General features: G+C 70.6%; 200 protein-coding genes, 2 tRNA genes and 10 pseudogenes (1 of these 212 only partly in view). 123 read left to right on the forward strand and 89 right to left on the reverse strand.

Annotation, left to right across the window (positions count from 1 at the left end; translation table 11 throughout):
• From ACFC96_RS19830 to ACFC96_RS19860, 7 genes are all read right to left on the reverse strand, one after another.
• Positions 1–9, reverse strand: partial view of a hypothetical protein gene (locus tag ACFC96_RS19830; protein ID WP_376613369.1) — the start only. 498 nt of this gene lie to the left of the window's left edge; 9 of the gene's 507 nt are visible here — the first part of the coding sequence; its start codon is at positions 7–9; the stop codon falls past the left edge of the window.
• A gap of 116 nt (positions 10–125) precedes the next feature.
• Complete coding sequence (locus ACFC96_RS19835) at positions 126–764, reverse strand: vitamin K epoxide reductase family protein (protein ID WP_376255988.1); 639 nt, start codon at positions 762–764, stop codon at positions 126–128.
• Between the two features lie 53 nt (positions 765–817).
• A complete protein-coding gene (locus tag ACFC96_RS19840) occupies positions 818–1,318 on the reverse strand; it encodes a DUF5949 family protein (RefSeq protein WP_376613371.1) in 501 nt (166 codons plus the stop codon).
• 194 nt (positions 1,319–1,512) lie between these two features.
• Positions 1,513–1,644 carry a hypothetical protein gene (locus ACFC96_RS19845; protein WP_376613373.1) on the reverse strand — a complete coding sequence of 44 codons (132 nt, stop codon included), beginning with the start codon at positions 1,642–1,644 and terminating at the stop codon, positions 1,513–1,515.
• 82 nt (positions 1,645–1,726) lie between these two features.
• Positions 1,727–2,011: a hypothetical protein gene (locus ACFC96_RS19850; protein WP_376255990.1), complete on the reverse strand. Its 285-nt coding sequence runs from the start codon at positions 2,009–2,011 to the stop codon at positions 1,727–1,729.
• Positions 2,012–2,278: 267 nt separating this feature from the next.
• Positions 2,279–2,971: a hypothetical protein gene (locus ACFC96_RS19855; protein WP_376613374.1), complete on the reverse strand. Its 693-nt coding sequence runs from the start codon at positions 2,969–2,971 to the stop codon at positions 2,279–2,281.
• Positions 2,972–3,203: 232 nt separating this feature from the next.
• Positions 3,204–3,440, reverse strand: coding sequence for a chaplin (locus ACFC96_RS19860; RefSeq protein ID WP_376255737.1), 237 nt, complete (start codon positions 3,438–3,440; stop codon positions 3,204–3,206).
• Positions 3,441–4,082: 642 nt separating this feature from the next.
• On the opposite strand from ACFC96_RS19860, the gene ACFC96_RS19865 reads away from it, so the two are divergent.
• From ACFC96_RS19865 to ACFC96_RS19900, 8 genes are all read left to right on the forward strand, one after another.
• Positions 4,083–5,216, forward strand: a complete 1,134-nt coding sequence (locus tag ACFC96_RS19865) for a glycosyltransferase (RefSeq protein WP_376255739.1) — start codon at positions 4,083–4,085, stop codon at positions 5,214–5,216.
• Positions 5,213–6,685, forward strand: coding sequence for an exopolysaccharide biosynthesis polyprenyl glycosylphosphotransferase (locus tag ACFC96_RS19870; RefSeq protein WP_376613376.1), 1,473 nt, complete (start codon positions 5,213–5,215; stop codon positions 6,683–6,685). The genes ACFC96_RS19865 and ACFC96_RS19870 overlap by 4 nt, the downstream gene beginning before the upstream one ends.
• 130 nt (positions 6,686–6,815) lie before the next feature.
• Complete coding sequence (locus ACFC96_RS19875; protein ID WP_376255992.1) at positions 6,816–8,069, forward strand: O-antigen ligase family protein; 1,254 nt, start codon at positions 6,816–6,818, stop codon at positions 8,067–8,069.
• Complete coding sequence (gene murJ, locus ACFC96_RS19880) at positions 8,066–9,730, forward strand: murein biosynthesis integral membrane protein MurJ (RefSeq protein ID WP_376613378.1); 1,665 nt, start codon at positions 8,066–8,068, stop codon at positions 9,728–9,730. Before ACFC96_RS19875 ends, murJ begins: the two co-directional genes overlap by 4 nt.
• Before the next feature lie 97 nt (positions 9,731–9,827).
• Positions 9,828–10,529: a polysaccharide deacetylase family protein gene (locus ACFC96_RS19885; RefSeq protein WP_376613532.1), complete on the forward strand. Its 702-nt coding sequence runs from the start codon at positions 9,828–9,830 to the stop codon at positions 10,527–10,529.
• Positions 10,526–11,668, forward strand: a complete 1,143-nt coding sequence (locus ACFC96_RS19890) for a glycosyltransferase (RefSeq protein WP_376613380.1) — start codon at positions 10,526–10,528, stop codon at positions 11,666–11,668. Before ACFC96_RS19885 ends, ACFC96_RS19890 begins: the two co-directional genes overlap by 4 nt.
• Positions 11,669–11,675: 7 nt before the next feature.
• Entirely contained in the window at positions 11,676–12,338 is a 663-nt protein-coding gene (locus tag ACFC96_RS19895; RefSeq protein ID WP_376255747.1) for a lipopolysaccharide biosynthesis protein, read from the forward strand.
• The gene (locus tag ACFC96_RS19900; protein WP_376613382.1) at positions 12,338–13,459 is read left to right on the forward strand and encodes a GNAT family N-acetyltransferase; all 1,122 of its coding nucleotides are present in this window, start codon (positions 12,338–12,340) and stop codon (positions 13,457–13,459) included. Before ACFC96_RS19895 ends, ACFC96_RS19900 begins: the two co-directional genes overlap by 1 nt.
• A gap of 34 nt (positions 13,460–13,493) precedes the next feature.
• Here the strand turns inward: ACFC96_RS19900 and ACFC96_RS19905 are convergent, their stop codons facing one another.
• Positions 13,494–14,816: a glycosyl hydrolase gene (locus tag ACFC96_RS19905; protein ID WP_376613384.1), complete on the reverse strand. Its 1,323-nt coding sequence runs from the start codon at positions 14,814–14,816 to the stop codon at positions 13,494–13,496.
• Positions 14,817–15,324: 508 nt separating this feature from the next.
• On the opposite strand from ACFC96_RS19905, the gene ACFC96_RS19910 reads away from it, so the two are divergent.
• Positions 15,325–15,582 carry a hypothetical protein gene (locus ACFC96_RS19910; protein ID WP_376613386.1) on the forward strand — a complete coding sequence of 86 codons (258 nt, stop codon included), beginning with the start codon at positions 15,325–15,327 and terminating at the stop codon, positions 15,580–15,582.
• Between the two features lie 184 nt (positions 15,583–15,766).
• Here the strand turns inward: ACFC96_RS19910 and ACFC96_RS19915 are convergent, their stop codons facing one another.
• The 3 genes from ACFC96_RS19915 to ACFC96_RS19925 form a co-directional block, all read right to left on the reverse strand.
• Positions 15,767–16,558, reverse strand: coding sequence for a chaplin (locus tag ACFC96_RS19915; RefSeq protein ID WP_376613388.1), 792 nt, complete (start codon positions 16,556–16,558; stop codon positions 15,767–15,769).
• A gap of 99 nt (positions 16,559–16,657) precedes the next feature.
• Positions 16,658–16,837: a chaplin gene (locus ACFC96_RS19920; RefSeq protein ID WP_376613534.1), complete on the reverse strand. Its 180-nt coding sequence runs from the start codon at positions 16,835–16,837 to the stop codon at positions 16,658–16,660.
• Between the two features lie 226 nt (positions 16,838–17,063).
• Positions 17,064–17,477 (reverse strand): rodlin, encoded by a 414-nt coding sequence (locus ACFC96_RS19925; RefSeq protein WP_376255757.1) that lies wholly within the window; start codon positions 17,475–17,477, stop codon positions 17,064–17,066.
• Positions 17,478–17,712: 235 nt separating this feature from the next.
• On the opposite strand from ACFC96_RS19925, the gene ACFC96_RS19930 reads away from it, so the two are divergent.
• Positions 17,713–18,123 (forward strand): rodlin, encoded by a 411-nt coding sequence (locus tag ACFC96_RS19930; protein WP_376255758.1) that lies wholly within the window; start codon positions 17,713–17,715, stop codon positions 18,121–18,123.
• A gap of 9 nt (positions 18,124–18,132) precedes the next feature.
• Here the strand turns inward: ACFC96_RS19930 and ACFC96_RS19935 are convergent, their stop codons facing one another.
• Positions 18,133–18,372 (reverse strand): hypothetical protein, encoded by a 240-nt coding sequence (locus ACFC96_RS19935; RefSeq protein WP_376255760.1) that lies wholly within the window; start codon positions 18,370–18,372, stop codon positions 18,133–18,135.
• Positions 18,373–18,749: 377 nt separating this feature from the next.
• Between ACFC96_RS19935 and ACFC96_RS19940 the strand changes: the two genes are divergently transcribed.
• Both ACFC96_RS19940 and ACFC96_RS19945 read left to right on the forward strand, forming a co-directional pair.
• The gene (locus tag ACFC96_RS19940) at positions 18,750–19,649 is read left to right on the forward strand and encodes an LCP family protein (RefSeq protein ID WP_376613389.1); all 900 of its coding nucleotides are present in this window, start codon (positions 18,750–18,752) and stop codon (positions 19,647–19,649) included.
• Between the two features lie 109 nt (positions 19,650–19,758).
• Positions 19,759–20,166 carry a rodlin gene (locus ACFC96_RS19945; RefSeq protein ID WP_376613391.1) on the forward strand — a complete coding sequence of 136 codons (408 nt, stop codon included), beginning with the start codon at positions 19,759–19,761 and terminating at the stop codon, positions 20,164–20,166.
• Between the two features lie 97 nt (positions 20,167–20,263).
• Here the strand turns inward: ACFC96_RS19945 and ACFC96_RS19950 are convergent, their stop codons facing one another.
• Positions 20,264–20,539: a hypothetical protein gene (locus ACFC96_RS19950; RefSeq protein ID WP_376255766.1), complete on the reverse strand. Its 276-nt coding sequence runs from the start codon at positions 20,537–20,539 to the stop codon at positions 20,264–20,266.
• 277 nt (positions 20,540–20,816) lie between these two features.
• Between ACFC96_RS19950 and ACFC96_RS19955 the strand changes: the two genes are divergently transcribed.
• Positions 20,817–21,248, forward strand: coding sequence for a hypothetical protein (locus ACFC96_RS19955; protein WP_376613393.1), 432 nt, complete (start codon positions 20,817–20,819; stop codon positions 21,246–21,248).
• Positions 21,249–21,353: 105 nt separating this feature from the next.
• On the opposite strand, the gene ACFC96_RS19960 is transcribed toward ACFC96_RS19955, so the two are convergent.
• Positions 21,354–21,770, reverse strand: a complete 417-nt coding sequence (locus ACFC96_RS19960) for a hypothetical protein (protein WP_376613395.1) — start codon at positions 21,768–21,770, stop codon at positions 21,354–21,356.
• A gap of 485 nt (positions 21,771–22,255) precedes the next feature.
• On the opposite strand from ACFC96_RS19960, the gene ACFC96_RS19965 reads away from it, so the two are divergent.
• The 4 genes and pseudogenes from ACFC96_RS19965 to ACFC96_RS19980 form a co-directional block, all read left to right on the forward strand.
• The gene (locus ACFC96_RS19965; protein WP_376613397.1) at positions 22,256–22,834 is read left to right on the forward strand and encodes a hypothetical protein; all 579 of its coding nucleotides are present in this window, start codon (positions 22,256–22,258) and stop codon (positions 22,832–22,834) included.
• 151 nt (positions 22,835–22,985) lie between these two features.
• A complete protein-coding gene (locus ACFC96_RS19970; protein WP_376613398.1) occupies positions 22,986–23,141 on the forward strand; it encodes a hypothetical protein in 156 nt (51 codons plus the stop codon).
• A gap of 436 nt (positions 23,142–23,577) precedes the next feature.
• Positions 23,578–23,796 carry a hypothetical protein gene (locus ACFC96_RS19975; protein WP_327579215.1) on the forward strand — a complete coding sequence of 73 codons (219 nt, stop codon included), beginning with the start codon at positions 23,578–23,580 and terminating at the stop codon, positions 23,794–23,796.
• Between the two features lie 464 nt (positions 23,797–24,260).
• Positions 24,261–24,470, forward strand: a pseudogene (locus tag ACFC96_RS19980) (Ku protein); the annotation flags it as partial.
• A gap of 78 nt (positions 24,471–24,548) precedes the next feature.
• On the opposite strand, the gene ACFC96_RS19985 reads toward ACFC96_RS19980, so the two are convergent.
• Positions 24,549–24,770, reverse strand: coding sequence for a hypothetical protein (locus tag ACFC96_RS19985; RefSeq protein ID WP_376613542.1), 222 nt, complete (start codon positions 24,768–24,770; stop codon positions 24,549–24,551).
• Between the two features lie 198 nt (positions 24,771–24,968).
• Entirely contained in the window at positions 24,969–25,898 is a 930-nt protein-coding gene (locus tag ACFC96_RS19990; protein WP_376613544.1) for a calcium-binding protein, read from the reverse strand.
• A 273-nt stretch (positions 25,899–26,171) separates the two neighbouring features.
• On the opposite strand from ACFC96_RS19990, the pseudogene ACFC96_RS19995 reads away from it, so the two are divergent.
• The 3 genes and pseudogenes from ACFC96_RS19995 to ACFC96_RS20005 form a co-directional block, all read left to right on the forward strand.
• A pseudogene (locus tag ACFC96_RS19995) lies at positions 26,172–26,357 on the forward strand (IS5/IS1182 family transposase); the annotation flags it as partial.
• 153 nt (positions 26,358–26,510) lie between these two features.
• The gene (locus tag ACFC96_RS20000; protein WP_376613400.1) at positions 26,511–26,690 is read left to right on the forward strand and encodes a hypothetical protein; all 180 of its coding nucleotides are present in this window, start codon (positions 26,511–26,513) and stop codon (positions 26,688–26,690) included.
• A 616-nt stretch (positions 26,691–27,306) separates the two neighbouring features.
• Positions 27,307–28,554: a PP2C family protein-serine/threonine phosphatase gene (locus tag ACFC96_RS20005; protein WP_376613401.1), complete on the forward strand. Its 1,248-nt coding sequence runs from the start codon at positions 27,307–27,309 to the stop codon at positions 28,552–28,554.
• A 234-nt stretch (positions 28,555–28,788) separates the two neighbouring features.
• On the opposite strand, the gene ACFC96_RS20010 is transcribed toward ACFC96_RS20005, so the two are convergent.
• Positions 28,789–29,061 carry a hypothetical protein gene (locus ACFC96_RS20010; protein WP_376226977.1) on the reverse strand — a complete coding sequence of 91 codons (273 nt, stop codon included), beginning with the start codon at positions 29,059–29,061 and terminating at the stop codon, positions 28,789–28,791.
• A gap of 571 nt (positions 29,062–29,632) precedes the next feature.
• On the opposite strand from ACFC96_RS20010, the gene ACFC96_RS20015 reads away from it, so the two are divergent.
• Positions 29,633–30,427 carry an NUDIX domain-containing protein gene (locus ACFC96_RS20015; RefSeq protein ID WP_376613403.1) on the forward strand — a complete coding sequence of 265 codons (795 nt, stop codon included), beginning with the start codon at positions 29,633–29,635 and terminating at the stop codon, positions 30,425–30,427.
• On the opposite strand, the gene ACFC96_RS20020 is transcribed toward ACFC96_RS20015, so the two are convergent.
• Entirely contained in the window at positions 30,411–31,451 is a 1,041-nt protein-coding gene (locus ACFC96_RS20020; RefSeq protein WP_376613405.1) for an XRE family transcriptional regulator, read from the reverse strand. The genes ACFC96_RS20015 and ACFC96_RS20020 overlap by 17 nt on opposite strands.
• Before the next feature lie 441 nt (positions 31,452–31,892).
• On the opposite strand from ACFC96_RS20020, the gene ACFC96_RS20025 reads away from it, so the two are divergent.
• The 11 genes from ACFC96_RS20025 to ACFC96_RS20075 all read left to right on the forward strand — a co-directional run bounded on the left by ACFC96_RS20025 (position 31,893) and on the right by ACFC96_RS20075 (position 38,388).
• Complete coding sequence (locus ACFC96_RS20025) at positions 31,893–32,249, forward strand: hypothetical protein (protein ID WP_376613406.1); 357 nt, start codon at positions 31,893–31,895, stop codon at positions 32,247–32,249.
• Positions 32,250–32,251: 2 nt separating this feature from the next.
• The gene (locus ACFC96_RS20030) at positions 32,252–33,607 is read left to right on the forward strand and encodes an FtsK/SpoIIIE domain-containing protein (RefSeq protein ID WP_376613408.1); all 1,356 of its coding nucleotides are present in this window, start codon (positions 32,252–32,254) and stop codon (positions 33,605–33,607) included.
• An 88-nt stretch (positions 33,608–33,695) separates the two neighbouring features.
• Positions 33,696–34,385, forward strand: coding sequence for a DUF2637 domain-containing protein (locus tag ACFC96_RS20035; RefSeq protein ID WP_376613410.1), 690 nt, complete (start codon positions 33,696–33,698; stop codon positions 34,383–34,385).
• A 21-nt stretch (positions 34,386–34,406) separates the two neighbouring features.
• The gene (locus tag ACFC96_RS20040) at positions 34,407–34,598 is read left to right on the forward strand and encodes a mobile element transfer protein (protein WP_376613411.1); all 192 of its coding nucleotides are present in this window, start codon (positions 34,407–34,409) and stop codon (positions 34,596–34,598) included.
• A 12-nt stretch (positions 34,599–34,610) separates the two neighbouring features.
• The gene (locus ACFC96_RS20045; protein WP_376613413.1) at positions 34,611–34,766 is read left to right on the forward strand and encodes a hypothetical protein; all 156 of its coding nucleotides are present in this window, start codon (positions 34,611–34,613) and stop codon (positions 34,764–34,766) included.
• A gap of 24 nt (positions 34,767–34,790) precedes the next feature.
• Positions 34,791–35,120, forward strand: a complete 330-nt coding sequence (locus ACFC96_RS20050; RefSeq protein WP_376613415.1) for a SpdD-like protein — start codon at positions 34,791–34,793, stop codon at positions 35,118–35,120.
• Positions 35,121–35,209: 89 nt separating this feature from the next.
• Positions 35,210–35,398, forward strand: coding sequence for a hypothetical protein (locus ACFC96_RS20055; protein ID WP_376613417.1), 189 nt, complete (start codon positions 35,210–35,212; stop codon positions 35,396–35,398).
• Positions 35,399–35,403: 5 nt separating this feature from the next.
• Positions 35,404–35,649: a hypothetical protein gene (locus ACFC96_RS20060; protein ID WP_376613419.1), complete on the forward strand. Its 246-nt coding sequence runs from the start codon at positions 35,404–35,406 to the stop codon at positions 35,647–35,649.
• Positions 35,646–37,037, forward strand: coding sequence for a replication initiator protein RepSA (gene repSA / locus ACFC96_RS20065; protein ID WP_376613421.1), 1,392 nt, complete (start codon positions 35,646–35,648; stop codon positions 37,035–37,037). The genes ACFC96_RS20060 and repSA overlap by 4 nt, the downstream gene beginning before the upstream one ends.
• Positions 37,034–37,222, forward strand: a complete 189-nt coding sequence (locus ACFC96_RS20070) for a helix-turn-helix domain-containing protein (protein ID WP_376613423.1) — start codon at positions 37,034–37,036, stop codon at positions 37,220–37,222. Before repSA ends, ACFC96_RS20070 begins: the two co-directional genes overlap by 4 nt.
• Positions 37,222–38,388, forward strand: coding sequence for a tyrosine-type recombinase/integrase (locus tag ACFC96_RS20075; protein ID WP_376613425.1), 1,167 nt, complete (start codon positions 37,222–37,224; stop codon positions 38,386–38,388). Before ACFC96_RS20070 ends, ACFC96_RS20075 begins: the two co-directional genes overlap by 1 nt.
• 67 nt (positions 38,389–38,455) lie before the next feature.
• Here ACFC96_RS20075 and ACFC96_RS20080 read toward each other — a convergent pair.
• Together ACFC96_RS20080 and ACFC96_RS20085 are read right to left on the reverse strand one after the other, a co-directional pair.
• Positions 38,456–38,529: transfer RNA gene (locus ACFC96_RS20080), tRNA-Pro, on the reverse strand.
• 91 nt (positions 38,530–38,620) lie between these two features.
• Entirely contained in the window at positions 38,621–39,559 is a 939-nt protein-coding gene (locus tag ACFC96_RS20085; RefSeq protein WP_376255779.1) for a metallophosphoesterase, read from the reverse strand.
• A gap of 76 nt (positions 39,560–39,635) precedes the next feature.
• Here ACFC96_RS20085 and ACFC96_RS20090 point away from each other — a divergent pair, with 76 nt between their 5' ends.
• Entirely contained in the window at positions 39,636–40,100 is a 465-nt protein-coding gene (locus tag ACFC96_RS20090; RefSeq protein ID WP_376255781.1) for a GatB/YqeY domain-containing protein, read from the forward strand.
• Positions 40,101–40,231: 131 nt separating this feature from the next.
• On the opposite strand, the gene ACFC96_RS20095 is transcribed toward ACFC96_RS20090, so the two are convergent.
• Positions 40,232–42,457, reverse strand: coding sequence for a transglycosylase domain-containing protein (locus ACFC96_RS20095; RefSeq protein ID WP_376255783.1), 2,226 nt, complete (start codon positions 42,455–42,457; stop codon positions 40,232–40,234).
• Positions 42,458–42,885: 428 nt separating this feature from the next.
• Here ACFC96_RS20095 and ACFC96_RS20100 point away from each other — a divergent pair, with 428 nt between their 5' ends.
• Positions 42,886–43,230, forward strand: a complete 345-nt coding sequence (locus ACFC96_RS20100; protein WP_206302096.1) for a WhiB family transcriptional regulator — start codon at positions 42,886–42,888, stop codon at positions 43,228–43,230.
• Between the two features lie 78 nt (positions 43,231–43,308).
• Here ACFC96_RS20100 and ACFC96_RS20105 read toward each other — a convergent pair whose 3' ends face one another.
• Together ACFC96_RS20105 and ACFC96_RS20110 are read right to left on the reverse strand one after the other, a co-directional pair.
• Positions 43,309–44,712, reverse strand: a complete 1,404-nt coding sequence (locus ACFC96_RS20105) for an ArsA-related P-loop ATPase (RefSeq protein WP_376613427.1) — start codon at positions 44,710–44,712, stop codon at positions 43,309–43,311.
• A gap of 6 nt (positions 44,713–44,718) precedes the next feature.
• Complete coding sequence (locus ACFC96_RS20110; RefSeq protein ID WP_376255787.1) at positions 44,719–45,696, reverse strand: ArsA family ATPase; 978 nt, start codon at positions 45,694–45,696, stop codon at positions 44,719–44,721.
• A gap of 81 nt (positions 45,697–45,777) precedes the next feature.
• Here ACFC96_RS20110 and ACFC96_RS20115 point away from each other — a divergent pair, with 81 nt between their 5' ends.
• The 4 genes from ACFC96_RS20115 (at position 45,778) to ACFC96_RS20130 (ending at position 48,621) form a co-directional block, all read left to right on the forward strand.
• Positions 45,778–45,936: a DUF4177 domain-containing protein gene (locus tag ACFC96_RS20115; RefSeq protein WP_003967454.1), complete on the forward strand. Its 159-nt coding sequence runs from the start codon at positions 45,778–45,780 to the stop codon at positions 45,934–45,936.
• Positions 45,933–46,403, forward strand: coding sequence for a RidA family protein (locus tag ACFC96_RS20120; RefSeq protein WP_376255789.1), 471 nt, complete (start codon positions 45,933–45,935; stop codon positions 46,401–46,403). The genes ACFC96_RS20115 and ACFC96_RS20120 overlap by 4 nt, the downstream gene beginning before the upstream one ends.
• Before the next feature lie 515 nt (positions 46,404–46,918).
• On the forward strand, positions 46,919–47,794 hold the full coding sequence (locus ACFC96_RS20125) for an NUDIX hydrolase (RefSeq protein WP_376255791.1): 876 nt from the start codon (positions 46,919–46,921) through the stop codon (positions 47,792–47,794).
• On the forward strand, positions 47,791–48,621 hold the full coding sequence (locus ACFC96_RS20130) for an MBL fold metallo-hydrolase (protein ID WP_376613429.1): 831 nt from the start codon (positions 47,791–47,793) through the stop codon (positions 48,619–48,621). Before ACFC96_RS20125 ends, ACFC96_RS20130 begins: the two co-directional genes overlap by 4 nt.
• Here the strand turns inward: ACFC96_RS20130 and ACFC96_RS20135 are convergent.
• The 3 genes from ACFC96_RS20135 to ACFC96_RS20145 all read right to left on the reverse strand — a co-directional run bounded on the left by ACFC96_RS20135 (position 48,618) and on the right by ACFC96_RS20145 (position 51,094).
• Positions 48,618–49,493 (reverse strand): sigma-70 family RNA polymerase sigma factor, encoded by an 876-nt coding sequence (locus tag ACFC96_RS20135; RefSeq protein ID WP_376255795.1) that lies wholly within the window; start codon positions 49,491–49,493, stop codon positions 48,618–48,620. The two genes, ACFC96_RS20130 and ACFC96_RS20135, sit on opposite strands and share 4 nt — an antisense overlap.
• Before the next feature lie 19 nt (positions 49,494–49,512).
• Complete coding sequence (locus tag ACFC96_RS20140; protein ID WP_376613431.1) at positions 49,513–50,313, reverse strand: nucleotidyltransferase domain-containing protein; 801 nt, start codon at positions 50,311–50,313, stop codon at positions 49,513–49,515.
• Positions 50,314–50,419: 106 nt separating this feature from the next.
• Positions 50,420–51,094, reverse strand: coding sequence for a Crp/Fnr family transcriptional regulator (locus tag ACFC96_RS20145; RefSeq protein ID WP_100596519.1), 675 nt, complete (start codon positions 51,092–51,094; stop codon positions 50,420–50,422).
• A gap of 438 nt (positions 51,095–51,532) precedes the next feature.
• On the opposite strand from ACFC96_RS20145, the gene nth reads away from it, so the two are divergent.
• The 3 genes from nth to ACFC96_RS20160 are packed head-to-tail and all read left to right on the forward strand — an operon-like array spanning position 51,533 to position 54,637.
• Positions 51,533–52,648 (forward strand): endonuclease III, encoded by a 1,116-nt coding sequence (gene nth, locus ACFC96_RS20150; RefSeq protein ID WP_376613535.1) that lies wholly within the window; start codon positions 51,533–51,535, stop codon positions 52,646–52,648.
• Positions 52,649–52,707: 59 nt separating this feature from the next.
• Positions 52,708–53,424 carry an NUDIX hydrolase gene (locus tag ACFC96_RS20155; protein ID WP_376255801.1) on the forward strand — a complete coding sequence of 239 codons (717 nt, stop codon included), beginning with the start codon at positions 52,708–52,710 and terminating at the stop codon, positions 53,422–53,424.
• Positions 53,425–53,437: 13 nt separating this feature from the next.
• Complete coding sequence (locus ACFC96_RS20160; protein WP_376255803.1) at positions 53,438–54,637, forward strand: MarP family serine protease; 1,200 nt, start codon at positions 53,438–53,440, stop codon at positions 54,635–54,637.
• A gap of 36 nt (positions 54,638–54,673) precedes the next feature.
• Here ACFC96_RS20160 and ACFC96_RS20165 read toward each other — a convergent pair whose 3' ends face one another.
• The 6 genes from ACFC96_RS20165 to ACFC96_RS20190 all read right to left on the reverse strand — a co-directional run bounded on the left by ACFC96_RS20165 (position 54,674) and on the right by ACFC96_RS20190 (position 62,611).
• Positions 54,674–54,862 carry a hypothetical protein gene (locus tag ACFC96_RS20165; RefSeq protein ID WP_376255804.1) on the reverse strand — a complete coding sequence of 63 codons (189 nt, stop codon included), beginning with the start codon at positions 54,860–54,862 and terminating at the stop codon, positions 54,674–54,676.
• A gap of 150 nt (positions 54,863–55,012) precedes the next feature.
• The gene (locus tag ACFC96_RS20170) at positions 55,013–55,963 is read right to left on the reverse strand and encodes an alpha/beta fold hydrolase (protein ID WP_376255806.1); all 951 of its coding nucleotides are present in this window, start codon (positions 55,961–55,963) and stop codon (positions 55,013–55,015) included.
• Complete coding sequence (locus tag ACFC96_RS20175) at positions 55,960–56,469, reverse strand: phage holin family protein (RefSeq protein WP_376255808.1); 510 nt, start codon at positions 56,467–56,469, stop codon at positions 55,960–55,962. Before ACFC96_RS20175 ends, ACFC96_RS20170 begins: the two co-directional genes overlap by 4 nt.
• A gap of 50 nt (positions 56,470–56,519) precedes the next feature.
• Positions 56,520–57,923 (reverse strand): Na+/H+ antiporter NhaA, encoded by a 1,404-nt coding sequence (gene nhaA, locus ACFC96_RS20180; RefSeq protein WP_376613433.1) that lies wholly within the window; start codon positions 57,921–57,923, stop codon positions 56,520–56,522.
• 208 nt (positions 57,924–58,131) lie between these two features.
• Positions 58,132–60,090 carry an acetate--CoA ligase gene (gene acs, locus ACFC96_RS20185; RefSeq protein ID WP_376613435.1) on the reverse strand — a complete coding sequence of 653 codons (1,959 nt, stop codon included), beginning with the start codon at positions 60,088–60,090 and terminating at the stop codon, positions 58,132–58,134.
• Positions 60,091–60,253: 163 nt separating this feature from the next.
• Positions 60,254–62,611, reverse strand: coding sequence for a bifunctional SulP family inorganic anion transporter/carbonic anhydrase (locus ACFC96_RS20190; RefSeq protein ID WP_376613437.1), 2,358 nt, complete (start codon positions 62,609–62,611; stop codon positions 60,254–60,256).
• Between the two features lie 345 nt (positions 62,612–62,956).
• On the opposite strand from ACFC96_RS20190, the gene ACFC96_RS20195 reads away from it, so the two are divergent.
• Positions 62,957–64,210, forward strand: a complete 1,254-nt coding sequence (locus tag ACFC96_RS20195; protein WP_376613439.1) for a hypothetical protein — start codon at positions 62,957–62,959, stop codon at positions 64,208–64,210.
• Between the two features lie 30 nt (positions 64,211–64,240).
• Here the strand turns inward: ACFC96_RS20195 and ACFC96_RS20200 are convergent, their stop codons facing one another.
• Complete coding sequence (locus tag ACFC96_RS20200; RefSeq protein ID WP_376255818.1) at positions 64,241–65,221, reverse strand: ATP-binding protein; 981 nt, start codon at positions 65,219–65,221, stop codon at positions 64,241–64,243.
• 101 nt (positions 65,222–65,322) lie between these two features.
• Between ACFC96_RS20200 and ACFC96_RS20205 the strand changes: the two genes are divergently transcribed.
• Complete coding sequence (locus ACFC96_RS20205; protein ID WP_376613441.1) at positions 65,323–66,147, forward strand: oxidoreductase; 825 nt, start codon at positions 65,323–65,325, stop codon at positions 66,145–66,147.
• Positions 66,148–66,553: 406 nt separating this feature from the next.
• On the opposite strand, the gene ACFC96_RS20210 is transcribed toward ACFC96_RS20205, so the two are convergent.
• Positions 66,554–67,399 (reverse strand): HAD family hydrolase, encoded by an 846-nt coding sequence (locus ACFC96_RS20210; RefSeq protein ID WP_376255822.1) that lies wholly within the window; start codon positions 67,397–67,399, stop codon positions 66,554–66,556.
• Positions 67,400–67,993: 594 nt separating this feature from the next.
• On the opposite strand from ACFC96_RS20210, the pseudogene ssd reads away from it, so the two are divergent.
• Positions 67,994–68,579, forward strand: a pseudogene (ssd, locus tag ACFC96_RS20215) (septum site-determining protein Ssd); the annotation flags it as partial.
• Positions 68,580–68,825: 246 nt separating this feature from the next.
• A pseudogene (locus ACFC96_RS20220) lies at positions 68,826–69,105 on the forward strand (ATPase, T2SS/T4P/T4SS family); the annotation flags it as partial.
• 75 nt (positions 69,106–69,180) lie between these two features.
• Here ACFC96_RS20220 and ACFC96_RS20225 read toward each other — a convergent pair.
• The gene (locus tag ACFC96_RS20225) at positions 69,181–69,426 is read right to left on the reverse strand and encodes a winged helix-turn-helix domain-containing protein (RefSeq protein WP_376613537.1); all 246 of its coding nucleotides are present in this window, start codon (positions 69,424–69,426) and stop codon (positions 69,181–69,183) included.
• Positions 69,427–69,570: 144 nt separating this feature from the next.
• On the opposite strand from ACFC96_RS20225, the gene ACFC96_RS20230 reads away from it, so the two are divergent.
• Complete coding sequence (locus ACFC96_RS20230; RefSeq protein WP_376613546.1) at positions 69,571–69,882, forward strand: hypothetical protein; 312 nt, start codon at positions 69,571–69,573, stop codon at positions 69,880–69,882.
• Between the two features lie 72 nt (positions 69,883–69,954).
• Here the strand turns inward: ACFC96_RS20230 and ACFC96_RS20235 are convergent.
• Positions 69,955–70,151, reverse strand: a pseudogene (locus tag ACFC96_RS20235) (glyoxalase/bleomycin resistance/dioxygenase family protein); the annotation flags it as partial.
• Between the two features lie 1,997 nt (positions 70,152–72,148).
• Here ACFC96_RS20235 and ACFC96_RS20240 point away from each other — a divergent pair.
• Together ACFC96_RS20240 and ACFC96_RS20245 are read left to right on the forward strand one after the other, a co-directional pair.
• On the forward strand, positions 72,149–72,472 hold the full coding sequence (locus ACFC96_RS20240; RefSeq protein WP_376613443.1) for a TadE family type IV pilus minor pilin: 324 nt from the start codon (positions 72,149–72,151) through the stop codon (positions 72,470–72,472).
• Between the two features lie 145 nt (positions 72,473–72,617).
• The gene (locus ACFC96_RS20245; protein WP_376613445.1) at positions 72,618–72,746 is read left to right on the forward strand and encodes a hypothetical protein; all 129 of its coding nucleotides are present in this window, start codon (positions 72,618–72,620) and stop codon (positions 72,744–72,746) included.
• 233 nt (positions 72,747–72,979) lie between these two features.
• Here the strand turns inward: ACFC96_RS20245 and ACFC96_RS20250 are convergent, their stop codons facing one another.
• Positions 72,980–75,562 carry a DEAD/DEAH box helicase gene (locus ACFC96_RS20250; RefSeq protein WP_376613447.1) on the reverse strand — a complete coding sequence of 861 codons (2,583 nt, stop codon included), beginning with the start codon at positions 75,560–75,562 and terminating at the stop codon, positions 72,980–72,982.
• Between the two features lie 80 nt (positions 75,563–75,642).
• On the opposite strand from ACFC96_RS20250, the gene bldG reads away from it, so the two are divergent.
• From bldG to ACFC96_RS20305, 11 genes are all read left to right on the forward strand, one after another.
• A complete protein-coding gene (gene bldG, locus ACFC96_RS20255) occupies positions 75,643–75,984 on the forward strand; it encodes an anti-sigma factor antagonist BldG (RefSeq protein ID WP_003975386.1) in 342 nt (113 codons plus the stop codon).
• A 97-nt stretch (positions 75,985–76,081) separates the two neighbouring features.
• A complete protein-coding gene (locus ACFC96_RS20260; RefSeq protein ID WP_376255837.1) occupies positions 76,082–76,516 on the forward strand; it encodes an ATP-binding protein in 435 nt (144 codons plus the stop codon).
• A gap of 331 nt (positions 76,517–76,847) precedes the next feature.
• The gene (locus tag ACFC96_RS20265; protein WP_376255838.1) at positions 76,848–79,253 is read left to right on the forward strand and encodes a sodium-translocating pyrophosphatase; all 2,406 of its coding nucleotides are present in this window, start codon (positions 76,848–76,850) and stop codon (positions 79,251–79,253) included.
• Positions 79,254–79,476: 223 nt separating this feature from the next.
• Positions 79,477–80,067 (forward strand): small secreted protein, encoded by a 591-nt coding sequence (locus ACFC96_RS20270; RefSeq protein ID WP_376255840.1) that lies wholly within the window; start codon positions 79,477–79,479, stop codon positions 80,065–80,067.
• A 384-nt stretch (positions 80,068–80,451) separates the two neighbouring features.
• On the forward strand, positions 80,452–81,975 hold the full coding sequence (locus ACFC96_RS20275; RefSeq protein WP_376613448.1) for a methyltransferase: 1,524 nt from the start codon (positions 80,452–80,454) through the stop codon (positions 81,973–81,975).
• A gap of 224 nt (positions 81,976–82,199) precedes the next feature.
• Positions 82,200–82,397, forward strand: a complete 198-nt coding sequence (locus tag ACFC96_RS20280; RefSeq protein ID WP_376255844.1) for a hypothetical protein — start codon at positions 82,200–82,202, stop codon at positions 82,395–82,397.
• A 249-nt stretch (positions 82,398–82,646) separates the two neighbouring features.
• Positions 82,647–85,481 carry a type I DNA topoisomerase gene (gene topA, locus ACFC96_RS20285; RefSeq protein ID WP_376613450.1) on the forward strand — a complete coding sequence of 945 codons (2,835 nt, stop codon included), beginning with the start codon at positions 82,647–82,649 and terminating at the stop codon, positions 85,479–85,481.
• A 117-nt stretch (positions 85,482–85,598) separates the two neighbouring features.
• A complete protein-coding gene (gene tmk / locus ACFC96_RS20290) occupies positions 85,599–88,829 on the forward strand; it encodes a dTMP kinase (protein ID WP_376613452.1) in 3,231 nt (1,076 codons plus the stop codon).
• 221 nt (positions 88,830–89,050) lie between these two features.
• A complete protein-coding gene (locus ACFC96_RS20295; RefSeq protein WP_376613454.1) occupies positions 89,051–90,256 on the forward strand; it encodes a DNA polymerase III subunit delta' in 1,206 nt (401 codons plus the stop codon).
• 79 nt (positions 90,257–90,335) lie between these two features.
• Positions 90,336–91,910, forward strand: coding sequence for an alpha/beta hydrolase (locus ACFC96_RS20300; protein ID WP_376613455.1), 1,575 nt, complete (start codon positions 90,336–90,338; stop codon positions 91,908–91,910).
• 129 nt (positions 91,911–92,039) lie between these two features.
• Positions 92,040–92,113: transfer RNA gene (locus ACFC96_RS20305), tRNA-Thr, on the forward strand.
• A 370-nt stretch (positions 92,114–92,483) separates the two neighbouring features.
• On the opposite strand, the gene ACFC96_RS20310 is transcribed toward ACFC96_RS20305, so the two are convergent.
• Entirely contained in the window at positions 92,484–92,924 is a 441-nt protein-coding gene (locus ACFC96_RS20310) for a VOC family protein (protein WP_376227281.1), read from the reverse strand.
• A 589-nt stretch (positions 92,925–93,513) separates the two neighbouring features.
• Here ACFC96_RS20310 and ACFC96_RS20315 point away from each other — a divergent pair.
• Both ACFC96_RS20315 and ACFC96_RS20320 read left to right on the forward strand, forming a co-directional pair.
• Positions 93,514–94,020 carry a SigE family RNA polymerase sigma factor gene (locus tag ACFC96_RS20315; protein WP_376227280.1) on the forward strand — a complete coding sequence of 169 codons (507 nt, stop codon included), beginning with the start codon at positions 93,514–93,516 and terminating at the stop codon, positions 94,018–94,020.
• Positions 94,021–94,060: 40 nt separating this feature from the next.
• Positions 94,061–95,335: a hypothetical protein gene (locus tag ACFC96_RS20320; RefSeq protein WP_376613457.1), complete on the forward strand. Its 1,275-nt coding sequence runs from the start codon at positions 94,061–94,063 to the stop codon at positions 95,333–95,335.
• Positions 95,336–95,574: 239 nt separating this feature from the next.
• Here ACFC96_RS20320 and ACFC96_RS20325 read toward each other — a convergent pair whose 3' ends face one another.
• The 4 genes and pseudogenes from ACFC96_RS20325 to ACFC96_RS20340 all read right to left on the reverse strand — a co-directional run.
• Positions 95,575–97,266, reverse strand: a complete 1,692-nt coding sequence (locus tag ACFC96_RS20325; RefSeq protein WP_376613459.1) for a bifunctional 3'-5' exonuclease/DNA polymerase — start codon at positions 97,264–97,266, stop codon at positions 95,575–95,577.
• 88 nt (positions 97,267–97,354) lie between these two features.
• On the reverse strand, positions 97,355–98,194 hold the full coding sequence (locus ACFC96_RS20330) for a nitrilase-related carbon-nitrogen hydrolase (RefSeq protein ID WP_376613461.1): 840 nt from the start codon (positions 98,192–98,194) through the stop codon (positions 97,355–97,357).
• Positions 98,195–98,744: 550 nt separating this feature from the next.
• On the reverse strand, positions 98,745–101,012 hold the full coding sequence (locus ACFC96_RS20335; RefSeq protein ID WP_376613463.1) for an FtsX-like permease family protein: 2,268 nt from the start codon (positions 101,010–101,012) through the stop codon (positions 98,745–98,747).
• A 392-nt stretch (positions 101,013–101,404) separates the two neighbouring features.
• A pseudogene (locus tag ACFC96_RS20340) lies at positions 101,405–102,115 on the reverse strand (ABC transporter ATP-binding protein); the annotation flags it as partial.
• Between the two features lie 276 nt (positions 102,116–102,391).
• On the opposite strand from ACFC96_RS20340, the gene ACFC96_RS20345 reads away from it, so the two are divergent.
• Together ACFC96_RS20345 and ACFC96_RS20350 are read left to right on the forward strand one after the other, a co-directional pair.
• Entirely contained in the window at positions 102,392–103,582 is a 1,191-nt protein-coding gene (locus tag ACFC96_RS20345; protein WP_376613465.1) for a DUF2786 domain-containing protein, read from the forward strand.
• Positions 103,583–103,846: 264 nt separating this feature from the next.
• Positions 103,847–106,093, forward strand: a complete 2,247-nt coding sequence (locus ACFC96_RS20350) for an FUSC family protein (RefSeq protein ID WP_376613466.1) — start codon at positions 103,847–103,849, stop codon at positions 106,091–106,093.
• 111 nt (positions 106,094–106,204) lie between these two features.
• Here the strand turns inward: ACFC96_RS20350 and ACFC96_RS20355 are convergent, their stop codons facing one another.
• The 3 genes and pseudogenes from ACFC96_RS20355 to rpmB all read right to left on the reverse strand — a co-directional run bounded on the left by ACFC96_RS20355 (position 106,205) and on the right by rpmB (position 107,312).
• Complete coding sequence (locus tag ACFC96_RS20355; protein WP_376255865.1) at positions 106,205–106,696, reverse strand: hypothetical protein; 492 nt, start codon at positions 106,694–106,696, stop codon at positions 106,205–106,207.
• A 75-nt stretch (positions 106,697–106,771) separates the two neighbouring features.
• The gene (rpsN, locus tag ACFC96_RS20360; RefSeq protein WP_376613468.1) at positions 106,772–107,077 is read right to left on the reverse strand and encodes a 30S ribosomal protein S14; all 306 of its coding nucleotides are present in this window, start codon (positions 107,075–107,077) and stop codon (positions 106,772–106,774) included.
• A pseudogene (gene rpmB, locus ACFC96_RS20365) lies at positions 107,074–107,312 on the reverse strand (50S ribosomal protein L28). Before rpmB ends, rpsN begins: the two are co-directional and overlap by 4 nt.
• Positions 107,313–107,404: 92 nt before the next feature.
• Between rpmB and rpmG the strand changes: the two are divergent.
• Both rpmG and ACFC96_RS20375 read left to right on the forward strand, forming a co-directional pair.
• Positions 107,405–107,569: a 50S ribosomal protein L33 gene (gene rpmG, locus ACFC96_RS20370; RefSeq protein WP_376255871.1), complete on the forward strand. Its 165-nt coding sequence runs from the start codon at positions 107,405–107,407 to the stop codon at positions 107,567–107,569.
• Between the two features lie 5 nt (positions 107,570–107,574).
• A complete protein-coding gene (locus ACFC96_RS20375; RefSeq protein WP_376255873.1) occupies positions 107,575–107,829 on the forward strand; it encodes a type B 50S ribosomal protein L31 in 255 nt (84 codons plus the stop codon).
• A 309-nt stretch (positions 107,830–108,138) separates the two neighbouring features.
• Here ACFC96_RS20375 and ACFC96_RS20380 read toward each other — a convergent pair whose 3' ends face one another.
• Positions 108,139–109,596, reverse strand: coding sequence for an aldehyde dehydrogenase family protein (locus ACFC96_RS20380; RefSeq protein WP_376255875.1), 1,458 nt, complete (start codon positions 109,594–109,596; stop codon positions 108,139–108,141).
• Positions 109,597–109,850: 254 nt separating this feature from the next.
• Positions 109,851–110,717 carry a helix-turn-helix domain-containing protein gene (locus ACFC96_RS20385; RefSeq protein WP_376255877.1) on the reverse strand — a complete coding sequence of 289 codons (867 nt, stop codon included), beginning with the start codon at positions 110,715–110,717 and terminating at the stop codon, positions 109,851–109,853.
• A 266-nt stretch (positions 110,718–110,983) separates the two neighbouring features.
• Here ACFC96_RS20385 and ACFC96_RS20390 point away from each other — a divergent pair, with 266 nt between their 5' ends.
• Complete coding sequence (locus ACFC96_RS20390; RefSeq protein WP_376255879.1) at positions 110,984–111,466, forward strand: ATP-binding protein; 483 nt, start codon at positions 110,984–110,986, stop codon at positions 111,464–111,466.
• A 196-nt stretch (positions 111,467–111,662) separates the two neighbouring features.
• Here ACFC96_RS20390 and ACFC96_RS20395 read toward each other — a convergent pair whose 3' ends face one another.
• The 4 genes from ACFC96_RS20395 to ACFC96_RS20410 form a co-directional block, all read right to left on the reverse strand.
• Positions 111,663–111,905 carry a DUF397 domain-containing protein gene (locus tag ACFC96_RS20395; protein WP_100597687.1) on the reverse strand — a complete coding sequence of 81 codons (243 nt, stop codon included), beginning with the start codon at positions 111,903–111,905 and terminating at the stop codon, positions 111,663–111,665.
• A gap of 141 nt (positions 111,906–112,046) precedes the next feature.
• A complete protein-coding gene (locus ACFC96_RS20400; RefSeq protein WP_376255881.1) occupies positions 112,047–112,490 on the reverse strand; it encodes an SRPBCC domain-containing protein in 444 nt (147 codons plus the stop codon).
• Positions 112,487–112,843, reverse strand: a complete 357-nt coding sequence (locus ACFC96_RS20405) for an ArsR/SmtB family transcription factor (protein WP_376255883.1) — start codon at positions 112,841–112,843, stop codon at positions 112,487–112,489. The genes ACFC96_RS20400 and ACFC96_RS20405 overlap by 4 nt, the downstream gene beginning before the upstream one ends.
• Positions 112,844–112,848: 5 nt before the next feature.
• Positions 112,849–113,235 carry a VOC family protein gene (locus tag ACFC96_RS20410; protein WP_376255885.1) on the reverse strand — a complete coding sequence of 129 codons (387 nt, stop codon included), beginning with the start codon at positions 113,233–113,235 and terminating at the stop codon, positions 112,849–112,851.
• A gap of 155 nt (positions 113,236–113,390) precedes the next feature.
• Here ACFC96_RS20410 and ACFC96_RS20415 point away from each other — a divergent pair, with 155 nt between their 5' ends.
• Positions 113,391–113,927, forward strand: coding sequence for a DinB family protein (locus ACFC96_RS20415; protein ID WP_376255887.1), 537 nt, complete (start codon positions 113,391–113,393; stop codon positions 113,925–113,927).
• Between the two features lie 18 nt (positions 113,928–113,945).
• Positions 113,946–114,587: a PadR family transcriptional regulator gene (locus tag ACFC96_RS20420; RefSeq protein ID WP_376255888.1), complete on the forward strand. Its 642-nt coding sequence runs from the start codon at positions 113,946–113,948 to the stop codon at positions 114,585–114,587.
• 285 nt (positions 114,588–114,872) lie between these two features.
• Here ACFC96_RS20420 and ACFC96_RS20425 read toward each other — a convergent pair whose 3' ends face one another.
• Positions 114,873–116,285: a glutamate decarboxylase gene (locus ACFC96_RS20425; protein ID WP_376255890.1), complete on the reverse strand. Its 1,413-nt coding sequence runs from the start codon at positions 116,283–116,285 to the stop codon at positions 114,873–114,875.
• Positions 116,286–116,392: 107 nt separating this feature from the next.
• The gene (locus ACFC96_RS20430; protein WP_376255892.1) at positions 116,393–117,670 is read right to left on the reverse strand and encodes an ion channel protein; all 1,278 of its coding nucleotides are present in this window, start codon (positions 117,668–117,670) and stop codon (positions 116,393–116,395) included.
• 221 nt (positions 117,671–117,891) lie between these two features.
• Between ACFC96_RS20430 and ACFC96_RS20435 the strand changes: the two genes are divergently transcribed.
• Positions 117,892–118,650 (forward strand): MerR family transcriptional regulator, encoded by a 759-nt coding sequence (locus tag ACFC96_RS20435; RefSeq protein WP_376613470.1) that lies wholly within the window; start codon positions 117,892–117,894, stop codon positions 118,648–118,650.
• A 4-nt stretch (positions 118,651–118,654) separates the two neighbouring features.
• Here ACFC96_RS20435 and ACFC96_RS20440 read toward each other — a convergent pair whose 3' ends face one another.
• Positions 118,655–119,020: a YbjQ family protein gene (locus ACFC96_RS20440; protein ID WP_326711841.1), complete on the reverse strand. Its 366-nt coding sequence runs from the start codon at positions 119,018–119,020 to the stop codon at positions 118,655–118,657.
• A 131-nt stretch (positions 119,021–119,151) separates the two neighbouring features.
• On the opposite strand from ACFC96_RS20440, the pseudogene ACFC96_RS20445 reads away from it, so the two are divergent.
• Positions 119,152–119,823, forward strand: a pseudogene (locus ACFC96_RS20445) (DedA family protein); the annotation flags it as partial.
• A 184-nt stretch (positions 119,824–120,007) separates the two neighbouring features.
• On the opposite strand, the gene ACFC96_RS20450 reads toward ACFC96_RS20445, so the two are convergent.
• Positions 120,008–121,705, reverse strand: coding sequence for a threonine/serine exporter ThrE family protein (locus ACFC96_RS20450; RefSeq protein ID WP_376255894.1), 1,698 nt, complete (start codon positions 121,703–121,705; stop codon positions 120,008–120,010).
• 89 nt (positions 121,706–121,794) lie between these two features.
• Positions 121,795–122,286 (reverse strand): inorganic diphosphatase, encoded by a 492-nt coding sequence (locus ACFC96_RS20455; protein ID WP_100597700.1) that lies wholly within the window; start codon positions 122,284–122,286, stop codon positions 121,795–121,797.
• Between the two features lie 131 nt (positions 122,287–122,417).
• Between ACFC96_RS20455 and dacB the strand changes: the two genes are divergently transcribed.
• From dacB to folE, 6 genes are all read left to right on the forward strand, one after another.
• A complete protein-coding gene (dacB, locus tag ACFC96_RS20460; protein WP_376613472.1) occupies positions 122,418–123,857 on the forward strand; it encodes a D-alanyl-D-alanine carboxypeptidase/D-alanyl-D-alanine-endopeptidase in 1,440 nt (479 codons plus the stop codon).
• Between the two features lie 116 nt (positions 123,858–123,973).
• A complete protein-coding gene (locus tag ACFC96_RS20465) occupies positions 123,974–125,092 on the forward strand; it encodes a zinc-dependent metalloprotease (protein ID WP_376255898.1) in 1,119 nt (372 codons plus the stop codon).
• 233 nt (positions 125,093–125,325) lie between these two features.
• Entirely contained in the window at positions 125,326–126,348 is a 1,023-nt protein-coding gene (gene tilS / locus ACFC96_RS20470) for a tRNA lysidine(34) synthetase TilS (RefSeq protein WP_376255900.1), read from the forward strand.
• A gap of 45 nt (positions 126,349–126,393) precedes the next feature.
• A complete protein-coding gene (hpt, locus tag ACFC96_RS20475) occupies positions 126,394–126,954 on the forward strand; it encodes a hypoxanthine phosphoribosyltransferase (RefSeq protein ID WP_100597704.1) in 561 nt (186 codons plus the stop codon).
• A 198-nt stretch (positions 126,955–127,152) separates the two neighbouring features.
• A complete protein-coding gene (gene ftsH / locus ACFC96_RS20480) occupies positions 127,153–129,162 on the forward strand; it encodes an ATP-dependent zinc metalloprotease FtsH (RefSeq protein WP_375986146.1) in 2,010 nt (669 codons plus the stop codon).
• A 79-nt stretch (positions 129,163–129,241) separates the two neighbouring features.
• Positions 129,242–129,847: a GTP cyclohydrolase I FolE gene (folE, locus tag ACFC96_RS20485; protein ID WP_376255902.1), complete on the forward strand. Its 606-nt coding sequence runs from the start codon at positions 129,242–129,244 to the stop codon at positions 129,845–129,847.
• A gap of 75 nt (positions 129,848–129,922) precedes the next feature.
• Here folE and ACFC96_RS20490 read toward each other — a convergent pair whose 3' ends face one another.
• From ACFC96_RS20490 to ACFC96_RS20515, 6 genes are all read right to left on the reverse strand, one after another.
• Positions 129,923–130,411: a DUF3180 domain-containing protein gene (locus tag ACFC96_RS20490; protein ID WP_376255904.1), complete on the reverse strand. Its 489-nt coding sequence runs from the start codon at positions 130,409–130,411 to the stop codon at positions 129,923–129,925.
• A gap of 58 nt (positions 130,412–130,469) precedes the next feature.
• A complete protein-coding gene (folK, locus tag ACFC96_RS20495) occupies positions 130,470–131,081 on the reverse strand; it encodes a 2-amino-4-hydroxy-6-hydroxymethyldihydropteridine diphosphokinase (protein ID WP_376255906.1) in 612 nt (203 codons plus the stop codon).
• Entirely contained in the window at positions 131,078–131,437 is a 360-nt protein-coding gene (folB, locus tag ACFC96_RS20500) for a dihydroneopterin aldolase (RefSeq protein WP_116511517.1), read from the reverse strand. The genes folK and folB overlap by 4 nt, the downstream gene beginning before the upstream one ends.
• 215 nt (positions 131,438–131,652) lie before the next feature.
• Positions 131,653–132,204: a nuclear transport factor 2 family protein gene (locus ACFC96_RS20505; RefSeq protein WP_376255908.1), complete on the reverse strand. Its 552-nt coding sequence runs from the start codon at positions 132,202–132,204 to the stop codon at positions 131,653–131,655.
• Positions 132,201–133,064 carry a dihydropteroate synthase gene (gene folP, locus ACFC96_RS20510; protein ID WP_376255910.1) on the reverse strand — a complete coding sequence of 288 codons (864 nt, stop codon included), beginning with the start codon at positions 133,062–133,064 and terminating at the stop codon, positions 132,201–132,203. The genes ACFC96_RS20505 and folP overlap by 4 nt, the downstream gene beginning before the upstream one ends.
• A gap of 60 nt (positions 133,065–133,124) precedes the next feature.
• The gene (locus ACFC96_RS20515) at positions 133,125–134,942 is read right to left on the reverse strand and encodes a phosphatidylglycerol lysyltransferase domain-containing protein (RefSeq protein WP_376613474.1); all 1,818 of its coding nucleotides are present in this window, start codon (positions 134,940–134,942) and stop codon (positions 133,125–133,127) included.
• Positions 134,943–135,127: 185 nt separating this feature from the next.
• On the opposite strand from ACFC96_RS20515, the gene ACFC96_RS20520 reads away from it, so the two are divergent.
• Positions 135,128–136,243 (forward strand): alpha/beta hydrolase, encoded by a 1,116-nt coding sequence (locus ACFC96_RS20520; RefSeq protein WP_376613476.1) that lies wholly within the window; start codon positions 135,128–135,130, stop codon positions 136,241–136,243.
• 79 nt (positions 136,244–136,322) lie between these two features.
• Here ACFC96_RS20520 and ACFC96_RS20525 read toward each other — a convergent pair whose 3' ends face one another.
• Positions 136,323–137,471, reverse strand: coding sequence for an ABC transporter ATP-binding protein (locus tag ACFC96_RS20525; protein ID WP_266561655.1), 1,149 nt, complete (start codon positions 137,469–137,471; stop codon positions 136,323–136,325).
• A 184-nt stretch (positions 137,472–137,655) separates the two neighbouring features.
• Here ACFC96_RS20525 and ACFC96_RS20530 point away from each other — a divergent pair, with 184 nt between their 5' ends.
• From ACFC96_RS20530 to ACFC96_RS20545, 4 genes are all read left to right on the forward strand, one after another.
• Positions 137,656–138,435, forward strand: a complete 780-nt coding sequence (locus ACFC96_RS20530; RefSeq protein WP_376613478.1) for an ABC transporter permease — start codon at positions 137,656–137,658, stop codon at positions 138,433–138,435.
• Positions 138,432–139,112 carry an ABC transporter permease gene (locus ACFC96_RS20535; protein ID WP_376255918.1) on the forward strand — a complete coding sequence of 227 codons (681 nt, stop codon included), beginning with the start codon at positions 138,432–138,434 and terminating at the stop codon, positions 139,110–139,112. The genes ACFC96_RS20530 and ACFC96_RS20535 overlap by 4 nt, the downstream gene beginning before the upstream one ends.
• A 119-nt stretch (positions 139,113–139,231) precedes the next feature.
• Positions 139,232–140,209: an ABC transporter substrate-binding protein gene (locus tag ACFC96_RS20540; RefSeq protein ID WP_376613480.1), complete on the forward strand. Its 978-nt coding sequence runs from the start codon at positions 139,232–139,234 to the stop codon at positions 140,207–140,209.
• 129 nt (positions 140,210–140,338) lie between these two features.
• Entirely contained in the window at positions 140,339–141,388 is a 1,050-nt protein-coding gene (locus tag ACFC96_RS20545) for a hypothetical protein (RefSeq protein ID WP_376613482.1), read from the forward strand.
• Positions 141,389–141,481: 93 nt separating this feature from the next.
• Here ACFC96_RS20545 and ACFC96_RS20550 read toward each other — a convergent pair whose 3' ends face one another.
• Both ACFC96_RS20550 and ACFC96_RS20555 read right to left on the reverse strand, forming a co-directional pair.
• Positions 141,482–142,828 carry a PH domain-containing protein gene (locus ACFC96_RS20550; RefSeq protein ID WP_376255923.1) on the reverse strand — a complete coding sequence of 449 codons (1,347 nt, stop codon included), beginning with the start codon at positions 142,826–142,828 and terminating at the stop codon, positions 141,482–141,484.
• Complete coding sequence (locus ACFC96_RS20555) at positions 142,825–143,337, reverse strand: PH domain-containing protein (protein ID WP_376255925.1); 513 nt, start codon at positions 143,335–143,337, stop codon at positions 142,825–142,827. Before ACFC96_RS20555 ends, ACFC96_RS20550 begins: the two co-directional genes overlap by 4 nt.
• A gap of 31 nt (positions 143,338–143,368) precedes the next feature.
• On the opposite strand from ACFC96_RS20555, the gene ACFC96_RS20560 reads away from it, so the two are divergent.
• Positions 143,369–144,520 (forward strand): NADH-quinone oxidoreductase subunit D, encoded by a 1,152-nt coding sequence (locus ACFC96_RS20560; protein ID WP_376255927.1) that lies wholly within the window; start codon positions 143,369–143,371, stop codon positions 144,518–144,520.
• Here ACFC96_RS20560 and ACFC96_RS20565 read toward each other — a convergent pair.
• Positions 144,485–145,510 carry an SAM-dependent methyltransferase gene (locus ACFC96_RS20565; protein WP_376255929.1) on the reverse strand — a complete coding sequence of 342 codons (1,026 nt, stop codon included), beginning with the start codon at positions 145,508–145,510 and terminating at the stop codon, positions 144,485–144,487. The genes ACFC96_RS20560 and ACFC96_RS20565 overlap by 36 nt on opposite strands.
• A 285-nt stretch (positions 145,511–145,795) precedes the next feature.
• Between ACFC96_RS20565 and ACFC96_RS20570 the strand changes: the two genes are divergently transcribed.
• Both ACFC96_RS20570 and ACFC96_RS20575 read left to right on the forward strand, forming a co-directional pair.
• Positions 145,796–146,998 (forward strand): sensor histidine kinase, encoded by a 1,203-nt coding sequence (locus tag ACFC96_RS20570; RefSeq protein WP_376255930.1) that lies wholly within the window; start codon positions 145,796–145,798, stop codon positions 146,996–146,998.
• 54 nt (positions 146,999–147,052) lie between these two features.
• Positions 147,053–147,727 carry a response regulator gene (locus ACFC96_RS20575; protein ID WP_376255932.1) on the forward strand — a complete coding sequence of 225 codons (675 nt, stop codon included), beginning with the start codon at positions 147,053–147,055 and terminating at the stop codon, positions 147,725–147,727.
• A gap of 13 nt (positions 147,728–147,740) precedes the next feature.
• Here ACFC96_RS20575 and ACFC96_RS20580 read toward each other — a convergent pair whose 3' ends face one another.
• Complete coding sequence (locus ACFC96_RS20580; RefSeq protein ID WP_376613484.1) at positions 147,741–148,847, reverse strand: DUF5937 family protein; 1,107 nt, start codon at positions 148,845–148,847, stop codon at positions 147,741–147,743.
• A gap of 242 nt (positions 148,848–149,089) precedes the next feature.
• Here ACFC96_RS20580 and ACFC96_RS20585 point away from each other — a divergent pair, with 242 nt between their 5' ends.
• The gene (locus ACFC96_RS20585) at positions 149,090–149,308 is read left to right on the forward strand and encodes a hypothetical protein (protein WP_376613486.1); all 219 of its coding nucleotides are present in this window, start codon (positions 149,090–149,092) and stop codon (positions 149,306–149,308) included.
• Positions 149,309–149,348: 40 nt separating this feature from the next.
• Here ACFC96_RS20585 and ACFC96_RS20590 read toward each other — a convergent pair whose 3' ends face one another.
• The gene (locus ACFC96_RS20590) at positions 149,349–150,539 is read right to left on the reverse strand and encodes a threonine aldolase family protein (RefSeq protein ID WP_376613488.1); all 1,191 of its coding nucleotides are present in this window, start codon (positions 150,537–150,539) and stop codon (positions 149,349–149,351) included.
• Positions 150,540–150,673: 134 nt separating this feature from the next.
• On the opposite strand from ACFC96_RS20590, the gene ACFC96_RS20595 reads away from it, so the two are divergent.
• The 11 genes from ACFC96_RS20595 (at position 150,674) to ACFC96_RS20645 (ending at position 160,722) form a co-directional block, all read left to right on the forward strand.
• The gene (locus ACFC96_RS20595; RefSeq protein ID WP_376255938.1) at positions 150,674–151,603 is read left to right on the forward strand and encodes a Rossmann-like and DUF2520 domain-containing protein; all 930 of its coding nucleotides are present in this window, start codon (positions 150,674–150,676) and stop codon (positions 151,601–151,603) included.
• Positions 151,600–152,589 (forward strand): pantoate--beta-alanine ligase, encoded by a 990-nt coding sequence (panC, locus tag ACFC96_RS20600; RefSeq protein WP_376255940.1) that lies wholly within the window; start codon positions 151,600–151,602, stop codon positions 152,587–152,589. Before ACFC96_RS20595 ends, panC begins: the two co-directional genes overlap by 4 nt.
• A complete protein-coding gene (locus ACFC96_RS20605) occupies positions 152,586–154,340 on the forward strand; it encodes an L-aspartate oxidase (protein WP_376255942.1) in 1,755 nt (584 codons plus the stop codon). The genes panC and ACFC96_RS20605 overlap by 4 nt, the downstream gene beginning before the upstream one ends.
• Before the next feature lie 5 nt (positions 154,341–154,345).
• Positions 154,346–155,320 (forward strand): carboxylating nicotinate-nucleotide diphosphorylase, encoded by a 975-nt coding sequence (gene nadC / locus ACFC96_RS20610; RefSeq protein ID WP_376255944.1) that lies wholly within the window; start codon positions 154,346–154,348, stop codon positions 155,318–155,320.
• 5 nt (positions 155,321–155,325) lie between these two features.
• Entirely contained in the window at positions 155,326–156,123 is a 798-nt protein-coding gene (locus tag ACFC96_RS20615; RefSeq protein ID WP_100597731.1) for a type III pantothenate kinase, read from the forward strand.
• A 241-nt stretch (positions 156,124–156,364) separates the two neighbouring features.
• The gene (locus tag ACFC96_RS20620) at positions 156,365–157,963 is read left to right on the forward strand and encodes a hypothetical protein (protein WP_376613490.1); all 1,599 of its coding nucleotides are present in this window, start codon (positions 156,365–156,367) and stop codon (positions 157,961–157,963) included.
• A gap of 184 nt (positions 157,964–158,147) precedes the next feature.
• Positions 158,148–158,783 carry a hypothetical protein gene (locus ACFC96_RS20625; RefSeq protein WP_376255947.1) on the forward strand — a complete coding sequence of 212 codons (636 nt, stop codon included), beginning with the start codon at positions 158,148–158,150 and terminating at the stop codon, positions 158,781–158,783.
• 13 nt (positions 158,784–158,796) lie between these two features.
• Positions 158,797–158,979: a hypothetical protein gene (locus ACFC96_RS20630; protein ID WP_376613491.1), complete on the forward strand. Its 183-nt coding sequence runs from the start codon at positions 158,797–158,799 to the stop codon at positions 158,977–158,979.
• 96 nt (positions 158,980–159,075) lie between these two features.
• Complete coding sequence (locus tag ACFC96_RS20635; RefSeq protein WP_376613539.1) at positions 159,076–159,594, forward strand: BlaI/MecI/CopY family transcriptional regulator; 519 nt, start codon at positions 159,076–159,078, stop codon at positions 159,592–159,594.
• Between the two features lie 9 nt (positions 159,595–159,603).
• Positions 159,604–160,146 carry an amino-acid N-acetyltransferase gene (locus tag ACFC96_RS20640; protein ID WP_326711808.1) on the forward strand — a complete coding sequence of 181 codons (543 nt, stop codon included), beginning with the start codon at positions 159,604–159,606 and terminating at the stop codon, positions 160,144–160,146.
• A gap of 237 nt (positions 160,147–160,383) precedes the next feature.
• Complete coding sequence (locus ACFC96_RS20645) at positions 160,384–160,722, forward strand: Lsr2 family protein (RefSeq protein ID WP_100597736.1); 339 nt, start codon at positions 160,384–160,386, stop codon at positions 160,720–160,722.
• On the opposite strand, the gene ACFC96_RS20650 is transcribed toward ACFC96_RS20645, so the two are convergent.
• Complete coding sequence (locus ACFC96_RS20650) at positions 160,701–161,276, reverse strand: SCO3374 family protein (protein ID WP_376613493.1); 576 nt, start codon at positions 161,274–161,276, stop codon at positions 160,701–160,703. The two genes, ACFC96_RS20645 and ACFC96_RS20650, sit on opposite strands and share 22 nt — an antisense overlap.
• A gap of 432 nt (positions 161,277–161,708) precedes the next feature.
• Here ACFC96_RS20650 and ACFC96_RS20655 point away from each other — a divergent pair, with 432 nt between their 5' ends.
• A complete protein-coding gene (locus ACFC96_RS20655; RefSeq protein WP_376255953.1) occupies positions 161,709–164,234 on the forward strand; it encodes an ATP-dependent Clp protease ATP-binding subunit in 2,526 nt (841 codons plus the stop codon).
• Between the two features lie 80 nt (positions 164,235–164,314).
• Here the strand turns inward: ACFC96_RS20655 and ACFC96_RS20660 are convergent, their stop codons facing one another.
• Complete coding sequence (locus ACFC96_RS20660) at positions 164,315–167,353, reverse strand: NACHT domain-containing protein (RefSeq protein ID WP_376613495.1); 3,039 nt, start codon at positions 167,351–167,353, stop codon at positions 164,315–164,317.
• Between the two features lie 464 nt (positions 167,354–167,817).
• Here ACFC96_RS20660 and ACFC96_RS20665 point away from each other — a divergent pair, with 464 nt between their 5' ends.
• Positions 167,818–168,495 (forward strand): M23 family metallopeptidase, encoded by a 678-nt coding sequence (locus tag ACFC96_RS20665; RefSeq protein ID WP_376255957.1) that lies wholly within the window; start codon positions 167,818–167,820, stop codon positions 168,493–168,495.
• 68 nt (positions 168,496–168,563) lie between these two features.
• Here ACFC96_RS20665 and ACFC96_RS20670 read toward each other — a convergent pair whose 3' ends face one another.
• Positions 168,564–169,136, reverse strand: a complete 573-nt coding sequence (locus ACFC96_RS20670) for a TetR/AcrR family transcriptional regulator (protein ID WP_376255959.1) — start codon at positions 169,134–169,136, stop codon at positions 168,564–168,566.
• Between the two features lie 133 nt (positions 169,137–169,269).
• On the opposite strand from ACFC96_RS20670, the gene ACFC96_RS20675 reads away from it, so the two are divergent.
• From ACFC96_RS20675 to ACFC96_RS20685, 3 genes are all read left to right on the forward strand, one after another.
• A complete protein-coding gene (locus ACFC96_RS20675; protein ID WP_376613497.1) occupies positions 169,270–171,009 on the forward strand; it encodes an MDR family MFS transporter in 1,740 nt (579 codons plus the stop codon).
• Positions 171,010–171,132: 123 nt separating this feature from the next.
• The gene (locus tag ACFC96_RS20680) at positions 171,133–171,600 is read left to right on the forward strand and encodes a helix-turn-helix transcriptional regulator (RefSeq protein WP_376256002.1); all 468 of its coding nucleotides are present in this window, start codon (positions 171,133–171,135) and stop codon (positions 171,598–171,600) included.
• Between the two features lie 52 nt (positions 171,601–171,652).
• Entirely contained in the window at positions 171,653–172,099 is a 447-nt protein-coding gene (locus ACFC96_RS20685; RefSeq protein ID WP_376255963.1) for a VOC family protein, read from the forward strand.
• Positions 172,100–172,494: 395 nt separating this feature from the next.
• On the opposite strand, the gene cseC is transcribed toward ACFC96_RS20685, so the two are convergent.
• From cseC to ACFC96_RS20710, 5 genes are all read right to left on the reverse strand, one after another.
• Positions 172,495–173,874, reverse strand: a complete 1,380-nt coding sequence (gene cseC, locus ACFC96_RS20690) for a two-component system sensor histidine kinase CseC (protein WP_376613499.1) — start codon at positions 173,872–173,874, stop codon at positions 172,495–172,497.
• 170 nt (positions 173,875–174,044) lie between these two features.
• Entirely contained in the window at positions 174,045–174,761 is a 717-nt protein-coding gene (cseB, locus tag ACFC96_RS20695; RefSeq protein WP_376267581.1) for a two-component system response regulator CseB, read from the reverse strand.
• 82 nt (positions 174,762–174,843) lie between these two features.
• Positions 174,844–175,500 (reverse strand): hypothetical protein, encoded by a 657-nt coding sequence (locus ACFC96_RS20700; protein WP_376267583.1) that lies wholly within the window; start codon positions 175,498–175,500, stop codon positions 174,844–174,846.
• Positions 175,488–176,036 (reverse strand): SigE family RNA polymerase sigma factor, encoded by a 549-nt coding sequence (locus tag ACFC96_RS20705; protein ID WP_116511432.1) that lies wholly within the window; start codon positions 176,034–176,036, stop codon positions 175,488–175,490. The genes ACFC96_RS20700 and ACFC96_RS20705 overlap by 13 nt, the downstream gene beginning before the upstream one ends.
• A 180-nt stretch (positions 176,037–176,216) precedes the next feature.
• Positions 176,217–177,113 carry an A/G-specific adenine glycosylase gene (locus ACFC96_RS20710; protein WP_376613500.1) on the reverse strand — a complete coding sequence of 299 codons (897 nt, stop codon included), beginning with the start codon at positions 177,111–177,113 and terminating at the stop codon, positions 176,217–176,219.
• A gap of 141 nt (positions 177,114–177,254) precedes the next feature.
• Between ACFC96_RS20710 and ACFC96_RS20715 the strand changes: the two genes are divergently transcribed.
• The gene (locus ACFC96_RS20715; RefSeq protein WP_376613502.1) at positions 177,255–177,464 is read left to right on the forward strand and encodes a hypothetical protein; all 210 of its coding nucleotides are present in this window, start codon (positions 177,255–177,257) and stop codon (positions 177,462–177,464) included.
• A gap of 10 nt (positions 177,465–177,474) precedes the next feature.
• Positions 177,475–177,982: pseudogene (locus ACFC96_RS20720) on the forward strand (DNA-binding response regulator); the annotation flags it as partial.
• 3 nt (positions 177,983–177,985) lie between these two features.
• Here the strand turns inward: ACFC96_RS20720 and ACFC96_RS20725 are convergent.
• Positions 177,986–178,627, reverse strand: coding sequence for a phosphatase PAP2 family protein (locus ACFC96_RS20725; RefSeq protein WP_376613504.1), 642 nt, complete (start codon positions 178,625–178,627; stop codon positions 177,986–177,988).
• 185 nt (positions 178,628–178,812) lie between these two features.
• Between ACFC96_RS20725 and ACFC96_RS20730 the strand changes: the two genes are divergently transcribed.
• The gene (locus ACFC96_RS20730; RefSeq protein ID WP_376267593.1) at positions 178,813–179,613 is read left to right on the forward strand and encodes a hypothetical protein; all 801 of its coding nucleotides are present in this window, start codon (positions 178,813–178,815) and stop codon (positions 179,611–179,613) included.
• A 582-nt stretch (positions 179,614–180,195) separates the two neighbouring features.
• Here the strand turns inward: ACFC96_RS20730 and disA are convergent.
• Entirely contained in the window at positions 180,196–181,320 is a 1,125-nt protein-coding gene (disA, locus tag ACFC96_RS20735) for a DNA integrity scanning diadenylate cyclase DisA (protein ID WP_376267596.1), read from the reverse strand.
• Positions 181,321–181,432: 112 nt separating this feature from the next.
• On the reverse strand, positions 181,433–182,842 hold the full coding sequence (gene radA / locus ACFC96_RS20740) for a DNA repair protein RadA (RefSeq protein WP_376267599.1): 1,410 nt from the start codon (positions 182,840–182,842) through the stop codon (positions 181,433–181,435).
• 277 nt (positions 182,843–183,119) lie between these two features.
• Between radA and ACFC96_RS20745 the strand changes: the two genes are divergently transcribed.
• Positions 183,120–184,823, forward strand: a complete 1,704-nt coding sequence (locus ACFC96_RS20745; protein WP_376613541.1) for a hypothetical protein — start codon at positions 183,120–183,122, stop codon at positions 184,821–184,823.
• Between the two features lie 22 nt (positions 184,824–184,845).
• Here the strand turns inward: ACFC96_RS20745 and ACFC96_RS20750 are convergent, their stop codons facing one another.
• Positions 184,846–185,775, reverse strand: a complete 930-nt coding sequence (locus ACFC96_RS20750) for a hypothetical protein (RefSeq protein WP_376267602.1) — start codon at positions 185,773–185,775, stop codon at positions 184,846–184,848.
• A gap of 71 nt (positions 185,776–185,846) precedes the next feature.
• On the opposite strand from ACFC96_RS20750, the gene ACFC96_RS20755 reads away from it, so the two are divergent.
• The 4 genes and pseudogenes from ACFC96_RS20755 to ilvD form a co-directional block, all read left to right on the forward strand.
• Positions 185,847–186,779 (forward strand): Ppx/GppA family phosphatase, encoded by a 933-nt coding sequence (locus tag ACFC96_RS20755; RefSeq protein ID WP_376267605.1) that lies wholly within the window; start codon positions 185,847–185,849, stop codon positions 186,777–186,779.
• A gap of 192 nt (positions 186,780–186,971) precedes the next feature.
• On the forward strand, positions 186,972–187,796 hold the full coding sequence (locus tag ACFC96_RS20760) for a sugar phosphate isomerase/epimerase family protein (RefSeq protein ID WP_376267608.1): 825 nt from the start codon (positions 186,972–186,974) through the stop codon (positions 187,794–187,796).
• Positions 187,793–188,425 carry a TetR family transcriptional regulator gene (locus tag ACFC96_RS20765; protein ID WP_376613506.1) on the forward strand — a complete coding sequence of 211 codons (633 nt, stop codon included), beginning with the start codon at positions 187,793–187,795 and terminating at the stop codon, positions 188,423–188,425. Before ACFC96_RS20760 ends, ACFC96_RS20765 begins: the two co-directional genes overlap by 4 nt.
• A 252-nt stretch (positions 188,426–188,677) precedes the next feature.
• A pseudogene (ilvD, locus tag ACFC96_RS20770) lies at positions 188,678–190,528 on the forward strand (dihydroxy-acid dehydratase); the annotation flags it as partial.
• Positions 190,529–190,811: 283 nt separating this feature from the next.
• On the opposite strand, the gene ACFC96_RS20775 reads toward ilvD, so the two are convergent.
• Positions 190,812–193,067, reverse strand: a complete 2,256-nt coding sequence (locus ACFC96_RS20775; protein WP_376613508.1) for a serine/threonine-protein kinase — start codon at positions 193,065–193,067, stop codon at positions 190,812–190,814.
• 234 nt (positions 193,068–193,301) lie between these two features.
• On the opposite strand from ACFC96_RS20775, the gene ACFC96_RS20780 reads away from it, so the two are divergent.
• Positions 193,302–193,601 (forward strand): peptidase, encoded by a 300-nt coding sequence (locus tag ACFC96_RS20780; RefSeq protein ID WP_376267619.1) that lies wholly within the window; start codon positions 193,302–193,304, stop codon positions 193,599–193,601.
• A 31-nt stretch (positions 193,602–193,632) separates the two neighbouring features.
• Complete coding sequence (locus ACFC96_RS20785; RefSeq protein WP_376613510.1) at positions 193,633–194,013, forward strand: hypothetical protein; 381 nt, start codon at positions 193,633–193,635, stop codon at positions 194,011–194,013.
• A gap of 88 nt (positions 194,014–194,101) precedes the next feature.
• Here ACFC96_RS20785 and ACFC96_RS20790 read toward each other — a convergent pair whose 3' ends face one another.
• Positions 194,102–194,800: an alpha/beta fold hydrolase gene (locus ACFC96_RS20790; protein ID WP_376613512.1), complete on the reverse strand. Its 699-nt coding sequence runs from the start codon at positions 194,798–194,800 to the stop codon at positions 194,102–194,104.
• A gap of 299 nt (positions 194,801–195,099) precedes the next feature.
• On the opposite strand from ACFC96_RS20790, the gene ACFC96_RS20795 reads away from it, so the two are divergent.
• From ACFC96_RS20795 to proC, 5 genes are all read left to right on the forward strand, one after another.
• Positions 195,100–195,627: an EamA/RhaT family transporter gene (locus tag ACFC96_RS20795; protein ID WP_376613514.1), complete on the forward strand. Its 528-nt coding sequence runs from the start codon at positions 195,100–195,102 to the stop codon at positions 195,625–195,627.
• A 224-nt stretch (positions 195,628–195,851) separates the two neighbouring features.
• A complete protein-coding gene (locus tag ACFC96_RS20800; RefSeq protein WP_376267634.1) occupies positions 195,852–196,625 on the forward strand; it encodes a class I SAM-dependent methyltransferase in 774 nt (257 codons plus the stop codon).
• An 87-nt stretch (positions 196,626–196,712) separates the two neighbouring features.
• On the forward strand, positions 196,713–197,531 hold the full coding sequence (locus ACFC96_RS20805) for an ABC transporter ATP-binding protein (protein WP_376613516.1): 819 nt from the start codon (positions 196,713–196,715) through the stop codon (positions 197,529–197,531).
• Positions 197,528–198,265, forward strand: coding sequence for an ABC transporter permease (locus ACFC96_RS20810; RefSeq protein WP_376267640.1), 738 nt, complete (start codon positions 197,528–197,530; stop codon positions 198,263–198,265). The genes ACFC96_RS20805 and ACFC96_RS20810 overlap by 4 nt, the downstream gene beginning before the upstream one ends.
• Positions 198,266–198,336: 71 nt before the next feature.
• On the forward strand, positions 198,337–199,152 hold the full coding sequence (proC, locus tag ACFC96_RS20815; protein WP_376267643.1) for a pyrroline-5-carboxylate reductase: 816 nt from the start codon (positions 198,337–198,339) through the stop codon (positions 199,150–199,152).
• Between the two features lie 97 nt (positions 199,153–199,249).
• Here proC and ACFC96_RS20820 read toward each other — a convergent pair whose 3' ends face one another.
• The gene (locus ACFC96_RS20820; RefSeq protein WP_376613518.1) at positions 199,250–201,259 is read right to left on the reverse strand and encodes a GxGYxYP domain-containing protein; all 2,010 of its coding nucleotides are present in this window, start codon (positions 201,257–201,259) and stop codon (positions 199,250–199,252) included.
• A 229-nt stretch (positions 201,260–201,488) separates the two neighbouring features.
• On the opposite strand from ACFC96_RS20820, the gene ACFC96_RS20825 reads away from it, so the two are divergent.
• From ACFC96_RS20825 to ACFC96_RS20855, 7 genes are read left to right on the forward strand one after another with little or no spacing between them, the layout of a single operon-like run.
• Entirely contained in the window at positions 201,489–202,841 is a 1,353-nt protein-coding gene (locus ACFC96_RS20825) for an extracellular solute-binding protein (protein WP_376222223.1), read from the forward strand.
• Entirely contained in the window at positions 202,838–203,752 is a 915-nt protein-coding gene (locus ACFC96_RS20830; protein ID WP_376222225.1) for a carbohydrate ABC transporter permease, read from the forward strand. The genes ACFC96_RS20825 and ACFC96_RS20830 overlap by 4 nt, the downstream gene beginning before the upstream one ends.
• Positions 203,752–204,573 carry a carbohydrate ABC transporter permease gene (locus ACFC96_RS20835; RefSeq protein ID WP_376222227.1) on the forward strand — a complete coding sequence of 274 codons (822 nt, stop codon included), beginning with the start codon at positions 203,752–203,754 and terminating at the stop codon, positions 204,571–204,573. Before ACFC96_RS20830 ends, ACFC96_RS20835 begins: the two co-directional genes overlap by 1 nt.
• Positions 204,574–204,577: 4 nt before the next feature.
• Entirely contained in the window at positions 204,578–208,669 is a 4,092-nt protein-coding gene (locus tag ACFC96_RS20840; RefSeq protein WP_376613520.1) for an NEW3 domain-containing protein, read from the forward strand.
• Entirely contained in the window at positions 208,666–209,232 is a 567-nt protein-coding gene (locus tag ACFC96_RS20845) for a hypothetical protein (protein ID WP_376613522.1), read from the forward strand. The genes ACFC96_RS20840 and ACFC96_RS20845 overlap by 4 nt, the downstream gene beginning before the upstream one ends.
• Before the next feature lie 41 nt (positions 209,233–209,273).
• The gene (locus ACFC96_RS20850) at positions 209,274–209,609 is read left to right on the forward strand and encodes a MazG nucleotide pyrophosphohydrolase domain-containing protein (protein WP_376222232.1); all 336 of its coding nucleotides are present in this window, start codon (positions 209,274–209,276) and stop codon (positions 209,607–209,609) included.
• A 5-nt stretch (positions 209,610–209,614) separates the two neighbouring features.
• Positions 209,615–210,100 (forward strand): HIT family protein, encoded by a 486-nt coding sequence (locus tag ACFC96_RS20855; protein WP_376267649.1) that lies wholly within the window; start codon positions 209,615–209,617, stop codon positions 210,098–210,100.
• An 80-nt stretch (positions 210,101–210,180) separates the two neighbouring features.
• Here ACFC96_RS20855 and ACFC96_RS20860 read toward each other — a convergent pair whose 3' ends face one another.
• The 6 genes from ACFC96_RS20860 to trpS all read right to left on the reverse strand — a co-directional run bounded on the left by ACFC96_RS20860 (position 210,181) and on the right by trpS (position 216,783).
• Positions 210,181–211,107: a carbohydrate ABC transporter permease gene (locus ACFC96_RS20860; protein ID WP_376613523.1), complete on the reverse strand. Its 927-nt coding sequence runs from the start codon at positions 211,105–211,107 to the stop codon at positions 210,181–210,183.
• Between the two features lie 2 nt (positions 211,108–211,109).
• Positions 211,110–212,018 carry a carbohydrate ABC transporter permease gene (locus tag ACFC96_RS20865; protein ID WP_376225702.1) on the reverse strand — a complete coding sequence of 303 codons (909 nt, stop codon included), beginning with the start codon at positions 212,016–212,018 and terminating at the stop codon, positions 211,110–211,112.
• Between the two features lie 23 nt (positions 212,019–212,041).
• A complete protein-coding gene (locus tag ACFC96_RS20870; protein ID WP_376225700.1) occupies positions 212,042–213,346 on the reverse strand; it encodes an extracellular solute-binding protein in 1,305 nt (434 codons plus the stop codon).
• Entirely contained in the window at positions 213,346–215,217 is a 1,872-nt protein-coding gene (locus ACFC96_RS20875) for a glycoside hydrolase family 2 protein (protein ID WP_376613525.1), read from the reverse strand. The genes ACFC96_RS20870 and ACFC96_RS20875 overlap by 1 nt, the downstream gene beginning before the upstream one ends.
• 238 nt (positions 215,218–215,455) lie before the next feature.
• Positions 215,456–215,629 (reverse strand): hypothetical protein, encoded by a 174-nt coding sequence (locus tag ACFC96_RS20880; protein WP_376613527.1) that lies wholly within the window; start codon positions 215,627–215,629, stop codon positions 215,456–215,458.
• Between the two features lie 155 nt (positions 215,630–215,784).
• A complete protein-coding gene (gene trpS, locus ACFC96_RS20885; RefSeq protein WP_376267654.1) occupies positions 215,785–216,783 on the reverse strand; it encodes a tryptophan--tRNA ligase in 999 nt (332 codons plus the stop codon).
• Between the last annotated feature and the right edge of the window lie 528 nt (positions 216,784–217,311).

Here is a 217,311-nt window from a genome sequence, read left to right on the forward strand (position 1 = left end):
TGACTTCATGGCGGACACAGTTCCTTTCGGGCTTCGCGGTACTTGTCACCGCGAAAGGAGTAACGACCGAGCGGGTGGCATCAGCGCAAACTTCCCTCTCCCGGCGCAATCGGCTGTTGCGTGGCTCAGCTGGTCCAGAAGTCCCACCAGCGCGTCAGGATCAGCATCCCGATGATCCCGACGTGCAGCACGGGCAGGACCCATGTGAACTCACCGAAGAACGACCGCAGCCAGGACGGCGCGGGCAGGAACCCGTTGCGCACGTTGAACGACGTCACGTACCAGAACATGACGATCGTGGCGACCCACGCCAAAGAGCACCACAGGCACAGCGCGTTGATCCGGTACAGCGACTGGAACTGCAGCCATGTGCAGAACCCGACGCCGAACAGCGTGCCCGCGTTGAACGTCAGCCAGTACCAGCGCGGGAACCTCGCCCGCCCCAGCAGACTCATCCCCACACAGATCACGACCGCGTAGGCCGCGAGCCCCAGCATCGGGTTCGGGAACCCGAACGCCGACGCCTGGGCGCTCTTCATGATGTTCCCGCAGGACACCACCGGGTTGAGACTGCACCCCGGCGTGAAGTTCGGGTCCTCCAGCAGCTTGAACTTGTCGATCGTGATGACCCACGCGGCGAGCAGCCCCGCCGCACCGGTGATCACCAGAAGCAGGGCGAAACCCAGGGAACGGGACTGGGGGGCCGCACGCGACGTCCCGAACGAGCTGTCACCGTGCCGGGTCGGGCCGGACTGCCGCGGCATCCGGGCCGGGCGTCCCTCGGTGTTCGTGGTTCCCATGGGCCACTTCCTTCTGGTCAGACGCGCAGCTTGCGTACGGGGAGCAGGCAGTGGGCCGCGCCGGTCAGCGTCGCCTCGTCGCCCGCGAACGAGGCGAGGTCCTCCTCGGCGACCGGAGTGCCGGGCACCGCCGAGGTCCAGGGGCGCGTGGTGAACACGAAGTACGCGTAACCGCGTTCGGCCGCGGCGGCCAGCCACTCGGGGGGCGCGACGCACTGGGCGTTGAGGTACGGCATGTTGACCACGGCCTGGCCGGCCTCGACGAGCAGCGAGACGGGGAAGCTGGGGTTGCCCGTGGCGTCCACGACCTTGCCGACCGGCAGACTGTTGTTCTGCAGCAGGGCCCTCACCGCTTCGGTCGATGCCTCCTGTCCGCCCGCGCCGTCCCCCAGGGAGTAGGCCAGCAGGAAGGGCATGTCCCCCGCCTCGTCCGGGTGTTCGCCGCTCCACGCGATGACGGCGAGAGTGCCCAGATCGATGGCGCGGAAGGCGCGGTTCTCAGTCGGCATTGAAGTCACCACGGCAGCGTAGCCACGCTCGACAGGCCCCCCGGTGACCTTTCACCCGCTTGGGGGAACGGCCCCCACTCGAACGAGAATCGGGGTCGCGCCGGACATGCCGAGAGGCCGGTCCGGGGCCCGCTCGACGCGATGGGACCAGCCTCTCGTCGGCCTGTGTGCCGTTTCGCGCCACGCGTGCGCGAAGGGGTGAGTCAGCGTGTGTCAGCCGTGGTGAACGCTGGTGCCGCTTCGGTGCCGTCCTGGGCGAAGGCGCTGCCCGAAGCGGCGCCCGCAGCGAGACCGGCGGCGGCCATGACCGGAGCGGCCTTCTTGGCGGTGTTCATCTCAGGAGCCTTCCCGCTAGAGGTTTCGCGGCTCGTGAAGGTGGCTGTGCGGCGAGTGCCAGGAACGCGTCCGCGCGGATCGCTACTTGCCGAGGGGAAGGCCGCCGAGAAGTCCGGCCGGGGCGCCCGCGCCGGCGTCGTTGACGTTGTCGGCCGTGTTCTGAACCGTGTTGAGGACCGAGCCGTCCTTTTCGGTGTCGAGCATGTTGGTGTGCAGCGGCTGGGCGTCGAGCACCGACTGGCGGCTCAGGGTGTCGACCGCGCCGTTGAGGCTCGTCGGCGTGAGGTCGGAGGCGAACGCGGGCGCGGCTGCACCGGCGATGACCATGGATCCGGCGACGACGGCGGCGGCCTTCAGGGGCTTCATCATGTTCCTTCCTTGGGGTGACGATTTGTCACCAGCGACGGAATGTCCAACGAGCGTCCCCGGCAAGGGAAACTCCGAGGTCAGGGGATTTGCCGAACCCACTCGAACGAAGGGCCGTGGAGTTCTCATATGAGATTTGGGAGAGGTGAATGGTCGGCGCGGGGCGCCCGATCGGGCACGGCCGGGACATGAAAAGCCCGCCGCGCCGGTACGGGACCGGCGCGGCGGGTGGGTGGGGGTGCCCGCGTCACCGCGGGCGCGCTTTTGTCAGTTGGGCAGGGCGGCGGTCTGGGGGAGCACCGGCGTCTTCGGGAGCGTGGAGGTGGACGGCAGGGACGCCGTGGACGGGAGCGGGAGTCCGGTCGACGGGAGGGTGGGGAGCTTGGGCAGGCCGGGCAGGTTCGGCGCCGGCAGCCCGCCGCCGAGCAGGGTGGCCGCGAGCAGGTTCACCAGGGCGGTGACGACGTTCGTGGCCGCGGTGGCGACGCCCGCGACGTCACCCGCGGTCGACGCCTTGAGCAGCGCGTCGACGGCGGTCTGCAGCGCGGTCAGGGCGTCGCCCTTCACGTCTTTCCTGGCCGCCTTGGCGTCGTCGGGGGCGGCCGACTTCGGTGTCGCGGGGGTCGCGGGTGTCGCGGGGACGCTGGCCCTGGCGGCGTCGATGGCCGCCTTGATCGCGTCCGCGTGCTTCTGTGCCGCCGCGGCGGACAGCTTTCCGTCGTCGGCCTTGAGGACCTCGGTGAGCAGGTCCGTGACCGGGGTCACGACGGAACTCATGCTGCCGAGTGTGCCTACCTGGCCCAGCAGCGCATCCGCTCCGGGAACCGGTGCGTGCAGGGCCTCGACGCTGCTGGAGTTTCCCGGGTCGCTTTCGGCGGCTATCGCGGGAGCGGCGGTGCCGAGGAGGATCGTCGCGCAAAGAGCGGTGGTAGCAATGCGCCGTACGGGCTGATGGGGCATGTGTGTTCCCTTTCGGTGGTGTGTGTCCGATCTTGTGACCACCGTGGGATGACTGATCGCGCTGCGCAACCGATCGGCTACTTGCCGTACGCGATCACCCTCGCCTCTCGGCGTGTCGTGCCAGGTGAGGCGCCCGTTCGGGGGATCTGTGGCACCTCCCCCCATACGGCGCAACGCACAGGAACGGCCGCCCCGTTCGGGGCGGCCGCGGAAGGGTCCGGGGGAAACCGGATCAGTTGGCGCAGTGGCTGCCGAACGTCGGGTTCAGCAGGCCGATCACGTCGACCGTGTTGCTGCAGAGGTTCACGGGGACGTGGACGGGAACCTGGGCGGTGTTGCCCGAGATGACACCGGGGGAGTCGGTGGCGGCACCCCGCGCGTCACTGCTGGCGGATGCGACGCCGGCGGTGCCCGCCAGGGCGGCGGCAGCGACGGTGGAAAAGACAAAGGCCTTCGCGGTACGCGACATGGGGAAGTGCTCCTCGGTCGGTTGATACGTCTCCGGGGCGGGCGCCCGGCTCGTGGATCAACGCGCGCCACCCATGGGGGGTTGCGCCCCCGATCGGGTGACCGCCCGGCGTTAATTTCACCGGTTTCACCATTCCGACACACATGCCGGGTTTCCCGGATAAATAGTCGTCTGTCGCTACAGTGGCTCACCTCCCGGCCCGGCGAGGCGGGGCGCAGAAGTGCTTTCCGTCCAATGTGACTTTCGCATCCTCATTCCGTGATCCAGAAGCTCTTTGTCCCTGAAAGGGAATCGGTCATGCGTCATCACCTGGGCTCGCTCCTGCGCCGTTCGGCGGTGGACGTCATTTCTTCTGCCGTGCATTTCGCGACAGGCGGCGCCGCGGCCGCCCCGGCCGACGACGTGCTCGACTCGAGCAGCAGGGAACCGGGACGCGCGCAGCCGCGAAGGATCCCCGCGTGCACCAGGACCCTCGGCTGCGACTCGGACGTCTGCGCGCCCGGCCGGAGCATCAGGCATCGGAGGGCGGGGCGCGGCCTCCGGATGACATCGCGGCGGGACGCGGCCTGGAGCGGCGTGCTCTGCGCAGCGGCCGACGCCAGGTCCTAGCGCGTTTCCCTCCTCCATCACGAAGGGAAACGCATGCAACCGACAGCGACACCCCCTCGACCGCGTGTCCTCCATGTCACCCAGCCCGTCGACGGCGGAGTGGCCCGCGTCGTGCGTGATCTGACCGAGGCACAGCTCTCCGCCGGCATGCGGATCAGCGTCGCCTGCCCGCCCGACGGGCCCCTCGCCGGGTCGCTGCGCCGCATCGGCTGCGACGTCCTGCCGTGGCAGGCGACCCGTTCGCCCGGGCCCGGCATCGCCCGCGAAGTCCGTGGCCTCGCACGGCTCGTGGCGCAGGTGCGGCCGACCCTCGTCCACGCGCACAGCGCCAAGGCCGGACTCGCCGCCCGCCTCGCCGTGCGCGGCCGGGTCCCCACCGTGTTCCAGCCGCACGCCTGGTCCTTCGAGGCCGTCGACGGCCCCTCCGCCCGGCTCGCCCTCGAGTGGGAGCGCCGGAGCGCGCGCTGGGCCTCCCGGGTCGTCTGCGTCAGCGAGGCGGAGCGCGCGACGGGCGAGCGCGCCGGGATCACCGCGCGCTGGGACGTCATCCCCAACGGCGTCGACCTCACCCGCTTCGTCCCCGCACCCGAACCGCGCGAGGCCACCGCCGATCCGCTGGTGGTCTGCGTCGGACGCATCTGCCGCCAGAAGGGCCAGGACGTCCTGGTGCGCGCCTGGCCCCTCGTCCAGGAGAGGTTCCCGCGGGCGCGGCTCGTGCTGGTCGGGGACGGGCCGGACGCGGCGGCGCTGCGCCGGCAGGCCACCGCCTCCGTGCGGTTCGTGGGGGCCGACGACCCCGTGCCCTGGTACCGGCAGGCCGACCTCGTGGTGCTGCCGTCCCGCTGGGAGGGCATGGCGCTCGCGCCCCTGGAGGCGATGGCCTGCGGGCGGCCCGTCGTCGTCACCGACGTGGACGGCGCCCGCGAGAGCCTGCCCGCCGGCCTCGCGTCCGACTGCCTCGTACCGCCGGACGACCCCGCCGCGCTCGCCCGCACGCTGACCGGTCTGCTGCGCGACCCCCACCGGCTCGGAGCGCTCGGCGGCCTCGCCCTGCGGCACGCGCGGGCGCACCACGACGTGCGGCGCACCGCCGACGCGGTCGCCGACGTGTACCGCGAACTACTGGGCGCGGAGCCCACCGAGTGCAGGGAGCCCCTCAACACGTGACCGCGGAACGTACCGTCGCCTCCCCCGCGGGGCAGCCACGCGCCACTGCACCGAGCACCCTCCTCGCCTCGGTCGTCCCGCCACGCGCAGAGACGGGCCACCGCCCGTCACCGGCGGGCAGACGCGCGGCCGCACGGCACCTCTCCTGCACGCCCCTCCTCGCGGCGGACGGTACGGCCACCGTGCTGAGCACCCTCGTGATCGCGCCGGTCCAGCGGCACCCTCTGCTCGTGATCGCGCTGGCCGCCGGTGTCGCGGCGGCGAACGCGCGCGCGGGCCTCTACCGCGGCGACACGCCCCGTCTCCTGCTCGACGACTGGCCCGCGATCGGCGGCCGCATCGTGGTGCTCTGGTGCGTCACGGCGGCCGTCCTCGCCGGGTTCCCGCAGCTCGATCCGCTGCCCGCCGGGACGCTCGCGGCGGGCGCCGCCCTGCACTGTCTCCTCGCGGGCACGGGCCGCGGCCTCGTCTACTGGCGCCGCCGCGAGGCCGCCGCGCGCCACCCCTGCCCGACCCTCCTCATCGGCCCCGAGACCCTCGCCCGGCCGGTCGCCGCCGCCCTGCTGCGCCACCCGCGGTCGGGCGTGCGCCCGGTCGGCATCCTCGCGGACAAGGAGTCCGAACACCCGCCCGACCACGACGGGCCCGACCTGCCGGTCCTCGGCACGACCGACGAACTGCGCCGCGCGATCGTCCAGAACGGGGTGCGGGGGGCGCTCCTCCTGGAGGGGGATGCGCACGAGCGGGCGGCCTGGCTGACGGTGCTCGGCGAGTACGGCTGCGGCGTCTGGGAACTCGACCCGCCGGCCGCCCCGTACCCGGCGCGCTCCGGTGACGGGGCCCGGCACCTCGCGGGGTTCCGCTACCGTCCGAGGCCGCCCGCCCGCCGCCGCGGCAGCGCCGGCAAGCGCGCGCTCGACCTCGTCGTCTCCGGCACCCTCCTCGTCCTGACCAGCCCGGTCCTGCTGGTGTGCGCCGTGTGGCTGCGCCTGGCCGAGGGGCCCGGCGTCGTCTTCCGGCAGGAGCGCGTGGGAAAGGGCGGGAAGCCCTTCACGCTGCTGAAGTTCCGCACGCACCGCCCGAGCGACGCGATGGAGTCCGCCACCCGGTGGAGCGTCGCGGACGAGGAGCGCATGGCGTGGTTCTGCCGCTTCCTGCGGCGCACCTCCCTGGACGAGCTGCTCCAGCTGTGGAACGTGTTCCGCGGCGACATGAGCCTCGTCGGCCCGCGCCCCGAACGCCCTTACTTCGTCATGCAGTTCAGCGAGGCCCACCCCGGCTACGCCGGGCGACACCGCATGCCGACCGGCATCACCGGCCTCGCCCAGATCCACGGCCTGCGCGGCGACACCTCCATCGAGGACCGCGCCCGCTTCGACAACGCGTACATCGACAGCTGGTCGCTGTGGCAGGACATCAGCATCCTGGTGCGCACCGCGGCCGCGCTCGTACGCTCCACGGGGAGTTGACCGGGTGACTGCCTCTCCCACGGACGCCGGACTGCGTACCGCTCCACGTCCGACAGGTACGCGGCCCGCTCCTGCCGTCGCGCTGGTCGCCGTCCTCGGCCGGTACGCGCCCGTGCTCCCCGTCCTGCTCATGGTCGCCGTGCTCGGCCTGCCGCTGACGCCCGGCTCGGCGGGAACCGGCGGCAGCAGCCTCGCCGACGCGGTCTCCGGCCTGGTCGTGGCCGTCTGTGTGGCCGTCACCCTGCGCCGCGCCGAGCGCCCCCTGACCCCTGCCGCCGCGCTCCTCCTCGGGATGCCCGTCGTCGGGATCGCCATTGCCGCGACGGCCGCCGACTCGCCGTCGGCCGCGCTCGTCGGCATGGTCCGCTACTGCCAGATCTTCGTCCTCGTCCCCGTGGCCGTCCTGGTCCTGGTCCGCGACCGCCGCGACTTCCGGCTGCTCGCCCGGTCGTTCGTGGGGCTCGCCCTGTGGCAGGGCGGCATCGGCGTCCACCAGTACCTGACCGGGACCGGCGCCTCGTACATGGGCGAGGACATCCGCGCCGTCGGCACCTTCGGCCCCACGGACGTCATGGGAATGGCGACGGTGGTGTCGTACGGGATCGTGGCCGCCCTGGGTCTGGCCCTCGGCGCGCGCACCGCGGCCCGGCGCACGCCCGCCCTGCTGTGCGCGCTCGCGCTGCTCCTGCCGCTCGCGCTGTCCTTCAGCCGGGGCGCGTGGATCGCGACCGTCGTGGCCTGCGGCGCGCAGGTGCTGCTCGCCGGGGTGCGGCGCGCCGTCCGCCTGTTCGCCGTGACCGCCGCGGTGGCCGTCGTCCTGGTGGGCGGCTTCGGCGTCGGGACGCAGCTGCTCCAGGAGCGCATGAGCAGCATCACGCAGGTCGCCGACGCCCCCGACCAGTCCGTCACGGACCGGTACACGATGTGGGCCGCGGCGGTCGACATGTGGAGCGAGCACCCGGCGACGGGCGTCGGCCTCAAGGGGTTCGTCGCCCAACGGGACAGCCACGCCTCGCTCGCGCTCTCCTCGGGCAGCGACACGGCGGGCGCGGGCGCCGCGTTCAGGCGCCAGCCGCTGCTGTCCCCGCACAACATGTACCTGCTGATCCTCAGCGAGCAGGGCCTGATCGGCCTGGTCGCCCTCGCGGGCGGCTGGGTCGCGCTGCTGCTGCTCGCCCTGCGCCGCCTCGGCCGCGGCGCGGGCGCCCGGCCCGGCCCGGACTGCGGCCTCGTCGCGTGCGGCCTGCTCGGCTGGCAGCTCGTGGACTTCGTGTACGCCGACATCGGCGGTCCGTCGACGGTCCTGACCGCCCTCGTCATCGGCCTCGCCGCCTGGTGGGGCCTGGCGCCGCAGGCGTCCCTGAAGGAGGCGGCGACGCCGTGACCATCCCCACGGCGGACGGGGACACCCGCAAGGCCCCCGGCCTGCCCGCCCAGCTCCGGACCGAGCCGCCCGCCACCGGGCTCTCCGGCGCGTCGAACAGCCGCCTCGCGCGGGCCGCGCTGCTCACGGCCCTCCTCTCGGCCGCCGGGGCGGTCCTCGGTCTCGGCCGCGACCAGTCCCTCGCGCACCTCTTCGGCGCGGGCAGCGAGACCGACGCGTTCCTGGTCGCCTGGACGGTCCCGGAGTTCGCCTCCACCCTCCTCATCGAGGACGGCCTGGCGTTCGTGCTCGTGCCCGCGTTCAGCGCGGCCGTCGCCCGCCGCGCGCAGGCCCGGGGCGCCGATCCCGTACGGTCCCTCGTCTCCTCGTCACTGCCCCGCTTCGGCCTCGCGTTCCTGGCCGCGGCCGCGCTGCTCATCGCCGGTGCCCCCTCCCTCGTGCACGCCCTGGCGCCCGGCCTGCCGCACCCTCGACTCGCCGTCGAATGCACGCGGCTGACCGCCACCTGCGCTCTCACGTTCGGCCTGACCGGATACTGCAGCGCGGCGCTGCGGGCCCACGGCTGCTATGTGCCGCCCGCCGCGATCTACGTCGCGTACAACATCGGCATCATCGCCACGATGCTCGTGTGCGGGACGCGCTTCGGCGTGCGGTCCGCGGCGATGGGGGTGGCCGTCGGCGGCTGTCTGATGGTGGCGATCCAACTTCCCGCGTTCCACCGCAGGTTGATCTCCGCGAAGGCCGCCGAGAGGCTCGTGGGCGAGGCCGGGGACGAGGCCGCGGCCGAGGGGCGGGCCATGGGCCTCGGGCTCATCGCCGCCGTCCTGACGTTCGCCCTGTGCAAGCAGTCGCAGGTGTTCATCGAGCGCTTTCTCGCCTCGTCGCTCGCCGCGGGCTCCATCTCGCACCTGAACTACGCGCAGAAGGTGTCCCAGCTGCCGATGGTGCTCTCCCTGATGCTGTGCACCGTCACGTTCCCGGTCGTGGCGCAGGCCGTCGCGCGCGGCGACATCGCGGCGGCCCGCGCGCGCGTCGAGCGTGATCTCGGTCTCGCCGCCTGCGTGGTCCTGCTCGGCGCCGCAGCGATCTTCGCCTGCGCCCCGCAGATCATCCATGTCCTGTTCCAGCGCGGCGCGTTCACCGCCGACGACACCGCCGCCACGGCGTCCGTCATGCGCGTCTACGCCCTCGGCCTCCTCGGCCACTCCATGGTGGGTGCCCTGGTCCGCTCCTACTTCTCGGCGGGCCGCCCCACCTGGTACCCGGTGGGCGCGATGGCCGTGGGCACGGGCGCCACCGCCGGCGTGGGCTCCTGGGCGGTCGACCTGTGGGGCGTACGGGGCATCGCCGGCGCCAACGCGTTCGGGATCACCCTCACCGCCGTACTCCTCCTCGCCGCGATGGACCGGCGCAGCGTCCCGGTCGACGTCTCCAGGGTCCTGGCCGAGATGGGCAAGCCGCTGCTCGCCGCCGCGGGCGCGACCGTGGCGGGGCTGATGGCCGCGGCCTCCTTCACGTCGCCGCTCGCGGCGGGCGCCGCCGGGTGTCTCGCCGTGACGGCCGTGTTCGTCCTTCTCCTGTGGGCGCTGCGGGCCGAGTCCCTCGCGCCTCTCGTTCCCGCTGTCCGCTCCGCGACCAGGAGGCCCCGGCATGCCCGTTGACACAGGACGCATCGAGACAGGAGACGTTCCGCGCGCCCGGTCGTGGCTTCCGGACCGCACCCGCCGGCTCCTCCCGAACGCGCCGATGTGGGTCGCGATGTACCACTCCGTGGACGACTGCCGCGACGACCCGTACCGCGTCACCGTCTCCCCCGAACGCCTCCAGGAACAGCTTCGCCGGCTGCGCAGGCGCGGGCTGCGCGGGGTGGGCATGACGGAGCTCCTGGAGGCCCGCGCGCGCGGCGCGGACCGCGGCCTGGTGGGCCTCACCTTCGACGACGGCTACTGCGACTTCGTCGACAACGCTCTGCCGCTGCTGCGCCACTACGGCTGCGGAGCCACCCTGTTCGTCCTGCCCGGACGCCTCGACGGCGTCAACGAGTGGGACCCGCTGGGCCCGCGCAAGCCGCTCCTGTCGGCACGCGGCATCCGGGCCGCCGCGTCCGTGGGCATCGAGATCGGCTCGCACGGCCTGACGCACGTCGACCTCACCCGGGTCGACGACCGCGTCCTGCGCGCGGAGACCGAGGACAGCCGAAGACGTCTGGAAGAGCTCACCGGACGCGAGGTCCCCGGCTTCTGCTACCCCTACGGCACGGTCGACCGCCGTGTCGCGGACGCCGTCCGCCATGCCGGATACCGCTACGCCTGCGCCATCTCGCCGGGCGACCTCACCGGCGCCTTCGCCCTGCCGCGTGTCTACGTCGGCCAGGAGGACGCGGCCTGGCGCCTCGAACTGAAGCTGCGCCTGCACCGCCTGCGCCGCCGCCCGTCCACCGCGCGGGAGGCCCGTACATGAGGACCCTGCACGTCATCACGGGCCTCGGCACCGGGGGAGCCGAACAGCAGCTGCGGCTCCTGCTGCGCCATCTGCCCGTCCACAGCGACGTGGTGACCCTGACCGCCCCGGGCACCGTCGCCCGCGGCCTGACCGCCGACGGCGTCCGCGTCGTGCACCTCGGCATGACGGGGAACCGCGACCTGGGCGCGCTGCCCCGGCTCACCAGGTTCGTGCGCGAGGGCCGGTACGACCTCGTGCACACACACCTGTACCGCGCCTGCGTCTACGGCCGGTTCGCCGCGCGCCTCGCCGGGGTCCGCGCCGTGGTCGCCACCGAGCACTCGCTGGGCGAGAGCCGGATGGAGGGGCGCCCGCTGTCCGCCGGTGTCCGCGCGCTCTATCTGGCCGGTGAGCGGGTGGGCCGGGCCACTCTGGCGGTCTCCCCGTCGGTGGCCGAGCGCCTCGTACGGTGGGGAGTGCCCCGGCACCGTGTCCACGTCGTGCCCAACGGCATCGACGTGCAGCGCTTCGCCCACGACCCGGCGCTGCGCGACGCCACCCGTCACGTGTTCGGCCTGCACCGGGACGACTTCGTCATCGGGGGAGTCGGCCGTCTCGTCCCCGGCAAGCGCTTCGACGTCCTCGTGAGAGCCCTGGCCCAACTGCCGGACTACGTAAAGCTTCTCCTCGTCGGGGGCGGTCCCGAGGAGCAGCGGCTGCGCGGGCTCGTAGGGGAACTGGGCGTCGTGCGCCGCGTCGTGTTCGCGGGCGAACGCCCCTACGTGTCGTCCTCGGGCCGCGTAGGAGACCCCGATCTGCCGGCCCTCATGGGCGCGATGGACCTGCTCGCCTCCCCGTCGGACGAGGAGGCGTTCGGCCTCGCCGTCGTGGAGGCACTCGCCTCGGGGCTGCCCGTCCTCTACGTCAGCTGCCCCGCGGTCGAGGACCTGCCCCCGCACGTCGAGTCCGCGGCCGTCCGCGTCCCCGGCGACCCGGAGTCGTTCGCACGACAGGCACTGCGGATCGTGGCGGCCCGCCCCTTGGGCCGTACCCCGTCCCCGGCAGCCCACCACTACAGCATCGCCCGAAGCGCCGAACAGCACCTGCGGCTGTACGGGGCGGCCCTGGGCGGTTCGGATCCGAAAGTTCGAGAGTGAGTAAGTGATGACCGATACTCCTCACCGGCGGGTCAGCCCGCCCGGTTTCCTCGCCCGGACGGCCGCCCGCGTGAAGGGCCTCCCCCTGTGGTCGCTGATCGCGGCCGGGGTTCTCCTGGGCGGTGGCGCGGGCGGCGCGTACGGCGTTCTCAAGACGCCGCAGTACTCCGCCACGAGCTATGTGATCGCGGTGCCGGACGAGAAGTCCGACCCGTCGGCCGCGCTCGGCTTCGCCCAGGCCTACGGCCGTGTCGCCACCCAGGTCGCGGTGCTCGGCGACGCGCAGAAGCGGGCGGGGGTTCCCGTGAAGAAGCTCCAGAGCAGCGTGCGGACTCAGACGTCGCCGGACGCGCCGATGGTCGCGGTGTCGGCGACGTCCACGAAGCCGCGCGAGGCCGCCGCCATGGCCAACGCGGTGGCGCGGGCACTGACCACGGCCGCCGACCGCACGCAGGCGAGCACCAGGGTGAAGCTCCTCCAGTTCTCGCGCGCGACGAAGCCCACCTCGCCGTCCTCGGCGTCCCCCGAGGTGACCGCGCTCGTGGGCGTCGGCGCGGGCGGCCTCCTCGGCGGGCTCGTGATGCTGGTCCGGCCCCGGCGCGAGCGGACGGAGACGAACGCGAGCGTCCCCGGGCCCGCCGCGGCCGCGGATCTGCACGGGAGAGTCTGATGCGGCCCGGGGGCGGGAACCTGTCGGTCGAGGTGTGCACCGACAGCGCCCGGTTCGGCGAGCTGGGCGAGGAGTGGGAGGCGCTGTACCGCAGTTCACGCACCGCCACCCCGTTCCAGAGCCATGCCTGGCTGTACTCGTGGTGGCTCTCGTACGGGTCCGGGCGCGGACTGTACGTGGTCCTGGTCCGTGACGGCGGGCGGCTGGTGGCCGCGGCGCCGCTGATGCGCCGGTGGCGGCCCCTGCCGGTCCTGGTGCCGCTCGGCGGGAGCATCTCCGACTTCTGCGACGTCCTTGTCGACGACGGCGGGGACGAGGGAGCAGGCACCGGGTCCCGCGTGCTGGGCGACGCGCTGTGGCGGCTCGCCCGCACCCATGTGATCGACTTCCGCGAGGCGCGCCCGGGAAGTGCCGTCGAGCGCCTCTACGAACGGTGGCCGGGCCCCAGGCGCCGCCTGGACGACTCCCTCTGCCTGGAGCTGCCGCCCGTCCCGATGGACGACATCGTGGGCAGGCTGCCGGCGTCCCGCGGGCAGCGCGCCCGCGCCAAGATCCGCAAGCTGGACGCCCTCGGGATCGAGCGCCGTGTCGTCCCGCAGAACGAGGTCGACGGCTCGGTGCGGCGTCTGGTCGAACTGCACCAGCTCCAGTGGCAGGGCCGCAAGGTGACGACGGAGCACCTCAGGCCGCGCTTCTCCGAGCACCTCGCCCGCTCGGTCTCCCGCATGGCGAGGTCGGGCGACGCGGTCGTGACCGAGTTCCGCATCGACGAGACGGTCCTCGCCGCGGACCTGACCTTGCTGTCGCCGCGCCTGGTCGGCGGTTATCTGTACGGCGCCCATCCGGGCCTGCGCGAACGCAAGGCCGACATCACCACGATGCTGCTGCGCTCGTGCAGCGAGCACGTCCAGGAGTGCGCGTCCGGCTCCCTGAGCCTGCTGCGCGGCGACGAGCCGTACAAGCACCACTGGCGTCCCCACCGCGTCGTCAACCAGCGTTTCGTGCTGGCCCGAACCGGCACGTCGGCGGGGCTCGCCCTCGCCGTCGGCGACGTGACGGCACGCCGCCTCGGCAAGAGAGCGCTGCACGCGTGGAAGGCCCGCGGCGGCGACGGGTCCTGACGAACCCGCCGCCACCGGCCCGGACACCGGCGCGTCAGGAGCGCCGCGACCACCAGTCGAACCGCAGGCACAGCTTCCCGCCGAGCCAGTACTCCACCCAGTCGCCGAGTCCGAGCGGCGAGCAGCTGGGCGGCGTCACCGGAGGCGTGACAGGCGGCGTCACCGGCGGCGTCTCGGGTGTCGTCGGCTGTGTGGGCGGCGTCGGCTGCGTGGGCTTCGGCAGCGACGGCTCCAGGCGGCCGGAGAGCATCGAGCGGTACACCTGCGACGCCTCGGGGTTTTCGCGGCACTGCCAGACGCCGTGCGGGCAGTAGTCCGTGATCGTGTTGTAGAGAGGCTTGTGCCGGTCGATCCACTCGATCATGCGCCGCATGTACTCCGGATTGTCCCCGTTACGGAACAGCCCCCACTCCGGGTACGAGATGAGCTTGTTGTGCGCCTTGGCGAAGTCGACGTGCTGCTGAAGCCCGTACGGCTCCGAGACCTGCTCGGAGAACGACTTGCCCTCGGGCTGGTCGTACGAGTCCATGCCGATCACGTCGACGACGTCGTCGCCCGGATAGCACGTGGTCCAGGGCACGGCGTCGAGGCCACGGCTGGGTGTGAAGTCGAAGCGGAACTTCTGCCCCGGCACCGACCGCATCGCCGTGACCATCCGCTTCCAGTACGCCTTCCACGCCTCCGGGTCGGGCCCGCACCGGTGCGTGTACGTCGTCCCGTTCATCTCCCAGCCGGGCACGAGCACCGTGTCCGGGACCTTCAGGTCGACGAGGCGCCGGGCGAGGCGGCGGAAGTGCTCGTCGAAGGCGCCGGCCGCGCCCTGCCGCAGGAGGGAGCGGACCTCCGCGTCGCCGACGTGCTCCTCGTTGTGCTCCAGCATCGGGACGTTGAGCACGAAGATCCGGTCGTCCCGCTCGCGCCGCCACTTCGCCCAGTCCTCCAGGAATCCGGGGGCGCCCTCGATGTTGCTCCACCGGTCGCCCGGCAGATAGGTGTGCCCGACGCGCAGTTCGGAGCCGCCGAGCCACTTGCTGAACCGGCCCATGCGCTGCACGCCGTTCGGCCCGTAGTCGAGGTAGGCACCGAACGCGGGGAACGTCGAGGTGTCCGCCTGAGTGCCCGCGCCGCCGCCTGTGGGGGTGGGCGCCGGACGGGGTGCCGTGGTGGGGGCGGGCGTGCCGGCCGATGCCGGCCCGGGGACGGGGGAGGCGGATTCGGCGGGTGGCGTGTCACCGGGCACGGCTGCCCCGGCCGTTCCGGCGGAGACCGAGCCGGACGCGATCACCGCTGACGCGAGGATCCCGGCCGTCAGCGAGGGGATCCGCCGGCTCACGGCCCTTCGGCGTTGTGGGGACATGCCTACTCCTCGTGCCGCACTTCCTTCATTGCTGACACTCAGTCACACGAATGGGTAATGCGCCAACCAGGGAACGGCCCGCATGCCTCTTTAGTCGCCCGTTCGGGCTAGCACCGGGAATCTCCCCGCGTACTCGGCACCAGCGTTCCCGCCGCGCCGCTGCGGATCGCCCACCCCTTCCACCACGGAGCGCTCGGCGCCGTCCGGTCATTCGGCCGCGCGGGAGGGGACGTCCATGGGGTGGCCCCTCACAGGGGAGACCCGTACGGCGGCGGTCCGGATGCGCGAGCGGAGAGCGGCGGCCGCCGGGCCGGGACGACTCGCCGGAGAAGACCGGCGTCACGCTGCGCCGGGTCCCGGCGAGCGTCGCGGAACCCGCCGCCCTCATTCCCATGGCCGACGCGGGAGCCATTGCGGTGAGCCGGCTGCGGGAGGACTCGGTGCGGACCCGCACGCGACGCCACGCGTCGGGTCGGGCTTCGAGCCGCGCGGGGCGGGGAGCTCCCTCGTGGGCCTTATGACCGCGGCGGACTTCGGCCCGTCGCCGCGCTTCGTGCACGGCGCGTCGTTCACCGCGCCGCGTCTCCCGGCCGGGGTCGTACGGCGGCGGCGCCCCTCGGAGGGCCTCTCGCTGCCGGACAACAGGTCGGCGCACGACCCGTCGGTGACGGCCGGTCACCGAACGGTCGGACAAGTGGCCGGGACCGCCGCGGGTGCGTTCGCGCCCGCGGCGTCCTTTGGGGTGACGGTGCGGGCGAACGGGTGAATCGGTTCCATGGCGAGGGCCGCCCGGTGGTGAACTGGCTCGGTTACGAGAGGGGCCGGCTGCCTGCCCCGCCAGCCGTCGGCGATTACGCCGTGGGTCGGCAGCACGTCATTGAACGGCCCTCTCCGCCGGCCGGGAAGAGCAGGAACGTCGGCTCTTCCCGGCCTGACGTACGGCGATCGCGTCACCGGGCGGCGGCACGCCCCCGCCGGTAGAGGATCCCGCCGCCGATCAGCAGCCCCGCACTCGCCGCCGCGGCGCCCAGCAGATCCTGGTCCGCCCCGGTCTGCGCCAACTGGGCGCGTCCGCCCGTGACATGTGGGTGCTGCTTGGGGATCGCCGCGTGCGGGATCGCCGCGTGCGGGGGAGTCAGCCTCTGCACCGCCGGCGGCTGGACCGCGGCCGGGGGCTCGACGGTACGGACGGCGGGCGGGGGCACCTCGGAGATCTCCTCCGGGGCGGCCACTGCGGAGGAACAGCGGTTGCCCATAGCCAGGTTGGCCGCACCGACCACGTTCCCGGAGTTCCCGCACACGTTGACGGGAGCGTCCACCGGGGCCTGTACGGAGTTGCCCGACAGGATGCCGGGTGACCGCTGTGCGTCACCTCCGGCGTGGGCACCGCCCCCGGACATGTGGTCACCGCCGGCGTATCCGTCGTGCCCGGTCCCGTGGGCCGCACCGCCGGCGCCCCGGTCGGAGCCGCCGCCGCGCGGAGACGACGGGTGTGAACCCCCCGTGTTCGCACAGGAGTTGCCGAATGTCGGATCGAGTGCGGCGACGACGTCGACCGTGTTGCCGCACGCGTTCACCGGGACGTCCAGGGGGGCCTGGACCGTGTTGCCCGACAGAATGCCGGGGGAGCCCGCCGTCTGCCCGTCTGCGCCCGACGCGGCGAACGCACTGGAGCCCGGCAGGGACAGAATGCTCGTCGCGGCCGCAGCCGCGACCATTCCCAAGTTCAGGGCCTGTCGCATCTAGTTGTTTGTCTTCCTGCTCGCAGATGAAAGCCGGCCTTGGCGTGCTGGACGCGTACAAGGCCGGCGAAGCCGCGGCCCGACGGCCGTGGCGCTGAATCAGTCGTTGGCGCAGGCGTCGCCGAGCGCCGGGTTCAGCGCGCCGATCACGTCGACGGTGTCGCCGCACAGGTTGACCGGGATGTGGACCGGGACCTGCACCACATTGCCGGAGAGGACACCCGGCGAGTTGAGGGCGCCACCCTCGGCACCGGAATCGGCGAACGCCGGAGCGGCCATGCCCAGGGCCAGCACGGCGCCGGCGAGGATCGTCGCGCTCTTCTTGAGATTCACTCTCTTACCCTTCTCTCGTCGTTCATGACTGAGGTCATCACCTCGGTCTGAGAACGAGCCGTGAGACGGAAGGGAATTGAGCCGTCCGCGTTAAAGAAGGGCACACAAGGCAAAGAAATCCGGGCCGCCGCGCCACGAAGGCGGGCGGCCCGGATTCCCGGGGGCCGGTGGATCAGCCGTTGTCGCGGCCGTTCGCGGACAGGACCGGGATGTCGTCCGCGATGTGCGAGAGCGGCTCGTCGCCCTTGGCCTGCGTGGAGTTCTCCGCGCACTGCTGGTTCTGCGGGGCCGACAGGACCGGGACGTCCTGGACGGCGACCGGCACCAGCAGACCGAACAGCGGGCCCACGTTGCCCTTGACCGGCAGACCGATGCAGGGCTTGTTCAGCGAACCCTGGACCGCGCCGAGCTGCGGGCTCTGGGCACCGTCGGTCTTGGAGTTTCCGAGCGCCTGCTGGGCGCCGACACCGCTCGTGGACGTCGTGCTGCCGTCGTCACCGAGAGCCAGCGCCTGAGGGGCGGCCGCGGCCGAGACGCCGACGACCGAAACGGCGACCGCAGCCGCTGCCATTGCCTTCTTAAGCATTTCCAGTTCCTTTTCGCACAGACGCCAGTTAACGCTGCTCGGACAACAGAGCCCCGGCCGGAATGGTTGCGGCGCTTCACTCGGTCGGGCTGCATGCACAGAGAGAGATCGACCGATTGTCATTTATTCGGCAATGCCCGGGCGAACCCGTGAGGGTGAACCCGGACAACCATGTGCGTAAATCGGAGTTGGGCAGGGGGCTCCCGGGTCGGGGGCAACGAGAAGGGAATTCATCGTGATGAAGAAGGTCATGGCGGCTGCCGCAGTCGCCGCCTCGGTCGCCGGTATCTCGGCGATCGCAGCCCCCCAGGCCATGGCGATCGACAACGACGGTGGCACCACGTCCACGAGCGGCGTCGGCGCCCTGCAGGCGTACGGCAACTCCTCGACGCACGGTGCCATGAGCCCGCAGATGGCGCTCATCCAGGGCTCGCTCAACAAGCCCTGCATCGGTCTGCCGGCCAAGGCCAACGTCGGTTCGCTGGTCGGTGCCGTGCCGATCTCCGTGCAGGACATCCCGGTTCTGTCGGCCCCGCAGACCCAGCAGTGTGTCGAGAACTCCACCCAGGCCAAGGGTGACGAGCCGCTCTCGCACATCCTGGAGGACATCCCGGTCCTGTCGGCCAACGGCACGAACAACGACTGAGCCGCAGCGTCATTCCGTTGGGTCGTCCGCCTGTCCGGCGGCCCAACGGCCGCTGCCGTCGCGGGGCCAGATGTCCCGGGCGACGATCTCGTCCCACTCCCGGTCGGGCACTCCGGGAAGCGTTCGCCCCCGCTGTCTCCAGTTGTCGAGCAGCTCCCCGTAAAGGGGTTCGTCGATTTGGCATTCGGGCGACTCCCGGCACTGCGGAATAAAGCCCTTGAACGGTCGGCGGTTCTTGTTCTCCGGCACAGCACTTCGCCTTCCTCGTGGCGATCTCTGGCTTCTGTTCCATCTTCTTCGGAATCCGAAACAGATCCCTCTAGGGCGAAAGAGTTACTTCCCGTCGGCGCGCGGGGCGGTCACTGTTCAAGCTATTCGGCTGTCATACGGTGCCGTCAGATCCGTCCCTCTGCTGTGGAGTGAATCCGGTGAGCGAACGTCCTTCAGGAGCCAGCCGCCGGAGAAATGTCCGTCTGAGTGCGGCAGCCCTGGGTGTACTTATCGCCGCGGCGGTTTCCGTGGTGGGTAATTCCGTATCCGCGCTGCCGTACAGGATTCAGCGGGTCGATGCGTTCAGCGGCGCCGTGAACCACCCTGCAGCGGGCCCCGGCACAAATATTCTGCTCATGGGGACGGATGGCCGGGACGCCATCTCGAGGCGGGAGAAGAAGAAGTTCCACGCAGATGGCGTCGCCTGCAACTGCACCGATTCGCTGATGCTGATCCATGTCTCGCAGCAGCGTGACCGGGTCAGCGTGGTCAGCCTCCCCCGGGACTCGTTGGCGCGGATCCCCGCGCACAGCGACCCGGGCACCGGGGAGCGGTTCCCCGCCCACCCCGCGAAGATCAACGCGGCCTTCGCGGAGGGCGGTCCCGCGCTGACGGTCCGCACGGTGGAGGGCATGACGAACGTCAGGGTCGACCACTATCTGCAGATCGACTTCAGGCGCTTCATCGACAGCGTGAACACGGTCGAGGGGGTGGACGTCTGCACGGCCAGGCAGCTGTCCGACTCGGCCACCAAGCTCGACCTCCGGCCCGGCCGGCACCGCCTCGGGGGCGGTCAGGCCTTGCAGTACGTCCGCTCGCGCCATGTGGACGCAAGCGCCGACCTGGGGCGGATCCAGCGCCAGCACCGTTTCCTCATCAGCGTCATGCACCGGCTCGCCACCGGCGGGATCCTCGCCGATCCGGGCAGGGCGATCGACCTGGCGCGGACGGTGCTCGGTGCCACGAAGGTCGACCAGGGGTTCACGCCGGAGGAGCTCGTCTCCCTCAGCACCGCCCTGAGTCGGCTGTCCCCTTCGCGGGCCGAGTTCACCACGGTGCCCATCGCCGGGTTCAATCCGGACATCGAAGGCCTCGGCGCGACGCTGAAGTGGGACAAGAAGGCGGCGAAGCACATGTTCGCCACGCTCGACCGGGACCGGAGCCTCACCCTGCGCAACTCGACCGTGAGGCCCTCCGACCCCCCGCGCATCGGGGTCGAGAGGGCGGTGCGCGGGAACACGCTGGCCTGTTCCTGACCGTAAGTGCGCTGGGCCAATCGGGTTGCACCGCGAAACCGCATCAGCCCGGCTCAGTTGTTGACGATGCGGCTCCGTGACCGGAGCCCGCCAATTGAAGGGATTCACCATGAAGAAGCTGTGGGCAACCGCGGCCATCGCTGCCTCCGTCGCTGGTATGTCGGCAGTCGCCGCCCCCCAGGCCCTCGCTGTCGGGGACGACACGGGCACCACATCGAGCAGCGGCAACAACGCCCAGCAGGCGTTCGGCAACTCCTCGACGCAGGGTGCCATGAGCCCGCAGCTCGGGCTCGTCCAGGGTTCGCTGAACAAGCCCTGTGTCGGCCTGCCGGCCAAGGCCAACGTCGGTTCGCTGGTCGGCATCGTGCCGGTCGGCGTGCAGGACATCCCGGTCCTGTCGGCCCCGCAGAACCAGCAGTGTGTCGAGAACTCCACCCAGGCCAAGGGTGACGAGCCGCTCTCGCACATCCTGGACGACATCCCGGTTCTCTCCGCCAACGGCACCAGCAACAACTAGTAGCCGCGAAAGCGGGGGCGACCGGTGTCCGGTTGCCCCCGCTTTTCCATGCCCCTTCAGCGCTGCCCGACCGCTGTCCGGCAGCCGTCCGGTCTCCCTAGCCGACCGAGGGGAGGAGCCCTGTCGCCGGGGCCACCAGGTCGGTGAGCTGGTGCAGTTCGTTCAGCCGGTTCAGGCCGCCGAGCTGTTGGTTCACCGTGGGGATCTCGGCCTTGTGCTCGGCCGGAACGGCGCTGGTGGCGATGTCGTCGAGGCTGATCGGCTTCATTCCGCCGAGGGGGCCGACGGGGGCGGCCTCGGCCGCGGGCATGGCGAGAGCGGAGGCGCCGGCGGCCAGAGCGACCGCGGCGAGTACACGTCGTGTGGAGATCATGCCTTCAGCAACGGCCGGTGGGCGCCGGGGGAAACGGGCTCGACGGCCCGCCCACCCGAGAGGCGTACCGAAGTCGTACGGAATCGCCCGTCCTGGAGCGGGCGTGGGGCGCGCGGTGGATCTGTACGCCACCGGCCTCTCCGTACGCGCGCCAGGGGGCGGGACATGGGGAGACGGGCGCGTGTCGGGCGTACTCGGTCCGTAGGCGGCCCGTACTCGGCCGCAGGTGAGTACCAGCGCTCTGGGCGGTCACGGAGTCAGGCGGAACCCTGGGCCCATGGACACGAATGAGCGACTGCCGAAGAGAACGCCCCACGTCCTGGCGGCCATCGCGCTGGCCGGGGTGGCGCTGGCGGCGTGGGCGGGCTGGCTGGGCTGGGACCAGCAGCGTGACGTGCACCCCGACGGCTCGACGACCGGCCCGTACGAGGCGTGGCAGGTGATCGGACTCGTACTGACCCTGCTGCCACCGGTGTGCTGGGCGGCATCCCGGCGCTACGCCGCAGCCACGGTGTTCGGCCCGACGGCCGGTCTCACGGTGGCCGCCTATGTGGACTGGTCGGACGACGCGAGCGGCCTTTACATGGTCGGCGTGGGCCTCGTCATGGTGGGGACCTTGATCGTGACCTCGGCGCTCTACGCGGTGATCGCCGCATTGACGGGGCATGGCCCGGGGCGGCCGGGCGGTCGCCGCTGGTCGGCGCGCTGAAGGCAGGGGGGAGCGCTGAGCGCCTCGGCCTGGGCCGAGCGCCCTGCCGACCACGTGAGAGCCACGGCCGTTCCGGGCCCCCGCAGGCGGAACAGCCCCAACTTGCTAAGGCATCCACGGGTTCGGGGTACCCGTACGCCGGATCATCTCCGCGATGAGCGCCGCATGCTCCCTGCGGGCCCAGAGCCGTACGGGTCCCGCGGACGATTCGCACTCGATCACCAGCACGCCGATCGGGAGCCGCAGCATTTCGCGGTAGGTCGCTTCGCGTGCGCGGACATAGCGCAGATCTGCCGGGAGTACGCGCAGCCGCGTCCACGACCAGCGGGGCATCCATCGGAACTCGCCTCCGGTCGGCACCCGGCCGAGGCTGTAGCGGCGACCTTCGTCCGGCAGGTTGGCCCCGACCCGGAGCAGTACCGCTTCCCCCGCCTCGGCGCGCGCTGCGGTCCGCCGCGCTCGCCGTGCCGCGAGCAGCGTCCCGGTCACCATGCCGATGAGGACGCCGACCGCCGTATTCATGCGCGAAGTAAAACAGGCGGCCGACCGACCGCCTAGGGGTGGGCGCGTCTCGGACCCGACGCCCTCGACCACGCTCCCCGCGCAGGCGCGCCGAACGCCCGGCGCGCCCGGGACGGCCCCTGCCCGACCTCACTCTTCGGCCTCGTTCGGCCCCCACCGCGGTCGAAAGCTGGTCGATCCGCCTGAGTCTGCCGGGTTGAGTGTCCGCTCAAGATGACGTGGAGCAGATCGGTAGTAGCGTTTATTACTGAGACCGCAACCCGGGACGCGCCACGTAGGCGAAGTCTTCTCGCGGTGGGCAGCGTGATTGCCGCTGCGGGGTTCGCGCGTGGAGCCGCACCTGGCCGGCACGGCCGGTGGATGGCCACGGCGTGTCTCGCAATTTCCAGAGCGGTGACATTTCGACCGCGCGCCCTGTCCTGCTTGCGTGCGCGGCCATCCATCTCGCGCTGAGGTGCGCGAGACGATGGAAGGGAGAAGGGCTCATGCGAGCACTTCGCGTGAAGCGCATCTTCGCGGTGACTGCGACCGGCGTTCTGATGGCCGGTGGCGCTGCGATCGGCTCGGCCGGGACGGCCTCGGCCAGCACGGGCTCGACCCACTACAACTCCGGCTACCGCGACTGCTACAACCGCGGCTGGAACTGGTACTGGGACTGGAACGACGGCTACTGCTACTACCGGCACCACCACAACCGGTACGGCAACTACGGTCGTGTCTACTACAACTACTACTTCAACGACTACGGTCGCAGGTTCAACAACTACGGTCGTGGCTACAACGACTACGGTCGCGGGTTCAACAACTACGGTCGTGGCTACAACGACTACGGTCGCGGTAACTACGGCGGCGGCTACGGCGGTGGCGGTGACTACGGCGGCGGCTACGGCGGTCGCGGTGGCGGTGACTACGGCGGCGGTGGCGGCGGCTACGGCGGTGGCGGTGGCGGTGACTACGGCGGCGGCGGTGGTGGCTACGGCGGTGGCGGCGGTGGCGGCGACTACGGCGGCGGCGGTGGTGGCTACGGCGGCGGCGGTGGCGGTGGCTACGGCGGTGGCGGTTGACCGTCCGCCCGCTGAGAGCGCGGTGTGCGGGCCCGGTTCAGCGTCAAGGCCGCACACCGCGTCCCTGCCCGGCCCGCGCCCTCATCTGCTGCCGCAGACTCACCGGTTGATCTCCGGCACAGGAGGGACTCGAGGAGTTCCGGGGCGCAGGATGGACCATCCGCACGCGCACCTCGTCGGGCACGCCAGTCAGGCGGCGGCGGAGGCCGTCCACCGCAAGCTGCTCCGGCCGGTCATCACGGAGGGGGCAGGAGCTGTGGACGACATCGTCGCCCGGCGACGCGAGGCGACCGCCCCAGAGGCGTGATCAAAATCCGTTGGCCGCCTGTTCGGCGCCCAAGCACGACAGAGGCCCAATCGCGATCAAGCGATTGGGCCTCTGGCCTGTGTCGGGGTGGCGGGATTTGAACCCACGACCTCACCCGGGATCTGTTCGCCGCGGCAACGAAGAGCCCTGAGCTTGGGAATCACCGGGCCGTCACGGAGGGGGTTGACGCTGACCAGCGCAAACGGCCTCTGGTGATTAATCGCGAGGCGTCGCGCTTGACTGCTCTTGACCGCTGGGATCCGCTCTTTCCGGCAACGGTGTGGCACGGGCTTCCATCCGCTCTGACGGGTCGCGTCACCGACCCCGCACCCGACAGCAATGTCAACCGAACGGCCCAACATGACGTGTCACCCACATGGATGAAGAATTGGCTGAGTAGTGCCCAAACCGAGGCAATCTGTGAAAGGCGAACCAAATGCGCATTCGACGAATCCTCGCCGCAGTCTTCGCCACGGCAGCCCTCGCCGGACTCGGCCTCACAGGCGCCGCCACCGCCACCGCCACCGCCGGCAGCGTCACCCCGGCCAGCGTCACCCCGGGTGAGTGTACGGACGGCGGCGGAACGATCGATCGGTCGACGCCCATGCTCCCGACCTGCAGAGGCGGTATGAACGACGGGCAGACGGTCGACTGAACCCCACTAGGGCCGTTGTGAAAGTGGATCGGCGCCCCGCAGCCACGCGTTGCGGGGCGCTCCCTCGCGAGCGTTCCCCCTCGGCTGACGGCTCAACGTACCTGGGAGGCGTGACGATCGCACACGGGCCCGATGAGGTCGGCGGGAGCGGCTTTGGGCTGGAGCTGCCATGGGGCGAGAGATCGGGGCCCGTACGCTGGTCGCGAATCGGGCAGTCTCTGGACCTGCACGCAATAGCCCGATGTGGGCCCCGATCTTCGAGGCTCGCCCCATGGTGGCTGCCTAAAGCCGTGGAGCCGACCGGGCCCAGCCACCGCGGGCTGCCGTCCACCGCTCGGGTGTGCTCGCTACAGCCGCGCGGCCGGCGTAGCCGGGCCCGGAGCGGGGCGGCACGATCGTCGCCATCTCGGACGAGGGCCTCGCCGGCCTGCCCCTGACCACGGCGAAGGCGATCGAGATCGTGGGTGCCGTACAGCGAGATCGACCCCATCCGCATCGGCGAGGGTTACTACCTTGAGCCCGACGGCCAGGTCGCTGCCAAGCCTTGCACGCTCCTGCGTCAGGCCCTGGAGCGGAACTCGAAGGCGGCCGTCGCACGGTTCGCGTGGCGTGGGCGGGAACGCCTCGGCCTGCTCCGCATCCGAGGCAACGCGATCGTCCTGCATTCAATGCGGTGGCCGGACGAAATCCGTTCCTCCGAGACGCTCGCCCCGCCGGCGGCCGACGTCCCCGAAGACGAGATCGAGCGCGCCCTAGCGCTCATGGACGTCATGGCGAGCGACGACATACCCGAAGACGCGGCGGTTGACCGGTACACGGATGCGATCTCCGACCTGATCGTCGCCAAGCAGGGCGGCAAGGAGCTGCCCCACGCAGCCGAGCCGGAAGCCCCGGCCGGAGCCGTCGTCGACCTCCTGGCCGCACTCCAGGAGTCCGTGCAGAAAGCCAAGGAGAGCGGCGGCGAGGGTGAGCACGCGACCGTCCACGACATGCCGAAGAAGAAAACCGCAGCCAAGAAGACGGCCGCGAAGAAGACGGCGGCCAAGAAGGTCACCGGCAAGAAGGCGGCCGCGAAGAAGTCGAGCAAGCGCAGCGCCCAGCCAGGGGCTTTCGTTTGGATCATCGTGCGGACTCGCCTGGCTGACCCGGTGTGGTCAGCCAGGTCAGTGGGCTCAGCGCACGTCGACGCAGTCACCGGTGGCGGTGACCGGCGGCGTGGTGGAGGTGCCCTCGAACTTGTAGCGGTAGCAGCGGTCGGTGGTGGCGGTGCGGGTCTGCTTCTCGACGCCCGCCTGGCTGCCAGTGCCGGTGATGTGGCTGCTGGTGGTGGCGTACGAGCCGGTCAGCGAACGCTCCTGGAGGCGGACAGTCTGCTGGGTGTAGCCCGCGTACTTGTGGGTGTCCCAGTTGGCGCGCTCCAGCTTGCCGGTGATCGTGATCGTCTTGCCCTTGGCGACAGGCTCGGGGGCCGCGTTGTTGCTCAGCCGGGACCAGCGCTTGAGGTACCAGGTCATGGCGTTGTCGGTGTTCACGTCGGTGGCCGCGTCGGTGACCGCCCAGAGGGAGATCTTCCAGGCTCCGGCATCCTCGTTCGTCAGGTAGCTCTGAGGGTCGATCTTGAAGGTGGCCGTGCAGCTGTACGTGGCGTCGCCGGACTGAACGCAGGGGTCGGTGTCCGCCTCGAACTGCTCGGAGTTGAGGAACTGCTTCAGTCCGCTGTCACGGTCGGTGCCGCGCCAGAGCGACGCGTTGCTGCCGTAGAGCTTCGACCCGCCGCTGATCGTCCACTTCACGGTGATCGTCTGCGTGTTCGTCGTCCCGACGCGGGCGCTGTTGCCGCCGTCGACGGTGACGCCGGAGACGACCGTGGCGTCGGCAGCGCTCGCGGCCAGGGTCCTGGGCTTGGGCGCGGCGGTCTTCGCCGCCGACGCGTCGGCGGCCGCGGCCTTGCTCTGCTCCTGCGCCTCAGCCGCGCCGGTCCCGCCCGCCATCGCGGACGGTGTGACGAGCAGGCCGATGGCGAGCCCGGAGGCGGCCAGTGCGCTGACGCCCAGGGTCACCTTCTTGCCGGACGTCAACTTTTTGCGGGAGTGCTGGGGCATGAGGAGGCTCCGTTATCGACTATCGACGGGCGGATGCAGGTCGCGGACGAGCGGACCTAAATCAGGCACGGTCACAGCGGCCGCACAGTCTTGATCGGCGATGAAGCGAAAGGGTTGTACGCGCACGGCAATTGAGGCCTGTGAAGTGCATCACCCGACGGTGTCGTGCCGCACAGGGGGTGTGTGACGGGGCTTGGCGTCCTCGGTGAGATACGCGCCCCCGCCACCATGCGCGGGGAGGGGCAGGCCCCGCAGTAGCACCCCATACCCGAGCGCCGCCACCGTGGACGGCCCCGCACCAGACCCGGTCTGGTCCTGGCCGACAAGGCCTGTTCCTCACGCAGGATCCGAGACCACCTGCGCAGGCGAGGCATCCCCACGGTCATTCCGACCCCGGCGGACCGGCTCCGCCATCTCATGCGCCGCGGCAGCGACGGCGGCCGGCCACCCGCCTTCGACGACGGTGCCGTCACCGGTCGTCGTGAGGGTGAGGCGGTAGCGCTTCTGCTCATCCACGGGCGCACTCTGCCTCGGTGAGTGGGCCGGTGAGGGGGGCCGCGTTCGACGCCGGCCTGGCGTACCGCGTCGCGCAGGGCGGCCAGCGTCTCGGACGTGGGCGCGCTCGTCCCGCCCGTCTTGGTGCCGGCGATCATGTGGGGCGTGCATGTGTCGATCCAGCGCGGCCCGGCGTCGGGGACGTTGACGATGCGGGCGCGGCTGGCGATGTCCGCCACGTCTCCGGTGCCGGTGCTCGATGGCCTCTTGCGGGAGCGATTGAGGGTGCGTTCGTAGGGCTCGTTCGGGAGAGAAATTCCAAGATTTTCTCCCAGATTTCTCCCAGGCTGCCCGTATAAGCAGAAAGACCCCCTGCACTCAAGCGAGTGCAGGGGGTCTGATCTGGTGTTTCAGCTGTCGGGGTGGCGGGATTTGAACCCACGACCTCTTCGTCCCGAAGCAACTTCGGTATGGGTTCTGCCTTGGGAGGGAGTGCCCTTTACCTGCGCCGATCGTCCGCAGACGTCCGCGGTCGTCCGCCGTTGTTCGTCGGCGTTGTCACGCAGTTAGACACTCGCCCGGTGCGGCTCCCGGTGCGCGGGATCCGTGCACGTCAACGCCGAGCGCTCTCGGACGGCTCGAAGGCGCCCCGGAATGCCGAGCCGTCTGACGGTGCGGGCTTCTGTTCCATAGCTCTATAGGGGGGCATCGTCGGTCATGCAGGCTGTCGCCGGGTCGCTGACGGATAACTCGGGCGACTGTCGCGCATCGGCCGGCAGAGGTGGGTGGGGATACGCTGGGATCATTGCGGACAAAATGCGCGTGATCGGTGGCGACTCAAGCGTTGGTGAGCGGGAGTGGCCTGGGTCGGTTGTCCGGCGGGCCCCTAGTGCCGACGAGGGAGGCGCGGAACGTGGCTGATACAGGGACTTGGCTGGGCGGCTTGCTGGCGTCGGTGGAGGAGGCACCGCCGGTGGAATCTATCGCCGTGGTGGCACGGGTCCTGCAGGATCGGATTGCCGCGGTCGAGGTGTCTTTCCTGATCACGGACCATGGTGGCAAAGCTCTCGTGCGGCTGACTGGGGCGGCTGGTGAGGGTGACAGGTGGCAGCCAGAGCAGATCGAGTTGTCGGGCACTGTCTACGACCAGGTGATCCGCTCCCAGCACATGCAGATGGAGGTCGGCAAGCGGGCGGGAGAAGTCAGGTCGGCACCGGTCCGGGTCCTTGCGCCGGTGACCGACCGTGGGGACGCGATCGGTGTGCTCGAGCTGACTTTGGCCGCTCCTCCCGATCGGCAGACGGCACAACTCATCTCTGAGGCCGCCCACGCTTTGGCCTACGTGGTGATCGTCAACCGCCGCTTCACCGATCTGTATGAGTGGGGCCGGCGCACCACACGGCTGTCCCTGGCAGCCGAGATCCAGCACCGTCTGCTACCCGATTCCTTCACCTGCGATGCCGGTCGGTTCACCGTCGCCGGAGCGTTGGAACCGGCCCACGATATCGGCGGGGACACCTTCGACTACACCCTTGACCGTCGCGCCCTGCACCTGTCCCTCACCGATGCCATGGGCCACGACGTGCAGGCCGCGCTGCTGGCCACCGTAGTCGTCGGAGCCCTGCGCAACGCCCGGCGTGCGGGCGCCGACCTGGTCGCTCAGGCCGAGGACGCCCATCGGGCGGTCGCCCACTACGCCGACCATGTCCATCGGGCCGTCGCCGACCAATCCGGCCGGGTGCATCAGGCCATCGCCGAGCACGGCGGCCAAGCCATGGTCACGGGTCAACTGCTACGTGTCGCTCTCGACACCGGCCACACTGCCTTCATCAACGCCGGCCACGTCTGGCCGTTGCGCCTGCGCGACGGGAAAGTCCAGGAGATCGCCCCCTTGGTCGACTTGCCCTTCGGCGTCACTCCGAACCCGGGGTATCGCGTCCAGAGCCTCGACCTGCGTCCGGGCGACCGCCTGGTCCTCCTTACCGACGGCATGCTGGAGCCCCACGATTCCGACTCCGGCCTGCGCAATCTGATCGAGCAGACCCGCGACTGGCACCCACGCGATGCTGTGCGTGCCTTCACCGAAGCCCTCCTGGAGACCACGGGCCACGACCCACGCGACGATGCCACCGTACTGTGCCTGGACTGGCCCGAGCCCTGATGCGGCGAACCGACGCTGACACCGAGCAGGCCTCTTCCGGCGCTCATCTGGTGCGGATATTCAATGGGTGAGTCCACCCTGGGCGATCTTGAAAACCGTCGTGGCGCGAGTCACCGTGGGTTCAAATCCCACACCCACCGCGCAGGTTGAAGGCCCCTGACCAGGAACATCGGTCGGGGGCCTTCGTCGTGCGTGCTGCCCGGTCGTGCCCGTGGTTCCCCGTGAGTTCCCGGTCTAGCGGGCACGGGAGGGGCACGGATGCCTTCTGGCACGCAACATGGCGGCGAGCTGTAGAGAGGCCTGTAGCTTGTCGTCGCGTTCGAGGATCAGGCTGATTGAGCCGTCTTGGAGGTTGATGCCGCTCTCAAGATGCTCGTGATAGCCGTCCCGGAGTTCGGGATCAGCGAGATTGACGAGTCGTTCGGCCAAGTCCCGCAGCCCGGCAGCGTTGGCCGCCACAGTGATTTCGGTGGCTGAGCCGTACACCTTGATCCGGGGTTCATCCATGCGGTCACGCTACAACCGGGCTTCGCACTCTCACCTCAACCACCGCTCTCCCCAGCTCCCATCCCGTCCGCCGTCGACCCACACACCGTGGAGCGGGCGTGGTTCATGGCGTCCAGGTGGAGCGCCCCGCTGGACGAACGACCTGGACGCCATGGGCCGCGTCTGCTCGGCTCTGCCTGGGTCGACGGTGGACGGGATGGGAGCCCACCACGCTCACCACGATGTGCCCGCGGCCGGGAACGGCGCCCCCTCCCACCCGGTGCCGGCCGATCCCCCGCCGGAGGCGTCGTCTGTGACTGTGGGCCGCGAACGTCGGGTGCTCGACTCATGCTCTCCGGGCCTATCCACAGTGGGCGGGCGTCGGCGCAGCCGGGGCGGAGCGGGCCGAAGGCAGGAGCGGCGCCCCGAGCGGAGCCGGGAAGCCCGCCCGGCGGAGCGGAGCGCAGCCGGGTGCTTGATGAAGTAGGGAAAGTTCCACCGCGCTCCCTTGGAGATCGCCTCTGTCGAGTGTCAGGCTCCGCGGCTACGCTGGTGCGGGCCAGCTGATGACGTCGGGGAGTGTGCTCAAGGGATGGAAACGAAGTCGGCGCGGGTGGACCGCACGATTCGCGAATGGATCTCGGCGGGCAAGTATCCGCCGGGGGCCAAGCTCCCCTCTGAGCGCAAGCTGATCGAAGAGCTCGACATCGGCCGTACCCAACTCCGTGTGGTTCTGGGGCGCCTTGCGGTCGAAGGCATCGTGGAAGTGCATGGGCGAAGCTCGTACAGGGTCCCCGGGAACGCTGTTTCGGTAGAGACGCCGACAGGTGTGGAGCGCTGGCAGATCCATGGAGAGCGCACGCTCTATGACAATCGATGGGTCAAGCTTGGACTCGTTGATGTTGAGCCGCCCGGCGTGGAGCGTTTCGAGCACCACGTAGTACGGCTTCACCATGTCGCCATTGCTGCCGTCCTCGACGACCAGGACCGCGTGTTGATGCTCTGGCGCTATCGCTTCGTTCCGGATTCCTTCGGCTGGGAGCTGCCTGGGGGCATCGTCGATGACGGTGAAGATCCGGCCGCGGCCGCTGCCCGTGAGGTCGAGGAAGAGACCGGCTGGCGGCCGGATGACCTGAAGCACGTTGTCACGTATCAGCCCATGGTTGGCATGGTCGATTCACCCCATGAGATCTACGTGGGGCGTGGTGCAAAGCACGTCGGGGACCCGACAGACCTTGAAGAGGCCGGAGAGATCGCCTGGGTGCCGCTCTCTGACATCCCCGGGCTCATGGCTCGCGGCGACCTGATGGGCTCAGGGACCCTTGTCGCTCTCCTGCATGTGCTCGCTTCTCGGGCTGATGGGAAGCCCCCTACAGCTGCTGAGTGAGCTGCTCAATCCGTCTCCGATGGCGGACGGAGCCAGTGCGGTTCGCGAGGAGGCGGGCTTCTCGAAGATGATTGGCGGCCTGGTCGTACTCGCCGCGGGCTAGATGGGCCTGTGCGAGGTCGCACCGCAGACCGGCAGTTGCCCGGATGAATGTTGGGTCAACAGCATTGAGGGCCGCGTACAGACTGCCCACCGCGTCGTCATCGCCCAGCAGCGCGAGGGCGTTGCCCCGCCATCGGCTGAGGTGGCCCTCGTTGAGGAAGATGCTCAACATGTCTGGATCCCGGGCCTCCTCCCCAGAAGGCAGACACCGCACCGCGCTATCCAGAGCTCGGCGGCAGTCGTCAGGCATGTTGGCCTTTGCGCATATCTCGGCCTCGGCTGCGTACAGCCATGCCCGCAGTCGGGGGGACAGCACGTTTCCGCCGGCACTTTGGGCATCCCTGATCAGCTCGACTGCTACGCCTGGTCGGCCTGCATCGCAGAGTACGTATGCCTGCTCGGCTGTGGCGTGGGCGAGGTACATCGGAGCGTCAGCTTCCTTGGCCGCTCGTTTCCCTAACTCGTAGTGGCGCCAGGCTCGTTCGACGGCTCCAACATCGAGGGCCTGCCATGCGGCGAGCGTCGCCGCTCCGGCGAGTGCTTGAGCTACAGGGCGCCGGGTGTCAGGGAGAACGGCAAAGGTCAACGCGTCCTCGAGAGTCGCCAGGTGCCCCGTCATCTGATCGATGAGACCAGACGCCCCCATCTGGCGGTCGACGGTACGCAGTAGCTCGGTCTGATCCATGAACGTCTTCACCATGGTGAGGCTGACGTTATGCGCGGCGTCGATGCGGTTCACCAAATCGTCGTAGCCGTCGGCCGCTGGTGGATCCGGTGCCGAGTGCCTGCCGTGCAACTCGTCGTCAGTGATGCCGAGCAGAGCCCGGAGGATCTTTGCGTAGCGCTCGGAGATCGGGCGCCTGTCGTTTTCCCACTCGGAGACGTAGACACGCAGGCTCGCCGTGGACGCGATGGTGAGCATGTGCTGTCGCGCGTACCGCTCAACCTCGTGAATCAGACGTTCTTGAGACCACTCGCGCGCGTTCCTCGCTGCCCGGAGTCCGCTCGTCACGTGCACCGCCCTGCATGTGAGCCCTGTCCTTTAACAGCAGCATGCCTCACATCGATGCAGGTCGGCAGGGGTTAACCCAAACCTTAACTGCGACGCCGTGAACCTCCGTTGGCTACCGGGGCGTTGGCAATCGCGGTTGCCTAGAACCGTCGCAGGGAGGCGAGTTGAGAAGCCGAACAACGACAGCGCTTGACAACTGGTGCGCACCAGATGGAACCTATTGGTGCGCACCAGTTGGGAACGCAAGCTCCGTAGGCGTCTGCCTACGGGCCAACGCCAACGACATGCAGGAGCGGCGACCCACCGCCAAGTAGTCCGCCGCTCCCGCCCCTCGGAAAAGGGAGTTCCATCATGCGTCAGATCCCCGTGGACACCTCCACCGCCACCGTGATGGTGGCCAAGTCCCCGCAGCCCAAGGTCAAGGACCGCCGTTCCGGCGAGATCGCCACCGACGCCGAGACCGGCGCGACCCTGATGACCGTGGACGTGATGTTCGCGGCCAACGACGAGGTCGAGATCCTGTCCGTGACTGTTCCGGAGCCGGGCATCACCGGTGAGCTGCAGATGGGCACCCCGGTCGCCCTCACGGGGCTGATCGCCCGCCCTTGGGACAACGAGTTCAACGGCGTGAGGCGGCACGGCATCGCCTTCCGCGCAGTCGCCGTGACCTCGCTCGCCGCCGATGCCTCGAAGCCGAAGGCGGCCTGATCATGACCGGCTACTCGGTCGCTCTCCTGGTGGTCGTCGCTGCCGCAGTGCTCCTGCGGTGGCGGCGCCCCGCCTGGTACTGGATGTCCTTCGGGGTCACCCTCGCCGCGCTGCGGGTCGCCGTCCGCTACACCTCGGTCATGGACGCCTGCGGCCTGACGGTCCCGCCCTCGCGCTGGCGTCTGACGTTGGCCCGGATGGCGAACCGGCCAGTGCCCAGCTCCCGTGCCCCGCGTATCCTGCGCATCCGTCCGACCCGGACTGGCCTGATCTTACGGCTCAAGCTGCGCCCCGGTCAGGACGCCTTTGACGTCGCTGCGGCCACAGACCGGCTCCGCCACTCGTTCGCGATGTACGGCATCACGTCCCGTGAACTGCGCTCCGGCGTGGTCGAGTTGCGGATGACCGGGTACGACGTGCTCAAGCGGGTGCAGATGCCCGCCAAGACCGACACGGCGCCGATGCGTATCCCGGTCGCTCTGCGCGAGGACGGTGCCGTGCACTACCGCGACTACCGGGCCGTCCCGCACGCTCTCACCCTCGGTGCCACCGAGTCAGGCAAGTCCGTCTATCAGCGCAACCTGGTCGCCGGGCTCGCCGCGCGGGATGTGGCGTTGGTCGGCATCGACTGCAAGCAGGGCGTTGAACTCTTCCCGCTGGCCCGGCGTTTCTCCGCGCTGGCCGACAACCCCGACACCGCCGCCGAACTCCTCGACGCGCTCGTGACGCACATGGGGGACGTCTACCAGGTCATCCGCGCTCACCAGCGCATCACCGCGGATACCCCGGACGCGGAGATCGCCTCCGACATCTGGCACCTGCCCGAGGACCTGCGCCCCGTGCCCATCGTGGTCCTGGTCGACGAGGTCGCCGAACTTGCGCTCTTCGCCACCAAGGCCGAGGAGAAGCGCCGGGATCAGATCATCACGTCCCTGGCCCGTCTGGCCCAGCTCGGCCGGGCTGCCGGCATCTATCTAGAGATCTGCGGCCAGCGCTTCGGCTCCGAACTCGGCAAGGGCATCACGATGCTCCGCGCTCAGCTCACCGGCAGGACCGCGCACCGCGTCAACGACGAATCCTCGGCCAACATGGCGTTCGGCGACATCGCCCCGGACGCGGTCCTCGCCGCGATCCAGATCCCCACCGATGCCCCCGGCATCGCCGTCACGGGCGACTCGTCCGGCGGTTGGGCCCGTATCCGCGCCCCGCACACCTCGCTGCGTCAGGCCGTGAACCTCTGCAACAAGCATGCGGACCGCACCCCCGACCTGCCGAACCTCGCCGCCTTCCGGCCCACGCTGCCGCATCTGTCCACGGTTCCGGCCCCGGCTGTCGAGACGGTCCCGTCCGCGGCCTAGCTCCCCCTGCTCATCCCGGTCGGCGCGACCGCCTTCGCGCCAGGTCCCTACCCGAGCCATGCCCGAACCCCCCGAAGGAGGTGAAGACATGAACCGCTCGATCCGCCCGGACGCCGTCCTCGTACAGGCCGTGATCGCTGGGGCCCTGTCCTTCGCCCACCTGCACGACCTTGCCGCCGCTGCCGGACAGGACGGATGGAAGGCGTGGGCCTACCCGATCAGCGTCGACCTGCTGCTCGTCGCCGCATGGCGCCGACTCCGTAGCGACGGTCCGTCCCGCCTCGCCTGGTGCTGGTTCCTTATCGCCCTCGTGGCCTCCCTCGGCGCCAATGTCGCCACCGCCGGATTCCTCGACCTGGCCCACCCTCCGGCCTGGCTCCGCTTCGGCGTCGCCGGATGGCCCGCGCTCGCCTTCCTCGGCGGCACCCTCCTCGCCCACACCGCTCACACGGTCGAGGACCCGGGACCGGTCGTGCCGGTCGAATCCGCCCCGGCCGTGGCGACCGAACGCGTCGCCTCGATTCCGGAGCCGGAACCCCTTGCCGTCGTCGATGACGACCCGACCGCGACTCTCCCCGATGCCGATTCGGCTCCGGCTCTGCCCGCCGCTGACCCGGCGCCCGCACCGCCGGTTCCCGCCCCGCTGGTCGATCACGCCCGCAAGGTCGCCGACGAACACCGCACCCGCACCGGAACCCCGATCGACACCGCCACCCTGCGCGCCCGCCTCGGCGTCCCCGCCCCGATGGCCGACGCCATCGCCGCCCAACTCGCCTGACAGACAAGGAGAACGCCCGTCATGCCTGCCCGTGACTTCTTCCACTCCGTGATGAGCATCGGCCCGGTGCAGATCGGCACCCACCGCGACCGCCACGGCCACACCAAGCACGCCGCCGTGTGCACTTCCGACCGCTGCGGCTGGTCCTCCGACTTCTCCAGCCAGTCCGCCGCCCAGCTCGCCGCCCGCACCCACCGCTGCAACGTCCGCTAGGAGGCCACCGCCATGGACGTCCCGCTCTGGCTCGCCCTGATCGTCGTCGGCTACCTCGGCATCAAGCTCATCCGCCCGCCCTGGTGGCTCGTGGCCGTGCTCCTCCTCGGCGGCTACCTCCTCGCCGACAGCCTGCTCGCGCCCGTCATCGACACCGCCGTCAAGTAGCCCGGCTCGAAAGGAGATCAGCCCATGTTCCGTCCCAAGGTCCCGACCAACCCGACGCCGACCGGCCTCGTCACCCCGCCAGCGATCGAGCCGACCGCCGTCATCACCCACGCCCAGTACGCCCCGCCGCCCGCGCCCATGCCGACCGCCCCGGCCCCGACATCGACTCGGCCCACCGTTCAGCTCACGCCCGGTGCCCTGGTCGCCCTCGTCGGCGGCGGTACGGCCGTAGTCCTGGTCGTGGGCGCCGTCCTGGTCTCGATGCTCCTCGCAGTCGCCATCACGGGCGCCTCGCTCGCCATCTGCGCGCTCGTCATCCGCTCGCTGATCCGCACTGACCTCAAGCGCCGCTGACCGGCCCCGGAGCGGCCTCTACCGCCAAGTTTCGTCCGCTCCGGGAGCCGTGCCCCTACCCGATCTCGCAACCGGAAGGAACACCCATCATGACCGACCGCACCCTCCCCACGCCCCGGATCTGCCCGGCCTGCGACGGCTTCGCCTCCGCCGCCATCACCCTCGGCGGCCGCGACCGGCACGGCCACCTGCGCACCATCACCGCCCACTGCCCGGCCTGCCACGGCACCGGCACCCGCACAGCCCGCCGCCCGCTCGTCATTCCGGCGGGGAGGTGACCGCGATGGGACTCCTGAACTGGTCGTCCAACGAGCACTTCGATCACTCCGGCGACTGCGCCTGCTCCCAGTGCGGCAAGCCCACCCCGATGCGCTCCCACAACGGTGAGCCCGTTCACAAGGTGTGCGCGGAGGACTGGAACGACCGCAATCCGAGCGCCCCGCGCCACCAGCACGAGGGCCGCGATCTGGGCACCTCCCGCTATCACTCCGACCCGCCGCGCAAGAGCCGCAAGGACGGTGCTCGATGACCTTGACCGCCACTGCGGCGGGCCTCGACCCGATCACCCTGGGGGACCTTCTCAGGGTGGCCGGGTCGGACGGCTTCGACCGCTGGCAAGACCAGATCCGCCGCACCGGGGGATGCTCCGATCCGATCCACCTCACCGGCTGGTCCCTCACCAAGGACAAGACGACCGGTGAGACCCTGCACCACTACTCCACCGAGGGTGAGCCCGGCGGACGGCTGCGTATCGCCTGCGGCAACCGCCGCGCCTCCCGCTGCCCCTCCTGCGCCTGGACGTACGCGGGCGACACCTACCACCTGATCCGCGCCGGACTCGCGGGCGACGACCGCCGCGACATCCCCGGCACCGTCCGGGATCACCCGCGCGTCTTCGCCACGCTCACCGCTCCGTCCTTCGGCCCTGTCCACAACCGGCCCAGCTCCGGCCGCTGCCGCTGCGGCGTCCAGCACCTCGAGGACGCACCGGAACTCGGCACCGCCCTCGACCCCGCAACGTACGACTACGCCGCCGCGGTCCTCTTCAACAACCACGCGGGCGACCTGTGGATGCGCTTCATCAACCGGCTGCGCCGCGAGATCGCTGCCCGCGCCGGACTCTCACAGCGCGAGCTCAAGGAAGCGGCCCGCCTCTCGTACGGCAAGGTCGCCGAGTTCCAAAAGCGCGGCGCGATCCACTTCCACGCCGTGATCCGCCTCGACGGCCCCGACGGGCCAGAGGCTGCGCCCCCGTCGTGGGCCAGCGTCGACCTCCTCGCCGACGCCATCCGCGCCGCCTCCTCGCACTCGTACACCTCGGTCTCTGTGCCGGCCGTTTCAGACCAGCCCGCCCGCACCTTCCGCTGGGGCAAACAGCTCGACGTACGGCCCGTGAAAGCGTTCGGCGACGGCTCCGACATCACAGAACAGGCGGTCGCCTCCTACGTCGCCAAGTACGCCACCAAAGCCGCGGAGAACACCGGCACCCTCGACCGCCGCATCGGCGAACTCGCCGAACTCGATCGCTACGGCGTCCCCGACCACGCCTGCCGCCTGATCGCCGCATGCCGAGACCTCGACGGCCTCTACCCGGACCGGCGCCTCTGGGCCTGGGCCCACATGCTCGGCTTCCGCGGCCACTTCTCCTCGAAGTCCCGCCGATACTCGACCACCCTCGGCGAGCTTCGTCAGGCTCGCGCCGACTTCCGTGCTGCCCAAGAACGCGAAGCCCTCGGCTCGCCCGACTTCGAACCGGACACGGTCCTCGTCCTGGCCGACTGGCAGTACGCCGGACATGGCCACAGCCCTGGCGAATCCGCCCTCGCCGCCACGATCGCCCGAGACCTCCAGCTCAACCGCGACACCGCCCGCGAAGCCCTGAAAGACCAGTTCATCCTGGAAGGAGCCGCAGCGTGACCACCGCCACTGCAGAGCTGCTGACCGTGCCCGAGGTTATGACACGGCTCAAGCTCGGACGCTCCAAGGTCTACGACCTGATCCGCACTCACCGGCTGCCGTCGTTCACCATCGGCCGTGCCCGCCGCATCCCCGCCGACGCCGTACAGGACTTCATCCGTGAGCAGATGGCGGAGGCTGCCTGATGTCTATGCGCCGTAGCCGTGGTGACGGTGGTCTGCACTGGGATGAGAAGCGGCAGCGTTGGATCGCCACCGCCAATCTCGGCTTCGACCCGAGCGGCAAGAGGATCGTCAAGCGGGGGAGTGGCCGGACCAAGACCGAGGCGAAAAACAAGCTCAAGGAGGTGTTGCGCGATCACGAGGACGGGCTCGCCATCGCGCCCACCAACTACACGGTCGCGGACGCGGTGAACGACTGGCTGACGTACGGCCTGGCGGGGCGCGATGAGGGAACGGTCGAGACCGTCACGCTGCTGAGCCGGATTCATGTGATCCCAGGCCTGGGGGCGCGAAAGCTTCGTGATCTCAGCGCGGAGGACGTCGACCGCTGGCTGGCGGTCAAGGCTCGGTCGCTCAGCACGCGCACTCTGCAAGGCCTGCACTCCTGCCTGAACCGCTCAGTCAAGCGGGCCATGGCGCGGGACAAGGTGAAGCGCAACGTCGTCGAGCTGTGCGCCGTTCCGGCCGGCCGTCCGGGGCGCCCTTCCAAGGCGCTCACCTTGGTCCAGGCGGAGGCCGTGCTCAAGGCGGCTGAGGGGACTTCGATGCACGCATACATCGTCGTCGCCCTGCTGACCGGTGCCCGCACCGAGGAGCTGCGTGCGCTGACCTGGGATCACGTGTTCCTCAGCGGCAGGCCGGAAGCCAATCCGCCGCAGCCTCCGCACATCGCCGTGTGGCGGTCGGTCCGGCGTGGAGGGGACACCAAGACGCGAAAGTCCCGGCGCACGCTCGCCCTGCCGACACGTTGCGTAGAGGTCTTGTGGGCCCAGTTCGAGGACCAGGGCTGGGAGCGCCTCGCTGCCGGTGACGACTGGGAGGAGAACGGGCTCGTCTTCTCCTCGGCCGTCGGCAAACCGTTGGATGCGCCCAACGTCCGTCGTGCCTTCCGGGTGGCGCTCAAGGACGCCGAGGGGATCAATGCCGACGACTGGACGCCTCGGGAACTGCGGCACAGCTTCGTCTCGCTGCTCTCCGACAGTGGCGTGCCGCTGGAAGAGATTTCTCGGCTCGTCGGCCACTCTGGGACCGCCGTGACTGAGGAGGTCTACCGCAAGCAGATCCGGCCCGTGATCCAGACCGGCGCGGTGGCCATGGACGGCATCTTCAAGCGGGACCTGGAGCGGTAGACACGCATACAGAAACAGGTCAACCACCTACTCAAATGAGTAGGTGGTTGACCTGGTGTTTCAGCTGTCGGGGTGGCGGGATTTGAACCCACGACCTCTTCGTCCCGAACGAAGCGCGCTGCCAAGCTGCGCTACACCCCGATGTCGTTGCTCCACTGTCCTGCGGTTCCGCAGGTCGTGGCGACATCGATTACTTTAGCGGACCGGCGGCCGTAGACGAAATCCGGTTTTCTCAGGGCCCGGGGGTCAGGGTCAGGAGGGTCGCCTCCGGGGGGCAGGCGAAGCGGACCGGGGTGTACCGGTTGGCGCCGCAGCCGGCCGAGACGTGCAGGTAGGAGCGGTGTCCTCCGGCCTCGTGGGTCGACAGGCCCTTCACGCGGTCCGTGTCCAGGTCGCAGTTGGTGACCAGCGCCCCGTAGAAGGGGATGCAGACCTGGCCGCCGTGGGTGTGCCCCGCCAGTACCAGCGGGTAGCCGTCCGCGGTGAACGCGTCCAGGGACCGCAGGTACGGCGCGTGCACGATGCCCATCGAGAAGTCGGCGCCCGAGTCCGGGCCGCCCGCCACGTGCGCGTACCGGTCGCGCTTGATGTGCGGGTCGTCGAGGCCCGTGAAGCCGATCTCCATGCCGTCGATCTTGAGGGCGGCCCGCCTGTTGGTGAGGTTCAGCCAGCCCGCCGCGTCGAAGCCGTCGCGCAGGTCTTCCCACGGGTTGTGGACGACGCCGACCGCGGGGGCATTGCCGTTGAGGCCGTGGGCGCCGCGGGCCTTCTCGAAGAGATAGCGGACCGGGTTGCGGGGCTTGGGGCCGTAGTAGTCGTTCGAGCCGAAGACGTACGCCCCCGGAAAGTCCATCAGTGGGCCCAGCGCGTCCAGGACCTCCGGCACGCCCTCCGTGTCGGACAGGTTGTCACCCGTGTTGATCACGAAGTCGGGGCGCAGGCCGGCCAGGGAGCGCAGCCAGCGCTGTTTCTTGTGCTGGCCGCCGACCATGTGGATGTCGGACACCTGGAGAACGCGCAGCGGGCGCATCCCCGCGGGAAGCACCGGGACCGTGACCCGTCGGAGGCGGAACGATCGGGCTTCGAACCCCGCCGCGTAGATCAGTCCGGCGGCGCCCGCCGCCGTGATGCCTGCTGTCACTTTCAGGGGAATCCCGTATCGCGCGCGCATACGTCCATCGTGTCAGACCCGGCAGGTCCCGGAAATCAAGGGGCGTTGGGCCTTGTGCACCTGCGACAATCGCTGCATGACCACGCTCAAGTCGAAGCTGCAGGAAGACCTCACCGCCGCGATCCGGGGGCGTGACGAGCTGCGCTCCTCGACGCTCCGGCTCACCCTCTCCGCCATCACGAAGGAGGAGGTCGCGGGCAAGACGGCGCGCGAGCTCTCCGACGACGAGGTGCAGAAGGTGATCACGCGCGAGGCGAAGAAGCGCCGCGAGGCCGCCGAGGCGTTCGCGCAGGGCGGCCGCACCGAGCAGGCGGAGCGGGAGAAGGCGGAGGGTGAGGTGCTCGCCGAGTACCTGCCCAAGCAGCTCTCCGACGACGAGCTGCACCAGATCGTCGCCCAAGCGGTCGAGGAGGCGAAGGCGGCCGGCGCCGAGGGACCGCGCGCCATGGGCCAGGTCATGAAGATCGTGAACCCGAAGGTCGCGGGCCTGGCGGAGGGCGGCCGCGTGGCCGCCGTCGTGAAGCAGCTGCTCGCGGGCTGAGCGAGCCGGCCCTGCGGGGCGTCGCGGTACTCGGCCCTCACCACGCATACGCCGATGGGGCGCCCCCGGTAAAGGGGGCGCCCCATCGGCGTACCGTCACGGCCCGGGCGCCACTCGCCTCGGCGGAGGACTCAGTGGCGGCCGCCCCCGTGTCCGTTGCCGCCACCGAGGACGCCCGGCGGGAGGGTGATGCCGGGCCAGGGGCTCTTGCCCTTGCCCTTGCTGCCCGGGCTTCCGTCGTCCTGGCCCGGGTCCTCGCCCGGGTCCTCGTCGGGGTCCCTCCCCCTGTCCCTGTCGGGGTCGGGGATGTCGATCAGGTTGAAGTCGGGGGACGGCTTGCCGGAGAGGGCGCCGACCATGGCGTCCCTCCAGATGGGTCCGGGGACCTGGCCGCCGAAGACCTTCGGCTGGTACTGGCCGCCGATGGTGATGTTCTCCATCTCGACGTTCTGCAGGGCGCTGCCGACCCAGACCGCGCCGGACAGGTTCGGCGTGTACCCCACGAACCAGGCGTTCTTGCGGCTGTCGGTCGTACCGGTCTTGCCCGCGTTGTCGCGGTCCGTCAGACCGGCCTCCCGGCCCGTACCGGAGTCGATCACGCCGCTCAGCAGGGTGTTGATGCTGTCGGCGGTCTTCGTGGTCATCGCGCGCGAGCACGAGGACTTCGGCACCGGCAGCGACTTGTCGCCGGGGGCCGTGATCGACTCGATGGCGATCGGCGTGCAGTACGTGCCGCGGTTGGCGAAGGCGGCGTACGCGCTCGCCATGGTCAGCGGCGAGATGCCCTTGGAGCCGAGAACGATGGCCGGGACCTCGGGGAGCTTGTCGCCGTTGCCCTGGACGACGCCCAGCTTGTCGGCCATGTCCATCACCGGGCACATCCCGGTGTCGCCGATCATCTGCACGAAGTAGGTGTTGATGGACTTGGCCATCGCCTCCTCCAGCTCGTACGGACCGAACTCGGACCTGTTCTCGTTCTCCACGGTGAAGCCGCCGTTGTTCACCCACGGCTTGCCGCTGCACGTCTGCACGGACTTCGGATACGGCATCCGGTACGGCGCCGGGTACGACTTCGTCACCGGGGTGCCCTGCTCCAGGGCGGCGGCGGCGAGGAACGGCTTGAACGTCGAACCCGTCGGGAAGCCGAAGTTCGACCCGCTCATCTTGCGGTCGACCGAGTAGTTGATCTGGGTCTCGTTCTTGCCGAAGCCGTACGGCTTCGACTGGCCCATGCCGAGGATCTTGCCGGTGCCCGGCTCGACGAACGTGGCCGCCGTCGCGACCTTGTCCGTCTGGTAGACGTGATCCTTGATCGACGACTGCACCGATTCCTGGGTCTGCGGGTCGAGGGTGGTCTGCACCCTCAGACCGCCGCGGTTCCAGAGCTTCGCCCGCGCTTCCTTCGTCTTGCCGAAGACGGGGTCGGTGAGGAACACCTCGCGCACGTAGTCGCAGAAGAAGCCCGCGCCCTTGACCGCCGTGATGCAGCCGTTCTGCGGCTTGCTGATCTTCAGGCCGAGCGGCTTCTCCTTGGCGCGGTCCGCCTCGTCCTGGGAGATGTCGTGCGTCTCGGCCATCCGCTGGAGCACGACGTTCCGTCGCTTGGTGGCCTCCGCCTCGTCGTTGACGGGGTCGTAGCGGCTCGGGGACTGGACGATGCCGGCCAGCATCGCCGCCTCCTCCATCGTCAGGTCCTTCGCCGACTTGGAGAAGTACCGCTGCGAGGCCGCCTGGACGCCGTACGCCTGCTCACCGAAGTACGTGATGTTCAGGTAGTTGGCGAGGATGCGCTTCTTGCCGAGCTTGTCCTCGAGCTGGATCGCGTACTTGAGTTCGCGGATCTTGCGGCCGATCGTCTGCTGGGTGGCCTGGGCGAGCTTCGTCGGGTCGTCGCCGGCCTCCTCCATGAAGACGTTCTTCACGTACTGCTGGGTGAGCGTGGACGCCCCCTGCGTGACACCGCCGTTCTGCGCGTTCTCGTTGATCGCGCGCAGGATGCCCTTCAGGTCGACGGCGCCGTGCTCGTAGAACCGAGAGTCCTCGATCGCGACGAGCGCCTTCTGCATGTACGGCGAGATGTCCTTGAGGGGCACCACCGTGCGGTCGCGCGAGTAGACCGTCGCGATCGCGCCGCCCTGGTTGTCCAGGATCGTGGTGCGCTGACTGAGGGGCGGCTGCTTGAGGTTGGCCGGGATGTCGTCGAATCCCTCGACCGAGCCCTTCGCGGCGAGGCCGAGCGCCCCCGCCGCGGGCAACGCGATTCCGGCGAGGACGGCTCCCGCCAGGACACTGACACCAAGGAACTTGGCGGCCTGCTGAGTCGGTGACAGTCCACCGCCCGAGCGCTTCTTTCCCATGAGGGCAGCCTACGTTCTGATTCTCCGGACAGGCGTATATGCCTTGGCCTAAGCTGCACTCAACTGTCACAGCAGTGCGGTCTCGTATCAAGACGTCCGGCGAACCCGAATCGTTCCGGTAGTCATCTCACCACTCCGCCGCGGCCGTTCCGCGGCCGGTGTGGACGTGTCCGAAACCGCCTTGAGTGTCACCCGATGTCCGCTGTGACTCAACTGAAACACCCCGGTTTGCCGGTTTTGTCGCGCATGCCCTCGGCTCACTCCGTCGGGTGATCTGCCGCTTACGCATAGTCCGTTCGGGCCATTCAAGATTGGGCCCGAAGGGGGTGTTGCGCTGTGCCCACCTTCCGTAACGTCCTCAACTGGCGGCGGTGAATATGCCGCTGCCGCCGTGGGGGAGCCTCGATTCGGGAGAGGACGGCGCCGGTATGGGCTGGGTAACCGACTGGAGTGCGCAGGCGGCCTGCCGCACTACCGATCCAGATGAACTGTTCGTTCAAGGAGCAGCGCAGAACCGGGCGAAGGCGGTGTGCACCGGATGCCCGGTGCGGACCGAGTGCCTGGCCGACGCGCTGGACAACCGCGTCGAGTTCGGCGTGTGGGGTGGCATGACTGAGCGGGAACGCCGCGCACTTCTGCGCAGGCGTCCCACCGTCACCTCGTGGCGCCGGCTGCTCGAGACGGCTCGTACGGAGTACGAGCGCGGTGCGGGCCTGCTGCCCGTGGACATCGATGACGACGAGACGTACGAGAGGTACGCCGCCGTGGGGTGAGGGGGCCGAGCTCCCTCGAGGGCGCCCGGGGGGTGCGAGCCGTGTGGTGGCCCGCGCCTCGCGAGACGCCCGTACGGCTCACACAGCTCCGGCCGGGTCCGCACCGGCCGCGAGCCGGTCCCCGATGCTCCTGAGGCCTGCCAGGTCGTGCACATCGCCGGGCAGGGCTCCGACTTCGGTGACCGCCACCTCCGGGTGGAGCGCCGCGAAGCGGTCGCGTGTGCGTTGCTCGCGCGCCAGTAGCTGCATGCGTTCCGCGTGCAATCGCAGGAGCCCTGCCGTGAGTTGGTCCGGGGTCGTGCGATCCGTGGTCGCGTGGTCTGGGGGTGTGTCGTCCGTGGTCGCGCCGGCAGGCGTGCTTGTGGCCGGCGAGTTGGGCGCGGGTGTCGATGCCGTTGCGCTATATGGGGTTTTGTCCGGCGTCTGGGCATGCTCGTCGGGCGTGTCCCTTGCTGGGGCGGGGGAGCCTGCTTCGGGAGAGGTACGCAGCTCTACATTCCCGCCCCCCTGATCCACAATGCCGCGATCGTCAAGATTTTCTGCGGCGGCGAGGGCACGCTCGGCCGACAGCTGGGCGGCACCGCTGCCGTGCACCCGGTTCAGTACGAGCCCGGCCAGCGGCATGTCCTCGGCGGCGAGGCGCTCCACGAAGTACGCCGCCTCGCGCAGTGCGTCCCGCTCCGGCGCCGCCACCACCAGGAACGCCGTACCGGGGGCCTGGAGCAGCTTGTACGTCGCGTCGGCGCGCGTGCGGAAGCCGCCGAACATCGTGTCCATCGCCGCCACGAACGTCTGTACGTCGCGCAGGAGTTGGCCGCCCAGAAGCTTCCCGAGCGCGCCCGTCATCATCGACATCCCGACGTTCAGGAACTTCATGCCGGCCCGGCCGCCGACCTTCGCCGGTGCCATCAGGACGCGGATCAGCTTGCCGTCCAGGAATGAGCCGAGACGTTTCGGCGCGTCCAGGAAGTCGAGCGCCGAGCGGGACGGCGGCGTGTCGACGACGATCAGATCCCACTCGTCCCGGGCCCGCAGCTGGCCCAGCTTCTCCATCGCCATGTACTCCTGCGTGCCCGCGAAGCCCGCCGAGAGCGACTGGTAGAAGGGGTTGCTCAGAATCGCCTCGGCCCGCTGGCCGTCCGCGTGCGCCTCGACGATCTCGTCGAACGTGCGCTTCATGTCGAGCATCATCGCGTGCAGTTCGCCGCCCGCCGTCTCGTCGATGCCCTTCACGCGGCGCGGTGTGTTGTCCAGCGAGTCGATGCCCATCGACTGGGCCAGCCTGCGGGCCGGGTCGATCGTCAGCACGACGACCTTGCGGCCGCGCTCCGCGGCGCGCAGGCCGAGCGCCGCCGCCGTCGTCGTCTTGCCGACGCCACCGGAGCCGCAGCACACCACGATGCGGGTCCGGGGGTCGTCGATGAGTGGGTCCACATCGAGTACGTGGGTGTCAGTCGCGTTCAGGCTCAGGGACGACGCCATGTGTCTCTAGATCCCTTGCTTCCGCAGTTCCGTGGCCAGCCGGTACAGGCCCGCCAGGTCCATCCCCTCGGTCAGCAGCGGCAGTTCGTGCAGAGGCAGGCCCGAATCGGCCAGCACCGCGCGCTGGCTGTGCTCCAGCTCGTGCCGTTCCGCGTACTCCGCCGCCTGGTCGAGAAGCGGGGTCACGAGGCGTTCCGCGCCGCCGCCTCTGCGGGCGCCGCCCAGGCCCGCCGAGGACAGGGACTTGGCGATGGCCGTCCGGGGCACGCCGCCGCGCGCCAGCGCCAGTTCGGCCTCGTCGAGGACCGCCGGGCGCACCATGTTCACGATGAGCCGGCCCACGGGGAGGTTCGCGGCCTGCAGCTCCGCGATGCCGTCCGACGTCTCCTGGACGGGCATCTCCTCCAGCAGCGTCACCAAGTGCACCGCCGTCTCGGGTGACTTGAGGACCCGCATGACCGCCTGCGCCTGGTTGTGTATCGGGCCGATCTTGGCCAGGCCCGCGACCTCGTCGTTCACGTTGAGGAACCGCGTGATGCGGCCCGTCGGCGGGGCGTCCATCACCACGTAGTCGTAGGTGTATTTGTTCTGTTTCGTCTTGCGGCGCACCGCCTCGCAGGCCTTGCCCGTCAGGAGTACGTCCCTCAGGCCCGGCGCCACCGTTGTCGCGAAGTCGATCGCGCCCAGCTTTTTGAGCGCCCTTCCCGCGCCGCCCAGCTTGTAGAACATCTGGAGGTAGTCCAGCAGCGCCAGCTCCGGGTCGATGGCGAGTGCGAACACCTCGCCGCCCCCCGGGGCCACCGCGATCTTCCGTTCCTCGTACGGCAGCGCTTCCGTTTCGAAGAGCTGTGCGATGCCCTGGCGTCCTTCCACCTCCACCAGGAGAGTGCGCTTGCCCTCGGTCGCGAGGGCGAGCGCCAGTGCGGCGGCGACCGTGGTCTTTCCGGTACCGCCCTTGCCGCTGACGACCTGGAGCCTGCTCACGTCATCGAGCCTAACCAGTCCGCGCGCGGGCTACGCAGGAGGCTGTCGGTCATCGCCGGTCCAGCGGCTACAGTCGGCCGTATGACCAAGTGGGAATACGCGACCGTGCCCCTTCTCGTGCACGCGACCAAGCAGATTCTGGACACCTGGGGCGAGGACGGCTGGGAGCTCGTCCAGGTCGTGCCCGGGCCGAACAACCCCGAGCAGCTCGTGGCCTACCTGAAGCGGGAGAAGGCATGAGCGGGATCGTCGACGCGCGCCTCGCCGAACTCGGGCTGACTCTGCCCGAGGTCGTGCCGCCGCTCGCCTCTTACCAGCCGGCCGTGCAGTCCGGTGTGTACGTGTACACGGCCGGCCAGCTGCCGATGGTGGACGGGAAGCTTCCGGTCACCGGGAAGGTGGGGGCCGAGGTCACCGCCGAGCAGGCCAAGGAACTGGCCCGTACGTGTGCGCTGAACGCGCTCGCCGCGGTGAAGTCCGTTGCCGGCGATCTCGATCGGGTCGCCCGGGTGGTGAAGGTCGTCGGGTTCGTCGCCTCCGCGCCCGACTTCACCGGGCAGCCGGGTGTGGTGAACGGGGCCAGTGAGCTCTTCGCCGAGGTTCTGGGCGAGAAGGGTGTGCACGCTCGGTCCGCCGTGGGTGTGGCCGTTCTGCCGCTGGACGCGCCTGTTGAGGTCGAGGTGCAGGTCGAACTCGTTTCGGCTTGAGCGAATCGCTCCGCTGAGGGGCGTGGTTCGTGGGCCGCGGTTCGTGGCCGTGGGCCGTGGGCCGTGGTTCGTGGTTCGTCGGCCGTGGTTCGGTCGGGTCGGTTGAGGCCCTGGGGCCGCTCCGGGTCCGTTCTGGTGCGCTCCGTCCGGTGAGGGCGGGGCCGCGCCGGGATGTACGTGCTCGCTGTTCTATGGCGTGACGTTTCCCAGCCGATTGCCGGCATGTGGTGCTGGTGGCTCCGCGCGCACATCCCGCCACGGCCCCTCTCGTCTCGTACGCGGCTGCGGGGCCGTGGGTGATCTGCCGGTCCGGCTCGCCTGTATGCGACTGCGGGGCGGTGGGTGATCGAGGGGCTCGTTTGTGTGCGGCTGCGGCTGCGGCTGCGGCTGCGGGCGTGGGTGGTTCCGTGGTTCGGCTGTTCTGTGTGCGGGGCGGTGGGCGGTTCTTGGGGCTCTGTCGTACTTGATCGTCTGTGGCTCTCGAACATCCGCTTGGTAGCGGATAGCCTCCGGCCATGGCGAATGGGCAGTGGTATCCCCCGGAGTGGCCCGAGCGGATTCGTGCGCTCGCGGCGGGTGAGCTGGCGGCCGCCGTGCCGCGGCGGGCCGCGACCGTCATGCTTCTGCGGGACGCGGTCGCCGGTCCCGAGGTGCACATGCTGCGTCGACGCGCCTCCATGGCTTTCGCCGGGGGCGCGTACGCGTATCCGGGCGGGGGTGTGGATCCCCGTGACGACGAGTCGGTCGTGCGGTGGGGCGGGCCCTCGCGTGCGGCGTGGGCGGCGCGGCTCGGCGTGGACGAGAAGTCGGCGCAGGCGATCGTGTGCGCCGCAGTGCGGGAGACGTACGAGGAGGCGGGCGTGCTGCTCGCCGGGCCCGACGCGGGGTCCGTGGTGGGGGACACGACCGGGGAGTCCTGGGAGGCCGACCGGGAGGCGCTCGTCCGGCGGGAGTTGTCGTTCGGGGAGTTCCTCGGGCGGCGCGAGCTGGTGCTGCGGTCCGATCTGCTGGCCGCCTGGGCGCGGTGGATCACGCCGGAGTTCGAGCCCCGGCGGTACGACACCTGGTTCTTCGTCGCCGCCCTGCCGGAGGGGCAGCGCACCCGTAACGCCTCCACCGAAGCTGACCGGACCGTGTGGATCCGGCCCGATCGGGCGGCCGAGGGGTACGACAAGGGCGAGCTCATGATGATGCCGCCCACGATCGCGACGCTGCGGGCGCTGGGCGGTTTCGACAGCGCCGAGGGTGCCTTTGCGGGGGCCGCGGCGCAGGATCTCTCCCCTGTGCTCGCTCGGGCCCGGCTGGAGGGTGGGGAGATCGTTCTGTCCTGGCCCGGTCATGATGAGTTCACCAAACACATTCCGACCACGTCCGGGGGAGCCTCCGCATGACCCAAGCCTCAGCCCTTCCCGGACAGCCCCGCGGCGGGGTGCTGTCGGGGCCGGCCACCGCGCGCGCGGTCAACGTGCTGGCTCCGAACGCCTCCGCGATGACCCTGGACGGGACCAACACGTGGATCGTTTCCGAGCCTGATTCCGAACTTGCCGTCGTGATCGATCCCGGGCCGCTCGACGACGTGCATCTGAAGCATGTGGTCGCGGTCGCCGAGGCCGCCGGCAAGCGCGTCGCCCTGACGCTCCTCACGCATGGGCATCCCGATCACGCGGAGGGTGCCGGCCGGTTCGCCGAGCTGACCCGCACCGGCGTGCGGGCCCTCGATCCCGATCTGCGGCTCGGGGACGAGGGGCTGGCGGGTGGGGGCGTGGTGACCGTCGGAGGGCTCGAGTTGCGTGTTGTCGCCGCTCCTGGGCACACCGCTGATTCGCTCTGCTTCCATCTGCCCGCCGACCGGGCCGTGCTGACCGGTGACACCGTGCTCGGGCGCGGGACCACCGTCGTCGCCCATCCCGACGGGCGGCTCGGGGACTATCTCGACTCGCTGCGGCGGCTGCGGTCCCTCACCGTCGACGACGGGGTCGACACCGTGCTGCCGGGGCACGGGCCCGTACTCGAAGACGCCCAGGGGGCGGTCGAGTACTACCTCGCCCACCGCGCCAACCGGCTCGCCCAGGTCGAGACCGCCGTCGAGAGCGGTTATGTCTCGGCGTCAGAGATCGTCGCCCATGTGTACGCGGCTGTGGACCGGTCCCTGTGGCCGGCCGCCGAGTTGTCCGTTCTGGCGCAGCTCGATTACCTGAAGGAGCATGGGCTGATCTAGAGGGCCGCCCCGGTCAGGGTCTTCAGGCGGTCCTCGTCCGCGAGGATGTTCAGTTCGGTGATTCTGGCGCCGGTGATCGTGAACGACATCAGCGACGCCGGGCGGCCCTCCGGCAGGGCGAGCAGGCCGAGCGCGCCGTTCACCAGCACGATGCGTACGTGCGGCGCCATGCGCTGGAACGTGATCGCGCCGGACGCCACCGTGCGAGCGCCTCGGACCAGGCGCGACAGGCCCGTCGCGCCGGCGTCCGCCCGTAGCAGCACGTCCGGGTCCAGGACCGCGACCAGGCGTTCGAAGTCGCCTTCGCGGGCCGCCGAGAGGAACGCCTCCACGACCTCGCGCTGCCGTACGGGATCCGTCTCCGGCGGCGGCGCTCCCTGCACGCGGCGGCGCGCGCGGCTCGCCAGCTGCCGGGTCGCCCCCGGCGTGCGCTCCACGATCGGGGCGATGTCGTCGAACGGCACGGCGAACAGGTCGTGCAGCACGAACGCCAGCCGCTCCACCGGTGCCAGCGAGTCCAGGACCACGAGCAGCGCCAGGCCCACCGAGTCGGCCTGGAGCGCCTGTTGTTCGGGATCGGGGGTGTCCAGGCTCGTGACCAAGGGGTCGGGTACGTGCGTCTCCAGGGGCTCTTCGCCCCTCGCCCTGCGCGAACGCAGCAGGTCCAGGCAGATCCGGCCGGTGACGGTGGTGAGCCAGCCGCCCAGGTTCCCGACGGCCGAGATGTCGGACCGCTGCAGCCGCAGCCACGTCTCCTGTACGGCGTCCTCCGCCTCGCTGAGCGAACCGAGCATACGGTAGGCCACGGCGCGCAGGTGACCCCGTGACTCCTCGAACCGCTCGGCCAGGGTGTCCGTCGACGCTGAGCTCATCGGTGTCCTGCTTCCCGGGTCATGGGCGGGGGGCCTTCACTCCGTGCACGGCCTCGTATTCTGCCGCCAGCCACGGGCCCAGGTCTTCGGTGTACGCCCTGAGGGTGTGCGGTGCGCCGACGGGTTCGTACGCCGCCCGCGCCGCCCGTCGCATCGCGTTCGCCCGCTGCGGGTAGTACGCGGCGAACACCTCGGCCATCTGCGTCAGATCGCTGGTCCAGCCGTTCCATCGGGGCATCACGAGCGTGAAGCCGGTGCGGACGAGGTGACGGGAGATCAGGCGGTCCAGGGTGCGCGGGTCGTCGCCTCGCGCGATGCGTTCGCGCCAGCGCGCCAGGAACAGGCGCAGGTCGCCGTTGGTCTCCCGGGCCAGGAGGGAGTCGGGGCGGTAGCGCGGCAGGTACTCGGCCAGATCCTCGCCCAGGAGCGGTGTGCAGAGGCAGGCCACGAACCAGCCGAGGTCGTGCCGTTCGAGGTCGCTGAGGACCTGGGTCCGGCTGAGGATGATCAGGCCCACGCCGTCGATCTGGGCGAATTCCCTGTCCAGCACGTCGGCCAGGGCTCTGGCTTGTGCCCTGTCCTCGTCCGTCGGCTCGTCGCGCAGTGCGAGGAGGAGGTCGAGGTCGCTGCGACCGGGGCGGGCCGTGCCGCGGGGTACGGAACCGTAGAGATACGCGCTGGTCATCCGCGGCCCGAAAGCGGCGAGCAGACCGTCGCGCGCCGCGGACACCACAGGGCGGAAGTCCGGCTGGATCCGGCTCAAAGAGCCTTCGCGCTCGATGAATCCGCGGTCGTCGAGGCCACGGTGGGTGGTCGCCATGGGTCCACTGTGCCGGGTCGGGCGGACGCCGTCCCGGTATTTTCCGCGGCGGTGAACGGGTGATCCCGCCTCCCCGGAGGGAGACGGGACCCGGTGTACGAAGGTGTCAGCGCGAGCGCTTCGCGAGGCGCTCGACGTCGAGCAGGATCACGGCGCGGGCCTCCAGGCGGAGCCAGCCGCGGCCCGCGAAGTCCGCGAGCGCCTTGTTCACCGTCTCGCGGGAGGCGCCGACCAGCTGGGCCAGCTCTTCCTGCGTCAGGTCGTGCACGACGTGGATGCCCTCCTCCGACTGCACGCCGAAGCGGCGGGAGAGGTCCAGGAGCGCGCGGGCCACGCGGCCCGGCACGTCCGAGAAGACCAGGTCAGACATCTGGTCGTTGGTCTTGCGCAGACGCCGGGCGACGGCGCGCAGCAGGGCGGAGGCCACCTCGGGGCGCGCGTTCAGCCAGGGCAGGAGGTCGCCGTGGCCGAGGCCGAGGAGCTTGACCTCGGTGAGCGCGGAGGCGGTCGCCGTGCGCGGGCCCGGGTCGAACAGCGAGAGCTCGCCGATCAGCTCGCCGGGGCCGAGCACCGCGAGCATGTTCTCGCGGCCGTCGGGGGAGGTGCGGTGGAGCTTCACCTTGCCCTCGGTGACCACGTACAGGCGGTCTCCGGGGTCGCCCTCGTGGAAGAGGGCGTCGCCGCGCGCGAGAGTCACCTCACTCATGGAGGCGCGGAGCTCCGCGGCCTGCTCATCATCGAGCGCCGCGAAAAGCGGGGCGCGCCGCAGAACGTCGTCCACGAGTTTCTCTCCTATGTCGACCTGCATCCGGGGACCGTGTTCCCGCTCCCCATTTTGCCGGACGGTCCAAACGGTGTGATCAGTCACTCAGGCACAAGTCTGCCGCACCGACGTCGCAAGCTGTGGGGGAGGGGGCCAATCGAGGACTGATCCGCGGGGTCCACGGCGGATGTCAGCGGCTGCCTTTAGGCTGGCCGAGTGTCCAAAACGCCGGTGAGAGCACAGGCCAAGGGGGCTGGGACGGTGACCGCAGGACGTAATTCCGCTGTGGGCGAACAGGCCTCGGCCACGCCCGGTAAAGCGGCAAAAGGGGTAAAAGGGGCTGACGGTGCCGGTGGTGCCGCGGTCTCCGCGGGGAAGGGTGCTGGTGGTGCCGGGGGTGCCGCGGGCTCCGGAGGCAAGCGTGCTGCCGCGAAGAAGACCGGCGCCGCGAAGCCGGTGAAGAAGGCGGTCGCCGCTGGGCCCGCGAAGAAGGCTGCCGCCGCGAAGCCGGCGAAGTCCGCGACGAAGGCCGCTGCCGCGAAGCCGGCGAAGTCCACGACGAAGGCTGCCGCCGCGAAGCCGGCGAAGTCCGCGACGAAGGCCACTGCCGCGAAGTCGGTCAGGCCGGTGACGAAGGCCGCCGGGCCGGCGAAGAAGGCCGCTCCCGCGAAACCGGCCAAGTCCGGGACGAGGGCCGCTGCCTCGACGTCGGCCGAGCGGGTGGAGAAGTCCGCCGCCGCGAAGTCGGCCAAGCCCGCGAAGAAGTCCGCCGCCGAGCCCGAGTCGCGTACCGCCCTCGTCCGGCGTGCCCGGCGCATCAACCGTGAACTCGCCGAGGTGTATCCGTACGCCCACCCCGAGCTGGACTTCGAGAACCCCTTCCAGCTGCTCGTCGCCACGGTGCTGTCCGCCCAGACCACCGACCTGCGGGTCAATCAGACGACGCCCGCCCTCTTCGCCAAGTACCCGACCCCGGAGGACCTCGCGGCCGCGAACCCCGAGGATGTCGAGGAGCTGATCAGGCCCACCGGCTTCTTCCGAGCCAAGACGAAGTCGATCATGGGTCTCGCGTCGGCCCTGCGGGACGAGTTCGGGGGCGAGGTACCGGGGCGTCTCGAAGACCTCGTCAAGCTGCCCGGCGTCGGCCGCAAGACCGCCTTCGTCGTGATGGGCAACGCCTTCGGGCGGCCCGGGATCACGGTGGACACGCACTTCGGGCGGCTCGTGCGGCGCTGGAAGTGGACGCAGGAGACCGACCCGGACAAGGTCGAGAAGGCCGTCGGCGAGCTCTTCCCCAAGAGCGACTGGACGATGCTCTCGCACCGGGTGATCTTCCACGGCCGCCGCATCTGCCACGCCCGCAAGCCCGCCTGCGGCGCCTGCCCGATCGCCCCGCTCTGCCCGGCGTACGGGGAGGGTGAGACGGACCCGGAGAAGGCGAAGAAGCTCCTGAAGTACGAGAAGGGCGGCTTCCCCGGCCAGCGCCTGAAGCCCCCGCAGTCGTACCTGGACGCCGGTGGCATCCCGGCGCCCCCGCTCGGTGCCACCGCGCCGCCCGCCACGGGGGAGTGACACATCGCGGAACGAACGGCGGGGAAGCAGGCGTTGTGTTCAGTTGGACGGGGGTGCCCATGACACATGCACACAGTGAGGCGCACGAGGGGCGCGTCGCGAAGGACGAGCCGGTGCGGCTGAGCCGGGAGGGGCTGCCCGAGTGGCTCGACCCTGTCGTGAAGGCCGCGGACACGGTCGAGCCGCTCCAGATGAGCCGCTTCCTGCCGCCCGAGAGCGGCGCCGGGCGGCAGTCCGCCGTCCTGATCCTCTTCGGGGAGGGCGAGCGCGGCCCCGAACTGCTGCTCATGGAGCGGGCCACCTCGCTGCGCTCGCACGCGGGCCAGCCGTCCTTCCCGGGTGGCGCCCTGGACCCGCAGGACGGCGATCCGCGTACGGACGGGCCGCTGCGCGCCGCCCTGCGCGAGGCGGAGGAGGAGACCGGGCTCGATCCGCGCGGCGTCCAGCTCTTCGCCGTCCTGCCGAAGCTGTACATCCCGGTGAGCAGCTTCGTGGTCACGCCGGTCCTCGGCTGGTGGCGCACGCCGACGCCGGTGCAGGCGGTCGACCCGGCGGAGACGGCCCGCGTCTTCACGGTGCCCGTGGCGGATCTCACGGATCCGCGCCATCGTGCGACGGCGGTCCATCCGAGAGGCCACCAGGGCCCGGCATTTCTCGTCGAATCGGCCCTGGTCTGGGGCTTTACGGCCGGAGTGATCGACCGGATCCTGCACTACGCGGGATGGGAGCGCCCTTGGGACCGCAGTAAGCAGGTCCCACTCGACTGGCGCTCATGACAGGGTGGCCCACGTGAATGTGCTGGACATCCTGTTGCTCGTGGCCGCCGTGTGGTTCGCGATCGTGGGTTACCGCCAGGGCTTCGTCGTCGGCATCCTGTCGGTGATCGGCTTCCTGGGCGGCGGCCTCGTCGCGGTCTACGTCCTGCCCGTGATCTGGAGCGCGGTGACGGACGGGGCCAAGGTCAGTACGACGGCGGCCGTCGCCGCAGTCATCGTGGTCATCGTCTGCGCCTCCGTGGGACAGGCGTTCACCACGCACCTGGGGAACAAGCTGCGCCGGTACATCACCTGGTCCCCGGCCCGCGCCCTGGACGCCACGGGCGGCGCCGTGGTGAACGTGGTGGCGATGCTCCTGGTCGCCTGGCTCATCGGCTCGGCCCTGGCCGGCACGACGCTGCCCACGCTCGGCAAGGAAGTGCGCAACTCCAAGATCCTGCTCGGCGTGTCCAGAGCCCTGCCCACGCAGGCGAACTCGTGGTTCGCGGACTTCTCCTCGGCGCTCGCGCAGAACGGCTTCCCGCAGGTCTTCAGCCCGTTCTCGAACGAGCCGATCACCGAGGTCCAGCCCCCCGACCCGAGGCTGGCGAACAGTCCGGTCGTGCAGACGGCCAAGCGCTCCATCGTCAAGGTGACTGGCCAGGCCCCGAGTTGCGGCAAGGTCCTCGAAGGCTCCGGCTTCGTCTTCGCCGACCGCCGCGTCATGACGAACGCTCACGTGGTCGGCGGCGTGGACGAACCGAACGTGCAGATCGGCGGCGAGGGCCGGATGTACGCGGCGAAGGTCGTCCTCTACGACTGGAAGCGCGACATCGCCGTCCTCGACGTGCCGACGCTGAAGGCGCCCCCGCTCCAGTTCACGTCCACGGACGCCGAGCGCGGCGCCAGCGCGATCGTCGCCGGCTTCCCGGAGAACGGCGCGTACGACGTCCGCCCCGCGCGCGTGCGCGGCCGCATCACGGCCGACGGCCCGGACATCTACCACCGCGGCACCGTGCGACGCGATGTGTACTCGCTCTACGCGACCGTCCGCCAGGGCAACTCCGGCGGCCCGCTGCTCACGCCCGAAGGCAAGGTGTACGGCGTGGTCTTCGCGAAGTCGCTCGACAGCGCCCAGACCGGGTACGCGCTCACCCGCGACGAGATCAGCGCGGACATCACCCGCGGCCGTACGGCCAACCAGCAGGTGGACAGCGACAGCTGCGCCCTGTGAGGTTCTGGAGGCGGTGCAGGCCCGGCCGGTGACGCGTCAGTCGCGCGTGTGCCGCAGCCGGGCCGAGACCCAGCGGGCCCGGCGGCGCAGGATGCGGGGAATGTTGATCCCCGGAGGGGTTTGGTCAGGGCCCGATTCCTGCGGGCCACCCCCCGGGTGACGGCTCAGCACCGTGGCTGAGCGGCGGTTGCGTGCTGCGTCACTGTAGTCGTGCGTCCAGCCCATACCCCGACGTGTGCCCGTGCCCCAAGGTCGGTAATCGCGCTCAGGCCCCCCAATTGGCCTATGCGCCAGGCAATTGGCAGTTCGAAGGACAGTTGTTCCCGGACATGGCTCGAACGCGTCACCCGATCGTGCGAGGGGGCCGTGCGGACGTCACCGGTCGGGCTCGGGGTCCTTCAGCCAGCTGACCAGTTCGTTGGAGAACGCGACCGGGTCCTCCTCGTGCGGGAAGTGCCCCAGACCGTCGAACAGCCGCCAGCGGTACGGCGCTTCGACGTACTCGCCGGAGCCCGCCGCGCTGCGCGTACGCATCACGGGGTCGAGCGAGCCGTGCAGATGGAGCGTCGGCACCCGCACCGGACGCTTCATGCGCCGGTTGAACTGGATGCCGTCCGGGCGGGCCATCGACCGCACCATCCAGCGGTACGGCTCGACCGAGCAGTGCGCCGTGGACGGGATGCACATGGCGCGCCGATACACGTCCACGACATCGTCGTCGGGGAGGCGTGGCCCGGACCAGTCCCGGATCAGCCGCCCGACCAAGGCGCCGTCGTCCGCGACGAGCTGACGCTCCGGCACCCACGGCCGCTGGAAGCCCCAGACGTACGAGCCCGCGGCGGTCTGCTTGACGTCGGACAGCATCGCCGAGCGCCAGCGCCGGGGGTGCGGCATCGAGGAGACCACGAGCCGGCGCACCAGCTTGGGCCGCATGACGGCCGCGGTCCAGGCGAGATAGCCGCCCAGGTCGTGCCCCACGAGTGCCGCGTCGGGCTCGCCGAGGGACCGGACGACGCCCGTGATGTCGAGCGCGAGGTTCGCCGGGTCGTAGCCGCGGGGGGTGCGGTCGCTGCCGCCGACGCCGCGCAGGTCCATGGCCACGGCCCGGAACCCGGCGTCGGCGAGCGCCACCATCTGGTGCCGCCAGGTCCACCAGAACTGGGGGAAGCCGTGCAGGAGCAGGACCAGTGGCCCGTCGCCCATCTCGGCGATGTGGAAGCGCGCGCCGTTGGCGGCGACGTCCCGGTGGGTCAGCTCGCCACCGCCCGGGACGCCGATGCGTACGACCGAGGCGGGCTGGGCCGAAGGGGTGGCGGGGTCCGTCATGAAGACGAGCGTGCCACAACCTCGACCGTGTCACCGACTCGGTTCGCCGGGGCCACCGGACGGGGGTGCGGTTTGGCGTTCCCCAGTACGCCTGCCGTCTCCTTGACCGAGGCGGCGACCTTCTGCGGGCCCTTGCCCTTCTTGGCCTTCTTCGCGAAGACGACGCCGATCAGAGCCAGCAGCCCGGCCACCAGCACGTTCGCCGCGAAGGAGAGCAGGAAGCACCAGCCGAGGTTCCAGCCGCCCGCACCGTTGTGGCCGCCCGTCCAGGCCTGGATCCCGTACGCGAGCGCGAAGCTCAGCATGGGGAGCGAGAAGAGCAGGACCACGCCGGCCGCCGAGAGGGCGCCGCCGCTGACCGCACCCCGCTTCACGTCCTGCTTGAGCTGGGCCTTCGCCAGGGCGATCTCGTCGTGCACCAGCGCGGACATCTCGGTCGTGGCCGTGGCGACCAGCTGGCCGATGCTGCGCTCGGCGCCGACCGGTGTGCCGTCGGGTGCGCTCATCGCGTACTCCCTCTTCTCTTACGGGCATCTTTAGCAGACCTGCTGTCAGATCATGCCGGACGACTGCTCTCGTCGCTTGCCCCGCCCGTCACTTCGGCAAGCCTGCGGTGTTCGGCGGCCTTCTTCTCGTAGATCTCCGCCATCCGCAAGTGGTACTCCGGCTTGTCCTCCTCGTAGATGTCCGGGATGCCGTCGAGATCCTCGTCGCGCTCCTCTTCGGTGCACATCGCGCGGTACTTGGCGTTACGGATCTTGAGCAGGACGCTCGACAGGACGGCCGCGATGAGGGAGCCCATCAGGACGGAAGCCTTGATCTCGTCGGTCAGCAGCGGGTTGCCGGTGAAGGCGAGTTCGCCGATGAGGAGCGAGACGGTGAAGCCGATGCCGGCGAGGGACGCGACGGCGAACACGTCGGGCCAGGCCAGCTCGTCGGAGAGCGAGGCGCGGGTGAAGCGGGCCGTGAGCCAGGTCCCGCCGAAGATGCCGACCGCCTTGCCGACGACGAGCCCGAGCACCACACCGAGGGTCTCGGGCTTGGTGAACACGTCGGTCAGGGCGCTGCCCGACACCGCCACGCCCGCGCTGAACAGGGCGAACAGCGGCACGGCGAGCCCTGCCGAGAACGGGCGCACCAGGTGCTCGATGTGCTCGCCGGGCGAGTGCTCCTCGCCGTCCCGCCGGGTGCAGCGCAGCATGAGCCCCATGGCGACGCCGGCGATGGTGGCGTGGATGCCGCTGTTGTACATCAGGCCCCAGATGACGAGGGCGAGCGGCACGTAGACGTACCAGCCGCGTACGCCCTTGCGCAGGAGCAGCCAGAAGACGCCGAGGCCGACGACGGCGCCCGCGAGGGCGGCGAAATCGATGTCGCTGGTGAAGAAGATCGCGATGATCAGGATGGCGCCGAGGTCGTCGACGACGGCGAGTGTGAGCAGGAACGCGCGCAGCGAGGACGGCAGCGAGGTGCCGATGACGGCGAGGACGGCGAGTGCGAACGCGATGTCGGTGGCGGTCGGCACCGCCCAGCCGTCGAGCGCACCGCCGCCCGTGACGTTGACGAGGAAGTAGACGAGCGCGGGGACCGCCATGCCGCAGAGCGCGGCGGCGACGGGCAGCATGGCCGCCTTGGGGTCGCGCAGGTCACCCGCGACGAGTTCGCGCTTGAGCTCGATACCGGCGACGAAGAAGAACACGGCGAGCAGTCCGTCGGCGGCCCAGTGCTCGAGGGACAGGTCGAGGCCGAGCGCGGCGGGGCCGATGTGGAAGTCGAGTATGGACTTGTAGCTGCCGCTGAGCGGGGTGTTGGCCCAGATGAGGGCGGCGATCGCGGCGACGAGGAGCAGAACTCCGCCGACGGTCTCGGCACGCAGGGCGTCCGCCACGAACGTGCGCTCGGGGAGGGAGAGGCGGCCGAGTGCCTTACGGCTGTTCTTGCTGGGGGCGGGCGCGGCCACGGGTGACGACCTCCGGTCGGGTTCGGCTTTCACGAACGCGCCGACGAGGGGTCGCCGACGGCGTTGCCGACCAGACTTCCCGGCACACCAGTTGAGCTTTCACCCTACCGGGTGTACGCGGGCCATAGCTGGTGATCGTCACTTTACGCACGAAATGGGCACCCGGCGCGTTCGGCGTCGGGTGCCCATTTCCTGGTGTGCGGTGCGGTCAGTCCTCGCTCGCCGCAGACGGGAGCTTGGTCTGGATGAGGTCCATGACGGAGGAGTCCGTCAGGGTCGTGACGTCGCCCAGCTCCCTGTTCTCCGCCACGTCACGCAGCAGGCGCCGCATGATCTTCCCGGAGCGGGTCTTGGGCAGCTCGGCCACGGGCAGGACCCGCTTCGGCTTGGCGATCGGGCCGAGTGTCGCGCCCACGTGGTTGCGCAGGTCGGCGACGAGACCCTCGTCGTCGGCGGACGCCGTGCCGCGCAGGATCACGAAGGCCACGATGGCCTGCCCCGTCGTCTCGTCGGCCGCGCCCACGACCGCCGCCTCGGCGACCGCGGGGTGCGAGACGAGCGCCGACTCGACCTCGGTGGTCGAGATGTTGTGGCCGGAGACCAGCATCACGTCGTCCACCCGGCCGAGCAGCCAGACGTCGCCGTCGTCGTCCTTCTTGGCGCCGTCGCCGGCGAAGTACTTGCCCTCGAAGCGGGACCAGTACGTGTCGATGAACCGCTGGTCGTCGCCCCAGATGGTGCGCAGCATCGACGGCCACGGCTCGGTCAGGACGAGGTAACCGCCGCCACCGTCCGGGACCTCCCGCGCCTCGTCGTCCACGACCGTCGCCGAGATGCCGGGCAGGGCGCGCTGGGCGGAGCCCGGCTTGGTCTCGGTGACACCGGGCAGCGGCGAGATCATCATCGCGCCGGTCTCGGTCTGCCACCAGGTGTCCACGATGGGGCACTTGTCGGCGCCGATGTTCTTCCGGTACCACATCCAGGCCTCGGGGTTGATCGGCTCACCGACCGAACCGAGGACCCGCAGACTGCTCAGGTCGAACTTGGCGGGGATGTCGTCCCCCCACTTCATGAACGTGCGGATCGCCGTCGGCGCCGTGTACAGGATCGTCACCCCGTACTTCTGCACGATCTCCCAGAAGCGGCCCTGGTGCGGGGTGTCCGGGGTGCCCTCGTAGATGACCTGCGTCGCGCCGTTCGAGAGCGGGCCGTAGGTGATGTACGAGTGCCCGGTGACCCAGCCGATGTCGGCCGTGCACCAGTAGACGTCTGTCTCCGGCTTGAGGTCGAACACCGCGTGGTGGGTGTACGAGGCCTGCGTGAGGTAGCCGCCGGAGGTGTGCAGGATGCCCTTGGGCTTACCGGTCGTGCCGGACGTGTAGAGGATGAACAGCGGCTGCTCGGCGTCGAACGCCTCGGGCGTGTGCTCCGCCGACTGCCTCTGCGTGAGCTCGTGCCACCACACGTCGCGGCCTTCGGTCCAGGCGACGTCCTGCTTGGTGCGCTGGACGACGAGGACCTTCTCGACCCCGTCGACGCGGCTGACCGCGTCGTCGACGGCCGGCTTGAGCGCGGACGGCTTGCCGCGCCGGTAGCCGCCGTCGGCCGTGATGACGACCTTGGCGTCGGCGTCCTGGATGCGGGCCGCGATGGCGTCGGCCGAGAATCCGCCGAAGACGACCGAGTGCGCGGCGCCGATGCGCGCGCACGCCAGCATCGCGACGACGGCCTCGGGGATCATCGGCAGGTAGACGGCGACGCGGTCGCCCTTCTGCACGCCGAGCTCGGTCAGCGCGTTGGCCGCGCGGCTGACCTCGTCCTTGAGTTCCGCGTAGGTGATGGCCCGGCTGTCGCCCGGCTCACCCTCGAAGTGGATGGCGACCCGGTCGCCGTTCCCGGCCTCGACGTGGCGGTCGACGCAGTTGTACGCGACGTTCAGCTTCCCGTCCGCGAACCATTTGGCGAACGGCGGGTTCGACCAGTCGAGGGTCTCGGTCGGTTCGGTGGCCCAGGTCAGCCGACGGGCCTGCTCGGCCCAGAAGCCGAGCCTGTCAGCCTTGGCCTGTTCGTACGCCTCCGCGGTGACGTTGGCGGCGGCCGCCAGGTCGGCCGGCGGCGCAAACCTTCGCTCTTCCTTAAGAAGGTTGGCCAGGCTTTCGTTGCTCACGACATCTCCCTTTCCCAGGGTGTCCGTTGTGTCCCAGACCACAGCTCATCAGACGGCCCCCCTCGGTGACAAGGGGGGTCCGAATAATGGTTTAGACCTGTTGGGCTCTATGCGTGCGTGCCGATGACGTCACCCACCGGCACGCACGCTCTCACGGACGGGTTCACGCCGGGCGCAGCTCGCCTTCCGGCTCCACCTGGTCGAACACCTCGTCGGGCTGCTCGGTGAGCAGATAGGCCTGTGCCTCGCCTACGTGGAAGTACATCCCGTGGAGCTCGAGCGAGCCCTCCTTGAGGCGGCGGGCCACCGACTCATGGGCCCGCAGATGCTCCAACTGCTGGACGACATTGGTCAGGCAGAGCTGCTCGACGGCGTCGGCGGGGGCGCGCCCGGCGAGCCGTGCCCATGGCTGGTTCGTGGTCGCCATGCGGGCGAGGCTCGGCAGGCCGTGCCGCAGCCACCGCTTCAGGGGTGTCTGCGCGCCGCCCTCGGGCGGACTGTTGAGCAGCGCCTGCATCGCGCCGCAGCCGGAGTGCCCGCACACGGTGATCGACTGCACCTTCAGAACGTCGACGGCGTACTCGATGGCCGCGGCCACGGAGTCGTCACCGCTCTCGGCGCCCGGCAGCGGCACCAGATTCCCCACGTTCCTGACGACGAAGAGGTCGCCGGGGCCGCTCGAGGTGATCATCGACGTCACGAGCCGGGAGTCGGCGCAGGTCAGGAACAGCTGGGTGGGCCGCTGGCCCTCACGGGCGAGCCGGGCCAGTTCATCCCTGACGTGCGGCGCCGTGTCCCGTTGGAACGCGCTGATCCCGCTGGCCAGTTGATACCCGCCACCACCTGCCGAGGGCTCGGTGGTCTCGGTCTGCGGGCGGTCGCAGTGGTGGTTGCGCCAGGGGGTCCAGGGGCGGCAGCAGGAGTTCGACGTCGACGCGGGCTCGGCGATACGGGTACCCGCCCGCCCGGTCACCTCGACCTTGCCGCCCTGCGCGACATGTGACTTCTGCCAGTCCTGTAGGGACTCGAACGCGGCATGGTCCATGAAGGACCCGTCCAACTCCACGACGCAGCACACTCCTTGGGGAACTTGATGCAGTACGCGACTGAGGCGGGGCACGGCGAGGAAGGTCAGCTGCCCGCGCACCCGTACGTGATGGGTCCCGCCCTGGCCTGCGGTGCCCGTCTCGTCCACGGTGTGGGTGATCCGGGTGCGGGTGAGCCGGTGCAGGGCGACCCCGACGGCGACCGCGATGCCGAGGGCCACGCCTTCGAGTACGCCGAGGACGACCACGCCGAGCGTCGTCACGGCATAGACGAGGACCTCACGGTGGCGGGTGACCGTCCGGATGTGGTGCAGGGACACCATCTGGATGCCGACGGCCATCACCAGGGCGGCGAGTGAGGCGAGGGGGATCAGCTCGAGGACCGGGACCATCAGGAGCGCGGCCACTACCACCCAAACGCCGTGCAGCATCGAGGAGTTCCTGCTCTCCCCGCCCGCGTTCACATTCGCGGCGCTGCGGACGGCGACCCCGGCGACGGGGAGCCCGCCGAGGGCTCCGGAGACGATGTTGGCCGAGCCCTGACCGAGCAGTTCCCGGTCGAGGTCGGAGCGGCGTGCCTCCGGGCGCAGGGCGGGCTTCGAGGACGCGAGCTTGTCCACGGCGACGGCACCGAGCAGCGACTGCACGCTGCACACGAGCGTCGTGGTCAGGACGGCCGCCACGAGGCCCAGTACAGGTCCTTCGGGCAGGCCGGCCAGGGCGTGGCTGCTCCAGGACGGCAGGTCGACCTTGGTCACCGTGATCCCGGCGAACGCGGCCGTCGCGGTGGCGCAGGCGACGGCGACGAGCGCGGCGGGCACTCTTCGCAGGGCCCGCCCGGCGCGTCCGGGGATCCGGGGCCAGGCGAACAGGACCGCGAGCGTCAGCATGCTCAGGAGCAGCGCGGCCAGGTCCACGTGGGTCAACTCGGCCGGCAGCGCACGGAGGTTGTCGAGAACGGCGCTCTGGGGGGTGCCGCCGAGCACGATGTGCACCTGAGCGACCGCGATGGTGACGCCGATTCCGGCGAGCATGCCGTGGACGACTGCGGGGGACACGGCGAGCGCGGTGCGGGCCACGCGTAGGCAGCCGAGGCCGAGCTGCGCGACTCCGGCGATGACGGTGATCGCGCAGGTCGTCCGCCAGCCGTAACGGTGGATGAGGTCGGCGGTGACGACGGTGAGGCCGGCGGCGGGGCCGCTGACCTGGAGGGGTGAGCCGCCGAGGCGGCCGGCCACGAGTCCGCCGACGGCGGCGGCGACGAGTCCCGCCTGGAGCGGGGCCCCGGTGGCCAGGGCGATTCCGAGGGACAGGGGCAGGGCGATGAGGAAGACCGCCGCGGACGCGGACAGGTCGGCGCCCGAGACGCGGAAGCGGCGGGGCGGCTTCGACGGCGGGCTGTGAGGTGGATGGGTGCGGCTGGTTTCGTCGGTTCGTGTCGGATCGGCGGGGCGTGTGGGGACGCAGGCTGACATGTTTCCCGTCTCCTCCGGGGCAGCGCGGTCGCGGAACGAGGGGCCCCTCTGTGGCGGGGCAGGGTCGCGGCCGTGGATCACGGCGTGCAGCGGCGGGATGAATCAACGTTCGGTAAATGGATCGTAATGCAGAGTAAAGGTTGTGGACTTATTTTCGGAGCAAATGGGGCATTCATTCACCCCGATGGGTGAATAGGGCCCTTCTTCGGCTTGTCGTATTAATTCTTCTTCGGGCCTCGTGTGACGTTGGCGGCACCGTCAGCAAATACGGCATTTCGCCGCATTGCGCCTGCCTTGGCGCGAAGAGATCCAAGCCGAAGAGACCGAGGAAGAAGGTGGGCGGACATGGTCGCCACCGAGAAGCTCGCCGCGAGTTTCACCGCCGTCGCGGCATGTGCCGCGGCCCTGTCCGGCTGCGCGGCCGGTGATCACCGGGCGACCGGGCCCCGGCAGGGCGCTCCCGCGCCGGGAAGCGTCATGCGGCTGATCGGGGACGGCTCGACCGCGTTCACCGGAAACCAGCCGCATCTACCGAGGCCCGAGCGCCTGAAGGCAGGCCAGAAGCCGCCGCAGTTCGTGGTGTTCTCCTGGGACGGGGCGGGGGAGGACGGCAAGAAGCTGTTCTCGCACTTCCGCAAGGTCGCCAAGCAGAACAACGCGACGATGACGTACTTCCTCAGCGGCTTGTACCTGCTCCCGGAGGAGAAGCGCGATCTCTACCGGCCGCCGCAGCACTCACCGGGCAGCTCGGACATCGGCTTCAACGACGAGCAGGGAATCAAGGACACCGTGGACCAGGTCCGCGGCGCCTGGCTCGACGGCAACGAGATCGGCACGCACTTCAACGGCCACTTCTGCGGCAAGGGCGGTGGCGTCGGCGAGTGGTCGGTGGCCGAGTGGAAGAGCGAGATCGGCCAGGCCAAGTCCTTCGTGAAGTCCTGGAAGACGAACACGGGCATGAAGAACGCCGCCCCGCTCCCTTTCGACTACGACAAGGAGCTCATCGGCGCCCGCACCCCGTGCCTGGAGGGCCAGAAGAACTTCCGGCGAGCGGCCCACGACCTCGGTTTCCGCTACGACACCAGCGGTGTCAACGACCAGATCTGGCCCAACAAGAACGACGGCCTGTGGGATCTGTCGATGCAGCTCGTGCCCTTCCCCGGACACCAGGACGAGCAGCTCACCATGGACTACAACTTCATGATCAACCAGTCGGGCACCGCCACCCAGGGCGACCCCGGCAAGCAGAAGTTCTGGGGTGACGAGATGCGCAACAGCCTCCTCCAGGGATTCGACCGCGCCTACAAGGGCAACCGCGCGCCGCTGGTCATCGGCAACCACTTCGAGTCCTGGAACGGCGGCGCCTACATGCGCGCCGTCGATGAGGCCGTCCATGCCGTGTGCACCAAGCCGGAGGTGCGGTGCGTCTCCTTCCGCCAGCTCGCCGACTGGCTGGACGCCCAGGACCCGCGGACCCTGAAGCGGCTCACCACGCTGGGCGTCGGGAAGGCCCCCGCGCAGGGCTGGGCGTCCTTCATGTCGACCAGCCCCGCCCCGGCACCCAAGGGAGTACCGGGAGCGCCGGCGGTCAAGCAGTAGCCGGGGCCGGTCGGGGCGTGGCTGCGCCGGTCAGGCGGTGGCGGCCACACTCTCCTGGAGGACGAAGGCGGGGTCGACCTGGGCCGCCAGATCGGCGCCCGTCTTCGCGTTTCCCCAGCTCTGCGCGTTCTTCAGGTGGAAGTGGACCATCTGGCGTGTGTAGCGCTCCCAGTCGCGGCCCGCGTAGGCGGCGTCCGCGGCGGACCTGAGCGTGCGCAGGGCGGCCGCGTTGGGCTCCTCCAGGAGATCGAACCGGGGCGGACGGCCCTTCTCCATGGCGCGTACCCAGTCGGAGTGCCCGACGGTGACGAGCAGGTCGTCCCCCACCTGTGCACGGAGGAAGTCGAGGTCGTCCTGGCCCTGCACCTTGTTCCCCACGACCTTCAGCGTGACGCCGAAGTCCCGTGCGTACTCCTTGTACTGGCGGTAGACCGAGACCCCCTTGCGCGTCGGCTCGGCGACGAGGAACGTCATGTCGAAGCGGGTGAACATGCCGGAGGCGAAGGAGTCCGAACCCGCGGTCATGTCGACGACCACGTACTCGTCGCGGCCGTCGACGAGATGGTTCAGACACAACTCCACCGCTCCGGTCTTGGAGTGGTAGCAGGAGACACCGAGGTCGGCTTCGGTGAAGGGGCCCGTGACCATCAAACGCACGGCCCCGCCGTCGAGTTCCACAGGTCGCGCGCACGCGTCGTACACCGGGTTGTTCTCGCGTACCCGCAGAAGGCGCGAGCCCTCGCCCGGCGGAGTCGTCTTGATCATCGTGTCCGCGGAGGCGATCCGTGGATTCGAGCCGCGCAGGTAGTCCTTGATGAGGGGGAGACGTGCGCCCATGGCGGGCAGTTCGGCCGCCTGGTCGTCGTCGAGACCGAGCGCGGGCCCCAGGTGCTGGTTGATGTCGGCGTCCACCGCGATGACGGGGGCGCCCATGGCGGCGAGGTGGCGGATGAAGAGCGAGGACAGCGTGGTCTTCCCGCTGCCGCCCTTCCCCACGAAAGCGATCTTCATGTTCACCAAGCGTAGTGGGGGCGTCGCTGTTCGTGTCCGTGCAGCGTGAAGAAGACCACTCCTTCGTGGGGCGGGGCCCTGAACTGCGTAGGGTCGTACCCATGAGTACGACAGCCGACCCCCTTGCCGCTCTCGGGGCCCTTCCGGGCGTGGCCGACTCCGTGGACTCCGTGCGCAAGGCCGTGGACCGGGTCTACGGCCACCGGGTCATGCGGCGTCGCAGCACTGCCGTCACCTCCGAGGCCGCGTTGCGCGGCGCGCGGGGCAGCGCGGCGCTGTCCGGCGCCGACTGGCCGCTCGAAGAGGTGCGCAGGCGTTCCGACTTCAGTGGCGCGGGCGGGGACGAGGAGGCGCGCACCGTCGGCGCTGCCCTGCGCCTGACGGCGGAGGCGGGCCAGCTCCTGTCGATCTGGCGGCAGTCCCCGCTGCGGGTGCTCGCACGTCTGCACCTCGTGGCGGCGGCCGACAACGGCGACACCGTGGGTCGCCCCCGTCAGGGAAGCGAACCGGTCGACGAGCCGCTGGTCGAGCTCCCGCTGCCGGACGCGCAGGAAGTGGCGGGCCGACTCGAAGGGCTCTCCGGATTGATCATTGCGGGCAGCTCGGCTCCGGCCCTGGTCACCGCGGCTGTCGTGCACGGCGAACTGCTCGCGCTGCGGCCCTTCGGGTCGCACAACGGCCTGGTCGCGCGCACGGCCGAGCGCATCGTCCTGGTGGGCAGCGGACTCGACCCCAAGTCGATCTGTCCGGCCGAAGTGGGGCACGCCGAGCAGGGGCGCGCGGAGTATCTGGCGGCGCTCGAAGGCTATGTGTCGGGCACCCCGGAAGGGGTTGCCGCATGGATCGCGCACTGCGGTCGGTCCGTGGAGCTCGGCGCCCGGGAGTCGACGGCGGTGTGCGAGGCGCTCCAGCGCGGAGCGGCGTAGGCGCCGCGAACGGGTTGCTGGAAAGTCCCTGAAAAGGGTTGCGGCGGTACGAGTCCTCGTACCGCCGCTGGCATGTTCACCTGGTTACCAAGCGTCCTCGAAAATTGCCCATCAGGTCGGGAACTTAGCCCGTGGCCTGGTGCGGCTGGCCCGTAATCGACGGGTCGACGTCGCGTGGGTGCCTGGCGTTCATGCTCGGTCCGTGGGGCCTTGGTTGCGTTTTAAGGTGATCCTCTCGGATGTCCCTTGGTCTCGCGGGCCGTTGCCTTATTTGTACTCCAGGTGCGGAGGAAGCGAAACCCCTGGCGGTACTTCTTTACTTTTAGGTTCAATCAGGGGTAAAACGGGCGCCTGAGGTGGGCCTTTTCGGTTCCCGTGTGACAGGTCTCTTCAAAGGGGGTCTGTCTCAGCCGACCGTCGCGCGTCGGCGACTGGCGTACCAGACCAGGCCCGCTGTGGCCGCCGCGGCGCCGATGGCGGCGGCCACGACGAGGGCGGGTCGCGACGGCGCGGACAGAGTGGGTAGCCGCTGCTTGAGTCGGACCGGTCGGTTGAAGTCGAGAATCGGCCACTCGCGCGCGAGCGCCTCACGGCGGAGCGTCCGGTCCGGATTGACCGCGAAGGGGTGGCCGACCGACTTCAGCATCGGCACATCGGTCGCCGAGTCGCTGTACGCGTAGCAGCGCGAGAGGTCGTACCCCTCGGACCGGGCGAGCTCCTCGATCGCCTCCGCCTTCGTCGGCCCGTACGCGTAGTACTCCACCTCGCCCGTGAAGCAGCCGTCGTCGCCCACCACCATGCGCGTGGCCACCACGCGGTCCGCGCCGAGGAGTTCACCGATCGGCTCGACGACCTCTGCGCCGGATGTGGAGACGATCACCACGTCGCGCCCCGCGGTGTGGTGCTCCTCGATGAGCGACGCGGCTTCGTCGTAGATGATGGGGTCGATCAGGTCGTGGAGCGTCTCGGCGACGATCTCCTTCACCTGTTGCACGTTCCATCCGCGGCAGAGCGCCGAGAGGTACGCGCGCATCCGCTCCATCTGGTCGTGGTCGGCGCCGCCGGCGAGGAACACGAACTGCGCGTACGCGGTCCGCAGTACCGCCCTGCGGTTGATCAGCCCGCCTTGGTAGAACGACTTGCTGAAGGTGAGCGCGCTCGACTTCGCAATGACCGTCTTGTCCAGGTCAAAGAACGCGGCAGTGCGGGGCATCGAGTGGGTCAAGGAGTGGTTTTCCACGAGCCCGAGCATAGGCGCCCACCATTCGGCGTAAGCTGCGGCGCGTGGGTTTGCCTGAGAAGGCTCTCGGGTACACCATGGAAGTCACGGATCGTTCGCGACCGTGCTAACCCGGTCTGGCTCCTCCCCCCCCGAGTCGGACCGTGGGGACGACCCCCGCTCTCCCCCCCGGCGGGGGTCGTCGCATGTCCGGACCCACTTCGGGTCCGGACTTTTGCGTTCTCCACCCTTGTGCCGCACCGCGTCGCGCTTCCGGCGGGCGCCGCCTGGCGCCCGACCTCCGTCACTTTGTGTAGTCGCGGGGCTGCTCTGTGGAAGGTTGGGAGAGAGTAGTTGAGGGGCCGCCCTAGATGACACAAGTGATGTCACCGGTATGGGTGATGGGGATATTCACAAGCACTCTCTTGTCCACAGTAATTGACCAAGATCCACACGATTTCCGGGATCGCTGCACGGTGATTCCACTCGCGAAGTCGGGACCGGTGTTCATTGCCGGTTCCGTTTGCCGGTCGGGCAGTCGGTAGGGCTCCCGGCCGGGTCGGGCTGCGCGAGCGGAGTGGCCGGCTCGCAGGTGCGAGCGGGACAGCGAGCGAGGGGGCGGGAATCGTGGCGGGAGCCATCACATGCGACCGGGCGCCGGTCGCGGACGGGCGGCGGAGCACTCCGCTGATCGTGACCGAGGACGTGGATCTGCTGGACGACCTGCTGCGGCTGTGCGCCGCGGCCGGCGCGCGGCCCGAGGTCCACCACGGGGTGCCGGAGCGCACAGGGAGCTGGGAATCGGCGCCACTGATGTTCGTCGTGGACGACGCGGTCGAGCGGGTACGGGGTGTGGCGCGGCGACGTGGCGTCGTGCTGGTGGGGCGTGACCAGGACGATTCGGGGGTGTGGCGGCGGGCCGTCGAGATCGGCGCCGACCATGTGCTGATACTGCCGGACGGCGAGCAGTGGCTGATGGACAGGATCGCTTACGTGGCCTAAGGCGCGGGGAGGCCCGCGCTCACCGTCGAGGTGGTCGGCGGGCAAGGCGGTGACGGGGCGTCCACGCTGGCGTGCGTGCGCCGTGACTTCGGCGAGGACCGGCCGGCGAACCCACCTCGTCGACGCGGATCTGCTCGGCGGCGGGCTCGACGTGCTGCTCGGCGGGGAGGTCGCGGAAGGCATGCGGTGGCCCGCGTTCGCGGAGTCGCGAAGGGCGGGCCGGGCGTGGTGGGTGATGAGGGCGCGGTCGGTGCGGGTCGCGTGACTGGGGTCGTGGGTGCGCGCATGTTGGACGGGGTGTGGCAGTGGCTCGCGGTGAACGGTGCGCAGGCGACCCCGGCGCGGGTCGCGGAAACGCTCAGGGCCTAGGGGAAACTTCTCGGGGTCACCGAAGTGCTGGGCACAGTCGGTCAGTTGCGCCCCAAACTTGCGGGAACGGGCCCACTTGAGCCTCTGCTCGGGGGAGGCGACGCTCCTGAGCGCGTTGCTCGGCCTGGTGGGGCCGGGGAGCGCGTGGTGCTAGCCGAGGACTCCGCCGAGCTGCGGCCCGACCATCCGCATGGGGTGCGGCTCGAGGCGCGGCCCGTCAACTCGGAGGAGCGGCGCTCGTGGGTCTGGACGACCTGGTGCGTAAGGCGCCGCGCATGCCGCCGGACCGTCTGGTGATGGGCGAAGTGCGGGGCTCGGAGGTCGTGGCGCTCCTCGCCGCGTTGAACACGGGACACGAGGGCGGGTGCCTCGTCTAAACGTACATGTGCCTTATGGCCCCTCGGCGGGACGCGTCGAAACGGCCAACAGTCCAGGCCATGGCGCTAGTTGACGTCCCGCTCCGCTGGCTTCAGGACGAAGGTCCCCATGCCCTTCTCGGAGCGCGTCAGCCCCTCAGCCCGCACGGCTTCCATGGCCCGTTGCGCGGTGCTGTTGACCACGTCGAATTCAGCGGCAAGGGCCACGATGCTTGGCACCTTGCTACCTGGCGGATACGTGCCGTTGGTAATGCGCTCAATGATCACGGCGGCAATCTGAGGCCACATGGCACGGGTCCGGTCAATCTCCATGCAGTACACCTCAGTGCACTCCGCAGATTCCGGCATCTTGAGTGCACTGAGGTACACCGAAGTACACTGAGACTGAAACGGAAGGACCCCGGCGGATGCGGTGAACATCCCCGGGGCGTGGGCCCGACTGCAAGGAGTCGAACCGTGGATGAGTCTACAAACCCCCGTTACGTAGGCACCGACCCCGCAACGGGGAAAGAGTGCTTCGTCATCAGCCCCCGTGGCGGAATGCTCAGCGCCGTTGCGGACATTGCCGGACTCGAGGCGGCGACCACATTGCTGGCAGTTGTGAAATGCGTGTTGGAAGCCGGGGAGGCCATCAGCGAGGCGGAGCAGGCAGCGTTCTTGGGCCCGATGGCCGATGCGCTGGCCGAAGTGATCGCCATTGCGGCGCACCGAGTTCCTGAGAATGAGGTAACGCACGCTGTGGCAGAACGGCTGATGCGACGCATGTGACACACCGTCAAGACGAGCAGGAAGCCTCCTATCAGCCCGGAAGGTACCCAGGTTGCTAGGGGGCTTCGTGGCCTCCTGGCCGGGGCCGTGGACCCACACCTTGTCCTGCAGGGCATAGCAGCATGTGGTGCCGTTCTCGACGTCGGTGGACAGACCCGCGCCGGCGAGGCGGGGGGTGGCGGCGTAGACGGCTTCGGTAGTCTCGACTTCGAGCCGAGGTGGTCCATGCGGGTCTCCTTGCCCGGGACGCCCTGGAACAGGACGAGCTGACGGTGCCGGGGTGCGGCCCACGACTGCGCAGCGCCGTATGGAACCCGTACTTGTGGTGCACTGCGGAGGTGCTCCCGCTTGCTGCCCAATGCGGTCCTGGGAGTTGCGCAGCGGGCCCGCCCGGCCCCGGCTCTGGCTGCGCACTGCCGATTGGGGCGCGTTGCGCACCGAGTACCGCGCAACGCGTACCGGTCGGCTGCGAGAGGTCCGAACGCCCTTTGCGGCGCCCGCCCAAACGCGTACCGGGCCGCTAGCGCGGTACAGCGAAAACGCGTGCCAGTACCTGAGCGACCTGTTGCGTTCTGCTGGTCATGGGTATGGCTGACGGGTCTGTGACCTGGGTGTTCTGCAGACCGGTACGCGTTTCGGTACGCGTTTCTCCGCGCCCGCAAGACGCGTACCGGTCGCCGGATGGCAGCGGACGCGGTGAGTTGCTGCGGCGCCCTCGAAGACGGGTGACGCGGAATCGTCCGAGGCTGCCGGTACGCGTTGGAAAACCAAACGCGTACCGGTGCGGGGGAGTGCGCAGTCACCGCGAAACGAGCACCCACGGTGCTGCGCAACTCGGCTGCGCAGTCGCTGTGCACCCTGACTGCGCACTCTGGGGTCACCGCTGCGCAGGTCCCCGGCCGGTGCTGCGCAGTGGACGATCGGGTCGTGCTGCGCAACCATCCGCGAGCCGTTGCGCAGGCGGCGACGGGCGACTGCGCAACCGGCGCGCAGTGGAGCCCGACGGCGCGGTACAGCGAGACGGGTACCGGTATGCGTACCAGTTGGCTGTGACGGACTGTGATCGCCGCGCTCGCGACCGCCGCCAGCGCGCCCTGGTGGGCGGCGCTCGCCGCCACGGGCCTCACCGCGGCCGTCTCTTCGGTCCTCACCGCTGGCAGCATCCTTTGCGCCAGAATTCCGCTGACCGCCTCGCCTGGTGGAACAGCTACCTCAACCGCTGTACCCCTGCCCGCCCCGACGACCAGTCCAAGCCCGTGGACGCCGACCACCGCGGCGCGCACTTCACGGAGAGCGCGACTCGACGACGACGACGGCGACGATGACTGAGCGGGTCGCTGTGGACGAACGTGACCCGCCGGGCGGCGGTATTGAGGGCTCGGTGGCGGCCGTTCGCGGTCAGCACGTTCACCGGCGCGGCTTGTATTGGGCGGCCGCGGTCTCAGGCCGGGGTCGTGATGGGTTCGGCGGTGGCGAGATTCCGGCGCGCGGGTACGGAGTTCGTCGATGGCCGCTGCTTTGTGGGGGGCGGGCGGCGCCGAGCGCGGTGTTGAGGCGGGAAGCGGGGCCGCCCGCCTGATCGGCCTGAGCCCGTGTTCACCATGGAGCGGTAATGCCCGGGGTGGGGGAGGCCCAACGCCTGTGACGACCCGCCCGGGGACCACGGCGCCAGCACCGGCATCGCCGACAAACTAACCCTCAAAATCACTAGCAAAGTCACCCGCAAACTAGGTCTTAAAGCCCCTAGTGCACCCTTCACCGCTTGAGAGAGGAAAACGGCAGGTCAGGACTGCCGGTACGGGCGTACCGGTCGCGCCGACAACCCCTCTCACGCACACTCCGGCCTGGCAGCAGGTGGGGAAGGAAGAAGAAGAGAAAGAGCAGACGGCAGGACCAGGCCGGCGCGTGCGCGCTCGGGGTCGGAGCCGCGATCTGTCTTGTTGCGCGTCGGCCGGGGGCCTCCGCGCTCGCGGCCCGATGAGACGGGCCGCGGCGGGAAGAGGGATGGATGCTGCCGACTCCTCACGGCACGCCAGACACCACACTCGAGTCTGAGTGCGGTGTCGTCAGTACCGCTGGTCAGTCGTCCTGCGCCGATCGGTCTGCATCAGGGTCGGCATCGAGATTGAGCTGCTCGAAGTCGCTGACCAACGGGCAGGTGCAGGCCGCGCTTCAAGGCGATCTTCGAGAGAGCGCTCCATGGGCAGGGCCGGTAGGCGGCGGCCCGCAGACGACTTCGTGAGCGACGGGCCGGTGAACGGGGTTCGTGACAGCTGAGGCGGCCGTGGTGCTGCCGGTGCTCGTGCCCTTCAGGCTGGCGCTGGTCTGGGCGCTGATGGCCGAGTCCGCGCAGATTCAGTGCGTGGAGGCCGTCAGAGCGATCGCCCGCCAGGACTCGCAGGGAGCGACCGTGGAGTCGGCGAAGAGGGTCGCGCTGCGTAGCGCGAAGGTCGCCGTGAGCCGGGAGGGCGACCTGGTCCGGGTCGCGGTCGAGGCGGCGACGCCGGGTCCGGGCGTGCTGAACGTCCGTCTCTGGGCCGACGCGGTGGCGTTGGCGGAGGAGGCTGTGGGAGCGGTAGGTGAGCCATGAAGCGGCAGAGGGCGGCTGGGGGATCGGGGTTCCGCGATCCGTGTGGGCCGTGATGGCGATAGCCACGCGGGGGCTGGTTTTCGGGTGCGTACTGACCACGGGGTAGGCCGTCGTCGTACGCCATCGGGCAGGCGGGGCCGCCGACTTGGCGGCTCTCGCGGCCGCCAATCACTGGATGGAGGGCCGTGAGGAGGCCTGCGCCCACGCGGCCCGGGTGGCGGTCGCACAGGTCGCACGGCTCGTGCGGTGCCCGGTGTGCGGGGGAGGTGTCTGACGTCACCGCAGCGGCTGGCGTCGCGCCGCTGACCACGGAGATCAGTGTCCGGGCTGGTCCTGCGGGGCCAGTGACACCTGGGGCCCCGGCCGACCCTGCAAGTCCGGCGGATTCGGCCGCCTTTGGGGGCCCGACTGATCCGGAAGGACCCGCGGATCCGACCATCTCTGCTGGTCCCGCGGATCCGGCCGACCTCTTTGATCTCGAGTGGTGGGCTTCGCAGGGTCAGTCGGTCAGTCAGCCGCCGGACCGGGTTCCTGACCCTGAGACGTCGGCCGGCCGTCGGACGAAGCCCGCGCCGAAGACGTCTCCGTAGCTGTCGAGACCGGTGCTGATGCCGGTGTCGGAGGTGCCGTCGAAGGCATCGTCGAAGGGGCGTCCCTGAGCAGGACCGACAGCAGCCGTACCGCGCCGCGTTTGTGGAGAGGGTCGTTGCCGTTGCCGCACTTGGGGGACTGGATGCAGGACGGGCAGCCCGCCTCGCACTCGCAGGAGGCGATTGCTTCGAGCGTGGCGGTGAGCCACTCGCGGGCCGTGTGGAACGCGCGCTCCGCGAATCCCGCCCCGCCGGGATGGCCGTCGTACACGAAGACCGTGGGCAGCAGGGTGTCCGGGTGGAGAGGGATGGAGACGCCGCCGATGTCCCAGCGGTCGCAGGTGGCGAACAGCGGCAGCATGCCGATGGAGGCGTGTTCGGCGGCATGGAGCGCGCCGCCGAGGATCTCCGGGTTCACGCGGGCCGCGTCGAGTTGGTCCTCCGTCACCGTCCACCACACGGCGCGGGTGCGGAGGGTACGGGGAGGGAGGTCGAGTTTGGTCTCGCCGAGGACTTCGCCGGTGATGAGACGACGGCGCAAGAAGGAGACGACCTGGTTGGTGACCTCGACGGAGCCGTAGCACAACCGGCCGTCGCCCCAAGGGACTTCGACGTCCGTCTCCAGGATGGAGATGGCGGTGGTGTCGCGAGCGGTGGTCGAGTAGGTCGGATTGGCCTCCTCGACGAGGGCGACCGAGTCCTCCAGGTCAAGGCGCTTCACGAGGTAGGTGCGGCCCTGGTGGAGGTGGACCGCGCCGTCGTGGACGGTCGTGTGCGCCGAGCCGGCGTCCACGGTGCCCAGGAGGCGTCCCGTACCCGCCTCGACGATCTGTACGGGGCTGCCGCCGTCGCCTCGGATGTCCGTCAGGTCGGCGGCGCGCTCGCGGCGGGTCCAGTGCCAGGCCTTGGTGCGGCGGCGCAACAGCTTCGCCTCCTCCAGCTGGGGGAGCAGCTCGGCGGTCGTCGGGCCGAAGAGGGGCAGGTCGTCGTCGGTGAGTGGGAGTTCGGCGGCGGCCGCGCACAGATGGGGGGCGAGGACGTAGGGGTTGTCGGGGTCCAGGACCGTGGACTCCACCGGCTGGTCGAAGAGGGCTTCGGGGTGGTGGACGAGGTAGGTGTCCAGCGGGTCGTCGCGGGCGACGAGAACGGCGAGCGCACCCTGCCCCGACCGTCCTGCGCGGCCTGCCTGCTGCCACAGCGATGCCCTGGTGCCCGGATAGCCGGCGATGACGACGGCGTCCAACCCCGAGACGTCGATGCCGAGTTCGAGGGCGGTGGTGGCGGCGAGGCCGAGGAGTTCGCCGGAGTGCAGGGCGCGTTCGAGGGCGCGGCGCTCCTCGGGCAGGTAGCCGCCGCGGTAGGCGGCGACGCGACGGGCGAGAGAACGGTCGATCTCGGCGAGGCGTTCCTGGGCGATCACCGAGATCAGCTCGGCGCCGCGCCGGGAGCGCACGAAGGCCACGGAGTGGACGCCCTGCAGGGTCAGGTCGGTCAGCAGGTCCGCCGTCTCGGCCGTGGCAGTGCGGCGGACGGGGGCGCCCTTCTCGCCGTGGAGATCGGTGAGAGGGGGCTCCCAGAGGGCGAAGACGAGCTCGCCGCGGGGCGAGGCGTCGTCGGCGATCTCGAGGACCGGGAGACCCGTCAGGCGCTCCGCAGCGACGGCGGGGTCGGCGGCAGTGGCGGATGCCAGCAGGAACACGGGTTCCGAGCCGTATCGGGCGCACAGACGGCGCAGACGGCGCAGGACCTGGGCGACGTGGGACCCGAAGACGCCGCGATAGGTGTGGCACTCGTCGATCACGACGTACTTGAGCGACTTGAGGAAGGAGGACCAGCGGGGATGTGAGGGCAATATCCCGCGGTGGAGCATGTCGGGGTTGGTCAGGACGTAGTTGGCGTACTGCCGCACCCACTCGCGTTCCTCGACGGGGGTGTCGCCGTCGTAGACCGCGGGGCGGATCGCCGTGCCGAGAGGTTGTGAAAGTTCCTTCACCGATCGGCGCTGGTCCGCGGCGAGGGCTTTCGTCGGCGCGAGATAGAGCGCGGTCGCGCCACGCCCGTTCGGCGCCTCGGAACCGTCGAGGAGCCGGGAGAGCACCGGGACGAGGTACGCCAGGGACTTTCCGGAGGCCGTTCCGGTGGAGACGACGACCGACTCGCCGTCCATCGCGTGCTCGGCGGCGAGTGCCTGGTGGGCCCAGGGATGCTCGATTCCGGCCGACTGGACGGCCGCGATGACCTCGGATCGGATGCGGTCGGGCCAGACGGCATGACGACCCGGTCGCGGGGGCAAGTGCTCCGTATGAGTGATGCGCGAAGCCCGGCTCGGACCCGAGGTGAGCCGGTCGAGAATCGCCCCTGGAGAGGGGCGGGAAGCGGTGTCCGCCGTGGGTTGTCCGCGACGGTGATTCTTGGCCATCGGCACCGAGTGTGTCACTGGCGTGACGGACAATGCTCCTAAGGCGTCGTGCACGCCTGCCGGTAAGTGATTGAATGCCATCGCGGCTGGCGATCCGTCCCGGGGGCTCTGCCGAGGTGTCCCGAGGGACGACCGCTCGATAGCAAGGTGCTGGAGGATCCGTGGACCTGTCCCTGTCGACCCGTACCGTCGGCGATCGTACGGTCGTCGAGGTCGGTGGCGAAATCGATGTATATACCGCGCCCAAGCTGCGAGAGCAGCTGGTCGAGCTGGTGAACGACGGCAGCTTCCACCTTGTCGTCGACATGGAGGGAGTCGATTTCCTCGACTCCACCGGGCTCGGCGTGCTGGTGGGCGGACTGAAGCGAGTGCGGGCCCATGAGGGCTCGCTGCGACTGGTCTGCAACCAGGAGCGCATTCTCAAGATCTTCCGTATCACCGGCCTGACCAAGGTGTTCCCCATCCACACCTCGGTCGAGGAAGCCGTAGCGGCTACCGACTGATCGGTCACCGGCCCACAGGCCGGTGGCTGAGCGGAAGTGGGGGCCGGGCCGATGGCCCGGTCCCTTCAGAGCACGCCCGTACATCCGAGGGGGATGCATGGCCACCGTCGAACTCCGATTCAGCGCGCAGCCCGAGCACGTCAGAACCGCCCGCCTGGTGGCGGCCGCGGTGGCGCGCAGGGCCGGAGTGGACGAGGCCGTGCTCGACGAGGTCAGGCTCGCTGTCGGCGAGGCCTGCAGCCGCGCCGTCGGTCTTCACCGGAGCAGCGGTATCGCTGCACCCGTTCGGGTAATTCTCACCGAAGAGGAGAAGCAGTTCTCCATCGAGGTCGGGGACGAGGCTCCGCGGAGTGCCCCGGGCGATCAGTCGTCCGGCGCGCCCGGCGGGTCGGACGATCTGGAGGAGGGTGAGGACGACATGGGCCTCGCCGTCATCAGTGGCCTCGTCGACGACGTGGAGGTCACCACGGACGAGTCCGGTGGACTCATTCGGATGACTTGGCCGACCACGCCGGCGACGCTTCCGTCCTGACGCGGCCCCCCGGGCGTCCGCGCAACGCCCCCTGATCCGCCCGCCTGTGGCTCCGCCCGGCGGTGCCCCCATCTGATCGTTTCTGGTTCGAGGCCCTGCAGTCACCCCGGTGAGCAGGGCCCTTTTGCGTTTCCTAGATCGTCGATCATAATTGGATCAAGCCTCAATGCTTTCAGGGCATTACTGCTTCCTGTGCGCCCATCGTGTTGGACGATCATTTGCCGGGTAGTAACGGATGGCAAATTCCGTTTCTCGCGCACTGTTTTGATCAGGCGCCGCTCCCTACAATCCGTCCACATCTTGAGCTCAGCCCAAGCGTCAAGGAGGACGAATGGCGGGGCTTTCTACCCCTCAAGCGTTTGACCACCCCTCAACCTTCGCAGCCGCGGTCCTGACCGACGACAACCGGCTCATCGTCGTGGTGATCGGGATCGTCGCGCTCGCCGCCCTCGTGGTGGCCGCAGTGCTCGTACGCCAGGTACTGGCGGCGGGCGAGGGCACCGACAGCATGAAGAAGATCGCGGCAGCGGTCCAGGAAGGCGCGAATGCCTATCTCGGGCGGCAGCTGCGGACCCTCGCGGTATTCGCCGTCGTGGTGTTCTTCCTGCTCATGTTGCTGCCCGCGGACGATTGGAATCAACGAGCCGGGCGTTCGATCTTCTTCCTGATCGGCGCGGTGTTCTCGGCGACCACCGGATACATCGGAATGTGGCTCGCGGTGCGCAGCAATGTGCGCGTCGCCGCCGCGGCCAGGGAAGCCACCCCGGCGGAAGGTGAGCCGGAAAAGGATCTCACCGCCGTCTCGCACAAGGCCATGAAGATCGCTTTTCGCACGGGTGGCGTAGTCGGCATGTTCACAGTGGGGCTGGGTCTGCTCGGCGCCTCCTGTGTCGTGCTGGTCTACGCGGCCGACGCGCCCAAGGTCCTCGAAGGATTTGGCCTCGGCGCGGCGCTCATCGCGATGTTCATGCGTGTCGGAGGAGGCATCTTCACCAAGGCCGCCGACGTCGGCGCCGACCTGGTCGGCAAGGTCGAGAAGGGCATTCCGGAGGATGATCCGCGTAATGCCGCGACCATCGCCGACAACGTGGGCGACAACGTCGGCGACTGTGCCGGTATGGCCGCCGACCTCTTCGAGTCGTACGCCGTCACGCTGGTCGCCGCGCTGATCCTCGGCAAGGCGGCCTTCGGCGACTCCGGGCTCGCCTTCCCGCTGATCGTTCCCGCGATCGGCGTAGTGACGGCGATGATCGGAATCTTTGCCGTGGCGCCGCGCCGGACCGACCGCAGCGGGATGAGCGCGATCAACCGCGGGTTCTTCATCTCCGCGGTCATCTCGCTCGCCCTGGTGGCCACAGCGGTCTACACGTATCTGCCGGCGACGTATGCCGGGCTCAACGGCGTCACCGACGCGGCGATCAAGGTGAAGGACGGCGATCCGCGGATCCTGGCCCTGGTCGCCGTCGCCATCGGTATCGTGCTCGCCGCGCTGATCCAGCAGCTCACGGGCTACTTCACCGAGACCAGTCGGCGCCCGGTCCGCGACATCGGCAAGTCGTCGCTCACGGGACCCGCCACCGTGGTGCTCGCCGGAATCTCCATCGGCCTCGAATCGGCCGTCTACACCGGCCTGTTGATCGGTCTCGGCGTGTACGGGGCGTTCCTGCTCGGTGGCACGTCGATCATGCTGGCGCTGTTCGCGGTCGCCCTCGCGGGCACGGGTCTGCTCACCACGGTCGGCGTCATCGTCGCCATGGACACCTTCGGACCCGTCTCCGACAACGCGCAGGGCATCGCCGAGATGTCCGGTGACGTGACGGGCTCGGGCGCGCAGGTCCTCACCGACCTGGACGCCGTGGGCAACACGACCAAGGCCATCACCAAGGGAATCGCCATCGCCACGGCCGTACTCGCGGCCTCGGCGCTCTTCGGGTCCTACCGTGACGCGATCGTCTCCGCCGCCAAGGACGTCGGCGAGAAGGTCGGCGACGGCGGCCCGATGAACCTCGTGATGGACATCTCGCAGCCCAACAACCTGGTGGGTCTGATCGCCGGCGCCGCGGTCGTCTTCCTCTTCTCCGGACTCGCGATCAACGCGGTGTCGCGGTCCGCGGGTGCCGTGGTCTACGAGGTGCGGCGGCAGTTCCGCGAACACCCCGGGATCATGGACTACTCGGAGAAGCCGGAGTACGGGCGTGTCGTCGACATCTGTACGAAGGACGCCTTGCGGGAGTTGGCCACGCCGGGTCTGCTCGCCGTTCTCGCGCCCATCGCGATCGGGTTCACGCTCGGTGTCGGTGCCCTCGGTTCGTTCCTCGCCGGCGCGATCGGCACCGGAACGCTGATGGCGGTCTTCCTCGCCAACTCCGGTGGCGCGTGGGACAACGCGAAGAAACTCGTCGAGGACGGGCACCACGGCGGCAAGGGCAGCGAGGCCCACGCCGCGACCGTGATCGGCGACACGGTCGGCGACCCGTTCAAGGACACGGCCGGTCCCGCGATCAACCCGCTGCTGAAGGTGATGAACCTGGTGGCGCTCCTCATCGCGCCCGCGGTCGTCAAGTTCAGCTACGGGACGGACGCGAGCCTGGGCGTACGGATCGTCGTCGCCGTGCTGGCGATCGGCGTGATCGTCGGCTCCGTCTACGTCTCCAAGAGGCGTGGCATCGCGGTCGGCGACGACGACAACTCCGACCACGTATCGAAGCGGGAGGCAGATCCGGCGGTGGTTTCCTGACCTCGGGTTTCACCTGGTCAGGTACGGCCGCGAGCTCAACGGGCGGGGGGGGGGCGCGGCGCCCTCGCCCGCGCTGCCCGCCCGCCCGTGTCAGGTGACGGTTTTTCAGTGAGGCTTATCTCTCTTGGTGCAAATGGCTGCAAAAAGCCGATAACGCACTCATAGCGGACGTTCAGCATGCGATTGTCGCCCACTTGGCGTGTATGTTCCGGGGCCGAGAGCCATGGAAGGGACCAATCCGGTGAACAAGAAGCTTGCAGCCGCACTGTCCGGCGGTGCGGTACTGGTGCTTGCGCTGTCGGGATGCGGCGGCGACGACGGCAACGAGAAGCTCGACTCCTGGGCCAAGACGGTCTGTGACTCGGTCCAGCCGCAGGCCAAGAAGATCGAGGACGCCAACGCCGCGATCCAGAAGGAGACCTCGGACAACAGCAAGCCCGCGGACGTCCAGAGCACCGACTCGCAGGCCTTCCAGGACATGTCCGACGCCTACAAGGCGATCGGTTCGGCCGTGGACAAGGCGGGGCCCCCGCCGGTCGACGGCGGCGAGAAGAAGCAGAAGGACGCGGTCAAGGAGCTCAACGCGATCTCGGCCTCGTACGCGGACCTGAGGAAGCAGGTCGACAAGCTCAACACGAAGGACCAGGCGAAGTTCGCCGACGGCCTCAAGGGCATCGCGGGCGAGCTCGACAAGCTGAGCCAGAGCGGGAGCGACGCGCTCAAGAAGCTGGAGGAGGGCGACGTCGGCAAGGCGATGGCGAAGCAGGAAAGCTGCAAGAGCGCGTCCGCGTCCCCGGCTCCTTCCAAAAGCTGACGCGGGTGAGCCGATCCCCGGAGTCGGCTCAGGTGAGCTGGCTTCGGGGACCGGCCCCCTCCGGGCGCCGGCTTCGGGTGATGTCCCAGGTGAGCCGGCTTCGCCTGCTGGTTCAGGCGAGCTGACTCCGGGAGCTGTCCTTACGGTGAGTCAGCCCTACGGTGAGTCAGCTCTACGGTGAGCCGACTCCAAGACGAGTGGGTTCTACGGTGAGCCGGCTCCAACGCGAGTCGGTTCTACGGTGAGCGGACTTTGGGCGCTGGCCCCGGGGCGAGCCGACTCGGAGCGCTGACGTTTCCCCGTGTCCCTGGTGCCGTCTTCACACGATGCCGGGGACACGTCGTATGTGGGTGGCCATCGGGGGTCCGGGGTGACAATGGGGGCGTGAGTAGCTCCAGTCTGTCCAAGTTGCCGTCCATTGACCGTGACGATGTCGCCGCCCGGCTGCGTGAGTCCCTGTTGGGGGCCGAGTTCACCGCCGACGGCCTGCTCGAGCTGCTCGGGGCGCCCGCCTACGCGGCGCTCGCGCGGAGCGAGACCGTCCCCGCCCTGCGGGCGACCCGCGGGGACAGCCCGCTGGAGACGCTCGTACGGCTGTTCCTGTTGCAGCAGCCCGCGGAGTACGCGCGCGTGGCGGCCGTTCTGCCCGCCGAGGAGTGCCTGGAGAGCGGGTGGCTGACGCGCGCCGGTGACGACGAGGTCGCCGCGACCGTCGACGTACGGCCGTATGGCGGGCCCGACGGCGAGGACTGGTTCATCGTGTCCGACCTCGGGTGCGCCGTCGGCGGCGCCGGCGGCATCGGCAGCCGCGCCGAGGGCGTCGTCCTCGGCGTCGGCGGTGCGTCCACGACGCTGTCCGGGATCACCGTACGCACGCCCGTGGAGAGCGCGCTCGACCTCGGTACGGGTTCCGGGATCCAGGCCCTGCACGCCACCCGGCACGCCACGCGCGTCGTCGCCACCGACCTCAACCCGCGCGCCCTGCACATGACGGCGCTGACCCTCGCTCTCTCCGGTACCGGCCCCGCCGACCTGCACGAGGGCTCGCTGTTCGAGCCCGTGGGCGACAAGACGTACGACCTGATCGTGTCGAATCCGCCCTTCGTCATCTCGCCCGGTGCGCGGCTGACGTACCGCGACGGCGGGATGGCCGGGGACGATCTGTGCCGCACGCTCGTTCAGGAGGCGGGGGCACGACTGAACGAAGGTGGGTACGCCCAGTTTCTCGCCAACTGGCAGCACGTCGACGGGGAGGAGTGGACCGACCGGCTCCGGTCCTGGGTGCCGCGCGGGTGCGACGCCTGGGTCGTGCAGCGCGAGGTGCAGGACATCACGCAGTACGCCGAGTTGTGGCTGCGGGACGCCGGGGATCACCGTACGGACCCGGCGGAGTACGCGGCGCTGTACGACGCGTGGCTCGACGAGTTCGAGGCGCGCAAGGTGCGGGGCGTCGGGTTCGGCTGGATCACCCTGCGCAAGGCCCCGGAGGGTGTCGAGCCGTCCGTCACGGTGGAGGAATGGCCGCACTCCGTCGAACAGCCCCTCGGGGACACCGTGCGGGCGCACTTCGAGCGCCTCGACTATCTGCGCACGCACGACGACGCCGCCCTGCTCGGCGCCCACTTCAGGCTCGCGGGCGAGGTCGTGCAGGAGCAGGTCGGGCTGCCAGGGGCCGAGGACCCGGAGCACGTGGTGCTGCGCCAGCACCGCGGGATGCGCCGGGCCACGAAGGTGGACACGATCGGCGCCGGGTTCGCGGGCGTCTGCGACGGCACCCTCAGCGCCGGGCGGATCCTCGACGCCATCGCGCAACTCGTGGGGGAGGACCCGGTCTTGCTGCGGGACCGCACGCCCGCGCAGATCAGGATGCTCGTCGAGCAGGGGTTCCTGGAGCCCGCCCAGGTCTGACGCGGGGGCTGACACGATTCCGCTCTGCATTTTCTTTCGGAAGATCTCGGAAGATCTCGGAAGGGCCCGGAGATCTTCCGAGAGGCCTCAAAAGATCTCCGACCGCGCCCGTGACATCGTTGCCACAGGCATGCCACGGCGGTCGTTCACCCGGGGTTCGCCCTGTCGTCTCCCGTGCGTGTCAGCCTCACCGGCCAGGGACACCGGCGCCGGGAGGAAAAGCCATGGAAAGCGGACCAGCGATCTTCGCCGGGACCGTGTTCACGCTGTTCGGGGCGGGACTGCTGCTGTGGACCGGGGCGCGTGTCCTGCACCGCGCCCCCGTCGCCGACGGTGTGAACCCTGTCGCATCGGCGACGCTCGCCACGCTGGCCGCGGTGGCCTCCCTGGTACTCGGGGTGTGGTGCTTCGGCCGGTTCTGAGCGGCGGCCCGCAGGGGGCGTCCCGGGTGAGGGCCCGGTGGATGTTCCGGACACCCTGTGGGCACTCCGGGCGGCAGGATCGTCGGTAGTCGGGTTACCGTTCGAGTGGCCGTTGCGGGCTTTTCCCGTTTGACACGGGGGCGGGAGGTACCGTCACACTCCGCAGCGTCACCGCACGTACCGCAGTGCCGACCCCCACGTCCTGAGGGCGCGGGGGATCCCCAGCGCCGACCGGAGAGAAGAGCGAAGTTGTCCCCGACCAGCGAGACCGCACAGGGCGGCCGCCGACTCGTCATCGTCGAGTCGCCTGCCAAGGCGAAGACGATCAAGGGCTACCTCGGTCCTGGATACGTCGTCGAAGCGAGCGTCGGGCACATCCGCGACCTCCCGAGCGGCGCCGCCGAGGTGCCCGAGAAGTACACCGGCGAGGTGCGCCGGCTCGGTGTGGACGTCGAACACGACTTCCAGCCGATCTATGTGGTCAACGCGGACAAGAAAGCCCAGGTCAAGAAGCTCAAGGACCTGCTGAAGGACTCCGACGAACTCTTCCTCGCCACCGATGAGGACCGCGAGGGCGAAGCCATCGCGTGGCACCTCCTCGAGGTCCTGAAGCCCAAGGTTCCCGTCCACCGGATGGTCTTCCACGAGATCACCAAGGACGCGATCCGCAGCGCCGTCGCCAACCCGCGCGAGCTCAACAAACGCATGGTCGACGCCCAGGAGACCCGCCGCATCCTCGACCGCCTCTACGGCTACGAGGTCTCGCCGGTCCTGTGGAAGAAGGTCATGCCGCGCCTGTCGGCGGGCCGCGTCCAGTCCGTGGCCACCCGCCTCGTCGTCGAGCGGGAGCGCGAGCGCATCGCCTTCCGCTCCGCCGAGTACTGGGACCTGACGGGCACCTTCGCGACCGGCCGCTCCGGCGACGCCAGCGACCCGTCGAACCTCGTGGCCCGCCTGAGCGCAGTCGACGGGCAGCGCATCGCGCAGGGCCGCGACTTCGACTCGCTCGGCCGGCTGAAGTCCGCGAATGTGCTGGCTCTGGACGAGACGAACGCCCGCGCGCTCGCCGCCGCCCTGGAGAACACGAACTTCGCCGTACGGTCCGTCGAGTCGAAGCCGTACCGCCGCTCGCCGTACGCCCCGTTCCGCACGACGACGATGCAGCAGGAGGCGAGCCGCAAGCTCGGCTTCGGCGCGAAGGCCACGATGCAGGTGGCCCAGAAGCTGTACGAGAACGGCTTCATCACCTATATGCGTACGGACTCCACGACCCTGTCCGACACGGCGGTCTCGGCCGCTCGTGCGCAGGTCACGCAGCTGTACGGGGCCGACTACCTGCCGGACAAGCCGCGCACGTACGCCGGCAAGGTCAAGAACGCGCAGGAGGCACACGAGGCGATCCGCCCTTCGGGTGATCGTTTCCGCACGCCCGCCGAGACCGGCCTGACCGGGGACCAGTTCCGGCTCTACGAGCTGATCTGGAAGCGGACCGTCGCCTCCCAGATGAAGGACGCGGTCGGAAACTCCGTCACGGTCAAGATCGGCGGCACCTCCGCCGACGGCCGTAACGCCGAGTTCTCCGCCTCCGGCAAGACGATCACCTTCCACGGCTTCCTCAAGGCCTACGTCGAGGGCGCGGACGACCCGAACGCCGAACTCGACGACCGTGAGCGCCGGCTGCCGCAGGTCTCCGAGGGTGACGCCCTGTCCGCCGAGGAGATCACCGTCGACGGCCACGCGACCAAGCCGCCGGCCCGTTACACCGAGGCCAGCCTGGTCAAGGAGCTGGAAGAGCGAGAGATCGGCCGCCCGTCGACGTACGCGTCGATCATCGGGACCATCCTCGACCGCGGCTATGTGTTCAAGAAGGGGACGGCGCTTGTGCCCTCCTTCCTGTCCTTCGCCGTAGTCAACCTCCTGGAGAAGCACTTCGGGCGGCTCGTCGACTACGACTTCACCGCGAAGATGGAGGACGACCTCGACCGCATCGCACGCGGTGAGGCCCAGGCCGTGCCGTGGCTGAAGCGTTTCTACTTCGGTGAGGGCGAGGGCTCCGGAGGAGCCGCCGACGCGGGCAACGGCGACGGCGACCACCTCGGCGGCCTCAAGGAGCTCGTCACCGACCTGGGCGCGATCGACGCCCGCGAGGTGTCGTCCTTCCCCGTCGGCGAAGGCATCGTCCTGCGGGTCGGCCGCTACGGCCCCTACGTCGAGCGCGGCGAGCGCGACTCCGAGAACCACCAGCGCGCGGACGTGCCGGAGGATCTCGCTCCGGACGAGCTCACCGTCGAGTACGCGGAGGAGCTCCTCGCCAAGCCGAGCGGCGACTTCGAGCTGGGCGCCGACCCCGTCTCCGGGAACCAGATCATCGCGAAGGACGGTCGCTACGGGCCGTACGTCACCGAGGTGCTCCCCGAGGGCACCCCGAAGACCGGCAAGAACGCGGTCAAGCCGCGTACGGCGTCGCTCTTCAAGTCGATGTCCATCGACACGGTCACCCTGGACGACGCCCTCAAGCTGATGTCCCTCCCGCGCGTGGTCGGTGCCGACGCCGAGGGCGTCGAGATCACCGCGCAGAACGGGCGGTACGGGCCGTACCTGAAGAAGGGCACCGACTCGCGCTCCCTGGAGACCGAGGAGCAGCTCTTCGCCATCACGCTGGAGGAGGCTCTCGCGATCTACGCGCAGCCCAAGCAGCGTGGGCGCGCGGCCGCCAAGCCGCCGCTGAAGGAGCTCGGCGAGGACCCGGTCAGCGGGAAGCCCGTCGTCGTCAAGGACGGCCGCTTCGGCGCGTACGTCACGGACGGCGAGACGAACGCGACGCTCAGGTCGTCCGACTCCGTCGAGGAGATCACGCCCGAGCGCGGCTACGAACTGCTCGCCGAGAAGCGGGCGAAGGGTCCCGCCAAGAAGACGGCCAAGAAGGCCGCGAAGAAGGCTCCGGCGAAGAAGGCGCCCGCCAAGAAGACGGCTGCCAAGAAGACCGCCACTTCGAAGACGACGGCCGCGAAGAAGACGACCGCCGCGAAGAAGACGACGGCCAAGAAGGCGGCGGCTTCGAAATCGACCTCTACGGAGGAGTAGGCACACGGAAGTGTGCACGCGCGCGTGAATGTCATACGGCCGCCGGGGCGAGTGCCCCGGCGGCCGTATGTTCGGGTGGACCTTCGGGGAGTCAGTGGGTCCGGATAGGCTGGACGAATGACGCGAGCCGAGCAGCCAACGGCCAAGAATCCGGCCCCCGACGACGCCCTGGTCGCAGATTCCCGGGAGCGCGCAGTCCGCGCCCTGCTGCGGGTGCCGCAGCTGAAACGACTGTGGAGCGCCCAACTCGTGGGCGGCATCGGTGACGCGCTCGGACTTCTCGTGCTCGTGGTGCTGGCCCTTCAGGTGGCCGTCTCCGAGGGCTCGTTCGGGGGCGGATACCGGGGCGTGGCCTTCGCCGTCGCCGCCGTGTTCGGCGCGCGCGTCCTGTCGACGCTGCTCTTCGGAGCCGTACTCCTCGGCCCGCTCACGTCGCTGACCTCCAAGGACGGCCCCCTCGACCGGCGCTGGACGATGGTCGGCGCGGACGGCGTGCGGGCCGCGCTCCTCATCGTCGCGCCCCTGTGGATCGACTGGACCCCGGACAACGCGCTGGCCGTCCTGCTCGTCACCGCCTTCGTGGTCGGCGTCGCCGAGCGCTTCTGGACCGTGTCGTGCGAGAGCGCGGCGCCCGCGCTGCTGCCCGCGCCGCCCCTCGAAGGCGCCGCCGTACGCCCGCTGCCCGACCACATGGACGCGCTGCGACGCCTCTCCCTGCGCACCGGTTTCGTGGCGCTGCCCCTCGCGGCCGCCGCGCTCGTCGTCGTCACTCTCGTGGGGAATCTGATCGGGGCCGGGGTCGACTGGTTCGGCCTGCACCAGGCCGCGCTGGCCTCCTACGTGGCGGCCGGTCTGTTCGCCGCCTCGCTCTCCGTCGTCTTCTTCCTCGAACTGCCCGACACGCAGACCCCGCGCGCGCGGTCGCCGCTCGAGGGCCTGCGCCGCCCCAAGACCGGTAGCGGCGTCGACAAGGGACGCACGGGAGCCATCCCGCTCCTCGTCCTCGCCTGTGCCGCCGTCGCCGGGGCGATCTCGGCGGCCGTCGCCGTCTCCGTACTGCACGCCAAGGACCTGTCCGGCGGCCCGGTGATGTTCGGGCTGCTCGTGCTCGGGCTCACCGGCGGCACGGTCGTCGGCATCCGCTCGGCGCCCTCCGTGCTGCCGTCGCTGTCGCGCCGCAGGCTCCTCGCGCTGGCGATCGCCCTGACCGGCATCGCCCTGCTCGCCGCCGGCCTGGTCCCCGACGTCACCAGCGTCCTGCTGATCGTCACCGTCGCCGGCGTCACCGCGGGCATCGCCGCCAACACCGGGCACACCCTCCTCGACCAGGAGTCCGAGGACTACCGGCGCGCCCGCACGACCGAGCACCTCCAGGCCGTCGTCCGTGTGTCCGTCGCGGTCGCCGCCGTCGCCGCGCCTCTGCTCGCGGCCGCCATCGGCCCGCACCGGCTGGTCAACGGCAAGTTCGTGTTCGCGCACGGCGGCGCGGCCTTCACGCTGATGCTCGTAGGCGCCCTGCTGCTGCCCGTGGCCGCCCTCGTGCTCGCCAAGGCCGACGACCGCAGCGGAGTGCCCCTGCGGCACGACCTGCGCGACGCCCTGCTGGGCGGGAACGATCCGGCGCAGGCCCCCGCCGCCACCGGCTTCTTCATCGCCCTGGAGGGCGGTGACGGCGCCGGGAAGTCGACCCAGGCCGAGGCACTCGCCGAGTGGATCCGCGGCAAGGGCCACGAGGTCGTCGTCACCCGCGAACCCGGCGCGACCCCGGTCGGCAAGCGGCTGCGCTCGATCCTCCTCGACGTGTCGTCGGCCGGCCTCTCGCACCGCGCCGAGGCCCTCCTGTACGCCGCCGACCGCGCGGAGCACGTGGACACCGTCGTACGGCCCGCCCTCGAGCGCGGCGCCGTCGTCATCTCCGACCGCTACATCGACTCGTCCGTCGCCTACCAGGGGGCCGGCCGTGACCTGTCGCCGACCGAGGTCGCCCGCATCAACCGCTGGGCGACCGGCGGACTCGTACCGCATCTGACCGTTCTGCTCGACGTCGACCCGCAGGCGGCCCGCGAGCGGTTCACGGAGGCGCCCGACCGTCTCGAATCGGAGCCGGCCGAGTTCCACGCGCGCGTGCGCTCCGGTTTCCTCACGCTCGCCGCCGCCGACCCCGGCCGTTACCTCGTCGTCGACGCGGCCCAGGAGCCGGAAGCCGTCACCACCGTGGTCCGGCACCGGCTCGACATGGTGCTGCCGCTCTCCGACGCCGAGGTGAAGGCCCAGGAAGAGGCCCGCAAGGCCGCCGAGGAGGAGGCCCGCAGGAAGGCCGAGGCCGAGGCCGCCCGCAAGGCCGAGGAGGAGCGCGTCGAACGCGAGCGGCTGGCACAGCTCGCCAAGCTGCGCGCCGAGGAGGAGGAGCGCAAGCAGCGCGAGCTGGAGGAGGCGCAGCGGCGCGAGGCCGAGCGCCAGGCCGAAGCGGCCCGCCAACGCGCCGAGGAGTCGCGTCGCCGTGCCGAGGAGGAGCGCGCCAGGCTCCTCGCCGAGGAACAGACCCGGGCCGCCGAGGAGGAGCGCCGCCGCCGTCAGGCGGAGGAAGAGGCGCGCCTGCGCGCGGAGGCCGAGGAACGACGCCTGGAGAAGCAGCGCAAGGCGGAGGAGGCGCTGCTGCGGGCGGAGGAGGCCCGTCGGCTGGCGGCGGCGTCCGCGGCGGCTGCCTCTGCGGCGTCGGCTTCGGCCGCGTCCGAGTCAGCGGCTGCTTCTGCGGCCGGGGCCACGTCCGAGGGTGCCGGCCGGTCCTCCAGGGCCGACAACGAGACCACCGTTCCCACGCCCGTGGTGAATCCCACGGGTGGCGCGGCCGACGAAACGGCCGTGCTGCCACCGGTCAGGGACGCAGGTACGAGTTCCGAGGCAGGGGCCGGGGCTGGGCGCGGTGCTTGGCGCGGCGGGGACAACGACGAGACCACTCAGCTGCCGATGCCGCCGAATCCCGCACGCCAGGCGAGGGCCGCCGACGAGACGGCGGTGCTGCCGCCGGTGCGTGATGACTCCGTCGGCAGCGGTGCTGGTGCCGGCGATGGCGGGCCGGCGGATCGGGTTCCTCCGGGGTACTTCCGTGACGAGCGCCAGACTTCGGCGCCGTCGGCCGGAGGTGCGGGTACCGGTCATGGTGCGAACGACCGGACGCGTGAGCTGCCCCAGGTCGACGAGGAGGGCCGGCCCCGTCAGCGGCCGAGGCCCGACTGGGCGGAGGAGACCCCGCTGGACGACCTGCCGACGCTGGCGGACGAACTGCTCGGTGGGCACGACGACGACGGAGACGAGGGCACGAGCGGCAAGCGCCGGGGGCGGCGCTGAGCCGACGGGACACGGCGCTGAGCCGACGGCGCGCGGCGCTGACCCGACCGGGTCGGCGCCGAGTCGGCCGGGGAGGGTCCTGCCGCCGTCCGGCGAGCGATCGTCGGCCCGATCGCCGGGAGGGCCGGGCGGCTCGGTCGCCGGACGGCGTTGTCAGTGCCGTCCCGCACAATGAATCCGGTAGAGCGAAGTGCCGGAGTTCGACGGTGAGGCGGTAGTCCATGCCCGTATGGGACGACCTGGTGGGTCAGGAGCGCGTGGCCGCGCAGCTCGACGCCGCCGCGCGGGACGCCGACGCGCTCGTCACGGCCACGGCGGCGAAGGCGCCGCTGCCCGAGGCATCCAAGATGACGCACGCCTGGCTGTTCACCGGTCCGCCCGGCGCGGGGCGGGCGACGGCGGCGCGTGCGTTCGCCGCGGCGCTCCAGTGCGTCAGCCCGGACCGAGCGCTGGGCGGAGCCCCCGGCTGCGGATTCTGCGACGGCTGTCACACCAGCCTCGTCGGCACGCACGCCGACGTGGAGATCGTCCGTACGGATCTGCTCTCCATCGGCGTGAAGGAGACCCGCGAGCTCGTCCGCAGAGCGCAGCTGTCGCCCGCCGTGGGCCGCTGGCAGGTCATCGTCATGGAAGACGCGGACCGCCTCACGGAGGGCGCGGGGAACGTACTTCTGAAGGCCGTGGAGGAGCCCGCCCCGCGGACCGTCTGGCTGCTCTGCGCGCCTTCCCTCGAAGACGTGCTGCCCACGATCCGCTCCCGCTGCCGGCACCTGACGCTGCGTACGCCCGCCGTCGAGGCGGTGGCCGACATGCTCGTGCGACGCGACGGCATCGAGCCGGCCGTCGCCGCCGAAGCCGCCCGCGCCACGCAGGGCCACATCGACCGTGCGCGGCGCCTGGCCACGGACGCACGCGCGCGAGCGCGCAGAGCGGCGGTGCTGAAGCTGCCCCTGCGGATCGACGACATCGGCGGGTGCCTCAAGGCCGCGCAGGAGCTGATCGACACCGCGGCGGAGGACACCAAGCAGCTCGCCGAGGAGGTCGAGGCCAAAGAGACCGAGGAGCTGAAGGCGGCGCTCGGCGGACAGAGCGGCAGCCGGATGCCGAGGGGCACGGCGGGCGCCATGAAGGAGCTGGAGGACCGCCAGAAGCGCCGCAGAACGCGTACGCAGCGAGACAGCCTCGACCTGGCCCTCACGGACCTGACGGGCTTCTACCGCGATGTGCTCGCCCTGCAGCTCGGCTCCCGCGTCGCCCTCGCGAACACCGATGCGCAGGACATCCTGGAGCGCCTCGCCCGCGGGGCCTCGCCCGAGGCCACGCTCCGCCGCATCGAGGCGATCGCCGAATGCCGTGACGCGCTCGACCGCAATGTGGCGCCGCTGCTCGCGGTGGAGGCGATGACGATGGCGCTGCGGGCGGGCTGAGACGCCCTTCGGGTAACTCGTACGAGGCGCGGTCGCCGCACATCGCTACTGACCGAACGCGGACGGTTACGCTCGGCTGATGTACTTCAGGCGCCACCATTCCCCTGTCCGAGGCCTTCGGGCCTGTGGAACCCTGCTCGCCGTCGCCGGGCTCCTCATGTCCGCCTGCTCACCAGGGAGTTCGGGAAGCACACGGACGTCGGACGTCTCGCTCGCCGCGCTGCCCAAGGCGACCCCCGCCAACCTTTCCGCCTACTACGGGCAGACGCTGAGCTGGCGCGAGTGCGGCGTCCCCGGCTTCGAATGCACCACGATGAAGGTGCCGCTGGACTACGCGAAGCCGGAAGCCGGTGACATCAAGCTGGCCGTCGCCCGCAAGAAGGCCACCGGCCCGGGCAAGCGACTCGGCTCACTCCTGGTCAATCCCGGCGGACCCGGCGGCTCGGCGATCGGCTACCTCCAGTCGTACGCCGCCCTCGGCTACCCGGCGGCGGTCCGCGCCCGCTACGACATGGTCGCGGTCGACCCGCGCGGCGTCGCCCGCAGCGAACCGGTCGAGTGCCTCAACGGCAAGCAGATGGACGCGTACACGCAGACCGACGTCACGCCCGACGACCAGGCGGAGACGAAGGGACTGTCGGCGGCCTTCGAGAAGTTCGCGGCCGGCTGCGAGGCGAGGTCCGGCAAGGTGCTGCCGCACGTCTCCACGGTCGAGGCGGCCCGCGACATGGACATCCTGCGCGCGGCGCTAGGCGACGACAAACTGAACTATGTCGGGGCGTCGTACGGCACGTTCCTCGGGGCGACCTATGCGGGGCTCTATCCGGAGCGGGTCGGCCGCATGGTCCTGGACGGCGCGATGGACCCGTCCCTGCCGGCGCGGGAGATGAACCGCGACCAGACGGCCGGCTTCGAGACGGCGTTCCAGTCGTTCGCGAAGGACTGCGCACGGCGCTCCGACTGCCCCCTGGGCACCGGGAGCGCCGCCGACGCGAGCAAGCGCCTCAAGTCCTTCTTCACCGAACTGGACCGCACGCCCATCCCCACCGGTGACCCTTCGGGCCGCAAGCTCGGCGAGGCCCTCGCCACGACCGGCGTGATCGCGGCGATGTACAACAAGGAGGATTGGGCGCAGCTGCGCTCCGCGCTCAGCTCGGCGATCAAGGACAAGGACGGCGCGGGTCTGCTCGCCCTCTCCGACAGCTACTACGAGCGGGACGGCGACGGCACGTACGCGAACCTGATGGCAGCCAACGCGGCCGTGAACTGCCTCGACCTGCCCCCGTCCTTCAAGAGCCCCGACGACGTGAAGGCGGCCCTGCCGTCCTTCGAGAAAGCGTCCCCGGTCTTCGGCGAAGGCCTCGCGTGGGCGGCGCTGAACTGCACGTACTGGCCGGTGAAGGCGACCGGTGAGCCCCACCGCATCGAGGCGAAGGGCGCCGCCCCGATCGTCGTCGTCGGCACGACCCGCGACCCGGCCACCCCGTACCGCTGGGCGCAGGCCCTCGCCGGCCAGCTCGACTCCGGCACGCTCCTCACCTACGTGGGCGACGGCCACACCGCGTACGGCCGCGGCAGTGCCTGCATCGACTCCGCGATCAACACGTACCTCTTGGACGGCACCCCGCCCAAGGACGGAAAGCGCTGCTCATAAGGGGTGCAGGGGAACTTTTCGGCACCCTGGGACGCGCATCCCGGGGCCTCCTCGGGGGGTGTGCGGAGCACCCCCAAAAACTGTGTAGACTTGGCGACGTTGCTGACTGCACCATGGTGCAGACAGCGCGCCGCCTTAGCTCAGATGGCCAGAGCAACGCACTCGTAATGCGTAGGTCTCGGGTTCGAATCCCGAAGGCGGCTCCGTAGAAGCCCCAGGACTCACTCGCCGTGACCTGGGGCTTTTGCTTTTATTGGATACGGCGGCGCCGCCGGGCGCGGGCCACCCTGCTGCCCACGGTCTCGGTTCCGGTCTCGGTTCTGGTTTCGCTCGTCGGTTCCGGCGCGGGCGTGAAGGCGTCGCCGATGCGGCGCATGACGTCCTTCGAGGGGGCGGACCGGCCTTTCACGTAGCGCCGGGGCCGGCTGATCCGTGTGTGCCAAATCGTCCACGGGCCGCCCGACTCGCCGACAGTTCCGCCACGCCGACAAACGACGTCAGAGGCGGCGAGCCAACTCTCTCCGAGGTCCATCCCATGGCTTCCGTTCGGCGGCACGGTTCGGCTCCTCGTACTCAGTGCAGCTGCTCGGCCAGCCCGACGATGATGCCTTCCGGGCCGCGGAGGTAGCAGAGCAGATAGCTGTCCTCGAACCGGGCGATCTCGCCGACGAGTTCGGCTCCGTGAGGGCGCAGGCGGGCAACGGTGTCCTTGATGTCGTCGACGGCGAACATGACGCGGTGCGTGCCCAGAATGTTGTGCGGCCGGTTGCGCGGCCCGGCGCTGATCGCCGCGGGGCTGCGGTACTTCGCCAGCTCGAGCCGGCTGTGACCGTCCGGGGTCCGGACCATCGCGATGTCACAGCGGACGTCGTCGAGTCCGGTGCACTGGTCGGCGAAGAGGCCCTCGACCTCCGCCCTGCCCTCCAGCTCCAGACCGAGTTCCACGAAGAACGCGATGGCGGCGTCCATGTCCTCGACGACGATGCCGACGTTGTCCATCCGCTGAATTGCCATGTTGGTTTCTCCCTCTTCCTCGTGCGGCCGGTGGTGACCGCTGATGTCCCTGGGACGGCGCCGGCGGCACGTTCTCGACATCCGCGGACCGCCGAACTCCGAAAAGTCCGGATCGCGCCTCAGATGAGTTCCATCCGTAGCCGGACGTTGCACCGACTCACCGCCGGCACGATGAGAATCGCTCCCACGAAGGCCCACACCGTGGTTGCCGCGCTGTGCGAGGTGTAGATCAGAGCCGAGCATGCTCAGCCAGATACCCGGCAGGAGCGGCTGTAGCCAGTGGACATGGGCGCCCCTCCGGCGAATACGCGTCGTAGGCGTCGGTCGTCTGTCGCGCTCGGCGCGTCCGTGCAGCACCAGGTCAGGGGAGATGCGCCGACGATTGCACGGCACGGCACGGCACGGCATGGCACGGTCCGCTCGTCTCGGGTTGAGGCGGGTGGGCGGGCGGGCGTGCCGGGCCGCGTCGTATCTCGCGCTGATCGTAGAGTGCGCGCCGCAGGCTCTCGGGGGATCGCGGCGTCGCTGAAACATCCCGTCCGCCTCAGCGCATCTAAAAGGTGTGGGGCGATGAGGGGGAGGGCGCCTGATGAGGCGGTCCGAGGAGAGCCGGTTCCGGGAGTTCGCGGAGGCCCGGACAGGACATCTGTTCCGTTCGGCATGCCTGTTGACCAGTGGCGACACGCACTTCGCCGAGGATCTGGTGCAGGAGACGCTGGGGCGGATGTACGTGGTGTGGGGGCGGTCGTCACGGGTCGGGAACCCGGCGGCGTACGCCCAGACCGTGCTCATACGTGCCTTTCTCGCGCACCAGCGGCGGCGTTCCGCGCAGGAGCGGCCCAGCGGCGAGCTTCCGGAGACCTCGGACATTCCGCCGGGCGACGCCTCGCTGCGGATCACTCTTCTCGACGCGCTGCGGCAGCTGCCGCCGAAGGACCGGGCGGTGATCGTCCTGCGCTACTGGGAGGACCGATCCGTGACGGAGACCGCGGACATTCTGAACGTCAGCTCGGCGGCAGTGCGTACGCGCAGCACGCGGGCGCTGGCCAGGCTGCGAGAACAACTGGGCGGCAGTGTGGCCGAGTTCGCCGCGTAGTGAGCTTGATCCGATTCGGTGTGAGGAGTGGTGGTTCGGTATGTCGGGAACAGACGAAGACCGTGACCGGGAAGCCTTCGTGGGTGGCCTCGGGGAGGCCCTGCGGATAACCGGTGAGACGTTCGACGCCAGGGGTGGGCCGCTGGTCGACGGCGGCATGGCGCGCGGCCGACGCAGGCTGCGGCGCTGTCGGGCCGCGACGGTCACAGGGAGTTTCGCCGCGCTCGCCGCGGTCGGATTCGGCGCGTCATACGCAGCCGGGGCTTTCGGGGCCGAGGCCGGGCACGGCAGCCCGGTGGCCGCGCAGCCCGAGCCGGGGAGCACGAAGCAGGGGAAGACGAGTACGCCCGGCGAGGGGCCGCAGTTCTCCGCCGGCCATCTCATCAAGACCCTCGAAGGGCTGTTGCCCGACGGCAAGTTCAGCAGCGAGGCGGGCCGCGGTACGGAGGACGGACTCGGGCCGCTCGCCTCGGTCGTCTTCGACGACGGCAAGGGCAAGGCGGCGATCGGCGTGAGTCTGGGCCGGGTCGACCCTGAGGGCACGGCGGTCGCTGAGCAGCTCGCCTGTCCCGAAAAGGTCTATACGCCGTACGACTCCTGTTCGAGCAAGACGCTGGCTGACGGCTCGCGACTGCTGCTCCTGCAGGGCTACGAGTACCCGGACAAGCGCGCGGACACCAAGTGGTGGCATGCGTACCTGGTGACGCTGGAGGGCTACACCGTCGATGCCAGCGAATGGAACGCACCGGCGGAGAAGGGCGAGCCCGTCTCCCGGGACGAACCGCCACTCAGTGCCGCACAGTTGAAGGCCCTGGTGACCTCCAAGGAGTGGCGCCCGATTCTGCGGGCGTTGCCGAAGCCGCAGGACGAGCCCGTGCAGCAGCCGGTCCCGCAGGCTGCCACCGGCGACACCATCCTCAAGAACCTCACTTCGCTGCTTCCGAAGAGTGCCAAGGTGACGACCCGCCACGGCGACGACGGCTTCGCGTACGTCGTGGTGAACGACGGCAAGGGGGCGAGCCTCGTCCAGATCAATGTGCAGTCGAACATGTCAGATGTGGAGGGTGAGCTCTTCGGCTCCGGAGCGCAGACCCTGTCCGACGGCACGAAGGTCGTCACGCATCAAGGGCCCGGCGAGAAGGGAGGTCAGGGCGTGGTGATGTGGACCGCGGACACGATCCGCAAGGACGGGCTCCGTGTGGTGATATCGGCGTTCAACTCAGGCGCGCAGAACACCGCGGCCACAAGGGCCACGCCCGCGCTGACCATGACACAGCTCAAGGCGATAGCCACGAGCGGGAAGTGGCGGGGGTAGAGCGCCGCGAGACACTCGGCGGCTCGGGGCTCGGGGCTCGGGGCTCGGGGCTCGGGGCTCGGGCCGACGGCTCAGGGGCGGGGCTGCTCGAGGGCTCGAAGCCGAGGCTCAGTGACTGACGATCCGCGTGTGCTGACCCGGGATGCGTGACCGGTGACCCATGACCCGTCCCATGACCGGTGATCAGTGATCGTCGGCTGTGGGCCCAGATGGGTGCTGAGCGACTCTACGGACGGACGTCACTTCGCGTCGGCGTAGCACTTCACCACTGCGGTGGTGAAAGGGAAATGGACCGGGGTGTCGCCGAACGTGAGGTGGCCGGCCAGCTCCGCGGCCTCGCGGATCGCCGCTGTCACTGCTTCCGCTTCCTCTTCCGGGCAGTGCACGATCACTTCGTCGTGCTGGAAGAAGACCAGTTCCGCCGCCATCCCGGCGCAGGACTGGCGCAGGGCGGCGAGCATCAGGTCGGCCCAGTCGGCGGCGCTGCCCTGGACGACGAAGTTGCGGGCGAAGCGGCCGCGGGCGCGGGAGTTCGAGGAGGCGTAGCCGGGGGTGAACTCCCTTCCTGCCGAGGTCTCTTCGGGTGTCGGGTCGTCCTGGGGAATGCCTGCTTCCTCCTGGTCGCCGGCGCCGGCGACCGGCGGGCAGGTGCGGCCGAGCCAGGTCCGCACGAGGCGGCCCTCCTCGCCGGCACGGGCCGCGTCGTCGACGTAGGCGACGGCTTGCGGGAAGCGGCGGCGGAGGGCGGCGAGATTCTTGAGGCCATCACCTGACGTCTGGCCGTACACCGCGCCGAGCACCGCCAGCTTGGCCTTGGCGCGGTCGCCGGAGAAGGCGCGGTCGGAGACGGACTGGTAGAGGTCGGTCTCCCGCCCGGCGACCTCCATCAGACCGGGGTCGCGGGAGATGGCGGCGAGGACACGGGGTTCCATCTGGTCCGCGTCGGCGACGACGAGCCGCCAGCCCGGTTCGGCGACGACGGCACGCCGGATGACCTTGGGGATCTGGAGTGCGCCGCCGCCATTGGTGACCCAGCGTCCCGTGACGGTGCCGCCGGGGAGGTACTCGGGGCGGAAGCGGCCGTCGCGGACCCAGTCCTGAAGCCAGGACCAGCCGTGTGCGGTGTAGATCCGGTACAGCTTCTTGTACTCGATCAGGGGCCGCACCGCCGGATGGTCGATCGACTCGATCTCCCAGCGGCGCGTGGACGTGATCTTCACGCCGGCCTGGGCGAAGGCCCTCACCACGTCGGCGGGCAGATCGGGGCGTACGCGGCGGCCGAAGGCTTGCGACACCTCGTCGGCGAGTTCGGCGAGGCGGCGCGGTTCGCCACCGCCCGCGTAGCGCTCGCCGAGCAGTTCGTGCAGTACGGAGCGGTGTACGTCGGCGCTCCAGGGGAGGCCCGCCGCGTTCATCTCGGCCGCTACGAGCATGGCGGCGGACTCGGCGGCGGTGAGCAGCCGCATCCGGCCCGGGTGGGCGGTGGCGTCATGGCGGCGCTGCTGATCGGCGTACACCTCTATGAGGTCTTCGAGGGGGACATGAACGGGTTGTGGTTCGAAGAGGGAGGACTGGGAGCCGGGGGTCGCGGCGCGTTGCGGGGGGTCCGGGGGGACGGCCGATCCGCGGATTCTGGCCAGGGCGGCGGCCGCGGAGCGGGGTTCCCCGAAGCGGCCGGCGTGACCGAGGAGCAGGGTTTCGGCGTCCTCGATGTCGTAGCAGCGCGGCACGTGGACGCCCGCGGCGAGCAGGCTGGGGTAGACCGCCGCTGTCGATCGCCAGATCCAGCGTGTGACGTCGGGACGGGAGCGGACCGCTTCCACGAGGCTGGGCTCCTGGCGGACCGGGGCGGCGGGTGTGCCGTCGGCACCGAGCGGCGCGAGCTGGGCTCCGCCGTCTTCGGTGGCCGCGATGGCCCACTTCTCGGTCATGTCGGTGAGTCTTACACCCGGCACTGACAGCGCCGGGGGCGTCGGGAGCCTGCTCGGGCCCGAGCAGAGGCGCGGGCCCGGGGGTGGGTCAGGTGTCGCCACCCTCGTCGATCAGGCGGCGGACCTCCCGGTCGATCAGTCCGAGACGGGCCTCCGCGACCAGAGGGACGGCTCTGCGTTGCCGACGGGCCTCGTGGAGGTCGATGTCGATCGTCACCAGGGCCGGTTCCCACTTGGGGGCCTGGGCCACGACCGTCCCACGTGGGTCGACCACCCGGGAGCCGCCCCAGAAGGAGGCGCCGTGTTCGTTGCCGATGCGGTTCACGAAGACGACCCAGCACTGGAGCATCTTCGCGGTGTAGGCGAGGAGCGTGTCCCAGTACAGGCCCGTGTCCATGGCCTCCGGGTCGAGTGTCGCCGCGCTGTTCGCGGGGACGATGACGACCTCCGCGCCGTCCTGCACGGCGAGCCACGGCAGGACCGGCTGCCAGGCGTCGTTGCAGACGAGGGTCGCGGCGCGGCCGTGCCCGTGCGGCAGGTCGTACGCGCGCAGATGCTGGCCGGGGCTGACGTGCTTGCGTTCCTCCCAGGCCAGGTAGTTCGGCAGATACAACTTGCGATGGGAGTGAAGGAGTTGGCCATTCGTGTAATAGGCGGAGGTGTTGTAGGCGCGCAGGCTGGTGTGTTCGTGCAGGCCGATCACGACGTCCGTGCCGAGCGTCGAGAGGGCGGTCAGTCGCGGGTCGGTCACGGGGAGGGAGGCGTCCTGGTGCAGGGCGCCGAGGTGATAGCCGTGCAGGCTCAGTTCGGGGAACACCACGAGGTCGGCGCCCTGGGCCGCCGCCTGCTCGGTCTGCTCCCGGGCGACCGCCAGATTCGCGTCCACGTCGCCGAGCACACAGTCGGTCTGCGCAAGCGCCACTCTCATCCCCCGAGCGTCGCAGCGTCCGGCGAAGTCGGCATCCGCAGGGACGCGCGGAGTCCCGGGTCGGCGGAGGCGGGGTCCCGTGGGCGGCTGGGGCGGGTGCGCCGGCCTGTCCCGTCCCGGGGGAGCCAGGAGGCCGCCTCATCTCGCCAGGGCATCGGTGCCACCAGGGCCCTCAGCGTCACGGGGCCACCAGGCCCGCCAGGGGCAACAGCGTCATGGGGCCACCCGGACCACCCCGACCGCTTGGCCCACTAGGACTACTTGGCCCACCAGACCTACCTGGACCAGCGGCATCACCACTCGGGTCACCTCGCCAGAAGCGCCAGCTTGCCCCGCGCGTAGTCCGACTCGCTCAGGGGCTGCGCCTTGGCCGCGTCGCGAAGGGGAACGTGTCGGAGATCGAGATGTGGAGCTTGTCGTTCGCGGCGCGTGTGACCTGGCGGGTGAGGCCCGCGAGGGCCTCGGCACGACTCGGGCACCCGCCGCCCGTGGTCCCTCCCGCGCCCTTCCACCCGCGCCCTCTCCCCCTGCCCTGTCACACGTTGCCCTGTCACCCAACCGCACGCTTCCAGCGTCCCCAGCCCGCGCCGAGCACCCCTGCCCCCACGGCGACCACCGCGCACACACCCACGGCCGAACCGACGACATCCCAAGGCACCACGACCTCAGCCGCGAGCCCCGCACCGGCCCCCGCCCCCGCCCCCGCACCGGCCCCCGCACCAGACTCCGGCGAGAGGAGGGCGAGCGCGGTCGCGAGTCCGCCCAGGTTGAGCGCGGTGACGGCCAGTCCGAGGGCCGTGCCGGCCGCGACCGCGACCAGCGCCTCGCCGGTGAGCATCCATCTGACCTGCGCCCAGGTGGCCCCTGCCCGGCGCAGGGCGCGCAGTTCCCCGTCCCGTATGGACGCGGCCATCAACTGTGTTCCGGCGAGTGAGATCGCCGTATAGGTCAGCGCGATGCCCAGGAGCAGCAACATCCCTTGCCGGGTCTGGGGTGTGACCCTGGGGTGGGTGGCGTCGAGCCAGGCGGCTGCGGTGCGTACGCGCACGTCGTGCCCGGACGTGGTCGCCCGCAGCGCGTCCGTCACCGCCGCGGGTGAGGCGCCCGGTGCCAGGCGTACGTCGATACGGTCGACCGGTGCCGCACCGGCGTTGGCCATGGTGACGTACGCGCCGTTGTCGCCGGTGCCGCGCGCCAGGACGGCGGCGACCCGGAGTGTGGTGCGGCGGCCGTCGCCGAGCCAGACGGTCAGGCGGTCGCCGACGCGATGGTGTTCCCACTCCTCGTTGACGACGATGGAGCGGTCGTCGAGGCGGCGTATGTCGCCGGAGACGACAGGGAGCCGGCTGGTCGCGGCGAGGGCCGCGGGGTCGCTCACGGCTCGCGCCTCGGAGCGGACGAGGGCGGTGCCGTCCTCCAGTGCGAAGACCGCGGTGGAGGCGGACGGGGACAGGGCCGCCACACCCGGTACCGGTCGCCGCGCAAGACTCAAGTCGTCACCTGTGGCGATGAGGTGGGAATTCGTCTGCTCGTCAGCCTCGTGTGCCTTCGCCGCGCTCACCGACTCCGCCGAGCCCATCAGGGATCCCGCGAGCGCCACGGTCACCAGTACGGGTGCGGCGACGGCGGCGGTGCGGCGTACGGAGGCGGCGGCGTTCTCGCGGACGAGCAGGCCGACGGCGCCGGGCAGCCTGATCATCCGCAGCACCGGACGGACGAGGAGCGGGGCGAGTGCGGCGGCCGCCGTGATGAGGATCATCGGCTGGGTGGTGTACGTCTTGCGCTTCAGGAGCGCCGACGGGTCGGTCCAGAGGGTGTGGACCGTCAGGCCGAGTCCCAGCGCGAGGAGCGCAGCCCCGGCGATCCGGCGGCTCCACGGCATGACGTCCGTGTCCACGTCGGCGTCCCGCAGTGCTTCCACCGGGCCGATGCGTCCGGCACGCCGAGACGCGGCCCATGCGCCCGCGAGCGCCACGAACAGCCCCGTCCAGAAGGCGAGTTGAAACGGCCACGAGGCCCAGTAGGTCCATGTGGTCCAGGAGGTCGACTGTGGCGTACCGGCGCTTCCGCCCACGGTGAACCACGGGGGCGCGATGCCGTTGTCGGTCAGCGCGCGGGCGAGCAGCGGCGCGCCCCAGGAACCGAGGGCGCAGCCCGTGGCGCTCGCCGCGACCCCCACCGCGAGGGACTCGGTGAGGAGCTGACGCCGTACGCGTCCCGGGGTGGCGCCCGCGAGCCGCAGCAGTCCGAACTCCCGCCTGCGCAGGGCGACCACGAACGTGAACGTCGATGCCGTGACGAAGACGGCGACGAACGCGGAGACTCCGCCGGCCGTGCCCAGCATCGCCCGCACCGCGACGACCGCCTGGGCGTCGCGCTCCGCGCCCGGGTCGGCCAGGCGCCGTGCCGCGCCGGTCAGGACCTGTGCCCGGTCACCGACCACCTCGCGTACGGCGGCGGCGGAGGCGTCGACGCCGACCGCGTCCGGCGCGAGATGATCACGGTGGACGGTGCCCAGCTGGGCGAGTTCGCGCAGCAGTTCTTTGTCCACAGGCTGTGGATGGGGAATCTTTTTCGCAACGTGAGCGCGGTGCGAGCCACGGTCGACCTCGACGGTCAGGGTGTCGTGTGGCATGACCACGACGGGTTGGGCGGCGAACCGCTGAGGCTTGCCCGCGGGCGGATCGGTGGCCGCGGCGAGGCCCAGCCCCATGCTCGCGACCAGGGCGACCCCGAGCGCGACCGCGACGAACGCTCCCGCGAAGAGGTGCCAGCGGGTCCGCAGGTTCGCCCAGGCGGAGGCGAGTGTGGTCAGCATGTGTCGCCCCCCTTGCCGCCGGGCGCCTTGCCGCCGCCGGGCAGGGGGCGGGTGGCAGCAGGCATGCCACCCGCGACCGCGTCCGCACGTGCGCCCGCACCCGTGCTCGCACCCGCTCCCGGATCCGCATCCGCACGTGCGCCCGCACCAGTGCTCGCTCCCGCACCCAGACCCGCTCCCGCACCCAGACCCGCTCCCGAACCCAGACCCGCTCCCGAACCCAGACCCGCCCCCACACCCACTTCCGAACCCCTGGAGCACCACCCTGAACCGCTGGAGACCCCCGAACCGTTAGAGCCCCCGGAGCCCCCGGAGCCCCCGGAGCCCCCGGAGCCCCCGGAGCCCCCGGAGCCCCCGGAGCCCCCCGAACCCCTGGAGCCCCCCGAACCCCCCTCAAGCCCCGCCATCCGTGCCGCGACCGTCTCCGCGGCCGGTGTCAGGAGTTCGTCCACGACTCTCCCGTCGACCAGGAACACCACTCGGTCCGCGCGGGCCGCGGCCACCGGGTCGTGCGTCACCATCACCGTCGTCTGACTCTCCTGGTCGACCAAATCCCTGAGCAGGGTGAGGACTTGGCGGCCGGTCGTCGTGTCGAGGGCGCCCGTCGGCTCGTCGCCGAAGAGGACGGCCGGCCGGGTGATCAGGGCGCGGGCCAGGGCCACCCGCTGCTGCTGGCCGCCGGAGAGCTGCGAAGGGCGATGTCCCGCGCGCTCGGCGAGACCCACGCGGCTCAACGCCTCGCGCACCTGTGCGCGTGAGGCCCGCCGACCGGCGAGCCGCAGGGGGAGTGCCACGTTCTGCGCGGCAGTGAGCGACGGCAGCAGGTTGAAGGACTGGAACACGAAACCGATCCGGTCCCGGCGCAGGAGTGTGAGCGCCCGTTCGCCGAGTCCGGTGAGTTCGGTCCCGGCGACGGTGACGGTGCCCGACGTCGGACGGTCCAGGCCCGCGGCGCACTGGAGCAGCGTCGACTTCCCGGATCCGGAGGGCCCCATCACGGCGGTGAAGGTCCCGGCGAGGAAGTCGAGGTCGACCCCGTCGAGGGCGGTGACGCCGCGGTACTCGCGACGTACGGCGGTGAGCCGCACAGCAGGTGTGGTCATGTCTCAACCCAACCGCCGAGGCGCCCCGCGAACACGACCACTGGAGGGTGTCCCGAGGGTATGGCCGGCCCTACCCCCGTACCCGCCTGAGACCATGGAAGAGAAGGCGCGGCAGGCCACACGGCGGACCGCGCGGCAAGGCTCCATGGTGGACCGCAGGCCAAGCCGCGCCATGGCGGACCGCAAGGCAGGCCGCGCCATGGCGGACCGCAGGGCAAGCCGCGCAGCGGACCGCACGGCAGGCCAGGCAGACAGGCAAGGAGGCGGAGCCCCCGCATGACGGAACGTACGACGCGGACAACGGTCGAGCAGGCCTTCGCCGCCGCCCTCTACGGGGAGGGCGCGGAGGCCGGGCTCGACACGGGCGCGTCCCTGCTCGCCGCCGACCCGTCCGTCGAAACTCAACTCGCCTTGCGCGGGCAGGAGTTCATACGCCGGGCCTGGGAGCGCGGCTGGCAGCCCGCCGACGTCATGCGCATCGTCGTGCGGGACCTCGAAGAGGCCCCGCACGGACACATCGCGGCCGGTCTGATCCGGGCCGAGACCGCGCGTTACGAGTATCTGCCCCCGCGCTGGGACGCACAGCTCGCCGACCTGCCTCAGGACGCGAGTGCCGGCGGGGGGCCGCGTCCGGACCGCTTCTCGTACGCCACCGCCGTCCTGGAGCTGTACCGCCTGCTCCTGCGGCTCCCGCCGATCGAGGCCGTGGGGCCCGTGCCGGGCGAGTCCGTGGCGCGGCCCGTCGCGGGGGAGCCGCGCGAGCTGGCCCGCATCCGCGCGCTGCTCGCCAAGGCCGAGGCGACCGCCTACCCGCCGGAGGCCGAGGCGCTGGCGGCGAAGGCGCAGGAGCTGATGACCAGGCACAGCGTCGACGCGGCCCTTCTCGCGGCCCGTACACACGCGAAGGACACGCCCGTCGCGTGCCGGATCGGCGTGGACGCCCCGTACGAGACGGCGAAGGCGGCTCTGCTGGACGCGGTCGCGTCGGCGAACCGCTGCCGCGCGGTGTGGAACAGCGGTTTCGGCTTCTCCACGGTCGTCGGCTTCGAGTCCGACCTGGAGGCGGTGGAGTTGCTCCATACGTCGCTGCTGGTGCAGGGCACGGCGGCGATGACGCGGGCCGAGGCCGAGCAGCGCGCCGGAGGACGTAAGCGGACCAAGACGTTCAGGCAGGCGTTCCTCGCGGCGTACGCGCACCGCGTGGGCGACCGGCTCGCGGCGGTGGCGGAGGAGGTGACCGGCGGAAGCCAGGAGGGCGGGCTGCTGCCGGTCCTGGCGGCGCGCGATGTCGCGGTGGCCGGCCGGATCGACGACATGTTCCCGCAGACCATGACGACCCGGGTCCGGGGTGTCAGCGACGGCGCCGGCTGGGCGGAGGGCGTGGCGGCCGCCGACCGCGCCCGCGTCTCGGGCCACGCACGCGCCTCCGGCCGCGCCGAGGTGCACGGCGGCCGCACGCCCCGATGAACTGAACCGTCCAGGGCTGAACCGCCCCGTCCCGGCTGACCGACCCGTCCCGGCCGACCTGACCGCTGGGTGGCGACGACGCTCTGCGCGCCCATCGTCCAGGCTGCCCTGCCCCCCTGCCCTGCCCCCCTGCCCTGCCCCCCTGCCCTGCCCCCCTGCCCTGCCTTGCCCTGCCCCTGACCTGACCAGTCCCGACTGAAGACCCGTCCCGACCGAATCGACCTGCATCAACCCATACATCAGACTCGCCCGTATTCTGACGGAGTGAGCTGGTTCCGGGCGCTGAAGGACACCACCCGCTCGGGCCTGAGTGTCGAGCGGAAGCGCCTGGAACCCCTGATCGCGCTGCGTGGCGCCGCCGGTCTGGCCATCGTGATCACGGTCAGCCTCACGTTCTTCGGCCCGGCGGTCGCGGCAAGCTCCGCGTTCGGCGCGTTCCAGGCCGCGATCGCCACCTTCCAGCGCAGCTGGCGCCCCCGCCCCGAGCTGGCCGTGGCATCCGGCGCGAGTCTCGGCGTCTCGACGTTCCTCGGCTATCTCACCGGCGGCCACCTCGTCCTCTTCCTCGCGCTCCTCGTCCTGTGGACGTTCTTGGCGGGCCTGTCCTGGGCGGCGGGTCCGACGATCGGGATCATCGCGTCGTCGAACGTCGCGATGATGCTGGTCACGATCACCCTGCCGACGTCGGTCGCGAACGCCGCCGGGCACGCCGCGATGATGGTCTTCGGCGGTCTCGTCCAGGCCGCCCTCGTGATCCTCTTCCCGGTACGCAGATGGGGCGCGCACCGCGACGCCCTGGCCGACGCGCTCGCCGCGGAGGCCGACTACGCGCGCCGACTGCGCCACGACCCGGTCGCCCCGTTCGACGGGGAACCGCTGATGCTGGCGCGCAACGCCGCCGCGCTCACCCCGCGCCAGGCCCGCACCCGCCCGGCCCAGCTGCGCGGCGCCCGCGGCATCGCCGAACGCATCCGCCCGGTCCTCGCCTCGCTCGCGGACCCGGCGGTCGGCGTCCCGGACGAGGGGCCCGAACGCGAGCGCGTCCTGGAACTCCTGGGCGCGGCGGGCTCGATCCTGGACGCGGCGGCGCGGGCGATCCGCCACGGCGAGCCGGTCGAGGTGCCCCCGGCGGCGGTCGCCACGTTCAAGACCCCCGACACGGAGGCGATCCTCTCCGGCCCGGCGAAGCGAGCGGCGGCGCGCCTCGGCTCGCTCCTGAGGGACGTACTGGAGACCGCGGGCGCGCGGACGGACACCCAGCACCCCGAGCCCCGCAACGAGAACGCCCAGCTCAGCCGCCCCACCCTCGTCCGGCTGCTCCCCGTCGCGGCGGGCGCGATGCGCAGGGAGCTGTACCGCGGATCGCCGATTCTCCGGCATGCCGTCCGGGTGGCGGCCGTCGCGGCGGTCGGCTACCTCATCGGCACCGCGCTCCCCTTCGGCCACGGTTACTGGGCGCCGATGGCCGCCGTCATGGTCATGCGCCCCGACTTCTCGCAGACGTACTCGCGCGCGGTGGCCCGTTTCGGCGGCACGCTCATCGGAGTCGCCCTCGCCACCGGGCTCGTCCAGGTCGCCCACCCGGGCACCGGGCTCTCCGCGACGCTCGCCGTGACCTGCGCGGGCCTGATGTACCTGGTGATGCGTACGGGCCAGCTCGCCGCGCAGGCCTGCGTCGCCGCGTACGTCGTGTTCCTGCTCGGCATGGGCGGCGAGGCGTGGGACCAGACGGTCCCGGAGCGGGTCGTGCTCACGCTCGTCGGCGGCATCCTCGCGATGCTGGCGTACGCGGTGTACCCGGCCTGGGAGACGCCCCGACTGCGCACGCGGCTCGCGGACTGGCTGCTCGCCCTCGGTCGGTACGGCGCCGCGGTGATCGGCCGCTACGCGGAGCCCGGCGGCGGGAACCTGCCCGAGGTGCGCGAGGCTCTGCTCGCCGCCCGCACGGCCGAACTCGCCTGGCAGGAGGCCGCGTCCAGGGCGCGGACCGAACCGGTGCGCCACCGCGGCCTCTCCCGCGCCGCTGCGGACGACGCCGAACACGCCCTGCGGCACATCGGCCGGGTCGAGATGCTGATGGAGGCGCACCTCCCCGAACGTGACGCGACCCCGGTCCCGGCGGCCGCCCGCCTCGCGAAGGCGCTGCGCACCGCCACGGAGGACGGCGCGCGTGCGGTGCGCGAACGCCGGGTGCCGCGCTGGCAGGCGGTACGGGACGCGCTCGCGGACTGGGACGGCGAGGGCGTCCCGGACCGGGTCGTACGCAGAGGCGCGGGCCTGCTCCTGGAGGCCCTGGAGGATCTCTCGGACGCCCTCGACACCGACGTACCTCCGATCACCCTGAAACCCGACGACCCGCACCCGCCCGACGCCCCGAAGCCGGACGCCCCGAAGTCCGACGACCGGAAGACGGACGCCCCGAAGCCGGGCGGCCCGAAGTCCGACGACCGGAATCCTGGCGCACGGAAACCCGACGGGCCGCCAGGTCCGGAGGGACGAGCGGCCCGATAGCGGGGAACGGCGACCAAGAAATCATGCAGAGTCGCCCGCGCCGGCCGCGTTACCTGAGCAGCCCGCGCCCCCGAGCAGCCCGAGCCCCCCGAGCCCCCGAGTCAGCCCGCCTCAGGACTTGGGCAGCCCCAGCGTCGGGAATCCCGACGGCAGCTTCCCGTTGTCCGTCTTGCGGAACGTGTCGTCCCCGAAGCCTTCCCACGACACCTTCAGGGTCGTGGCGTCGACGGACTTGACCTGTCCCGCGTTCCGGTCGGTGTTCCCGTCGGGGCACTTCAGGGTGAGCATCTGCATGCCCATCTCGTCGCCCGCGGTCCCACTGCACACGTGCTCGCCGACGAGGGCCACCTTCTTGCCGCTGATGAGCAGGGCGACGCTCTTGCCCTGGGACGTGGTGACCCAACTCCCCTGAAGGCTCCCGGACGTCCCGCCGGAACCGGAACCGCTACCACCCGTGTCGGCCCCTGCGGACGCCGAGGCCTGCGGCGTCTCCTTGGACTTGCCGCCGTCGCCCCCGTCACCGCTGTCGCTGCTGCATCCGGTGATCACGAGCGCCGCGGCAACTCCCGCCGCGGCGGCACCGATCCGTACGCGCTTGAGCACAAGATCCCCCTACGTCGCGGATGTGACTGCCGGTACGTGGCCCGGCCCGCAGCAAGCTACCAGCCGCCCCTCACGTCACCGGGAAGGCTTCCGCACTCCGGGCAGGACGCCCGCGTGCGCCTGCTCGCGCGGGTTCATCCGGGAGAGGCCGAAGGCGGGCAGGTACCCGCGCGGCCGTCCGTCGACACTGTCGCGGTTGCGTACGCGCGTGGCGCTCGCATCCCTCGACTGACGTGCCAACTCGTGTTGCGCGGCGGCGCGCTCCGCCTCGGTGGACGACAGCCGGCGGACGATCTCGTTGAGCGCGGCCCGACGCACGGCGCAGCGGACGACGACCCTCCGGCGCTTCTCGTTCTTCGCGATCCTGCTCTTCCTGGTCATCGGATCCTCACTCCACGGGCACGAATCCTGGCGACGGCGGCATCGACGCCGATCGCATCGACGGTCCTGATCGCCCTGGCGCTCGGTCGCAGCCCTACGTGCCGGCCCTCGCTCGGCAGCCAGTGGCGCTTGCGCTGGACGTGGGGATCGAAGCGGCGTGACGTGCGCCGGTGGGAGTGGGAGATGCGGTTGCCGAAGCCGGGGCGGCCCCGGTCGGCATGCGGTGCGCGGGCATGGCGACGTACCTCTCTCGGTGGCTGTGGCCCGTGGGTCGGAGCTGTGACTCGGATCTCTTGAAAACGGGATTCATTTTCATATACTAGCCACATGGCACGCAACGAACTCCGCCCAGTGATCAAGCTCAGGTCCACCGCGGGTACGGGCTACACCTACGTCACCCGCAAGAACCGCCGTAACGACCCCGATCGCGTGGCCCTGCGCAAGTACGACCCGGTCGCAGGCCGCCACGTCGACTTCCGAGAGGAGCGTTGAGCCCCGTGCGCAAGGACATCCACCCCTCCTACGGCCCGGTCGTCTTCCGTGACCGTGCCGCGAACCACGCCTTCCTGACCCGCTCGACCGCCACCAGCGACAAGACCGTCGCGTGGGAGGACGGCCAGACCTACCCCGTCATCGATGTCGAGATCTCGAACGTGAGCCACCCCTTCTACACGGGCAACGCGCGCGTACTCGACACCGCCGGGCGCGTGGAGCGCTTCGAGCGGCGCTTCGGGAAGCTGGGTGGCCGGTGACCGGCTGCCTGTAGCGATCGTCGGCGGCCTGCACGCGCAAGCGCGGCGGGCCGCCGGGCCGCTGTCGAGGAACCGCTCGCCAGGGACCCGGGCGGCATCGCGCTCCACCGCGACCTCTGGACTGCCCGCTGGGGCAGGGTCGAACGGGCCCTGCGGCGAGGCCACCGGGGCCTCGCCGCAGGACTGCCCCACCACCGGCGAGGCAGCCCTGCAGGGCCGGCCGCGCGCGTTCAACCCGCTCCTGGAGGTCAGAAAACGGGAGCGAGGTGTCAGAACGGGAGCGGGGGCGTCAGCACGCGAGCGGGGGTGTCAGAACGGGAACTGGCTCCGGCCGTGCTGCACGGAGATCCACTTCTGCGTGGTGAACGCCTCGACGGTCGCCTCGCCGTTCAGCCGGCCGAGCCCGGACCGCTTCTCACCGCCGAACGCGACGAGCGGCTCGTCGTGCACCGTGCCGTCGTTGACGTGGATCATCCCGGTGTCGATGCGCCGCGCGAACGCGACGCCCCGCTCCACGTCCCGCGTGTGCACGGCCCCGCTCAGCCCGTAAGGGGTGTCGTTCGCGACGGCCACCGCCTCCTCGTCCCCGTCGAAGGGGATGAGGAGCGCGACGGGACCGAAGATCTCCTGCCGCAGCACCGGGGAGTCGGCCGGCAGGCCCGTCAGGACGCTCGGCTCGACCAGATTGCCGACGGCCTTGCCGTGCAGCAGCGCGGTCGCGCCTTCCGCGAGCGCCTGGTCGACGACGCCCGAGACCGCCTCCGCCTGCGTGGAGTTGATGACCGGACCGATGACGGTCGACGGGTCGCGCGGGTCGCCCACCTTGAGGGAGCGGACCTTGGCGACGAACTTCTCGGTGAACTCCTTCTCGACCTTGCGGTCCACCAGGATCCGGTTGGCGGCCATGCAGACCTGGCCCTGGTGCACGTACCGGCTGAAGACCGCCGCGTCGACGGCGTAGTCGACGTCCGCGTCGTCGAGCACGGTCAGTGCGCTGTTGCCGCCCAGCTCCAGGACGGCGTGCTTGAACTGCGAGGCGCACACCGTCGCGACGTGCTGGCCCACCGCGTCGGAGCCGGTGAAGGAGATGACCTTCGGTACGGGGTGGGTGAGGAGTGCGTCGCCGATCTCGGCGATGTCGGTGATGACGACGTTGAGCAGACCGGCCGGCAGGCCCGCGTCCTCGAAAATCTTGGCGACCAGGGAGCCACCGCAGATCGGAGTGTTCTGGTGCGGCTTGAGAACCACGCCGTTGCCGAGGGCCAGCGCGGGCGCGACCGACTTCAGCGACAGCAGGAACGGGAAGTTGAAGGGGCTGATGACGCCCACGACGCCGACGGGAACGCGGTAGACCCGGTTCTCCTTGCCGTCGACGGGCGACGGGATGACCCGCCCCTGCGGGCGCAGCGCCAGCTGGATCGACTCGCGCAGGAACTCCTTGGCGAGGTGCAGCTCGAACCCTGCCTTCAGCCGCGTACCGCCGAGCTCGTCGACGATCGCGTCGGATATCTCGGCCTCGCGCTCCTCGACCAGGCGCAGGGCCCGCTCGAAGACCAGGCGTCGCGTGTACGCGTTGGTGTCCGCCCAGCTCTTCTGCGCCCGCTCGGCCGCGCGGTAGGCCTCGTCGACCTCGTCGGCCGACGCCACGGTGATGGAGGCCAGCTTCTCGCCGTTGTACGGGTTGAAGTTGATGATGTCCCACGCCCCGCGGCCGGGACGCCATGAACCGTCGATGTATTGCTGGGCCAGTTCGGTGAAGTAGGACATGAGATCCCTTGCTGCTGCCGGCAGACACCTAATGGCTCGTCATCTTACGTCTGTACCAGCCGAGTTGTGGTCTGGTTGCGGCGCCCGGCCGATCGCCATCGATCGCCACCGATCGGAAGGAACGGTTCTCGGCCGGCCTCGCCCAGCAGGCATTGGTCAGCAGGCAATTGGCCAGCGGGCATTGCCCAGCAGGCGTTGGCCTGCAGGCACTGCTCAGCAGGCGTTGGCCTGCAGGCACTGCTCGGCAGTGTCGGTCAGGCGGCCTTCGCCAGCAGGCCGTGGATGATGTCCACGCTCTCCGCGGGCGTCGGGCACTCCGCCTGAAGCTGCTCCATCGCCCGCGCGTACTGCGTGACGTCCTCGCGCTTGTCGAGGTACAGGGCGCTGGTGAGCTGCTCCATGTAGACGATGTCCGAGAGATCGGACTCCGGGAAGCTGAGCATCGCGAAGGCGCCGGTCTCACCCGAGTGGCCACCGAATCCGAACGGCATGACCTGGAGGGTGACGTTGGGCCGCTCGGAGATGTCGATCAGATGCTGGAGCTGACCCTGCATCACCTTGGATCCGCCGTAAGGGCGTTGGAGCGCGGCCTCGTCGAGTACGACGTGGAACTCGGGGGCGTGCTCGGAGACGAGGAGTTTCTGCCTTTCGAGACGCAGCGCCACTCGCCGGTCGATGTCCGCCTTCGGCGCGCCCTTCATGCCCCGGGCGACGACCGCGTGCGCGTACCCCTCGGTCTGAAGCAGCCCGTGCACGAACTGCACCTCGTAGGCGCGGATGAGTGACGCGGCGCCCTCCAGGCCGACATAGGTGGGGAACCAGCCGGGCAGGACGTCCGAGTACGTATGCCACCAGCCCGCGACGTTGGCCTCCTTGACGAGGGAGAGGAGCGCGCCGCGCTCCGCCTCGTCGGCGACTCCGTAGAGGGTCAGCAGGTCCTCGACGTCCCTGGCCTTGAAGCTCACCCGTCCCAACTCCATGCGGCTGATCTTCGATTCTGATGCGCGGATCGAGTAACCGGCCGCTTCCCGGGTGATGCCGCGCGATTCGCGCAGGCGCCTCAGCTGCGAGCCCAGCAGGATGCGACGCACCACTGAGCCGCTCGACTCTCCTGCACTCACGTCGCTCCACCCTCCCGATCACACCAGCAGCCGAAGTCTGCCATTAAAACGCTCCTGCCTGTACTCGTTCGGTTACAGAAACGGAAAGGTTGCGAAAGGTCTCCACAAGAAGTCGTGGGAAGAAATGAGCAACAAGTGGTACGCGGGGGGACAGGACGGGCGCGTGCACGTGCATCTGCCCTTGCATCTGCTGTACGCATTCGGAACGATGGCCCACGCACCACCGCTCCACTCGCTATGTACCGCGAATCCCGGGAGTGCCTCGGATGGGGACGAATGGACCGGCCATGCTCGAGCCGTTAAGGCAGGGGCTTCCGCCACTCGACCCTTCAGCCGTTTCCAGCTCCGCCTCCTGCGCGCTTCCCGCACGGTACGAAGCGGTGGGCAGCGCCCGTAAGTTCACGCGCGGGACGCTCGACGGCTGGGACGTGGCGGACAGATTCGACGACGTCTGTCTCGTCGTCTCCGAACTCGTCACCAACGCCCTGCGGCACGCACTGCCCTCGGACACCCCGCGTTCCCAGGATCCGCCGGTGCGGCTGCACCTGATGCGCTGGACCTCACGCCTGGTGTGCGCGGTGCGCGACCCCAGCGACGAGAGCCCCGTCGCCCGCGAGGCGGAGGACGACTTCAACGCCGAATCGGGCCGCGGCCTGTTCCTGGTCGACTCGTTCAGTGACAGCTGGGGCTGGCATCCGCTGGCCGGCACGCTGAACGGCAAAGTGGTGTGGGCGCTGTTCCGGCTGTGAAGTCCGGGTAACCGGCGATGGGCATATGGGAGATGACGGGTAGTCACTCGATGCTGAGGGCTTGCGCCGGTCGCCTTCACTCGTCGCCCGGCGATGACGAATGACAGATGTCGCCATCTGTCATCTGTTGGCTGTCACCTGTCAGGTGTCACCTGTCGGTTGTCATCCGTCATGTGTCACCCGGCAACGGCAACCGTCACCCGTCGGCTATCAAGTGGTCGAACTCCCCGTCCTTGACGCCCAGCAGCATCGCCTCGATTTCGGCGGGCGTGTAGACGAGGGCCGGGCCCTCCGGGAAGTTCGAGTTGCGCATCGCCACCCGTCCCCCCGGCAATTTCGCGAACTCCACGCAGGAACCCTGTGAGTTGCTGTGTCTGCTCTTCTGCCAGACCACACCGTGAAGTTCCGTGGCCGCCATGCCGTTGTACACGTGGTGCACAGGTCGCCCCCCAGTCGTGCTGTGGCCTATGAGGCTCATGCGGCCAGTGAGTCAGGTGTAGTGGTCAACTGTCCTGGATCATAGCTGCGTTCACATGCCGATGCATGGGCAGATGCACGTGCACGGGGGGTGTTCCCCCGGTTACAGCTCTTCGAGCGTCTGCCCCAGCGCTCGCATGACATGCGAGCGCCAGCCCCCGTCCATGATCTTCCGTGCCATCATCTGTGCCGGATCGTCCGGATCGAATCCGTCGTGCACCAGGAAGAGACGCGTCCCACGGCCTTCTGGCTCCAGGTTCCACGTAATGGTCCAGTCCGCGGAATTGGCCGGATCCCGGTCCTGCCACCGGACGCTGAGCATCCGCTCCGTCTCGTACGCGAGGACCTCGACGTCGACGGTGCCGGAGAAGCCGGTGTTGGGGCGCGGCACGGTCGTCATCACGTACCGGTGGCCCACCTCGAGGCGGAAGTCCTCGCTGCCCGGCATCAGCCACTGGGCGATCAGCTCGGGCTCGGTCAGGGCGCGCCAGACCTTGGCGGGCGGGTGGGGGAGGAACTGGTCGACGGTGATGCTGGCGAGGCTCATGACCCGTCATCGTCGGGCATGCGGTCGAGGAGTTCGGCGAGCCCCTTCAGGTGGCCGCGCCAGAACCGCTCGTACGGATGGAGCCAGTCCTGCACCTCGGCCAGGGGGACGGCCTCGAGCCGGTAGATGCGCTGCCGTCCCGCACGTTCCTCCGACACGAGTCCGGCCTGGCGCAGCACCTTGAGGTGCTCCGAGAGGCTGGGGCGGCGCATCGCGAAGTGGTCGGCGAGGGCCTGGACGGGCTGCGGGCCCTCGTCCCTGAGGAGGCGGAGCACCTCGCGCCGTGTCCCGTTGGCGAGCGCGGCGAACAGCCGGTCCTGGCCGGCGGTGTCGGTCGCGCTCGTGGTCGCCATCGGTGTCAGAAGCCTTCCTTCTCCGTGATGAGCATCAGTGCGTTGCCGTCCGGGTCGCTGAAAGAGGCCATGCGCCCCCACGGCACGTCGTCGGGGCCGGTGACCTCGGCTCCGGCGGCGGTGAGCCGCGCGCAGTCGACGTCGACGTCGGTCGTCACCAGCATGATCCCCCGTGCCGACCCCGGGGTGAAATCTCCCATGCCCGGGCCGGCCAGCGTGAAGACGGTCTGCGCGCCCGCGGGTGCGACCTGGAGCCAGCGGCCCGGCGGCATCTCGCGGTCGGCCGTGACGTCGAAGCCGAGAACGTCGACGTAGAAGCGCAGGGCGCGGTCCTGGTCGGCGACGGGGAGGGTGATGAAGGAGGCGTGCGTGATGTTCGTGTGGCTGCTCATGCTCCGACTATAGGTAGGAATTTCCCTACGCGCCAAAGGTAGGGAAATTCCTACGCGAAACATTCCTGGGTGGTGCCGCTCGGGGACGGAGGCCGAGCGCACTTCCCTCTACCTTCGTCCGTACAGGCGGCACAACCGAGGGAAGGCGGCTCACGATGGCGACTCAGGGGAACGCGGAGATCCGCGGCGACGAACGCGGCACGCTCCTGATCTTCCTCGCCGAGCAGCGAGGCGCCGTCCGCCGGGCCGTGCTCGGGCTGACCGACGAGCAGGCCGCGGCGACGCCGAGTGCCAGTGCGCTGTCGCTGTCCGGGCTGGTCAAGCATGTCGCGGAGACCGAGCAGGGGTGGGTGGCGCGGGCCCGGCAGGTGGCGCCCGACGTGCGGCGCACCGAGGCGAACTGGGCCGACAGCTTCCGGCTCGTGGGCGACGAGTCCGTCGAGTCGGCGCTCGCCTACTGGGACGAGGTGGCGCTGGCCACCGAGGAGTTCGTCCGGTCGGTGCCGAGCCTCGACGACACGTTCCCGCTGCCCCGCCATCACTGGTCGCCGGACGAGGGGGAGGTGTCCGTGCGGTGGCTGCTGCTCCATCTGATCCGGGAGGCGGCCCGGCACGCCGGGCACGCGGACATCATCCGCGAGTCCCTGGACGGGAAGACCGCGTACGAGCTGGTGGCGATGGAGCGGGAGTGACGTCCTACGCTGGGGCCCATGTCAGCGATCCGCCTCCTGGTCCTCGGGGCCGTGCGCCAGCACGGCCGTGCGCATGGTTACCAGGTGCGCAACGACCTCGAGTACTGGGGCGCGCACGAGTGGTCGAACGCCAAGCCCGGGTCGATCTATCACGCGCTCAAGCAGATGGCGAAGCAGGGATTCCTCGTCGCGCACGAGATCGCGCCCTCCACGGCCGGCGGCCCGCCGCGCACCGAGTACGAGATCACGGACAAGGGCACCGAGGAGTTCCTCACGCTGCTGCGGAAGGCGCTCGTGGCGTACGACCAGAAGCCGGACATCCTCTCGGCCGCGCTCGGCTTCATCGTCGATCTGCCGCGGCGGGAAGCGGTGGAGCTGCTGCGGCGGCGCGTGGACGGCATCGAGGAGTGGCGGCGCGCCGTCACCGAGTACTACACGCCCGAGGACGGGCCCGAACGGCTCGGCCACATCGGCGAGATCATGAACTTCTGGGTGCACTCGGCCGACTCGGGCGCGGAGTGGACGCGGGGGCTGATCGGCCGGATCGAGGGCGGCGCGTACACGTTCGCGGGGGAGGGCGAGCCGTTCGTCGGGGTGCTCGCCGAGGGGCAGGAGAACCCCTACGCCACGGGTGAGCCGCATCCCGGGGATCCGCGGTAGTCAGGTTCGACCCGTGGTGGCGTCCCCGCGGCTCGACCGGGGTCCGTGTGGGCCCGTACGGGATCTGTTCGGCGACCTCGGTGGGCAGCCGGGGCGCCTGTGGGCGGCGGTGCTCCGACCGCTCGCGCCGCTCGCGTGTTCTTTCCGCCGGCGGTACGGAAGTTCACGCCGCTCGGTACACAGGGCTCGGCATCTGCGGGGCCGGGCACGTGCGGCTCTTGACGTGCGGCGCTCGGCCAACAGGGCTCGGCGGACGGTGCCCGTGGACAACGGCAGTGGCCAGCGTCAGTGGTGGAAGGCGGTCGCCGCTTCCTTGTCGCGGGTCAGCGGGTGTGCCTGCCGGCGCAGTTCGGGCAGCAGGCGGTCGAGGTCGGCGAGGAAGAGCGCGGCCAGGTCCGCCGAGAAGCCGTTGCGGCACACCAGTCGCAGCACGGCCAGGTCCTGGCGATGCGGGGGGAACGTGTACGCGGGAACGAGCCAGCCGGACTCGCGCAGGCGCCGCGACACGTCGAAGACGTCGTACGCCTTCACCTCGGGTGCTGTCGTGAAGGCGATGACGGGCAGTTGGTCGCCGCGCGTGATGAGCTGGAAGTCGCCGAGGGTCTCGATGCGTTCGGCGAGGCCCCGGGCGACGTCCCGGGTCGACTGCTGGACCGCGCGGTAGCCCTCGCGGCCCAGGCGCAGGAACGTGTAGTACTGCGCGACGACCTGCGCGCCGGGCCGGGAGAAGTTGAGGGCGAAGGTCGGCATGTCGCCGCCCAGGTAGTTGACGCGGAAGACCAGATCCTCCGGCAGGTCGTCCGCCGTACGCCACAGGGCCCAGCCGACGCCGGGGTAGACGAGTCCGTACTTGTGGCCCGACGTGTTGATGGACGACACCCGCGGCAGGCGGAAGTCCCAGACCAGGTCGGGGTCGATGAAGGGCGCGATCATGCCCCCGGAGGCGCCGTCGACGTGGACGGGGATGTCCAGGCCGGTCTTCTCCTGGAGGGTGTCGAGGGCGGCGCACAGCTCCTCGATCGGCTCGTACGAGCCGTCGAACGTGGAGCCGAGGATGCCGATGACGCCGATGGTGTTCTCGTCGCACAGCTCGGCGGCGGCCTGCGGGTCGAGGTGGAAGCGGTCGCCCTCCATGGGGACCTGGCGCGCCTCGACCTCCCAGAAGTTGCAGAACTTCTCCCAGCAGACCTGGACGTTGATGCCCATGACGAGGTTCGGGCGGGCGTGCTTGGACGGGTAGCGGTCGGCGTTCCGCTTCATCCAGCGGCGCTTGAGGGCCATCCCGGCGAGCATGCACGCCTCGCTCGAACCGGTGGTCGAACAGCCGACGGCGCCGTTCGGGTCCGGCGCGTTCCACAGGTGGGCGAGCATCGACACGCAGCGCCGCTCCAGCTCCGCGGTGCGCGGGTACTCGTCCTTGTCGATCATGTTCTTGTCTCTGCACTCGCCCATCAGGACGCCGGCCTGGGGTTCCATCCATGTGGTGACGAACGTGGCGAGGTTGAGCCGTGCGTTGCCGTCGAGCATCAGCTCGTCATGGACCAGTTGATACGCCGTGGAGGGCGGCATGGGGTCGTCGGGCAGCCGGTGCTTGGGCGGGGCGTCGGTCATGCCTCCGACCGGATTGGCCTCGCCGTAGAAGGGGTTGACGGCCATCGGGCGCTTGTCGTGCTGATCGGGACCGTGGTGCAGCGGCATCGTGGCGGGCTCCCTCGATACGGGTCGTGGCCTCATCGCGAGGATACGGAGGGGTGCGGCGTACCGCCCGGCGAGAACGGCACGGCCGCGCCGTTGGGCGGTACCGCTCAGCGCACGGACGTGCCGTCGTCGCGCAGCTGCATCTGGGGGCGTCCGGTGACCAGGATCCAGCCCGGCAGCGAGGCGATGCACAGCAGGGCGATGATCGCCGGGGACGCGACCAGGACGGCCGCGGTGAACAGGCTGATCCAGCCCTGGCGGGTGATGGCGAGCAGGATGCCGAGGACGCCCGCCGAGACGCCGACGGCGGGGTGCACGCCCGGCACGAGCGCGTGGGCGAGGAGGCCGAAGGCCGACCCGATGAAGACCGCGGGGAAGATCCGGCCGCCGCGGAAGCCGCAGGAGGCGGCGACCAGCAGGGCCGCCAGCTTCACCACCGTCATCAGGGCGAACTGGCCGGCCGACCAGCCGTCGGGGTTCCGGGCCAGCTCGGCGACCTCGTCGAGGCCCTTGAAGAGGGTGAGGTGTCCGCCGAGCGCGCCGAGCAGACCGAGCACGAGTCCGCCCGCGGGCAGCATCAGCATGGGGTGCTTGAGGCGTTTGAACGCGGCGTGCGTGTGCGGGAAGGCGTAGACGGCCGTCATGCCGAGGACCGCGGCCGCGGAGGTGATCACCAGGGAGGCGACGAGGTCACCCCAGCCCGGACGGGGAATGGAGGGCAGACCGAGGTCGAAGGTGGGGTGCGCGACGAGGGTCGTGGTCATCGCGCCTGTCGCGGCCGCGAGGAGCGGCGCGAACAGGGCGTCCCACAGCGAGCCCCTGATCGGCCTGCCCGCGAGGGCCTCGGAGATGACGAGGGCGGCGGCGACGGGCGTGCCGAACAGCGCGCCGAGTGTCGCGGCCTCGGCCAGCGAGACCCAGAGCGTGGGGGGCACGACCGGCATGGCCTTCGCGCCGAGCCAGAACACGAGGGCGATGTTGGCGGCGATGATCGGGTTCTCCGGGCCGAGGCTGGGCCCGCCGGCCAGCATCAGCGCCGTCGCGACGAGCAGCCCGGGCAGCAGGAACGGCGGCAGCGGCTCGCTCGCGAGCCCGATGGTGGCCGGGTCGGGTCCCGCGTGACCGGGCGCCTTCCAGACGACGAGACCTACGAGGATGCCGGTCACGGTCAGCATGACGATCATCCAGAGCGAGGAGTACCCGCCGACGCCGAGAGCGTCGGGCAGGTCGTTCCACAGCACGTGCTGGAGCTTCTCGGCGAGCTCGCTCACCGCGAGGAACAGCAGGCTGCACGCGACGCCCACGACGAGCGCGGGGACGACCAGCGGCAGCAACGTCCGTGCCGGGGTGGTCTCCTGGGGCGCGGCCTGCGCGTCGGTGCTCACCGGCACACCATAAGCGGACGAAAGCCGCACAACACCTGGAGAAAATGCCGCTTGCACCTCACGTGACGTGAGGCTGCACGCTGGGACCCGTACCGGAGCGGGCGCCGCCACAGGTGCCGACAACGGCGCCGGCGAAGACACCGGCATGACAGCGGCGCGGACAAGACACCGACACCGACACCGACTAGAGACACCGACACCGACAGGAGAGGGCCGGAGCCGTGAGCTACTCCGTGGGGCAGGTCGCCGGGTTCGCCGGCGTCACGGTGCGCACGTTGCACCACTATGACGAGATCGGCCTGCTGGCGCCCGTCGGGCGCAGCCACGCGGGTCACCGGCGCTACAGCGACGCCGACCTGGACCGGCTCCAGCAGATCTTGTTCTACCGGGAGCTCGGCTTCCCTCTGGACGAGGTCGCGGCCCTTCTCGACGACCCGGATGCGGATCCGCGCGCGCATCTGCGCCGCCAGTACGAGCTGCTGACCGCCCGGATCGGCCGGCTCCAGAAGATGGCAGCCGCCGTCCAAACCGCTATGGAGGCACGCAAGATGGGCATCGATCTCACGCCCGAGGAGAAGTTCGAGGTCTTCGGCGACCACGACCCCGAGCAGTACGCCGACGAGGTGCAGGAGCGCTGGGGTCACACCGACGCCTACGCCGAGTCGCAGCGCAGGGCCGCCTCGTACACCAAGGAGGACTGGCTGCGGATCAAGGAGGCGAACGACGACTGGATGCGCCGCCTCGTAGCCGTCATGGACGCGGGTGAGGAGCCCGGGTCCGTGGTGGCGATGGACCTCGCGGAGGAGCACCGGCAGCAGATCTGCCGGTTCCACTACGAGTGCAGCTACGAGATCCAGACCGCTCTCGGTGAGATGTTCGTCGCGGACGAGCGCTACCGGCGCAACCTCGACAAGGACCGGGAGGGCGTGGCCGCCTTCCTGCGGGAGGCGATCCTCGCCAACGCCGTACGCAACGTGTAGCCGCCTACCGCGGCGCGATCACCACGGCCGTGCCGTACGCGCACACCTCGGTGCCCACGTCCGCCGCTTCGGTGACGTCGAAGCGGAACATCAGCACCCCGTTGGCGCCGCGGGAGCGGGCCTGCTCGACGAGCCGCTCCATCGCCTGGTTACGGGTCTCCACCAGCGTCTTGGTGAGGCCCTTCAGCTCGCCGCCGATCATCGATTTGAGGCCGGCGCCGATCTGGCTGCCCAGGTGCCTGGAGCGGACGGTCAGTCCGAAGACCTCGCCGATCACCTTCTCCACCCGGTAGCCCGGCACGTCGTTCGTGGTGACGACGAGCACATCAGTCTGCGGATTCTGGCCGCCGCCGAAGTCTTCGATACCCATACACACAGGTTTGCCACAGTTGACGCACAGTGCATCCTGAGAGGGCGGCTGGAACCTGGTGCCGTCATCCGGCGTTGATAACTTTGCACCGCCATTGCCCTCGCTTCACCACCCCTCAGGAGTCCGGAACCGTGACGACGCTTGCTCTCGGACCAAGCTGGCTGGACCCGGACCACCTGCTCAACACGTTCGGCATCTGGGGCCTGCTCCTGATCGTGTTCGCGGAGTCCGGCCTGCTCATCGGCTTCTTCCTGCCGGGCGACTCCCTGCTGTTCACGTGCGGACTGCTGATCACCGCCGGCACGCTGGACTTCCCCCTGTGGGGCGCCGTCGGCCTGATCTGCGTCGCCGCGATCCTCGGCGACCAGGCGGGTTACCTCTTCGGCAAGAAGGTCGGCCCCTCGCTGTTCAACCGCCCGGACTCCCGCCTCTTCAAGCAGGAGAACGTGGTCAAGGCCCACGAGTTCTTCGAGAAGTACGGCCCGAAGTCCCTGGTCCTGGCCCGCTTCGTGCCCATCGTCCGCACGTTCACGCCGATCATCGCGGGCGTCAGCGGCATGAAGTACCGCTCGTTCATCACGTTCAACATCATCGGAGGCGTGCTCTGGGGCGCCGGCGTCACGCTCCTCGGCTCCTGGCTGGGCAACATCGAGTTCGTCCACAAGAACATCGAGGCGATCCTGATCCTGATCGTCCTCGTCTCGGTGGTCCCCATCGCGATCGAGTTCCTGAGGGCGCGCAGCAAGTCGAAGAAGGCCGAGGCCGCGATGCCCCAGCCGCAGACGCCGCCGCAGGGCCAGCGCGGGCGCCACGCCAAGCGCTAGACCGGCGGGAGGACCGCCCGGGGCACCTTCGCAGCGTCCTGGAACCTTCGGAGTCCTCGAAGCCCCGTGATCCTGGAACCCTGGAACTCCCGTGGTCCTGGAGCCCCCGGGGCCTGGAGCTCGCCCGGCCCTGGAACCTCGGGATCCCAGAACCCTCGCGGCCCTAGAACCCTCGGGTCCGCTTCGCCGCCCGGCGCCCCGCCGCGCCGGGCGAGCGCAGGAACAGCCGCGCGATCTCGGACCCGAGGTTCACCCCGATCGCGATGGCCATGGCGAGAGCCGCCGCCTTCGTCAGCGACACCAGGCCCGCGTCCACATCGTTCTGCGCGATGGCCAGCAGCCCGAAGTACGTCGCGGAACCCGGCAGCAGCGGTCCGATCGCCGCGGTCACGTACGGCAGCGCGGACGCGAACCGGTAGCGCGAGAAGAGCTGCCCGAACAGGCCGACGAGCCCGGCCGCCGCCGCGGTGGAGGCGACCGGCGAGATCCCGCCGACGACGTGCATGGCCCCGTACACGACCCACGCCACACCGCCGTTCAGCGTAACCGCGAGCACGGTGGAGCGTTCCTGCTGGAGCAGGACGGCGAAGGCGAGCGAGAGCGCCATCGAAGCGGCGATCTGCCAGTAGGGGCGGTCGATGACCTGGAGGGCCGCCTCCGGGTTCAGCTGGGCGTGCAGCTGCACGCCGAGGTAGAGCACGACCAGGACGCCGACGACGATGCCGACGAAGAAGTACATGACTTCGAGCAGGCGCGCGGCCGCGGTGATGTAGTAGCCGGTCAGACCGTCCTGCACGCCCGCCACGAGGGCCCGCCCCGGCAGCAGCGCGAACAGCCCACCGGTGATCACCGCGGAGGCGCGTACGTCCACGAGGTTGTGCGCGAGGGTCAGCAGGATCCCTATGGCGGCGGGCGGCATCGCGGCGACGGTGAACTGGTAGAACTCCGGCAGCCCGCGGCCCGCGCACAGCCAGGCCAGCCGGTCGCCGAGGATCGCGCCGAGCGCCGCCGCGACGAAGACGATGAGGTCACCGCCGACGAGGATCGAGGCGCCGCCCGCCAGGAGCCCGGTGGCCGCGGAGAGCACCCAGCCGGGGTAGGGGTGGCGGTTGCGGCGGATCTCGGCGAGACGCCGGTAGGCCTCCTCCAGGGAGACGTCGACCTCTTCGTCGGTGATGTCGTACACCAGCTGGAACACGGCCGCGAGGCGCGTGTAGTCGGTGCCGCGCCGCCGCACGGTCCGTGACGCGGTCACCGGGTCGTCGACCAGCGACGGCTGGTACGAGATCGAGAGCAGCGTGAACGTCACCGTCGGCTCGCAGCGGTCGAGGCCGTAGGAGCGGCACACGGCGAACATCGCCGCCTCCACGTCCTCGGCGCCCTCACCGCCCGCGAGGAGCAGCTCGCCGATACGCAGGGTCAGGTCGAGGACGCGCGGCACGGCCGGGCCCTCTTCGTCGTGCTTCTGCACGGGCTCGGCCGCGGGACGCTCGGCGACCGGCATGCGCAGCATCGTGCGCATCCGGTCCTGCCAGGGCGCCTCCTTGGTCAGCTTGACCATGGGGATGCCGTGCGCGGGTGTGAACGCGGGCGGCGCGTTCCGGGCGCTGTAGGTCTGCGGGGGCGTGAAGGCCGAACCGCTGGTCTCGGCGGGTGCGGCGGCGAGGGTGCTGAGCCCGTCGGGGAGCGCGAACTCGGACGTCGTCTGCGACTCGTCCTGCTCGGGCGCCGGGGTCTGCGGCAGTACCCCTGGCGGCGGTGTGAAGGCACTGCGTGCCTCGTCCGACTGCGGTTTGCGGTCTTCGGCCGCCTCCGGCTCCCGCTCCGTCACCAACTCGCCCTTCGTATGACGCCTGCGCACCTCCCGGTACGCCTCAGTATGAGCACAGATACGCGAACGGGCCGCCCCACCCCCGGAGGAGTCGGACGGCCCGTGCGTGGCGGGGGAGGTCAGTGACCGCCCTCGTCCTTGAAGCGCTTGTAGGACCGCTCGATCTCGGCCTCGGCCTCGGTGCGGCCGACCCAGTCGGCGCCCTCGACGGACTTGCCGGGCTCCAGGTCCTTGTAGACCTCGAAGAAGTGCTGGATCTCCAGGCGGTCGAACTCGGACACGTGGTGAATGTCGCGCAGGTGCTCCACGCGGGGGTCCGAGGCGGGGACGCACAGCAGCTTGTCGTCGCCGCCGGCCTCGTCCGTCATCCGGAACATGCCGATGGCGCGGCACTTGATGAGGCAGCCGGGGAAGGTCGGCTCCTCCAGGATGACCAGCGCGTCCAGCGGGTCCCCGTCCTCACCGAGCGTGTTCTCGACGAATCCGTAGTCGGCCGGGTAGCTGGTCGAGGTGAAGAGTCGACGGTCCAGGCGGATCCGACCGGTCTCGTGGTCCACCTCGTACTTGTTCCGCGAACCCTTCGGAATCTCGATCGTGACGTCGAACTCCACCGGTGGCTCCTCCATGATCAACACATACGACTGGTGATTAAGTGTCCCTCACGCAGGTGTGTGATCGCGAAAGGGGCTGGTCCGTGGTGCCCGAGCTCAAGGCTTCGCAGGCAGTTTCACAGGCAGTGAAGATGCTTACGAAGGTCAAGACGTGGCAGCTCACAGCGGGCGCTGCCACCCTGGGCCTGGCGCTCTCGGCCGTGGCGGTGGCCTCGGCCGGTCCGTGGGACTCCAGCGGTCAGCGTACGGCGGAGGCGCGCCGGGCTGTGTCCCAGGAGGCCGGGGGTGGCACAGATCACGGCCGCGACGGGCGCCCCGACGAGCCGGACGCCGCCCCGAGCGCCCGTGCCGTCCTCGCGGCGCCGGCCGGTTCGGGCCCCGGCCCCGCCAAGGGCGCGCTCGCCGAGGTGCTCGACCCGCTCCTGAACGACCCGGCCCTCGGCAAGCGGCGCACCGCGGCCGTCGTCGACGCGGCCACCGGCGAGCGGCTGTACGGCAAGAGTTCCGGCGACGCCCTGACGCCCGCGTCGACCACCAAGCTCGCCACGGCGGTCGCCGCCCTGTCGATGCCGGGCTCCGACCACCGGATCGACACGAAGACCGTCATCGAGCCCGGCTCGCCGGCGCACGAGATCGTCCTCGTCGGCGGCGGCGACCCCACGCTCACCGCCCGCAAGGACGCCGGACCGAACGCGAGTCTGCGCGCCCTCGCCGACGCCACCGCCAAGGAACTCAAGGACCGGGACACGGGCGAGATCACGCTCTCGTACGACACCTCGCTCTACTCGGGCCCCCTCCTGCACCCCATCGGGCCCAACGAGAACATCGCGCCGGTCAGCGCGCTCATGGCCGACGAGGCGCGCATGGACGACTCGTCGAGCGGCCCGGCCCCCCGCGAGTCCGACCCGGCGGCCGCCGCCGCGCGCACGTTCGCGGATCTGCTGCACGACCGCGGCATCAAGACGAAGGGCGAGCCGGGGCCGCGCAAGGCGTCGGGCGACGCCGAGAAGCTGGCCGAGGTGTCGTCGCCGCCGGTGTCGGCCCTCGTCGAGCGCATGCTGACGCACAGCGACAACGACATCGCGGAGGCCCTGGCCCGCCAGGTGGCGCTCGCCACGGACGAGGCCGCGAGCTTCGACGGCGGCGGCGCGGCGATCCGCAAGGAGCTGGCCAAGCTCCGACTCCCGCTCTCCGGAAGCCACTTCGCGGACGGCAGCGGTCTCGACCGCGCCGACAAGGTCTCCGCCGACCTGCTCACCCAGGTCCTCGCGCACGCCGTCGAACGCGAGCGCCCCGGGCTGCGCCCGGTCCTCACCGGACTGCCCGTCGCCGGCTTCACGGGCACGCTGAGCAAGCGGTACACCGACGCGGCCGACGCGGCGGGCATCGGCCTCGTACGGGCCAAGACCGGCACGCTGACCGGGGTGAACACGCTGGCCGGCACGGTCGTCGACGCGGACGGGCGGCTCTTGGTCTTCGCCTTCATGACGGACGGCACCGTGAACCCGGGGCAGGCCCAGGCGGCCCTGGACCGGCTCGCGTCGACGGTCGCGAACTGCGGCTGCCGCTGACCCGCCCCCGCACCCCGGCCCCACCTGTCCCGCCGGTGTCCCCTAGGGGGCACAACCGGGGCGCTGTCCGGGGCCAAGCCCCTGTGCACCAGCACCTGAGCACGTACGGTTGACGCATGACGAGCATCGGTGGTGCTTCTGGGATGGTCGACTGGAATCTCGCGGTGGCGACCGCGACCCGACTCGTGCGGCCGGGCCCGGAGGTGACCCGGGACGAGGCGCGGGCGACCGTCTCGGAGCTGCGCCGGCACGCCAAGGCCTCCGAGGAACACGTCCGCGGCTTCACGCGGATGGCCACGGAGGAGGCGCACGACACGCCCGTCCTCGTCGTCGACCGCCCCGGCTGGGTCCGGGCGAACGTGGCGGGGTTCAGGGAGCTCCTCAAGCCCCTTCTGGACAAGATGGAGGAGCGGCGCGGCTCCGGCCCCGGCGGAGCGGTCCTCGGCGCGGTCGGCGGCAAGGTCACGGGCGTCGAGCTCGGCATGCTGCTGTCGTTCCTGTCCTCCCGCGTCCTGGGGCAGTACGAGACCTTCGCCCCCGCCACCCGAGACCTGCCGGCCGCGCCGAACGGCGGCGGAAGACTGCTCCTCGTCGCGCCGAACATCGTGCACGTGGAGCGCGAACTCGACGTGAATCCGCACGACTTCAGACTCTGGGTGTGCCTCCACGAGGAGACGCACCGCACGCAGTTCACGGCCGTGCCCTGGCTGCGCGACCACCTCGAGGGCGAGATCCAGTCATTCCTCGCCGAGACCGACGTCGACCCGATGACGTTCCTGGAGCGCATCCGGGAGGCGGCCCAGTCCCTGGCGGGCGCACGCCCCGAGGGCGAGGAGGGCGACGACGGGGGCCGCTCCCTGGTCGAGCTCGTCCAGTCTCCGGCCCAGCGCGAGATCCTCGCCCGGCTCACCGCCGTGATGTCGCTGCTCGAAGGGCACGCGGACTTCGTGATGGACGGGGTCGGGCCCGCGGTGGTGCCGTCGGTGGCCGAGATCAGGGAGAAGTTCAAGGAGCGCCGTCAGAAGGGCGCGTCCCGCCTGGACCTGGCGCTGCGCAAGCTCCTGGGCCTCGACGCGAAGCTGCGCCAGTACCGCGACGGCGAGCGGTTCGTCAGAGCCGTGGTGAACGAGGTGGGTATGGACGGATTCAATCGCGTATGGACATCGCCGAACACGCTCCCCACCAAGGCGGAGATCGCCAAACCGGCGGACTGGGTCGCGCGGGTGCACCGCTAGTCGGAGGGTGCACCGTAAGGCAGGGGCGTGAAACAAATACGGCCAACGGCAGGAGAATGCCTCTGTAATCACCCATCCGAGGGACCGTGAGCCGTGGGTAGGCGTGCAATGCTCGGGGAATGGCTCGGCTCTGTCACCATCGACACACTCTGAGTGACTGACATCACCGAGTCGCTGTTGAGTGACTAGTCCGAGCCACACCCCCACCGAAAACTTCATGAAGGGAACCGGACATGGGTCCCCATCCTGCGGTCGCGGCGATACGCCTGGCGGTCCGCCGCGTACTCCACGACGTACTCAATGATCACAGCGCCCCCCACGCGGCGCCGGAAGCCCCGCGCACCCCGCCCCTGGTGCTTGTCGCTTGCTCCGGCGGTGCCGACTCCATGGCGCTCGCCTCCGCCCTCGCCTTCGAGGCCCCCAAGCTCGGCATCCGCGCCGGTGGCGTGACGGTCGACCACGGTCTGCAGCCCGGCTCCGATCTCCGCGCCGCCGAAGTCGTCGCGCGGCTGACCGCCCTGCGCCTCGACCCCGTCGAGTCCGCGGCCGTGCACGTCGGCCGCGACGGCGGGCCCGAAGCCGCCGCGAGGGACGCCAGATACGCCGCGCTCGACGCCGCCGCGGACCGCCACGGCGCCGCCGCGATCCTGCTCGGCCACACCCGCGACGATCAGGCAGAGACGGTCCTGCTCGGCCTCGCCCGCGGCTCCGGCATCCGCTCCCTGTCGGGGATGGCCGCGACCTCGGGGGTCGACGGCCGTTACCGCAGGCCCTTCCTGCACGTCGACCGCCAGACCGCCCGCAAGGCGTGCATGGCCCAGTCGCTGCCCGTGTGGGACGACCCCCACAACACCGATCCGGCGTACACGCGCTCCCGGCTGCGCCACGAGGGCCTGCCCGCCCTGGAGAAGGCGCTCGGCAAGGGCGTCGTCGAGGCGCTCGCCCGTACGGCCCAGTTGTCCCGTGACGACGCCGATGCCCTGGACACGTGGGCCGCGCAGGCCGAGGCCATGGTGCGGGACCCCGCGGGCCTGCTGGAGTGCGCCAAGCTCTACGCGCTGCCGCCCGCCGTACGCCGCCGTGTACTGCGCCGCGCGGCCATCGAGGCCGGCGCCCCGGCGGGTTCTCTGTTCGCCCGGCACATCGAAGAGGTCGACCGTTTGATCACCGGTTGGCGCGGCCAGGGGGAGATCAACCTCCCCGGCAAGGTCGTGGCTCAGCGGCAGGGTGGCAGACTGGTCATCCGGCAAGGCTGACGAGGGGCACTGGTCCTTCAGCGGCCGGTGGGACGACCGAAAGTGATGCGGGTGGACGCGAAAGACATGGGCACCGACCTTCAGTCGGTGCTCATCACCAAGGAAGAGATCGACGCGAAGCTGGCCGAACTGGCCGCGAAGATCGATGCGGAATACGCGGGCAAGGACCTGCTGATCGTCGGTGTCCTCAAGGGCGCCGTGATGGTCATGGCGGACCTGGCGCGTGCGCTGTCCACCCCCGTCACGATGGACTGGATGGCGGTGTCCTCGTACGGTGCCGGCACCCAGTCGTCCGGCGTCGTGCGGATCCTCAAGGACCTCGACACCGACATCAAGGGCAGGCACGTCCTGATCGTCGAGGACATCATCGACTCCGGCCTCACGCTGTCGTGGCTGCTCACCAACCTCGGCACCCGCGAGCCCGCGAGCCTCGAGGTCTGCACGCTGCTGCGCAAGCCGGAGGCGGCGAAGGTGGCCATCGACGTGAAGTGGACCGGGTTCGAGATCCCGAACGAGTTCGTCGTCGGGTACGGCCTGGACTACGCGGAGAAGTACCGGAACCTGCCGTTCGTCGGCACTCTGGCTCCCCACGTCTACGGCGGCTGAACGGCCGCCGAAGCCATGTGAGACGGTCGGGAACCCCTGCGGGTTCCCCGCCGTTGAAGCATGCGTGGGCGAGATTCCCAGCCGTCCCCTGCGGCTTCGGGTGACAATGCTGGGGTACCGTCCGAAGAACAAGTCTTCAAAACAGCCTTTATCAAACTCACTATGGCAGGAGGGACGGGGCGGCATCGCTCCGTATGGATGGACGTGAAGCGATACTTCCGTGGGCCGGTCATGTGGATCGTGCTGGCCGTCCTTGCCGTGGTCGTGTTGATGCAGGTCGTCGGTTCGTCCGGTGGCTACAAGACAGTGGACACCGGCCAGGTCATTCAGGCCATCGACGACAACAAGGTGCAGTCGGCCAAGCTGACCACCGGCGACGAAAACAACATCAAGGTCGAGCTCAAGGACGGCCAGAAGGTCCAGGGCAGCAGCAAGATCCAGGCGAGCTACATCGGCGACCAGGGCGTCGAGGTGGCCAAGGATCTGCAGGCCAAGTTCGAGGACAAGCAGATCCCCGACGGGTACACCGTCGCTCCGACGAAGCAGAACGCCTTCGTGGGGATCCTGCTCTCCCTGCTCCCCTTCGTCCTGATCGTCGTCGTCTTCCTGTTCCTGATGAATCAGATGCAGGGCGGCGGCTCCCGAGTCATGCAGTTCGGGAAGTCCAAGGCGAAGCTCATCACCAAGGACACCCCGAAGACGACGTTCGCCGACGTGGCGGGCTCGGACGAGGCCGTCGAGGAGCTCCACGAGATCAAGGAGTTCCTCCAGGAGCCGGCGAAGTTCCAGGCCGTCGGCGCCAAGATCCCCAAGGGTGTGCTGCTCTACGGCCCGCCCGGAACCGGTAAGACGCTGCTCGCGCGCGCCGTCGCCGGTGAGGCGGGGGTCCCCTTCTACTCGATCTCGGGTTCCGACTTCGTCGAGATGTTCGTCGGTGTCGGTGCCTCCCGAGTCCGTGACCTGTTCGAGCAGGCCAAGGCGAACGCCCCGGCGATCGTCTTCGTCGACGAGATCGACGCCGTCGGCCGGCATCGCGGTGCGGGTCTCGGTGGCGGTCACGACGAGCGCGAGCAGACGCTCAACCAGCTGCTCGTCGAGATGGACGGCTTCGACGTGAAGGGCGGCGTCATCCTGATCGCCGCCACGAACCGGCCCGACATCCTCGACCCGGCACTGCTGCGCCCGGGACGTTTCGACCGGCAGATCGCGGTCGACCGCCCGGACATGCAGGGCCGTCTGGAGATCCTCAAGGTTCACCAGAAGGGCAAGCCGGTCGCGCCCGACGTCGACCTCTCCGCCGTCGCCCGGCGTACCCCGGGCTTCACCGGCGCAGATCTGGCGAACGTGCTGAACGAAGCGGCGCTCCTCACGGCGCGCAGCGACCTCAAGCTCGTCGACAACTCGATGCTGGACGAGGCGATCGACCGCGTGGTGGCGGGCCCGCAGAAGCGGACCCGGATCATGTCCGACAAGGAGAAGAAGATCACCGCGTACCACGAGGGCGGACACGCCCTGGTCGCGGCGGCTTCGCCCAACTCCGACCCGGTGCACAAGATCACGATTCTGTCCCGTGGACGGGCCCTCGGTTACACGATGGTCCTGCCCGACGAGGACAAGTACTCGACCACGCGCAACGAGATGCTCGACCAGCTCGCCTACATGCTGGGCGGGCGCGCGGCCGAGGAGCTGGTCTTCCACGACCCGACCACGGGCGCGGCGAACGACATCGAGAAGGCGACCGCGACCGCGCGGGCCATGGTCACGCAGTACGGCATGACCGAGCGGCTCGGCGCGATCAAGTTCGGCGGCGACAACACCGAGCCGTTCCTCGGCCGGGAGATGGCGCACCAGCGCGACTACTCGGAAGAGGTCGCCGCGCTCGTCGACGAAGAGGTCAAGAAGCTCATCGAGACCGCGCACAACGAGGCCTGGGAGATCCTCGTCGAGAACCGAGACGTTCTCGACAACCTGGTCCTCGCGCTCCTGGAGAAGGAAACGCTGAACAAGGAGCAGATCGCCGAGATCTTCGCTCCGATCGTGAAGCGCCCGGCCCGCCCCGCGTGGACCGGCTCCTCCCGCCGCACCCCCTCGACCCGCCCGCCGGTGCTCTCCCCCAGGGAGCTGTCGCTGACGAACGGTTCGAACGGCACGGCAACGGGCGTCGAGTCCGGGCTGGACATCGCTCCTACGGACAGCCCCGAGGTCTGATCACCCCGGAATGGATAACCGCGTCCCCCACGCTTTACGGTGTGGGGGACGCGGTTCTTTGTTCAAGGAAGAGGCACAGATGACCGACCCGGTGACGCTGGACGGCGAGGGGCCGATCGGCGAGTTCGACGAGAAGCGGGCCGAGAACGCTGTGCGTGAGCTGCTCATCGCGGTCGGTGAGGACCCGGACCGCGAGGGTCTCAAGGAGACGCCGGCACGGGTGGCTCGCGCGTACAAGGAGATATTCGGGGGCCTGCGGCAGAAGCCCGAGGACGTCCTGACGACGACGTTCGACCTCGGTCACGACGAGATGGTCCTGGTGAAGGACATCGAGGTCCAGAGCAGCTGTGAGCACCATCTGGTGCCGTTCGTCGGCGTCGCCCACGTCGGCTACATCCCGTCGAGCGACGGCAAGATCACGGGCCTGTCGAAGCTGGCCCGCCTCGTGGACGTCTACGCCCGGCGCCCGCAGGTCCAGGAGCGTCTGACCACGCAGATCGCCGACTCCCTGATGGAGATCCTGGAGCCGCGCGGGGTGATCGTGGTCGTCGAGTGCGAGCACATGTGCATGACGATGCGCGGGGTGCGCAAGCAGGGTGCGAAGACCATCACGTCCGCGGTGCGCGGCCAGCTGCGCGACCCGGCGACGCGCAACGAGGCGATGAGTCTGATCATCGCGCGCTGAGCCCGCGCGGGCCCACGGCGGGCACGCGGCAGGCACATGGCGGGCCCCTGAGCGCTCGGCGGGCCCTCGGGCGGGTCAGGCCGCGGGTGCGGCCCCGCCGTGGTTCTCGTCGTCGTCCTCAGGGAGTTTGCAGACGCGCTCCAGGAAGAGGGCGGCCGCTATCACGGCGATGCCGGTGAGGACCGAGAGACCGGCGTAGATCGCCTGGTCGCGGCGGGCCGGGACGTCGAGGTGTTCGAGCAGGAAGGCGCCCGTGCCGCCGTACATCCCGGCGACCAGGGCGGCGACCAGGGCGCTGGCCTGGCCGAAGACGAGGGCGCGGGCCGCCATCAGCGGGTCGACGCCCTTGGCGCCGGGGCGCCGCTCGCGCTGGGCGCGCAGTCGGGCCCGGATGGAGAGCGCCGTCGCCAGCAGGATGACGGCGATCACGGCGAGGACGATCGGCGCCGCCAGCGGGACCCTCGGCAGCGTGCCGATCGAATCCCACAGGCGGGCGCCCGCCCAGCTCAGTACGCCGGCGACCAGGAAGAGGCCGGCCAGCGTCCTGATGCGCAGTTGCTTCATTCCGGTGGTCGCCCCTCAGTCCCCGCGCTGTCTTCGTGTGCCCGCATGACCCTAACGACTATTCGGGCAGCTGGAGTTCCAGGTCGGCGCGCGGCGCGACGCCTTCGCGGGTGACCGCGTCGAGCAGCTCGGCGACCGGTCCGTGGCCCGGCAGCTGTGCCTCCGGCTCCACGTCGAACCAGGGCGCGAGGACGAAGGCCCGCTGGTGCGCGCGCGGGTGGGGGAGCGTGAGGACCGGGTCGTCGGAGACGACGTCGGCGTAGGTGACGATGTCGACGTCGATCGTGCGGGCGCCCCAGCGCTCGTCACGGACGCGGTGGAAGGCCTCCTCGACGGCGTGCGCCCGCTCCAGGAGGGAGGACGGCGGAAGGGTCGTGCGGAGCACGATCACCGCGTTGAAGTACGCGGGCTGGCTGCCGGGCTCGACGCCCCACGGCTCGGTCTCGTACACGGGCGAGACGGCCTTCACGCGGACACCGGGGGTGTCCTCCAGCGCGTCGATGGCGCCCTGGAGGGTCTCGAGGCGGTTCCCCAGGTTCGAGCCGAGGGCGATCACCGCGCGTTTGGGGTTGGAGAGAGTGGTGTCGGCCGCGTCCACCTGTTCCACCACGAAGGCGGGCACCGGCTGTACGGTCGGGTCGCTGGGGCCCTCGGTGAAAGATGCAGTCATACTCGGCTCCGGGTGATGGTGACGGTCACATCGTCGAAGGGGACGGTGATCGGGGCGTCCGGCTTGTGGACGCAGACCTCGACCTCCAAGACCCCTTCGTGCTTCAGGCACGTCCCGGCGATGCGCTCGGCGAGCGTCTCGATGAGATCGACCGGATCGCCTTCGACGACGGCCACGACCTCCTCCGCCACGATGCCGTAGTGCACGGTCTTCGCCAGGTCGTCGTCGGCCGCGGCCGCGCGTGTGTCCAGTCCGAGCACCAGGTCCACGATGAAGGTCTGGCCTTCCTCGCGCTCCTTGGGGAAGACGCCATGATGCCCGCGGGCCTTGAGGCCGCGCAGCGCGACACGATCCACGCGAATCACTCCTGCAATCGTCGGTAGCGGCGGGTTCGTACCGAGTGCGGTCGGCACACCAGCCTCGATCGAATCTACCTGCGAGCACCGACAGCTCTCGCCCGCGGGGGCTATGGACAGGGCGGCTCACCGCTGGTAGCCGCGCCCCTACCCACCAGCGCGCTCCGGCAATCACGCGGGGGCCACGCGGGCCCGACCACCCCGTCAGGAGCCGCTCAAGAGGACGTCTCGTCGCTTTCCTCGCCGGCGTCGCCCTCGGTCTCGGACTCGGCGAGCACGGGCGACGCGTGGTGCGACCACAGTTTCCAGCCGTCACGTGTGCGACGGAACACATTCGTGGCGACGACGCGCTGGCCGACGAGCGGGCCGAGTTCGTCGCCCTCCTCGGGGGCCGGGCCGCCGCTGAGGATGTTCTCGGTGCAGGTGATCAGAGCCGTGTCGGCGACGATGCTGATGTGCACATCCGTGAGGAAGAACTGGATGTACTCGGTGTTCGCCATGATCAGCGCGTACGAGCGCAGGACCTCGCCGCGGCCGGTGAGCACGGGCCAGCCGGGGTGCACGCAGCTGATGGACGTGTCCTCGGCCTCGTCGGAGTCCTCGCTGTACGAGACGTCCTCGGGGGCGAGCCAGAGCGCCGTCAGCAGTTCGAAGTCGCCCCGCTCCAGTGCCTCGTAGAAGGCGCGGTTGGCGCGGTCCACGGCCTCCGCGTCGGTGCGCCGGGCTGCCGCACCGCGCGGCTCGTCGGGCTCCCTCGGTGGGGTCACTGGGCTCCCTCTACGGCGCGGGCGACACGGACCGCGTCCGCCGTGGCGCGGACCTCGTGGACGCGGACCGCCCAGGCGCCCTGATGGGCCGCGATCGCGGAGACGGCGGCCGTGGCGGCGTCGCGCTCGCGCGCCGGGGGAGGGGCGCCCTGGTCGCCGGCCAGCACATGGCCGAGGAACCGCTTGCGGGAGGCGGCCACCAGCAGGGGGTGGCCGAGCGCGCGCAGCTCCTCCAGGTGGGCCAGGAGCTTCAGGTCGTGGGCGGCCTCCTTGGAGAAGCCGAGGCCGGGGTCGACGACGATGCGCTCGGGGGCGATGCCGCCCTCGATGACGGCCTCCACGCGCGCGTGGAGTTCGGCGACGACTTCGCGGACCACGTCCTCGTACGTGCCCTTGACGTTGCCGCCCTCCAGGAAGCCGCGCCAGTGCATGACGACGAAGGGGGCGCCCGCCGCGGCGACGACGGGGATCATCGCCGGGTCGGCGAGGCCGCCGCTGACGTCGTTGACGAGGGAGGCGCCGGCCGCCAGGGAGCGCTCGGCCACGGAGGCGCGCATCGTGTCGACGGACACGGCGACTCCCTCGGAGGACAGGCCCCGCACGACGGGGATGACGCGCTTGAGCTCCTCGTCCTCGTCGACGCGGGTGGCGCCGGGGCGGGTCGACTCGCCGCCGACGTCGATCAGGTCGGCGCCCTGGGCGACCAGGTCGAGGCCGTGTTTCACGGCGGCCGTCGTGTCGAACCAGCGGCCGCCGTCGGAGAAGGAATCGGGCGTCACATTGACGACTCCCATGACCGCGCAGCGGTCCCATACGGGAAGGCCTGTGACGTGGCCGCGACGGCCCTGCGACGTGCTCATGCCTTCAAGCCTAGGCCCGGCGGCGCGGTGGCCGTGCCACGGCGGGACACCGGACCGGCCTCAGGCGGCCCGTATCCCGCGCCGACCGCCGTCGGGCGCGCCGTCGTGGGCGCAGGGCCGGGCCGCGGCCGTACGCCACCGCAGGACGCGCGGCATGCCGAGGTTCACGAAGCCCTCCGCCCGCATGGCGGCGAAGCCGATCCGGGGCAGATCGCGCGGGGAGCGGTAGACCACGAAGCGGGGCTCCCAGCGAGGCCGGAACTTCGCATTGAACCGGTACAGCGACTCGATCTGGAACCAGCGGGACAGAAAGACGAGCAGCCCCCGCCAGGCTCGCAGGACCGGGCCCGCGCCGATCTTCTCGCCGCGAGCGAGGGCGGCGCGGAACATCGCGAAGTTCAGCGAGATCCGCGTGATGCCGAGCTTCGGGGCGGCCTGGAGGGCGGCCACGATGAGGAGTTCGTTCATGCCGGGGTCGGCGGCGCGGTCGCGGCGCATCAGGTCGAGGGAGACGCCGTCGGAGCCCCAGGGGACGAAGTGGAGTACGGCCTTCAGGTCGCCGTGGGGGCCTGCCGGGTCGTCGGTCTTGTGGGCCGTGGCGACCAGGCAGTCGCCGTCCGCGGCGTCGCCGATGCGGCCGAGCGCCATGGAGAAGCCGCGCTCGGTGTCGGTGCCGCGCCAGTCGTCGGCGGCGCGCCTGATCCGCTCCAGCTCCTGGTCGCCGAGGTCACGGATGCGCCGCACCCGGGTCTCGTAGCCGTTGCGCTCGATCCTCTTGACCATCTGGCGTACGTTGCGCATCGCACGCCCGGTCAGGGAGAAATCCGCGGTGTCCACCACCGCCTCGTCGCCCAGTTCGAGTGCGTCGAGGCCGGTCTCGCGGGTCCAGACCTCGCCGCCCGTCTCGGAGCAGCCCATGACGGCCGGGGTCCATGAGTGGGCCTTGGCCTCGTCCATGAAGCGTTCGATGGCTCCGGGCCACGCCTCCACGTCCCCGACGGGGTCGCCGCTCGCGAGCATCACGCCCGACACGACGCGGTAGCAGACGGCCGCCTTGCCGCTGGGCGAGAAGACGACCCCCTTGTCGCGGCGCAGCGCGAAGTGGCCGAGGGAGTCCCGGGCGCCGTGCTTGTCCAGGAGGGAGCGCAGCCGCGCCTCGTCGTCCTCGGTGAGGCGCGCGGCCGGGTGTTCGGGGCGGAACGCCAGATAGACGGTCGTCAGCGCGGTGAGCAGGCCGAGCGCGCCGAGCGAGCAGGCCACGGTCGAAGAGGTGCGGCCCGCGTAGTCGACGGGTCCGTCCATGCCGAACAGGCCGTACAGGACGTGTTCCAGACGGTCGGACAGGCTCGGGTCGCCCACCAGCTTCCTGGGGTGGGCGCTCACGATGGCGAGGCCGATGACGAGGGAACCGGCGCCCATGAGCACGAAGTTCGCGAGCGCCCGCCAGCGGCTGCGCGGGTCGGGCAGCGCCGCGAACTCACTCCGGTGGCGCAGCAGCATCGTGAGCAGTACGAGCGGGATCAGCACACCGAGCAGGGAGTGCCGGTACGCGAACTGCGCGAGCGCGCCGAGGGGCAGGAGCACCACGGCCGCCCGCCAGGCCCGCCGCTTTCGCCGGCGCAGTCCGTGCGCGAGGAGGAGCAGCAGGACGCCCGTACTGAGGGCGAGTGCGGCCGCGAACGGGCCGAGGGCGCCGGGCAGGACCTCGGCCAGCGCGTACATGCGGCTGTGCCGGAAGCGCGGGAAGACGCCCGCCGCGATGTCGAGGAGTCCGACGAGGATGCAGGCCCGGGCGATCAGGGTGGGGACGGCCTCGGGCCGGGGGCCCCGCAGTATCCGGCGAAGTTGCTGCGTTCTGCCCGGAACCTCGCCTGACATATCGGCATCTATCCTGACAGACATCGCATCCCGTAGTTCCGCGAGAGAGTTCGAAGCCGGTGCCATTTCCGGCATCTGGCCACATTGCGCCCTCTAGGACGGGACTTGTGGGAGGCGGGTTCACTCAGCCAGGTAAACCGGCGGAAAAGGTTCAGAAGCCAGAAAGTGCAGGCAGGTACAGCACGATGGGTCTCACGAGCAGCAAGGTCCTTGCGCTTTCGGTCTCACTGGCCGTGCTCCTCTTCGCCGGCACGGTGTGGCTGTGGCCACGCCTGGCGAGCCGCACCTGGGGATTCGTCGCCGGCCGGGTGGGTCTGCTGCTCGCGACGCAGCTCGCGCTGTTCCTCTCGGTCGGACTCGCCGTCAACCAGGCGTTCGGGTTCTACGCCACGTGGGACGACCTCCTCGGGCGGGAGCAGGGCCAGGGCGTGGTCACCGACCTCGGCGCAGTGAGCACCCGGGGGCCCCTGCAGGTGGTCGGCACGCGGTACGTGAACGTGCCGGGCGGCTCACGGCCGGAGGTCGGCGGCCAGATCCAGAAGGTCGACATCGTCGGGAAGCGCTCGCACATCGCCACGTCCGCGTACGTCTATCTGCCGCCCGAGTACTTCAAGGACCGCTTCCGGGACCGCAGTTTCCCCGCCGCGGTGGTCCTCACCGGCTACCCCGGCACCGCCGAGGCGCTCTTCAAGGGGCTGCGCTACCCGACCACCGCCTTCGAGCAGGCCAGGGAGGGAGCGATGCGGCCGATGATCCTGGTGATGATGCGCCCGACCGTGGCACCGCCGCGGGACACGGAGTGCGTGGACGTGCCCGGCGGCCCGCAGACGGAGACGTTCTTCGCCCGGGACCTGCCCCAGGTCATCTCGGCGCACTACAGGGTCCACAGGAAGTCCGGCGGCTGGGGCGTCGTGGGCGACTCCACGGGCGGCTACTGCGCCCTGAAACTCGCCATGCACCACCCCCGGGTGTACGGCGCGGGGGCGGGCCTGTCCGCGTACTACAAGGCGCCCGTCGACCCCACCACGGGCGACCTCTTCCACGGTGACGAGGCGCTGGAGAGGCGCGCCGACCTGATGTGGACCCTGGAACACGACAGGCCGCCGGCCACGTCGCTGCTGGTCACCACGAGCAGGCACGGTGAGAAGAACTACGGGAACACGATGAGGTTCATTCGCAAGGTGAAGCCGCCCACCGGTATCTCGTCGATCGTCCTGGACAGCGGCGGTCACAACTTCAACACCTGGCGCCGCGAGATCCCGGCCGCGCTGGTGTGGGTGAGCGCGCGCATCACGGAGTAGGGGCTTCCCGGGCTCTGGGCTGGGCGCTGGGGACTTGAGGGCCGGCTCCGAGGGCTCGTGCTTCGGGGCTCACGCGCCCTCAGGCCCCCGTCACCGTCTCCAGTTCGACCTCCGCGCGCGGGATGTCCCGGGCGTCCGCCGCCGTCGAGCGGCGCAGCGCCTCGTGCAGCCGGGCGGGGGTGAGGACGCCGAGGAAGCGGCCCTCGCTGTGCTCGTCGATGACGGCGATCCAGCCCGCGTCGTGCTGGAGCATCGTGGCGAACGCCTGCTTGAGGGAGGCGCCCACCGGCAGCCACGCCTCCATGCGGCGGGCATGCTCGCGGACCGTCCCGCTGTGCACGCGCGCGTGCTCCGCGGAGATCCAGCCGTGCAGGTTGTTGTCGCCGTCGAGGACCACCGCCCAGGGGGCGTCGAGCTTCGCCGGCAGCGGGTCGTCGAGATGCACGACGGGCGGCTGCTCCAGGTCGCTCTCCTCGATGGGCGTGACGGACAGGCGCTTGAGGCCGCGGTCCGCGCCGACGAAGTCGGCCACGTACTCGGTCGCGGGGGCGCCGAGGACGGTGGACGGGGTGTCGAACTGCTCGATCCGGCCCTGCCCGTACACGGCGATCCGGTCGCCGAGCCGGACGGCCTCCTCGATGTCGTGGGTGACGAACAGGACCGTCTTGCGCACGGCCTGCTGCAGGCGCAGGAACTCGTTCTGCAGGTGCTCGCGCACGACAGGGTCGACCGCGCCGAACGGCTCGTCCATCAGGAGTACGGGAGGATCCGCCGCCAACGCCCTTGCCACGCCGACGCGTTGGCGCTGTCCGCCGGAGAGCTGGTCGGGGTAGCGGTCGCCGAAGGTGCGCGGGTCGAGCCCGACGAGGTCGAGGAGTTCGGCGGCGCGCTCGCGGGCCTTGGCGCGCTTGACGCCGAGGAGGTGCGGGACGGTCGCCGTGTTGTCGAGGACCGTCTTGTGCGGGAAGAGGCCGACCTGCTGGATCACATAGCCGATGCGGCGCCGGAGTTGGACCGGGTCGATGCCGGATATGTCGTCGCCGTCGAGGAGTATCCGGCCCTCGCTCGGTTCGATGAGCCGGTTGACCATCTTCATCGTGGTGGTCTTGCCGCAGCCCGACGGGCCGACGAGCGTGACGAGTTCCCCTTCGTTCACCTCGAAGGACAGGTCGTCGACGGCCGTTGTCCCGTCGGCGTAGCGCTTGGTGACGTGCTCGAACCGGATCATGGGTCCCCATTGTGCCGGGCAGTCGCCGCCTGTGGGCGGCCGCTGTGTGAAGGCCGTGTTGCGTCGTGACGAGGGGTCTCGGCGATTGTCAGTGGTGGGGGCTAGGGTCGTCCGCAGTCGGAATCAGGTGCTCGCGCGAGCGGTTTCCAGACATATGTACGGGGATTCGGGGGAGGTGGGGCGGGTGAGCAGTCCCAATTGCATGGTGACCAATGAGTGGGTGTGCGGGGAATACCTGCGCACCCGCAGGCCGGAGCTGGTCGACGGGGTCGTCCAGCACATCGGCATCACGGCCGCTTCCGTCGTGGTCGGCGTGCTGATCGCCTTCCCGCTGGCCCTCCTGGCCCGGCGCCGGCGCGCCTTCGCGGGCCCGGTGCTCGGCCTGACGACGGTGCTCTACACGATTCCGTCGCTGGCCATGTTCTCGCTGCTGCTCCCGCTGTTCGGGCTCTCCGCCTCGCTCGTGATCACCGGACTCGTCCTCTACACCCTGACGATCCTGGTGCGGAATTTCCTGGCGGGCCTCCAGGCCGTCCCGGACGAGGCGAGAGAAGCGGCCCGCGGCATGGGGTACGGGCCGGTCAGGCTGCTGTGGGAGGTCGAACTGCCGCTGGCGCTGCCCGCCATGCTCGCGGGCGTGCGCATCGCCACGGTCTCCACGGTCGCGCTCACGACGGTCGGCGCGATCGTCGACTACGGCGGCCTGGGCACGCTGATCATGGACGGGCTCGACAGCGACTTCAAGGCCCAGGTGCTCACGGCGTCCGTGCTGTGCGTGCTCCTCGCCGTGGGCGCCGATCTGCTGCTGCTCGGCCTCCAGCGGTGGCTGACCCCCTGGACCCGCGTCGCGTCCGGGACGTCCCGCATACGCAGACGCACCGACCGCTCCGGCCGTCCGGACCGCCCGGACGGCGGCCCGGACGGTGCGGGGCGACGTGAGGAGAAGGCGGCACAGGCGGCATGAGCGCGATATCGGGGGCCTACGACTGGCTGACGACAGGGGCCAACTGGCAGGGCGAGAAGGGGGTGTGGCACCGCCTCGCCGAGCATCTGTACTTCAGCGGCGTCACCCTCGCCGTGTCCTGTCTGATCGCCCTGCCGCTCGCGCTGTGGCTGGGGCACATCGGCAAGGGCGGCGGCCTCGCGGTCAACATCTCGAACGCGGGCCGCGCGGTGCCCACGCTCGCGGTGCTCGTCCTGCTCACACTGACGCCGCTGGGCCGGCACGGCGACCTGCCGACGTTCATCGCGCTCGTGCTGTTCGCGGTGCCGCCGCTGCTGACCAACGCCTACATCGGGATGCGCGAGGTCGACCGGGCCGTCGTGGAGGCGGCGCGGGGGATGGGGATGAGCGGGGGACAGCTGTTCCGGCGGGTCGAACTCCCGCTGGCGTACCCGATGGTCATGACCGGGGTCCGGCTTGCGGCGGTGCAGGTGATCGCCACGGCGACGCTCGCCGCGATGGCCGGCAAGGGCGGGCTCGGGCGGATCATCACGGCCGGGTTCAACCTCCAGGACACCCCTCAAGTGGTCGCCGGCGCGGTCCTGGTGGCGCTGCTCGCGCTGCTCGTGGAGGGCGTCCTGGCGGGCGCGGGGCGGGTGCTCAATCCGATGAAGGGCCGCTCCGGCGCGGCGCGCTGAAACCCGGCCGGGCGGCGCGGCGGGCTGAACCCCGGGCGTGCGCCGCGGCGGGCGGGACGCCAACTCGATATCTCGTCAAGGCTTTTCGATCATTCCGGCTTTCGATTGGGTGGACAACGATGAACAGCAGAACGCGACGGATCGCCGTGGCGGCGGTCGCCGTCGGCGCGCTCACCACCGGACTCACCGCGTGCGGCGGGGACAGCCTGGAGGGCGGCAAGAGCGACAAGGCCGGTTCCGACTCGGCGGGAAGCGGCAAGAAGGGAAAGGTCGTCGTCGGCGCCGCCGGGTTCACCGAGTCGAAGGTGATGGCGGAGCTCTACAAGCAGGTTCTGGCCGATGCCGGATACTCCGCCTCGGTCAAGACCGTCGAGAACCGTGAGATCTACGAGCCCCAGCTCGCCAAGGGCGCCATCGACGTCGTTCCCGAATACGCGGCGACGCTCGCGGAATTCCTCAATCTCAAGAAGAACGGCGCGGACGCCAAGCCCGTCGCCTCGAGTGATCTTGATGCGACTGTCACCGCGCTGCGCGGACTCGCCGGGCCCGAGGGGCTCACCGTGCTCGACGCCGGAGAGGCCGTCGACCAGAACGCCTTCGCGGTGAGCGCGGATTACGCGAAGCAGCACCATCTGAAGACTCTTTCGGACCTCGGCAAGTCCGGCCAGAAGGTCAAGATCGCGGCCGGCGACGAATGCGAGAAGCGGCCCTTCTGCGCCCCGGGTCTCGAGAAGACGTACGGCATCAAGGTCAGCGGGATCGACCCCAAGGGTGTCGGCACCACGCAGGCCAAGCAGGCCGTCAAGAACGGTGAGGACCAACTGGTTCTGACGACCACCACGGACGCCACGCTGAAGAACTTCGGCCTGGTGCTCCTGGAGGACGACAAGAAGCTCCAGAACGCGGACAACATCGTTCCGGTCGTGAACACCAAGGACGCGGGCGACAAGGAGATAGCCGCCGTACTCGGGAAGCTGACCAAGACGCTGACGACCGGAGATCTCGTCGAGCTCAACCGGAAGGTCGACGCGGAGCGGCAGAAGGAGGCCGATGTGGCCAAGGAGTATCTCCAGTCGAAGGGCCTCCTGAAGAACTGAGCGGTGCGCGCAGGAGCTGATCGGCAAAGGCACCGAGTTCAGGGGTGAATGGGAGTGGCGGGACAGAAGACCACGGGATTTTGGCTGCCGGGGCACCACGATTCGCCTACGCGCGGTAAGTTTCTGGCCATGCCACGTGGACGTCACCGCCATTCCCCACCCCTGCACAGGCTGCTTCCCCCCTCGGCGATCGCAGGCGTCCCGCTCGTCTGCGCGGCCGGCGCCTGGCTGACCGCGGAGCCGTTCGTGCTGCGCGGCCTGGCCGGTGCCGCCGCCTGCGCCGCCGTGGTGGGCGCGGTCGTCATGCGCCGCTGGGACCGGCTGGCGGGCAAGCGCGTCGCCGAGCTGAACCGGTCGCGGGCGAGCGACGAATGGCGCCACGACGAGCGGGTCGCCGAACTCGAGACGGACCTCGAGGAGTCGCGTGAGCTGCGCTTGAAGATGGAGGCGAAGCTGCGCGGCAAGCGCACGGAGCTGGCGGCCCTGCGCAACGAGCACGCGGCCCTGCTGCGGCGCTACGCGACCGCGGAGACGGAGCGGGCCAGCGCCCTGGAGGGCCGCAGACAGCTCGCGATAGAGGCCTCGGCCCCGGCGCGTGCGCTGCCCGCGGCCGCCTCCCCGGCACCCGGCGCCGAGCTCGTCCCGGCACAGCGCGCCACGTCCACCGGCGCGCCGGTGACCTCTCCGGTGCTCTATCTGCGGGCGAACGCCGCGCTCGACCGTATGGCGCGCGCCGCGAACCCCCCGCGGGGCGACGGCCCGAAGGCCGAGGCTCCCGAGGGCGGTGAGCCGCAGGGGAAGCCCGGGGCGGCCCGCGCACAGGAGCACCAGCACGTGGCCGCCCTGCCGTCCGGCGTCCCCGGCCACTTCACCGTCCCGGCCGCGGCGGCGGTCGTGCCGCCCGCGGCGGTGCGGCGGCCCCTGGTCGAGGGCGGATTCGACTTCTTCGGCACGAAGGGCGTGGCGCCCGCGGCCCTGGAGGCCGTGCAGAACACCGACCTCGCGGACGTCGTCGGCGAGGAGGCGCTCGCGCTCCACAAGGCGGACACCGAGGCCGAGTTCAAGCAGGCCGACGCCACGACCTCGGGCGAGGGCGTCAGCCAGGTCATCGACCTGACCGCTCACGACGAGACGGAGCAGATCGACGTGGCGGAGCTGCGGTCGGCGATGCGGGCGTAGGTTCCGGCGCGGACGTAGGCACGTACGACGTAAAGGGGCGGGGCCTCGGTGTGCGTCACACCGAGGCCCCGCCCCTTCGTCGTGCCGCCGCCCTCACGGGGCCATCCAGCGGTCGGGCCGCGCCACCTTCCGGCCCGTCCGTGAGCGGTCCGCCTGGGCGCGCAGGAGTTCCGCCGCCTCCCCGGCGTCCCGGAGCCGGGCCGTCACCGTCTTGTCGGCACCTGTGTCCACATGGACGTCGGCCACACCCCGGAACCGCTCCCAGGGCCCCTGCGTGAGCCGCACGCTCTGCACCTTCGCGTGCGGCACCAGCGCGAGCCGCCGCCGCATCAGGCCGTGCCGGGACGCGAACACCGCGTCGGTCGTCACGAGCCCGTAGCCCCGCCACCACACCGGCACGCACCACGCCGCGCGCCTCGGCGGCCGGGTCAGGGTCTGCGCGCCGGGCACCGTCACCCCCGGAAGCACCCGCTCCACCACACCCTCCGCGATCTCGCGCGGCGCGACGGGCACGAGGACGGAGTTCGACGAGCCGGCCACGGCCAGTTCCACGCGCACCCAGCCGCGCCGCCGCCACAGCAGCGGCTCCACGATCCGTACGGTCTGCACCCGTCCCGGCGGCACCGTCTCGTGGTCGCGGTCGAGGAGGCCGTGGTCGATGCGCAGGCCGTCGGGCGACTCGCCCACCGTCCAGTCGTACTCCTTGATGAAGCGGCCCACGCTGTTCGTGCCGGCGCCGCCCGCGAGCGGGACGGCCACGGCGAGCACCGTCCACAGGTTGTGGGTGGCGAACCACAGCAGCGCCGGCACGGCGACCGCGGCGAGCAGCATCGCCCAGGGTCCGCCGGTGAGCAGGAGCGAGACGGCGAGCATGCGGGGCGGCACGTGCAGGATCTGCTCGGCCGGAGCCTCGCCGACGTCGCGCACGGTCTCGGGCGCGAACCCGGCCGCGCGGGCGAGCAGTTCGGCGCGCAGCTCGCGGGCCTCGCGCTCGCCGAGATAGGCGAGTTCGTCCTTCTTGTCCGCCCCTATGACGTCCAGTTTGAGCTTGGCGACGCCCACGAAGCGGGCGAGCAGCGGCTGGGTGACGTCCACGGCCTGGATCCGGTCGAGCCGGATGTGGGCGGTGCGGCGGAACAACAGGCCCGTACGGATGCGCAGTTCGGCGTCGGTGACGGAGAAGTGCGTGAACCACCAGGTCAGGAACCCGTAGAGGGCGGCGGCCGGGATCAGTACGGCAACGCCGATGAGGAGGGTGGTCGCGGTGAGCTGGGCGAGCCTGCGCTGCGCCTCGTTCAGGTCGTGGACCGCCCAGCCGAGGACGATCGCGACGGGCGCCCAGGCCCGGCGCAGCGGCGTGACGGGATGCAGGCGCCGCTCGCGCGCCTCGGCGGCCAGATCCTGGTCCGGTACGCCCTCGTGGACGTCCGGGGCGGTCACAGCCCCGCCGATCGGGCCTCGCCGAGTTCGGTGAGCCGGTCGCGCAGGCGCTCGGCCTCGGCGGGCGTCAGGCCGGGGATCGTGGCGTCGGTCGCCGCGGCCGCCGTGTGCAGCTGGAGGCTCGCGAGCCCGAACTTCCGCTCGAGCGGCCCGGAGGTGACCTCGACGAGCTGCATGCGCCCGTACGGCACGATCGTTTCCTCACGCCACAGGACGCCCCGGCTGATCAGGAGGTCGTCGGCGCGCTCGGCGTAGCGCCACGAGCGCCAGTTGCGCCCGAGCATCGGCCATCCCCACAGCAGCCCGGCGAGCGGCAGCAGCGCGAACGCCGCCCACCCGCCTCCGGCGAACATCCCGAGCAGTAGCGCCACCGCCACCGTCAGCGGCACCAGCCACAGCACGAGCAGCAGCCTGCGCACCTTCAGCAGCCCTCTGGGAAGCCCGGTCCACACCGGCTCAGCCCCGGCTCCCGCCCCCGGAGCCGCCGTCCCCTCAGTCCCCGTTTCCATGCACCCACCCTACGTACGAGACACTGTTCCCATGACGCCCACGACGGAGACGACGGTCGGCATCGGCGGCGCCGCCGAGACCACCGACATGGTGCTCAACATCGGCCCGCAGCACCCGTCCACGCACGGGGTGCTGCGCCTGCGCCTCGTCCTCGACGGCGAGCGCATCCAGCAGGCCGAGCCGGTCATCGGCTATATGCACCGCGGCGCGGAGAAGCTCTTCGAGGCCCGCGACTACCGGCAGATCGTGATGCTGGCCAACCGCCACGACTGGCTCTCCGCCTTCTCGAGCGAACTCGGGGTCGTCCTCGCCGTCGAGCGGATGCTCGGCATGGAGGTCCCTGAGCGCGCGGTGTGGCTGCGCACCCTGCTCGCGGAGCTGAACCGGGTCCTCAACCACCTGATGTTCCTTGGTTCGTACCCGCTCGAACTGGGCGGAATCACCCCGGTGTTCTATGCCTTCCGGGAGCGCGAGGAACTCCAGAACGTCATGGAGGAGATGTCCGGCGGCCGCATGCACTACATGTTCAACCGCGTCGGCGGCCTCAAGGAGGACGTGCCGGCCGGCTGGACGACCCGCGCGCGCGAGGCGGTCGCCTCGGTGCGCTCGCGCATGGGCGTGTACGACGACCTGGTCCTCGGCAACGAGATCTTCCGCGGTCGCACCCGCGACGTGGGCGTGCTGTCCGCAGAGGCGGTGCACTCCTACGGGGTGAGCGGTCCGATCGCCCGGGCTTCCGGCGTCGACTTCGACCTGCGCCGAGACGAGCCGTACCTCGCGTACGGGGAGCTCCAGGACACCCTGAAGGTCGTCACGCGGCGCGAGGGCGACTGCCTGGCCCGCTTCGAGGTCCTCCTGGAGCAGACCCACAACGCCCTGGACCTCGCCGACGCCTGCCTGGACCGGCTCGCCGAGCTGCCGCCCGGCCCCGTCAACCAGCGCCTGCCGAAGGTCCTCAAGGCTCCCGAGGGCCACACGTACGCGTGGACCGAGAACCCGCTCGGCATCAACGGCTACTACCTGGTCAGCAAGGGCGAGAAGACGCCGTACCGGCTCAAGCTGCGGTCCGCCTCGTACAACAACATCCAGGCGCTCGCCGAGCTGCTGCCCGGCACGCTCGTCTCGGACATGGTGGCGATCCTCGGGTCACTGTTCTTCGTCGTCGGAGACATCGACAAGTAGCAGGTCCCGTACGCGTACGCCCACGGGCTGCACCAGCCAGCCGAAGTCGCCGAGCCCGCCCGCAGCGGTCAGCTCGGCGGCCTCGCCCGCCCCGGACAGGGCCCGCACGTAGGCCGCCGGATCGTCGGCGGCGAGCGACAGCGGCGGACGGCCGCCGCTCACCCCGAGGGCGTGCAGCGCCGCGCGCTGCGTGAGGAGCAGGGCGCCCGGGAGCGCGCACGCGTCGAGCGCCACATGGGCCGTGATGTCGCACGAGCCGTCCGGCACGGGCGGGGTCTCACGGCCCTCACGAAAGCCCGTCAGCGTTCCGAAGGGAGGCCGGGCGTCCCGGGAGTGCGCGTAGTCGACGGCGACCGCCGCACCGCGCTCCAGCGTCCCCGCGGCCGAGGCCCAGGCGGCGTCCCTGGGGAGGCCGATCTCCGCGCGAAGCCCCGGTTCACCGGCGAGCGGCCACCACCGGGAGAGCCATTCCGCTTCCGGCCCGTCCACCACGGGCTCCCCGAGCGCCTCGGTCCCGTCCTGCCGCACGAGGACGTGGCGCGGCACTGCGGAGGTGTCGGCCTCGACGACGTCCAGGGGGACGTTGTCGAGCCACTCGTTCGCGAAGAGGAGTCCGGTGACCCCCTTCGGGGGGTGTGCGCACCACTCGATGCGCGGACCGAGACCGGCGGGACGCTCCGCCCGTTCCACCGCGTACGCGCGCGTGCGGGACGCCACCTCGGCGGGCAGCGCCTCCAGGACGCCCGTCACCAGCTCGCCGCGGCCCGCGCCCATGTCGACGAAGGCGAGTTCCGGCGGGCCCCCGAGTGCTTCGTCCACCCGGCACAGAAGCCGCGCGACGGCCCCGGCGAACAGCGGCGACGCATGCACCGACGTGCGGAAATGCCCCGCGGGACCCTCGGGCCTGCGATAGAAGCCGCGCGGCCCGTACAGCGCCTCCTCCGTCGCCTCACGCCACCCACGCCCCGCACCCCACCGCTCGTTCGTCACAGAGAAAGGCTAGGGGCTCTCGTGTGGATCAGGTCGGCTCGCGGGGTCCGGTACGCGTTCCCCGAGCACTCGTCCGCCCTCGAGCGGAGCACCCCCTCGCGTCGGCTCCTCCTCCGCCTTGTGGCTGCCGGCACCGGAGCCCGCTCCCTGATCCGGCCCCAGCCGAACGAGAGGCTCTAGGTGCGCAGAAGGGGGCGGTCTCCACCTTGGGGAGTACGCCGGCGGTACTCGGATCGATCCTCCGGTTGACCTCCGCGCACCGCACGCGTCTTTACGCTGGGTTACGTGCAGCGCCTCTACGACTTCTTCCGCCGACACCCGACGTGGGTCGACAGCTTCTGGGCCGTCGTCCTCCTCGGGGTCTCCGGCATGAGTCTGATCGCGGGGCAGGAGAACATGCAGGGCGACGCCCGCCTCCTCGGAGTCCCCGTCGTCCTGGCGCTGAGCCTGGCCGTCGCCCTGCGCAGGCGCGTTCCCGAGCGGATGCTGATCCTCATCGCCGTCGTGGGCGTCTTCCAGCTCGTCGCGGACGTCCGCGTGCAGCCGGCCGACTTCGCCATGCTGGTGATCATCTACACCGTGGCGGCGGACAGTCCGCGCTGGGCGTCGAGATTCGCGCTCATCGGCGGCCTGTGCGCGGCGCCGGTCTCGCAGTTGCGCTGGCCGATGCACGAGACGAGCAGCGCGGGCAACGTGCTGATCACGGTCTTCCAGATGGTGCCGTTCGCCCTGGCCTGGGTGCTCGGCGACTCCGTCCGCACGCGCCGCGCCTACCTGGCGCAGCTGGAGGAGCGCGCCGCGCGTCTGGAGAAGGAGCGCGAGGCCCAGTCGAAGGTCGCCGTCGCCGCCGAGCGGGCCCGGATCGCGCGCGAGCTGCACGACGTCGTCGCCCACAACGTGTCGGTGATGGTGGTGCAGGCGGACGGTGCCGCGTACGTCATGGACACGGCTCCCGAGCAGGCGAGGAAGGCCCTGGAGACGATCTCCGGGACCGGCCGGCAGGCGCTCGCCGAGATGCGGCGCCTGCTCGGAGTGCTGCGCACCGGTGAGCACGAGGAGAGCGGCGAGTACGTGCCGCAGCCCGACGTCGAGCAGCTCGACGAGCTGATCGAGCAGGTGCGCACCGCGGGCCTGCCCGTCGACTTCAAGGTCGAGGGCACCCCGCGCCCGCTGCCGAGCGGCGTCGAGCTGACCGCGTACCGCATCGTGCAGGAGGCGCTCACCAACACCCGTAAGCACGGCGGCGCGAACGCGGGCGCGAGTGTCCGGCTCGTCTACTTCGACGACGGCCTCGGCCTGCTCGTCGAGGACGACGGCAAGGGCGCCCCGCACGAGCTGTACGAGGACGGGGGCGCCGACGGCCGTGGCCACGGACTCATCGGCATGCGGGAGCGCGTCGGTATGGTCGGCGGGACGCTCGACGCGGGACCGCGCCCCGGCGGCGGATTCCGGATCAGCGCGCTGCTGCCGCTCAAGCCCGCCCACTGACGCCGTACACGCACTGCCCCCGACCCCGTACACGTACCGAAAGGGACCCCCTTCATGGCGATCCGCGTGATGCTCGTCGACGACCAGGTGCTGCTGCGCACCGGCTTCCGGATGGTGCTCGACGCCCAGCCGGACATGGAGGTCGTCGCCGAGGCGGGCGACGGGGTCGAGGCGCTGGAGGTGCTGCGCGGCACGGCGGTCGACGTGGTCCTGATGGACGTCCGCATGCCGAAGCTGGACGGGGTCGAGACGACGCGGCGGATCTGCCGGGAGGAGAACCCGCCGAAGGTGCTCATCCTGACGACGTTCGACCTCGACGAGTACGCCTTCTCGGGGCTGAAGGCCGGGGCGTCGGGGTTCATGCTCAAGGACGTGCCGCCCGGTGAGCTGCTCGGCGCGATCCGGGCCGTGCACAGCGGCGACGCGGTGGTCGCGCCGTCGACGACGCGGCGGCTGCTCGACCGCTTCGCGCCGCTGCTGCCCAGCTCCGGGAAGGAGCCGCAGCTCGCCGAGCTCGGCCGGCTCACCGAGCGCGAGCGCGAGGTCATGATCCTCGTCGCGCAGGGACTGTCGAACGGCGAGATCGCCGCCCGGCTGGTCCTGTCGGAGGCGACCGTGAAGACGCACGTGGGCCGCATCCTCACCAAGCTGAACCTGCGCGACCGCGTCCAGGTCGTCGTACTCGCCTACGAGACGGGGCTCGTACGGGCCGGCGGCGGAGCTGCCTGACCTTCCCGGGCGGTCAGCGCAGTACGCCCTCGATGAAGTCGCTGCCCAGACGGGCGACGGCCGTCAGGTCGATCTGGTGCTGGACGTAGCGGCCCCGGCGGCGCGTGGTGATCAGGCCCGCCTTCTTGAGCACGGTCAGGTGACGGGATATCTCCGGTGCCGTCATCCCGTGCGCGTCGGAGAGCTCGCTCGTCGTGTACGCGCCGCGTGCGAGGTGGCGGCACAGGCGCATGCGTACGGGGTGCGCGAGGGCCGTCATCCGGCGCGTGAGCTGCTCGACGGTCGCCGGTGTGGTGAGGCCGGGTGAGCCGACGGGATACGTGATCGCCGGCTGCCATCCGAAGCGGTGCAGCACCATGAGGTGCGGCCAGCCGAGGCTGGTCGGCACGAGGACGAGGCCGCCGTCCTCCGTGGTCGTGCGGCCCACGGTGATCTTGTCGACGGTGATCAGGTTCGCCGTCTCGTCGAGCGTGACGACCGACGACACCGCCGTCAGCGCCTCGGCCAGGCCCTTGCGCCTCAGGAGCTCGGTCTTGTGCCGGGCGTCGGCCGCGAGCTGGTGGTGGACGCGGGCCCAGATGTCCGCGAAGAACGCCTCCTCGCAGTCCTCCACGAGCCGGCGGAACCAGGCGCGCACGGCGGGCGGGTCGTCCAGGAGCCGCTGCGTGAACTGGACCTGGGGCAGCCCGCGTGTGGCCGCGAGGTCCAGGGCGCGGCGGTGCATGTCCGGGTCGTCCAACGGGTTGGCCTCGCGCAGCGCGTAGCTGTTCTGGCAGGTGAACTCGAGTGCCGCGTCCACGAACTGACGATCGGTCAGTTTGTCGAGCAGGTCGAGCTCCTCGGCGAGGGTGGCGCCGGGCAGGGCGGCCCGGCCCGGGATCCCGGCGAACGGCGCGAACACGTCCGAGAACGTCGCCCGCCACAGGAAGTCCGCCTCGCAGAGCCGGTCCGCGAGGCACGGGTCGAGGCGCGCGGACACCGCGGTCGTCCAGCCCTGGAGCCCCGGGTGGTGCGCGGGCTCGGCCAGCGCGTGCAGCGCCATGCCCAGCTCGGCCAGGGGTGAGGGCGCGACGCTGATCCGCTCCGGGGCCAGTCCGCTGATGTCGATGCTCACGCTCATGACCCCATGGTGCACGCAGGGTCGGACAGTCGAGTTCTCGATTGACGGCTCCCGTCAATCGACGTGACCGGGCGGGGCCGCCGGGCGGAGTCTCTTTCAGGTCGGACCGAAGCGGCAAAGAGCTGAAAAAGGCAATGAATGCCAAAGAGTGTCAATAAAGCTCCGGAAAGCAAATAAAGCTCTCCTGACAGCCGCATTCCTGGTCATGACGTGACAATGAGAAGACCAGTGAGGGGTACGTCATGAGCATCAATCAGCAGTACGCACTGGATGTCTACCGCGCCTCCCTGCACGGGGAGCCCGCTCCGCCGGCGCCGGGCCTCCATGACTGGACCACCATTCGCGAGCTGCGCGACCACCGCCGCTTCAGCGCGGTCGTCGCCGGCCGCCCGGCGCACGGCCGGATCCGGGCCGCTCTGTCCCGCCTGATCCACCCGCACCGCGGCGCGGCGGGCTGCTGACCCGCCCGCCGCTGACGGACGCCGGCCAGGCCCCGCCCGGTCAGGCGTTCGATGCGGCGGTCTCCGGGGGGATCAGTGCCACGAAGTCCGCGACGGCCGCGCGGACGTCGTCGGCGGTCCACTCGAGCCCGCGCTCGGAGACCGTGACCTCGGTGACCGAAAGCCCTGGAGGGCCCTGCTCCCACCAGCGCCGGAACAGCGACGTCCGGGTCTGCTCGGCCTGCAGCACCGATGCCTCGTCCAGCCGTTTCGAGGCGTACGGCAGCCAGACCTGGAACTCGTGTGTGTGCGGCACCTCGGGGTGCACCCGCACCCACGGCACCCCGGCCTCGGCGAAGCCTTCGCGCAAAGCCTCGGCGACCACACGCGCGTGGGCCACGTACTCGGGCACACGCGGCAGCTCCCGCTCCAGGCCGACCAGGGCCGAGAGCACCGCGGGGAACTGCTGGAAGAGCTGGCCGCCGTAGCGGTGGCGCCAGGTCTTCGCCTCCTCGACGAACGACCGCGGCCCGGCGAGCGCCGCCCCGCTGAGGCCGCCGAGGGTCTTGTAGAACGACACGTACACGCTGTCGGCGAGGTCGGCGATCTCGGCCAGGGAGCGCCCGAAGTGGGTGGTGCACTCCCACAGGCGCGCGCCGTCGAAGTGCACGACGGCGTCCCGCTCCCTGGCCGCCTCGGTGACGGCGACCAGCTCGTCCCAGGTGGGCAGTACGTATCCGGCGTCCCGGAGCGGCAGTTCGAGCATCAGCGCGCCGAACGGCTCGGCGAACTCGCGCACCTCGTCGGCGTCGGGCAGCCGCGGCTCGGTCGTCGGGTGGACGGTGCGCAGGCCGCTCAGCGCGCCGAAGGCGCCGCGCTCGTGCCGCTCCGGGTGTGCCATCGGGTGCAGGGCGACCGTCGGGTTCCCCGTACGGCCCGCCCAGCAGCGAAGGGCGACCTGCTGCGCCATCGTGCCGGTGGGGAAGTAGGCGGCCGCCTCGGTACCGAGGAGCCCCGCCACGCGCTCCTCCAGGTCGGCGACGATGCCGTCGCCGTACAGGTCGCCGGCCAGGTCCGGGTCGGCGACCGACCACGCGGCCTCCGTGAGGGCCGTCAGACGCTCACCGATGGTGGCGTCGAGGCCGCGCGCGCCCAGGATCCGCTCGGCGCCCCGCACGGCCGCGGCGCGGCGCACCCGCGCCTTCGCCTCGTCGTGCGCCGCGGGGTTCTCCCGCTCTTCGCTTTCCGTCATCCGCCGATGATGTCGTACGCGCGTGCGGTTGCCCACAGCCTGTGGACGGGCCGGAGCTCGTGGGGCAGATCGCGTTAACATGACGAGAAATCGTCCGGTACCCCGAGCGGACTGGAACGGAAGGCCGTCGTCCTGTGAACGCACCTCCTCGACCCGAACCCACCGACCCGAGGGACCGCCCCGCCCGGCTCACCGTCGGCGTGGTCGGCGCGGGCCGTGTCGGCCCCGCCCTCGCGGCCTCCCTGGCCCTCGCGGGGCACCGACCGGTCGCCGTCTCCGCGGTCTCCGAGGCATCCGTGCGCCGGGCCGGCCTCATGCTGCCCGACGTTCCCGTCGTGACGCCCGCCGAGGTCCTCGCGCGCGCCGAACTCGTGCTCCTCACGGTGCCCGACGACGCGCTGCCCGGCCTCGTGGAAGGGCTCGTCGAGACCGGTTCCGTACGCCCGGGACAGCTGATCGTGCACACCTCGGGGCGCTACGGCACGAAGGTGCTCGATCCCGCGCTGCGGGCCGGCGCCCTGCCGCTCGCGCTGCACCCCGCCATGACGTTCACCGGCACCCCCGTGGACGTACAGCGGCTGGCCGGCTGCGCCTTCGGCGTGACCGCGCCCGAGGAGCTGCGGCTCGCCGCGGAGGCGCTCGTCATCGAGATGGGCGGCGAGCCCGAGTGGATCCGCGAGGAGGCGCGCCCGCTGTACCACGCGGCGCTCGCCCTCGGCGCGAACCACCTGGTCACGCTGGTCGCCGAGTCCATGGAACTGCTCCGGACCGCGGGCGTCGAAGCCCCCGACCGGATGCTCGGCCCGCTGCTCGGCGCGGCCCTCGACAACGCCCTCAGGTCCGGTGACGCGGCGCTCACCGGGCCCGTCGCGCGCGGGGACGCGGGCACGGTCGCCGCCCATGTCACCGAGCTGCGCAAGCACGCGCCCGAGACCGTCGCCGGGTATCTGGCGATGGCCCGCGCCACCGCCGACCGTGCCCTCGCGCACGGCCTGCTCAAGCCCGAACTCGCCGAGGACCTGCTGGGGGTCCTGGCCGACGGCGCCGAGGGAGACAAGCGATGACCACAGTGCTGCACACCGCCGATGAACTGCGCGCGCGCAAGCGTGCGGGCCGGCGCGCCGTCGTCATGACGATGGGCGCCCTGCACGACGGCCACGCCGAACTGATCCGCACGGCCCGCTCGATCGCCGGTGCCGACGGCGAAGTGGTGGCGACCGTCTTCGTGAACCCGCTCCAGTTCGGCGCGGGCGAGGACCTCGACCGCTATCCGCGCACCCTCGACTCCGACGTCAAGATCGCCGAGCAGGCGGGCGCCGACGTCGTGTTCGCGCCCTCCGCCGACGAGGTCTACCCCGGCGGCGAGCCCCAGGTCCGCGTCGCCGCGGGCCCCATGGGCGAGCGTCTCGAAGGCGCCTCGCGACCCGGCCACTTCGACGGCATGCTCACCGTCGTCGCCAAGCTGCTGCACCTGACCGCGGCCGACATCGCGCTGTTCGGGCAGAAGGACGCCCAGCAGCTCGCCCTGGTCCGCCGCATGGTGCGCGACCTGAACTTCCCCGTGGAGATCGTCGGCGTACCCACCGTGCGCGAGGACGACGGCCTGGCCCTCTCCAGCCGCAACCGCTACCTCTCCCCCGAAGAGCGGCGCACCGCCCTCGCCCTGTCCCAGGCACTCTTCGCCGGCCGCGACCGGCACGCCGCCCAGGAGGCCCTGCGCGCGCGTGCCCACGAGGCGCCCTCCACGCACGCGCGTGCCGATGCCCTGAACGCGATCGGCGAGGCCCGTGCCGCGGCCGACGCGCACGCCGTCGCGAAGGCGTCGCCCGGCGGCCCCGAAGCCGTCCGCGCCGCGGCCCGCCAGGTTCTCGACGAGGCCGCCCGCGTCCGGCCGCCGCTCACGCTGGACTACCTCGCCCTCGTGGACCCGGCCGACTTCACCGACGTGAAGCGCGGCCACACCGGAGAAGCCGTGCTCGCCGTCGCCGCCAGGGTCGGCACGACGCGGCTGATCGACAACATCCCCCTGACCTTCGGAGCTCCCGTATGAGTGCCACAGGGACCACAGCCACCGGTACGGCGACCGGCATACGCCTGCACGCGCCCGCGCCCGGCTGGTCCGTCACCGCCGACGTCGTGATCGTCGGCTCCGGTGTCGCCGGACTCACCGCGGCCCTGCGCTGCCAGGCGGCCGGACTGCGGACCGTCGTCGTCACCAAGGCCCGCCTCGACGACGGCTCCACGCGCTGGGCACAGGGCGGCGTCGCCGCGGCGCTCGGCGAGGGCGATACCCCCGAGCAGCATCTCGACGACACGCTCGTCGCGGGCGCGGGCCTGTGCGACGAGGAAGCGGTCCGCACCCTCGTGACGGAGGGCCCCGACGCCGTACGGCGGCTCATCGAGACCGGCGCCCACTTCGACGAGTCGGTCGACGGCGCCCTCGCGCTCACCCGGGAGGGAGGCCACCACCGCCGCCGCATCGCGCACGCGGGCGGCGACGCCACCGGCGCCGAGATCTCCCGCGCCCTCGTCGAGGCGGTACGCGCGCGTGGCATCAGGACCGTCGAGAACGCCCTGGTCCTCGATCTCCTCACGGACGCCGACGGGCGCACGGCGGGCGTGTCCCTGCACGTCATGGGGGAGGGTCAGCACGACGGCGTCGGCGCCGCGCTCGCCCCCGCCGTGGTCCTCGCGACCGGCGGCATGGGCCAGGTCTTCTCCGCCACGACCAACCCGCACGTCTCCACCGGCGACGGCGTCGCGCTCGCCCTGCGCGCGGGCGCGGAGGTCTCCGACCTGGAGTTCGTGCAGTTCCACCCGACGGTGCTCTTCCTCGGCGCGGACGCGGAGGGCCAGCAGCCGCTGGTCTCCGAGGCCGTACGCGGCGAGGGCGCGCACCTCGTCGACGCCGACGGGGTCCGCTTCATGCTCGGCCAGCACGAACTGGCCGAGCTCGCGCCCCGCGACATCGTCGCGAAGGGCATCACGCGCCGCATGCAGGAGCTGGGCGCCGAGCACATGTACCTGGACGCCCGGCACTTCGGCGCCGAGATGTGGGAGACCCGCTTCCCCACGATTCTCGCCGCCTGCCGCGCCCACGGCATCGACCCGGTCACCGAGCCCATCCCCGTGGCGCCCGCCGCGCACTACGCCTCCGGAGGCGTCCGCACGGACCTCCAGGGCCGCACGACGGTCCCCGGCCTGTACGCGTGCGGAGAGGTCGCCTGCACCGGTGTCCACGGCGCGAACCGCCTCGCCTCCAACTCCCTCCTGGAAGGCCTGGTCTACGCCGAGCGCATCGCGGACGACATCGCCGCGAGCCACCGGGAGAACGGTCTCCACGCGCGCGTACCCGCGCCCGTCCCGCACCCGGAGACCCCGACCCACGCCCTGATGCCGCCCGAGGCGCGGTTCGCCGTCCAGCGCGTCATGACGCGGGGCGCCGGCGTGCTGCGCTCCGCGGACTCCCTCGCCGAGGCCGCCGCGGGACTCGGCCGCATCCACGCCGAAGCGGCGGGCGCCCTCGCGGAGAACGGCAAGACCTCGGAGCCCGGAGTCGACACCTGGGAGGCCACCAACCTCCTGTGCGTCGCCCGCGTCCTCGTCGCCGCGGCGCGCCGCCGCGAGGAGACCCGCGGCTGCCACTGGCGCGAGGACCACGCCGACCGCGACGACGCGGCATGGCGCCGCCACATCGTCGTACGGCTGAATCCCGACCGGACGCTGGCCGTGCACACCACGCCCACCGCAGAATTCCCCCCGACCCGCCCCGAGTGCCGTACAAACCAGCAGGAGCAGTGAGAGACGTGAGTACCCCCGACCTCCCCCTCGCCGAGAGCGGCGGCTGCGGCGACGGCTGCGGCTGCGGCGGAGCCGACGCCGACATGATGGAGTGCGGTCTCGACCCCGCCCTCGCCCAGCTCCTGGCCGACGCGGGGCTCGACCCCGTGGAGGTCGAGGACATCGCGCACATGGCCATCGCCGAGGACCTGGACGGCGGCGTGGACGTCACCACGGTCGCCACCATCCCCGAGGACGCCGTCGCCACCGCCGACTTCACCGCCCGCGAGGACGGCGTCGTGGCGGGCCTGCGCGTCGCCGAGGCCGTTCTCTCCGTGGTCTGCACGGACGAGTTCGAGGTCGAGCGGCACGCGGAGGACGGCGACCGGATCACCGCCGGGCAGAAGCTCCTCAGCGTCACCACCCGTACCCGCGACCTGCTGACCGCGGAGCGCAGCGCCCTCAACATCCTGTGCCGCCTGTCCGGCATCGCGTCCGCCACGCGCGCGTGGGCGGACGCGCTGGAGGGGACCACGGCAAAGGTCCGCGACACCCGCAAGACGACGCCGGGCCTTCGCTCCCTGGAGAAGTTCGCCGTCCGCATGGGCGGCGGCGTCAACCACCGCATGTCGCTCTCCGACGCGGCCCTGGTCAAGGACAACCACGTCGTCGCGGCCGGCGGCGTCGCACAGGCCTTCAAGGCCGTACGGGAGTCCTTCCCCGGCCTCGCCGTCGAGGTCGAGGTCGACACCCTGGACCAGCTGCGCGAGGTCGTCGAGGCGGGCGCCGACCTGATCCTCCTGGACAACTTCACGCCGGCCCGGACCCAGGAGGCCGTCGCGATCGTGGGCGGCCGCGCCCTCCTGGAGTCCTCCGGCCGGCTGACCCTGGCGAACGCGCGCGAGTACGCCGCGACGGGCGTCGACTTCCTCGCGGTGGGCGCCCTGACCCACTCGTCGCCGATCCTGGACATCGGCCTCGACCTGCGCGCGGCGGAGTAGTCGCCATGCTGCTCACCATCGACGTAGGCAACACGCACACCGTCCTCGGCCTGTTCGACGGGGAGGAGATCGTCGAGCACTGGCGCATCTCCACCGACGCCCGCCGTACCGCCGACGAACTCGCCGTGCTCCTCCAGGGCCTGATGGGCATGCACCCCCTGCTGGGCGACGAACTCGGCGACGGCATCGACGGCATCGCGATCTGCTCCACCGTCCCCTCGGTCCTGCACGAGCTGCGCGAGGTCACCCGGCGCTACTACGGAGACGTGCCCGCCGTCCTCGTGGAGCCCGGCATCAAGACCGGCGTCCCGATCCTCATGGACAACCCCAAGGAGGTCGGCGCCGACCGCATCATCAACGCGGTGGCGGCGGTCGAGCTCTACGGGGGGCCCGCCATCGTCGTCGACTTCGGCACGGCGACCACCTTCGACGCGGTCTCCGCGCGCGGGGAGTACGCCGGCGGCGTCATCGCCCCCGGCATCGAGATCTCCGTGGAGGCCCTGGGCGTCAGGGGCGCCCAGCTCCGCAAGATCGAGATCGCCCGCCCGCGCAGCGTCATCGGCAAGAACACCGTCGAGGCCATGCAGTCCGGCATCCTGTACGGCTTCGCGGGCCAGGTCGACGGCGTCGTGACCCGCATGGCGCGCGAACTCGCCGACGACCCGGACGACGTGACCGTCATCGCCACGGGAGGCCTGGCACCCATGGTGCTCGGCGAGGCCGCGGTGATCGACGAGCACGAGCCGTGGCTGACGCTGATCGGCCTGCGCCTGGTCTATGAGCGGAACGTCTCCCGCTCCTGACGCGGAACGCTCCTGACGCTGTTTCGGCAGTACGCCCTTTCGGTGACCGGAATTCTCGGTGGCCGGGCCTTTCGGCGGCATGCCTTTTCGGCGGCGTTTCAACTGCCCCTTCGCGCACGGACTTTCGACAAGGCGTGCGCGAAGGGTGCAACCGTTCGTACGCTTCGCTCGTCTCCGCAGAGACGGGGCACGAGTCGGCATGCGAGGGACGTGGGGCGAAATGTGGCGTAAGGGCAGACAGTTGGCGGCTGCGACGGCGGCGATCGCGCTGACCGGGGTCGGTCTCACGAGCGCCACGGCCCGGGCCGCCGACGGCCCCACGCCCCCCACCCAGTCCTACGCGGTCATCACGGCGCCCGCGCAGATAGCCGTCCCGGCGGCGGGTACGGCCATCGCGCCCGACGCGGGCTACAGCTTCGCCGACGACGGCGTGGACGGCCTCCCGCTGCCGGAGAACGCCAAGTTCGTGATCGACGCGAGCGGCCTCGAGGGCATCGCCACGATCAAGGCGAAGAACGCCCAGTGCACGACGGACGGCGCGATCGTCACCTGCCTGGACAACGGCAATCTGCACGGCCCGTTCGAGCCCTTCACGATCAGCGCGGTCGCCGGCGCGAAGCCCGGCGACACCGGGACGCTGCGCTACGAGGTCACGGCGGACAAGGCGACCCCCGACACCGAGACCTCCAAGGTCGTCATCGGCTCCCCGAAGATCCAGGTCGCCGCACTGCCCGCCAGGTCCGGCCTGAAGCCCGGCCAGTCCGTCGACTACCCCGTGGTCCTGCGCAACACCGGCGACCTGCCCACCGAACAGATCACGGTCCGTCTCACCGGCAGCCCGGGTGTCACGTTCGCCGGGAAGCACAGCAACTGCCTCTACCTTCCGGGCGACTTCGGCAGGGACGACGCCGACGTGACCTGCGTCTTCAAGACGGCGATCGCCCCGGGCGACACGGTTGGACTCTCCGACCCGCTCGAAGGGTCCCTCGGCAAGGACGCCCTCCACACCTGGACCGACATCACCGCCGAGGCCCTCCCGGCCTCCTCCGGTACGGACACCGGCGGCACCCCCGGCAAGGGCGCAGCGCTCACCCTGACCCCCGCCACGGGCACGGACTTCGCCGACAGCCAGCGGGTGACGTACACCGCCGACAACGCCGCCGACTTCCTCGCGGTCGGCGCCGTCCTCGAGCCCGGCAAGAAGGGCTCCACCCACCCGCTCGCCTTCGGCCTGCGCAACGCGGGCCCCGCCGTGGTCGCCCAGCCCGACGGCAAGCCCGTGGCCTACGCCGAGGTGACGCTCCCCGAGGGCGTCGTCGCCAAGAGCGTGCGCGTCGAAGAGGAGCCCGACGACCAGGCGAGCGGCGACTGCTTCACGTACACCGGCGGCAAGACCTCGCCCTTCGAGCCGGGCCACCGCCGCTACCTCTGCCCGGACACCGTCTCCGAGGAGAGCGGCGACGGCCAGATGTACCGCTTCCAGGTCGGCTACGAGAAGGATCTCGCCGCCGGCTCCGCCCGCGGCACGGTCACCGTGCGTCCCGGCGACGGGATCGTCCTGAACGACCCGGACGAGTCGAACGACGAGGCGGCGATCACCGTCGGCGACGCGTCCGCCTCCCCGTCGCCGTCCCCGTCGGCCTCGGGCGGCACCGCGACCCCCTCGCCCTCCGCTTCCGCCACGGCCTCCGTGACGTCGGGCGGCTCGGGGACGTCGGGCACGTCCGGGTCGATGGCGGCGACCGGCGCGGGGTTCCTGCCGTGGCTGGCCGCGGCGGCCGCCGCGGCGCTCGGCGTGGGCGCCATCGTGTTCGCCATGTCGCGCCGCCGGGCGGAGTGACCCGGGCGGCTGACCCGGGGGCGGGTGACCCGGGCCGGCTGCCCCCGGGGACAGGTGACCCGGGGCGAGTGACTCCGGGCGGAGCGGCCGCAGTGGCCGGCCCCGGGTGGTCTGCCCGACGGCGAGCCACGCCGCAAATTGGCCGTTAAGCGGATTTTGTCCGTTGTGCTCGTATCGTCGGCCCATGCCCACGCCCTACGGAAACCGCGGCGGCATGGCGTTCGGCGCTGAAGAGCTGCGTGTGCTCCGACGCGCCCTCGCCCTTGCCCTTCACCCGAGTCCTGTCTCCGCCGAGGACATCCAGGACTGCCTCCGGCTCGCCGAATCGGTCGACGAGGCAGTCGACGAAGGCGCCCGTATCCGCGCCTTCCTGCTGGCCGACCTCGCCCGCTACCGGGCCGCCCTGCCCGGCACCGCCACCGGCTATCTGGAACTGCTCGACGAGGCGCTCGCGGCGGGCCACCGGCCCGGCGTCGACGACCTCGCCGCCCTGCGCGCCCTGCGCGCCAACCCCTGCGCCTCCGTCCTCCTCGAACGCTGCCGCACGCTCGCCGAGCGCGACGTGCGGGCCAGACTCGAGGGCCGGACACCGGCGCACGCGGAGACGCGAGTCGCACAGCCCCGCGTCCCGGCCTCCCGCACCCGGCTGCTCGCCCTGCCCGGGGGCCTCGCCGCCACCGGGAAGCCGGCATCCGCCCCCCGGCCCCCGGCGAACCCCCCGGCCCCGCCGCGCCCCATGCCCACCCCGGCCGAGGTCTTCCCGCCCAAGCGCCGTCCCGCGCCCCCCGCGGCCCCGCCGCAGGAGCTCGCCGTCGGATAGCTACTCTGGGGGCATGGACTACGTCTCCGCGCTCGTGCCCCCCGTAGTGATGGCCGTCTTCTTCATCGGTCTCATCGTGACGATCGTGAAGTCCCAGGGCGGCGACAAGAAGGCCAAGGAGGACGCGGCCGTCGACGCGGCGATCGCCCGCGCCGAGGTGGCCCGCCAGGCCGGCCCGCAGCCGAGCGACATCTGAGAAGGGCGCCCCATCGGGCGCCCTTTTTGTCGTTATTAGGCTCCGTTCGCCACGTCCGGCGCCTTATTGCCGACTTCTGCCACTAGTGTGCTGCTCGTGCCGCGCCCATTGGGAGAACTCGAAGACGCAGTGATGACACGGGTGTGGAAGTGGAACCGCCCCGTGACGGTTCGCGAAGTCCTGGAAGACCTCCAGCAGGAACGGTCCATCGCCTACACCACGGTCATGACCGTTTTGGACAATCTCCACCAGAAGGGCTGGGTGCGTCGCGAAGCGGAAGGCCGGGCCTATCGATATGAGGCCGTCTCCACTCGCGCCGCCTACTCAGCCGCGCTGATGAACGACGCGTGGTCCCAGAGCGACAACCCGGCGGCGGCTCTCGTCGCCTTCTTCGGGATGATGTCGCCGGAACAACGCGAAGCGTTGAGCGATGCCGTGCGCATGGTGCAGGGACCTCAGGCGCAGGCCCTCACGGCTCAAGAGCCGGAACGGTCCGAAGCCGCCGAGGGGCGTGAAGAGCCACAGGACTCCGAAGAGCCCGAAGCGCCTGAAGCATCGGAAGGGCCCGGGGAACCTGAAGGACCCGGGGAACCGGCCTCGGGCGCCGGGCGATAGCGTCCGCTCATGCCAGCACAGCTCCCCGAAGTCACCGCAAAAGCAGTCACCGTGCGCAGGGCGAGGACGGCCGATGTGCCGTCCGTACGCCGACTCCTCGACGCGTACAGCCGCGAGGGGATCCTGCTCGACAAAGCCACCGTGACGCTTTACGAGGACATCCAGGAGTTCTGGGTCGCGGAACGTGACGACAACGCGGAGGTCGTCGGCTGCGGCGCCCTGCATGTGATGTGGGAAGACCTCGCGGAAGTACGCACCCTCGCCGTGAATCCGGTGGTCAGGGGCGCGGGCGTCGGCCATCAACTGCTCCAGAAGTTGCTGCAGACCGCACGCTGGATCGGTGTTCGCCGGGTTTTCTGTCTCACCTTCGAAGTGGAGTTCTTCGCGAACCACGGCTTCGTGGAGATCGGAGAGGCGCCCGTCGATACCATCGACACCGATGTCTACAGCGAGCTCTTGCGTTCCTATGACGAGGGTGTCGCGGAGTTCCTCGGTCTCGAACGAGTGAAACCGAACACCTTGGGCAACAGCCGGATGCTTCTGCATCTGTGATCGCCCCCCGGTATTCCTGAGCAGCTCCCTGCCCAGGTGCCCTATGTCCGAAACGCGCATCTTTCCGGGCTTCTCGGGGTCCTTGGTCTCTCGCGGATCTCTCCCAGGGGTTTGTGTTTTTCCAGCAAAAGCGGTTTGCTTTCCGACGTACTGCGTACTGCATATAACAAGGGGACGGCGAATCAACGGCTGAGGTCGTGGGGTCCGGCCCTACAGATATCGATGAAAGGAAATCCGGTGGCACAGAAGGTTCAGGTCCTTCTTGTCGACGACCTCGACGGCGGCGAGGCGGACGAGACCGTGACGTTCGCGTTGGACGGCAAGACTTACGAGATCGACCTCACCACCGCCAACGCGGACAAGCTCCGCGGACTTCTTGAGCCGTACCTCAAGGGTGGTCGTCGTACCGGAGGCCGTTCCGCCGGCGGACGCGGCAAGGCGCGCGCCGCGGTGGCGGGCGGCAGCCAGGACACGGCGCAGATCCGTGCCTGGGCCAAGGAGAACGGTTACGAGGTCAACGATCGCGGTCGTGTCCCCGCGTCCATCCGTGAGGCCTACGAGAAGGCCAACGGCTGAGCGCCGGCACGTCGCAACCGGATCCGGTGGCACTGAGTCGCCGCCGTTTCCACCAGTCGTACGAGACCGGGGGCGCCCCCACCGCCCCCTACGGCCGACAGTGCCGTCAGGGCCGGAAGTGACGGCTCGACGTCGCATCCGGGCTCGGGGGGCCGCACCCAGACAGCGGCCTCCTGCGCGTCCGGAACTCCCGCGGGCGCGGGCGCGTCGATCCGCCCGCCCGCACCGACGGCGGTGAGATCGAGGGGCAGCGCCCCCCACTCCAGCCAGTCGAGCAGCCCCGGCAGCTCCTCCGCGCTGCCCGCGGCCACCAGCAGGCGCATCGTCCCCCCTTGCCGGGCCACCGGGCACCCGGGGTCCAGCCGCCGCAGCACGGCACGTCCCGCCTCCGCGGGCAGTTCCAGCACGTCGAAGCGGAGCCCCGTCAGCAGCTGAAGGCCCTTGGGGCCCGGCGCGGTGGCCCAGCCGAGCGCCTTCTCGTACCACTCCCGCACCGGGTCGCCCGCGTCGAGCGGCCGACGGGGCAGGGGCACGGTGGACACGGTGGAGGCCATGTCCGGAGCAACCGCCGGGAACGCTCACGGGTTACGGAACGTTGTCGAGTGAGTGCGTAGAGTTGCTCAAACGGGGGCGTGTGGAGGCGTTCGGCGGCGCAAGGGTGTTCGCCCGTAGCGGAGGGAACGGGGGTGCGCCGCATGGACTGTCACTCCTGGCGGGTAAGACATCCCTAGTGAGGAGGGGCGACACGTGGGTTCTGGCCGCCTTGCGTTCGCCATCGGCGTACTGATGGTGGGGGTAACTGCCTGGCCTGCGGGAACATCGTCTCGCACCATCGGTGTTGGAGCAGTTGTCGGCGTTCGGGTCAGGAGGCCATCGACGGGTGTCGGCAGTTGGAATGAGCGGTCCCCGCTTGCGGGACTAAGCTGCGGAAGGACAGGGAGGGGAGCGTCCCCTTACTGCCTGACCGCTCTGAGGAGCGATTAACGATGTTCGAGAGGTTCACCGACCGCGCGCGGCGGGTTGTCGTCCTGGCTCAGGAAGAAGCCCGGATGCTCAACCACAACTACATCGGCACCGAGCACATCCTCCTGGGCCTGATCCACGAGGGTGAGGGTGTCGCCGCTAAGGCCCTGGAGAGCCTCGGGATTTCGCTCGAGGCGGTCCGCCAGCAGGTGGAGGAGATCATCGGCCAGGGCCAGCAGGCCCCGTCCGGGCACATCCCCTTCACCCCCCGTGCCAAGAAGGTCCTGGAGCTGTCGCTCCGGGAGGCTCTTCAGCTGGGTCACAACTACATCGGCACGGAGCACATCCTGCTCGGCCTGATCCGTGAGGGCGAGGGCGTCGCCGCCCAGGTCCTGGTCAAGCTGGGCGCCGATCTCAACCGGGTGCGGCAGCAGGTCATCCAGCTGCTCTCCGGCTACCAGGGCAAGGAGACCGCCGCCGCCGGCGGTCCTGCCGAGGGCACGCCCTCCACGTCCCTGGTCCTGGACCAGTTCGGCCGGAACCTCACGCAGGCCGCCCGCGAATCCAAGCTCGACCCGGTCATCGGGCGCGAGAAGGAGATCGAGCGGGTCATGCAGGTGCTGTCCCGCCGTACGAAGAACAACCCGGTCCTCATCGGCGAGCCCGGCGTCGGCAAGACCGCCGTCGTCGAAGGCCTCGCGCAGGCCATCGTCAAGGGCGAGGTGCCCGAGACCCTCAAGGACAAGCACCTCTACACCCTCGACCTGGGCGCGCTGGTCGCCGGTTCCCGTTACCGCGGTGACTTCGAGGAGCGCCTGAAGAAGGTCCTCAAGGAGATCCGCACCCGCGGCGACATCATCCTGTTCATCGACGAGCTGCACACGCTGGTCGGTGCGGGTGCCGCCGAGGGCGCCATCGACGCCGCTTCGATCCTGAAGCCGATGCTGGCCCGCGGTGAGCTCCAGACCATCGGTGCGACCACGCTCGACGAGTACCGCAAGCACCTGGAGAAGGACGCCGCTCTCGAGCGCCGCTTCCAGCCGATCCAGGTCGCGGAGCCGTCGCTGCCGCACACGATCGAGATCCTCAAGGGCCTGCGCGACCGCTACGAGGCCCACCACCGCGTCTCCATCACGGACGAGGCCCTCGTGCAGGCGGCGACGCTGGCCGACCGGTACATCTCGGACCGCTTCCTGCCGGACAAGGCGATCGACCTGATCGACGAGGCCGGTTCCCGGATGCGCATCCGCCGGATGACCGCGCCGCCGGACCTCCGCGAGTTCGACGAGAAGATCGCGGGCGTGCGCCGCGACAAGGAGTCGGCCATCGACTCCCAGGACTTCGAGAAGGCAGCGTCGCTCCGCGACAAGGAGAAGCAGCTGCTGGCGGCGAAGGCCAAGCGCGAGAAGGAGTGGAAGGCAGGCGACATGGACGTCGTCGCCGAGGTCGACGGCGAGCTGATCGCCGAGGTCCTCGCGACCGCGACCGGTATTCCCGTCTTCAAGCTGACCGAGGAGGAGTCCTCGCGCCTGCTGCGCATGGAGGATGAGCTCCACAAGCGCGTCATCGGCCAGAAGGACGCCGTCAAGGCGCTCTCGAAGGCGATCCGCCGTACGCGTGCCGGCCTGAAGGACCCGAAGCGCCCCGGTGGCTCGTTCATCTTCGCGGGCCCGTCCGGTGTCGGTAAGACCGAGCTGTCCAAGGCGCTCGCCGAGTTCCTCTTCGGTGACGAGGACGCGCTGATCTCCCTCGACATGTCGGAGTTCAGCGAGAAGCACACGGTCTCGCGTCTCTTCGGTTCGCCTCCCGGTTACGTGGGCTACGAAGAGGGCGGCCAGCTGACGGAGAAGGTGCGGCGCAAGCCGTTCTCGGTGGTTCTCTTCGACGAGGTCGAGAAGGCCCACCCGGACATCTTCAACTCGTTGCTGCAGATCCTGGAGGACGGTCGTCTGACCGACTCCCAGGGCCGGGTCGTGGACTTCAAGAACACGGTCATCATCATGACGACCAACCTCGGCACGCGGGACATCTCGAAGGGCTTCAACCTCGGCTTCGCGGCCCAGGGCGACACGAAGTCCAACTACGAGCGCATGAAGAACAAGGTCTCGGACGAGCTCAAGCAGCACTTCCGCCCCGAGTTCCTCAACCGCGTGGACGACGTCGTCGTCTTCCCGCAGCTGACCCAGGACGACATCCTCCAGATCGTCGACCTGATGATCGGCAAGGTCGACGAGCGCCTCAAGGACCGGGACATGGGCATCGAGCTCAGCCAGTCCGCGAAGGAGCTCCTGGCCAAGAAGGGTTACGACCCCGTGCTCGGCGCGCGTCCGCTGCGTCGCACGATCCAGCGCGAGGTCGAGGACTCGCTCTCCGAGAAGATCCTCTTCGGCGAGCTGCGTCCGGGCCACATCGTGGTCGTCGACACGGAGGGCGAGGGCGACGCGAAGACGTTCACCTTCCGCGGCGAGGAGAAGTCCCCGCTGCCGGACGTCCCGCCGATCGAGCAGGCGGCCGGCGGAGCCGGTCCGAATCTGAGCAAGGACGCGTAACCCTTCGGGGATGCGCTGAGTCGAAGGGGCTGCCCCAGGACTTCGGTCCTGAGGCAGCCCCTTCGTCGTGCCCCCGTGATTCAGCGACCCCAGCGGCGGACGGTGACCTCGGCGTGCGGGAAGAGGCCCGCGTACACCTCGTCGGCGGCCGGTGCGGCGTCCTCGGCGAAGAAGAGGCGCACGTCGTCCGCGTACGGGACGGCGGGAGCGAAGCGGGCGACGCGCTCCTCGGTTCCCGCCTCCAGGTGGAGGGAGAGGACGCGGATGCCGGGCAGCTCGCTGGACGGGCCGTGCGGGGGCAGGAGCAGGCCGCCGAGGGAGAGGCGCGTGAGCGCGGGGTGCCGGGCGAGCTGTTCCCAGTCGCGTGGGCCGAGCGGGGCCGCATCGCTGGACAGGTTCAGCCAGGTCAGCTCGGGGAACGCGGCCAGGCCGTTGAGTCCGGTGGTCCCCGTGGCGCCTCGGCCGAGGATGAGCTGGTCGAGCGGCGCCCCGACCGGCAGGAACGCGGCGAGCGAGTCGCCGGGGACCGGCTGGACGACGCTGAGCGAGGAAAGGCTGGTCACCCGGGACAGGCCGGTGAGGGCCGGCAGCGCGGGCAGGCCGATCACCGACAGATGCCGGAGCCGCATCTCGGCGAGGGGTGCCAGGTCGCGGACCTCGGGGCAGTACATCAGCGACAGGAAACCGAGCGAGGGCAGCGCGTGCAGGGCCCGCATGTCCCGTATGTGGGGGTTGCTGCGGAGGGTCAGATGTTCGGAGGCGTCGGGGTCCAGCGCTCCCATGAACGCGTCGAGCGGATACTCCCCGTCGAGGTCGACCCGCCGCCACGGCGGCATCGTCCACATCGCCCGTACCTGCTCCTCGCTCGTGACGGTCAGGTCGAGCCCGTCCCGCCCCACGTGCGCGAGCACCTCGTCCGCGTACTCCTGGGCGTCGAACCTCCGCCAGGTACCGACGAGCTGGCGTCGTACGTCGAGTGACGTGTGGGCGCGGAAGCGCTTCAGGACCGGCAGGGAGCCCTCGTGGCCCAGGCGGGAGGCCGTGGTGACCACCGCGTGGGCCTCCTCGTCCGTCAGGTCCTGCGGGCCGGGGAGGAGTTCGAGGACGAACGGGCTCGCCTGCGCGAGCTGTTCGGCCTCCTGGGGTGTCCGGGGCGGGATGAGGGCGGCGGCCCGTTCCCGTACCTCTTCGAGGACCTCCTGTTCGACCGCCGAGGCGTCCTGAAGGCTCGCCAGCGCGAGGAGGGTCACGCGCGGGCTGTCGACGGCCAGCAGGCCCCGTAGCAGCGTCGTCCGCTCACGGGTACGGGCGTGGGCCACGGCCATCCGTACGACGTCCTCCCACTGCGTGTCGCCGGCATGGCCGAGCAGGACGTCGAGGTGGCCCTCCTCGACCGCGTAGCGCGCGCCCAGGTGGTCCAGGAACGTCCGGTGCGCGAAGTCGACCACCTGCGGGGCAGGGCTGCGCAGGACGCCACTGCGCAGCAGGAGGTGGCGCAGGATCGTGGGGGCGTCGCCCTGGCGCGCGGCGTCGGGGACGGAGAGCAGGGCGCGTTCGAGGAGGGCGAGCGCGGTGGTCTCGTCCATCTCGGTGCGGCCCGCGAGCACCAGGGCGTAGGCGAGGCGCTGGAGGAGTTCGGTCTGGTCCTCGGTGTCGAGTTCGATGCCGTCGAGGCCGCCCATGCCGCGCTGGCGGTCGCGGTCGGTGAGGATCATCTGGAGCGCGGCGTCGTACAGGGCCTTGCGGCGCGGCGGGAGATAGCCGCGGCGCGCGCGGTGGAGGGCGCAGATCATCCCGCACATGAGGGGGTTGGTCGCCAGGAGCGACAGGTCCGGCTTGGCGCGCAGGGCGTCCAGAAGCTGTTCCTCGTGCTCGGCCGCGCCGGCGGCCGCGTGCCAGCGCCGTACGAACGCGCCGACCGTCCGGCGGCCCATGGGGGCGAGGGACAGCTCGGCGAACCCGTCCCCGGCCAGCCAGTCGGAGCGTACGGCGGTGGGGCGGGCGGTGAGCAGCCAGCGATTGCCGGGGAAGGCGCGGACGAGGCCGAGCAGCCAGTCGCGCACGCGGGGCCGGTCGGCCGAGGGGACCTCGTCCAGGCCGTCGACCATCACGAGGCCGCGCCCCGCCGTCAGGACGCGCTCGGCCCAGCCGTCGGGCGGGGTGTGCGGGCAGTCGGCGGAGGAGAGGAAGGCGGCGGGGGAGGGGAGCCCCGCGGCGCGGATCAGGGTGCGCAGCGGCAGCACGTAGGGGATACGGCCCGTGGTGGTGATCGCCAGCCACTGGACGAGGGTCGTCTTGCCGGAGCCCGCCTCGCCGCGCAGCAGGACCCGGTCGTGGCCGTCGAACGCGTCCTCGGCCCTGATCTGCACCGTCGTGGCCCCTTGGGGGTCGCCGTGCGGGGCTTCGGGGCCGGTCTCGCGGGTGGCTTCGAGGCTCAGGTAGGCGACGTCGAGGGGCCAGACGTCGGGGGAGTCGCGCAGGTCGAGGCCGAAGATGGTGATGCGGTTGTGGCGCTCCGCGAGGTGGGCGCGGTAGCGGGCCTCGAAGGCGGTGTCCTGCCCGTCGCGCGGCGGGGTGCGTGTGATCAGCGCGTCCACCTTGGCGATCAGCTCGGACTGGGCGCGGCTCTGCTCGACCAGGGTGCGGGCCACGAACGTGGAGCGCTGGGTGAAGAAGTGCAGGATGTGCAGGCAGGCCCACTCGGTGACCGAGTCGAGGAAGTAGGCGGCGTCGGTGGTGAGGCCGGGCGCGGGGGCCGCCTCGCGCAGGGTGCGGGCCAGCTGCCGGTGGCCGAGGCGGACCGCCTGGACGTCGTCCATGTCGAGGTCGCCGAGGGCGAGGAGCCTGCGGCTGAGGGCGGTTGTGACCGCCTCCTGCTCGTCCGCGGGGAACGGCGGCTCGCCCGGGGACCGCACGGCCTCCCGCACCAGACGGGCTGCGAGGTGCCCGACCTCCTTCTCCCCGAGGGTCCGCTTCTCGCCGTGGAAGGTGATGAGGCCCGAGAGGCGTACGGGCTGGTCCACCAGGCCCGCGCCGGGGCCGTCACGGGTGAGGAGCTGCTTCACCAGAGGCGAGAGCACGCTCGACGCCAGACGTGTGCCGAGAACTGCGGGATCCATCTGCGCTTCCCCCCGGAAGGCCGTGAAACCAGGCGCTTCAGCGTAGCCCGCGTCACATTCACGGGTCTCTGGATCTTGCCTCCCGGTGACATGGCGCACAGGCGTTTTGTCCGCTACTAGACGCAATAGTGGATGCGACGCAGGGATGGGGGGTTGTTGCCGCATCGATGGATTCTACCGATATGTCCGTTTCTTGGATCGGTAGGGCGGGTGGCCCGCGGGGCGCCGGAACGCAGGGGTGCGATGTGGCCATAAACCTGAGATCGGGGCATAAAACCGACAGATCGCAAGGGGTCTTCGAAGGCTGTCAAGAGGTTGAAGTCCCGACCTTTTAGTACGGCTTTGGGTAGTAGGTGGGGCCTTTGAGCCGAGATGGGTTCCCGGGTTACCAATGAACAGCCAGCCCGGCACGTCACCAACGAGTGCCGGTCTGTTCCTGTCATCAACGCGGAGGTAATCCCCGAATGTCGAAGCGCACCATGACTTCTTCTTCCGGCTCGTCCCAGCTCCGTACTCGGGCGGCCGTCGTGACCGTCGCCATGGGAGCCACGGCGCTGCTGGGGGCCGGGGCCGCGGTCGCCGCCGAAAGCACTCAGGGAACCGTCGCGCTGCCCGGCGTGGCCGCGGCTTCGGTCCAGGCTCAGGCCAAGGCTCAGGCCAAGGCCGCCGAGCAGGCCAAGGTGCACGCCGCGCAGGTCAAGAAGGCCGCGGCGAAGAAGGCCGTCAGCTGGATAGACCCGGTCCAGAGCTACAAGCTGTCCGCGGGCTTCGGCCTCGGCGGCAACATGTGGTCGCACAAGCACTCCGGCCAGGACTTCGCCGTGCCGATCGGCACCAACGTCATGGCCGCCCACGGCGGCACCGTCGTCAAGGCCGGCCCCAACGGCGGCGGCGACGGCCCGGCGTACGGCAACGCCATCGTGATCAAGCACGCCAACGGCACGTACTCGCAGTACGCGCACCTGTCCCGCATCGACGTGCGCATCGGCCAGACGGTCTCCACCGGTCAGCACATCGCGCTCTCCGGCAACACCGGTAACTCCAGCGGCCCGCACCTGCACTTCGAGATCCGCACGACCCCGAACTACGGTTCCGCGGTCAACCCGGTCAACTTCCTGAAGTCCATGGGCGTCAGCGTCTGACCTGCGCACACGAGCTCACCTGCGTGAATGAGCTCACCTGCGCGAAGAGCGCAACTGCATGACAGAGCTCAGGCGCCCCGCTGCGCCCGGGTGACGAGATCGGTGGCGACCTCGAGGATGGCCTTGCGCTTCTCCTCGGGGTCGCCTTCGACGTCCTTGAGGACGAACAGGCCCGCGTGCATCGAGAAGATCGCACTGAAGCAGCGGACCCGCTCGGTCATGGTGGCGTCCTTCGGCAGGAGCTGGTCGAGGAGCGCCTTCATGCGGTCCTTGAAGAGCTCGCCGATGCTCAGCTCGCGCATGGTCGCCTGGTTCTCCTGCATGAAGCGGAACAGCGGCCCCGCCCCGTGCAGCGCCAGGCTGTAGCGCTCCATGAGCTCCTGCTTGGTCTCCAGGGTGTCGGGCTGCTCCAGGCCCCACTCGATCAGCTCGTCGATGGGCCGCGTCAGATCCTCGAAGAGGCTGACGACGATGTCTTCCTTGGTCTTGAAGTGGTAGTAGAGCGCCGCCTTGGTGACGTCGAGGTGCTCGGCGATCTCGCGCAGCGAGGTCTTCTCGTAGCCCTGCTCGGCGAACAGTTCCAGCGCCACGTCCTGGATGCGCTGCCGCGTGTTCCCGCGGCGCTGCTTGCTGCTGCCCATCTGTGGCTGCTCCTTCGTGCTGGTGGCGGGCCCTGGGAGAAAACTTACTTGACGCCCGGCTAGTTAGCGCTCTATCTTCCCTCAGTGTAGTCAACTTGCCGGGCGGCAAGTAAGTATCTGGGGAGTGGGGATCATGGCGGAGACCGGAACAGTGGCGGTGGACACCGGCGGGGGCGGCGCGGCGGCCACCGAGGGGCGGCAGCCACGCAGTGTGCGCGTAGTCCTGATGGCGTTGATGATCGCGATGCTGCTCGCGATGCTCGACAACATGATCGTGGGCACCGCGATGCCCACGATCGTCGGTGACCTGGGCGGCCTCGAACACCTCTCGTGGGTCGTGACCGCGTACACGCTCGCGACCGCCGCCTCGACCCCCATCTGGGGCAAGGTCGGCGACATGTACGGCAGGAAGGGCGCCTTCCTGACCTCGATCGTGATCTTCCTGATCGGCTCCGGGCTCAGCGGCATGGCCCAGGACATGAACCAGCTCATCGCGTTCCGCGCGATCCAGGGCCTCGGCGCCGGCGGCCTGATGGTCGGCGTCATGGCCATCATCGGTGACCTGATTCCGCCGCGGGAGCGCGGCAAGTACCAGGGCATGATGGCCGGCGTCATGGCGCTCGCCATGATCGGCGGACCGCTCGTCGGCGGCGCCATCACCGACAACTGGGGCTGGCGCTGGTCCTTCTACATCAACCTGCCGCTCGGCCTCGTCGCCCTCGCCATGGTCACCGCGGTCCTGCACCTGCCGAAGAAGCGGGCCAAGGGGAAGATCGACTACCTGGGTGCCGCGCTGCTCACCGTCGGCATCACGTCGATCGTGCTCGTGACGACCTGGGGCGGCTCGCAGTACGCCTGGGGCTCCGCCGTGATCATGGAGCTCGCCGCGATCGGCGTCGCCGCGCTCGTCGGCTTCCTCTTCGTCCAGACGAAGGCGGCCGAGCCGATCCTGCCGCTGCACATCTTCCGCAGCCGCAACTTCACCGTGATGTCCCTCATCGGCTTCATCACCGGCTTCGTGATGTTCGGCGCCGTGCTCTTCCTGCCGCTCTACCAGCAGACGGTGCAGGGAGCGAACGCGACCAACTCCGGTCTGCTGCTCCTGCCGATGCTCCTCTCGATGATGGTCGTCTCGCTGGTCGCGGGCCGCGTCACCACCAACACCGGCAAGTACAAGGTGTTCCCGCTGGTCGGCAGCGTCCTGATGGTGGTCGGACTGTTCCTTCTCGCGCAGATGGACACGGAGACGACGCGCCTCACTTCCGGCCTGTACATGGCCGTGCTCGGCGCGGGCATGGGCTGCCTGATGCAGATCACGATGCTGGTCGCGCAGAACAGCGTCGAGATGAAGGACATGGGCGTCGCCTCGTCCTCCACGACCCTGTTCCGTACGCTCGGCTCCTCCTTCGGCGTCGCGATCATGGGCGCGCTCTTCAACAACCGCGTCCAGGACGTGATGGCCGAGCGGGCCGGTGCGATGGGCGGCAAGGTCGCTGAGCATTCCACGCAGCTGACGGCCGACGGCCTGGCCAAGCTGCCGGACGTGGTGCGTGACGCCTACCTGCACGCGGTGTCGGCCGGTACGCACTCGGCGTTCCTGCTCGGTTCCGTCATCGCGGTTCTGGCGCTGATCGCGGCGGTCTTCGTGAAGGAGGTGCCGCTGCGGGGCGCGGGTCCCGCCGCCAAGGAGGCGTCGGCCGCAGCCGAGGCCGCGGGTCCGGCGGACGTGCAGCCGGTCGACATGGCCAAGGCCGGTACGGCCACGGCCGACGCGGCTGTGAACGGTGCGGCCACGGCCGACGCGAAGCCGGCCGAGGGGGTCGCGGCCGGGGACGCCGCGGCGGACGGCAGGACGGTCTCCGAGACCGTCTGAGCGGGTCGTCCCGATCCTCCTCGGCTTCTGTGAAGGCCCCCGGTGCGCATCAGCGCACCGGGGGCCTTCGCCGTGCCGGGGGCGTTGTCAGTGGGGCGTGCCAGCATCGGTGACGTGGAGAAATTGCGGCAGCTGCGGCTCGCCAAGGACGCGATGGACCGCGACTGGGCCGAGGCCGAGCTCGACCTGGACGCGGTGGCGGCCCATGCCGGTTATTCGCGCTACCACTTCGTGCGGTGCTTCAAGGAGGCGTACGGGGAGACACCGGGGCAGTACCTGACGCGCCGTCGGATCGAGCGGGCCGAGGAGATGCTGAGATCGGCGGACCTGTCGGTCACGGAGATCTGCGGCCTCGTGGGGTTCAGCAGCCTGGGCACGTTCTCGTCCCGGTTCAAGAGACAGACGGGCCTGACCCCGAGCGAGTACCGGGCGAAGCACGTGGGGCGCGGGGCGGCGCTCATCCCCGGGTGTTACGCGATGTTGTGGGCCGGCGGCTTCCCCGGCAGGGGGCCGTCCGTGAGCACGGGGCAGGGGGCCCGCGAGGAGCGCAATTCTGGAGAAGCGGGGGCGGGGGGTGACTGCCTACGGTGACAGTGCACGGCCGGATCCGCCGGCCCGTGGCCCGACCACCGCGGAGCGCATCATGATCAAGGGACTCGCCATTTCCACCGTCTGGGTTCTCGACCAGGACCGGGCCAAGGAGTTCTACACCGAGAAGCTGGGCCTCGAAGTGCGTACGGACATGACCATGGGCGAGGGCGGCATGCGCTGGCTGACCGTGGGCGCCAAGGACCAGCCCGACGTCGAGCTGACGCTGATGGTGCCCGGGGTGCCCGCGATGGACCCCGAGTCGGCCGAGGCGGTGAAGAAGCTGGTCTCCAAGGGCATTCTGGGGGCCGGCGTCCTGGTCACGGACGACATCCACGGGGACTACGAGCGGCTCAAGGCGCGCGGGGTGCAGTTCCTCCAGGAGCCGCAGGAGCGCCCGTACGGGACCGAGGCGATCTTCCGCGACGACTCCGGGAACTGGTTCTCCTTCACACAGCGGAACGAGGGTCTCGACCTCGACAAGGAGTGGGCCACCAGCTAGGGCCTGTCGTCGAATTCCCGTCTGCCCGGCGGCGTCTGGCACGCACTCCCCCTGGCTCTCGGCTTTGCTCGAGCAGGGGGGACCCCCATGCGGCGTTGCCGAATAGCCCTGGTAGCTCCGCTACCAGGGCTCTCCGGCGCCTTGCGATCGCACGCACCAGACGCCGCCGGGCCCGCCCCTCGGGCGGACGACGGGAATTCGACGACAGGCCCTAGGGCCTCTCGCTCGGATCACGCCGGGCTCGCGGGGCCTGGCGCCGCGCGGCGTCGTCGTCAGTCGCCGACGCTTGCGTGGGCTCCTTCCTCCGCCGCGCCCTGCACGGCACCAGGCAGCCGGCTCCCTGGTCCGGCCGGATCCGAACGCAAGGCCCTGAGGCGTCTCGTTCCGGGCCGTCCTCAGTCCGGCAGGCGCAGTATCGGGAAGCTTCCCGTGTTCGTCGGTGCGTGCTCCGGCAGCCACAGCACCGCCACCGCGCCCTCGGACGGAGTCCCCGAAGGAGCACCCGGCGGGCGCACGTTGCGGAAGGTGAGGCGGGCGCCCAGCACGCGTGCCTGACCCGCAGCGATCGTCAGACCGAGGCCGTGCCCCTGGCCCGCGCGGTCCGCCGCGCCCGTACGGAAGCGGCTGGGCCCCTCGTCGAGCAGCTCCTCCGGGAACCCGGGCCCGTGATCGCGCACGCGCACCACCCGGCCCTCGACGCTGACCTCGACCGGCGGCTTGCCGTGCTTCGCGGCGTTGGCGAGGAGGTTGAAGAGGATGCGTTCGAGGCGGCGTGGGTCGGTGGTGACCTCCGACTCGTGCACCACGCTCACCCGCACGTCCGCGTGGCGCGCGCCGACCCGCCGCGTCACGAACTCGCCCAGCAGCAGGTCCTGGAGCTCGGCGCGCTCGGCCGCGCTGTCCAGACGCGCCACTTCGAGCACGTCCTCGACGAGGGTGCGCATTGCCTGGGCCCGGTCCTTGACCAGCTCGCTCGGGCGTCCGGGCGGCAGCAGCTCGGCCGCGGTGAGCAGCCCGGTCACCGGTGTACGCAGCTCGTGCGCGATGTCCGCGGTGACCCGGCGCTCGGCCTCCAGACGCTGCTTCAGGGCGTCGGCCATCGCGTCGACGGCCTGCGCGAGATCGTCGGTCTCGTCGCGGACGACGCCGCCGATGGCGTCCCCGACCCGTACGTCGGTCCGCCCCTGCGCGACCTCCCTCGCCGCGGACGCCGCCTTGCGCAGGCGCCGTGACACCTGGCCGCCGATGAGCACGCCGAGGGCGCACCCGCCGAAGACCACCGAGATCGAGCCGATGATCAGGGCCTGGTCGAGGTCCTTCATGACGGTGGCGCTGCGGTCGGTGAAGCGGGTGTGCACGGACAGCAGGCGCCCGTCGCCGAGCGGGACCGCGGCCCAGATGTCGGGTACGCCGCCGGTCTGTTCGGAGACGAAAGTGGCGCGCCGCCCGGCCATCGCCCTCTTGCGCAGGTCAGGGGGTATGCCGGGGTCGTCGACCTTGAAGCCGACGGGGAGGCCGCGCCCGGTGGCCTCGTACTGGCGCGCCACGAACTGGATGCGTTCGTCCTGTACGTCGCGCGCGTTGTCCAGCATCGAGACACGCGCCGCGTTGTGCACGACCAGGCTCAGGGCGACGGCGACGAGCGCCCCCACCAGGGCGATGGCGACGCTGATCTTCCAGCGGACCCCGGTGTGCAGCGCCGGGCGCAGCCGTCTCAGCGGCAGCCGCAGCGGCTGTCCGAGCCGGGCGCGCGCGGTCGCGGCGGCCCCCCTCATATCCCGATCCCGTTCCTCGTCAGACAGCGAATGACCAGGCCGGCAACCGTACCGACCCGGTGGACGGTGCTCCGGACACCAGGCCCGGACAAGTCCCCCGGTCCCGACAAGTCCCCCCGTCCCGACAAGCCACCCGGCCCCGACACGACACCCCGCCCCGGCACGGCCCGTCAGGCCTTGAGCTTGTAGCCGAAGCCGCGGACCGTTTCGATCCGGTCCTGGCCGATCTTCGTGCGCAGCCGCTGCACGTGGACGTCGACGACGCGGGTGTCCCCGCCCCAGCCGTAGTCCCACACGCGTTCGAGGAGCTTGTCGCGGGAGAGGACCGTGCCGGGCGCGGACGAGAACTCCAGGAGCAGCCGCATCTCGGTCGGCGTCAGCGCGACCGTGGCCCCGTCCTTGCGGACCTCCATGCCCTCGGTGTCGATCTCCAGATCGCCGAAGTGCAGGACACTGCCGGTCGAGCCGGAGTTGTCGGCGGCGGCCGGCGCCGCGCCGGACGCCGACCCGCTCGCGTGCCCGAAGCGCCGCAGGACGGCCCGGATCCGCGCCACGAGGACGGCCCCGTCGAACGGCTTGGTCACGTAGTCGTCCGCGCCGGCCTCCAGGCCGAGCACCACGTCGATCGAGTCGGCCCGCGCAGACAGCATGATCACGGGGACGGTGGACTCGTCACGGATGCGGCGGCACAGGCTCACGCCGTCCAGGCCCGGCACCATCACGTCGAGCAGCGCGATGTCGGGCCGGTTCGCGCGGAACGCCTCCAGGCCCGCGAGGCCGTCCGGCACGGCCGTGACCACGAAGCCGTCCCGCTCGAGGGCGAGCTGGGTGGCCTCGCGGATGACGTCGTCGTCCTCGACGAAGAGGACGTGAGTGTGCTCTGCCATCCGAATCCGCTGCTCCTGATACCTCGTCCGAAAAATGGTCTGGTCCGTCATCTGCAATGGTCGGGGCTGTCCGGCCCGCCGTTCAGTTGTCGGACGGCGCGGGCGTGTCCCCGTTCACCGCGTTGCTGTAGTCGTTGTGCGTCCTGGCCTGCTCGACGAACCGGCCGGTGGTCCAGCGGTACGTCAGGACGTCCTCGCCCGAGGGGTACGCCACCGAGTCGCCCTTCTCGTACACCTGCTTGGTGACGACGAGGTCGCCGCGGTCTATCTCCGCGTACACCGGAGGCTCCTCGGCCTTGAAGACGTTCTCGTACCTCCCGCCGGTGTCGCGGTACACGTAGCTGCCGATGCTGACGGCGTCTCCGCAGGTCATGACGTTGACCACGACGTCGCTCGACGTGTTCCCCGTCAGGTTCCCGTAGGACACGTCGACCGGGTACTCGTGCCCCACGCAGGGCTTGAGGTCACGCTTGACCTCCGGGCTCACCGCCGGGTCGTTCTTGACGAGCCGGACCGCGTTCACCGTCTTGGGCGCAGGGGAGGCCGGGGTGGACGACACCGCCTTCGGGGCGGTCGAGGGGCCGGGGTCGGAGCGGGCGGGCCCTTCGTCGCGGGCGCCGGTACCGCCGGCCGAACAGGCCGTGAGGGCGCCGAGGAAAAGGCCGATGGCGGCGAGCGCGGCCACCGCCGTACTCCCCGCCTTCAGGACCCGACCGGCACGTATGCCTAGGCCGCGCAACGCTCCGTCTCCTCCCGTTCGAGCACGCGGTGGCCGGACTCGTGGCGGTCCCGGCTCTCCAGCTCCTCGCGGAGCCGGGCCAGCGCCCGGTGCAGCGTGCTCTTCACGGTTCCGGCCGACATGCCGAGGGCGGCGGCCGTTTCCTCTGTGGACATCTGCTCCCAGTGTCGCAGCACCACGACGCTGCGCTGCTTGGGAGCCAGCACCTTCATGATGTCCATGAGCAGCGCGCGGTCGGCGTGCTGCTCGGTCGAGTCGTCGATGCTCGCGTCGGGCAGCTGCTCGGTGGGCACCTCTTCGAGCTTGCGGGCGCGCCACCACTCCGTACGCGTATTGATCATGACGCGGCGCAGATAGGCGTCGGCGAGACGCTTGTCCGCTATGCCGTCCCAGCGGCCGAACGTCCGCACCAACGCCGTCTGGAGCAGGTCCTGGGCGTCGACGGGGTCCGGCACGAGGCGCCGGGCGCTGCGCAGCAGGGCGTCCTGCCGAGTGCGGACGTACTCCTCGAACTCGAGCACCTCGCCGTGCGCCATGCCAACCGCCTCCCGTTCGCGAACCGTTCGCGCTTCCCTGTCCGTCACCTGTGGGTGATCGGTACCGGGAAGAAGCTACGGAGGCGTTGTCACGGGGTTGTCCGCTTCAGCCTGCGGCGGGCGCACGGCTGGCCGTCGGTTGTGTAACAGACGTAAGGAGTGGGTAAACCCGTACGCCCGTCAGGTCAGCGGCAGCCGGTAGAAGCCGTCCGGCAGCGGCTCCACGAGCCCGTCCGCCACGAGCCCGTCGAGGGCGCGCCCCCGCTGCACCGGCTCGTCCCACACGCGGTCCAACGCCGCCTGAGGGACCGGCGAGACGGCCTCCCGCAGCACGGCCAGCAGCTTCCCGCGCACCTGCCGGTCCGTGCCCGCGTACGTCTGCCCGCGGCGCGGCGGACCGGCGTGATCGGGCTTGCCGGCGAGCCGCCACGCGCACTGGGCGGCGATGGGGCAGCGGTGGCAACTCTCGTTCTTCGCCGTGCAGATGAGGGCGCCGAGCTCCATGGAGGCAGCGGCCCAGCGGGAGGCCGTCGACTCCTGCTCGGGCAACAGGGTGCGAGCGAGCTTGCGTTCGGCCGCGGTCGTGGCGTTCGGCGGGTACTGCACACCGCTCACGGCCCGCGCGAACACGCGCCGCACGTTCGTGTCGAGGACGGCGTGCCGCTGCCCGTACGCGAAGGAGGCCACGGCGGCGGCCGTGTACTCGCCGATGCCGGGCAGCGCGAGCAGCTGGGAGTGAGCACTGGGCACGTCCCCGTTGTGCCGCTCCGTTATGGCGACGGCGGCGCCGTGCAACCGCAGCGCGCGGCGGGGATAGCCGAGCCTGCCCCAGGCGCGCACGGCTTCGCCGGGCGCCTCCTTGGCCAGATCGGCGGGGCGCGGCCACCGCGCGAGCCACTGCTCGTACACGGGAAGGACGCGGCTCACCGGCGTCTGCTGGAGCATGAACTCGCTGACCATCACGCCCCAGGGACCCGCGTCGGGTCGGCGCCACGGCAGGTCGCGGGCATTCTCCGCGAACCAGTCGATGACGGGAGCGTGCAGGGACTCGGTGCTGGTGTTCGTGGGCGCAGTCATGGCAGGACGATCCTGCCATGGGGAGCGGGGACGGCGCGGCCACGCTGCGACGCAAACGGGTTGGCTCGGCCTCGCTCGCTTGACGCCCCCTGGCGATCGCCAGGGGCGGTGGCCCGGCCGGCGCTTGTGGATCCGGACGACGTGGGGCCTCCAGCCCGCAGCGCGGGCCCCTTGCTCCGGGCGGCCCAGGCCGCTCCCGTCGCGGCCGCGGAGGGTCTCGGAGTGGAGCGCAGCCCGCAGCGGGCGCGGCTCACCGGCCTCGTGGTGCCGGCCGCGGCGACAGCCCTGCACCGCACCTGGCCCGCGACGGCGTTCCTCCTCACGGCCGCACCGGGCATCGCGAGGCGATGATCGGGCGGGCGTGAGCGCGATCCTCGCGGCGGGCGGCGACTTCGGGGGAAGGCGGCGGACGGCCGCGGGGCGGTGAGCCTGGCGCAGGCCCACCGCCCCGACGTGGCGCTCCTGGACGTCCGTGTGCCACGCCCGGTCGGCCTGGCGGCGGCGGAGGAGAGGGTACGAGCCGTGCCGGGCACGGCGGTGGCGATGCCGACGACCTTCTCGGCGGACGCGTACGTGGCCCGTGCCCGGACCGGCGGACGGCGCCGCGTTCCGGTCACCGAAGGTGGCGCGCCAGGTGATCGACGGCTTCGGGGCACAGCGCCTGGGCCGAGAAGCAGGGGCCAGGCCCCGAGTGGCCGCGCTCACCCCACGCGAACGCGAGGTGCTTGCCCTGGTGGGCGCGGACCTCCCGAACCCGAAGATCGCGCGCCGCCGTGGAGGGCGAGGTGAAGGCCTGCGTAAGCGCCGTCCTGGACCGTCTGGAGGTCAGGAACGGGATGGCCACCGTGGCGTACGAGACGGGCCTGGTCCGATCACCGCCGATGACCCCCGACGGCCACATACCCGCTCACCGCCCCCGCCCCGGCGAACCAGCGAACAACCCCGCTCCCGGACCCCCGCATGGCAACGACGACCCGGGCCCCGCTCCCCGCACAGAGCCGCACCACGACGAACGAGACGAGAGCCCCGACGGCGAGGCCCACCGCGACGTCGTGCGGGTAGTGGACGCCGACGAAGACGCGGGAGAAGGCCATGAGGAGGGCGAGAGGGACGGTGAGCCAGCCGATGGCGGGCCGGGCGAGGGTGAGGCCGACGGCGGAGGCGGCCGCGATGGTGGCGTGGTTGCTCGGGAACGACCAGTCGCCATGGGGCGGACAGGCGACGAGGGAGGTCAGGGCGCCGGAGACGGCCCGGCAGGGACGCTCCTCGTCGACACCGGACTTGACCAGCTCGCTGCACACATAGGCGACGCCGGTGGCCAGCGGGGCGAGCACCGCGACGGCCAGGGCCCGTGGATCACCGCTTCGGGCCCGCCACCAGGCGGCGAGGAAGAGCACGGCGAAGATCAACAGGCCCAGCTCGGTGAACACCTCCATGAGGTGCTGGAACCACGACGGGGTGTCGTGGGCGAAGCCGGTGATGTCGCGATAGAGGTCGGAGTCGAAGATTCCCATGACATGGACGGTACGTAATGCCCCAGCACCATCACATCCCGCGATGGTCTCGTCCCGTACCTGAGGAAAGACAGGGGTTGTCCCCGCGCCGAAACCGCCGCGCGGGACTATGATCCGCAAAACTCGCGGGCCGAGGCGGCGGGTGGGGGCGGGAGAACGGGCTGATCTCTCGTACAGTTTGCGCCGTGGGATCTCTGCGCAATCCGATCGGGCCGCTTCCCTCCACCATTTACTGGCGACGGAGGGCCGTCCTGCTGTCCATGGTGGCGCTGCTCGCGCTGCTGATCGTATGGGCCGTCAACTCCGGTGGCGGAGGCAGCAAGACCGGCGCCGGTGGCTCGAACGGCAAGGACACCGCGCCCTCGTCCATCACGCCCGGCCCCTCCGGGTCCGGACCCGCGATCAGCGAACACCCGGGCGGCCGCGACGAGTCGGGCGGCGGCGGTGACGACGGTTCCTCCGACGGCGCCAATGGCGACGGTTCCGGCTCGGGCTCCGACACGGCCGGCGCAGGCGCGGGATCCGATGACGGCGCGAAGGGCGGCACAGGCGCGGGCGACCGGCTCCCCGCGGGCTCAAGTCTCCCCGACTGCACGACAGGCGGCGTGACGCTGACGCTGCGCAGCGTCAGCAACTCGTACGCGCCGGGCGAGAAGCCGAAGTTCGAGCTGACCGCCAAGAACACGACGGCGAAGGACTGCAAGGTCGATCTGGGCCCGAAGAGCGCGGTCCTGACGATCACTCAAGCGTCCAGTGACACGGAGATCTGGTCGTCCGGCGACTGCCCCAAGAGCGCCGGCAGCCTCCTGCTCCGCGTACCGGCGGGCGCCCGCATCACGCACACGATCGAATGGGACCGCAAGGCAAGCGCCCCCGAGTGCGCCACCCCGAAGACGGGCCCGGCGACGCCAGGCACCTACCTGGTGGAGGCGAAGGCACCCCAACTCCCCAAGGCCCAGGCATCCTTCGTACTGGCCAAGGACTGACACCACCAGCCCTCCGACAGAACGATCAGCGCCTGCCGAGGCGCACACCGACGACCGGTCCCGTACGAGAGATCCGGGGGGCCGCTCCAGCGAACGCCCCACGGGCGATCAGCGGCGTACGAAAGGGACGCGCCAACGAACGCCCCACCGGCGATCAGCCGCGTACGAGAGGGGCAGGCAGCGAACGCCCCACGGGTGATCAGTCACATACGAATCGGGTGACGGGTGAACGCCCCACTGGCCGGTGGTCGCGTACGAAACGGGAGGGGCCGTGGCGGGATGTGCGCGCGGAGCCACCAGCACCACGTACGGGTAATCAGCTGGGTGACGAGGCCCCATAGAACAGCGAGCACGTACATCCCGGCGCGGTCCCGCACCCGAAGGACGGCGGGGCGAGCCCACCGGGCCGCACTCAGGACTCCACCCCAGGCCCCACGCGGCAGCCCCCAGGCACCCCTGGAAGCCACAAGGGAGGCCGTAGCGACGCCAACGACGCCTGGAAGCCCCCAAGGGAAGAGGCAACCCTAGCCCCTAGACCCTGGGCACCCCGAGACCCCGGGCACCTCCAGCCCCTAGAAGCCCTTAGACGTACCGCTCCAGGATCGACGACTCGGCCAACCGCGAGAGCCCTTCCCGCACGCTGCGGGCGCGGGCCTCCCCGACGCCGTCCACGGCCTGCAGATCATCGACGCTGGCGGCGAGCAGCTTCTGGAGCCCGCCGAAGTGCTCGACAAGCCGGTCGATGATGGCCCCGGGCAGCCGAGGCACCTTCGCCAGCAGCCGGAACCCACGGGGTGAAACGGCCGAGTCCAGAGTCTCGGGCGACCCGGTGTACCCCAACGCACGTGCCACGGTGGGCAGTTCGAGAAGCTCGGCATGCGTCAGCGCGTCGAGTTCGGACAGCGCCTCGTCGACGGTCCGGGACCGCTTGGCCGTGGGTTCGGGCACGTAGTCCCGAACGACGAGCTCCCGCTCGGGCTCCACCCCGGCGATCAACTCGTCGAGCTGAAGGGCGAGCAGCCGGCCATCCGTGCCGAGCTCCACCACGTACTCGGCGATCTCGGTGGCGATGCGCCGCACCATCTCCAGCCGCTGCGCGACCGCGGTCACATCCCGGACGGTCACGAGATCCTCGATCTCGAGCGCGGAGAGCGTCCCGGCCACCTCGTCCAAGCGGAGCTTGTACCGCTCAAGGGTGGCGAGCGCCTGATTCGCGCGCGAGAGAATCGCGGCCGAGTCCTCGAGAACGCGCCGCTGCCCGTCCACGTAGAGGGCGATGAGCCGCATCGACTGCGACACCGAGACCACGGGGAAGCTGACCTGCTTGCTCACCCGGTCCGCGGTGCGGTGCCGCGTGCCCGTCTCCTCCGTGGGGATCGTGGGGTCGGGCACCAACTGGACGCCCGCCCGCAGGATCTTGGTGATGTCCTTGTCGATGACGATGCCGCCGTCGAGCTTGCACAGCTCGCGCAGACGCGTCGCGGTGAACTCGACGTCCAGGATGAAACCGCCGGTACACATCGACTCGACGGTCTTGTCCCAGCCGAGAACGATGAGTCCGCCGGTGTTGCCGCGGAGGATTCGCTCGAGGCCGTCACGCAGCGCCGTACCGGGCGCGACCGCGCTCAGTGAGGCGCGCATCAGCCCATCGGCACCGGAGCTCCCGCCGGACTTGCCGGGAGCTGCTGCCCGGTCGTTGGCTGCCACTGCACTCCTCCGGTCGCAGATGTCGCAGATATCGCAGAAGTCCCAGATCTTGCGGAACGCGCAGATCTTGAATGCCCAGGGTTCGTACGCACGGGCGAGACCAGGGCAAAGTCTACCGGCGCTCCTCCGTCTCCCGTGGGGCCTCTCGGCGACGGCTCCTGGGCAGCACGCGCAGAGCGTCCCCCATGTCGGCGACTTCGGTGACCTTCATACCGGCGGGCACCTTGCCCGGATCGCTCGGCACGAGGGCGTGGGTGAAGCCGAGCCGGTGCGCCTCGGCGAGCCGGCGCTGCACGCCGGTCACCCGTCTGACCTCGCCCGCGAGGCCGACCTCACCGATCGCGACGAGGTTCTTGGGGAGCGGGGTGTCGCTGGCGGCGCTGGCGAGGGCGAGGGCGATGGCGAGGTCCGCGGCGGGCTCGGAGAGCTTCACGCCGCCGACGGTCGCGGAGTAGATGTCCCGCTTTCCCAGGGCACTGATCCGCCCGCGCTGCTCGAGCACGGCGAGCATCATCGAGACGCGAGACGTCTCCAGGCCGGACGTGGTGCGCCGCGGGGACGGGATCTGGGAGTCGACGGTGAGGGCCTGGACCTCGGCGACGAGAGGCCGCCGCCCCTCCAGGGTGACGGTCAGGCAGGTGCCCGGGACGGGTTCGTCGCGGCGGGTGAGGAACAGTCCGCTGGGGTCGGCGAGTCCGGTGATGCCTTCGTCGTGCAGCTCGAAGCAGCCGACCTCGTCGGTCGTCCCGTACCGGTTCTTCACGCCGCGTACGAGGCGCAGGCGCGCGTGCCGGTCGCCTTCGAAGGAGAGGACGACGTCCACGAGGTGCTCGAGGAGGCGCGGGCCGGCGATGGCGCCGTCCTTGGTGACGTGGCCCACGAGCAGGGTGGCCATGCCCCGCTCCTTGGAGGCGCGGATCAGGGCGCCGGCGACCTCGCGGACCTGCGCCATGCCGCCGGGGGCGCCGTCGATCTCGGGGGAGGCGACGGTCTGTACGGAGTCCATGATCAGGAGGCTGGGCTTGACGGCGTCCAAGTGGCCGAGGACCGCGGACAGGTCGGTCTCGGCGGCGAGATACAGATGGTCGTCGATCGCCTTGATGCGATCGGCGCGCATCCGGACCTGGCTCGCCGACTCCTCGCCCGTGACGTACAGCGTGCGGTGCTCGTCGCCGGCGGCCTTGGCGGCGACGTCGAGCAGGAGCGTGGACTTTCCGACGCCGGGCTCGCCCGCGACGAGGACGACGGCCCCGGGGACGAGGCCTCCGCCGAGAACCCGGTCGAGCTCGGGCACGCCGGTGGAGCGGGCGGTGGCCTGCCGGGCGTCGACCTGGCCGATGGGGACGGCGGACGTCGTGACCCGGCCGGGCGCGGTCGTCCGCACGGCGGGCGCGCCGTACTCCTCGACCGTCCCCCACGCCTGGCACTCGCCGCAGCGACCCAGCCATTTCGCCGTCTGCCAGCCGCACTCGGTGCAGCGGTAGGACGGCCGGTCCTTGCCGGATTTCGTACGGGCAGCCATGCACCGAACCGTAACGGAGACCACTGACAGCCCGGCACCGACCGCCACCCGACAACCATCCGGCCGCCACCCCGCAGCCTCCCGCCGCCCCCGGAGGACCCCGCGCCGGGTGTGCGCCCCCGTGCGCCCCGGCGCACATATATGCGCCGAGCGCATGTTCCCTTGGGCGGAATTCGGTATTCCCGTCCCCTTTTGAGGGATCGTTTCACCCGTACGGATTAAATGTCCCCAAGGGGGAGGAAGGGTGCGGCAGCGTCCGCCTACGGTCGCACGGGTGATGACGAGCAGGCCGGAAACCTCCACGCAGACCACCGGCGCACACCGGGCGCACCGCGACGGGCCCGGGAGACCTGCGCCGCGGACCGTACCCCAGCGCCCGACGTCGCGCTACGAGCCGTATCTGGACGGCCTGTTCACGTACTGCCTGTCCGTCCTGTGCGATCACGACGACGCCGTCGCGGCGCTGGGCGACGCCCTGGCGCTCGCCGAACGCCGCGGCTCCCGCGGCCCCGAAACCGAGAGCGACCGCAAGGCGTGGCTGTACGCGCTCGCGCGCTGGTCGTGCCTGCGGGCCCTGGCGGAGGCGAGACGCCTCAGACAGGGGACGCACGCCCCGGGCCGGCCCCGCCCCGAATCCCCGCACGCCAAAGAGGCCCCTTCCGAAGAGATCCAGGCGCAGCGCCGTCGGGAGCTCGCGCTCCTGGCCTGGCCGGAGGCCGCCGGTACGACGCCCGAGCAGCGCGAGGCGCTGGAGCTGGCCGTACGGCATCAGCTGTCGCCCCGGGAGGTCGCCGCCGCACTGGGCACGGACCCGGGGCTCACCCGGGAGCTGCTCGCCTCCGCCGCCTGCGAGGTGGAACGCACCCGCGCCGCCCTCGCCGTGGTGGAGACGGGCACCTGCCCGAGCGTCGCCCGCCTCACCGGAGACAACCAGCTGCTGCTGAGCTCCGCCCTGCGCCGCGAACTGGTCCGGCACGTCGACGACTGCCCCCGCTGCCGTCGCACCGCCGAGCGCGCCGCCCCCGGCGCCTGGCCCGGCACGGCGGTCACCCCGGCCGCCCTGCCCCTCGCGACGGCCCCGCGCGCGGCCCTGCACCGGGCGATGGCCCACGCCAACCGCCCTCAGCGAGGCGCGGTCCCCCGCTTCGACCGGCGCGGCTTCCCGATGGACCCCAAGGACAGGGCGGCCCGTCGGGACCGGCTGCGCGCGCGTGCCGTCACGACGACGGTCGTCGCCACCGTCGTGGCCGCCCCGGTGCTGGCGCTGTGGGCGGCGTACCGGGGTGCGCCGCAGACGGGCGAGGGTCAGGACGGGCGCTCGATCAGCGCGAGCGAGGCCGGCGACCCGGGCGGGCTCGACGGCAACCGCGCGGACGCCGCTTACGAGAACGCGGGCAACGCGCGCACGACCCCCGACCCGCGTTTCACCGCGGGCAGCCGCTCCCCGGACGTCTCCGTGGAGGTCATCAGCTCTGGTGGACCCTCGCGCTCCGGCCCGGGCCGGCTCACCGTGGAGGCGCAGCCGAGCGGCTCCGCGACCCTCATCACGCTGACGGCGTCCGGGAGTTCACCGGTCCACTGGTCCGCACGCACCGGAGCGAGCTGGCTCTATCTGACGAGCACGTCGGGAACGCTGCGGCCCGGCGAGTCGTTCACGATCCGGGTGTACGTCGATCACGACCGGGAGCCCGCCGGTCACTGGTCGGCGCGCATCGGCATCGACCCCTCAGGGGCCGTCATCTCCATAGAGGGACACGGGAGTTCGAGCCCCTCGCAGCCCGGCACCTCCGACCCGGGCCCCGACCCGTCGAACACGGGGCACCCGGGCCCCGGCCCGTCCGACCCCACGCCGTCCGACCCGGACCCCACACCGTCCGACCAGAGCCCCACACCGTCCGAACCGTCACCGAGTTCGTCGGCGCCCGCGGACTCGTCACCGCCGCCGAGCGGCGGCGGCGGTGCGAGCCCGAGCGGCGGCTAGCGCGGGCCGGCGGGCGCGGTTCTCAGGAAGCGGTGGTGGGATCCGCCGGATGCGGCGCGAGCAGCGGCAGCTGTGAGGCCAGGCGCTCCTCGCACAGCTCGGCGAGACGGTCGTAACCCTCCTTGCCCATGAGCTCGGTCAGCTCGGGCCGGTAGGAGACGTACACCGGGTCGCCCGCCCCGTGGGCCGACGTCGCCGAGGTGCACCACCAGTGCAGATCGTGGCCGCCCGGGCCCCAGCCGCGGCGGTCGTACTCGCCGATGGACACCTGGAGCACACGGGTGTCGTCGGGCCGGTCGATCCACTCGTAGGTCCGGCGGATCGGCAGCTGCCAGCACACGTCCGGCTTGGTCTCCAGAGGTTCGCGGCCCTCCTTGATCGCCAGGATGTGCAGCGAGCAGCCCGCGCCGCCCTTGAAGCCGGGCCGGTTCTGGAAGATGCACGAGCCGTTGTACGGGCGGGTCTGGCGCTCGCCGTCCTCGTCCGTGGAGACCCAGCCCGTCTGCGTGCCGACCTCGTGGTGCTGCCAGATGTCGGGCGTGAGCCGGGCCACGAACCCGGCGACGCGCTTCTCGTCGTCCTCGTCGGAGAAGTGGGCGCCGAGCGTGCAGCAGCCGTCGTCCGCGCGGCCCGCCTGGATGCCCTGGCAGCCGCTGCCGAAGATGCAGCTCCAGCGCGAGGTCAGCCACGTCAGGTCGCAGCGGAAGATCTGCTCGTCGTCCGCGGGGTCGGGGAACTCGACCCAGGCGCGGGCGAAGTCCAGACCCTTCTCGTCGGGGGCGGAACCTTTCGGCGATGACACCTTCGGCGATGAACCCTTCGTCCTGGACTGTTTCGTCCCTGATTCCTTGGACTTCGGCGCCTTCGACGGCTTGGTGGCCGACTTGGCTTCCTTGTCGCTCTTACCGCGCTTGTCGCTCTTGTCGGCGTTGACCTTTTTCGTCTTTGGCACGGTTCCAGGGTAAGCGCGCTGCGGTGCCCTCGGGGACTGACGCCCGCCCCATGCGCAGTAGCGTTCCGTATATGAGACTCGGTGTCCTCGACGTGGGTTCGAACACGGTGCACTTGCTTGTGGTGGACGCCCACCCGGGCGCGCGCCCGCTGCCCGCGCACTCGCACAAGGCGGAGCTGCGGCTCGCGCAACTCCTCGACGACCATGGCGCCATCAGCCCCGACGGCGTGGCCCGGCTGACCGCCACCGTGCGGGACGCCCTGGAGGCGGCCGAGGACAAGGGCGTCGAGGACCTCGTGCCCTTCGCCACCTCGGCCGTACGCGAGGCCAGCAACGCCGACGAGGTCCTCGCCCGGGTCAAGGAGGACACCGGCGTCGAGCTGCGTGTCCTCACCGGCGAGGAGGAGGCCCGGCTCACCTTCCTCGCGGCCCGCCGCTGGTTCGGCTGGTCGGCCGGGAAGCTGCTCGTCCTGGACATCGGCGGCGGCTCCCTCGAGATCGCGTACGGCATCGACGAGGAGCCCGACGCCGCGGTGTCGCTGCCGCTCGGGGCGGGGCGTCTGACGGCGGGCTGGCTGCCGGGCGACCCGCCGGACCCCGCGGACGTCAAGGCGCTGCGCAGGCATGTACGCGCGCAGATCGCGCGGTCGGTCGGTGAGTTCACGCGCTTCGGCAAGCCCGATCACGTCGTGGCCACGTCCAAGACGTTCAAGCAGCTCGCGCGCCTGGCCGGAGCGGCCCGTTCCACCGAGGGTCTGTACGTCCAGCGGGAGCTGAAGCGCAAGTCCCTGGAGGACTGGGTGCCGCGCCTGGCCGCGATGACGGAGGCGGAGCTCGCCGAGCTCCCCGGGGTCTCGGAGGGCCGCGCGGGCCAGCTGCTCGCGGGCGCGCTGGTGGCCGAGGGGGCCATGGACCTGTTCGGGGTGGAGACCCTGGAGGTCTGCCCCTGGGCGCTCCGGGAGGGCGTGATCCTCAGGCGGCTCGACCACATGCCGGGGGACTGAGGGGACGTATCGCGGCAAGAGGCCGGGCGCGGCCCGGCCCCCCGTCGCGGCCCGGCCCCCGTCGCGGACCTGGTCCGCCCCGCCGGGCGGACCCGCAGGGTGTCGCCGTGCTGAGGCAGCTGAGGCGCACCCCACAGCGCCCGCGGGCCGACCACCTCCCCGGGGCTCAGCCGGGGCCCGTACTCTGTCTCCGTGGCAGAACCAGTGGTGCGCATCCCGGATGCGAAGGTCGCCCTGTCGACGGCCTCGGTCTATCCGGAGTCGACGGCGACGGCCTTCGAGATCGCGGCACGCCTGGGCTACGACGGCGTCGAGGTCATGGTCTGGACCGACCCCGTCAGCCAGGACATCGAGGCCCTGCGGCGGCTCTCCGACTACCACCAGGTCCCGATCCTCGCCGTGCACGCGCCCTGTCTGCTGATCACGCAGCGCGTCTGGTCCACGGACCCGTGGACCAAGCTCCAGCGCGCGAAGTCGGCGGCCGAGAAGCTGGGTGCGTCGACGGTCGTCGTCCACCCGCCCTTCCGCTGGCAGCGCCAGTACGCGCGCGACTTCGTCGACGGCGTCTGGCGCATGGCCGGCGAGACGGACGTCCGCTTCGCTGTCGAGAACATGTACCCCTGGCGCTACCGCGACCGCGAGATGCTCGCGTACGCCCCCGACTGGGACGTCACCAAGGACGACTACCGGCACTTCACGATCGACCTCAGCCACACCGCGACGGCCCGTACCGACGCGATGTCGATGATCGACCGCATGGGCGACCGCCTCGGCCACGTCCATCTCGCGGACGGCCGGGGCTCGGCGAAGGACGAGCACCTGGTCCCGGGCCGTGGCACGCAGCCCTGCGCCGAGCTCCTGGAGCGCCTCGCCCTGACCGGTTTCGACGGACACGTCGTGATCGAGGTCAACACCCGCCGCGCCATGTCCAGCGCCGAACGCGAGGCCGACCTCGCCGAGGCCCTCGCCTTCACCCGCCTGCACCTCGCGTCGGCGGTCCGGGTCCCGCGCTCATGACCGACCCGGACGTCCCTCCCGCACGCCGCAGGGGCCGGCCCTCCCGTACGCAGACGGAGGCGGCCGGCCCCGCGACCCGCGACCGCATCCTGGCGGCGGCCCGCGCGGAGTTCTCCGAGCGTGGCTACGAGAAGACGTCGGTACGCGGTATCGCCAAGGCGGCGGGTGTGGACGCGGCGCTCGTGCACCACTACTTCGGTACGAAGGAGCAGGTCTTCGAGGCGTCCATCGAGGTCGCCTTCGCCCCCGCCCTGGACGCACCGGCCGCGATCGAGGACGGCCCGCTGGACGGCGTCGGCGAGCGCCTCGCCCGCTTCATCTTCTCCGTGTGGGAGAACCCGGCGACCAGGGCCCCGCTCCTCGCGGTCGTCCGCTCGGCCGTGAACAACGAGACCGCGGCGGCCGTCTTCCGGCGTCTGATCGCCGTACAGCTGCTGCGGAAGATCGCCCGGCAGCTGGACCTGCCGCCCGAGGAGGCCGAGCTCAGGGCGGAGCTGGCGGCGGCGCAGCTCGTGGGGATCGCGATGCTGCGTTACGTGATCAAGGTGGAGCCGCTGGCGTCGGCGGACATGGAGCGGATCGTCGAGCGGGTGGCACCGGTGGTGCAGGGGCATCTGACGGGGAGGTGACGCGCGCTCCCCGGGGCACGCCCCCACGTGGCATGCCCCCCGAACCGTCGCGAGGCCCGGCCGCCGGGCGCCCGGGCGGGACGTGAGGGCCGGGCTATCCGGACGGGACGCCATGGCCGGGGGCACGTACAGCGAGACGCGCGTCCCGTATTCCGGACACCCTGTCCGGATCTTGGATCGGCGGCGTACGCTCGATAACAGCCCTATCTGCCGCACGGGCCCCTGAACGGGCCCTTGAAGGAGCGAGCGACGATGCCCGAGCTGAGGTCCCGCACAGTCACCCACGGACGCAACATGGCGGGCGCACGCGCCCTTATGCGTGCCTCCGGGGTACCCGGTGCGGACATCGGCCGGAAGCCGATCATCGCCGTGGCCAACTCGTTCACCGAGTTCGTGCCCGGCCACACCCACCTCCAGCCGGTCGGCCGCATCGTCTCCGACGCGATCACGGCGGCGGGCGGCATCGCGCGCGAGTTCAACACGATCGCCGTCGACGACGGCATCGCGATGGGCCACGGCGGCATGCTCTACTCGCTCCCCTCCCGCGACCTGATCGCGGACAGTGTCGAGTACATGGTCGAGGCGCACTGCGCCGACGCCCTGATCTGCATCTCGAACTGCGACAAGATCACCCCCGGCATGCTGATGGCGGCCCTGCGGCTGAACATCCCGACGGTCTTCGTCTCCGGCGGCCCGATGGAGTCCGGCCGCGCCACCCTGGTCGACGGCACCGTCCGCACGCTCGACCTGGTCGACGCGATCTCCGACGCGGTGAACGACAAGATCTCGGACGAGGACATCCTCCGCATCGAGGAGAACGCCTGTCCGACCTGCGGCTCCTGTTCCGGCATGTTCACGGCCAACTCGATGAACTGCCTGACGGAGGCCATCGGCCTCTCCCTGCCGGGCAACGGCTCGGTCCTCGCGACGCACACGGCCCGCAAGGCGCTGTACGAGAACGCGGCCCGCACGGTCATGGACATCACGCGCCGCTACTACGAGGAGGACGACGAGTCGGTCCTGCCGCGTAACGTCGCCACCTTCGAGGCCTTCCAGAACGCGATGGCACTCGACATCGCCATGGGCGGCTCCACCAACACGATCCTGCACCTGCTGGCCGCCGCGCAGGAGGCGGGCGTCGCCTTCGGCCTGGAGGAGATCAACGAGGTCTCGCGCCGCGTGCCGTGCCTCGCCAAGGTCGCGCCGAACGTGGCGAAGGACCGCACGTACTACATGGAGGACGTGCACCGCGCCGGCGGCATCCCCGCCCTGCTGGGCGAGCTGTACCGCGCCGGCCTCCTGAACGAGGACGTCCACTCCGTCCACAGCCCCTCGCTCTCCGACTGGATGAAGACGTGGGACGTGCGCGCGGGCTCGCCGTCCGCCGAGGCCGTCGAGATGTGGCACGCGGCCCCCGGCTGCGTGCGCTCGGCGGAGGCGTTCTCCCAGTCGGAGCGCTGGGAGGCACTCGACCTGGACGCCGAGAACGGCTGCATCCGGTCCGCCGAACACGCGTACTCGAAGGACGGCGGCCTCGCGGTCCTCAGGGGCAACCTGGCGGTCGACGGCTGCGTCGTGAAGACGGCGGGCGTCGACGAGTCGATCTGGACGTTCGAGGGTCCGGCGGTCGTCTGCGAGTCGCAGGAGGACGCCGTCGACAAGATCCTCAAGAAGGAGATCACGCACGGCGACGTCGTGGTCATCCGCTACGAGGGCCCCAAGGGCGGCCCCGGCATGCAGGAGATGCTCTACCCGACGTCGTTCCTCAAGGGCCGCGGCCTCGGCAAGACCTGCGCCCTGGTCACGGACGGCCGCTTCTCCGGCGGCACGTCGGGCCTGTCCATCGGCCACGCCTCGCCCGAGGCGGCGTCCGGCGGCACGATCGCCCTCGTCCAGGACGGCGACCGCATCCGCATCGACATCCCCAACCGTTCGATCGAGCTCCTCGTCCCCGACGACGAGCTGGCCACCCGCCGCGCCGCCCTGAACGGCGTCTACGCTCCGGTCGCCCGCGACCGCAAGGTCTCTGCCGCCCTGCGCGCGTACGCCGCGATGGCGACGAGCGCGGACAAGGGCGCGGTGCGGGACGTCTCGAAGCTGGGCTGCGAACCGGCCGACCGCCTTCGGCGGACCGGTGGCTTGAACCGGGCTCTGGCCCTGCCGTGCTGACATCGGTTCTGGTTCTGCCTGATGCGTGAGCCCGCCGGGCGGCGAATTCGCCGCCCGGCGGGCTCATGTCTGTACGAGGACGGGGTCACGCCTGCGTGTTGCCGCGGTCGCGGTCTCAAGGGCCCGGCGCGGTCGCGGTCATCAGAGCCTGGCCCGACGGTGGTCGCCCTTCGCCGGCCAGGCCCGGCCGGGGGCTCAAGGCCCGTACCGCCCCATGTCACCAGCGCCCGGGCTCCCGCCCGTCCACCCCGAACACACTTCCGTCGGGCGCGCTCCCGTACACGTGCCCGCCCTCACCCACGACGGGCGCGGGCAACTCCCCGACCACCCGCCCGGGTTCACTCCCGAGCCGCGGGCGCGTCTGGCCGAGGGGTTTGCCGGTGCGGATGTCGGTGGCGAGCAGGCGGCCGTCGGGGGCGGTGAGGTAGACGTGGTGTTCGTCGGCCGCGGGTGCCGAGCCCCTGCTGATGGAGGTCTCCACCCGCCACCGCTGTGTGCCGGTCGTCGTGTCCACGGCCACGAGCGCCCCGCCCACGGCGAGGAGATACACGGAGTCGCCGTGCAGGGTGACCGTCGCCTGAGGAAGGACAGTCGTCAGCTGTGACCGGCGCACGCTGCCGCTCGCCGGGACGTAGCGGACCAGGGCGACGGTCTCGCTGGCACTGTTGTGCTCGGTGAACCAGACCGCGCCCTTCGAGGTGCCGACCGGGGTCAGATTCCCGCTGATCCGCCGTTGCCACCGGACGGCCCCGGACTCCGGGTCCACGGCGCTGACCTGCGTGCTTGCCCCGTCCGGAGACATGGTCGTCGCGTAGGCGAGGCCCTTGCCGAAGTACGCGAGGGTGGGCTGCGGATGACCTGGCAGGCGGTGGCTCCAGAGCTTGCGGCCCGTGGCGCCGTCGACCCCGGTGACCGTCCCGTCAGCCGCGGTGAGCAGCACTGTGTCACCGGCGTGCAGCACGCGGCCGTTGTACGCGGCGATGCCCATGTCCCAGCGGGGCTTGCCCGTACGCGGATCGAGCGCGCGCAGACGCATGCCGTCGGCACTGATCGCGTGGACGAGACCGCCGGAGAACACGGGAGCCGCCATGGGCGAGGCGGCCGAGTCACTGTCGGAGCCGGGGGACCTGTGGCTCCACAGCACGTCTCCGTCGCGCGGATCGACCGAGGCGGTGAGCGCGCCGGTCACCGCACAGCGCAGGGCTCCGCCACCGTACGAGCAAGCCGGCATCGCGGCGGCCGAGTCACCCGACCCGCCGCCCAACCCGTGGGCCCAGGGCTTGAAGCCGTGCGCGGCACGACCGGCCGTGGAGATCGAACGCGCGCTTGAGGGCCCCCCGTCACTCAGCGAGGTGAGGACGACGGTCGCCGCTGTGATCGAGAGGACGACGGCCAGGGCGCCGCCGGCGATCAGAGCACGCCGCCGACGGATGACGCCGGTCGCCCGGCTTCCTGGAGCCTCCGGTGTGGGGGCGGCAGAACCTTCGGGGGAGCGGCGCGCGTCCGTTTCTTCAGTCAGTGCACCGGACGATCGGCGGTGCGTCTCCTCGGCAGCGTCGTGGGACGGTTCGCGGTTCCCGACTCCGACTCCGACTCCGGCTCCGGCCCTGCGCTGTTGGGGTATGAACGCCTGGGTGTCGTACTGGGCGGAGACCCGGCGCAGCTCCTTCATCAGCTCGTCGGGGGTCGGCCGGCGCTCGGGGTCCTTGGCGAGACAGCGCGTGATCAGCGGCGCCAGATCGTCTTGGACGGCCGTCAGGTCGGGCTCGTCATGGACCACTTGGTACGCGACCAGGTAGGGGCTGTCGGAGTCGAAGGGCCCACGTCCGGTCGCCGCGTGCACCAGGACCGAACCGAGCGCGAAGACGTCCGCCGCCGGTCCCACTTCGCGCGGCCGACGGAACTGCTCCGGTGCCATGAATGGTGGCGTACCGATCAATTTGCCCGTCTCGGTCCGCAGTTCGCTGTCCTTCGGCCGGGAGATACCGAAGTCGATCACCTTCGGGCTGTCTTCGGCCAGCAGTACGTTGCTCGGCTTCAGATCGCGGTGCACGACTCCGGCGCGATGGATGTCCCGCAGAGCCTCGGCGAGCCCGGCCATCACCTGGCGCAGTCGGGCAGGCCGCAGCGGGCCGTGCTGCTTCACATGCTCGGCGAGGGTGAGGCCGGGAATGAACAGCGTGGCCATCCACGGCCGTTCGGCATCGGGGTCTGCGTCCACGACGGGCGCCGTGAAAGCGCCGCTCACCCGTCGTGCGGCCGCGATCTCCTGCCGGAAGCGTCCCCTGAACTCGGGGTCCCTGGCGAACTCGGCATGCACGACCTTCACCGCGAGTTGCATTCCCGAGGCGGACCGCGCCAGATGGACGACTCCCATGCCGCCGGAACCCAGACGCCCTTCGAGGCGGTAATGGCCGGCGTACTCAGGAAGTTCCGCTTCCGCACCGGGCCCGGCGTTGCGGCCTGGCGGCATGGTCCACCCCCGTGGCTGTCATCCGTGAACGCCCCGCGTGCAGCCGTTCGCACGAGCGACGCACGGAGCCTAGTCGATGATTCGTACGAGACGGACGAGGCTTGCTAGCCTCCGCGTGCATCAGCTGAACACACCGGTTTCAACGGGGGCTCAACGATCTCTGAACGAGGCCCTGGCGGAACCCCGGAAGGTTCGGCGCCGAGAAGGCTCAGAAGTTCAACGGGGGAGGCCCGCATGGCGGTTGAGGAAAAAGAGAGTGCAGGAGAGGCCGTGGAGGCCGCGGCGCAGCGCTACTACGCGGTCGCGCCCGGCACGGCACTGAACGTCCGCAGTGGTCCCGGCACGCACTACCGGCCCGTCCGCGTCCTGCCGGAGGGCGCCACCGTGCCGATCTTCTGTCAGCGTCCGGGGGAGACCGTCAGCGGCCCTTACGGCACGACCAAGATCTGGGACAACATCGGCGTCGGCGAGTACGTCTCCGACGCGTACGTGAAGACCGGCAGCGACGGCTACGTGGCGCCGCGCTGTGCCTAGGGGAGAGCGAAGCGGAGCAGGACGGGGACCCATGACCACGGTCAACTGGGCGGTACGGGCGAGGCTGTCGGGCGTGAGAGGGCGCAGGGCGGGTGTGGCCGTGGCCGGTGCCACGGCAGCGCTGAGTCTTGTCCTGGGCGCGGCTTCGCAGGCCTCGGCCGTGGCGATCCGCTACCCGGTGGCTCCGGACGTGCGACTGAAGGTACGCAGCGGACCGGGCACCGACTACCAGCTGGTCAAGGTCCTGCCGCTGGGCGCCCGCGTACCGATCAACTGCCAGAAGCCGGGCGAGACCATCAGCGGCACGTACGGCACGTCGGACCTCTGGGACAACATCGCCAACGGCCAGTACGTCTCCGACGCCTACGTGACGACCGGCAGCGACGGCTACGTGGCGCCGCGCTGCGCGTAGCGGATGGCGGGGCCCGGTCGCGTACTCCGACGTGCGCGACCGGCCCCGTCACTTCACCGCAGGCCCGGGGCCGCGCCTAGCGCGCCCTTCAACTCCCCGCCTCCTCAAGAAGGATCCGCGCCAGCTCCCCGGGCCGGGAGAACATCGGCCAGTGCCCCGTGTCCATCTCCCGCAGCCGCCAGTTCCCGCCGCGCAGCAGCGCGGCCACGTCGTCCGTCGGCTCGGGCCCGTCGAGCAGGCACTTGATGTACGTCGCCGGAAGCTCGCCCGGCGGGCGGGACAGTACGGCCGGCTCCGACAGGGACGCTCCCGGGTGCGGCGTGGCCCCGCCCACGATCCGCGCGACCTGCGCGTCGTCGAGCCCCTGCCCCTCGCACTCGGGCGCGGTCAGCGGCGGCCAGTACCCCTCGTTCGCCGCAAGGACGGCCTCCAGTGCCGCCGGCCCCTGCCACCACCCGGACACGAACGACTCCCCGTCCGCCGGGACACTCGAGTCGACGTACACCACGCGCTCGAGCCGGTCACCGATCCGCTCGGCGGCCTGACCGACCGGGATGCCCGAGTAGCTGTGCCCGACCAGGACGACATCGCGCAGTCCGAGGCGCTCCACCTCGTCGACGATGTCCTGGACATGAGTCTTCTGTCCGGCTGGAACGCCCTGCTTGTCGGCGACCCCGGAGAGCGTCACTGCGTGCGCGCCGTGCCCGGCCGCGCGCAGCTCCGGCACCACGTCGTCCCACGCCCACGCCCCGAGCCACGCACCTGCGACTAATACGTATTCCGTCATGCGGGCAATGTAGGGGAGGGGTCCGACAATGCCCCGTGCCTGGCTGGCGGCACCCCAGCCCCAGCCCCAGCCCCAGCCCAAGCCGCACCCGAGCCTCACCCATGTCCCGCCCGAGCCCCGCCCGTGCGCACCCGGGCCCCACCCGCACCCAAGCCGCACTCCAGCCCCACCCCCGAACCCGGACCACCGGCCCCACCCCCGAACCCGGACCACCGGCCCCACCCCCGAACCCGGACCACCGGCCCCACTCCCAAACCCGGACCACCAGGGGCTCCGCGGATGCCCGCCATAATCGAAACGTGAGCGATGAATCCGGCACCCCCCGCCCCGCCCCCGAGACCCCGGAAGCCGCCGGCGGCATCCCCGTGGGCCCCCAGCCCGAGGAGATCCGTTTCTTCGGCAGGACCTGGGTCGAGCACGACGGCGGCTATACCTGGCGGCGCGTCGCGGTCGCCGCGGGCGCGCTCGTCGGCGCGGCGGCCGGCTGTTTCGTGCTGCGCTTCGCGTACGAGGGCCTGGCCATCGCCGACGTCGGTTCCTTCGTGAACGTACTCGTGGTCCTGATGTTCGCGATCTGCAGCGCCCTCGCCTTCCGCCGCACGTGGGACGGCTTCTCCAGGCGTCCGGATCCCGAGGCGCAGGCGTCCCTGCGCGGCTTCATGTCGATCGGTTTCGTCGGCGTACTGCTCGCCTACTGCCTGCGCTGCTTCTCGGAGGCCCCGGGCGAGAAGCTCCGCAGGCAGGAGTACGCGACCGCCCGCGAGCAGTACGAACGCCGCAGCACGCGTCGCACCGGCAACCCGTCGAAGAAGAAGCGCAAGGGCTGACCCGCGCGGCCGCGATCGGCGGCTGCGACGTGGCGCGGGCCGAGTCGGACGCCGTGTGATGACGAGGGGCCCGGCGTGGGACGGCCACGCGTCGCACCGGCAACCCGTCGAAGAAGAAGCGCAAGGGCTGACCCGCGCGGCCGCGATCGGCGGCTGCGACGTGGCGCCGGCCGAGCCGGACGTCATGTGATGACGAGGAGCCCCGCGCGGGACAGGATGGCGGCATGCCCACCGTTTCGCGCGCCCACTCGTTCAACGCCGCGGCCGCCCAGTACGCCGCGAACCGTCCGTCCTACCCGCCCGCCCTCCTCGACGCCGTCGAAGACGTCACCGGTCGGCCCCTCGCAGGCGCCCGCGTGGCCGACGTAGGCGCGGGGACCGGCATCTCGACCGCCCTCCTGCACGCGCGCGGCGCCCACGTGGTCGCCGTCGAGCCGGGCGCCGGCATGGCGGTCGAGTTCCGCCGGGCGCTGCCCGGCGTACCGATCGTGCGGGGTGACGGCAACGCCCTCCCCCTCGCCGACGCCTCCCTGGACCTCCTCACCTACGCCCAGTCGTGGCACTGGACCGAGCCGGCCCGCTCGGCCCCCGAGGCGATGCGGGTCCTGCGCCCGGGCGGCGCGCTCGCGCTGTGGTGGAACACCGTTGCCCTCGACGTCCCGTGGATCGCCGCGCAGCACGAGCGCATCGCGCGCCACGTGGGCGGGGAAACGGGTGCCAGGCAGCGCCCCGACAAGTCCCGCGCCATCGCGCTGTCGGGCCTTGCGGACCTGCCGGGCCGCGGCGAGGTCACCCTGCGGCATGTGCGCTGGAGCCGGCTCGTCCCAGTGGACACGCACCTCGCCAACATCGGCAGCCACTCGGCGTTCCTCGTCCTCGAAGAGGGTGACGCGCAGTCCTTCCTCGCCGAGGAGCGCGCCCGGCTCGGTGACCTCTTCCCGGACGGCACGGTGGAGGAGACCTATGTGGTCGAACTCCTGGTGGCCACTCGCAGCTGATCCACGGCGCTCCCGACACCGGCGGCCGCACTCTCCACCACCTCATGACGCTTGACGCCCCGGCCTCACCTCGGGAATATTCATCACATGATGAATATTCCCGAGGGGGCGTCCCGCCCGGAGCCCTCCCCCTCCTTGTCGCCGGAACCACCGGCGGCCGCCGTCCGCGCCACGGGCCTCACCGTCGTCCGAGGCTCCCGCCCCGTCCTGCACGCCCTGGACTTCACCGTTCCCCGCGGCCAGATCACCGGTCTCCTCGGCCCCTCGGGCTGCGGCAAGTCCACGCTCATGCGCGCGATCGTCGGAACCCAGGCCAAGGTCACCGGCACACTCACCGTCCTCGGCCATCCGGCGGGCTCCGCCGAACTCCGCTCCCGCGTCGGGTACGTCACCCAAGCCCCCTCCGTATACGCGGACCTGACGGTCCGCCAGAACCTGGACTACTTCTCGTCAGTGCTCCAGCCGGGCCGCGCCGCCGCCTCCCACCGCCGGGAGGACGTCGCCCGGGTCATCGCCGAAGTGGACCTCTCCTCCCGTGCCGACGCCCTCGCCGGCAACCTCTCAGGGGGCCAGCTCAGCCGGGTCTCGCTCGCCGTCGCCCTCCTCGGCACCCCCGAACTCCTCGTCCTCGACGAACCCACCGTCGGCCTCGACCCCGTCCTGCGCCGCGACCTGTGGAACCTCTTCCACTCCATCGCCGCCGAGCGCGGCGCCACGATCCTCGTCTCCTCGCACGTCATGGACGAGGCCGAGCGCTGCCACCGCCTCCTCCTCATGCGCGAAGGCGAGATCCTCGCCGACGACCGCCCCGACGCCCTGCGCGCCGGTACCGGGGCGGCGACCGTCGAAGACGCCTTCCTCCACCTCGTCGACCAGGCCGACACCCTCCAGCGGAGCCCCCGATGAACGCAGCCCGCACCCTCGCCACCGCAGCCCGAGTCCTGCGCCAGCTCCGCCACGACCCGCGCTCCATCGCCCTGATGCTGCTCGTCCCGTGCGTGATGCTCTTCCTGCTCCGCTACGTCTTCGACGGCAGCCCCGGCACCTTCGACTCCATCGGGGCCTCCCTCCTCGGCATCTTCCCGCTGATCACGATGTTCCTGGTGACGTCCATCGCCACCCTGCGCGAACGCACCTCCGGCACCCTCGAACGCCTCCTCGCCATGCCTCTCGGCAAGGGCGACCTCATCGCCGGTTACGCCCTCGCCTTCGGCGCCCTCGCGGTCGTCCAGTCCGTACTGGCGACGGCCCTCGCCCTGTGGGGCCTCGGCCTCGACGTCACCGGCTCCGCCTGGCTCCTGCTCCTGGTCGCCCTTCTCGACGCCCTGCTCGGCACCGCTCTCGGCCTCTTCGTCTCCGCCTTCGCCGCCTCCGAGTTCCAGGCCGTCCAGTTCATGCCGGCGGTGATCTTCCCCCAGCTGCTCCTGTGCGGCCTGTTCATCTCGCGCGACAAGATGCAGCCCGTCCTCGAAGGGGTCTCCGACGTCCTCCCCATGTCGTACGCCGTCGACGGCATGAACGAAGTCCTCCGCCACACCGACCTCACGGCCGACTTCATCCGCGACGGGGCCGTCGTCGCCGGCTGCGCCCTCCTCGTCCTGGCCCTCGGCGCCGCGACGCTCCGCCGCCGTACGGCCTGACCGCCGCCGATGCGAGGATGACCCCGACGGACGCAACCGCACCGAACCCCGCGCCCCGAAGGGTGGCCTCCATGCCCCAGCAGCACGTCGCAGTCCTCGGCACCGGAAAGATCGGCGAGGCCCTGCTCAGCGGAATGATCCGAGCGGGCTGGGCCCCGGCCGACCTCCTGGTCACGGCCCGCCGTCCGGAACGCGCCGAAGAACTCCGCACCCGCCACGGCGTCACCCCCGTCACCAACGCGGAAGCCGCCAAGCGGGCCGACACCCTGATCCTCACGGTCAAGCCCCAGGACATGGGCGCCCTCCTCGCCGAACTCGCGCCGCACCTCCCCGCGGACCGCCTGATCATCAGCGGCGCGGCGGGCATCCCGACGACCTTCCTCGAGGAGCGCCTCCCCGAAGAAACCCCCGTCGTGCGCGTCATGACGAACACGCCCGCTCTCGTCGACGAGGCCATGTCCGTCATCTCCGCCGGCTCCCACGCCACGGCCGCCCACCTCGCCCACGCCGAGGAGATCTTCGGCGCCGTCGGCAAGACGCTCCGCGTCCCCGAGTCGCAGCAGGACGCCTGCACCGCCCTGTCCGGCTCGGGCCCGGCATACTTCTTCTACCTGGTCGAGGCCATGACCGACGCGGGAATCCTGCTCGGCCTGCCGCGCGACAAGGCCCACGAGCTGATCGTCCAGTCCGCGATCGGCGCCGCCACGATGCTCCGCGACAGCGGCGAACACCCCGTCAAGCTCCGCGAGAACGTCACCTCCCCCGCCGGCACCACCATCAACGCCATCCGCGAACTCGAAAGCCACGGAGTCCGCGCCGCCCTCATCGCCGCCCTGGAAGCCGCCCGGGACCGCAGCCGCGAACTGGCCTCCGGCAACAACAGCTGACCCACTGCCCGGCACGCCTGCCGGCCCACGCCGCCCGCGCACGAGTGCTGCGCGGGCGGCGCCATGAGGAGAGAGGCGGGCGAGGCGAGGGTGGCCCTCACACGGCGCTGCGGTCCATCAGTGAGAAGAACGTGTCACCGCGGACGACCTCGAACGGGTCCTCCAGCAGTGCGGCGAGGTCGGCGATGTCGCTCGGGGTCCAGTCCCAGGCGTTGATCGCGGCGGCGATGAACACCGGCTTCGACGTGTCCCGCCCCTCGATGTGCCGCAGCAGCGCGTCGCGGAACTCCTTGCCCTTCCCCTGCGGGTAGAAGTTGCCGATCACCGGGATCCCGGCCGGCCGCACCTGCAGGTCACCGGTCTCCCAGGACTGGATGACGCCGTGCACCGGCGTGTTCTTGCGGTAGGACGCCATGACCCGCTCGTCGAACGGGACCCAGCCGTCGCCCGCGGTGTTCCGGGGGTTGTAGGCGTAGGCCAGATCCATCCCCGTGCGGCGCAGGAAGCGGCCGCTGAGTGCCGTGTACGCGTCCAGAGCCTCCTCGGGCCAGGATCCGGGGTAGGTGTAACCCGCGCCGGACGGACCGGAGATGAGCAGGTCGTTGGCGGTCGCGGTCCGCTGGTAGTACGCGAGGAGCGCCGGTCCGATGTCGGCGAGCAGCGGGCTCACTGTCCAGTTGACGGGGATGGTGCCGCGCTTCGGGTCGTCCCAGATGTCCCGCATGCGGCGCTGGCAGTACTGGACGTTGTCGCCCTCGCCGACCGTCAGCGTCACGTACACGCGGTTCTTGAGCTCGGCCTTCGGGCGGGGCCGCACCCGGTCGGAGATCTTCGCGCCGGTCCCGGCGTGCACCGTCCCGTTCATGTAGAAGTCGGCGGGCACGACCGGGATGCCGTGCTGCGAGGCGCGGTCGACGCCGCCCCACTCACCGGCCACGTCGTTGGAGAACCAGCCGGTGTACGGGGTGGTCGGCCGGAGCTTGGTGAACGTCTCGTCCAGCAGCTTGCCGGTGTCACCCGACGGCGGCAGCCACAGCACCATGGCCTTGCTCGCCACCACATAGTCCCGGAAGTACGGGAAGGGCTCGACGCGGGTGGGCGCGGTGGTGGCGGCGGTGACCAGGAACTGGTTCCACATGTCGACGTCGACCGTGAGTTCCTTGGCACCCGCGGGCGCGGTGAAGTGGTAGACGAAGTAGCCCCCGCCGTCGCTGAACCGGTTCGACTTGTCCCCGATCGAGGAGTTGAGGCCGTCGAACAGGTACGGCTTCTCGGCGTCGGTGCCCGGCGTGAACGAGGCGATCTCCTTGCCGTCCGCCTTCACGGCGACCGAGGCGACCGACGCGCCCCAGCCGTCGTCCCCGAAGGAGTCCTGGAACCGGAGGTAGACATCGTTGTCGCCGCCGAGTTCCGGGCTGAGGTCGAGCGTGCGCACCTTGCGGTTGGAGGTGTCGCGGATCCGCTCGGTCTCCCGGGTGACCTCGCGCCACTTCACCCCGGTCACGTTGACGGTCCGGCTCGGCGGCAGGCCGGCCAGCAGGGCGTGGCTGCAGCGCGGGAAGAGGTGGTCGAGCTGCCAGCGGTAGGTGGCCAGCACGTCGTCGGCGTCGAAGCGGCCGCGCAGGTCGGTGACGGTCTTCAGGCCGTGGGTCTTCGCCTGTTCGGCAGTCGCGGCGACGGCGCCCTGGAGTCCGGCGAGCGTGGTGGCGACGTTGACCGAGTCCGGCACGTCGGGGTCGATGAGGACGGCGCCGCGCACCTCGTCGCGGTAGCGGCCGACCAGGTCCAGAGCGTCGGCGTGGTGGGTGGCCTTCGCGCCGGTCCCGGCGAGCCAGCGCAGGTCCACCTCGCCGCCGTCGAAGTTGAAGTAGAGCCGTGGGCTGCGCCGGTTGACGATGCCCTGGAGGGTCGTCAGCAGCAGTTGGTCGTTGCCGGTCAGCTCGCTGACGTCGCCGACGTCGAGCCGCGTGGCCCGGCCGAAGGACGGCAGGAGGCGGGCCGCGGCGCCGCGCTCGGCGGCGCCTGCCTGTTGCGGCAGGGAGATCCCGATACTTCCGGCTGCCAGGACCGCGCCGCCCGCCTGCAGGAGATTTCTTCGTGACACCATCGACGATCACTGCTCCTCGAAAGCCTGACATCGTTGTAAACAGTCGGCGAAAGTAAGCCGCTGGACGGCATGTTGTCCATGGGTGCGCGCAGATTTCTGCCGCGGGGGGCCAACTTCGTTGCTACGGACCGGCAATGACGTCGCAAGTGTTGACGGCCTCGCCTCAACTGATCTACGTTGCGCGGCACTTGGCTTTCCATCGTTGTAACTCGGTCACCGGGAGCATGAGTTGAACAGACGCACCCTCCTCGCCGCCTCCCTCGCCGCCGCGGCCACCGCCACCGTGTCGGGCTGTGGCAGCGGGTCCGGCCGCAAGCCGGGTGAGCTCGAGGTCCTCTACCGCGTGGAGAAGACCTGGCCGCACCTGGAGAAGATGCTGAAGGAGGCCAAGAAGGAGTACGAGGCCGCGCACAAGGGTGTCACCGTCAAGCTCACACCGGTCCAGGGCAGCAGCGAGGACTACTACACCAAGCTCGCCCTCCTGAACCGCTCGCCCGGCTCCGCCCCCGACGTCTACTTCCACGACACCTTCCAGGTCAACGCCGACGTCGCGGCCAAGAAACTCGCCCCGCTGGACTCCTACCTCGCCAAGTGGCCCGACTGGCAGGAGCAGTTCCCGAAGTCGCTGCGCCAGGCGGCCCGGGGCCTGGACGGCAGGACGTACGGCGTCCCGATCTCCACCGACAACCGAGGCCTCTGGTACAACAAGGACGTCTTCAAGTCCGCGGGACTGCCCGAGAACTGGGCCCCCAAGACCTGGGACGACGTCCTGGACGCGGCCCGCACCATCAAGCGCAAGGTGCGCGGCGTCACCCCGTTCTGCATGTACTCCGCGAAGATCCACGGCGAGGGCGCCACCATGCAGGGCTTCGAGATGCTCCTGTACGGCACTCCCGGCGGCACCCTCTTCGACCACGGCAAGTGGGTGGCGCGGAGCAAGGGCATCACCGACTCCCTGAAGTTCATCGACACGGTCTACCGCGAGGACCTCGGCCCCAAGAAGGCCGACGCCCTCAACGCCAAGCTCGCCGACAAGGCGCTCTTCGAGTGGTTTCCCGAGGGCAAGCTCGGCATCAGCCTGGACGGCGGCTGGATCTCCGGCTCCTGGAAGCCGTCCGGACCGCACCCGTGGCCGGAGTGGACCGAGAAGATGGGCTGGGTCCCGATGCCCACGCAGGGCGGCGAGGCGCCGGGCGCCGTCAGCATGTCGGGCGGCTGGGTCATGGCGGTCAGCTCGTACAGCAAGCTCAAGCAGAAGGGCTTCGACTTCATCACGGTGGCGCTGAACAAGAAGAACGCCGCCCTGTACTCCGAGGGCTCCGGCGACCTCGCCGTCCGTAACGACGTGGCGTCCGACCCGGCTTATCTCAAGAGCGACCCCTCGATCGAGTTCTGGACGGGTCTCGCGAAATACACCCACTACCGGCCGGCCTACGAGCAGTACCCGAAGGTCTCCGCGCAGATCCAGGAGGCGATGGAGGCGGTCACCACCGGAAGCGGCTCCCCGGCGGACGCGGCGCGGCGGTACGCCCAGGAAGTGAGCCGGATCGTCGGTTCGGACAACGTTGTCTCGACCTCATGACGATGACCGCCTCCGCCCCGGCGACGCGCACCCCGGCGAAGACGCCGCAGCCGTCGCCGGGCCGCCGCGCGCTGCGGTGGCTCCTGCCGCTCGCGCCGGCCCTGGTCCTGATCGCGGTCTTCATGGTGGGGCCGGTCCTGTGGAGCGTCTGGATCGCCTTCACCAACGAGACCCTCACCGGGTCGGCCTCCGTGCACTCGCACTTCATCGGCCTGGACAACTTCACCAGGCTCTTCGCCGACGACGCGTTCACCGGCTCGCTGGTGCGCACCCTGGTCTTCGTCCTGTTCTCGGCCGTCCTCGGCCAGAACGTGCTCGGCCTGCTGATCGCCCTGGTGCTCCGCGGCAAGAACCGGGTCGTCCGAGGTGTGGTGAACGGTGTCGTCATCGCGGCCTGGGTCGTCCCCGAAGTCGTCGCCGCCGCCTGCTGGTTCTCGTTCCTCGACGAGAAGGGGACGCTCAACTCGGTGCTCGGCGTGCACCAGGAGTGGCTGGTCTCCGCGCCGATGCTCGCCGTGATCCTCGCCAACACCTGGCGCGGCACCGCGTTCTCCATGCTCGTCTACTCGGCGGCCCTGTCCGAGGTGCCCCGTGACGTGCTGGAAGCCGCGAAGGTCGACGGCGCCTCCACCGGCCGCACCTTCTTCGGCGTCACCCTGCCGCTGATCCGGCGCTCCGTGCTCTCCAACCTGATGCTGACCACGCTGCAGACCCTCGCGAGCTTCGGCCTGATCTACGCCCTGACCGGCGGCGGCCCGGGCGAGGAGAGCCAGACCACGCCGCTGTACATGTACGAGCAGGCGTTCAAGTACTTCGAGGTCGGCTACGGCAGCGCCATCGCCCTGGTGATGCTCCTGTTCGGCGCGCTCCTTTCGCTGGTGTACCTGCGGCTGATCAAGGTGGAGGACTGATGACCCGCTGGGGCGCGCGCACCGCGTCGCACGCCGTGATCGTGCTGATCACGCTCTGCTTCCTCGGCCCGTTCGTGTGGGTGCTGCTCTCCTCCGTGCAGCCCGGCTCCTCGCCGGCGGCCGAGCCGTCCTTCTCGTTCTCGCTCAGCAACTTCCGGGCCGTCCTGAACTGGGACACGGTGTACGGGCCGCTGCTCAACTCCGTGATCATCTCCGGCTCCACGGCCCTGCTCACGGTGGTCGTCTCCGGCCTCGCCGCCTACCCGCTCTCGCGCTACCGGCTGCGCTACAAAAGGCACTTCATGCTCACTCTGCTGTTCTCCACGGGCCTGCCACTCACCGCGATCATGGTGCCGGTCTACGCGATGTTCTTCCGTTTCCAGCTGTACGGCTCCGTCCCGGCGATGGTGCTGTTCCTGACGGCCGGCGCGCTGCCGTTCGCCATCTGGATGATGAAGAACTTCATGGACGGCGTGCCGGTCAGCCTGGAGGAGGCCGCCTGGGTGGACGGCGCGGGCTGGGTCCAGTCGCTGCGCCGCGTGGTGGCACCTCTGATGGCGCCGGGCGTCGCCGTCGTCGCGATCTTCGTGTTCGTCGGCCAGTGGGGCAACTTCTTCGTCCCGTTCGTGCTGCTCGACACCCCGGAGAAGCAGCCGGCCGCGGTCACCATCTACTCGTTCTTCTCTCAGTACGGCCAGGTGGCGTACGGGCAGCTGGCGGCGTTCTCCGTCATCTACACCACGCCGGCCGTCCTGCTCTACGTCCTCGTCAACAAGTACCTCTCCGGCTCGTTCAACATGGCCGGATCGGTGAAGGGATAGCACGGTGCGCATCATCCGTGTCGAGCCGACCGACCTGTTCGTCGGTCCCGCCGACCACCCCCTGCAGGTCGTCCGGGTGGAGCTCAGCGAGCCCGCCCCGGTCGTCGTCAGCGGCCCCGGCGCCCACGGCGAGGGCGCGGCGGGGGAGCCGGGGACTCCGGTGGAGATCGGGGTGCGCTGCGACGCCGCGCCCGGCACCGTCGTCCCCCTCACGGTGACCGCCGGCGGCCAGGTGGCGCTCGCCGAACTGACCGTGGCGGAGCCGGGCTGGACGGTGTGGATGGTGCCGCATTTCCACTACGACCCGGTGTGGTGGAACACGCAGGCCGCGTACACCACCACCTGGGACGACGCGGGCGACACGGCGCAGCAGTTCCGGATCGACTGGCAGTACACCGGCTTCGAGCTGATGCGCCTGCACCTGCAGACCGCGCGCCGTGACCCCGACTACCGGTTCGTGCTGGCCGAGGTCGACTACCTCAAGCCGTACTGGGACGCGCACCCCGGTGACCGCGCCTATCTGCGCCGCCTCCTGCGCGAGGGCCGCGTCGAGCTGATGGGCGGCACCTACAACGAGCCCAACACGAACCTCACCTCCGCCGAGTCGACCGTCCGCAACCTCGTGTACGGCATCGGTTTCCAGCGCGGCGTGATGGGCGGCGACCCGCAGACGGCCTGGCAGCTGGACGTGTTCGGGCACGACCCGCAGTTCCCCGGCCTCGCCGCGGACGCCGGGCTCACCTCGTCGTCGTGGGCGCGCGGCCCGCACCACCAGTGGGGCCCGATGCTCACCGACCGCGACCGCGAGCAGGACGGCTGGGGCGACCCGTCGACGATGCAGTTCCCCGCCGAGTTCGAATGGCTCTCGCCCAGCGGCCGCGGCGTCCTCACCCACTACATGCCGGCGCACTACAGCGCCGGCTGGTGGATGGACTCCGCCACCAGTCTCGTCGAGGCGCAGGACGCGGTCCTGGAGCTGTACCGGCTGATGAAGAACGTCGCCGCGACCCGCAATCTGCTCCTCCCCGTCGGCACCGACTACACCCCGCCCAACCGCTGGGTCACCGAGATTCACCGGGACTTCGCCGCCCGCTACACCTGGCCGCGCCTGAAGTGCGCCTTGCCGAGCGAGTTCTTCGCGGCCGTACGCGGCGAGCTGACCGAACCCTCGCCGCAGACCAGGGACATGAACCCGGTCTACACCGGCAAGGACGTGTCGTTCATCGACACCAAGCAGGCGCAGCGCGCCGCCGAGTCCCTGCTCACGGAGGCCGAGACGTTCGCCACCCTCGCCTCCGTCGAGACGGGCGCCGACTACCCGCACGCCCGGATCGACAAGGCGTGGCGGCAGCTCGCGTACGGCGCGCACCATGACGCGATCACCGGCTCCGAGTCCGACCAGGTCTACCTCGACCTGCTCACCAGCTGGCGGGAGGCGTACGACACGGGGCGTGAGGTCCTCGACGTCTCGCTGCGCCGGCTGGGCCCCGCCGCCGAGGACACGGTGACCGTCTTCAACCCGTCGGCGTGGCCGCGCACCGACCTCGTGCGCGTCCGCCTCACCCACCCCGAACCCGGCTTCCACGGCTGGGAGTCGGCGGACGGCACGCCACTCGTCCTGGAGCACCCGCGCCACCACGAGGACGGCTCGCTCGCCGAGGCCGACGTGGTCTTCCTCGCCGCCGACGTCCCCCCGCTCGGCTACCGCACCTTCCGTCCCCGCCCTTCCCGTACGGCATCGTGCTGGGCGCCGTCGCCCGACGGCACGGCCCGCATCGCGAACTCCACGCACGTACTCGAAGTGGACCCGCGACGCGGCGGCTGCGTCTCCCGGCTGACCGTCGAGGGCCGCGAACTGCTCCAGGCCGGCCGCGTCGGCAACGAACTCCTCGTGTACGAGGAGTACCCGGCGCACCCCCGCTACCACGAGGGCCCCTGGCACCTCGTGCCGAACGGGGCCGTGACCGGATCGGCGTCCGCGCCCGCCACATCCGTGCGCACCGAGACGAGCGCCGTCGGCGAGCGGATCACGGTGACCGGCACGGTCGGCCCGGTGCGGTACACGCAGACCCTCACGCTCTGGCACGGCGTCGACCGTCTCGACGGCGTCACGCACATCGACGCGTTCGACGGTGCCGACCGGCTGCTGCGGCTGCGCTGGCCGGTGCGGGTGCCCGGCGCCCTGCCCGTCAGCGAGGTCGCGAACGCCGTCATCGGGCGCGGTTTCGGCCTGATCGACGTCGACTCCGCGGAGCATCCCTGGACCCTCGACAACCCGGCGAACAACTGGTTCGCCCTGTCGTCCACCGCCCGCGTCCGGCTCCCCGACGGGGACCGCGCCCTCGGCATCGCCGAGATCGTCACGCCCGACGGCGCCGGCGCCAGGGACCTCGCCGTCGCCCTGGTGAAGGCGGGCGTGACCAGCACCTGCTCGGCCGCGCCCGGCGCCCGCTACGGCGACCTCGCCGTGGACTCCAACCTCCCCGACGTACGCATCGCGCTCGGAGGCCCGGACGAGAACCCGTTCACCGCGGAGGTGCTGACGGGGGAGTACGCCGACGCGTTCGCCGCGCAGCTCGCCGCGACCGGCCGGGCCCGACTGTGGGTGCCGGCCGAGAGTCCGCTGGAGAAGGTGTGGGTACCGGGTGCCGACCTGCGCGCCGCACACGCGCTGCCGGTCCTCGTCGTGGCCGGTGAGGGCGCGGTGGACGACCTGGTCGCGGACCTGGACGACGCGACGATCGAGGTCGCGCACGGCGGACCGCTCACCGAACCCCCGCTCGACGACTACACGGTCGCCCTCGTCAACCAGGGAGTTCCCGGCTTCGCGGTGGACTCCGGCGGCGCCCTGCACCTGTCGCTGATGCGCTCCTGCACCGGCTGGCCGTCCGGCGTGTGGATCGACCCGCCACGGCGCACGCACCCGGACGGCTCCACGTTCCAGCAGCAGCACTGGACCCACTCCTTCGACTACACGCTGATGGCCGGACCGGGTGACTGGCGCGCGCAGAGCGTGGTCCCGCGCGCCCACGACGTCAATCACCCGCTGCGCGCGGTACGCGGCGAGGGCGAGGGCCGGCCGCAAGCGCGGTCGTTCCTCGCGGTGGAACCCGCGGGCCAGGTCGTCCTCAGCGCGCTCAAGCCCGCGGGCAACCCCCTGGCCGAGGGCGAACTGCCCGGGTCGGTGACGGGATTGACGATGCGCCTCTACGAGGCGACCGGCCGGCCGGTCCGGGCCGCCGTGGCCACGGACCTCCCTCTCACCGAGGCCCACCGCGCCACCTTGCTGGAGCACCCGCGGGCCCCGCTCGACGGACTCACCGTCGACCTCGGCGGCATGGACATCGCCACGGTCGTCGCCCGGCTCCCACAGGCGCGCGGCGGGGTGGAGCCCGGCCACGAGCCGGACCAGCCGGTGTTCACCCGCTACTGGCTGCACAACACCGGCCCGGCCCCGACCGGGAACCTGCCCGTGGCCGTCCACCTGCACCCGCCGGTGCTGCGGGGCGCGGGCGACGTCACGCTCACCGTGGCCTCCGGCCTCACGCGAGCGTCCACCGCCGGAGAGGCCCGACTCCTGCTCCCGGAGGGCTGGTCGGCGGACACGACAGCGGTCCCGTACGACCTCGAACCGGGCGGTCACCTCGCCCGCGAGATGCGCGTCACGCCATCCCCGTCGGCGGAACCGGGAACGTACTGGCTGCGGGCGCGCACGACATACGACGGGCAGACCTTCGAGGACGTGACCCGCGTCCTGATCGGCGAGGGGCCGGCGGCCGAGCCCGCGGCGGCTCTGCGCACGACGGCGCTGCGACTGGCACCGGGGGAGGCCGGAACGCTCGACGTACAGGTCAGGTCGGACGCACGTACCCCCGTCCACGTGCAGGCCCAGCTCATCAGCCCCTGGCAGACCTTCGAGCTGTTCCCGCGCTGGAACACGGGCGCGGAGGTCCCGGCACGGGGTGAGCACACCCTGCGCTTCCCGGTGTCCGTCCCCGCCGGGACCCGGCCGGGGCGCTGGTGGGCCGTGGTCAAGCTCGCGGCCGCCGGATGGCTGCACTACACCGAGGCCGTCGAGATCGAGGTCGTCCCGTGACGCGGACCCACGTCGCCGCCCGGGTCGGTGATCGGACCTTCACCGAGGCCGAGGTCGAGGCCCGGGTGGCGAGGCTCCGGCGCGGCCCCCTGGCGCCCCGCCTGCCTCGCCCCGGAGCAGCGGACGCGCGCAACCTGCGCCGCTGGGTGGTCCAGGTCATGACGTACGAGGCGGTCGTCGAAGCGGAGGCGGCCGCGCTGAACCTGCCGCCTCGACCGCCCACCGAGGGCGGGTTGAGCCTGGTCGACGCCCTGCGGATGGGCGGCGTGACGGCGGCGGTCCTGACGTCGCTGCCGGTGGCCCGCGCGGTACGCGAGCGGGTCACCGCCGACGTCGCCGTACCGGAGCCCGCCGTCCGCGACTACTACGCCCGCAACCGCGACCTGCACCCCGGCCCCTACGAAGCGGAGCGCGCCGCCATCGAGCACGAACTCCACCGGGCGGCCGCAGACCGCCACTTCGTGCTGTGGCTGGAACGCCGCCACGCCGAATCGGTGACCCTCATGCCCGGCTACGAACACCCCGCGGACCCCCGGCACACGGACGCCACGCATCGTCACTAGACCCCGATGAGCACGAGACCCCGATGAGTCAGGAGGTGTCTGTGACCGAGCTCGACGAGCTGCTGCAGCGGGCACGACGGATCCACGACCTGTACGACCGGCTGAACCTGCACGAACGAGGGCGGGTGTGGACCCGGGAGGAGTTCATGCTCGGTTTCATGGGCGACGTCGGAGACCTCGCCAAGCTGGTGATGGCGCAGGAGGGCGCCCGGGAGGTGCCCGGCGGGCGGCAGGCGCTCGAACACGAACTGGCCGACTGCCTGTGGTCCGTGCTGATCCTGGCGCACCGTTACGGCGTCGACCTGCGGGCCGCCTTCGGCCGCACGATGACGGAGCTGGAGCAGGCCATCACCGCGCGGCTTCCCGAGGACGGGTGAGCCGGATGGAACGCGAGGCCATGGACCTCGACGCGTACGTCGCCCGGACGCGCACCGGACCCTGCTACATCTGCGCCTACCTCGCGGGGGACCCGGACCACCGGCACGAGACGGTCTACGAGGACGACGCGCACGTGGCCTACCTGGACAGGTACCCGACCCTGCCGGGCAAGGTGCTGGTCGCGCCGAAGGCGCACATCGAGCACGTGGTCCGGGACCTGGACGAGGCGGCGTACGGACGGCTGATGCTCGTGGTGCGCCGAGTGGCGCTGGCGGTGGAGGCGGTGTTCGCGCCGGAGCGGACGTATCTGCTGTCGCTGGGCAGCGGGCAGGGCAACAGCCACCTGCACTGGCACATCGCCGGCCTGCCGCCGGGCGTGCCCTACGAGCGGCAGCAGTACCACGCCCTGATGACGGAGAACGGGGTGCTCGCACTCACCGAGGAGGAGCGCGCGGACATCGCGGACAGGCTGCGCCGGGCGCTCGGCTGAGGGCCACGCCAGGGACATGGAACCGCCCGGTGGGACCGGCAGGACTGCCGGTCCCACCGGGCGGTTCGGCGTCGCGGCACCTACTGGCCGCCGAGCCCCGTCGTGGCCACGGACCGCACCATCTGACGCTGGAAGATCATGAAGACCAGGATGAGCGGCACGGAAGCGAGCAGCCCGGAGGCGGCCAGCTGCGCGTACTGCAGTCCGTAGGAGTCCTTGACCGTCGCAAGTCCCACGGGCAGCGTCATCAGGGACTGGTCGCTCGTGCTGATGAACGGCCACAGGAAGTTGTTCCAGGCGCCGATGAAGACGAAGATCGCCACGGCGGACAGGATCGGCCGGGACAGCGGCAGGACGACGCTGAGGAACACCCGGGCGTTGCTCGCACCGTCGAGCCGGGCCGCCTCCTCCAGCTCACGCGGGATGGCGTCGAAGAACCTCTTCAGGATGTACACCATCGGCGGCGCCACGACCTGCGGCAGGATCATGCCGGCGTAGGTGTCCACGAGATTCAGCGAGAGCATCTCGCGGAACAGCGGCACGATCAGGATCTGCGGCGGCACCATGATCGACGCGATCGTCACGGCGAACAGCAGCCGCCGGCCCCTGAAGAGCGTGCGCGAGAACCCGTACGCCGCGAGCGCGGACACCGCGACGGTCAGCACCGTGACCATCGCCGCCACGAAGAAGCTGTTCAGCGCCCACATGGGGATCTTGCCCTGGCCGAATATCTTGCCGTAGGCGGCGGCCGTGAAGCCGTGCTCCGGTATCCAGCCGTCCCCGACCGAGGCCGCGTCGGGTTCCGTCTTGAGCGAGGTCACCAGCGCCCAGGCGATGGGCGCCAGCCACATCAGGGCCATCAGCCCGAGCGCGGCCCAGGCGCCCACCTTGGCACCGATCCCCGAACCCAGTACCTGCTGCGGCCGGGTGCTGCGCCGCACCCGTGCGCGGCTCTCGGCTCCGCGCGCCGGCCGGGCCTTCGGGCGGATCAGGGTGTCGGCAGTCATCGTCACGCCTCCTTGCGCGAGAAGAACTTGAGCTGCCCGATGGAGAGGATCAGCAGCAGGGCGAAGAAGATGTACGACATGGCGGCGGCGTAGCCGAGCCGGTAGCCGGTGAACCCGGAGTCGAAGATGTACTCCAGGACCGGCCGGGTGGAGCCGTCCGGGCCGCCCTTGGTGAGCAGGAAGATCTGGTCGAACACCTTGAGCGACGCCAGCACCTGCAACACCGTGATCAGCGCGGTCGTCCGGTGGAGCTGGGGGATGGTGATGGACCACAGGCGGCGCCAGGCACCGGCGCCGTCGATCGCGGCCGCCTCGTAGAGCTGGTCGGGCACGGACTGCAGGGCGGCCAGATACAGGAGGAAGTTGAAGCCGACGGTCCACCAGACGGTGATCAGGACCACCGACCACATCGCGTAGCGCTCCTCCACCAGCCAGCCGACGCCGTCCAGGCCGATCGCCTTGAGAAAGGTGTTGAGCATGCCGGAGTCCGTCTGGAACAGCAGGAGCCCGACCTGCCAGATCACGGCGCTGGTGAGGAGGTACGGCGCGAAGAAGGCGAGCCGCCACAGCCACTGGCCGGGCAGCCCCGCGTGCACGAGGAGCGCCATGACCAGGGCGAAGACGACGAGAGGGACGGTGGACATGACCGTGAAGAGCACGGTGTGGCCGATCGTCTCCCACATCTTCGAGTCGGTGAGCGCCTCGGCGTAGTTGCCGAAGCCGACGAACGTGGAGTCTCCCCGGCCGGTGAGGCTGGAGTTGGTGAAGCTCATCCACAGGCCGTAGACGAGGGGGACCACCAGGAAGAGCGCGAAGACCACCAGGAACGGGGTGACGAACAGCGGCCCCGATGCGCGGCCGCCGAGCGAGCGGCGGGCGGTGCGGCCGCCGCGAGCCTGCCATGTACTCATGACAATGATTCCTCTCGTGCGGCTCAGGCCGGGTTGGGCTTGCTCAGGTAGAAGTCGAGCGCCTTGACCATCTTGTCGACTGCGACGGACGCGGAGTTGGCGCCCACAAGGGCGGTCTGCATCGCCTGGCACATCTGGACCTGCGAGTCCGCGCCGGCTCCCATGAACCAGGCGGGCGGGTCGAGCGCCGGGGTCTTCGCGGCGGCCGCGTACTCGACCTGCGGTTCCAGGTGCCGGTACTTCTGCGACTCGACGATCGGCAGATAGCCGGGGATGTGCCCGGCCTGGGCCCAGGTGAAGCTGGCCTTGAACAGTTCGGCGACCAGACGGTGCGTGGTGCGCCGCCGCTCCTTGTCGGGGTTGGCCTGGTGCGGCAGTACGAACATGTGGGCGTCGGCCCAGCCCGCGGGGCTGTCATAGATCTGCGGGAACGGGGCGGCGCCCAGCTCGATGCCCTTGATCTTGCTGAACGCGGCGGAGTCCCACTCGCCGGTGAAGATCAGCGGAGCCTTGCGGGAGGCGAAGGCGCCCACCGACGTGGTCGGGTCCATGGTCCGGCACTGGGGTGCGACCAGCTTCTGCATGAAGGTGATGACCTCGACGGCCGTGTCCTTGTCGAGGCGGGTCTTCTTGCCGGACAGGTCCAACTCGGCGCCCGTCTGCCGGTACAGGGACCAGAACATCCGCCAGTTCTGGGCGGAGTCGTTGACGTGGCCGTACACCGGACCGAGACCGCCCTTGTTGACGGAGCGGAGCTTCTTCGCCGCCTCCAGATAGCCCTCCGGGCCGCCGAAGGGGAGGAGCTTGCCGTCGCTGTCGACCAGGCCCGCCTTGTCCATCACCTCCTTGTCGTAGAAGACGACGAAGGGGTGGGTGTCGAGCGGCAGCGCGTACTGGCCGCCGTCGTACCGCCCGCGCGTGGCCGTGACCGGGTTGATGTGGTCCAGGGTCACCCCGAACTCCCGGAACAGATCCATGTCCCAGGGGTCGAGCAGCCCGCCCGGCGCGTACCCGGCGAACCGCGACACGTGCATGATCGCGACGTCGGGCGCGCGACCGCCGGCCGAGGCCATCGCCAGCTTGGTGTAGTACGACTGGCCCCAGTCCAGGACCGTCGTGGTCACCTTCAGGCCGGGAGTCCTGCCCTCGACGGCCGTGACCATCTGCTTCATCAGGCCGCCGTCGCCGCCGGTGAAGGGGTTCCAGTACTGGATGGTGCCGGTGCTCGCTGTGGCGATCGAGCTGCACGCGCTCAGTGCCGGGGCCGTCGCGGCCGCTGCGGAGCCGAACAGGGCGCCGCGCAGCAGGTTCCTGCGGGAAACGGCCATCACGCCGCCCCCTCGGGGGCCGACTCGATGGCCGCCGGGCGCAGCTGAGCGGCCCGGACCCGCTCGACGTCGAGCTTGACGGAGCGGTCGAAGCGGTAGACCCCGTTCTGCTCCTGGAACACGTCGGTGAGCTGGGTGTAGCAGTAGCCGAACATGTCCGGGTCGTCGAGGAGCACCCCGGTCAGACCGGCGAAGCGCTGCTGGAACTCCTCCTCGTCCCGGGGCCGCTGCCCGTATCCCCACGAGGCGTCCCGGTCCTCACCGCCCGCTGCCGCGGCCTCCTCCGGGTTCCACCAGATACCGCCGAACTCGCTGCAGAAATAGGGCTGTCCGCGGTACGGGACCGACCATTCGGTGTCGCCCGGCTCGTCCTGCGGATTGATGAACGGCGCGTTCTTGTCGAGCCCCGCCATCAGTTCCCGGAAGGCTTCGGGGTCCTGCTCGTAGCAGTGCGAGTCGTAGACGTCCGTCTCGGCGACGCGGTGGGAGTAGCCGGAGGCGTCGAGCACCGGACGCGAGGTGTCGGCGGCCTTGGTGGCGAGGAACATCGCACGGGTCGCGTCGTCGAGCGTGGTGTGCCGGTCGTGGAGCTGCTGACGGGTCTCGTTGAGCGGGCACCAGCCGATGATCGAGGGGTGCGAGTAGTCCCGCTCGACGGCCTCCAGCCACTGGGCGGCGAAGCCGACGGTCTGCTGCTGGTTGTCGCCGCTCAGCGGACCGCTGCTCGCGCCCCAGTCGCCGAACTCGCCCCACACCAGGTAGCCCAGACGGTCCGCGTGGTGGAGGAAGCGCTCCTCGAAGACCTTCTGGTGCAGGCGGGCCCCGTTGAACCCGGCGGCGAGCGACAGCTCGATGTCACGGACCAGCGCGGCGTCGTCGGGCGCCGTCATCAGCCCGTCCGGGTACCAGCCCTGGTCGAGGACGAGGCGCTGGAAGACCGGCTTGCCGTTGAGCAGGATCCGCTTGCCCTCGATGGTGACCGAGCGCAGCCCCGCGGTGCAGCGGGCACGGTCGACCACGGTGCCGGAGCCGTTCACCACGTCGAGGTGGATCTCGTACAGGTGCGGGTCCTCGGGCGACCAGGTCCTGAGGCGCTCCTCCGGGACGGGCAGCACCAGGCGCGGCGCGAGATCGAGGTGGGCCGCGACCGAAACCTCGGCCACCGTGCCCCGCTCGTCGGTGAGCCGGGCTCGGATGCGATGGCCCGCGCGGCTGCCGGACAGGGGAAGCTCGAGGTGGAAGCAGCCTGCGGCGAGGTCAGGCGTGATCCGGGGCCGTCCCAGATGGGTGTCGGCCACCGGCTCCAGCCACACCGACTGCCAGATCCCCGTCGTGCGCGTGTAGTGGCAGCTGTGATTGGCGTACTGGTCGGACTGCTTGCCACGGGCCTGCGGGCCCTGCCGGGAGTCCCTGGCGCGCACGACGACGACCGCCTCGTCGCCCGCGCTCACCACACCGCCGAGGTCGGCACTGAAGGAGGTGAACCCGCCGCTGTGGCGCGCCACTTCACGCCCGTTCACCCACACGGTGGCGTCGTGGTCGACGGCCCCGAAGTGCAGGACGGGACGCCGGCCCCGCCAGCCCTCGGGGATCCGGACCGTACGGCGGTACCAGACGGCCTGGTGGAAGTCGGTGTCCCCGATGCCCGACAGCTCCGACTCCGGGCAGAAGGGGACGGTGATCCGCTCGGGCAGCTCGGCGTGCACCAGGCCGCGTTCGAGTCCGCTGTCACCCGGGTCGAAGGCGAACTGCCAGGTGCCGTTGAGGGTGAGCCACTCGTCCCGGACGAAACCGGGGCGGGGGTACTCGGGGCGGGGGACGTCGGCGTTCCCGTGATCGGGATTAGGGCGCTCTTCAGACAGAGTCGACATCGTTGTCTCCTGGGACGGCCTCAGCGATGCGCTCATCACAGCACAGGACTTACATCGTTAAAAAGACTTGTGGGCAAGGTAGTTGAAGGAACTAGCCCGCCGACCCCGCCCGCGCACCCCACCGCCGCAGACTTCGCGGCCGTCGGCGTAAGGCCGACGCGCGACACGGCGACGGGCGGGTGGAAGCCGTGGTGTCCGCGCGATCCGTGCCCCGGTGGTGGCGGAGGGGCAGAGGCACCTATGGGGTGCAGCCGGAGCCGGAGCCGGAGCCGGAGCCGGAGCCGGAGCCGGAGCCGGAGCCGGAGCCGGAGCCGGAGCCGGTGTGCGGACCGCGCACCACCGAGGCCACACACCGCGCGGGCTCCGGCAGCGAGGCCACGATGCGCCGGCCCTTCGCATCGCACCTCGCCACCAGCCACGCCCCTACAGTTCCTCCCTCCCCAGCGGCCTATCGCCCCTCCCACGCGCGCTGTCCCAGAAACGCCCGCCTAGGAACGTCTCCCTATATAGGTGCCTCCCTCGGACGCCCCTATATAGGGACGGCTCAGGCACGGGTACAGGGACGGCTCATACACCGGGAAGCAGCCCGATCGCCCGATAGGCGGCGTCCACGGTCGGCTTCGCCATCTCCCTCGCCCGCTCAGCTCCCCGCCGCAGCACCTCCTCTACATACGCGGGATCCGCGACCAACTCCTTGTGCCTCTTCTGCAGCGGCGCGAGAAGCTCCACCACAGCCTCCGCGGTCGCCTTCTTCAGCGCGCCATACGACTCATATACACCGCTCAGGCCTTCCGGGTTCCCACCCTCACAAGCGGCCAGAATCTCCAGCAGATTCGACACCCCGGGCTTGGCCTCGCGGTCGTACTCGACTTCCGTGCCGCTGTCCGTGACCGCCCGCAGGATCTTCTTGCGCACGACGTCGGGCTCGTCGAGGAGATAGACGATCCCGGCCCCGCTGTCATGCGACTTCCCCATCTTGGAAGCAGGGTCCTGGAGGTCCATGACGCGCGCCGCGACAGCGGGTGGCGTCGCCCGCGGCACCACGAAGGTGTGCCCGTACCGCTGGTTGAACCGCACCGCCAGATCCCGGGAGAGCTCGACGTGCTGCGTCTGGTCGTCACCCACAGGAACCTCGTCCGCCCCGTACGCGAGGATGTCCGCCGCCATCAGCACGGGGTACGTCAGGAGCGACAGCCGCACGCTCCCGCCCCGTTCCCGCTCGCGGACGGATTTCTCCTTGTACTGGATCATCCGCCGCATCTCGCCGTCCGTGGCGACGCACTCGAGCAGGTAGGACAGTCGTGCGTGTTCGTCCACATGACTCTGTACGAACACGGTGCACACCTCGGGATCGAGCCCCGCGGCAAGCAACAGCGTCGCCGCCTGCTTACTGAGTCGCCGCACCCGCCCGGGATCGTGGTCCACGGTCAACGCGTGCAGATCGACGACGCTGAACAGCGCGTCGGCCCTGTGCTGATCCACTTCAGCCCACTGCCGTACGGCGCCCAGATAGTTCCCCAGCGTCAGATGCCCGGTCGGCTTGACCCCGCTGAAGATTCGCGTCATTACTCCACCTCCTGGTCAGGACCGCCGCGTCCCGGCTGCCGGGCTCCGTGGTCTCCAGGAGGGAGATACAAGAACGGCCGCCGAGGCGGCGGCCGTTGGGTGCATGCTTCTGCCGGCCGCCGTCAGGCGGCCCACCACTGCTGGGTGTGCGCATGCGTAGTCACGAGTCCAAGACTAGACCGCACAGGCCTCACAGGCGGGAAGTTGACACGCCTGGGCCCGGTACGTAGTGTTCTCCGAGTTGCCCGACGTGAGCTCCGGTCCTTGGCCGGTCCCCGGGTGGCCATTCCGCAAGAACCATTCAACGATCGTTGTCGCGTCTCTCTGAGATGCGCCACGTCTCGTTTTCATGCGTCTTTGCGAAATGAGGAATCCGCGTTCGAAAGGACGCCCCCGATTAGCTCGGGAGTCAGGAATCCGCTAAAGTCTCACTCGTCGGAACGGCCCAACAGCCGAGAAGACAAGCCCCGCTGACTGGGAGTCAGGCCCGAAAGGATCTGATAGAGTCGGAACCGCCGGAAAGGGAAA

It is taken from the genome of Streptomyces sp. NPDC055955 (assembly GCF_042270245.1).
Classification (GTDB): domain Bacteria; phylum Actinomycetota; class Actinomycetes; order Streptomycetales; family Streptomycetaceae; genus Streptomyces.

Coding starts and splice junctions, on each gene's coding strand:
- ACFC96_RS20090 (WP_376255781.1), top strand. CDS start 39,636: ATGACCACGCTCAAGTCGAAGCTGCAGGAAGACCTCACCGCCGCGATC.
- ACFC96_RS20250 (WP_376613447.1), bottom strand. CDS start 75,562: ATGGCATTCAATCACTTACCGGCAGGCGTGCACGACGCCTTAGGAGCA.
- ACFC96_RS20295 (WP_376613454.1), top strand. CDS start 89,051: ATGCCCGTATGGGACGACCTGGTGGGTCAGGAGCGCGTGGCCGCGCAG.
- ACFC96_RS20020 (WP_376613405.1), bottom strand. CDS start 31,451: ATGCTCACCATCGCGTCCACGGCGAGCCTGCGTGTCTACGTCTCCGAG.
- folK (WP_376255906.1), bottom strand. CDS start 131,081: ATGACTGCATCTTTCACCGAGGGCCCCAGCGACCCGACCGTACAGCCG.
- ACFC96_RS20785 (WP_376613510.1), top strand. CDS start 193,633: ATGACCACGGTCAACTGGGCGGTACGGGCGAGGCTGTCGGGCGTGAGA.
- ACFC96_RS20490 (WP_376255904.1), bottom strand. CDS start 130,411: ATGAAGCAACTGCGCATCAGGACGCTGGCCGGCCTCTTCCTGGTCGCC.
- ACFC96_RS19855 (WP_376613374.1), bottom strand. CDS start 2,971: ATGCCCCATCAGCCCGTACGGCGCATTGCTACCACCGCTCTTTGCGCG.
- ACFC96_RS20105 (WP_376613427.1), bottom strand. CDS start 44,712: ATGGCGTCGTCCCTGAGCCTGAACGCGACTGACACCCACGTACTCGAT.
- ACFC96_RS20035 (WP_376613410.1), top strand. CDS start 33,696: ATGAACCGCTCGATCCGCCCGGACGCCGTCCTCGTACAGGCCGTGATC.
- ACFC96_RS20640 (WP_326711808.1), top strand. CDS start 159,604: ATGCCAGCACAGCTCCCCGAAGTCACCGCAAAAGCAGTCACCGTGCGC.
- ACFC96_RS19905 (WP_376613384.1), bottom strand. CDS start 14,816: ATGTCCCCACAACGCCGAAGGGCCGTGAGCCGGCGGATCCCCTCGCTG.
- ACFC96_RS20400 (WP_376255881.1), bottom strand. CDS start 112,490: ATGAGCCTCGCCAGCATCACCGTCGACCAGTTCCTCCCCCACCCGCCC.
- ACFC96_RS20655 (WP_376255953.1), top strand. CDS start 161,709: ATGTTCGAGAGGTTCACCGACCGCGCGCGGCGGGTTGTCGTCCTGGCT.
- tmk (WP_376613452.1), top strand. CDS start 85,599: ATGACGCGAGCCGAGCAGCCAACGGCCAAGAATCCGGCCCCCGACGAC.
- ACFC96_RS19965 (WP_376613397.1), top strand. CDS start 22,256: ATGCGAGCACTTCGCGTGAAGCGCATCTTCGCGGTGACTGCGACCGGC.
- radA (WP_376267599.1), bottom strand. CDS start 182,842: ATGGCTGCCCGTACGAAATCCGGCAAGGACCGGCCGTCCTACCGCTGC.
- ACFC96_RS19940 (WP_376613389.1), top strand. CDS start 18,750: ATGGGGACGGATGGCCGGGACGCCATCTCGAGGCGGGAGAAGAAGAAG.
- ACFC96_RS20675 (WP_376613497.1), top strand. CDS start 169,270: ATGGCGGAGACCGGAACAGTGGCGGTGGACACCGGCGGGGGCGGCGCG.
- ACFC96_RS19920 (WP_376613534.1), bottom strand. CDS start 16,837: ATGGCCGCTCCGGCGTTCGCCGATTCCGGTGCCGAGGGTGGCGCCCTC.
- ACFC96_RS20875 (WP_376613525.1), bottom strand. CDS start 215,217: ATGTCGACTCTGTCTGAAGAGCGCCCTAATCCCGATCACGGGAACGCC.
- folP (WP_376255910.1), bottom strand. CDS start 133,064: ATGAGCACGTCGCAGGGCCGTCGCGGCCACGTCACAGGCCTTCCCGTA.
- rpmG (WP_376255871.1), top strand. CDS start 107,405: ATGGCACGCAACGAACTCCGCCCAGTGATCAAGCTCAGGTCCACCGCG.
- ACFC96_RS20865 (WP_376225702.1), bottom strand. CDS start 212,018: ATGAGTACATGGCAGGCTCGCGGCGGCCGCACCGCCCGCCGCTCGCTC.
- ACFC96_RS19960 (WP_376613395.1), bottom strand. CDS start 21,770: ATGAATACGGCGGTCGGCGTCCTCATCGGCATGGTGACCGGGACGCTG.
- ACFC96_RS19990 (WP_376613544.1), bottom strand. CDS start 25,898: ATGCCCCAGCACTCCCGCAAAAAGTTGACGTCCGGCAAGAAGGTGACC.
- ACFC96_RS20415 (WP_376255887.1), top strand. CDS start 113,391: ATGGCGACTCAGGGGAACGCGGAGATCCGCGGCGACGAACGCGGCACG.
- ACFC96_RS20045 (WP_376613413.1), top strand. CDS start 34,611: ATGGACGTCCCGCTCTGGCTCGCCCTGATCGTCGTCGGCTACCTCGGC.
- folE (WP_376255902.1), top strand. CDS start 129,242: ATGACCGACCCGGTGACGCTGGACGGCGAGGGGCCGATCGGCGAGTTC.
- ACFC96_RS20205 (WP_376613441.1), top strand. CDS start 65,323: ATGAGTACGACAGCCGACCCCCTTGCCGCTCTCGGGGCCCTTCCGGGC.
- ACFC96_RS20725 (WP_376613504.1), bottom strand. CDS start 178,627: ATGGGAATCTTCGACTCCGACCTCTATCGCGACATCACCGGCTTCGCC.
- repSA (WP_376613421.1), top strand. CDS start 35,646: ATGACCTTGACCGCCACTGCGGCGGGCCTCGACCCGATCACCCTGGGG.
- ACFC96_RS20580 (WP_376613484.1), bottom strand. CDS start 148,847: ATGAGCGTGAGCATCGACATCAGCGGACTGGCCCCGGAGCGGATCAGC.
- ACFC96_RS20115 (WP_003967454.1), top strand. CDS start 45,778: ATGACCAAGTGGGAATACGCGACCGTGCCCCTTCTCGTGCACGCGACC.
- ACFC96_RS20670 (WP_376255959.1), bottom strand. CDS start 169,136: ATGGGCAGCAGCAAGCAGCGCCGCGGGAACACGCGGCAGCGCATCCAG.
- ACFC96_RS20325 (WP_376613459.1), bottom strand. CDS start 97,266: ATGACCGAGAAGTGGGCCATCGCGGCCACCGAAGACGGCGGAGCCCAG.
- ACFC96_RS20650 (WP_376613493.1), bottom strand. CDS start 161,276: ATGGCCTCCACCGTGTCCACCGTGCCCCTGCCCCGTCGGCCGCTCGAC.
- ACFC96_RS20555 (WP_376255925.1), bottom strand. CDS start 143,337: ATGGAAACGGGGACTGAGGGGACGGCGGCTCCGGGGGCGGGAGCCGGG.
- hpt (WP_100597704.1), top strand. CDS start 126,394: ATGCGGGTGGACGCGAAAGACATGGGCACCGACCTTCAGTCGGTGCTC.
- ACFC96_RS20320 (WP_376613457.1), top strand. CDS start 94,061: ATGTCGGGAACAGACGAAGACCGTGACCGGGAAGCCTTCGTGGGTGGC.
- ACFC96_RS20420 (WP_376255888.1), top strand. CDS start 113,946: ATGTCAGCGATCCGCCTCCTGGTCCTCGGGGCCGTGCGCCAGCACGGC.
- ACFC96_RS20660 (WP_376613495.1), bottom strand. CDS start 167,353: ATGGATCCCGCAGTTCTCGGCACACGTCTGGCGTCGAGCGTGCTCTCG.
- ftsH (WP_375986146.1), top strand. CDS start 127,153: ATGGACGTGAAGCGATACTTCCGTGGGCCGGTCATGTGGATCGTGCTG.
- ACFC96_RS19945 (WP_376613391.1), top strand. CDS start 19,759: ATGAAGAAGCTGTGGGCAACCGCGGCCATCGCTGCCTCCGTCGCTGGT.
- ACFC96_RS20780 (WP_376267619.1), top strand. CDS start 193,302: ATGGCGGTTGAGGAAAAAGAGAGTGCAGGAGAGGCCGTGGAGGCCGCG.
- ACFC96_RS20790 (WP_376613512.1), bottom strand. CDS start 194,800: ATGACGGAATACGTATTAGTCGCAGGTGCGTGGCTCGGGGCGTGGGCG.
- ACFC96_RS20800 (WP_376267634.1), top strand. CDS start 195,852: ATGCCCACCGTTTCGCGCGCCCACTCGTTCAACGCCGCGGCCGCCCAG.
- ACFC96_RS20300 (WP_376613455.1), top strand. CDS start 90,336: ATGTACTTCAGGCGCCACCATTCCCCTGTCCGAGGCCTTCGGGCCTGT.
- ACFC96_RS19900 (WP_376613382.1), top strand. CDS start 12,338: ATGCGGCCCGGGGGCGGGAACCTGTCGGTCGAGGTGTGCACCGACAGC.
- ACFC96_RS20855 (WP_376267649.1), top strand. CDS start 209,615: ATGGAACGCGAGGCCATGGACCTCGACGCGTACGTCGCCCGGACGCGC.
- ACFC96_RS20100 (WP_206302096.1), top strand. CDS start 42,886: ATGGGCTGGGTAACCGACTGGAGTGCGCAGGCGGCCTGCCGCACTACC.
- ACFC96_RS20140 (WP_376613431.1), bottom strand. CDS start 50,313: ATGGCGACCACCCACCGTGGCCTCGACGACCGCGGATTCATCGAGCGC.
- tilS (WP_376255900.1), top strand. CDS start 125,326: ATGGGTCCCCATCCTGCGGTCGCGGCGATACGCCTGGCGGTCCGCCGC.
- ACFC96_RS19865 (WP_376255739.1), top strand. CDS start 4,083: ATGCAACCGACAGCGACACCCCCTCGACCGCGTGTCCTCCATGTCACC.
- ACFC96_RS20195 (WP_376613439.1), top strand. CDS start 62,957: ATGGTCGCCACCGAGAAGCTCGCCGCGAGTTTCACCGCCGTCGCGGCA.
- ACFC96_RS19950 (WP_376255766.1), bottom strand. CDS start 20,539: ATGATCTCCACACGACGTGTACTCGCCGCGGTCGCTCTGGCCGCCGGC.
- ACFC96_RS19845 (WP_376613373.1), bottom strand. CDS start 1,644: ATGAACACCGCCAAGAAGGCCGCTCCGGTCATGGCCGCCGCCGGTCTC.
- ACFC96_RS20225 (WP_376613537.1), bottom strand. CDS start 69,426: ATGGAGATTGACCGGACCCGTGCCATGTGGCCTCAGATTGCCGCCGTG.
- ACFC96_RS20125 (WP_376255791.1), top strand. CDS start 46,919: ATGGCGAATGGGCAGTGGTATCCCCCGGAGTGGCCCGAGCGGATTCGT.
- ACFC96_RS20155 (WP_376255801.1), top strand. CDS start 52,708: ATGACACATGCACACAGTGAGGCGCACGAGGGGCGCGTCGCGAAGGAC.
- ACFC96_RS20810 (WP_376267640.1), top strand. CDS start 197,528: ATGAACGCAGCCCGCACCCTCGCCACCGCAGCCCGAGTCCTGCGCCAG.
- ACFC96_RS20590 (WP_376613488.1), bottom strand. CDS start 150,539: ATGACGGAAAGCGAAGAGCGGGAGAACCCCGCGGCGCACGACGAGGCG.
- ACFC96_RS20405 (WP_376255883.1), bottom strand. CDS start 112,843: ATGGCGACCACGAGCGCGACCGACACCGCCGGCCAGGACCGGCTGTTC.
- ACFC96_RS20410 (WP_376255885.1), bottom strand. CDS start 113,235: ATGAGCAGCCACACGAACATCACGCACGCCTCCTTCATCACCCTCCCC.
- ACFC96_RS20830 (WP_376222225.1), top strand. CDS start 202,838: ATGACGATGACCGCCTCCGCCCCGGCGACGCGCACCCCGGCGAAGACG.
- ACFC96_RS20440 (WP_326711841.1), bottom strand. CDS start 119,020: ATGGGTATCGAAGACTTCGGCGGCGGCCAGAATCCGCAGACTGATGTG.
- dacB (WP_376613472.1), top strand. CDS start 122,418: ATGCTTACGAAGGTCAAGACGTGGCAGCTCACAGCGGGCGCTGCCACC.
- ACFC96_RS20120 (WP_376255789.1), top strand. CDS start 45,933: ATGAGCGGGATCGTCGACGCGCGCCTCGCCGAACTCGGGCTGACTCTG.
- ACFC96_RS20820 (WP_376613518.1), bottom strand. CDS start 201,259: ATGGTGTCACGAAGAAATCTCCTGCAGGCGGGCGGCGCGGTCCTGGCA.
- ACFC96_RS19835 (WP_376255988.1), bottom strand. CDS start 764: ATGCCGCGGCAGTCCGGCCCGACCCGGCACGGTGACAGCTCGTTCGGG.
- ACFC96_RS19875 (WP_376255992.1), top strand. CDS start 6,816: ATGGTCGCCGTGCTCGGCCTGCCGCTGACGCCCGGCTCGGCGGGAACC.
- ACFC96_RS20270 (WP_376255840.1), top strand. CDS start 79,477: ATGGAAGGGACCAATCCGGTGAACAAGAAGCTTGCAGCCGCACTGTCC.
- ACFC96_RS20835 (WP_376222227.1), top strand. CDS start 203,752: ATGACCCGCTGGGGCGCGCGCACCGCGTCGCACGCCGTGATCGTGCTG.
- ACFC96_RS20625 (WP_376255947.1), top strand. CDS start 158,148: ATGCCCACGCCCTACGGAAACCGCGGCGGCATGGCGTTCGGCGCTGAA.
- ACFC96_RS20260 (WP_376255837.1), top strand. CDS start 76,082: ATGGCCACCGTCGAACTCCGATTCAGCGCGCAGCCCGAGCACGTCAGA.
- ACFC96_RS20335 (WP_376613463.1), bottom strand. CDS start 101,012: ATGCTGACCACACTCGCCTCCGCCTGGGCGAACCTGCGGACCCGCTGG.
- ACFC96_RS20775 (WP_376613508.1), bottom strand. CDS start 193,067: ATGCCGCCAGGCCGCAACGCCGGGCCCGGTGCGGAAGCGGAACTTCCT.
- ACFC96_RS20200 (WP_376255818.1), bottom strand. CDS start 65,221: ATGAAGATCGCTTTCGTGGGGAAGGGCGGCAGCGGGAAGACCACGCTG.
- ACFC96_RS20710 (WP_376613500.1), bottom strand. CDS start 177,113: ATGACTGCGCCCACGAACACCAGCACCGAGTCCCTGCACGCTCCCGTC.
- ACFC96_RS20075 (WP_376613425.1), top strand. CDS start 37,222: ATGTCTATGCGCCGTAGCCGTGGTGACGGTGGTCTGCACTGGGATGAG.
- ACFC96_RS20860 (WP_376613523.1), bottom strand. CDS start 211,107: ATGACTGCCGACACCCTGATCCGCCCGAAGGCCCGGCCGGCGCGCGGA.
- ACFC96_RS20755 (WP_376267605.1), top strand. CDS start 185,847: ATGAGACTCGGTGTCCTCGACGTGGGTTCGAACACGGTGCACTTGCTT.
- ACFC96_RS20390 (WP_376255879.1), top strand. CDS start 110,984: ATGGGGACGAATGGACCGGCCATGCTCGAGCCGTTAAGGCAGGGGCTT.
- ACFC96_RS20705 (WP_116511432.1), bottom strand. CDS start 176,036: ATGGCGCACGGCGAGGTGCTCGAGTTCGAGGAGTACGTCCGCACTCGG.
- ACFC96_RS19895 (WP_376255747.1), top strand. CDS start 11,676: ATGACCGATACTCCTCACCGGCGGGTCAGCCCGCCCGGTTTCCTCGCC.
- ACFC96_RS20765 (WP_376613506.1), top strand. CDS start 187,793: ATGACCGACCCGGACGTCCCTCCCGCACGCCGCAGGGGCCGGCCCTCC.
- ACFC96_RS20605 (WP_376255942.1), top strand. CDS start 152,586: ATGAGTGCCACAGGGACCACAGCCACCGGTACGGCGACCGGCATACGC.
- ACFC96_RS20170 (WP_376255806.1), bottom strand. CDS start 55,963: ATGACGGACCCCGCCACCCCTTCGGCCCAGCCCGCCTCGGTCGTACGC.
- ACFC96_RS20425 (WP_376255890.1), bottom strand. CDS start 116,285: ATGCCGCTGCACCACGGTCCCGATCAGCACGACAAGCGCCCGATGGCC.
- ACFC96_RS20190 (WP_376613437.1), bottom strand. CDS start 62,611: ATGTCAGCCTGCGTCCCCACACGCCCCGCCGATCCGACACGAACCGAC.
- ACFC96_RS20130 (WP_376613429.1), top strand. CDS start 47,791: ATGACCCAAGCCTCAGCCCTTCCCGGACAGCCCCGCGGCGGGGTGCTG.
- ACFC96_RS19885 (WP_376613532.1), top strand. CDS start 9,828: ATGTACCACTCCGTGGACGACTGCCGCGACGACCCGTACCGCGTCACC.
- panC (WP_376255940.1), top strand. CDS start 151,600: ATGACCACAGTGCTGCACACCGCCGATGAACTGCGCGCGCGCAAGCGT.
- ACFC96_RS19925 (WP_376255757.1), bottom strand. CDS start 17,477: ATGCTTAAGAAGGCAATGGCAGCGGCTGCGGTCGCCGTTTCGGTCGTC.
- ACFC96_RS20055 (WP_376613417.1), top strand. CDS start 35,210: ATGACCGACCGCACCCTCCCCACGCCCCGGATCTGCCCGGCCTGCGAC.
- ACFC96_RS20095 (WP_376255783.1), bottom strand. CDS start 42,457: ATGGGAAAGAAGCGCTCGGGCGGTGGACTGTCACCGACTCAGCAGGCC.
- ACFC96_RS20010 (WP_376226977.1), bottom strand. CDS start 29,061: ATGGATGAACCCCGGATCAAGGTGTACGGCTCAGCCACCGAAATCACT.
- ACFC96_RS20030 (WP_376613408.1), top strand. CDS start 32,252: ATGACCGGCTACTCGGTCGCTCTCCTGGTGGTCGTCGCTGCCGCAGTG.
- ACFC96_RS20315 (WP_376227280.1), top strand. CDS start 93,514: ATGAGGCGGTCCGAGGAGAGCCGGTTCCGGGAGTTCGCGGAGGCCCGG.
- ACFC96_RS20040 (WP_376613411.1), top strand. CDS start 34,407: ATGCCTGCCCGTGACTTCTTCCACTCCGTGATGAGCATCGGCCCGGTG.
- cseB (WP_376267581.1), bottom strand. CDS start 174,761: ATGGCAGAGCACACTCACGTCCTCTTCGTCGAGGACGACGACGTCATC.
- ACFC96_RS20345 (WP_376613465.1), top strand. CDS start 102,392: ATGACGGAACGTACGACGCGGACAACGGTCGAGCAGGCCTTCGCCGCC.
- ACFC96_RS20380 (WP_376255875.1), bottom strand. CDS start 109,596: ATGTCCTACTTCACCGAACTGGCCCAGCAATACATCGACGGTTCATGG.
- ACFC96_RS20515 (WP_376613474.1), bottom strand. CDS start 134,942: ATGTCAGGCGAGGTTCCGGGCAGAACGCAGCAACTTCGCCGGATACTG.
- ACFC96_RS20745 (WP_376613541.1), top strand. CDS start 183,120: ATGACGAGCAGGCCGGAAACCTCCACGCAGACCACCGGCGCACACCGG.
- ACFC96_RS20615 (WP_100597731.1), top strand. CDS start 155,326: ATGCTGCTCACCATCGACGTAGGCAACACGCACACCGTCCTCGGCCTG.
- ACFC96_RS20015 (WP_376613403.1), top strand. CDS start 29,633: ATGGAAACGAAGTCGGCGCGGGTGGACCGCACGATTCGCGAATGGATC.
- ACFC96_RS20560 (WP_376255927.1), top strand. CDS start 143,369: ATGACGCCCACGACGGAGACGACGGTCGGCATCGGCGGCGCCGCCGAG.
- ACFC96_RS20310 (WP_376227281.1), bottom strand. CDS start 92,924: ATGGCAATTCAGCGGATGGACAACGTCGGCATCGTCGTCGAGGACATG.
- ACFC96_RS20520 (WP_376613476.1), top strand. CDS start 135,128: ATGGGTCTCACGAGCAGCAAGGTCCTTGCGCTTTCGGTCTCACTGGCC.
- trpS (WP_376267654.1), bottom strand. CDS start 216,783: ATGACGCGAATCTTCAGCGGGGTCAAGCCGACCGGGCATCTGACGCTG.
- ACFC96_RS19975 (WP_327579215.1), top strand. CDS start 23,578: ATGCGCATTCGACGAATCCTCGCCGCAGTCTTCGCCACGGCAGCCCTC.
- ACFC96_RS20165 (WP_376255804.1), bottom strand. CDS start 54,862: ATGGGCTGGACGCACGACTACAGTGACGCAGCACGCAACCGCCGCTCA.
- ACFC96_RS20330 (WP_376613461.1), bottom strand. CDS start 98,194: ATGAGAGTGGCGCTTGCGCAGACCGACTGTGTGCTCGGCGACGTGGAC.
- ACFC96_RS19970 (WP_376613398.1), top strand. CDS start 22,986: ATGGACCATCCGCACGCGCACCTCGTCGGGCACGCCAGTCAGGCGGCG.
- cseC (WP_376613499.1), bottom strand. CDS start 173,874: ATGAGGGGGGCCGCCGCGACCGCGCGCGCCCGGCTCGGACAGCCGCTG.
- ACFC96_RS20050 (WP_376613415.1), top strand. CDS start 34,791: ATGTTCCGTCCCAAGGTCCCGACCAACCCGACGCCGACCGGCCTCGTC.
- ACFC96_RS19915 (WP_376613388.1), bottom strand. CDS start 16,558: ATGCGACAGGCCCTGAACTTGGGAATGGTCGCGGCTGCGGCCGCGACG.
- ACFC96_RS20665 (WP_376255957.1), top strand. CDS start 167,818: ATGTCGAAGCGCACCATGACTTCTTCTTCCGGCTCGTCCCAGCTCCGT.
- ACFC96_RS20870 (WP_376225700.1), bottom strand. CDS start 213,346: ATGGCCGTTTCCCGCAGGAACCTGCTGCGCGGCGCCCTGTTCGGCTCC.
- ACFC96_RS20525 (WP_266561655.1), bottom strand. CDS start 137,471: ATGATCCGGTTCGAGCACGTCACCAAGCGCTACGCCGACGGGACAACG.
- ACFC96_RS20585 (WP_376613486.1), top strand. CDS start 149,090: ATGAGCATCAATCAGCAGTACGCACTGGATGTCTACCGCGCCTCCCTG.
- ACFC96_RS20685 (WP_376255963.1), top strand. CDS start 171,653: ATGATCAAGGGACTCGCCATTTCCACCGTCTGGGTTCTCGACCAGGAC.
- ACFC96_RS20175 (WP_376255808.1), bottom strand. CDS start 56,469: ATGAGCGCACCCGACGGCACACCGGTCGGCGCCGAGCGCAGCATCGGC.
- ACFC96_RS20085 (WP_376255779.1), bottom strand. CDS start 39,559: ATGCGCGCGCGATACGGGATTCCCCTGAAAGTGACAGCAGGCATCACG.
- ACFC96_RS20535 (WP_376255918.1), top strand. CDS start 138,432: ATGAGCGCGATATCGGGGGCCTACGACTGGCTGACGACAGGGGCCAAC.
- ACFC96_RS20630 (WP_376613491.1), top strand. CDS start 158,797: ATGGACTACGTCTCCGCGCTCGTGCCCCCCGTAGTGATGGCCGTCTTC.
- proC (WP_376267643.1), top strand. CDS start 198,337: ATGCCCCAGCAGCACGTCGCAGTCCTCGGCACCGGAAAGATCGGCGAG.
- ACFC96_RS20465 (WP_376255898.1), top strand. CDS start 123,974: ATGACGAGCATCGGTGGTGCTTCTGGGATGGTCGACTGGAATCTCGCG.
- ACFC96_RS19860 (WP_376255737.1), bottom strand. CDS start 3,440: ATGTCGCGTACCGCGAAGGCCTTTGTCTTTTCCACCGTCGCTGCCGCC.
- ACFC96_RS20575 (WP_376255932.1), top strand. CDS start 147,053: ATGGCGATCCGCGTGATGCTCGTCGACGACCAGGTGCTGCTGCGCACC.
- ACFC96_RS20280 (WP_376255844.1), top strand. CDS start 82,200: ATGGAAAGCGGACCAGCGATCTTCGCCGGGACCGTGTTCACGCTGTTC.
- ACFC96_RS20540 (WP_376613480.1), top strand. CDS start 139,232: ATGAACAGCAGAACGCGACGGATCGCCGTGGCGGCGGTCGCCGTCGGC.
- ACFC96_RS20545 (WP_376613482.1), top strand. CDS start 140,339: ATGCCACGTGGACGTCACCGCCATTCCCCACCCCTGCACAGGCTGCTT.
- ACFC96_RS20805 (WP_376613516.1), top strand. CDS start 196,713: ATGATGAATATTCCCGAGGGGGCGTCCCGCCCGGAGCCCTCCCCCTCC.
- ACFC96_RS20060 (WP_376613419.1), top strand. CDS start 35,404: ATGGGACTCCTGAACTGGTCGTCCAACGAGCACTTCGATCACTCCGGC.
- ACFC96_RS19890 (WP_376613380.1), top strand. CDS start 10,526: ATGAGGACCCTGCACGTCATCACGGGCCTCGGCACCGGGGGAGCCGAA.
- ACFC96_RS19850 (WP_376255990.1), bottom strand. CDS start 2,011: ATGAAGCCCCTGAAGGCCGCCGCCGTCGTCGCCGGATCCATGGTCATC.
- rpsN (WP_376613468.1), bottom strand. CDS start 107,077: ATGACCAGGAAGAGCAGGATCGCGAAGAACGAGAAGCGCCGGAGGGTC.
- ACFC96_RS20135 (WP_376255795.1), bottom strand. CDS start 49,493: ATGAGCTCAGCGTCGACGGACACCCTGGCCGAGCGGTTCGAGGAGTCA.
- ACFC96_RS20265 (WP_376255838.1), top strand. CDS start 76,848: ATGGCGGGGCTTTCTACCCCTCAAGCGTTTGACCACCCCTCAACCTTC.
- ACFC96_RS19955 (WP_376613393.1), top strand. CDS start 20,817: ATGGACACGAATGAGCGACTGCCGAAGAGAACGCCCCACGTCCTGGCG.
- ACFC96_RS20025 (WP_376613406.1), top strand. CDS start 31,893: ATGCGTCAGATCCCCGTGGACACCTCCACCGCCACCGTGATGGTGGCC.
- ACFC96_RS20210 (WP_376255822.1), bottom strand. CDS start 67,399: ATGCTCGGGCTCGTGGAAAACCACTCCTTGACCCACTCGATGCCCCGC.